Annotated in this window: 209 protein-coding genes and 7 tRNA genes (2 of these 216 cut by a window edge); 158 read left to right on the forward strand and 58 right to left on the reverse strand. The window is 71.9% G+C overall.

Annotated features, from left to right (window positions below):
* From arc to prcA, 6 genes are all read left to right on the forward strand, one after another.
* Positions 1-566, forward strand: partial view of a proteasome ATPase gene (arc, locus tag OG406_RS31520; RefSeq protein ID WP_081223493.1) — the 3' end only. Its footprint begins 1201 nt before the window's first position; only the last 566 of its 1767 coding nucleotides appear in the window; the start codon falls outside the window, past its left edge; its stop codon occupies positions 564-566.
* Between the two features lie 234 nt (positions 567-800).
* Positions 801-2312 (forward strand): depupylase/deamidase Dop, encoded by a 1512-nt coding sequence (gene dop, locus OG406_RS31525; RefSeq protein ID WP_343244288.1) that lies wholly within the window; start codon positions 801-803, stop codon positions 2310-2312.
* A 164-nt stretch (positions 2313-2476) separates the two neighbouring features.
* A complete protein-coding gene (locus OG406_RS31530) occupies positions 2477-2695 on the forward strand; it encodes a ubiquitin-like protein Pup (RefSeq protein WP_081223491.1) in 219 nt (72 codons plus the stop codon).
* A gap of 397 nt (positions 2696-3092) precedes the next feature.
* Positions 3093-3326 carry an endonuclease VII domain-containing protein gene (locus OG406_RS39480; RefSeq protein WP_355997667.1) on the forward strand — a complete coding sequence of 78 codons (234 nt, stop codon included), beginning with the start codon at positions 3093-3095 and terminating at the stop codon, positions 3324-3326.
* A complete protein-coding gene (gene prcB / locus OG406_RS31540) occupies positions 3278-4123 on the forward strand; it encodes a proteasome subunit beta (protein ID WP_164372478.1) in 846 nt (281 codons plus the stop codon). The genes OG406_RS39480 and prcB overlap by 49 nt, the downstream gene beginning before the upstream one ends.
* Positions 4124-4179: 56 nt before the next feature.
* Complete coding sequence (gene prcA / locus OG406_RS31545) at positions 4180-4926, forward strand: proteasome subunit alpha (RefSeq protein WP_081223488.1); 747 nt, start codon at positions 4180-4182, stop codon at positions 4924-4926.
* Between the two features lie 79 nt (positions 4927-5005).
* Here prcA and OG406_RS31550 read toward each other — a convergent pair whose 3' ends face one another.
* Positions 5006-6043, reverse strand: coding sequence for a LacI family DNA-binding transcriptional regulator (locus OG406_RS31550; RefSeq protein WP_164372477.1), 1038 nt, complete (start codon positions 6041-6043; stop codon positions 5006-5008).
* A gap of 108 nt (positions 6044-6151) precedes the next feature.
* Between OG406_RS31550 and OG406_RS31555 the strand changes: the two genes are divergently transcribed.
* The 12 genes from OG406_RS31555 to OG406_RS31610 all read left to right on the forward strand — a co-directional run bounded on the left by OG406_RS31555 (position 6152) and on the right by OG406_RS31610 (position 18362).
* A complete protein-coding gene (locus tag OG406_RS31555) occupies positions 6152-7411 on the forward strand; it encodes an MFS transporter (protein ID WP_329189006.1) in 1260 nt (419 codons plus the stop codon).
* A gap of 9 nt (positions 7412-7420) precedes the next feature.
* Positions 7421-8782 carry a Pup--protein ligase gene (gene pafA / locus OG406_RS31560; RefSeq protein ID WP_081223485.1) on the forward strand — a complete coding sequence of 454 codons (1362 nt, stop codon included), beginning with the start codon at positions 7421-7423 and terminating at the stop codon, positions 8780-8782.
* Positions 8783-8910: 128 nt separating this feature from the next.
* The gene (locus tag OG406_RS31565) at positions 8911-9912 is read left to right on the forward strand and encodes an FKBP-type peptidyl-prolyl cis-trans isomerase (protein ID WP_164372474.1); all 1002 of its coding nucleotides are present in this window, start codon (positions 8911-8913) and stop codon (positions 9910-9912) included.
* 58 nt (positions 9913-9970) lie between these two features.
* Positions 9971-10342 carry an FKBP-type peptidyl-prolyl cis-trans isomerase gene (locus OG406_RS31570; RefSeq protein ID WP_081223483.1) on the forward strand — a complete coding sequence of 124 codons (372 nt, stop codon included), beginning with the start codon at positions 9971-9973 and terminating at the stop codon, positions 10340-10342.
* A gap of 123 nt (positions 10343-10465) precedes the next feature.
* Positions 10466-11419 (forward strand): helix-turn-helix transcriptional regulator, encoded by a 954-nt coding sequence (locus OG406_RS31575; protein ID WP_081223482.1) that lies wholly within the window; start codon positions 10466-10468, stop codon positions 11417-11419.
* Positions 11420-11435: 16 nt separating this feature from the next.
* A complete protein-coding gene (locus OG406_RS31580; protein ID WP_329189010.1) occupies positions 11436-12461 on the forward strand; it encodes a helix-turn-helix transcriptional regulator in 1026 nt (341 codons plus the stop codon).
* 59 nt (positions 12462-12520) lie between these two features.
* Complete coding sequence (locus OG406_RS31585) at positions 12521-12817, forward strand: hypothetical protein (protein WP_267050319.1); 297 nt, start codon at positions 12521-12523, stop codon at positions 12815-12817.
* Positions 12818-12827: 10 nt separating this feature from the next.
* On the forward strand, positions 12828-13022 hold the full coding sequence (locus OG406_RS31590; RefSeq protein ID WP_267050318.1) for a hypothetical protein: 195 nt from the start codon (positions 12828-12830) through the stop codon (positions 13020-13022).
* A 238-nt stretch (positions 13023-13260) separates the two neighbouring features.
* Entirely contained in the window at positions 13261-13545 is a 285-nt protein-coding gene (gene tatA, locus OG406_RS31595) for a Sec-independent protein translocase subunit TatA (protein WP_028801604.1), read from the forward strand.
* A gap of 47 nt (positions 13546-13592) precedes the next feature.
* The gene (gene tatC, locus OG406_RS31600) at positions 13593-14540 is read left to right on the forward strand and encodes a twin-arginine translocase subunit TatC (protein WP_164372472.1); all 948 of its coding nucleotides are present in this window, start codon (positions 13593-13595) and stop codon (positions 14538-14540) included.
* A gap of 29 nt (positions 14541-14569) precedes the next feature.
* A complete protein-coding gene (locus OG406_RS31605; RefSeq protein ID WP_329189016.1) occupies positions 14570-15460 on the forward strand; it encodes a diacylglycerol kinase in 891 nt (296 codons plus the stop codon).
* A gap of 40 nt (positions 15461-15500) precedes the next feature.
* Entirely contained in the window at positions 15501-18362 is a 2862-nt protein-coding gene (locus tag OG406_RS31610) for a DEAD/DEAH box helicase (RefSeq protein WP_267050316.1), read from the forward strand.
* A 60-nt stretch (positions 18363-18422) separates the two neighbouring features.
* On the opposite strand, the gene atzF is transcribed toward OG406_RS31610, so the two are convergent.
* The 4 genes from atzF to OG406_RS31630 form a co-directional block, all read right to left on the reverse strand.
* Positions 18423-20114, reverse strand: coding sequence for an allophanate hydrolase (gene atzF / locus OG406_RS31615; RefSeq protein ID WP_329189018.1), 1692 nt, complete (start codon positions 20112-20114; stop codon positions 18423-18425).
* A gap of 119 nt (positions 20115-20233) precedes the next feature.
* Entirely contained in the window at positions 20234-23761 is a 3528-nt protein-coding gene (locus OG406_RS31620; RefSeq protein ID WP_329189019.1) for a 5-oxoprolinase/urea amidolyase family protein, read from the reverse strand.
* Positions 23758-24357 (reverse strand): urea amidolyase associated protein UAAP2, encoded by a 600-nt coding sequence (locus OG406_RS31625; protein ID WP_266612323.1) that lies wholly within the window; start codon positions 24355-24357, stop codon positions 23758-23760. The genes OG406_RS31620 and OG406_RS31625 overlap by 4 nt, the downstream gene beginning before the upstream one ends.
* Positions 24354-25178 (reverse strand): urea amidolyase associated protein UAAP1, encoded by an 825-nt coding sequence (locus OG406_RS31630; protein WP_329189022.1) that lies wholly within the window; start codon positions 25176-25178, stop codon positions 24354-24356. Before OG406_RS31630 ends, OG406_RS31625 begins: the two co-directional genes overlap by 4 nt.
* Before the next feature lie 213 nt (positions 25179-25391).
* Here OG406_RS31630 and OG406_RS31635 point away from each other — a divergent pair, with 213 nt between their 5' ends.
* The 6 genes from OG406_RS31635 to OG406_RS31660 all read left to right on the forward strand — a co-directional run bounded on the left by OG406_RS31635 (position 25392) and on the right by OG406_RS31660 (position 30939).
* Complete coding sequence (locus tag OG406_RS31635) at positions 25392-26018, forward strand: TetR/AcrR family transcriptional regulator (RefSeq protein ID WP_327410200.1); 627 nt, start codon at positions 25392-25394, stop codon at positions 26016-26018.
* 316 nt (positions 26019-26334) lie between these two features.
* Positions 26335-27930, forward strand: a complete 1596-nt coding sequence (locus OG406_RS31640; RefSeq protein ID WP_329189024.1) for a sensor histidine kinase — start codon at positions 26335-26337, stop codon at positions 27928-27930.
* Positions 27927-28334, forward strand: coding sequence for a roadblock/LC7 domain-containing protein (locus OG406_RS31645; RefSeq protein ID WP_266854551.1), 408 nt, complete (start codon positions 27927-27929; stop codon positions 28332-28334). The genes OG406_RS31640 and OG406_RS31645 overlap by 4 nt, the downstream gene beginning before the upstream one ends.
* Positions 28331-28795 (forward strand): DUF742 domain-containing protein, encoded by a 465-nt coding sequence (locus OG406_RS31650; protein ID WP_326843549.1) that lies wholly within the window; start codon positions 28331-28333, stop codon positions 28793-28795. Before OG406_RS31645 ends, OG406_RS31650 begins: the two co-directional genes overlap by 4 nt.
* Positions 28776-29396: a GTP-binding protein gene (locus tag OG406_RS31655; RefSeq protein ID WP_081223468.1), complete on the forward strand. Its 621-nt coding sequence runs from the start codon at positions 28776-28778 to the stop codon at positions 29394-29396. Before OG406_RS31650 ends, OG406_RS31655 begins: the two co-directional genes overlap by 20 nt.
* Before the next feature lie 73 nt (positions 29397-29469).
* On the forward strand, positions 29470-30939 hold the full coding sequence (locus OG406_RS31660; protein ID WP_329189027.1) for a cytochrome P450: 1470 nt from the start codon (positions 29470-29472) through the stop codon (positions 30937-30939).
* Here OG406_RS31660 and OG406_RS31665 read toward each other — a convergent pair.
* The 4 genes from OG406_RS31665 to OG406_RS31680 all read right to left on the reverse strand — a co-directional run bounded on the left by OG406_RS31665 (position 30933) and on the right by OG406_RS31680 (position 35677).
* Complete coding sequence (locus OG406_RS31665) at positions 30933-31892, reverse strand: RluA family pseudouridine synthase (protein WP_329189029.1); 960 nt, start codon at positions 31890-31892, stop codon at positions 30933-30935. The two genes, OG406_RS31660 and OG406_RS31665, sit on opposite strands and share 7 nt — an antisense overlap.
* A gap of 4 nt (positions 31893-31896) precedes the next feature.
* Entirely contained in the window at positions 31897-33447 is a 1551-nt protein-coding gene (locus tag OG406_RS31670) for an amino acid permease (protein ID WP_329189031.1), read from the reverse strand.
* Between the two features lie 354 nt (positions 33448-33801).
* Positions 33802-34638 (reverse strand): siderophore-interacting protein, encoded by an 837-nt coding sequence (locus OG406_RS31675; RefSeq protein ID WP_164372459.1) that lies wholly within the window; start codon positions 34636-34638, stop codon positions 33802-33804.
* 100 nt (positions 34639-34738) lie between these two features.
* Positions 34739-35677 (reverse strand): 5'-3' exonuclease, encoded by a 939-nt coding sequence (locus tag OG406_RS31680; protein WP_239155365.1) that lies wholly within the window; start codon positions 35675-35677, stop codon positions 34739-34741.
* A 170-nt stretch (positions 35678-35847) separates the two neighbouring features.
* Here OG406_RS31680 and OG406_RS31685 point away from each other — a divergent pair, with 170 nt between their 5' ends.
* The 4 genes from OG406_RS31685 to OG406_RS31700 all read left to right on the forward strand — a co-directional run bounded on the left by OG406_RS31685 (position 35848) and on the right by OG406_RS31700 (position 41396).
* A complete protein-coding gene (locus OG406_RS31685; protein ID WP_164372457.1) occupies positions 35848-36927 on the forward strand; it encodes a quaternary amine ABC transporter ATP-binding protein in 1080 nt (359 codons plus the stop codon).
* A complete protein-coding gene (locus OG406_RS31690) occupies positions 36920-39535 on the forward strand; it encodes an ABC transporter permease/substrate binding protein (RefSeq protein ID WP_267050310.1) in 2616 nt (871 codons plus the stop codon). The genes OG406_RS31685 and OG406_RS31690 overlap by 8 nt, the downstream gene beginning before the upstream one ends.
* A 499-nt stretch (positions 39536-40034) precedes the next feature.
* Positions 40035-40616: a helix-turn-helix domain-containing protein gene (locus OG406_RS31695; RefSeq protein WP_081223460.1), complete on the forward strand. Its 582-nt coding sequence runs from the start codon at positions 40035-40037 to the stop codon at positions 40614-40616.
* Positions 40617-40682: 66 nt separating this feature from the next.
* Entirely contained in the window at positions 40683-41396 is a 714-nt protein-coding gene (locus OG406_RS31700) for a helical backbone metal receptor (protein WP_327410205.1), read from the forward strand.
* Here the strand turns inward: OG406_RS31700 and OG406_RS31705 are convergent.
* A complete protein-coding gene (locus OG406_RS31705) occupies positions 41365-42516 on the reverse strand; it encodes a TDT family transporter (RefSeq protein WP_329189037.1) in 1152 nt (383 codons plus the stop codon). The genes OG406_RS31700 and OG406_RS31705 overlap by 32 nt on opposite strands.
* Before the next feature lie 70 nt (positions 42517-42586).
* Here OG406_RS31705 and OG406_RS31710 point away from each other — a divergent pair, with 70 nt between their 5' ends.
* Positions 42587-43510: a LysR family transcriptional regulator gene (locus tag OG406_RS31710; RefSeq protein ID WP_266612298.1), complete on the forward strand. Its 924-nt coding sequence runs from the start codon at positions 42587-42589 to the stop codon at positions 43508-43510.
* 139 nt (positions 43511-43649) lie between these two features.
* Here OG406_RS31710 and OG406_RS31715 read toward each other — a convergent pair whose 3' ends face one another.
* Both OG406_RS31715 and OG406_RS31720 read right to left on the reverse strand, forming a co-directional pair.
* Positions 43650-44330: a gamma-glutamyl-gamma-aminobutyrate hydrolase family protein gene (locus OG406_RS31715; protein WP_266854533.1), complete on the reverse strand. Its 681-nt coding sequence runs from the start codon at positions 44328-44330 to the stop codon at positions 43650-43652.
* A gap of 158 nt (positions 44331-44488) precedes the next feature.
* Complete coding sequence (locus OG406_RS31720) at positions 44489-45226, reverse strand: FadR/GntR family transcriptional regulator (RefSeq protein ID WP_329189041.1); 738 nt, start codon at positions 45224-45226, stop codon at positions 44489-44491.
* A 77-nt stretch (positions 45227-45303) separates the two neighbouring features.
* Between OG406_RS31720 and OG406_RS31725 the strand changes: the two genes are divergently transcribed.
* From OG406_RS31725 to OG406_RS31745, 5 genes are read left to right on the forward strand one after another with little or no spacing between them, the layout of a single operon-like run.
* Entirely contained in the window at positions 45304-46674 is a 1371-nt protein-coding gene (locus tag OG406_RS31725; protein ID WP_164372450.1) for a glutamine synthetase family protein, read from the forward strand.
* A gap of 8 nt (positions 46675-46682) precedes the next feature.
* On the forward strand, positions 46683-48083 hold the full coding sequence (locus OG406_RS31730; RefSeq protein WP_267050306.1) for an aldehyde dehydrogenase family protein: 1401 nt from the start codon (positions 46683-46685) through the stop codon (positions 48081-48083).
* On the forward strand, positions 48080-48871 hold the full coding sequence (locus tag OG406_RS31735) for a 3-oxoacyl-ACP reductase (RefSeq protein WP_329189043.1): 792 nt from the start codon (positions 48080-48082) through the stop codon (positions 48869-48871). The genes OG406_RS31730 and OG406_RS31735 overlap by 4 nt, the downstream gene beginning before the upstream one ends.
* 27 nt (positions 48872-48898) lie before the next feature.
* Positions 48899-50173, forward strand: a complete 1275-nt coding sequence (locus OG406_RS31740; RefSeq protein ID WP_327410209.1) for a haloacid dehalogenase-like hydrolase — start codon at positions 48899-48901, stop codon at positions 50171-50173.
* Positions 50174-50201: 28 nt separating this feature from the next.
* Positions 50202-51128, forward strand: coding sequence for a DUF2510 domain-containing protein (locus OG406_RS31745; RefSeq protein WP_329189046.1), 927 nt, complete (start codon positions 50202-50204; stop codon positions 51126-51128).
* Between the two features lie 9 nt (positions 51129-51137).
* On the opposite strand, the gene OG406_RS31750 is transcribed toward OG406_RS31745, so the two are convergent.
* The gene (locus OG406_RS31750) at positions 51138-52340 is read right to left on the reverse strand and encodes an amino acid deaminase/aldolase (RefSeq protein WP_164372448.1); all 1203 of its coding nucleotides are present in this window, start codon (positions 52338-52340) and stop codon (positions 51138-51140) included.
* 997 nt (positions 52341-53337) lie between these two features.
* Positions 53338-53553 (reverse strand): hypothetical protein, encoded by a 216-nt coding sequence (locus OG406_RS31755; protein ID WP_327410210.1) that lies wholly within the window; start codon positions 53551-53553, stop codon positions 53338-53340.
* Between the two features lie 256 nt (positions 53554-53809).
* Between OG406_RS31755 and OG406_RS31760 the strand changes: the two genes are divergently transcribed.
* Positions 53810-55060: a hypothetical protein gene (locus tag OG406_RS31760; RefSeq protein WP_443067120.1), complete on the forward strand. Its 1251-nt coding sequence runs from the start codon at positions 53810-53812 to the stop codon at positions 55058-55060.
* Positions 55057-56334: a type VII secretion-associated serine protease mycosin gene (gene mycP, locus OG406_RS31765; RefSeq protein ID WP_329189049.1), complete on the forward strand. Its 1278-nt coding sequence runs from the start codon at positions 55057-55059 to the stop codon at positions 56332-56334. The genes OG406_RS31760 and mycP overlap by 4 nt, the downstream gene beginning before the upstream one ends.
* Before the next feature lie 51 nt (positions 56335-56385).
* On the opposite strand, the gene OG406_RS31770 is transcribed toward mycP, so the two are convergent.
* A complete protein-coding gene (locus tag OG406_RS31770; protein WP_329189051.1) occupies positions 56386-57354 on the reverse strand; it encodes a serine hydrolase in 969 nt (322 codons plus the stop codon).
* 148 nt (positions 57355-57502) lie between these two features.
* On the opposite strand from OG406_RS31770, the gene OG406_RS31775 reads away from it, so the two are divergent.
* Positions 57503-58234, forward strand: a complete 732-nt coding sequence (locus OG406_RS31775) for an SseB family protein (protein WP_267050299.1) — start codon at positions 57503-57505, stop codon at positions 58232-58234.
* A gap of 10 nt (positions 58235-58244) precedes the next feature.
* Here OG406_RS31775 and OG406_RS31780 read toward each other — a convergent pair whose 3' ends face one another.
* Positions 58245-58601 (reverse strand): DUF1844 domain-containing protein, encoded by a 357-nt coding sequence (locus OG406_RS31780; protein ID WP_164371095.1) that lies wholly within the window; start codon positions 58599-58601, stop codon positions 58245-58247.
* A 391-nt stretch (positions 58602-58992) separates the two neighbouring features.
* Between OG406_RS31780 and infC the strand changes: the two genes are divergently transcribed.
* The 10 genes from infC (at position 58993) to OG406_RS31830 (ending at position 70493) form a co-directional block, all read left to right on the forward strand.
* A complete protein-coding gene (gene infC, locus OG406_RS31785) occupies positions 58993-59724 on the forward strand; it encodes a translation initiation factor IF-3 (protein WP_329191049.1) in 732 nt (243 codons plus the stop codon).
* Positions 59725-59830: 106 nt separating this feature from the next.
* Positions 59831-60025, forward strand: a complete 195-nt coding sequence (gene rpmI / locus OG406_RS31790; RefSeq protein WP_003947156.1) for a 50S ribosomal protein L35 — start codon at positions 59831-59833, stop codon at positions 60023-60025.
* A gap of 95 nt (positions 60026-60120) precedes the next feature.
* Entirely contained in the window at positions 60121-60504 is a 384-nt protein-coding gene (gene rplT, locus OG406_RS31795; protein ID WP_024494113.1) for a 50S ribosomal protein L20, read from the forward strand.
* A 107-nt stretch (positions 60505-60611) separates the two neighbouring features.
* Complete coding sequence (locus tag OG406_RS31800; protein ID WP_329189055.1) at positions 60612-61472, forward strand: TrmH family RNA methyltransferase; 861 nt, start codon at positions 60612-60614, stop codon at positions 61470-61472.
* A 53-nt stretch (positions 61473-61525) separates the two neighbouring features.
* Positions 61526-62701 (forward strand): sensor histidine kinase, encoded by a 1176-nt coding sequence (locus OG406_RS31805; protein ID WP_329189057.1) that lies wholly within the window; start codon positions 61526-61528, stop codon positions 62699-62701.
* 182 nt (positions 62702-62883) lie between these two features.
* Positions 62884-64011 carry a phenylalanine--tRNA ligase subunit alpha gene (gene pheS, locus OG406_RS31810; protein WP_164371098.1) on the forward strand — a complete coding sequence of 376 codons (1128 nt, stop codon included), beginning with the start codon at positions 62884-62886 and terminating at the stop codon, positions 64009-64011.
* The gene (pheT, locus tag OG406_RS31815) at positions 64011-66515 is read left to right on the forward strand and encodes a phenylalanine--tRNA ligase subunit beta (RefSeq protein WP_164371099.1); all 2505 of its coding nucleotides are present in this window, start codon (positions 64011-64013) and stop codon (positions 66513-66515) included. Before pheS ends, pheT begins: the two co-directional genes overlap by 1 nt.
* Positions 66516-67099: 584 nt before the next feature.
* Entirely contained in the window at positions 67100-68062 is a 963-nt protein-coding gene (locus OG406_RS31820; protein ID WP_239155060.1) for a PP2C family protein-serine/threonine phosphatase, read from the forward strand.
* Positions 68063-68445: 383 nt separating this feature from the next.
* Positions 68446-69786, forward strand: coding sequence for a transcriptional regulator (locus OG406_RS31825; protein ID WP_329189059.1), 1341 nt, complete (start codon positions 68446-68448; stop codon positions 69784-69786).
* A 161-nt stretch (positions 69787-69947) separates the two neighbouring features.
* Positions 69948-70493 (forward strand): NUDIX hydrolase, encoded by a 546-nt coding sequence (locus OG406_RS31830; RefSeq protein ID WP_267050296.1) that lies wholly within the window; start codon positions 69948-69950, stop codon positions 70491-70493.
* Positions 70494-70681: 188 nt separating this feature from the next.
* Here the strand turns inward: OG406_RS31830 and OG406_RS31835 are convergent, their stop codons facing one another.
* Together OG406_RS31835 and OG406_RS31840 are read right to left on the reverse strand one after the other, a co-directional pair.
* A complete protein-coding gene (locus tag OG406_RS31835; RefSeq protein ID WP_081223436.1) occupies positions 70682-70939 on the reverse strand; it encodes a hypothetical protein in 258 nt (85 codons plus the stop codon).
* 199 nt (positions 70940-71138) lie between these two features.
* Complete coding sequence (locus OG406_RS31840; RefSeq protein WP_179165494.1) at positions 71139-72002, reverse strand: 3-hydroxybutyryl-CoA dehydrogenase; 864 nt, start codon at positions 72000-72002, stop codon at positions 71139-71141.
* Positions 72003-72170: 168 nt separating this feature from the next.
* Here OG406_RS31840 and OG406_RS31845 point away from each other — a divergent pair, with 168 nt between their 5' ends.
* Positions 72171-73430 (forward strand): glycoside hydrolase family 10 protein, encoded by a 1260-nt coding sequence (locus OG406_RS31845; protein ID WP_267050295.1) that lies wholly within the window; start codon positions 72171-72173, stop codon positions 73428-73430.
* 133 nt (positions 73431-73563) lie between these two features.
* On the opposite strand, the gene OG406_RS31850 is transcribed toward OG406_RS31845, so the two are convergent.
* Positions 73564-74694, reverse strand: coding sequence for an EamA family transporter (locus OG406_RS31850; protein ID WP_329189063.1), 1131 nt, complete (start codon positions 74692-74694; stop codon positions 73564-73566).
* On the opposite strand from OG406_RS31850, the gene OG406_RS31855 reads away from it, so the two are divergent.
* Both OG406_RS31855 and OG406_RS31860 read left to right on the forward strand, forming a co-directional pair.
* Positions 74693-76129 (forward strand): aminotransferase-like domain-containing protein, encoded by a 1437-nt coding sequence (locus OG406_RS31855; protein WP_329189065.1) that lies wholly within the window; start codon positions 74693-74695, stop codon positions 76127-76129. The two genes, OG406_RS31850 and OG406_RS31855, sit on opposite strands and share 2 nt — an antisense overlap.
* A 187-nt stretch (positions 76130-76316) precedes the next feature.
* Positions 76317-76910 (forward strand): histidine phosphatase family protein, encoded by a 594-nt coding sequence (locus OG406_RS31860; protein ID WP_081223432.1) that lies wholly within the window; start codon positions 76317-76319, stop codon positions 76908-76910.
* A gap of 17 nt (positions 76911-76927) precedes the next feature.
* Here the strand turns inward: OG406_RS31860 and OG406_RS31865 are convergent, their stop codons facing one another.
* The 4 genes from OG406_RS31865 to OG406_RS31880 all read right to left on the reverse strand — a co-directional run bounded on the left by OG406_RS31865 (position 76928) and on the right by OG406_RS31880 (position 79580).
* On the reverse strand, positions 76928-77443 hold the full coding sequence (locus tag OG406_RS31865) for a DUF6314 family protein (protein WP_164371104.1): 516 nt from the start codon (positions 77441-77443) through the stop codon (positions 76928-76930).
* 84 nt (positions 77444-77527) lie between these two features.
* The gene (locus tag OG406_RS31870; protein ID WP_267050293.1) at positions 77528-77980 is read right to left on the reverse strand and encodes a carboxymuconolactone decarboxylase family protein; all 453 of its coding nucleotides are present in this window, start codon (positions 77978-77980) and stop codon (positions 77528-77530) included.
* Complete coding sequence (locus tag OG406_RS31875) at positions 77977-78396, reverse strand: MerR family transcriptional regulator (protein WP_081223429.1); 420 nt, start codon at positions 78394-78396, stop codon at positions 77977-77979. Before OG406_RS31875 ends, OG406_RS31870 begins: the two co-directional genes overlap by 4 nt.
* A 365-nt stretch (positions 78397-78761) precedes the next feature.
* Positions 78762-79580 carry a LysR family substrate-binding domain-containing protein gene (locus OG406_RS31880; RefSeq protein WP_267050291.1) on the reverse strand — a complete coding sequence of 273 codons (819 nt, stop codon included), beginning with the start codon at positions 79578-79580 and terminating at the stop codon, positions 78762-78764.
* Between the two features lie 80 nt (positions 79581-79660).
* On the opposite strand from OG406_RS31880, the gene OG406_RS31885 reads away from it, so the two are divergent.
* From OG406_RS31885 to OG406_RS31910, 6 genes are all read left to right on the forward strand, one after another.
* Positions 79661-80053, forward strand: coding sequence for a DUF5997 family protein (locus OG406_RS31885; protein ID WP_081223427.1), 393 nt, complete (start codon positions 79661-79663; stop codon positions 80051-80053).
* Positions 80054-80225: 172 nt separating this feature from the next.
* A complete protein-coding gene (argC, locus tag OG406_RS31890) occupies positions 80226-81254 on the forward strand; it encodes an N-acetyl-gamma-glutamyl-phosphate reductase (protein WP_164371107.1) in 1029 nt (342 codons plus the stop codon).
* Positions 81251-82405 carry a bifunctional glutamate N-acetyltransferase/amino-acid acetyltransferase ArgJ gene (gene argJ / locus OG406_RS31895; protein ID WP_329189070.1) on the forward strand — a complete coding sequence of 385 codons (1155 nt, stop codon included), beginning with the start codon at positions 81251-81253 and terminating at the stop codon, positions 82403-82405. The genes argC and argJ overlap by 4 nt, the downstream gene beginning before the upstream one ends.
* The gene (argB, locus tag OG406_RS31900) at positions 82402-83316 is read left to right on the forward strand and encodes an acetylglutamate kinase (protein ID WP_164371109.1); all 915 of its coding nucleotides are present in this window, start codon (positions 82402-82404) and stop codon (positions 83314-83316) included. Before argJ ends, argB begins: the two co-directional genes overlap by 4 nt.
* Positions 83313-84521, forward strand: a complete 1209-nt coding sequence (locus OG406_RS31905) for an acetylornithine transaminase (RefSeq protein ID WP_164371110.1) — start codon at positions 83313-83315, stop codon at positions 84519-84521. Before argB ends, OG406_RS31905 begins: the two co-directional genes overlap by 4 nt.
* Positions 84522-84544: 23 nt before the next feature.
* On the forward strand, positions 84545-85081 hold the full coding sequence (locus OG406_RS31910; RefSeq protein ID WP_081223422.1) for an arginine repressor: 537 nt from the start codon (positions 84545-84547) through the stop codon (positions 85079-85081).
* A 90-nt stretch (positions 85082-85171) separates the two neighbouring features.
* Here the strand turns inward: OG406_RS31910 and OG406_RS31915 are convergent, their stop codons facing one another.
* The 5 genes from OG406_RS31915 to OG406_RS31935 form a co-directional block, all read right to left on the reverse strand.
* Positions 85172-85963 carry an FAD:protein FMN transferase gene (locus OG406_RS31915; protein WP_329189074.1) on the reverse strand — a complete coding sequence of 264 codons (792 nt, stop codon included), beginning with the start codon at positions 85961-85963 and terminating at the stop codon, positions 85172-85174.
* Positions 85956-86771: an FMN-binding protein gene (locus tag OG406_RS31920; protein ID WP_329189076.1), complete on the reverse strand. Its 816-nt coding sequence runs from the start codon at positions 86769-86771 to the stop codon at positions 85956-85958. Before OG406_RS31920 ends, OG406_RS31915 begins: the two co-directional genes overlap by 8 nt.
* Before the next feature lie 19 nt (positions 86772-86790).
* Positions 86791-88128 (reverse strand): ferredoxin reductase family protein, encoded by a 1338-nt coding sequence (locus OG406_RS31925; protein WP_266854860.1) that lies wholly within the window; start codon positions 88126-88128, stop codon positions 86791-86793.
* Between the two features lie 155 nt (positions 88129-88283).
* The gene (locus OG406_RS31930; RefSeq protein WP_266854484.1) at positions 88284-88979 is read right to left on the reverse strand and encodes a L,D-transpeptidase family protein; all 696 of its coding nucleotides are present in this window, start codon (positions 88977-88979) and stop codon (positions 88284-88286) included.
* A gap of 3 nt (positions 88980-88982) precedes the next feature.
* On the reverse strand, positions 88983-89570 hold the full coding sequence (locus OG406_RS31935; RefSeq protein ID WP_164371113.1) for a pyridoxamine 5'-phosphate oxidase family protein: 588 nt from the start codon (positions 89568-89570) through the stop codon (positions 88983-88985).
* Positions 89571-89713: 143 nt separating this feature from the next.
* Here OG406_RS31935 and OG406_RS31940 point away from each other — a divergent pair, with 143 nt between their 5' ends.
* The 5 genes from OG406_RS31940 (at position 89714) to OG406_RS31960 (ending at position 95744) form a co-directional block, all read left to right on the forward strand.
* Positions 89714-90907 (forward strand): argininosuccinate synthase, encoded by a 1194-nt coding sequence (locus OG406_RS31940; RefSeq protein WP_164371114.1) that lies wholly within the window; start codon positions 89714-89716, stop codon positions 90905-90907.
* Between the two features lie 128 nt (positions 90908-91035).
* A complete protein-coding gene (gene argH, locus OG406_RS31945; RefSeq protein ID WP_164371115.1) occupies positions 91036-92469 on the forward strand; it encodes an argininosuccinate lyase in 1434 nt (477 codons plus the stop codon).
* A gap of 120 nt (positions 92470-92589) precedes the next feature.
* Positions 92590-93561, forward strand: a complete 972-nt coding sequence (locus tag OG406_RS31950) for an aldo/keto reductase (protein ID WP_164371116.1) — start codon at positions 92590-92592, stop codon at positions 93559-93561.
* Between the two features lie 117 nt (positions 93562-93678).
* The gene (locus tag OG406_RS31955; protein WP_179165491.1) at positions 93679-94230 is read left to right on the forward strand and encodes a TetR/AcrR family transcriptional regulator; all 552 of its coding nucleotides are present in this window, start codon (positions 93679-93681) and stop codon (positions 94228-94230) included.
* Positions 94227-95744, forward strand: coding sequence for an MFS transporter (locus OG406_RS31960; protein WP_266854479.1), 1518 nt, complete (start codon positions 94227-94229; stop codon positions 95742-95744). Before OG406_RS31955 ends, OG406_RS31960 begins: the two co-directional genes overlap by 4 nt.
* 84 nt (positions 95745-95828) lie before the next feature.
* On the opposite strand, the gene OG406_RS31965 is transcribed toward OG406_RS31960, so the two are convergent.
* A complete protein-coding gene (locus tag OG406_RS31965; protein WP_081223413.1) occupies positions 95829-96500 on the reverse strand; it encodes a lysophospholipid acyltransferase family protein in 672 nt (223 codons plus the stop codon).
* Positions 96501-96908: 408 nt separating this feature from the next.
* On the opposite strand from OG406_RS31965, the gene OG406_RS31970 reads away from it, so the two are divergent.
* The 3 genes from OG406_RS31970 (at position 96909) to OG406_RS31980 (ending at position 99253) form a co-directional block, all read left to right on the forward strand.
* A complete protein-coding gene (locus tag OG406_RS31970; protein WP_164371118.1) occupies positions 96909-98072 on the forward strand; it encodes a glycerophosphodiester phosphodiesterase in 1164 nt (387 codons plus the stop codon).
* Positions 98073-98197: 125 nt separating this feature from the next.
* Positions 98198-98692 carry a sigma-70 family RNA polymerase sigma factor gene (locus tag OG406_RS31975; RefSeq protein WP_164371119.1) on the forward strand — a complete coding sequence of 165 codons (495 nt, stop codon included), beginning with the start codon at positions 98198-98200 and terminating at the stop codon, positions 98690-98692.
* Between the two features lie 57 nt (positions 98693-98749).
* Positions 98750-99253, forward strand: coding sequence for a GNAT family N-acetyltransferase (locus OG406_RS31980; RefSeq protein WP_266612193.1), 504 nt, complete (start codon positions 98750-98752; stop codon positions 99251-99253).
* Between the two features lie 82 nt (positions 99254-99335).
* Here OG406_RS31980 and OG406_RS31985 read toward each other — a convergent pair whose 3' ends face one another.
* Both OG406_RS31985 and OG406_RS31990 read right to left on the reverse strand, forming a co-directional pair.
* On the reverse strand, positions 99336-99812 hold the full coding sequence (locus OG406_RS31985) for a hypothetical protein (RefSeq protein WP_404123344.1): 477 nt from the start codon (positions 99810-99812) through the stop codon (positions 99336-99338).
* Position 99813: 1 nt separating this feature from the next.
* Positions 99814-100173 (reverse strand): hypothetical protein, encoded by a 360-nt coding sequence (locus tag OG406_RS31990; protein ID WP_081223409.1) that lies wholly within the window; start codon positions 100171-100173, stop codon positions 99814-99816.
* Positions 100174-100242: 69 nt separating this feature from the next.
* On the opposite strand from OG406_RS31990, the gene OG406_RS31995 reads away from it, so the two are divergent.
* The 9 genes from OG406_RS31995 to OG406_RS32035 all read left to right on the forward strand — a co-directional run bounded on the left by OG406_RS31995 (position 100243) and on the right by OG406_RS32035 (position 112504).
* Positions 100243-100890, forward strand: a complete 648-nt coding sequence (locus tag OG406_RS31995) for an HAD family hydrolase (RefSeq protein ID WP_267050283.1) — start codon at positions 100243-100245, stop codon at positions 100888-100890.
* Between the two features lie 369 nt (positions 100891-101259).
* A complete protein-coding gene (locus OG406_RS32000; RefSeq protein WP_267050282.1) occupies positions 101260-102303 on the forward strand; it encodes a methionine ABC transporter ATP-binding protein in 1044 nt (347 codons plus the stop codon).
* Positions 102300-103037, forward strand: coding sequence for a methionine ABC transporter permease (locus OG406_RS32005; protein ID WP_081223406.1), 738 nt, complete (start codon positions 102300-102302; stop codon positions 103035-103037). The genes OG406_RS32000 and OG406_RS32005 overlap by 4 nt, the downstream gene beginning before the upstream one ends.
* Positions 103038-103138: 101 nt before the next feature.
* Complete coding sequence (locus tag OG406_RS32010; protein ID WP_081223405.1) at positions 103139-103975, forward strand: MetQ/NlpA family ABC transporter substrate-binding protein; 837 nt, start codon at positions 103139-103141, stop codon at positions 103973-103975.
* A gap of 183 nt (positions 103976-104158) precedes the next feature.
* Entirely contained in the window at positions 104159-104797 is a 639-nt protein-coding gene (locus tag OG406_RS32015) for a GNAT family N-acetyltransferase (protein ID WP_081223404.1), read from the forward strand.
* 172 nt (positions 104798-104969) lie between these two features.
* Complete coding sequence (gene cbiE / locus OG406_RS32020; protein ID WP_164371125.1) at positions 104970-106181, forward strand: precorrin-6y C5,15-methyltransferase (decarboxylating) subunit CbiE; 1212 nt, start codon at positions 104970-104972, stop codon at positions 106179-106181.
* A gap of 345 nt (positions 106182-106526) precedes the next feature.
* Positions 106527-110234: a nicotinate-nucleotide--dimethylbenzimidazole phosphoribosyltransferase gene (gene cobT / locus OG406_RS32025; RefSeq protein ID WP_329189086.1), complete on the forward strand. Its 3708-nt coding sequence runs from the start codon at positions 106527-106529 to the stop codon at positions 110232-110234.
* 155 nt (positions 110235-110389) lie between these two features.
* On the forward strand, positions 110390-111622 hold the full coding sequence (gene cobA, locus OG406_RS32030) for a uroporphyrinogen-III C-methyltransferase (RefSeq protein WP_164371127.1): 1233 nt from the start codon (positions 110390-110392) through the stop codon (positions 111620-111622).
* Positions 111623-111685: 63 nt separating this feature from the next.
* Positions 111686-112504 (forward strand): TrmH family RNA methyltransferase, encoded by an 819-nt coding sequence (locus OG406_RS32035; RefSeq protein ID WP_266612175.1) that lies wholly within the window; start codon positions 111686-111688, stop codon positions 112502-112504.
* A gap of 36 nt (positions 112505-112540) precedes the next feature.
* Here OG406_RS32035 and OG406_RS32040 read toward each other — a convergent pair whose 3' ends face one another.
* Positions 112541-113857 carry a serine/threonine-protein kinase gene (locus tag OG406_RS32040; RefSeq protein ID WP_266619861.1) on the reverse strand — a complete coding sequence of 439 codons (1317 nt, stop codon included), beginning with the start codon at positions 113855-113857 and terminating at the stop codon, positions 112541-112543.
* Positions 113858-114053: 196 nt separating this feature from the next.
* Between OG406_RS32040 and OG406_RS32045 the strand changes: the two genes are divergently transcribed.
* From OG406_RS32045 to OG406_RS32060, 4 genes are all read left to right on the forward strand, one after another.
* On the forward strand, positions 114054-114287 hold the full coding sequence (locus OG406_RS32045) for a hypothetical protein (protein WP_081223398.1): 234 nt from the start codon (positions 114054-114056) through the stop codon (positions 114285-114287).
* Between the two features lie 241 nt (positions 114288-114528).
* Positions 114529-114738: a hypothetical protein gene (locus tag OG406_RS32050; protein ID WP_164369935.1), complete on the forward strand. Its 210-nt coding sequence runs from the start codon at positions 114529-114531 to the stop codon at positions 114736-114738.
* A 260-nt stretch (positions 114739-114998) separates the two neighbouring features.
* Positions 114999-115940: a phosphotransferase family protein gene (locus tag OG406_RS32055; protein WP_266854469.1), complete on the forward strand. Its 942-nt coding sequence runs from the start codon at positions 114999-115001 to the stop codon at positions 115938-115940.
* 74 nt (positions 115941-116014) lie between these two features.
* Entirely contained in the window at positions 116015-116317 is a 303-nt protein-coding gene (locus OG406_RS32060; RefSeq protein ID WP_081223395.1) for a TFIIB-type zinc ribbon-containing protein, read from the forward strand.
* Positions 116318-116437: 120 nt separating this feature from the next.
* Here OG406_RS32060 and OG406_RS32065 read toward each other — a convergent pair.
* The 5 genes from OG406_RS32065 to OG406_RS32085 all read right to left on the reverse strand — a co-directional run bounded on the left by OG406_RS32065 (position 116438) and on the right by OG406_RS32085 (position 116903).
* Positions 116438-116512 (reverse strand) — tRNA-Val (locus tag OG406_RS32065).
* Between the two features lie 41 nt (positions 116513-116553).
* A tRNA-Val gene (locus OG406_RS32070) sits at positions 116554-116625 on the reverse strand.
* Positions 116626-116644: 19 nt separating this feature from the next.
* Positions 116645-116716: transfer RNA gene (locus OG406_RS32075), tRNA-Val, on the reverse strand.
* A gap of 1 nt (position 116717) precedes the next feature.
* A tRNA-Cys gene (locus OG406_RS32080) sits at positions 116718-116791 on the reverse strand.
* Positions 116792-116830: 39 nt separating this feature from the next.
* Positions 116831-116903 (reverse strand) — tRNA-Gly (locus tag OG406_RS32085).
* Positions 116904-117059: 156 nt separating this feature from the next.
* Between OG406_RS32085 and OG406_RS32090 the strand changes: the two genes are divergently transcribed.
* The 3 genes from OG406_RS32090 (at position 117060) to OG406_RS32100 (ending at position 119917) form a co-directional block, all read left to right on the forward strand.
* Complete coding sequence (locus OG406_RS32090) at positions 117060-118106, forward strand: chorismate-binding protein (protein WP_329189090.1); 1047 nt, start codon at positions 117060-117062, stop codon at positions 118104-118106.
* A gap of 84 nt (positions 118107-118190) precedes the next feature.
* Positions 118191-119012, forward strand: a complete 822-nt coding sequence (locus tag OG406_RS32095) for an aminotransferase class IV (protein ID WP_164369938.1) — start codon at positions 118191-118193, stop codon at positions 119010-119012.
* Between the two features lie 80 nt (positions 119013-119092).
* Complete coding sequence (locus OG406_RS32100) at positions 119093-119917, forward strand: GNAT family N-acetyltransferase (RefSeq protein ID WP_267050276.1); 825 nt, start codon at positions 119093-119095, stop codon at positions 119915-119917.
* Positions 119918-120013: 96 nt separating this feature from the next.
* On the opposite strand, the gene OG406_RS32105 is transcribed toward OG406_RS32100, so the two are convergent.
* Complete coding sequence (locus OG406_RS32105; protein WP_164369940.1) at positions 120014-120544, reverse strand: DsbA family protein; 531 nt, start codon at positions 120542-120544, stop codon at positions 120014-120016.
* A gap of 169 nt (positions 120545-120713) precedes the next feature.
* On the opposite strand from OG406_RS32105, the gene OG406_RS32110 reads away from it, so the two are divergent.
* The gene (locus OG406_RS32110; RefSeq protein ID WP_164369941.1) at positions 120714-121175 is read left to right on the forward strand and encodes a hypothetical protein; all 462 of its coding nucleotides are present in this window, start codon (positions 120714-120716) and stop codon (positions 121173-121175) included.
* A 248-nt stretch (positions 121176-121423) separates the two neighbouring features.
* A complete protein-coding gene (locus OG406_RS32115) occupies positions 121424-121576 on the forward strand; it encodes a hypothetical protein (RefSeq protein WP_179165490.1) in 153 nt (50 codons plus the stop codon).
* A 116-nt stretch (positions 121577-121692) separates the two neighbouring features.
* On the opposite strand, the gene OG406_RS32120 is transcribed toward OG406_RS32115, so the two are convergent.
* Both OG406_RS32120 and OG406_RS32125 read right to left on the reverse strand, forming a co-directional pair.
* Positions 121693-122250, reverse strand: a complete 558-nt coding sequence (locus tag OG406_RS32120) for a CGNR zinc finger domain-containing protein (RefSeq protein ID WP_164369942.1) — start codon at positions 122248-122250, stop codon at positions 121693-121695.
* Positions 122251-122471: 221 nt separating this feature from the next.
* Positions 122472-122885, reverse strand: coding sequence for an SsgA family sporulation/cell division regulator (locus OG406_RS32125; protein ID WP_003959770.1), 414 nt, complete (start codon positions 122883-122885; stop codon positions 122472-122474).
* A gap of 191 nt (positions 122886-123076) precedes the next feature.
* On the opposite strand from OG406_RS32125, the gene OG406_RS32130 reads away from it, so the two are divergent.
* A complete protein-coding gene (locus OG406_RS32130; RefSeq protein ID WP_267050275.1) occupies positions 123077-123511 on the forward strand; it encodes a TIGR02611 family protein in 435 nt (144 codons plus the stop codon).
* 79 nt (positions 123512-123590) lie between these two features.
* A tRNA-Val gene (locus OG406_RS32135) sits at positions 123591-123662 on the forward strand.
* Between the two features lie 1424 nt (positions 123663-125086).
* Here the strand turns inward: OG406_RS32135 and OG406_RS32140 are convergent.
* Positions 125087-127558: an SCO7613 C-terminal domain-containing membrane protein gene (locus OG406_RS32140; protein ID WP_329189095.1), complete on the reverse strand. Its 2472-nt coding sequence runs from the start codon at positions 127556-127558 to the stop codon at positions 125087-125089.
* 164 nt (positions 127559-127722) lie between these two features.
* Between OG406_RS32140 and OG406_RS32145 the strand changes: the two genes are divergently transcribed.
* Both OG406_RS32145 and OG406_RS32150 read left to right on the forward strand, forming a co-directional pair.
* Complete coding sequence (locus OG406_RS32145; RefSeq protein ID WP_267050273.1) at positions 127723-128169, forward strand: SRPBCC family protein; 447 nt, start codon at positions 127723-127725, stop codon at positions 128167-128169.
* A gap of 39 nt (positions 128170-128208) precedes the next feature.
* Positions 128209-128280 (forward strand) — tRNA-Val (locus tag OG406_RS32150).
* Positions 128281-128345: 65 nt separating this feature from the next.
* Here the strand turns inward: OG406_RS32150 and OG406_RS32155 are convergent.
* Entirely contained in the window at positions 128346-129074 is a 729-nt protein-coding gene (locus tag OG406_RS32155; protein ID WP_267050272.1) for a 3'-5' exonuclease, read from the reverse strand.
* A 170-nt stretch (positions 129075-129244) separates the two neighbouring features.
* Between OG406_RS32155 and OG406_RS32160 the strand changes: the two genes are divergently transcribed.
* The 3 genes from OG406_RS32160 to thrS all read left to right on the forward strand — a co-directional run bounded on the left by OG406_RS32160 (position 129245) and on the right by thrS (position 133138).
* Positions 129245-129811 carry a DUF4365 domain-containing protein gene (locus OG406_RS32160; RefSeq protein WP_266612151.1) on the forward strand — a complete coding sequence of 189 codons (567 nt, stop codon included), beginning with the start codon at positions 129245-129247 and terminating at the stop codon, positions 129809-129811.
* A complete protein-coding gene (locus OG406_RS32165) occupies positions 129808-131025 on the forward strand; it encodes a hypothetical protein (protein ID WP_329189099.1) in 1218 nt (405 codons plus the stop codon). The genes OG406_RS32160 and OG406_RS32165 overlap by 4 nt, the downstream gene beginning before the upstream one ends.
* A 136-nt stretch (positions 131026-131161) precedes the next feature.
* Positions 131162-133138 carry a threonine--tRNA ligase gene (gene thrS, locus OG406_RS32170; protein WP_266854451.1) on the forward strand — a complete coding sequence of 659 codons (1977 nt, stop codon included), beginning with the start codon at positions 131162-131164 and terminating at the stop codon, positions 133136-133138.
* 33 nt (positions 133139-133171) lie between these two features.
* On the opposite strand, the gene OG406_RS32175 is transcribed toward thrS, so the two are convergent.
* Entirely contained in the window at positions 133172-133831 is a 660-nt protein-coding gene (locus tag OG406_RS32175; RefSeq protein ID WP_164369950.1) for a potassium channel family protein, read from the reverse strand.
* 67 nt (positions 133832-133898) lie between these two features.
* On the opposite strand from OG406_RS32175, the gene OG406_RS32180 reads away from it, so the two are divergent.
* Complete coding sequence (locus tag OG406_RS32180; RefSeq protein WP_267050270.1) at positions 133899-134459, forward strand: HIT family protein; 561 nt, start codon at positions 133899-133901, stop codon at positions 134457-134459.
* A 142-nt stretch (positions 134460-134601) separates the two neighbouring features.
* A complete protein-coding gene (locus OG406_RS32185) occupies positions 134602-135114 on the forward strand; it encodes a DUF4232 domain-containing protein (protein WP_329189104.1) in 513 nt (170 codons plus the stop codon).
* A 42-nt stretch (positions 135115-135156) separates the two neighbouring features.
* Here OG406_RS32185 and OG406_RS32190 read toward each other — a convergent pair whose 3' ends face one another.
* Both OG406_RS32190 and OG406_RS32195 read right to left on the reverse strand, forming a co-directional pair.
* Positions 135157-136824 (reverse strand): hypothetical protein, encoded by a 1668-nt coding sequence (locus tag OG406_RS32190; RefSeq protein ID WP_267050268.1) that lies wholly within the window; start codon positions 136822-136824, stop codon positions 135157-135159.
* 157 nt (positions 136825-136981) lie between these two features.
* Positions 136982-139177, reverse strand: coding sequence for an elongation factor G-like protein EF-G2 (locus OG406_RS32195; protein ID WP_329189106.1), 2196 nt, complete (start codon positions 139175-139177; stop codon positions 136982-136984).
* A 219-nt stretch (positions 139178-139396) separates the two neighbouring features.
* Between OG406_RS32195 and pgsA the strand changes: the two genes are divergently transcribed.
* From pgsA to OG406_RS32270, 15 genes are all read left to right on the forward strand, one after another.
* Positions 139397-140119 carry a phosphatidylinositol phosphate synthase gene (pgsA, locus tag OG406_RS32200; RefSeq protein WP_266619859.1) on the forward strand — a complete coding sequence of 241 codons (723 nt, stop codon included), beginning with the start codon at positions 139397-139399 and terminating at the stop codon, positions 140117-140119.
* The gene (locus OG406_RS32205) at positions 140116-141117 is read left to right on the forward strand and encodes a phosphatidylinositol mannoside acyltransferase (protein ID WP_266612139.1); all 1002 of its coding nucleotides are present in this window, start codon (positions 140116-140118) and stop codon (positions 141115-141117) included. Before pgsA ends, OG406_RS32205 begins: the two co-directional genes overlap by 4 nt.
* The gene (locus OG406_RS32210; RefSeq protein WP_266854445.1) at positions 141114-142274 is read left to right on the forward strand and encodes a glycosyltransferase family 4 protein; all 1161 of its coding nucleotides are present in this window, start codon (positions 141114-141116) and stop codon (positions 142272-142274) included. Before OG406_RS32205 ends, OG406_RS32210 begins: the two co-directional genes overlap by 4 nt.
* Positions 142275-142471: 197 nt before the next feature.
* Complete coding sequence (locus OG406_RS32215) at positions 142472-143017, forward strand: LemA family protein (protein ID WP_164369955.1); 546 nt, start codon at positions 142472-142474, stop codon at positions 143015-143017.
* 153 nt (positions 143018-143170) lie between these two features.
* On the forward strand, positions 143171-144091 hold the full coding sequence (gene pdxS, locus OG406_RS32220) for a pyridoxal 5'-phosphate synthase lyase subunit PdxS (RefSeq protein ID WP_081223373.1): 921 nt from the start codon (positions 143171-143173) through the stop codon (positions 144089-144091).
* A 6-nt stretch (positions 144092-144097) separates the two neighbouring features.
* Positions 144098-144703 (forward strand): pyridoxal 5'-phosphate synthase glutaminase subunit PdxT, encoded by a 606-nt coding sequence (gene pdxT / locus OG406_RS32225; protein ID WP_266854441.1) that lies wholly within the window; start codon positions 144098-144100, stop codon positions 144701-144703.
* Positions 144704-144778: 75 nt separating this feature from the next.
* Complete coding sequence (locus OG406_RS32230; protein WP_164369957.1) at positions 144779-145531, forward strand: YebC/PmpR family DNA-binding transcriptional regulator; 753 nt, start codon at positions 144779-144781, stop codon at positions 145529-145531.
* Between the two features lie 107 nt (positions 145532-145638).
* A complete protein-coding gene (gene ruvC, locus OG406_RS32235; protein ID WP_081223370.1) occupies positions 145639-146235 on the forward strand; it encodes a crossover junction endodeoxyribonuclease RuvC in 597 nt (198 codons plus the stop codon).
* The gene (ruvA, locus tag OG406_RS32240) at positions 146232-146843 is read left to right on the forward strand and encodes a Holliday junction branch migration protein RuvA (RefSeq protein ID WP_164369958.1); all 612 of its coding nucleotides are present in this window, start codon (positions 146232-146234) and stop codon (positions 146841-146843) included. Before ruvC ends, ruvA begins: the two co-directional genes overlap by 4 nt.
* 97 nt (positions 146844-146940) lie before the next feature.
* The gene (gene ruvB / locus OG406_RS32245) at positions 146941-148011 is read left to right on the forward strand and encodes a Holliday junction branch migration DNA helicase RuvB (protein WP_266612132.1); all 1071 of its coding nucleotides are present in this window, start codon (positions 146941-146943) and stop codon (positions 148009-148011) included.
* Between the two features lie 164 nt (positions 148012-148175).
* Positions 148176-148697 (forward strand): preprotein translocase subunit YajC, encoded by a 522-nt coding sequence (gene yajC / locus OG406_RS32250; protein ID WP_081223367.1) that lies wholly within the window; start codon positions 148176-148178, stop codon positions 148695-148697.
* A 141-nt stretch (positions 148698-148838) separates the two neighbouring features.
* Positions 148839-150599: a protein translocase subunit SecD gene (gene secD / locus OG406_RS32255; RefSeq protein WP_329189113.1), complete on the forward strand. Its 1761-nt coding sequence runs from the start codon at positions 148839-148841 to the stop codon at positions 150597-150599.
* A gap of 1 nt (position 150600) precedes the next feature.
* Positions 150601-151719 carry a protein translocase subunit SecF gene (gene secF, locus OG406_RS32260; RefSeq protein WP_164369961.1) on the forward strand — a complete coding sequence of 373 codons (1119 nt, stop codon included), beginning with the start codon at positions 150601-150603 and terminating at the stop codon, positions 151717-151719.
* Positions 151716-152255 (forward strand): adenine phosphoribosyltransferase, encoded by a 540-nt coding sequence (locus tag OG406_RS32265; RefSeq protein WP_266612125.1) that lies wholly within the window; start codon positions 151716-151718, stop codon positions 152253-152255. Before secF ends, OG406_RS32265 begins: the two co-directional genes overlap by 4 nt.
* Before the next feature lie 228 nt (positions 152256-152483).
* Complete coding sequence (locus OG406_RS32270) at positions 152484-155048, forward strand: RelA/SpoT family protein (protein ID WP_382753053.1); 2565 nt, start codon at positions 152484-152486, stop codon at positions 155046-155048.
* 100 nt (positions 155049-155148) lie between these two features.
* On the opposite strand, the gene OG406_RS32275 is transcribed toward OG406_RS32270, so the two are convergent.
* Both OG406_RS32275 and OG406_RS32280 read right to left on the reverse strand, forming a co-directional pair.
* Entirely contained in the window at positions 155149-156378 is a 1230-nt protein-coding gene (locus tag OG406_RS32275) for a DUF349 domain-containing protein (protein WP_164369962.1), read from the reverse strand.
* Between the two features lie 135 nt (positions 156379-156513).
* On the reverse strand, positions 156514-157332 hold the full coding sequence (locus tag OG406_RS32280) for a peptidylprolyl isomerase (RefSeq protein ID WP_164369963.1): 819 nt from the start codon (positions 157330-157332) through the stop codon (positions 156514-156516).
* Between the two features lie 179 nt (positions 157333-157511).
* Here OG406_RS32280 and OG406_RS32285 point away from each other — a divergent pair, with 179 nt between their 5' ends.
* Both OG406_RS32285 and hisS read left to right on the forward strand, forming a co-directional pair.
* Positions 157512-158234, forward strand: a complete 723-nt coding sequence (locus OG406_RS32285) for an MBL fold metallo-hydrolase (RefSeq protein ID WP_081223361.1) — start codon at positions 157512-157514, stop codon at positions 158232-158234.
* Between the two features lie 10 nt (positions 158235-158244).
* Positions 158245-159507 (forward strand): histidine--tRNA ligase, encoded by a 1263-nt coding sequence (gene hisS, locus OG406_RS32290; protein WP_329189117.1) that lies wholly within the window; start codon positions 158245-158247, stop codon positions 159505-159507.
* Between the two features lie 109 nt (positions 159508-159616).
* Here hisS and OG406_RS32295 read toward each other — a convergent pair whose 3' ends face one another.
* Positions 159617-160462: an ABC transporter permease gene (locus tag OG406_RS32295; RefSeq protein WP_326843581.1), complete on the reverse strand. Its 846-nt coding sequence runs from the start codon at positions 160460-160462 to the stop codon at positions 159617-159619.
* Complete coding sequence (locus OG406_RS32300) at positions 160459-161325, reverse strand: ABC transporter ATP-binding protein (protein ID WP_266854431.1); 867 nt, start codon at positions 161323-161325, stop codon at positions 160459-160461. Before OG406_RS32300 ends, OG406_RS32295 begins: the two co-directional genes overlap by 4 nt.
* A gap of 139 nt (positions 161326-161464) precedes the next feature.
* Between OG406_RS32300 and OG406_RS32305 the strand changes: the two genes are divergently transcribed.
* From OG406_RS32305 to rpsD, 3 genes are all read left to right on the forward strand, one after another.
* On the forward strand, positions 161465-162100 hold the full coding sequence (locus OG406_RS32305) for a vitamin K epoxide reductase family protein (RefSeq protein ID WP_164369966.1): 636 nt from the start codon (positions 161465-161467) through the stop codon (positions 162098-162100).
* A gap of 44 nt (positions 162101-162144) precedes the next feature.
* Positions 162145-163500, forward strand: a complete 1356-nt coding sequence (locus OG406_RS32310) for a replication-associated recombination protein A (protein ID WP_164369967.1) — start codon at positions 162145-162147, stop codon at positions 163498-163500.
* Positions 163501-163840: 340 nt separating this feature from the next.
* The gene (gene rpsD / locus OG406_RS32315; protein WP_164369968.1) at positions 163841-164455 is read left to right on the forward strand and encodes a 30S ribosomal protein S4; all 615 of its coding nucleotides are present in this window, start codon (positions 163841-163843) and stop codon (positions 164453-164455) included.
* Positions 164456-164494: 39 nt separating this feature from the next.
* Here the strand turns inward: rpsD and OG406_RS32320 are convergent, their stop codons facing one another.
* Complete coding sequence (locus OG406_RS32320; RefSeq protein WP_266854428.1) at positions 164495-166663, reverse strand: ATP-binding protein; 2169 nt, start codon at positions 166661-166663, stop codon at positions 164495-164497.
* Between the two features lie 161 nt (positions 166664-166824).
* Here OG406_RS32320 and OG406_RS32325 point away from each other — a divergent pair, with 161 nt between their 5' ends.
* The 13 genes from OG406_RS32325 (at position 166825) to nusB (ending at position 179941) form a co-directional block, all read left to right on the forward strand.
* Positions 166825-167259 carry a DUF948 domain-containing protein gene (locus OG406_RS32325; RefSeq protein WP_164369970.1) on the forward strand — a complete coding sequence of 145 codons (435 nt, stop codon included), beginning with the start codon at positions 166825-166827 and terminating at the stop codon, positions 167257-167259.
* Between the two features lie 7 nt (positions 167260-167266).
* A complete protein-coding gene (locus OG406_RS32330) occupies positions 167267-167623 on the forward strand; it encodes a DUF6167 family protein (RefSeq protein ID WP_267050262.1) in 357 nt (118 codons plus the stop codon).
* On the forward strand, positions 167623-170295 hold the full coding sequence (gene alaS / locus OG406_RS32335) for an alanine--tRNA ligase (RefSeq protein ID WP_329189119.1): 2673 nt from the start codon (positions 167623-167625) through the stop codon (positions 170293-170295). Before OG406_RS32330 ends, alaS begins: the two co-directional genes overlap by 1 nt.
* A 13-nt stretch (positions 170296-170308) precedes the next feature.
* The gene (gene ruvX / locus OG406_RS32340; protein WP_164369973.1) at positions 170309-170773 is read left to right on the forward strand and encodes a Holliday junction resolvase RuvX; all 465 of its coding nucleotides are present in this window, start codon (positions 170309-170311) and stop codon (positions 170771-170773) included.
* A 123-nt stretch (positions 170774-170896) separates the two neighbouring features.
* On the forward strand, positions 170897-172711 hold the full coding sequence (gene mltG / locus OG406_RS32345) for an endolytic transglycosylase MltG (protein ID WP_327410242.1): 1815 nt from the start codon (positions 170897-170899) through the stop codon (positions 172709-172711).
* Positions 172692-173531, forward strand: a complete 840-nt coding sequence (locus tag OG406_RS32350; protein ID WP_266612104.1) for a shikimate dehydrogenase — start codon at positions 172692-172694, stop codon at positions 173529-173531. The genes mltG and OG406_RS32350 overlap by 20 nt, the downstream gene beginning before the upstream one ends.
* Positions 173532-173764: 233 nt before the next feature.
* Positions 173765-174949: a chorismate synthase gene (gene aroC, locus OG406_RS32355; protein ID WP_164369976.1), complete on the forward strand. Its 1185-nt coding sequence runs from the start codon at positions 173765-173767 to the stop codon at positions 174947-174949.
* Between the two features lie 29 nt (positions 174950-174978).
* Positions 174979-175461 carry a shikimate kinase gene (locus tag OG406_RS32360; RefSeq protein ID WP_164370050.1) on the forward strand — a complete coding sequence of 161 codons (483 nt, stop codon included), beginning with the start codon at positions 174979-174981 and terminating at the stop codon, positions 175459-175461.
* Positions 175458-176549, forward strand: a complete 1092-nt coding sequence (aroB, locus tag OG406_RS32365) for a 3-dehydroquinate synthase (RefSeq protein ID WP_164369977.1) — start codon at positions 175458-175460, stop codon at positions 176547-176549. Before OG406_RS32360 ends, aroB begins: the two co-directional genes overlap by 4 nt.
* 190 nt (positions 176550-176739) lie before the next feature.
* The gene (locus tag OG406_RS32370) at positions 176740-177642 is read left to right on the forward strand and encodes a Pro-rich N-terminal domain-containing protein (protein WP_164369978.1); all 903 of its coding nucleotides are present in this window, start codon (positions 176740-176742) and stop codon (positions 177640-177642) included.
* 125 nt (positions 177643-177767) lie between these two features.
* Entirely contained in the window at positions 177768-178877 is a 1110-nt protein-coding gene (locus OG406_RS32375; RefSeq protein ID WP_266854420.1) for an aminopeptidase P family protein, read from the forward strand.
* A 60-nt stretch (positions 178878-178937) separates the two neighbouring features.
* Entirely contained in the window at positions 178938-179504 is a 567-nt protein-coding gene (efp, locus tag OG406_RS32380; RefSeq protein ID WP_081223344.1) for an elongation factor P, read from the forward strand.
* Between the two features lie 2 nt (positions 179505-179506).
* The gene (nusB, locus tag OG406_RS32385) at positions 179507-179941 is read left to right on the forward strand and encodes a transcription antitermination factor NusB (RefSeq protein WP_081223343.1); all 435 of its coding nucleotides are present in this window, start codon (positions 179507-179509) and stop codon (positions 179939-179941) included.
* A 253-nt stretch (positions 179942-180194) separates the two neighbouring features.
* Here nusB and bldD read toward each other — a convergent pair whose 3' ends face one another.
* Complete coding sequence (gene bldD, locus OG406_RS32390; RefSeq protein ID WP_037621142.1) at positions 180195-180695, reverse strand: transcriptional regulator BldD; 501 nt, start codon at positions 180693-180695, stop codon at positions 180195-180197.
* 254 nt (positions 180696-180949) lie between these two features.
* On the opposite strand from bldD, the gene pyrR reads away from it, so the two are divergent.
* The 14 genes from pyrR to OG406_RS32460 all read left to right on the forward strand — a co-directional run bounded on the left by pyrR (position 180950) and on the right by OG406_RS32460 (position 197833).
* Positions 180950-181540, forward strand: coding sequence for a bifunctional pyr operon transcriptional regulator/uracil phosphoribosyltransferase PyrR (gene pyrR / locus OG406_RS32395; RefSeq protein ID WP_081223342.1), 591 nt, complete (start codon positions 180950-180952; stop codon positions 181538-181540).
* Positions 181541-181622: 82 nt separating this feature from the next.
* Positions 181623-182600 carry an aspartate carbamoyltransferase catalytic subunit gene (locus tag OG406_RS32400; RefSeq protein ID WP_081223341.1) on the forward strand — a complete coding sequence of 326 codons (978 nt, stop codon included), beginning with the start codon at positions 181623-181625 and terminating at the stop codon, positions 182598-182600.
* Positions 182601-182605: 5 nt separating this feature from the next.
* Positions 182606-183892, forward strand: a complete 1287-nt coding sequence (locus tag OG406_RS32405; protein WP_266612091.1) for a dihydroorotase — start codon at positions 182606-182608, stop codon at positions 183890-183892.
* A complete protein-coding gene (locus tag OG406_RS32410) occupies positions 183889-184455 on the forward strand; it encodes a PH-like domain-containing protein (RefSeq protein ID WP_164369981.1) in 567 nt (188 codons plus the stop codon). Before OG406_RS32405 ends, OG406_RS32410 begins: the two co-directional genes overlap by 4 nt.
* Positions 184452-185609 carry a glutamine-hydrolyzing carbamoyl-phosphate synthase small subunit gene (gene carA / locus OG406_RS32415; RefSeq protein ID WP_164369982.1) on the forward strand — a complete coding sequence of 386 codons (1158 nt, stop codon included), beginning with the start codon at positions 184452-184454 and terminating at the stop codon, positions 185607-185609. Before OG406_RS32410 ends, carA begins: the two co-directional genes overlap by 4 nt.
* Entirely contained in the window at positions 185602-188910 is a 3309-nt protein-coding gene (gene carB / locus OG406_RS32420) for a carbamoyl-phosphate synthase large subunit (RefSeq protein ID WP_164369983.1), read from the forward strand. The genes carA and carB overlap by 8 nt, the downstream gene beginning before the upstream one ends.
* A gap of 94 nt (positions 188911-189004) precedes the next feature.
* The gene (locus OG406_RS32425) at positions 189005-190111 is read left to right on the forward strand and encodes a quinone-dependent dihydroorotate dehydrogenase (protein WP_329189124.1); all 1107 of its coding nucleotides are present in this window, start codon (positions 189005-189007) and stop codon (positions 190109-190111) included.
* A complete protein-coding gene (gene pyrF / locus OG406_RS32430) occupies positions 190108-190950 on the forward strand; it encodes an orotidine-5'-phosphate decarboxylase (protein WP_164369985.1) in 843 nt (280 codons plus the stop codon). The genes OG406_RS32425 and pyrF overlap by 4 nt, the downstream gene beginning before the upstream one ends.
* A gap of 274 nt (positions 190951-191224) precedes the next feature.
* A complete protein-coding gene (locus OG406_RS32435) occupies positions 191225-191548 on the forward strand; it encodes an integration host factor (protein WP_081223334.1) in 324 nt (107 codons plus the stop codon).
* A 37-nt stretch (positions 191549-191585) separates the two neighbouring features.
* Positions 191586-192143 (forward strand): guanylate kinase, encoded by a 558-nt coding sequence (gene gmk, locus OG406_RS32440; protein ID WP_164369986.1) that lies wholly within the window; start codon positions 191586-191588, stop codon positions 192141-192143.
* 37 nt (positions 192144-192180) lie between these two features.
* Positions 192181-192453, forward strand: a complete 273-nt coding sequence (gene rpoZ / locus OG406_RS32445) for a DNA-directed RNA polymerase subunit omega (protein ID WP_003982715.1) — start codon at positions 192181-192183, stop codon at positions 192451-192453.
* A gap of 91 nt (positions 192454-192544) precedes the next feature.
* Complete coding sequence (gene coaBC, locus OG406_RS32450; protein ID WP_329189127.1) at positions 192545-193747, forward strand: bifunctional phosphopantothenoylcysteine decarboxylase/phosphopantothenate--cysteine ligase CoaBC; 1203 nt, start codon at positions 192545-192547, stop codon at positions 193745-193747.
* Positions 193748-193986: 239 nt separating this feature from the next.
* A complete protein-coding gene (gene metK, locus OG406_RS32455) occupies positions 193987-195195 on the forward strand; it encodes a methionine adenosyltransferase (protein ID WP_164369988.1) in 1209 nt (402 codons plus the stop codon).
* Between the two features lie 427 nt (positions 195196-195622).
* Complete coding sequence (locus OG406_RS32460; RefSeq protein ID WP_267050255.1) at positions 195623-197833, forward strand: primosomal protein N'; 2211 nt, start codon at positions 195623-195625, stop codon at positions 197831-197833.
* A gap of 138 nt (positions 197834-197971) precedes the next feature.
* Here OG406_RS32460 and OG406_RS32465 read toward each other — a convergent pair whose 3' ends face one another.
* Positions 197972-198511, reverse strand: a complete 540-nt coding sequence (locus OG406_RS32465) for a hypothetical protein (RefSeq protein ID WP_081224030.1) — start codon at positions 198509-198511, stop codon at positions 197972-197974.
* Positions 198512-198860: 349 nt separating this feature from the next.
* On the opposite strand from OG406_RS32465, the gene fmt reads away from it, so the two are divergent.
* The gene (fmt, locus tag OG406_RS32470) at positions 198861-199793 is read left to right on the forward strand and encodes a methionyl-tRNA formyltransferase (protein WP_164369990.1); all 933 of its coding nucleotides are present in this window, start codon (positions 198861-198863) and stop codon (positions 199791-199793) included.
* Positions 199794-199872: 79 nt separating this feature from the next.
* Positions 199873-201306 carry an RsmB/NOP family class I SAM-dependent RNA methyltransferase gene (locus OG406_RS32475; protein ID WP_329189129.1) on the forward strand — a complete coding sequence of 478 codons (1434 nt, stop codon included), beginning with the start codon at positions 199873-199875 and terminating at the stop codon, positions 201304-201306.
* Positions 201307-201340: 34 nt separating this feature from the next.
* Here OG406_RS32475 and OG406_RS32480 read toward each other — a convergent pair whose 3' ends face one another.
* A complete protein-coding gene (locus OG406_RS32480; RefSeq protein ID WP_329189131.1) occupies positions 201341-203530 on the reverse strand; it encodes an MMPL family transporter in 2190 nt (729 codons plus the stop codon).
* 134 nt (positions 203531-203664) lie between these two features.
* Here OG406_RS32480 and rpe point away from each other — a divergent pair, with 134 nt between their 5' ends.
* From rpe to OG406_RS32515, 7 genes are all read left to right on the forward strand, one after another.
* Positions 203665-204351, forward strand: a complete 687-nt coding sequence (gene rpe, locus OG406_RS32485; protein WP_164369993.1) for a ribulose-phosphate 3-epimerase — start codon at positions 203665-203667, stop codon at positions 204349-204351.
* A gap of 78 nt (positions 204352-204429) precedes the next feature.
* Positions 204430-205473, forward strand: coding sequence for a sugar-binding transcriptional regulator (locus OG406_RS32490; protein WP_081223325.1), 1044 nt, complete (start codon positions 204430-204432; stop codon positions 205471-205473).
* Between the two features lie 49 nt (positions 205474-205522).
* Entirely contained in the window at positions 205523-205966 is a 444-nt protein-coding gene (locus OG406_RS32495) for a ribonuclease domain-containing protein (RefSeq protein ID WP_164369994.1), read from the forward strand.
* A complete protein-coding gene (locus tag OG406_RS32500) occupies positions 205963-206340 on the forward strand; it encodes a barstar family protein (protein ID WP_267050253.1) in 378 nt (125 codons plus the stop codon). Before OG406_RS32495 ends, OG406_RS32500 begins: the two co-directional genes overlap by 4 nt.
* 107 nt (positions 206341-206447) lie before the next feature.
* Positions 206448-207890, forward strand: a complete 1443-nt coding sequence (locus OG406_RS32505; protein ID WP_329191052.1) for a GuaB1 family IMP dehydrogenase-related protein — start codon at positions 206448-206450, stop codon at positions 207888-207890.
* Between the two features lie 481 nt (positions 207891-208371).
* Positions 208372-209853: an amino acid permease gene (locus tag OG406_RS32510; protein WP_329189133.1), complete on the forward strand. Its 1482-nt coding sequence runs from the start codon at positions 208372-208374 to the stop codon at positions 209851-209853.
* Between the two features lie 41 nt (positions 209854-209894).
* Positions 209895-210347, forward strand: coding sequence for an Lrp/AsnC family transcriptional regulator (locus OG406_RS32515; protein ID WP_081223320.1), 453 nt, complete (start codon positions 209895-209897; stop codon positions 210345-210347).
* A gap of 112 nt (positions 210348-210459) precedes the next feature.
* Here OG406_RS32515 and OG406_RS32520 read toward each other — a convergent pair whose 3' ends face one another.
* On the reverse strand, positions 210460-211200 hold the full coding sequence (locus OG406_RS32520; protein WP_164369997.1) for a GntR family transcriptional regulator: 741 nt from the start codon (positions 211198-211200) through the stop codon (positions 210460-210462).
* Positions 211201-211411: 211 nt separating this feature from the next.
* On the opposite strand from OG406_RS32520, the gene OG406_RS32525 reads away from it, so the two are divergent.
* The 7 genes from OG406_RS32525 (at position 211412) to OG406_RS32555 (ending at position 220819) form a co-directional block, all read left to right on the forward strand.
* Complete coding sequence (locus tag OG406_RS32525) at positions 211412-212569, forward strand: ABC transporter substrate-binding protein (protein ID WP_326843592.1); 1158 nt, start codon at positions 211412-211414, stop codon at positions 212567-212569.
* The gene (locus tag OG406_RS32530) at positions 212566-213474 is read left to right on the forward strand and encodes an ABC transporter permease (RefSeq protein WP_267050252.1); all 909 of its coding nucleotides are present in this window, start codon (positions 212566-212568) and stop codon (positions 213472-213474) included. The genes OG406_RS32525 and OG406_RS32530 overlap by 4 nt, the downstream gene beginning before the upstream one ends.
* The gene (locus OG406_RS32535; protein ID WP_329189136.1) at positions 213462-214280 is read left to right on the forward strand and encodes an ABC transporter permease; all 819 of its coding nucleotides are present in this window, start codon (positions 213462-213464) and stop codon (positions 214278-214280) included. Before OG406_RS32530 ends, OG406_RS32535 begins: the two co-directional genes overlap by 13 nt.
* Positions 214277-215344 carry an ABC transporter ATP-binding protein gene (locus tag OG406_RS32540; RefSeq protein WP_164370001.1) on the forward strand — a complete coding sequence of 356 codons (1068 nt, stop codon included), beginning with the start codon at positions 214277-214279 and terminating at the stop codon, positions 215342-215344. Before OG406_RS32535 ends, OG406_RS32540 begins: the two co-directional genes overlap by 4 nt.
* Positions 215345-216382: 1038 nt before the next feature.
* Complete coding sequence (locus OG406_RS32545) at positions 216383-217867, forward strand: HAD-IA family hydrolase (protein WP_329189138.1); 1485 nt, start codon at positions 216383-216385, stop codon at positions 217865-217867.
* Between the two features lie 341 nt (positions 217868-218208).
* Complete coding sequence (locus OG406_RS32550; protein ID WP_266854387.1) at positions 218209-219027, forward strand: carbon-nitrogen hydrolase family protein; 819 nt, start codon at positions 218209-218211, stop codon at positions 219025-219027.
* An 82-nt stretch (positions 219028-219109) separates the two neighbouring features.
* Entirely contained in the window at positions 219110-220819 is a 1710-nt protein-coding gene (locus tag OG406_RS32555; protein ID WP_267050247.1) for a flavin monoamine oxidase family protein, read from the forward strand.
* 39 nt (positions 220820-220858) lie between these two features.
* Here the strand turns inward: OG406_RS32555 and OG406_RS32560 are convergent, their stop codons facing one another.
* A complete protein-coding gene (locus OG406_RS32560; protein ID WP_266612051.1) occupies positions 220859-221788 on the reverse strand; it encodes an LLM class F420-dependent oxidoreductase in 930 nt (309 codons plus the stop codon).
* Positions 221789-221881: 93 nt separating this feature from the next.
* Positions 221882-222556, reverse strand: a complete 675-nt coding sequence (locus OG406_RS32565) for a DUF5995 family protein (protein ID WP_267050246.1) — start codon at positions 222554-222556, stop codon at positions 221882-221884.
* Between the two features lie 172 nt (positions 222557-222728).
* Here OG406_RS32565 and OG406_RS32570 point away from each other — a divergent pair, with 172 nt between their 5' ends.
* Positions 222729-223835 carry a glycoside hydrolase family 6 protein gene (locus OG406_RS32570; RefSeq protein WP_267051578.1) on the forward strand — a complete coding sequence of 369 codons (1107 nt, stop codon included), beginning with the start codon at positions 222729-222731 and terminating at the stop codon, positions 223833-223835.
* On the opposite strand, the gene OG406_RS32575 is transcribed toward OG406_RS32570, so the two are convergent.
* Positions 223817-225211: a uracil-xanthine permease family protein gene (locus tag OG406_RS32575; RefSeq protein WP_164370006.1), complete on the reverse strand. Its 1395-nt coding sequence runs from the start codon at positions 225209-225211 to the stop codon at positions 223817-223819. The genes OG406_RS32570 and OG406_RS32575 overlap by 19 nt on opposite strands.
* A 121-nt stretch (positions 225212-225332) precedes the next feature.
* Between OG406_RS32575 and OG406_RS32580 the strand changes: the two genes are divergently transcribed.
* Positions 225333-226634: an alginate lyase family protein gene (locus OG406_RS32580; RefSeq protein ID WP_329189142.1), complete on the forward strand. Its 1302-nt coding sequence runs from the start codon at positions 225333-225335 to the stop codon at positions 226632-226634.
* A 163-nt stretch (positions 226635-226797) separates the two neighbouring features.
* Positions 226798-227256 (forward strand): acyl-CoA thioesterase, encoded by a 459-nt coding sequence (locus OG406_RS32585; protein WP_329189144.1) that lies wholly within the window; start codon positions 226798-226800, stop codon positions 227254-227256.
* Here the strand turns inward: OG406_RS32585 and OG406_RS32590 are convergent.
* Positions 227216-228427: an MFS transporter gene (locus OG406_RS32590; RefSeq protein WP_329189146.1), complete on the reverse strand. Its 1212-nt coding sequence runs from the start codon at positions 228425-228427 to the stop codon at positions 227216-227218. The genes OG406_RS32585 and OG406_RS32590 overlap by 41 nt on opposite strands.
* Positions 228428-228557: 130 nt before the next feature.
* Here OG406_RS32590 and OG406_RS32595 point away from each other — a divergent pair, with 130 nt between their 5' ends.
* Positions 228558-229782, forward strand: partial view of an ROK family transcriptional regulator gene (locus OG406_RS32595; RefSeq protein ID WP_266612041.1) — the 5' portion only. It continues 11 nt past the right edge of the window; 1225 of the gene's 1236 nt are visible here — the first part of the coding sequence; it begins with the start codon at positions 228558-228560; the stop codon falls past the right edge of the window.

Genomic DNA, 229782 nt, shown 5'->3' on the forward strand with positions numbered 1-229782 from the left:
CCGCCATCCTGCGGCCCGGCCGGCTCGACGTGAAGATCAAGATCGAGCGTCCGGACGCCGAAGCGGCGAAGGACATCTTCCAGAAGTACCTCACCGAGCGTCTCCCCCTGCACCCCGAGGACGTCGGGGAGCACGGCGGCGACAGGGCGGCCACCGTCCACGGCATGATCCAGACCGCCGTGGAGCAGATGTACGCCGAATCGGAGGAGAACCGCTTCCTGGAGGTCACCTACGCCAACGGTGACAAGGAAGTCCTGTACTTCAAGGACTTCAATTCCGGCGCAATGATCGAGAACATCGTCGGCCGCGCCAAGAAGATGGCCATCAAGGACTTCTTGGAGCACAGCCAGAAGGGCCTTCGCGTCTCCCATCTCCTCCAGGCCTGCGTGGACGAGTTCAAGGAGAACGAGGACCTGCCGAACACCACCAACCCGGACGACTGGGCCAGGATCTCCGGAAAGAAGGGTGAACGGATCGTCTACATCCGTACGCTCATCACCGGAAAGCAGGGCGCGGACACCGGACGCTCCATCGACACGGTGGCCAACACCGGCCAGTACCTGTAAAAAGCAGGTCGGCTGCGGGTGCCCGACGCGGGTACCCGCAGCCGACTGCTTTTCAGGCCACGGTCGGAGTACAGCAATGACGCAAATGATCTCCCCACCACCGCAAAGGCGTTCTAGGCTCTTTCGTACCGCCGAATCGCGCAGTGCGGGGACGGGCACCGCACACGCACCGGAGCGCCAGCGGTACTTGAGCAGCGCCCCCGACCGAGGGCGCCGCCGGGCAAGGAGGGCCGCATGACCGTACGGCGAGTAATGGGCATCGAGACGGAGTACGGAATCTCCGTCCCCGGTCACCCCAACGCCAATGCCATGCTCACCTCGTCCCAGATCGTCAACGCCTACGCGGCGGCGATGCACCGGGCGCGCCGCGCCCGCTGGGATTTCGAGGAGGAGAACCCGCTGCGGGACGCGCGAGGCTTCGACCTCGCCCGGGAGACCGCCGACTCCACCCAGCTCACCGACGAGGACATCGGCCTGGCCAATGTCATCCTCACCAACGGAGCACGGCTCTACGTCGACCACGCACACCCCGAGTACAGCGCCCCCGAGGTCACCAACCCGCGGGACGCGGTCCTGTGGGACAAGGCCGGCGAGCGCATCATGGCCGAGGCGGCCGAGCGCGCGGCCCAGCTCCCCGGCGCCCAGCCCATCCACCTGTACAAGAACAACACCGACAACAAGGGCGCCTCCTACGGCACGCACGAGAACTACCTGATGAAGCGGGAGACCCCCTTCTCGGACATCGTGCGCCACCTGACGCCGTTCTTCGTCTCGCGCCAGGTCGTCACCGGAGCGGGCCGCGTCGGCATCGGCCAGGACGGACACGAGCACGGCTTCCAGCTCAGCCAGCGTGCCGACTACTTCGAGGTCGAGGTGGGCCTGGAGACCACGCTCAAGCGCCCCATCATCAACACCCGCGACGAGCCGCACGCCGACGCCGAGAAGTACCGCCGCCTGCACGTGATCATCGGCGACGCCAACCTCTCCGAGATCTCGACGTACCTCAAGCTCGGCACCACGGCCCTCGTCCTCTCCATGATCGAGGACGGCTTCATCGCCGTCGACCTGGCCGTCGACCAGCCGGTCCGCACGCTCCACCAGGTCTCCCACGACCCGACCCTCAAGCACCTCGTCACGCTCCGCAGCGGGCGCACACTCACCGCGGTCCAGCTCCAGATGGAGTACTTCGAGCTGTCCCGCAAGTACGTCGAGGAACGCTACGGCGCGGACGCCGACGAACAGACCAAGGACGTCCTGCTGCGCTGGGAGGACACCCTGAACCGCCTGGAGAACGACCCGATGAGCCTCTCCGGAGAGCTCGACTGGGTCGCCAAGAAGGAGCTCATGGAGGGCTACCGGCGCCGCGACGACCTCGACTGGGACGCCGCCAAGCTGCACCTCCTCGACCTCCAGTACGCCGACGTACGGGCCGACAAGGGCCTCTACAACCGCCTCGCGGCCCGCGGCCGGATCAAGCGCCTGCTGGACGAGAACGAGGTCGAGCGGGCCCGTACGAAGCCGCCGGAGGACACGCGCGCGTACTTCCGCGGCCGCTGCCTGGAGCAGTACGCGGACGACGTCGCTGCGGCCTCCTGGGACTCGGTGATCTTCGATCTGCCGGGCCGGGACTCGCTCCAGCGCGTCCCAACCCTGGAGCCGCTTCGCGGAACGCGTAATCACGTCAAGGAGCTCCTGGACCGCTGTCGCACGGCGGAAGACCTGGTCAAGGTCCTTTCGGGCAACTGAGCCCCCGCCCGGCCGGCACAGGACGGACGGGCGCGACAGGGTGGAACACGTGGCGGACGGGAATCATCGAGATGGCCCCCGTACGTTGGTGAAACTGCGGGGCCGATGTCGGACCCTGCTTGTAGGGTCTGATCAAGAACGTCGAACCGAGCGGGGTGAGGGTTATGGCGACCAAGGACACCGGCGGCGGACAGCAGAAGGCGACGCATTCCACCGAGGAGGTCGAGGAGCAGGCGCAGGACGCGCAGGCGACCGACGACCTCAAGGAACGCCAGGAGAAGCTGAGCGACGATGTCGACTCGGTTCTGGACGAAATCGATGATGTGCTCGAGGAGAATGCCGAGGATTTCGTGAGGTCCTTCGTTCAGAAGGGCGGGCAGTAAGCCGCTTTCCCCTTCGAATCGTAGGTTCGAGTCGAGTATGACCGCCGAGGCGGAACAGCGGGGCTGCTCGCGGTGCAAGCAGAACAAGCCGCGGGCAGCCTTCGCCCGTAACAAGTCGATGCGTGATGGCCTCCAGGTGTACTGCCGAGAATGCTCCGCGGAGTATTACCGGCAGCGTCAGGAGGCCAAAGGGCGGACCGTGCGGGCCAAAGTGCTCGTGCCGAGCGGTCACAAGCGCTGCCCGCAGTGCCAAGTCGCTAGGCCGCACGCCGAGTGGGAGCGCAACAAATCCTCCTCGGACGGCTGGGCGAGTTACTGCCGCGAGTGTCGGGCGGAGCGGAACCGGATCAGCTATTTCCGACGCAAGTACGGCCTCACACCGGCCGAGTTGGATGCGATGGTCGCGGAGCAGCGGGGAATCTGTTGCATCTGCCTTACTGCCCCTGCCGAGCATGTGGATCACTGCCATCAGACGGGTAGGGTCCGAGGCGTACTGTGCTTCAGCTGCAACGCCGCACTGGGGCAGTTCAAGGATCGGCCCGATGCCATCAGACGGGCTGCGACATACCTGGAAGGAAACGCGTGGAAGCCAACACTCGTAGCACCGGGCGTCTACCGGCTGCCTTCCTGACGCCCGGGTCGTCGTCCTTCATGGACTTCCTCTCCGAGCAGCAGCCGGAGATGCTCCCCGGCAAGCGCCAGTTGCCGCCCGTCCAGGGCGTGATCGAGGCGCCGCACGGGACGACCATCGTCGCCGTCACGTTCGCGGGCGGTGTCGTCCTCGCCGGTGACCGGCGGGCCACGATGGGGAATGTCATCGCGCAGCGCGACATCGAGAAGGTCTTCCCGGCCGACGAGTACTCGGCGGTGGGCATCGCCGGTACGGCGGGTCTGGCCGTGGAGATGGTGAAGCTGTTCCAGCTGGAGCTGGAGCACTTCGAGAAGGTGGAGGGCGCGCAGCTCTCCCTGGAGGGCAAGGCGAACCGCCTGTCCACGATGATCCGTTCGAACCTCGGCATGGCCATGCAGGGTCTCGCGGTGGTTCCTCTCTTCGCGGGGTACGACGTGGACCGCGAGAGGGGCCGCATCTTCTCGTACGACGTCACCGGCGGTCGTTCCGAGGAGCACGGGTACGCGGCCACGGGCTCCGGCTCGATCTTCGCGCGCGGAGCCATGAAGAAGCTCTACGCCAAGGGTATGACGGAGGATCAGGCCACGACGCTGGTCGTCCAGGCCCTGTACGACGCCGCCGACGACGATTCGGCGACCGGTGGTCCCGACGTGGCCCGCAGGATCTACCCGATCGTCACCGTGATCACCGAGGACGGCTTCCGCCGGCTCACGGACGATGAGTCCTCCGAGATCGCCCGCGCGATTCTGGAGCGACGGATGGAGCAGCCCGACGGCCCGCGCGCCGCGCTGCTCTGAGCCCGGCCTCTTTTCCCTGTGATCCAGTGACTTCGACAGAAAGGGACGGGTAGCCGGTGTCGACTCCGTTCTATGTCTCACCCCAGCAGGCCATGGCGGACCGGGCGGAGTATGCCCGCAAGGGCATCGCCCGCGGCCGGAGCCTGGTCGTGCTGCAGTACGCCGACGGCATCGTGTTCGTCGGGGAGAACCCGTCCCGCGCGCTGCACAAGTTCAGCGAGATCTACGACCGGATCGGGTTCGCGGCCGCCGGCAAGTACAACGAGTACGAGAACCTCCGGATCGGTGGCGTGCGCTACGCCGACCTGCGGGGCTACACGTACGACCGCGACGACGTGACCGCCCGAGGTCTCGCCAACGTGTACGCCCAGACGCTGGGCACGATCTTCTCGTCGGCGGCGGAGAAGCCGTACGAGGTGGAGCTGGTGGTCGCCGAGGTCGGTGACACGCCCGAGGGCGACCAGATCTACCGGCTGCCGCACGACGGTTCGATCGTGGACGAGCACGGTTCGGTCGCCGTCGGTGGCAGTTCCGAGCAGATCAGCACCTATCTGGACACCGAGCACCGTGAGGGTATGTCGCTGGCGGAGGCGCTGAAGCTGGCCGTCCGCTCGCTGTCCCGCGAGGCCAACGGCGGTGAGCGGGAGATCCCCGCGGAGCGTCTGGAGGTCGCGGTCCTGGACCGTACGCGTCCGCAGAAGCGCAAGTTCAAGCGGATCGTGGGGCGTCAGCTGGCCCGTCTCCTGGAGGCCGGGGGAGCGGAGACCGCGACCGAGGCGGAGGACGCCGACGACGAGGAGTGAGGTCCCGGCTGGGGCCTGAGGTGAGGGGTCGTTCCGGTGCACACCGGGGCGGCCCCTTTCGTGTTGCCGCGGTCCGCCGTCACGGCCTGGTCTGTGCCGGGGCGGGGCGTGGCGGGGCCGTGGAGCCCCGTACGACGAGGTGGACCGGGATGTCCTCCTCGGGGGGTGTGCGGCCGTCCAGGACGGCCAGGAGGGCCTTCATCCCCTGTTCGCCGAAGAGTTCGGCGTCCAGGCGCACGGTCGTGAGTTCGGGGTCGAGTGCCTGGGCGAGGGCGAGGTCGTCGAGGCCGGTGACGGAGATGTCGTCCGGGATGCGCAGGCCGAGGCGCCGGGCGGCCTTGTAGGCGCCCGCCGCCAGTTTGTCGTCGTCGCAGATGACGGCGGTGGGGCGTGGTCCGGCGGGGTCGGACAGGGCGGTGTGCGCGGCGGCCAGGGCGTCCTCGAAGGAGATGGGGGCGCGGGCGGTGCGCAGGTCGGTCCCGGGGGCCTCGGCAAGTCGGGCGGCGAGTTCGCGGGCGCGGACCTCGAAGGTCCAGGAGGGGATGTCGGCGGCGAGGTGCAGGAAGCGCCGGTGGCCCAGGGCGAGGAGGTGGTCGGTGACCTGGCGTACGCCGTCCTTGATGTCGAGGTTGACGGTGGCGGCGCCCTGGCTGCCGTCCGGGTCGCTGTCGAGCATCACGAGGGGGAGCTGGTCGCCGCGGATGGCGGTGAGGGCGTCGGCGGCCATGGAGGAGGCGATGACGCCGTCCAGGGCGGCCTGGGCGGAGCCGAAGGGGTCGCGGGCGGGTCCGATGCCCTCGGGGGACGGGTACAGGACGACGCCGAAGCCGTGTTCGGCGGCCACCCGGGCGGCGCCGGTGTAGACGCCGGCGAAGAACTCCGTGGTGAGTGCCGGGACGACCAGGAGGACGGTGCGGGTGCGGCCGAGGCGGAGGTTGCGGGCGGCGAGGTTCGGCCGGTAGCCGAGCTCCTGGGCCGCCTCTCGGACCCGTTCGGCGGTGGTCTCGGAGACGCGGCCGCGCCATTTGTCGCCGAGCACCAGCGAGACGGCGGCCTGGGAGACCCCGGCGGCCTGGGCGACGTCCCTGCTCGTGGGGCGCGTACTACCTCGTGCCACCGTCGGCCTGCTCCTTCGTCTGGACTCCCGGACTGCGCACATGGTACGTATGAAAGACGACGTTATACGTAAAACTTGAGACGTCACGCGCTTCGAGAAGGGCTCGACATGGCCGCGGGATACCTGGAGATCCTCAGGGCGAGGCATGCCGCCCGGCTCCTCGTCGGCACGCTCGTGGGGCGGCTGCCGAACGCCACCGCGGCCATCGCCGTCGTGCTGTTCGTGCGGGCCGAGGGCGGCACGTACAGCCTGGCCGGCGCGCTCGCCGCCGTGTACGGGGTGGCCAACGCGGTGGGGCAGCCGCTGCTCGGACGGCTCGTGGACCTCTACGGACAGCCCCGCGTGCAACTGCCCGCCGCGCTCGTCTCGGCCCTCGGGATGGCCGCCTTCGCCTTCCTCGGGACGGATCCGGTGCTGCTCGGCTGCGCCGCGATGGCCGTGGCGGGCCTGTTCACCCCGCCGCTGGAGGGCGGCCTGCGGGCGCTGTGGCCCTCCGTGCTGCGCAAGGAGGAGCAGGTGCACACCGCGTACGCGATGGACGCGGTGGCCCAGGAAGTCATGTTCACCGTCGGGCCGTTGCTCGTGACGCTGTGCGCGGCGCTCTGGTCCCCGCGGGCCGCACTCCTGATCCTCGGCGTGATCGGCGTCCTGGGCGCCCTCTCGGTGGTGATCTCGCCGCCCTCGCGCGCGTGGCGCTCGGCTCCGCGTGAGGCGCACTGGCTCGGCGCGCTGCGTTCTCCGGGGCTGCTGGCCCTGCTCGGCGCGTTCCTGTTCGTCGGGATCGCGCTCGGCTCGATCACCGTCGCCGCGGTGTCGTACGCCGACGACCACGGCGGGGACGCCGTGTACGGCTGGCTCATGGCGGGCATCGGGCTGGGCGCGCTGCTCGGGGGAGTGGTCTACGGGGCGCGGCAGTGGGCGGGGGCGCCGGAGCGGCGACTGCGGGTGCTGGTGGCCCTTCTGGCGGTGTGTTACCTCCCGCTGACGCTCGCGCCCGGTCCGGTCGCGATGACCGCCCTCGCCACGCTCGCCGGTGTGTTCCTGGCGCCGTGCATCGCGTGCGCCTTCGTGCTGGTGGACCGGCACGCTCCGGTGGGCACGGTGACGGAGGCGTTCTCCTGGCTCGTGACGACGTTCACCGTGGGCGCGTCGGTCGGGACGGGCCTCGCGGGGCCCGTGGTGGAGTGGGGCGGGGCGGCCCGTGGTTTCGCCGTCCCGGGGGCCGCGGGTGCCGCCGCGCTGGTGGTTCTGCTGGCCACGGGGCGGGTCCTCGCAGCTACCGGCGGGGGCGCGGTTGTTGCGGTCTCATCGGAAAATGATCCAAACCGTGCCGTCGAACCCCGTTTCAGCTCAGGGGATCGGGCGTAATGTTCAGTCATGGACCGCCGCATTTTCGGGCTGGAGAACGAGTACGGCGTCACGTGTACGTTCAGGGGACAGCGGCGCCTGTCTCCCGACGAGGTGGCGCGGTACCTCTTCCGCCGTGTCGTGTCATGGGGCCGCAGCAGCAATGTCTTTCTGCGGAACGGCGCTCGCCTCTATCTCGACGTGGGATCACATCCGGAATACGCAACACCGGAATGTGACAACGTGACGGAACTCGTCACCCACGACAAGGCCGGCGAGCGCATTCTCGAAGGACTCCTGGTGGACGCCGAACGACGCCTGCACGAGGAAGGAATCGCGGGCGACGTCTACCTGTTCAAGAACAACACCGACTCGGCGGGCAACTCCTATGGTTGTCACGAGAACTATCTGGTGGCCCGGCACGGGGAGTTCTCCCGGCTCGCGGACATCCTCATTCCGTTCCTCGTGACGAGGCAGTTGCTGTGCGGTGCCGGCAAGGTGCTGCAGACGCCGCGGGGCGCCGTCTACTGCGTGAGTCAGCGGGCCGAGCACATCTGGGAGGGCGTCAGCTCCGCGACGACCCGCTCCCGGCCCATCATCAACACCCGCGACGAGCCGCACGCGGACGCCGAGCGCTACCGCCGGCTGCACGTCATCGTCGGCGACTCGAACATGTCCGAGACGACCATGCTCCTCAAGGTCGGTGCCACCGACCTCGTGCTGCGCATGATCGAGGCGGGCACCGTCATGCGCGACCTCACCCTGGAGAACCCCATTCGGGCGATCCGCGAGGTGAGCCACGACATCACCGGCCGCCGCAAGGTGCGGCTCGCCAGCGGCCGCGAGGCCTCCGCGCTCGAGGTGCAGCGCGAGTACTACGAGAAGGCCGTGGACTTCGTCGACCGCCGCGGTATCCGCACCGGCACCGTCGAACAGGTCCTCGAACTGTGGGGCCGTGTGCTCGACTCGATCGAGGCCGAGGACCTCGACCGGATCGGCACCGAGATCGACTGGGTCATGAAGTACCAGCTCATCGAGCGGTACCGGGCCAAGCACAACATGACCATGTCCCACCCGCGGGTCGCGCAGATAGACCTCGCCTACCACGACATCCACCGCCGTCGTGGCCTCTACTACCTGCTGGAGAGGAAGGGGCAAGCCGCGCGGATCTGCAACGACTTGAAGATCTTCGAAGGCAAGTCGGTGCCGCCGCAGACCACTCGCGCGCGGTTGCGCGGTGACTTCATCCGCCGGGCCCAGGAGCAGCGACGGGACTTCACCGTCGACTGGGTCCATCTGAAGCTCAACGACCAGGCACAGCGCACCGTGTTGTGCAAGGACCCCTTCCGATCCGTGGACGACCGGGTGGAGAAGCTCATCGCCGGAATGTGAGCCGGGTGTTCCGCGAGGGACGCGGAACGCAACGCGGGGCGCCGTACGTTTTCCGTACGGCGCCCTTCTCACGTCGTAGAGTTGCGCGCACGCCATCAACCAAGATCGACCGATACGAGGCCCCCACCGTGCGCCGACGCTCACTCCTCATCGCCGTTCCCGCCGGACTGGTCACACTCGCCGGATGCGGTGACGACGACAAGTCCGACACGGCCAAGTCCAGCAGCAGTCCGTCACCTTCGGCCTCCGCGTCGGCTCCGCCCCCGCCGAAGATCGTCGACGGACCGCTGCCGGCGATCACGGCCGGCACGAAGTTCGGGGAGAAGCCGACCGTCGCGAAGGGGTCCGGGGACCCCTCGAAGGACCTCGCGGTCAAGACGGTCATCGCGGGCGGCGGGAAGACGGTCGCGGAGAACGACTACATCCAGGCCAACTACCTCGGCCAGGTGTGGTCCACGGCGAAGGTCTTCGACAACTCCTACGACCGCAAGACGCCGCTGGTCATCCAGCTCGCGCAGGGCGGCATCATCGACGGCTGGCGCTACGGCCTGGTGGGCAAGAAGGCCGGCAGCCGCGTCGAGATGTCCGTCCCGCCGACCTGGGGCTACGGCACGCAGGGCAACGCGCAGGCGGGCATCAAGGGCACCGACACGCTGGTGTTCGTCGTCGACATCGAGAACACGTTCAACTCGAAGAGCTCCGCCAAGGGCAAGGACGTCCCGCAGAGCGACGCCGCGCTGCCCAAGGTCGGGACCAACACCGACGGCAAGGCCCCCTCCATCGATGTCCCGAAGGCGGACGCGCCGACCAAGCTCGTCGCGGAGTACGTCATCGAGGGCGACGGCGAGACGGTCGCGGCCGACAGCAGCGTCCTCGTACAGTACAAGGGCGTGCTGTGGGACGGCGGCAAGGAGTTCGACTCCACGTACAGCCGCGGACAGTTGACGTCGTTCTCGCTCCAGCAGGTCGTCAAGGGCTGGGCGCAGGGCCTCACCGGCAAGAAGGTCGGCAGCCGCGTCCTCATCGTCATCCCGCCGAAGCTGGGTTACGGGGACAAGCCGCCGGCCGGCAGCGGCATCAAGAAGGACTCCACCCTCGTCTTCTCGGTCGACATCCTGGCGAAGATGTGACCCTCGGGGATGTAAGACTGTCAGCGTCGCCTTTACGTAGACAAGCAGGAGCAAAGACGTGAGCATCGAGAAGCCCGAGATCGACTTCCCGGGTGGCGAGCCCCCGGCGGACCTCGAGATCAAGGACATCTGGGAGGGCGACGGCGAGGTGGCCGAGGCGGGACAGACCGTCACGGTGCACTACGTCGGCGTGGCCTTCAGCACGGGCGAGGAGTTCGACGCCAGCTGGAACCGGAACTCTCCGTTCCGCTTCCCGCTCGGTGGCGGCCGCGTCATCAAGGGCTGGGACCAGGGTGTGCAGGGCATGAAGGTCGGCGGCCGTCGCCAGCTGACCATCCCCGCCCACCTCGCCTACGGCAACCAGAGCCCGACCCCGTTGATCCAGCCCGGTGAGACGCTGATCTTCGTGGTCGACCTGCTCGGAGTCTGATCACAGCGGACCGGACCCGATCATCCGGGGCCCATGCCTGTCCGGGCATGGGCCCTCGGCTTTTGTCCGGACACGTCGGAGCGGTACGGTCATCGGTCGGAAGCACCATAGGGAAGGGCGTCGATGGCCATTGCCAAGGCCGAGCGGCTGATGAACCTCGCGCTGTGTCTGCTCGGGACGCGGCGACCGCTCAGCAAGCGCGAACTCCGCGAGTCCATCGAGGCCTACCTGGAAGCCGGATCGGACGACTCCTTCAACCGGATGTTCGAGCGCGACAAGGACGACCTGCGCGAACTCGGTCTGGTCATCGAGACCGTCGAGAACCTCGACGGTGAGGTCGGCTACCTCGCCCGCCGCGACAGCAACCGCCTGCCGCCGATCACCCTCGACGCCGAGGAGGCCGCCGCCCTGGGCCTCGCCGCCAAGGTGTGGCAGCAGGCCCGGCTGGCCGGAGCCGCGAGCGGGGCCCTGCAGAAGCTGCGCGCCGCCGGACTGCCCGAGGACGTCGATCCGTACGGCTCGTTCGGCGCGCTGGAACCGCACATCCCCGTCCACGAAGCTGCCTTCGAACCCCTGATGCTGGCCTGCCGCGACCGTCGCCCGGTCGTCTTCGACTACCGCAAGGCCACCGCCGCGCACCCCGAGACCCGGCACGTCGAGCCGTGGGCCCTGGAGTGCTGGCGCGGCCACTGGTACCTCGCGGGCTGGGACCGCGACCGCGGCGCCGAGCGGGTCTTCCGGCTCTCCCGGATCACCGGCAAGGTCCGCGCGCGGGCCGGCCGGTACACCGCCGAGGTGCCCGACGTGGTCACCGTGCGTGAGACCGTCGCCGGCTGGGCCGGGGAGATCGCCGACCGCTCCGCGCTGATCCGGCTGCGCTCCGGCTCGGGCTACCCGCTGCGCGCGAAGGCCGTCTCCGTCCGGGAACTGGGAGAGGGCTGGGACGAGTTGGAGATTCCGTACGGGCACGGGCTGGACGCCTGGCTCGTCGAGTTCGGGCCGGACGTGGTGGTCCTGGAGCCCGCCGAACTGCGGGCCGAAGTGGTCGACCGGCTGCGCGCCGTGGCCAAGGGCTGAGGGGGAACGTAGGAAAGTGGTAGGAAAACCGGCCAGGCCCACGAACGCGATCGACCAGACCCGGCGCATGCTCTCCCTGGTGACGTATCTGCGCGAGCGCCCCGGCGCCCGCGTCGGCGACGTCGCCCGGGCCTTCGGGATCACCGAGGACGAGCTGATCTCCGACCTCGACGTACTGCCGCTGTGCGGAACCAGCTTCCGCGGCGGCGACCTGCTCGACATCGACACCGACGGCGACCGGATCTGGTGGCACAACCCCGACGACGTGGCCGAACCGCTGCGGATCGCCGCCGACGAGGCGACCGCGCTCCTGGTGGCCGCCCGCGCCGTCTCCACCCTGCCCGGCCTGCGCGAGGGCGACCGGCAGGCACTGCTGCGCGCCACCGCCAAGGTCGAGGCGGCCTCGGGCGAGGCGGCCGGCGCCAGCGCCCGGCTGTCGGTGACCTTCGAGTCCGAGGGCGGTGTCTTCGCCGACGTGGACCGGGCCATCGCCGAGCGGCGCCGGCTCTGGATCCGCTACTACTCGCCGTCGCGGGACGAGCTGAGCGAGCGCGAGATCGACCCGATCCGCCTGGTCACCGTCGGCCACACGTACGTCGAGGCCTGGTGTCGCCGCTCCGAGGCGCGCCGCACCTTCCGGCTCGACCGGGTCGCCGAGATCCGCATTCTCGACGAGCCCTCCGCCCCGCCCGAGATCGAACTCCGCGACCTCTCCGAAGGACTGGTGCAGCCCGCCGCCGAGGACCCCGAGGTGGTCGTCGAGGTCGGTCCCGCCGGGCGCTGGGTCGCCGAGTACTACCCGCACGACAGCGCCGTTGAACTGCCCGACGGCGGATTGCGTATCACTCTGCGGACCCCCGACCCGACGTCGCTTCGGCGCCTGGCCCTGCGGCTCGGCGGTGACGGCCGGATCGTCGCACCGCAGGACCTCGCGGACAGCGCCCGCGGCGCGGCCCGTGAGGCGCTCGCCGCCTACGACGTGCCGGACGGGCCCGCGGGGGCACAGGACGGACCGTACGAGAGGCGGGAGCAGGCGCTTTGAGCACGTTGTCGAGGTCGGACGCGCCGGGCGGGCCGGGCACCTCGGAGCGAACGGGTGCCATGCGCCGGACCGGGTCCCTCCCGGGCGCCGCGGAGATGTCGGTCGGGACCGCCTTCGCCGGGATGAGGAGGGCGGTCGACGTGCTGTTCAAGGCCGCCTGTCCCGACTGCCGTGCCGGCTTCGAGCTCACCCCGGGCGCCCTGCGGCTGGCCATCGGCGCCAGCAGCCGGACCACGTTCTACTCGTTCACCTGTCCCGAGTGCGGCTCCGCCGTGCGCAAGCCGGCGGGGGAGCGGATCGTCGAGCTGCTCACCGGCGGTGGGGTGCGCACCCTGCGGCTGCACTCCACCCTCTAGGGTCGTCGTCATGTTCTGGCCGATGTTTGCCATCGCTGTGGGCTTCCTGGGCATCACCGTGCTCGGTGTGCTCGCCGTCCGTGTCTTCCGGGAAGCGGAGCGTCTCGGGAAGCAGGTCACCGAGGCGGCGCGCCGCATCGACCGCGCCGCCGCTGACCTGGAACAGGCCGCCGAGGGGGCCGCGCGCTCCATGGATGCGGTATGAGTCGTTCCATGGTTGCGCAATGAGTCACTTCGCCCTGTCAACTTCATGCTGCGGCCAGGTACGCTCAAGGTCGCGGGTCCGGATAACGAGGCGCGGACCGCGAACTGGGAGTACGCACAGGGATTGCCCCGCGTTCACCCCTGAGCGTTACGATCGCTGTCACCACGACGATCGGACACACGTCCGACCGTTCGGACAGCACCCCGACCATGCAGCCTCGGTGAGAAGGTAAAGACTTATGTTCGGAAGGCTCGGCGCTCCCGAGATCATTCTCATCCTCGTCGTCATCATCCTGCTGTTCGGCGCGAAGAAGCTTCCGGACATGGCGCGGTCGCTCGGCAAGTCCGCCCGCATCCTCAAGAGCGAGGCGAAGGCGATGAAGGACGAGGGCAGCAACCCCGCCCCGGCCGGCCCGCCGAACACCGACGAGCAGCCCCCGGCGCAGCGCACCATCCAGGCCGCCCCCGGCGACGTGACCAGCTCGCGGCCGGTCAGCGAACCGACGGACACGACCAAGCGCTGACGCAGGGCCGGCGACGTCCGGCTCGCCGCATGAGATGAGGATGTGGGTTGCCCAAGCCTGCCCGCAACATGGAGAAGGATCCCGAGGGGCGCATGCCCCTCGCGGACCACCTTCGCGAGCTCCGCAACCGGCTCGCGAAGGCGATGCTGGCCATCGTCCTCGTGACGATCGTCGCCGCCTTCTACTACAACGACATCATCAACTTCTTCACCAAGCCGGTCCTGGACTCCGTCGGATGTCCGGAGACGTTCGCGGAGCTGGCGAAGCAGCCGAAGAACCACCAGTGCGCGCAGATCACCATCAACGGCCTGCTCGCACCGTTCACCCTGGCGCTGAAGGTCTCCCTGATGGCGGGCGTCGTGCTCGCCTCGCCGGTCTGGCTGTACCAGCTCTGGGCGTTCGTCGCGCCCGGCCTGCACAGGAACGAGAAGAAGTACGCGTACGCGTTCGTCGGAACCGGCGTGCCGCTGTTCCTCGGCGGTGCCTTCTTCGCCTACAAGGTGCTCCCCACCACGGCGAAGGTCCTGATGGAGTTCACGCCGCAAGGCGTCAACAACCTCCTGCCGCTCGACGACCTGCTCGACCTCGTCACGCGCATGGTGGTCGTGTTCGGCCTCTCCTTCGAGCTGCCGCTGCTCCTGGTGATGCTCAACCTCACGGGCATCCTCACCGGCCGGCGCATGCTCGGCTGGTGGCGCGGCATGATCATGGGCATCACGGTCTTCGCCGCCGTCGCCACCCCCAGTACCGACCCGCTGACCATGCTGGCGCTGGCCGGGCCGATCTGGATCCTGTACTTCGGCGCGGTCGCCTTCTCGCTGTTCAACGACCGGCGCAAGCGCCGGCGCGACGAGGCGGGACCGGCCGACGACGAGGCGTCCGAGCTGGACCTCACGCCCGAGGACGTCGGCGCGATCGAGCCCGTCTCGGCCAGCCGGGCCCTGCCCGAGCAGGCGACCTCCGAGCGGGTCAACGGTTATGACGACGTGACCTGACGGAGGTCCGGACCTCGTAGGGTCAGCCTGTGACCAGCGAGATCACCCTCTTCGTCAACCCCACCGCGGGCCGCGGCCGGGGCGCCCACGCGGCGCAGCCGGCCGCTTCCGCGTTCCGGGCCGCCGGATTCTCCGTACGGACCGTGGTCGGCGAGGACGCCGCGGACGGCCTCGCCCGGGCGCGTGCCGCCGTCGCGGAGGGAACCGGGGCCCTGGTCGCCGTCGGCGGAGACGGCATGGCGAACCTCGCGCTCCAGGCCGTGGCCGGCACCGACACGCCGTTCGGGCTGGTCCCCGTCGGCACCGGGAACGACTTCGCGCGCGCCCTGGGCCTGCCGCTCCGCGCCCCGGCCGCCGCGGCGCGCCTGACGGCCGACGCGCTCAAGGAGGACCGACTGCGCTCCGTCGACCTCGGGCGGGTCGACGGCACCTGGTTCGGCACCGTCCTCGCCTCCGGCTTCGACTCCCGGGTCAACGACCGGGGCAACCGGATGCGGCTGCCGGTCGGCCGGTTCAGGTACGACCTCGCCCTGCTCGCCGAACTGGCGGCCTTCCGTCCCTTCGCGTACCGCCTGACCCTCGACGGCGGCGAGACCCGCGAGATCGAGGCGACCCTCGTGGCCGTCGGGAACGGATCCTCCTACGGCGGCGGCATGAGGATCTGCCCCGGCGCCGATCTCGGCGACGGGCTGTTCGACGTCACCGTGGTCGGGAACTGCGGCCGTGCCACGCTGCTCACGGTGTTCCCGAAGGTCTACCGCGGCACCCACGTCGACCATCCCGTGGTCACCGTGCACCGGGCCGCCCGCGTCGAGCTCGTCGCCGCGGGAGTCACCGGGTACGCGGACGGGGAGCCGCTGGGCGCGTTGCCGCTGACCGCGGAGTGCATACCCGGGGCCGTGCGCGTCGCACTTCCCTGAGCTGCGGGGATCCGAGGTTTCACAGGATCCGATCCGGATAATGATCGTCCCCATGTCAGTGGCTCCCGGTAGTCTCGAAAGCACGATGACAGAGGACCTCTCACCGGCCGAGCGGTACGCGGCAGCACGCAGGCGCGCTGTCGAGCAGGCCACCGCACTCGCACCCTTCCGCGAGATGTACGACTTCGGTCTCGACCCCTTCCAGATCGAGGCCTGCCAGGCGCTCGAGGCGGGCAAGGGGGTGCTGGTGGCGGCGCCCACCGGCTCGGGCAAGACGATCGTCGGCGAGTTCGCCGTCCACCTCGCCCTCCAGCAGGGCAAGAAGTGCTTCTACACCACGCCGATCAAGGCGCTCTCCAACCAGAAGTACGCCGACCTGTGCCGTCGCTACGGCGCGGACAAGGTCGGCCTCCTCACCGGCGACAACAGCGTCAACTCCGAGGCACCGGTGGTCGTCATGACCACCGAGGTCCTGCGGAACATGCTGTACGCGGGATCGCAGACCCTCCTCGGGCTCGGATACGTGGTGATGGACGAGGTGCACTACCTCTCCGACCGCTTCCGGGGCGCCGTCTGGGAGGAAGTGATCATCCACCTCCCCGAGTCGGTGACCCTGGTGTCGCTCTCGGCGACCGTGTCGAACGCGGAGGAGTTCGGCGACTGGCTGGACACCGTCCGCGGTGACACCCAGGTGATCGTCTCCGAGCACCGGCCCGTCCCGCTGTTCCAGCACGTGCTGGCCGGACGCCGGATGTACGACCTGTTCGAGGAGGGCGAGGGCCAGAAGAAGGCCGTCAACCCGGACCTCACGCGCATGGCGCGCATGGAGGCGAGCCGCCCGTCGTACCAGGACCGCAAGCGCGGCCGGGCGATGCGCGAGGCCGACCGGGAGCGGGAGCGCCGACAGCGCTCGCGGATCTGGACCCCGGGCCGCCCCGAGGTCATCGAGCGGCTCGACTCCGAGGGCCTGCTCCCCGCCATCACCTTCATCTTCAGCCGCGCGGCCTGCGAGGCCGCCGTCCAGCAGTGCCTGCACGCGGGCCTCCGGCTGAACGACGACGCGGCGCGGGCGCGGGTCCGTGAGATCGTCGAGGAGCGCACCGCCTCCATCCCGGACGAGGACCTCCACGTCCTCGGCTACTACGAATGGCTGGAGGGCCTGGAGCGCGGCATCGCCGCCCACCACGCGGGCATGCTCCCCACCTTCAAGGAGGTCGTCGAGGAACTCTTCGTCCGCGGCCTGGTGAAGGCCGTCTTCGCGACGGAGACCCTCGCGCTCGGCATCAACATGCCCGCCCGCTCGGTCGTGCTGGAGAAGCTCGTCAAGTGGAACGGCGAGCAGCACGCCGACATCACCCCCGGCGAGTACACCCAGCTCACCGGCCGTGCCGGCCGGCGCGGCATCGACGTCGAGGGCCACGCGGTCGTGCTGTGGCAGCGCGGGTTCAGCCCCGAGCACCTCGCCGGCCTCGCGGGCACCCGCACGTATCCGCTGCGCTCCAGCTTCAAGCCGTCGTACAACATGGCCGTGAACCTGGTGGAGCAGTTCGGGCGGCATCGCTCGCGCGAGCTGCTGGAGACGTCCTTCGCGCAGTTCCAGGCCGACAAGTCGGTCGTCGGGATCTCCCGGCAGGTGCAGCGCAACGAGGAGGGTCTCGAGGGCTACAAGGAGTCCATGACCTGTCATCTCGGCGACTTCGACGAGTACATGGCGCTGCGCCGCGAGCTGAAGGACCGTGAGAGCGAGCTGGCCCGGCAGGGTGTCTCCCTGCGCCGCGCGGAGGCCGCCGTCGCCCTGGAGAAGCTGAAGCCGGGCGACGTGATCCACGTGCCGACCGGGAAGTACGCCGGGCTCGCGCTGGTCCTCGACCCCGGACTGCCCGCGGGCCGGTCGAACGGCCACCGGGGCTTCGAACAGCACGACGGCCCGCGCCCGTTGGTCCTCACCGCCGAGCGTCAGGTCAAGCGGCTCGCCTCGATGGACTTCCCCGTACCGGTCGAGGCCCTCGACCGCATGCGGATCCCCAAGTCGTTCAACGCGCGCTCGCCGCAGTCCCGTCGTGACCTGGCGTCCGCGCTGCGCACCAAGGCCGGGCACATCGTCCCGGACCGGCACCGCAAGAAGCGCGCCGAGGCGGCCGACGACCGGGAGATCGCCCGGCTCCGCACGGCGATCCGCGCGCATCCCTGCCACGGGTGCAACGACCGCGAGGACCATGCCCGTTGGGCGGAGCGTTACCACCGGCTGCAGCGCGACACCTCGCAGCTGGAGCGCCGGATCGAGGGCCGGACGAACACCATCGCCCGTACCTTCGACCGGATCGTCGCGCTGCTCACCGAGCTGGACTACCTGCGCGGTGACGAGGTCACCGAGCACGGCAAGCGGCTCGCCCGGCTGTACGGCGAACTCGACCTGCTGGCCAGCGAATGCCTGCGCGCCGGTGTCTGGGACGGTCTGAGCCCCGCCGAACTGGCCGCCTGCGTCTCGGCGTTGGTGTACGAGTCGCGGGTCGCCGACGACGCGATGGCGCCGAAGGTTCCGTCCGGCCAGGCCAAGGCCGCACTCGGCGAGATGGTCCGCATCTGGGGTCGTCTCGACGCGCTGGAGGAGGACTTCGGGATCAGCCAGACCGAGGGGGTCGGCCAGCGCGAGCCGGATCTCGGCTTCGCCTGGGCGGCCCACGAGTGGGCGTCCGGCAAGGGCCTCGACGAGGTGCTCCGCGAGGCCGAGATGCCCGCGGGCGACTTCGTGCGCTGGTGCAAGCAGGTCATCGACGTGCTCGGCCAGATCGCGGCCGCCGCCCCCGTCTCGGGCGGCGGGAACTCGACGGTCGCGAAGAACGCCCGCAAGGCGGTCGACGGCCTGCTGCGCGGAGTGGTCGCCTACTCGTCGGTGGGCTGAGGGTTCTCCCGGGTCCGGCGGTCGCGTCCCGCGGCCGCCGGACCTTTTTTGTACGGGGGATCAGGTCGTCCGGGGACCGGCCGCCCGGACGTCCGCGTCCGGCCGGCTCACGTACGCGCGCCATCCGCCGTACGCGGTGATGTCGGGCGCGCCCTCCAGCGCGCCGGGCTCGCACAGGAAGCCGGGGACGTGACCGCCGTCGGCCAGTTCGACGCTGCCCAGGGTCATCGGCCGGGGAAGCGCCGCGAGCAGGCGCCCGAGCCCCTCCGCCGGGAGGGACCACACCTCCGTCTCCACGGCGGCACCGCCCTCGCCGACGTGGACGAGCCCCGGCTTCGGCGGAGTGGTGGCCAGGGCGTGCAGCCGGTACACCGGCGCGGTCGTGGTCGTGCGGTCGAGGCGGGCGCCCAGCGACAGCAGCTGCGGGTTGAGCGGCTGGCCGGACAGATGCGCTCCCGACACGGCGAGGCGGGTCTCCGGTTCCAGGGACCGGGCGATCCGCGCGAGCCGCTCGTCGGTGAAGGCGGGGCCGATCAGCATCACGCCGAACGGGAGCCCTGCCGGCGTGCGTCCGGCCGGCACCGCGACGGCCGCCAGGTCGAAGAGGTTCGTGGAGTTGGTGAACCGGCCGAGGCGCGCGTTGCTGCCGAGAGGGTCGGCGGCGACCTCGGCGAGCGTGGGATGGCCGGGCGCGGTCGGCAGCAACAGGGCGTCGGCGTCGGCCAGTTCGGTGAGCGCCCGGGCCCGCAGGCCGGCCAGCCGTTCCTGGTCCGCGTAGAGCCGGTGGGCCGGGATGTCGCGGGCGCGGGAGATGATGCCGGCGACGGTCGGGTCGAGGCCGGTCCCACCCTCGGCCGTCAGTTTGTCGACAAAGCTCCCCACGGCCGTGTAGCGCTCGGCGACGAACGCGCCCTCGTAGAGCATCGCGGCGGCCTCGGTGAACGGAGTGAGGTCGAGGGTGCGCACCTCGGCCCCGGCGGCCACGAGCCGCTCGACGGCCTCCTCGTAGGCCTCCGCCCAGCCCTCATCCAGCTCGCCGAGCTGTGCCGTCGGCGGCACCGCGACGCGCCAGGGGCCCGGCGCGCGCTGTGCGAGGGGCGGCAGCGCGCGGGCGGAGGGGGAGGCGAGGTGGGCGAGGGCCTGTTCGGCCTCGGGGAGGGTCCGGGCGAACACGGTCACACAGTCCAGGGAGGCACAGGCCGGGACGACGCCCGTCGTGGGGACCAGGCCACGGGTCGGCTTCAGCCCGACGATGCCGTTGAACGCGGCGGGGACGCGGCCGGAGCCCGCGGTGTCCGTGCCGAGCGCGAGGTCGACGATGCCGAGGGCGACCGCCACCGCCGATCCCGAGCTGGAGCCGCCGCTGATCAGCGTCGGGTCCAGGGCGCCCCGGACCGCGCCGTAGGGGGAGCGGGTGCCGACCAGGCCGGTGGCGAACTGGTCGAGGTTCGTGGTCCCGAGGAGGACGGCGCCGGCCGCCCGGAGCCGTGCGACCGCGGGGGCGTCGGCCCCCGGCGTGTAGGCGTAGGACGGACAGCCCGCGGTGGTCGGCAGACCCGCCACATCGATGTTGCCCTTGGCGGCGAAGACCCTGCCCGCGAGCGGGAGACGCTCGCCCGCGGCGACGCGCGCGTCCACGGCCCGGGCCTCCTCCTCCACCTCGGGCCGAGGGCGCAGGGCGATCCAGACCTCGGGCCGGTCGACGGCCTCGATCCGGGCGTGGGCCGCGCGGACTCGGGCGAGAGCGGACATCGGAACTCCTTGTGCGGACTGAGGGCCGCGGTCCCGGGGCCGCGGCGGCCCCGGGACCCGGGGTGAACAGGGGACGGGCAGGATGTGTGCGGTGTTCGGCGGTTCGGCGGTTCGGGGCCTCAGGCGGCCGGGGTCGTCGCCGGCGCCAGGACGAGCAGCGCCGTGCCGGCCTCGACCTGGTCGCCCGGTGAGACGAGGATCCGCTCGACGACCGCGTCCGTCGGCGCGGGCACCCTCGACTCCATCTTCATGGCCTCCAGGGCGAGGAGCGGCTGCCCCGCCGTCACGCGGGCGCCCGGCTCCACGTTCACCTGCCAGACGGACGCGGCGAACTCCGCCTCGACCAGACGACCGCCCACGGGGACGTTGATGTCGGCGGCCGGGGACGCCGGTGCCGTCACGGCCTCCGCACGGGTGAACTCGCCGGCCGCCTCCCAGGCGTCGCGCTCCGCCGAGAAGGCGCCGCCCTGCCGGGACCGGAACTCCGCTATGGACGCCGCGTTCTCGACGAGGAAGGACTCGTACGCGGCCAGCGAGAAGGTGCCCTCCTCGATCCGCGGCACGAAGCGGCCGGAGATGATGTCGGCCCGCAGCTCCAGGAGTTCGTCCGCCTCGACCGGGTACCACTTGACGCGGTCGAAGAAGCGCAGCAGCCAGGGCGACCCCGGCTCGAACGCGCCGCGCTGCTGCCAGCCCGACCACACCTGGGTCGTCCGCCCGACGAACTGGTAGCCGCCGGGGCCCTCCATGCCGTACACGCACAGATAGGCGCCGCCGATGCCGACCGAGTTCTCCGCGGTCCAGGTGCGCGCCGGGTTGTACTTCGTGGTGACCAGGCGGTGGCGGGGGTCGAGCGGGGTGGCGACCGGGGCGCCGAGGTAGACGTCGCCCAGACCGAGGACGAGGTACTCCGCGTCGAAGACCGTGCGGTACACGTCGTCCACCGAGTCCAGGCCGTTCACCCGGCGGATGAACTCGATGTTCCACGGACACCAGGGCGCGTCGTCGCGCACGCCCGCCATGTAGCGGGCGATCGCCTCGCGGGTGGCCGGGTCGTCCCAGGAGAGCGGCAGATGGACCGTCCGGGAGGGGACGACGAGCTGGTCGCTCGGAGGGAGGGCGCGGACCGTCTCCCGTACCGCTTCCAGGAGTTGCCGCTGGGGGAGCCGGGCCGGGTCGGTGCGGATCTGGAGGGAGCGGATGCCCGGGGTCAGGTCGGCCACCCCGTCGAGGCCGGCCTCCGCCACCGCCTCCATCAGCGCGTGGACCCGCATGCGCAGCGCGAGGTCCAGCTGCATGGGCCCGAACTCGACCAGCAGGTTGTCGTCGCCGCTGCGGCGGTACGTCACGTCGCCGTCCCGCGCGAGCACCCCGCCGTCGACGATCGCGGGGCGCGGCGAACCGTCGTCGGCCAGTGGCCCGAACCGCACCGTGTCGCCGGGGCGGAGCTGGCCGAGCTTCCAGCGTTCCGTGCTGACCACGGTCGCCGGGCAGACGAAGCCGCCGAGGGAGGGGCCGTCCGGGCCGAGGAGCACCGGCATGTCCCCGGTGTAGTCGACCGCGCCGACCGAGTAGGGCGTGTCGTGGATGTTCGACGGGTGCAGTCCCGCCTCGCCGCCGTCGGTGCGGGCCCAGCGCGGCTTCGGTCCGACGAGCCGCACCCCGGTGCGGGCCGAGTTGAAGTGGACCTTCCAGTCGGCGGCGTAGAAGTCGTGGATGTCGTCCTCGGTGAAGAACTCCGGTGCCGCGTGCGGGCCTTCGAGGGCGCTGATCCGCCACACGTCCGTGAACACGGGCCGGTCGCCGGGCGGCACGGGCGTGCCCGCGCCGGTGACGGTCCCGCCGTGCAGCACGTCGCCGGTGCGCAGGGCCCGGCCGCCGTGGCCGCCGAACCGGCCGAGGGTGAAGGTGGCGGCGCTGCCGAGGAAGGCGGGCACGTCCAGGCCGCCGCCCGCGAACAGCACGTAGGTGCGCAGGCCGTGCCCCGTGGGTGCGCCGATCTCCAGGACCGATCCGGCCGGTACGGTCACCGGCTCCCAGCGGCCGACCTCCGTGCCGTCCACCGTGACCGGTGCGGGGGCCCCGGTGACGCACACCGTCGTCGTGCGGGTGAACCGCAACGCCGGTCCCTGCAGGGTGCATTCGAGGCCCGGCGCGCCGTCGGTGTTGCCGAGCGCCCGGTTGCCGAGCCGGAAGGAGAGGTCGTCCATCGGGCCGCAGGGCGGGACGCCGACCTGCCAGTAGCCGGTGCGGCCCGGCCAGTCCTGCACGGTGGTGAGCGTGCCGCCGGACACGACCTCGATCCGCGGGGTGGGGTCGCTCACGGCGGCCAGGGTCGCGGTGGAGTGGGCCGCCCGCCGGAAGGCAGGCTCGGCGAGCGCGGCCCGCACCAGCCCGAGGTTGGTCTCGATGCCGTCCACCCGGGTCCTGGCCAGCGCCTCGTCGAGCCGTTCCAGGGCGTGGGCGCGGTCGGTGCCGTACGCGACGACCTTGGCGAGCATCGGGTCGTACGAGGTGGTGACCTCCGTGCCGGCCTCGATCCAGCCGTCCACGCGGACACCGCCGGGGAACTCGACCCGTGTCAGCAGGCCCGCGCTCGGCCGGTGTTCACGGGAGGGGTCCTCGGCGTACAGCCGCGCCTCGACCGCGTGCCCGCGCGGTGCCCCCGGGTCCCGGACGACGGAGGACTCGCCGCGGGCCAGCCGCAGCATCCAGCCGACGAGGTCGACGCCGTAGATCTCCTCGGTGACCGGATGTTCCACCTGGAGCCGGGTGTTGACCTCCAGGAAGTAGGCCTCCTCGCGGGCGGCGTCGTACACGAACTCGACGGTGCCGGCCGAGCGGTAGTCCACCGAGGCGCACAACTCGCGTGCGGCGGTGGCAAGTCGTGTCCGCACCGCTTCGGGGAGGCCCGGCGCGGGTGCCTCCTCCAGGACCTTCTGGTTGCGGCGCTGGAGCGAGCAGTCGCGGTCGCCGAGGGTGACGACCCGGCCGAGGCCGTCGCCGAAGACCTGCACCTCGATGTGGCGCGCGTCCTCGACGAGGCGCTCCAGGAAGACCCCGGACGAGGAGAAGGAGGCCGCCGCGACCCGCTGGACCCGCTCCCAGGCCTCGGCCAGTTCGGCGTCCGAGCGACATGCCGACATACCGATTCCGCCGCCCCCGCCCGTGGCCTTGAGCATCACGGGATAGCCGATGCGTCCGGCGGCCTCCCGTGCCTCGGGGAGCCCGGCCAGCAGATCCGTGCCGGGGGCCAGCGGCACGCCCGCCGCCAGGGCCGCCGCCCGCGCCGTGTGCTTGGCGCCGAACAGTTCGAGCTGCTCCGGTGTCGGACCGACGAACACGATGCCGGCGTCCTCGCAGCGCCGCGCGAACGCCGCGTCCTCGGAGAGGAATCCGTACCCCGGGTGGATCGCCCCGGCCCCGGTGTCCTTGGCCGCCTTCAGGACGAGGTCGGCGTCGAGGTACGACTCCTTGGCGGGCGCGGGGCCGAGCCGTACGGCCTCGTCGGCGAGCCGGACGTGCGGGGCGGCGCGGTCCGCGTCAGAGTACACGGCGACCGTGCGCAGGCCGAGTTCGCGGGCGCTGCGGATGATCCGGACCGCGATCTCGCCCCGGTTGGCGACGAGCAGGGTGTCGAACGTCATGCCGGCGCTCCGATCGTCATCGCGACCGCGGTCGGTTCGAAGCCGTTGCACGGGTTGTTGATCTGGGGGCAGTTGGACACCAGGACGATCACGTCGCGCTCGGCGCGCAGCGTCAGCCGCAGCCCGGGGGCGGAGATGCCGTCGACGATGCCGAGGGTGCCGTCCTTCTCGACCGGCACGTTCATGTACCAGTTGATGTTCGAGACGAGGTCGCGCTTGCCGAGGCCGTACCGGGCGCCCTCCGCGAGGAAGTTCTCGACGCAGGCGTGCTGGGACCAGGTGTGGTGCCCGTACCGCAGGGTGTTCGACTCCTTGGAGCAGGCGCCGCCGACCGTGTCGTGCCGGCCGACCTCGTCGGCCGTGACGGTCATCAGCGGGGTGTGCTCGTTCGACATCAGGACACTGCCCGTGGTCAGGAAGATGCCGCCCTGCGCCTGGACGGTGTCGGGCGCGCTGTAGCGGACGGCGGTGTCCCCGGCGTCGTACACCAGGAAGTCGACGGCCTGGTTGCCGTGCAGGTCGGTGACGGTGAGCGTCTCGCCGGTGCGGACGACCGCCGACCAGGCGGCCCGGGCCGGGACGGTGACGTGGGTCATGCGAGCCCCCTCGTGGCATGGAATTCGGCGGTGTTGAGGAAGGCGCGGCGGCCCTCGGGCGTGGCCTCCCACAGCGGGTCGCCCGGAGCGGTCGCCGCGGAGCGCCAGGCCAGTACCTCCAGCGGGGTGCTCGTGTAGGCGGAGCGCGGGTCGGCCGGGTGCGGCACGTTCGCGACGAGCACGGTGAGGTCCTGTTCGGCGCGGAGGGTGACGCTCCCGCCGGGGCCGGCCGAGCCGGTGAAGTCCAGCGAGCCGTCCTCGCGCACCTCGACGCCCTGGAAGAAGGAGAGCGACGGGGGCAGGTCGCGGGGGCCGAGCCCGTTCTTGGCGGCGGCCAGTTTGAACAGCTCCCGTCCGGCCGGCGAGGCGGACTGTGGTGTCCCGTCCCCGTACCGCCGCGTGTTGCGTACGAGCGTGGAGGTACCGCACAGGGCGTCGTGTTGGCCGGAGGAGTCGCTGACCACCGAGGCCAGGACGCGGCCCTGGTCGGAGAGGAGGAGCCGTCCCTCGCCCAGATAGGCGTTCCACTGGACCTTGACGGTGTCCGCGACGTTCAGGCGCTCCCACGGCCGGTCCGCGACGTACAGCAGCAGATGCGCGCAGGCGTCGCCCACGAGGTCGGTCAGCCGCAGCTCCGTGCCCCGGGCCAGCACCTTGTGCGTGTAGCCGCCGCCCGCCACCGTCTCCGCCCACACCAGGTGGCCCGCCTCGCAGGGGGGCGCGGGCCAGTCGCCCGCGGGGACCACGGGCATGGCCTCGGCGCGGGTCCCCTCCTGGGCACGGGCGTGGTCGCGTGCTCCGTGCGTGGTCGCTGTCGCCATCGCGGGTCCTCCGGCTCCTGGGTCATTTCTGTCGCCCGACAGAAATTAGGGGCGGGGTGGGTCGGCGCCATGTCCCGTGTGTTGCCGCGCCGTTACCGGTCCCTCACGCGTCACGCCCGCGAAGGGCCGGTGCCCGGAGGGCCGTCTCGTGGGGTCGGTCGCGGGGATCCCGGCGCCCGGCCGGTGCGCGCCGTGTGTGCGAGGATCGAACGCATGGGAACGGACGGCGGGCGACGGGTCGGCAGGCCGCGCGCCGCGCAGCGGCCGGACAGCGGTCTCACGCCGCGTGCCGAACTGCTCGACGCGGCCGCCGAGTTGTTCACCACCCGGGGCTACGCCGCCACCACCACCCGCGCGGTCGCCGAACGGGCCGGTATGCGCCAGGCGTCCATGTACCACTACGTGTCCGGCAAGGAGGAGCTGCTCGCCGAGCTCCTGGAGTCCACGGTCACCCCCTCGCTGGCGCTCGCCCGCCGGCTCCTCGCCGAGGACGCGGAGCCCGCGGGGCGCAGGCTGTGGCGGCTGTGCCGCACCGACGTGGAACTGCTGTGCGGTGGTCCGCACAACCTCGGCGGCCTCTATCTGCTGCCCGAGGTGCGCGCCGAACGCTTCGCCGGGTTCCACGCCGTGCGCGCGGAACTGAAGGACACCTACCGCCAGTTGCTGGCGGCCACCCCGGCGGGCGGCGCGCTCGCCAAGAGCGACCTGGACCTGCGGACGGACCTCGTGTTCGGGCTGATCGAGGGCGTCATCCTCGTGCACCGCTCCGACCCGGACCGCCCCGTGTCCGCCTTCGCCGAGGCCACCGCCGACGCGGCGCTGCGCATCGCCGGAATCTGAGACTCCGAGCCCCCGTCACCCCTGCGAGCTGCGGTTCTCGTATGCCCGTACGCGGTCACGCACCGTGTGCGAATGGAGGCGCAGCGTGCAAATGGGGCTGAGCGTACTCCAGTCGCGAGGGCGATTTCAGGTGCTTGCTGAATATGACACAGCGATGATCCGGTCGGACTAAGCTCGCCCGCAGCGCACCGAGTTGAGATGTATTCGTGCGCTTGTTCCCAAAGGTTCCGAAGATTCAGTTTGATCCATGCCGATCCATGCCGTTTCCCCCACAAACATCCCCCACCCCCCAGCCGACCTGTCTCAGAGGGCATACATGGTGAGTGTTCAATCGCCTCCCGGTGGCCGTGAACTTCCCTACGCGCGGGTGCTGTTGCTGCCCGCGATACTGATGGCCGTGGCCACCGGCGCCGCAGTCGCCCTGGTGACGGAGCCGGCCCGGACCGCGGTCGCCCTGTGCGGCGGCTTCGCCACCCTGTTGGTCATCACGATCGGCGGTGAGGCCGTCCGCCGCGGCCGGGTCGCCCGGGAACTGCGGGCCGACTACGCACGCCGCATCGCATACCTGGAGCAGCGCATCGCCGCGCACGATCAGGAGATCGTGCACTTCACCGAGGAGATCGTCCCGCTCGCGCTCGACCGGCTGCACGGCGGGGACTCCCCCTCCGAGGTCGTGCGCACACTGGGCCGCGACGACCCCGGCCATCGCGAACTCCCCGACTCCCAGAAGAACCTGCTGAAGAAGCTCCTCAAGATCGTCGACACCGAGGAGTCGATGCGCGACGCCGCGCAGCGCTCCTTCGTCAACATCGCCCGGCGCGTGCAGGCCATCGTCCACCAGCAGAACAACGAACTCCGCGAGATGGAGGAGGACCACGGGCGCAACCCCGAGGTCTTCGACGACCTGCTGCGCATCGACCACGGCACCGCGCTGATCGGCCGGCTCGCCGACTCCATCGCCGTGCTCGGCGGCGGCCGCCCCGGACGCCAGTGGCCCGAGCCCGTACCGCTGTTCAGCGTGCTGCGCGGCGCGATGTCCCGCATCCTGGAGTACCGGCGCATCGAGCTGCACAACATCGTCGACGTCGCCGTCACGGGCGTCTCCGTCGAACCGCTCATCCACGCGCTGGCCGAACTCCTCGACAACGCCACCCGCTACTCGCCGCCGCACACCAAGGTGCACGTCACCGCCATCGAGGTGCAGACCGGCGTCGCCATCGAGATCGAGGACGGCGGCGTCAGCCTCAGCGACGAGTCCCGCGGCAAGATCGAGGAGCTCCTCCGGCTGGCCGCCGCGGGCGTCGACCCGAACGTGATGGGTCAGGCACCCCGCCTCGGGATGGCGGTCGTCGGCCGCCTCGCGCAGATGTACAGCATGCAGATCTCGCTGCGGCAGTCCGCGTACGGCGGTGTCCGCGCCGTCCTCGTCGCCCCGCGCGACATGCTCACCACCGACTTCGCGCCCGGTCTCGCGCACGGCATCGGAGCCACCTCCGTGACGGGCATCGACACCGGCGGGGTCGAGGCTCCCGCCCGCAAGCCCAAGAAGCGCCGTCCCACCACCGGACCCCGCGTCCCCTCGTCGAGCGGCGACCCCCGCGACCCCCGCGAGGACGACGTCCCGGTCGTCACCGAATGGGCGCCGAACGGCCTGCCGCAGCGCCGCAGCCGGGTCAAGGTGCCGCTCAGCCAGCGGATCGCCGAGGCGCGGGCCCTGGAGGCCGCGGAGGCCGCCGGCACCGGACCCTCATGGGCGCCCGCGCCCCGGCCGGAGCCGAAGGACGAACCCGAACCCGGCCTGTGGGTCGAGGCGTTCATGAACGGCCTCAAGGGCGACCCGGACCCGACCGCATCCAGCACGGACAACCAGCCGGCCCCTGCCGAGGGCGACGACGAGGGGGACCTCAAGTGATCCAGCAGCGAGCGAACTTCGACTGGATGCTCAAGGATCTCGCCGACGGGGTACCGGGCATCCAGCAGATCGTCGTGCTCTCCGCCGACGGACTGCGCATCGCCCGCTACGGCGGCGACCCGGACGCCGCCGACCGCGTCGCCGCCGCCTGCGCCGGCCTGCAGAGCCTCGCCGGAGCCGTCGCGGGCGAGATCCCCAACAGCGACGGCCGGATGCGCATGGTGATCATCGAGATCAACGGCGGCTACTTCTACCTGATGTCGGCGGGCCCCAACGCCTACCTCGCGGTGCTCGCCAACCAGACCGCGGAACCCGGCCTGATGAGCAACCGCATGCGCGACCTCGTCGTCCGCATCGGCGCCCATCTGACGAGCCCGCCGCGGCGCAACGGGCAGACCGTATGACTCCTCCGCAACGCCGGCGGCGCCAACCCGAGGAAGGGCCCCCCGAACCCGTCACGACGGACGTCCCCCTCGCGGGCCCCGAAGGCCCCGAGGGGGAAGGCCCCGAGGGGGAGGGCAGTGCGGGCAAACCGAAGAACCCCGAGCGCCTCTACGTGCTCACGGGCGGCGCCGAGCACGGCGACCGGGCCGAACTCGACCTCGTCACCCTCGTCGTGGCGCGCGCCGAGTCACCGCCCCCCGCCACGCAGCCCGAGCAGTCCGCCCTGCTGCGGCTGTGCAGGGCGCCTCTGTCCGTGGCCGAGATCTCGGCCTATCTCAACCTGCCGTTCAGCGTGGTGACCGTCCTGCTCACCGAGCTGCTGGCGGCAGAACTGGTGAAGGCGCGCGCCCCGATCGTCCGACAGGCGCTCCCCGACCGTTCCCTCCTCGAAGCGGTGATGCATGGACTTCAAAAGCTCTGACACCATCACGGGCCCTCGCGCCGAGGACCACCTCCCGCACACCACGCAGGCGGCGGTCAAGATCGTGATCGTGGGCGGCTTCGGAGTCGGCAAGACGACCATGGTGGGCTCCGTCAGCGAGATCAAGCCGCTGACGACCGAGGAGACCATGACGCAGGCCGGCATCGGAATCGACGACAACTACGGGTCCGAGACCAAGACGGCGACCACGGTGGCCATGGACTTCGGCCGGATCTCCATCACCGACCAGCTGGTGCTCTACCTGTTCGGCACCCCGGGCCAGGAACGCTTCTGGTTCCTGTGGAACGGCCTGTTCGAGGGAGCCCTCGGCGCCGTGGTGCTGATCGACACCCGCAGGCTGGAGGTCAGCTTCGACGTCATCGGCCGCCTGGAGGAACGCGGCGTGCCGTTCGTCGTCGCCATGAACGACTTCCCCGACGCGCCGCGGTACCCCGTCGAGGAACTGCGGGCCGCGCTCGACCTGCCCGACGAGATCCCGATCGTGAAGTGCGATGCCCGGCGCAGAGCGTCGAGCCGGGACACCCTGATGACGCTGATGCGGTTCCTGCACTCGCTGGCGATGACCTCGTCACCCGCCTGAGAACCGCACGCGACGGACCCCCGCACGACAACTCCCCTTCACAAGCTCTCATTTCAGCTTCGGAGCGATCATCGTGACGCCTGAATCCCCTTCCCCGACCGGCACCCAGGACCCCACGCTCGGCCCGCCGCCCGGCTGCCCCGCCCACGGCACCGGCCCGGGCGGGCTGCGCCGCCTCTACGGCCCCGAGGCGGAGGACCTCGGCGCCCTCTACGAGAAACTCCGCGCCGAACACGGCGCCGTCGCCCCCGTACTGCTCCACAACGACGTGCCGATCTGGGTCGTCCTCGGGCACGGCGAGAACCTCCACATGGTCAGCACGCCCTCGCACTTCGCCCGTGACAGCCGGCTCTGGACGGCCGTCCAGGACGGCACCGCGGGCAATGACCATCCGCTGGCCCCCCACATCGCCTGGCAGCCCATCTGCTCCCACGTCGAGGGCGACGAACACCTGCGGCTGCGCGGAGCCGTCACCGGCGCCATGTCCACCATCGACTTCCGCAGCCTGCGCCGCTACATCAACCGCGCCACCCAGCGCCTGGTCAACGAGTTCTGCGAGCTCGGCGAGGCCGACCTGGTCGGACAGTTCGCCGAGCACCTGCCGATGTCCGTGCTCTGCGAGATCATCGGCATGCCCGAGGACTACAACGACCGTATGGTGCAGGCCACCCGCGACCTGCTCAAGGGCACCGACACCGCCATCGCCAGCAACGAGTACGTGATGGGCGTCCTCACCCAGCACACCGCACGGCGCCGCGCGATGCCCGAGGACGACTTCACCAGCCACCTCATCAACCACCCCGCCGGGCTCACCGACGACGAGGTCGCCCAGCACCTTCGCCTCGTCCTCCTCGCCGCCTACGAGGCCACCGCCAACCTCATCGCCAACGTGCTGCGCATGGTCCTCACCGACCCGCGCTTCCGCGCCCAGCTCAACGGCGGGCAGATGACGGTGCCCGAGGCCGTCGAGCAGTCCCTGTGGAACGAACCGCCGTTCAGCGCCGTCCTCGGCTACTTCGCGAAGCAGGAGACGGAACTGGGCGGTCAGCGCATCCGCAAGGGCGACGGACTCCTCTTCGGGATCGCGCCGGGCAACGTCGACCCCCGCGTCCGCCCCGACCTGGCCGCCAACATGCAGGGCAACCGCTCCCACCTCGCCTTCGGCGGCGGGCCCCACGAGTGCCCCGGCCAGGACATCGGCCGCGCCATCGCCGACGTCGGCGTCGACGCGCTGCTGCTCCGCCTGCCGGACGTCGAACTCGACGGCCCCGAGAGCGACCTGCGCTGGCGCGGGTCCATGTCGTCACGCCACCTCGTGGACCTGCCCGTACGGTTCCAGCCCCGGCCGCCGCAGGACGTCATGCAGCGGCCCTCGGTCCGCGCGCTGCCCGTCCAGCGGCCCGGCTGGCAGGTCACCAGCGAGGGCGCGGCGCCGGCCGCGCCCGCACCGCACCCGACACCCGCCCCGCCGCTCCGGGCACCCGAGCCCGCCCACCGGCTCGGCGCCTGGCAGCGTCTCGTGCGCTGGTGGCGCGGCTACTGATCCGGGGCCGGGCCCGCCGACCAGATGTCGTACGCCGGCCATGCCTCCAACTCCCGCCCACTGACGAACCGATGGGCCCGTCCGGTGACCGGATCGGTGAACTCCAGCTTCCGCGCCAGCAGTTGCAGCGGACGCCGGAAGTCGCCGGCCGGCACCGGCCCGGTCACCTCCGGGTAGAGCGGATCGCCGAGCAGCGGCACGCCCAACGCCGTCATGTGGACGCGGAGTTGGTGGGTCTGCCCGGTGCTCGGCGTGAGCCGGTAACGCCCGAGTCCGCCCCGGTGCTCCGTCAGTTCCACCCGGGTGACGGCGTTCGGCTCGCCCGCCACCTCGCAGGCGGCCATCACGCCGCGCTCCTTGAGGATGCGGCTGCGCACCGTGCGAGGGAGGACGAGACCGGGATCGTACGGAGCCACGGCCTCGTACTCCTTGGCGATCAGCCGGTCCCGGAACAGCGACTGGTAGGCGCCGCGTTCCCCGTGCAGCACGGTGAACAGCACCAGGCCGGCGGTCAGCCGGTCCAGACGGTGCGCCGCGCCCAGCTCCGGCAGGTCCAGCTCCCGCCGCAGCCGCGCCAGGGCGGTCTCGGCCACATGGCTGCCGCGCGGGGTGGTGGCGAGGAAGTGCGGCTTGTCGGCGACCACGATGTGCTCGTCGCGGTACACCACCTCCACCGGGAACGGCACCCGCTCCTCGTCCGGCAGCTCCCGGTGGAACCACACGAACATCCCCGGCACGTAGGCCGTCGTGGCCGTCACCGGCCGACCGCCCTCGCCGACGAACAGCCCGTCGCCGAGCATCGCGTCGACGACCCCGTCCCCGGCCGCGAGCCGCTCCACCAGGTGCTCCCGCACGGTGGCCCAGCTCCCCTCCCGCGGCAGCCTGATCCGCACGGGGTCGACCCCGTGGCGCTGCGGGAGGGGAGAGGGCGGGATCCGGGGCTTGCGTCTCACCTGGTCAAGGGTACGAGGCCGGGACGGCCGCGGTCGCCTCCGGTGCCGCCGCCCGCTTCCGGTACGCGCGGTACGCCGCACCCGCGACCAGGGTGACGCCGAGGAAGAGCAGGGTGAACCACTGGAAGTACCAGTGCCCGCCCGCCGGGTCGTACACCGTGGCGCGCGGCCAGGCGAGGTTGACGGTCATGAAGAGGCCGTAGACGAGGGCGAGCGCGTTGACCGGGACGCCCCAGCGGCCGAGCGAGAAGAGCGGGGCGCCCGTCTCGTCCGTGCCGTCGGCGGTGAACTGTCCGCGCAGCCTGCGCACCAGCAGGGGACCGGTGACCATCGCGTAGGCGAGGTACAGCATCACGATGCAGGTGGTGCCGATGGCGAGGAACGCGTCCGGCGAGGCGAAGTTCAGGAGGAGCAGCGCGGCCGCGAGGACGCCGACGACCAGGGCGGGCGCGCTCGGCATGCCGGTGCGCGCGTCGACCTTCGCGAGCCGCCCCGAGAAGGGGAGCTGCCGGTCGCGCGCCATCGAGAACAGCATCCGGCAGGCGGCGGTCTGGATCGCCAGGGTGGCCACCGCGACGGCCACCACCACGTCGGCGAGCAGCGCGCGGCCCACGCCGTCGCCCAGGCTGCTCGTGAGGACGTAGCTGAGACCGTCGACGCCGAGGCGTCCGTCGGTGAGGCTCGGGGCGGCGAGCAGCCCGCCGAGCACGATCAGCCCGCCGAGCAGGCCGGCCGCGCCGAGGGCGGTGAGGATCGTACGGGGCGCGGTGCGGCGGGGGTTGTGGGTCTCCTCGCTCATCTCACCGGCGCTGTCGAAGCCGATCATCACGTACGCGGCCATGAACGAGCCCACCATCAGCGCGCCGAGCAGCCCCGTCCCGCCCGCGCCGGTGTGGAAGGTGATGCCGGGGGAGCGCTCGGAGTGGGTGAGCAGCAGCACGATGATGAGGACGGCGCCGATGATCTCGGCGGTGACGCCGATCCGGTTGACCAGCGACATCACGCGGTTGTCGAGGACGTTGACCAGGGTGGTGAGGACGAGCAGGACGACGCCGAGCACCGCCGCGTTGGCCGCTCCGTCCGGGCTCGTCGGGGCGGGGTCGTCGCCCACGAGCTGGAAGCCGGACCAGATCGCGGGCAGCACCATCTGCAGCGCGAGCGCCGCGGCGGCGACCACCACGACCTGGCCGATCACCATGATCCAGCCCGCGAACCAGCCGAAGGAGAGGTTCGACAGGCGCGAGGACCACTGGTAGATCGCGCCGGAGATCGGGTAGCGCGCGGCCAGTTCGGCGAAGCAGGCCGCCACCGCGAGCTGTCCGATCAGGACGGCCGGCCAGGTCCAGAAGAAGACGGGACCGCCGAAGGCGTAGCCGAACGCGAAGAACTGGAAGACCGTCGTGAGGACGGAGATGAAGGAGAAACCGGCGGCGAACGAGGCGTACCGGCCGAGGCTGCGGTGCAGCTCCTGGCGGTAGCCGAACGCGTTCAGGGAGCGGTCGTCGGGGGACTGCGGCGGATCGGGGCGTACGTCGGTGGGAGCGGTGGTGGTCACGGCGGCACCTGCCTTCGGCGCGGAAGGGCGAACGGGATTCCTGTCGGGTGACAGAAATTAGGGAGGCCCTGTTTCGCTCGCGTGACGCGGCCGTGTCGGCGACGGGCCGAAGTCCTCACGGGACCGCCGGGGGTCGGAGTCGCCCGGCGCCCGCGCCCGTGGCCGTGCGTGAGGCGGCTGCGGCCCGCAGCCGGGTGCGCGGTATGGCGCGACGTCAACTCCCCGCGGGGGAGCGCCGATTCACCGCTTCCGCTGGGTCGTCGCGGGGGCCGGACCGGCCCCCGCACATACGTCAGGAGGCGGCCCGCGTCGCGGTCGCCGCCTCCTGGGTGCTGCCTGCCGGGGTGCCGGGTGTCAGGCCGAGGTCTCCTGCTCCGCCTCCACCTGGGCGTTCCACTCCCGCTTCGACGCCTGCCAGCCGTCCTCGTTGTGGCCGAGGCGCCAGTAGCCGGAGATGGACAGGTCGTCGCGCGGGATCTCCCGCTCGACGCGCAGCAGTTTGCGCAGTTCCTTGACGAAGCCCGCCTCGCCGTGGACGAACGCGTGCACCCGGCCCGCCGGGAACTCCAGCCCGCGTACGGCCTCCACCAGGGCCCTGCCCACCGGCCGGTCCCCGCGGTGCAGCCAGACGACGTCCACGTCGGAGTCGATCTTCTGCTCCTCCTCGGGGTCCGAGACCTCGACGAAGGCGCGGACGACGGAGCCGTCGGGCAGCGACTCCAGTGCGGCGGCGATGGCCGGCAGCGCGCTCTCGTCACCGGCGAGCAGATGCCAGTCGGCCTCGGTGTCCGGCGCGTAGGCGCCACCGGGGCCCATGAAATGGACGACCTCGCCCGGCTGCACCTTCAACGCCCAGGGTCCGGCGAGTCCTTCGTCGCCGTGCACCACGAAGTCCAGGGTCAGCTCGCGCACCGCGGGGTCCCAGGCGCGCACGGTGTACGTGCGGGTCACCGGCCAGTGCTCGCGGGGGAACTCCTCGCGGATGCGCTGCGGGTCGAAGGGCTCCGGATAGGTCACGCCCTCGGCGCCGAAGAGCAGCTTCACGTAATGGTCCGTGCTGGTGCCCGTGGCGAAGTCGGCGAGGCCCTCGCCGCCCAGCACGACCCGCTGCATGTGCGGGGTCAGCCGCTCGGTGCGGACGACCGTCGCGGAGTGCGGCTTCCTGGGCTTGCGTTCCGGGCGCTCTGCCATGACTGCCTCCTGGTCAACATAGTTAGGCTTACCTAAGTTAGCACTCCCACCCTGGTGGCACCTATGCGTGAGCGCCACCAGTTATGCCGGAAGGGTTCCGCTATGTCTCCAGTGTGGCAAGGAGCCGGTTCAGCGATCCACCCAGACCCCAGCGCGCCGCGAGTTCGTCCAGCGCCGCGGGGTCGCGCGGGGCGCGGGGCAGTGCGGTGTCGACCTCGGGCAGCGGGACGTCGCCTGCCACCGTGACCACGGTGGGCGCCACGGCGACGTAGGGCCGCGACTCCGTGAGGCGTTTGCGCTGCGAAGGGGTCAGCTTCGCCTTCGGGTCGTCGACCGCGGCCATGATCCCGGCCAGGTCACCGAACTCCGCGAGCAGTTTCGCCGCCGTCTTCTCGCCGATCCCCGGCACCCCGGGCAGTCCGTCGCTCGGGTCGCCGCGCAGCGTCGCCAGATCCGCGTACCCCGCGCCGTCCACGCCGTACTTCTCGCGCAGCCAGGCCTCGTCCGTGAGCTGGAGCGTGCCGACGCCCTTGAGGGGATACAGGACGCGCACCCCCCGCTTGTCGTCCACGAGCTGATACAGGTCCCGGTCGCCGGTGACGATGTCGACCGGGCCGGTGGCGCGCCCGGTGAACGTGCCGATCACGTCGTCCGCCTCGTACCCCGCGACGCCCACGCGGGCGATGCCCAGCGCGTCCAGGACGTCCTCGATGACGGGCACCTGCGGCGAGAGGGTGTCCGGCACCTCCTCCTCGTCCGGGCCGGTCTCGGTCTCGACCGCCACCCGGTGCGCCTTGTACGACGGGATCAGGTCGACCCGCCACTGCGGACGCCAGTCCGCGTCCATGCAGGCCACCAGGTCGTCGGGGTGATGGTCCCTGACCAGGCGGTCGATGAACTCCAGCAGCCCGCGCACGGCGTTCACCGGTGTGCCGTCCGGGGCCCGCACGGATTCCGGCACGCCGAAGTAGGCGCGGAAGTACAGCGAGGCGGTGTCGAGGAGCATGAGTCGTCGAGTCTGCTGTGTCACGAACCGCATCATGCCGTACGCCACTGACAGTGACCTGGACCACTCCTGTGTTTGCTTTGTGTAAGCGTGGGCAGGCGCGGCCTCTGAGCGGCTCGGTTGTTCATTCAACCGTCACCAGTTGTCGGGAACGCCGTGGGTGTTCGTTCAGCCCGTTCCCCTGTCCGACCGAGAGGCACCACGTGTCATCCAGGCTTGAGGCCGACCATCTGTACAAGGTGTTCGGAAGACGACCAGAAGCGGCCGTGGAGCGGCTCCGTGACGGAGTCGACCGTGAGGAACTGCGCGCCGACGGCACCACCGCCGCCGTGATCGACGCGTCCTTCACCGTCGAGCCGGGCCAGATCTTCGTCGTCATGGGCCTGTCCGGATCCGGCAAGTCCACGCTGCTGCGCATGCTCAACGGACTGCTGGAGCCCACCGCCGGGCACGTGCGCTTCGACGGCCAGGACCTGACCGGACTGAGCGCCCGCGACCTGCGCGAGGTCCGCTCCCGCAAGATCAGCATGGTCTTCCAGCACTTCGCGCTGTTCCCGCACCGCAGCGTGCTGGAGAACGCGGCCTACGGCCTGGAGGTCCAGGGCGTCCCGGCCGCCGAGCGCAAGGAGCGGGCGACCAAGGCCCTCGAACTGGCCGGCCTCGCCGGCTGGGAGAAGTCCTGGCCCGACGAGCTGTCCGGCGGTATGCAGCAGCGCGTGGGTCTCGCCCGCGCGCTCGCCACCGACGCCGACCTGCTGCTCATGGACGAGTCGTTCAGCGCCCTCGACCCGCTGATCCGCCGCGACATGCAGGACCAGCTGATCGAGCTCCAGAAGAAGCTGAAGAAGACCATCGTCTTCATCACCCACGACCTGAACGAGGCCATGCGCCTGGGCGACCGGATCGCCGTCATGCGCGACGGCCGCATCGTCCAGATAGGCAGCGCCGAGGACATCCTCGTGCGCCCCGCCGACGACTACGTCGCCTCCTTCACCCAGGACGTCGACCGCTCGCGTGTACTGACCGCGGGCGCCGTCATGGACACCGCGATACGCGGCGACGAGGCCGACTGCGCCTGCGAGACCGCCGCGCCGGACACCTCCTTCGTGGACCTCTGCGCGATCAGCGCCCGCCTCACCCACCCGGTCGCGGTCGTCGACAAGAAGCACACCCTCGTCGGGGTCGTCCCCCGGCAGCGCCTCGTCGGCTTCCTCGGCGACGAGCAGGGCACGCCCGAGCCGTGTCCCAGCCCGCGGAACGAGGAGGTGAAGGCCGGTGCCTAGGATCCCCTTCGGCGACTGGGTCAACGACGCGGTCGACTGGCTGCTGAACCACATGGCGTGGCTCTTCGACTTCCTCAAGACCGTCTTCTCCGGCACCTACGACGGCATCGACGCCGTCCTCCAGGCGCCCCAGCCCCTCCTCCTCGCCGGCATCTTCGCCGTCATCGCCTTCTGGCTGCGCGGCACCTCGGCCGGTGTCCTCACCTTCGTGGGCTTCGCCTTCATCGACTCCCTCGAACTGTGGGAGGACGCGATGGTGACCCTCTCGCTGGTCCTCGTCGCGACACTCATCGCGCTCGTCATCTCGGTGCCCGTCGGCATCTGGGCGGCCCGCTCCGACCGGGTCAGCGGCATCGTCCGGCCCGTGCTCGACTTCATGCAGACGCTGCCCGCGATGATCTACCTCATCCCGGCGATCCTGTTCTTCGGCACCGGTGCCCCCGCCGGCATCGTCGCCACCCTGATCTTCGCGCTGGCCCCCGGTGTCCGCATGACCGAGCTGGGCATCCGGCAGGTCGACAAGGAACTGGTCGAGGCCGCCGACGCGTTCGGCACCACCCCGCGCAACACCCTGCTGCGCATCCAGCTTCCGCTGGCGCTCCCCACCGTCATGGCGGGCGTCAACCAGGTCATCATGCTCGGCCTGTCCATGGCCGCCATCGCGGGCATGGTCGGCACCGGCGGTCTCGGCGGCGACGTCAACGAGGCCATCGGCCAGCTGAACGTCGGCCTCGGCTCCGAAGCCGGCGTCGCCATCGTCATCCTCGCCATCTACCTCGACCGCATGACCAGCGCGCTGGGCACCCAGGTCTCCCCGCTCGGCCGTCGCGCCGCCGCCAAGGCGCGCGCCGCACAGGGCCTGAAGATCTGGTCGTACCGCCCGCGTCCCGTCGTGGCCATGGCGGGTGTCGTCGTCCTCGCCCTCGTCGCGGGCGGCATGGGTGTCTTCGGCGGCACGGGCACGACCTCCACCGCCGCCGACGGCGAGAACGTCGGCCAGGGCAAGAAGGTCACCATCGGCTACATCCCCTGGGACGAGGGCGTCGCCTCCACCTTCCTCTGGAAGGAGATCCTGGAGGAGCGCGGCTACCAGGTCGACGTCAAGCAGTTCGACGCCGGCCCGCTCTACACCTCGCTCGCCCAGGGCGACGTCGACTTCGAGACCGACTCCTGGCTGCCGACCACGCACGCGCAGTACTGGAAGAAGTACGGCAAGCAGCTCGACGACCTGGGCTCCTGGTACGGCCCGACGTCCCTGGAGCTGTCGGTGCCCGCCTACATGAAGGGCATCGACTCCCTGGAGGACCTCAAGGGCAAGTCCGGCACCTTCGGCGGCAAGATCACCGGCATCGAGTCCAGCGCCGGAATGATGGGCCTGCTCAAGACCAAGGTCCTCAAGGCGTACGGCCTCGACAAGGAGTACAAGGTCGTCGACAGCTCCACGCCGGCGATGCTGGCCGAGCTGAAGCGCGACTACGCCGCGAAGAAGCCGATCGTCGCCACCCTCTGGTCGCCGCACTGGGCCTACAGCGACTACAAGCTGAAGAAGCTCAAGGACCCGAAGGGCGCCTGGGGCAAGGGCGACGGCGTGCACACGCTGTCCCGCAAGGGCTTCGCCAAGGACAACCCGGTCGTCGGCCAGTGGCTGAAGAACTTCAAGATGACCGAGAAGCAGCTCACCGACCTCGAGGCCGAGATCAACAAGGTCGGCAAGGGCAAGCAGCAGGACGCCGTACGCGCCTGGCTGAAGAAGAACCCCGGCGTCGTCGACAAGCTGGCCCCGGTCAAGAACGCTTCCGCCGCGGCCCCGGCCGAGGCCAAGCGCGCCGTGGACGTCGCCTGGTTCCCCTGGGACGAGGACGTCGCCGTCACCTACCTCTGGAAGAACGTGCTGGCCCGTCGCGGCTACACGCTCAACCTCAAGCAGATGGACGTCGGCCCCGTGTACACCGGCCTGGCCTCCGGCGACCTCGACCTCAACTTCGACGCCTGGCTGCCGTACGCCCAGTCCAACTACTGGAACCAGCACAAGAACGACCTCAAGGACCTCGGCACCTGGTACAAGCCGACCTCCCTGGAGATCGCGGTGCCCTCGTACGTGAAGGACGTCAAGTCCCTCGCCGACCTCAAGGGCAAGTCGAAGACCTTCGGCGGGAAGATCATCGGGATCGAGCCGGGCACCGGTGAGATGAACCTCCTGAAGAAGAAGGTCCTTCCGGGCTACGGCCTCGACAAGGAGTACAAGGTCGTCGACGGCTCGACGCCCGCGATGCTCGCCGAGCTGAAGCGCGCGTACGCCAAGAAGGAGCCGATCGCGGTCGTGCTGTGGTCGCCGCACTGGGCCTACAGCGAGTACAAGCTCACCAAGCTCGCCGACGACAAGAAGCTGTTCGGCGAGGGCAACACGATCCGCACCATCTCCAGCAAGAAGTTCCCGGGCCAGTACCCGAAGCTCACCGAGTGGATCAAGAACTTCAGGATGAGCGAGGCCGAACTCGGCAGCCTGGAGAGCGAGATCAAGCAGCGCGGCCAGGGGCACGAGGAGGACGCCGTGTCCGCCTGGCTCAAGGAGCACCCGGACATGGTGCAGCGGATGACTCCGCAGTAGTCGCCGAGCGGTTCACCCCCAAGGGTGGTGGACGGTTCACTCCGAGGGGTGGTCCTCGTCGTACGGGTCCTTTGACCCGTGGGGCGGGGGCCACCCCTCGTCGTGGTCCCGTCGCCCGTCTCCGCCCGTCCGGGCCGCCGCGGGTCCGCACGTGCGGACGACACGGCCCGTGATGCCGTACTGACGTACGGGAGGGATCCGGACAACCGCGCCGGCGACGGACGACCCCGTGATCTCCGGCGAACTCCCGGCCCACGGCCGCCGGTCACGGTCCTGCGGACCCGGCACGCCTTCCGCTCCGGTGCCGCGCCCCGAGGGGCGGGCGGGCGCTCGTTCTGGCGCGAACTGTAACCCTCACACTCCCTCGATGTGACAGCGATGTGACGGGTCCATGAAACGGTTTGCCGAACATGCGTAGGGTGCAGACAACTCATCAGAAGGAGCGGGCCGGAAACCGGGCGGTTCGCGGACCGACGAGACGAGGGAGGGAGCCGGAGCGATGGGCGACCACAAAGAACAACCGCTTCGCGTGGGCGCGGCCGTGCGCCGAAGGCGCCGGGCGCTGCGACTCACCCTCGCCGTCGTGGCCGAACGCAGTGGCCTGTCGGTTCCCTTCCTCAGCCAGGTGGAGAACGAGCGGGCGCGGCCCAGCAGAAGCTCCCTGGAGAGAGTCGCCGGAGCCCTCGACACCTCCGCCGCCGAACTGCTCGCCGCGGCCGACCCGGCGTGCAGCGTCGACGTCGTGCGCGCCGACGCGGGCGCCGAGTTCACTCCCGAGGCCCACGTGCGCCCCCTGGTGCGCGGTCACCACCAGCTGCACGCCACCGAGTTCACCGGCGACCACGACGAGGGACGCGAACTCCAGCACCGCAACGACAAGTTGATGTACGTGTGCGACGGCGCGGTCGAGGTCGAGGCCGAGGGCCGCGCGCATCGCCTGGGACGCGGCGACACGCTCTATCTGACGGGCGGGGTCCGGCACCGGTGGCGCGCCACCGTGCCGGACACCCGTGTCATCGTCGTGGAGGTCGCCGACCACATCGACGCGGTGGAGGACCGGCACCGCTTCGGCAGGCGCTGACCGGTGGCGCCGGACACGACGGGCGACGACCCGACGGCGGGGGAGAGGCGGCCTAAGGGCCCGCGCGTGGTGTCGCTCGTGCCCTCGCTCACCGAGGCCGTCGCGGTGACCCTGCCCGGCGCCCTCGTGGCCGCCACCGACTGGTGCACCCACCCCGCGGGCCTCGACGTGCGACGCGTCGGCGGCACCAAGAACCCCGACGTCGACGCCGTCCTGCGGCTCGCGCCCGACCTCGTCCTCGCCAACGAGGAGGAGAACCGCGAGCCCGACCTGACCGCCCTGCGCCAGGCCGGAGTCGAGGTCCTGGTCACCGAGGTACGGGACGTGCCCGGCGCCCTGCGCGAACTCGACCGGGTGCTCCGGGCCTGCGGTGCGCGCGGCCGCCCCCGGTGGCTGGACGAGGCCGAGGCCGCGTGGGCCGGGCCGCCCGCGCCGGAACGCCGCCGCAGCGCGGTCGTGCCCGTCTGGCGGCGGCCCTGGATGGTGCTCGGCCGCGACACGTTCGCCGGTGACGTGCTCGCGCGGCTCGGCGTCGACAACCTCTACGCCGGCCACGCGGACCGCTACCCGCGCATCCCGCTCGCCGAACTGACCGCCGCGTCCCCCGACCTGGCCGTCCTGCCCGACGAGCCGTACCGCTTCACCCCCGACGACGGCCCCGAGTCCTTCCCGGACATCCCCTGCGCCCTGGTCGACGGCCGGATGCTGACCTGGTACGGGCCCTCGATGGCCGAGGCACCGGGAAGGCTCAGCGCGGCGCTGCGAGCAGCCGGCCGCTGATCAGGCCCCGGGCGGTGCCGACGGCGGCCACCGACCAGGCCGCCACCAGCAGGGCGTAGAGCGCGACCGCGAGGATGTCGAAAGCGGCCAGCCCGGTGTGGCGGGCCAGGCTCTCCGCACCGGTCGCGCAGGTGCCGAGCGGGAAGGTGAACGCCCACCAGGTCATCGCGAAACCCATGCCCCGGCGGCGGGCCCGGACGACGAGGGCGACAGCCAGCGCGAGCCACAGCAGGGCGAACCCCATGACGGGGACTCCGTAGAGGACGGCGAAGAAGGCGAAACCGTGGACGTACGGGGCGGACAGCGCGCCCGGAGCGACGTCGGCGAACTTGCCGGCCGCCGTCGTCGACTGGCCCAGCGGACCGAGCACCAGGAACAGCGTCGGGGTCAGCACGAGCGGCGGCGGACCCGAGGTGACGAGCCGCGCGAACACCATCGGCAGCATCACCAGGACGGCCAGCAGGCTCAGCCCGAACAGCGCGACGCAGCCGAGGAGCAGCGTCTCCCGGGGCTGGCCGGCCGGCAGATGCGGCACCAGCAGCGGACCGAGGGCGGCCGACACCATCGGGGCGACGAGCGGCAACAGCCACACCGGGGACGCCTGCCCCGGCTCGATCCGGTGGTGGACGACCATGAGGTACGGGACGGCCACCGCGGCGGCGAGTCCGAGCGCGGTCCCGGCCGTGAACAGGACGGTGTCGACGGCGACCGCGGCCCCCGTTCCGATCCAGTCCGCGCCGACCACCAGGGTCCCGCCGCCGACGGCGAGCAGCGCCATCGCGAGACACCCGTAGAACGGGGCGGTCGCCGGGTCCAGGAGATGGGCGCGGGCCTGGTCGGGGTGGTACCTCCAGTGCGCGGCCCGGGCGACGAGCAGGGTCACCAGCATCATGAGCGACAGCGCCCACACCACGGCGCAGGCCGTACGCAGTCCCGGCACGTGGACCGGCAGTCCCGCGCCCGCCGTCGCCACGATCGCCGTGCCCATCACCGACGCGTACCAGTTCGGGCCGAGATGACGGACCGCGGCGACGGCCCGGTCCCGTGTCGTGCGCGGGGACCGCGCGACACGGACGGCGGCCGCCGGGTCGGCGGAGAAGGGCTGGGCTGCGGTGACCATGACTCCACGGTCGCGCGTGCCCGGGCTCCCCACCAGGGAGCTTGCACCTATGAGGACATAAGCTGAGTTTATGAGTAGCAGTGCTGAGGAACGGACCGGACCCGGGATCGCCCACCGGGTCCCCGATCTGGGCGCGCTGGAACTGCTGCTCGCGGTGGCGCGGCTCGGGAGCCTCGGACGTGCCGCGCGCGAGCTGGGGATCACGCAGCCGGCCGCGAGCAGCCGGATCCGCTCCATGGAACGTCAGCTCGGCGTGGCGCTCGTGGACCGCTCACCGCGCGGTTCCCGGCTCACCCACGAGGGGGCCCTCGTCACGGACTGGGCGCGCCGGGTGGTCGACGCGGCCGAGGCGTTCGACGCCGGGGCGCAGGCCCTGCGGGACCGGCGGGACTCGCGGCTGCGGGTGGCCGCGAGCATGACGATCGCCGAGTACCTGCTGCCCGGCTGGCTGATCGCGCTGCGCGCGCAGCGGCCCGACACGGCGGTCTCGTTGCGGGCCGGGAACTCGGCCGCCGTCGCCGAGCGGCTCCTCGCCGGGGAGGCGGACCTCGGATTCGTCGAGGGCCTCTCCGTGCCGACCGGGCTCGACGCCACGGTCATCGCCCGCGACCGGCTGATCGTGGTCACGGCACCCGGGCATCCCTGGGCGCGCCGCCGGGCTCCGCTCGCCGCGGCCGAGCTGGCGGACACGCCGCTGATCCTCCGTGAGGAGGGGTCGGGGACGCGGCAGGTGCTCGACGCCGCGCTCGGGGGGCTCGCGCGTCCCCTCATCGAGCTGTCGTCGACCACCGCGGTGAAGGCGGCGGCCGTGAGCGGGGCGGGGCCCGCCGTGCTGAGTGAACTCGCCCTCGGGGAGGAGCTGTCGGGGCGGCGCCTCGTGAGCATTCCGCTCGCGGATGTCCGGCTGGCGCGCGACCTCCGGGCCGTCTGGCCCACCGGCCACCGCCCCACGGGCCCGGCCCGCGACCTGCTGTCCCTGACCCGGGGCGCGTAGGGCGTCTTTCGCCCCCGCCGCCCCTACCCGTCCCGTACCCGGGGGCGCTGCCCCCGGACCCCCGCTCCTCAAACGCCGGAGGGGCTGTCTCAGCCCGTCGGGGCGGAGGGGGCGAGGAACGTCCTTGGCCGACGTCCGGTCAGCCCGCCGCCGCGACCAGCCCCCGCATCACCCGCAGGTCCTCGCCCATCTCCGGATGCCACTGGACCCCCAGGACCCAACCCCGGCCGGGGAGTTCGATCGCCTCCACGGTGCCGTCCGCGGCGTACGCGGAGATCACCAGGTCCTCCCCGAGGCGGTCCACCGCCTGGTGGTGGTGGGTCGGGACCTCGCAGGGTTCCGGTACGAGCCCGCCGTACAGCGTCCCCGCCACGGGCGTCACCTCGTGGTACCCGAAGACGCCGGGTTCCTTCACGTGCCCGTCGAGGTGCTGGACGAGTGTGCCGCCGAGGGCGACGTTCAGGAGCTGCTGGCCCCGGCAGATGCCCAGAAGCGGTGTGCCCGACTCCAACGCGGCCCGGATCAGGGCGAGTTCCCAGGCGTCCCGCTCATGGGCGGGCGGGCCCGTCCGCGGGGAGCGCTCGGCGCCGTAGCGGGCGGGGTCGATGTCGGCGCCGCCCGCCACGACCAGCCCGTCGAGCCGGGCGACCGCCTCGGCGGCCAGCGCGGGATCGTCCGGCGGCAGCATCGCGGCGAGCCCGCCCGCCCCCTGGACGAGCCGCGGATAGCCGGCCGGAAGCAGCGCCGCCTCCAGGTGCCACACGCCCCAGCGCGCCCCGGTCTCCAGATACGTACTCACACCGATCAGCGGCCTGCCCACGCGGTTCTCCCTCGGATCCGGGTCACCACGACGCCCGCGGAGCCGACCGGAGCCGGCCGAGGTCGACGGAAGCCGAGGCGACGGACGTCAATGGAACGGTCTCATACCTTTTGCTGGCGGTGGAGGGAAACCCGCGGGTCCCTCGCGTCCCGGCGCGCTCACGTCAGGAACCCGCGCAGCAGCGCCGCCGTGCCCGCGCAGTGTTCGCGCATCATCTCCCGCGCCCCGTCCGCGTCCCCGTCGAGAACCGCCTCCACGAGGGCGGTGTGCTGGCGCTGGGAGTGCTCCAGGTTGCGGACGAGGAGCGGGATGCAGTCCAGGAGGTCGTTCACGGAGGCGCGCACGGCCGCGTAGCGGGCGGCGAGGGAGGGGGAGCCGCTCAGCTCGGCCAGCGTGAGGTGCAGCAGGGTGTCCGCGCGCCGGTAGTCGGCGAGCGGCGCGTCGGCGGTCCGGGCGAGCGCGGCGCGCAGCCGGTCCGCCTGCCCGATGCCGAGGCTGTGCGCCGCGCACAGACCGGCCGCTCCCACCTCCAGCACCTCGCGGAAGCGCAGGACGTCCTCGACGTCGACCGAGGCGACCCGGCGGCGCAGCTCGTGCTCGTCCGGAGCGTCCGCGCGCGCCAGCACGAACGTTCCGCCGTACCGCCCGCGCCGCGACTCCACCAGGCCCTGGTCCTGGAGCACCTTCAGGACCTCGCGCAGTGTGACCCGGCTGATCCCGAGCCGCTCCGCCAGCTCCCGCTCGGCGGGCAGCCGTTCACCGCCCGGCACCAGGCCCAGCCGCACGATCTGGAGGATCTGCTCCAGCGCCTCCTCGAAACCGTTGCCTGCCCGCACCGGCCGCAGCACCGGCGTCAGCCGGTCCTCCGGCCCACGGCCGGCTTCCGCCCCTGTCATCCGGTCGCGCCCCCTTCCCAAGCAATGGTTCTCGGCAATACCTTATGGCTCTCGGCTGACCCAAGGAGGATTTTCCGGTGGCAGACCGCACACCCCCGCTCGCCGTCGAGGAACTGCGTGCCCTCGTGGCGGCCGGTGAGATCGACACCGTCGTCCTGGCCTTCCCCGACATGCAGGGCCGGCTCCAGGGCAAGCGGTTCGCCGCACCCTTCTTCCTCGACGAGGTCCTGGAACACGGCACGGAGGGCTGCAACTACCTCCTCGCCGTCGACACCGACATGAACACCGTCGACGGCTACGCCATGTCGTCCTGGGACCGGGGCTACGGCGACTTCGCCATGCACCCCGACCTCGGCACCCTGCGACGCGTCCCCTGGAACGAGGGCACGGCCCTGCTCATCGCCGACCTCGCCTGGAACGACGGCTCCCCGGTGGTCGCCGCACCCCGGCAGATCCTGCGCCGCCAGCTCGACCGCCTCGCCGACCTCGGCTACACCGCCCAGGTCGGCACCGAGCTGGAGTTCATCGTCTTCAAGGACACCTACGAACACGCCTGGGACACCGGCTACCGCGGACTCACCCCGGCCAACCAGTACAACATCGACTACTCCGTCCTCGGCACCGGCCGCATCGAGCCGCTGCTGCGCCGCATCCGCAACGAGATGCAGGCCGCCGGGCTCACCGTCGAGTCCGCCAAGGGCGAGTGCAACCCGGGCCAGCACGAGATCGCCTTCAAGTACGACGAGGCCCTCGTCACCTGCGACCAGCACGCCGTCTACAAGACGGGCGCCAAGGAGATCGCCAGCCAGGAAGGCGTCTCGCTCACCTTCATGGCGAAGTACAACGAGCGCGAGGGCAACTCCTGCCACATCCACCTCTCGCTCGCCGACGCCGACGGCACCAACGTGATGGCCGGCTCCGCCCAGGACCCCGGCGGCATGTCCGAGGTCATGCGCCACTTCCTCGCCGGACAACTGGCCGCGCTGCGCGACTTCTCCCTGCTGTACGCGCCCAACATCAACTCGTACAAGCGCTTCCAGCCCGGCTCCTTCGCGCCGACCGCCGTCGCCTGGGGCTACGACAACCGCACCTGCTCCCTGCGCGTGGTCGGCCACGGCCGGTCGATGCGCTTCGAGAACCGGCTGCCCGGCGGCGACGTCAACCCGCACCTCGCCGTCGCCGGACTCGTCGCGGCCGGCCTGTACGGGATCGAGCACAAGCTGGAGCTGCCCGAGGCCTGCGCCGGCAACGCCTACACCTCGGAGTACGACCACGTCCCCACCACCCTGCGCGAGGCCGCCGAGCTCTGGGAGAAGAGCCCCATCGCCCGCGCCGCCTTCGGTGACGAGGTGGTCGCGCACTACCGCAACATGGCGCGCGTCGAACTGGAAGCCTTCGACGCCGCGGTGACCGACTGGGAGCTGCGCCGCTCCTTCGAACGCATGTGAGGACCGCCGTGCCGTACCCGTACACCTCGCCCCCGTACGACCACGAGCTCCAGGTGCTGAACCCGGCCACCGAGGAGGTCCTCGCCACCGTCCCGGCCGCCTCCGTCCAGGACGTCGACGCCGCCGTCGCGCGTGCCGCGACGGCACAGACCCGCTGGGCCGCCCTCGCACCGGGCGACCGCGCCCGGTTGCTGCGCCGCTTCGCCGCCGTCGTCGACACACACGTCGAGGAACTGGCCCGCCTGGAGGTCCGCGAGGCCGGCCACACCCTCGGCAACGCCCGCTGGGAGGCGGGCAACGTCCGCGACCTGCTCGACTACGCGGCAGGCGGTGTCGAGCGGCTGACCGGACGGCAGATCCCGGTCGCCGGCGGACTCGACATCACCCTCCTCGAACCGCTCGGCGTCGTAGCGGTCATCGCACCCTGGAACTTCCCGCTGCCGATCGCCGCCTGGGGCACCGCACCCGCGCTCGCCGCCGGCAACGCCGTCATCCTGAAGCCCGCCGAGACCACCCCGCTCACCGCGCTGCGCCTCGCCGAACTCGCCCTGGAGGCAGGCCTGCCCGAGCACCTCCTCCAGGTGCTGCCGGGCGCCGGACCGGTGGCGGGCGACGCGCTCGTCGAACACCCCGGCGTCGCGAAGATCGTCTTCACCGGATCGACGACGGTGGGCAAACAGGTCCTCGCCAAGGGGTCCGCCCTCCTCAAGCGCGTCACCCTCGAACTCGGCGGCAAGAGCCCCAACATCGTCTTCGCGGACGCCGACATCGAGGCCGCGGCCGCGGCCACCCCCATGTCCTTCCTCGACAACTCCGGCCAGGACTGCTGCGCCCGCACCCGCATTCTCGTGCAGCGCTCCGTCCACGACCGCTTCCTCGAACTCCTCGCGCCCGCCGTCGAGTCCGTCGTCGTCGGCGACCCGTCCGACGAGCGGACCCAGATGGGCCCGCTGATCTCCCAGGTCCAGCTGGAGCGCGTCCGGTCCTACGTCGACGCCGACGCGCCCGGCATCCGCGGCAAGGCCCCCGCGGGACCCGGATTCTGGTTCGCGCCGACCGTCCTCACCGGAGTCGACGCCCACGCGCGCGTGGCCGTCGAGGAGGTCTTCGGACCCGTCGCCGTGGTGCTGCCCTTCGAGGACGAGGCCGACGCCGTGCGGCTCGCCAACGCCACCGACTACGGCCTGTCCGGCTCGATCTGGACCCGCGACGTCGGCCGCGCCCTGCGCGTCTCCCAGGCCGTGCGGGCCGGCAACCTGTCCGTCAACTCGCACTCCAGCGTCCGCTACTGCACCCCCTTCGGAGGGTTCAAGCAGTCGGGGATCGGCCGCGAACTCGGCCCGGACGCCCTCACCGCCTTCACCGAAACCAAGAACGTCTTCATCAGCACGGAGGGCCCCGCACTGTGACCGAAGCGACCGAAGCAAACATCTGCCGCCGGCTGGTCGGCCGTACCGCCGTCATCACCGGCGCCGGTAGCGGCATCGGCCTCGCCACCGCCCGCCGGCTCGCCTCCGAGGGCGCCCGGGTGGTCTGCGGCGACATCGACGAGCGCGGCGGCAAGGCGGTGGCCGAGCAGGTCGGCGGGACCTTCGTCCAGGTCGACGTCACCGACCCCGAGCAGGTCGAGACGCTGTTCAGGACGGCGTACGACACCTACGGCTCGGTCGACATCGCCTTCAACAACGCGGGCATCTCGCCGCCCGACGACGACTCCATCCTGGACACCGGGCTGGAGGCCTGGAAGCGCGTCCAGGACGTCAACCTCACCTCCGTCTACCTGTGCTGCAAGGCCGCCATCCCCTACATGCGCCGCCAGGGCCGGGGCTCCATCGTCAACACGGCGTCCTTCGTGGCCCGGATGGGCGCGGCGACCTCGCAGATCTCGTACACGGCCTCCAAGGGCGGCGTCCTCGCCATGTCCCGCGAACTGGGCGTCCAGTTCGCCCGGGAGGGCATCCGGGTCAACGCGCTGTGCCCCGGCCCGGTCAACACCCCGCTCCTCCAGGAACTGTTCGCCAAGGACCCCGAGCGGGCCGCGCGCCGCCTGGTGCACATCCCGGTCGGACGGTTCGCCGAGGCGGGCGAGATCGCGGCGGCGGTCGCCTTCCTCGCCAGCGACGACTCCTCCTTCGTGAACGCCACCGACTTCCTGGTGGACGGAGGCATCTCGGGCGCGTACGTCACGCCTCTGTAAGCCCTCGCCGGGTACCGTCCACTGGTCATGCGACACCGACAGAACCGACGAAACCCGCACATCCTCGCGTGGACCCTGGCCGCGGCCGCCCTTCTGGCGGCCGCGCCGCCCACCGCGGCTCCCGCACCCTCGAACTGCCCCCGGCTGTCCGGTGGCTGGTACGGCGACAACCGGGCGCACCTTCAGGAGGTCATCGACGCCCGCGGCACCTGCGCGGGCGGCACGGGCCACGGACGGCACCCGGTCGCGGCGTTCGACTGGGACAACACGATCACCAAGAACGACGTCACCGACGCCACGATCTCCTGGGCCCTGCGGCACGACAAGATCCTGCGCCCGGCACGCTGGAAGGCCACCAGTGCCTGGCTCACCGACGCCGCCGACCAGGCGCTCACCACGGCGTGCGGCACCGCCGTCCCCGTCGGCGCACCCCTGCCGACCGCCACGAACCCCCGCTGTACGGACGAGATCTTCGAGATCCGCGACACCGGCCGCACCATGAGCGGCGCCGCCGCGTTCGCCGGCACGTGGAACCACCGGCGCACCGTCCCGCAGTACGCCTGGGTGCCCCAGCTGTTCGCCGGACACACCGTCCCCGAACTGTCCTCGTACGCCCGGCAGGCCCGCGCCGAGGCCCTCGCCGCGCCCGTCGGCTCGACCCGCGTGCTCGGCACCCACACGATCCCGGCCTACGTCCGCTACTACACCCAGCAGCGCGACCTGATCCGCACCCTCCACCGCGCCGGATTCGACGTGTACATCGTCTCGGCGGGCTCCGAGCCTGTCACCGAGGTCTGGTCGCGCGGAGTCGGCATCGACGCCGCCCACACCATCGCGATCCGCTCCGTCCTCGACCGGCGCGGCCGGATCACCACACTCAACCAGGGCTGCGGCGGCGTCCCCGCGAACCGCGGCGCGGTCATCCCGTACATCGACGGCAAGCGCTGCTGGATCAACCAGGAGATCTACGGCGTGCGCGGCGCGGCGGCCTGGCAACGGCAGGACGCCCGCCACAGGACCGCGATCGCGGGCGGCGACGCCGACACCGACGTCACCTTCGTCGGCGACGCCACCGGCGCGCACCTCGTCGTCAACCGCAACAAGAACGAACTCATGTGCCGGGCGTACGACGACGCCGACGGCCGCTGGGTGATCAACCCGATGTTCATCGAGCCGCTGCCCCGCAAGCAGGGCCTCTACCCGTGCTCCACGAGCGCCCGCACCGCCCCCGACGGCACCCTCGGCCCCCTCCGCAGGCCGGACGGCTCGATCGTGCCGGACCTCGCCGACACCGTGTACTGAGGTTCGGGGCACGTTTTAGAGTGCCGGGATGAGCATGACGCCCCCTCCCGGCTGGTACCGCGATCCCTCGTACCCGCTCGTCGAGCGCTGGTGGGACGGGGCCGCCTGGACCGACCACCGGCGTACGCCCGAGACCGTCCAGCAGCCTCTCCCGGCACCGCCGGAGGCCCGCCCGACCGGGGGTGCCTCCGGCCGCGCCAAGGCCGTCGCGCTCGGCGCCGCCGCCGTGGTCCTCGTCGCCGCCATCGTCACCGGTGCCGTCCTGCTGCGCCTCGACCACGGCGACGGGGACACCGCCGCGCAGACCACCCCGGCGGTCGCGTCCCCCGACGGCGCCGACGGACCGTCGCCCACACCGTCCGGACCCTCGCCCTCGGCCGGCGATCCGTCCGTCGTCGTGGACCAGCTCAACGGCATCACCCTGCCCTTGCGGGCCGGCTGGACCAGGCCGAAGTACATCGCCGACCACGACGTCGTGATGACCACCCCGGGCACCTACGACTGTCCGGGCGACCCCGGCCTGTGCCGGCACGGCCAGGTCAGCTCACGGACGGCCACGGCCACCGACGTGACCTCCCCGAAAGCCCTCGCCGAGGACGACATCAAGGACGCGATGGACAGCGTGTACGACCGCGACGCGCTCGGCAGCAGACCTTTCCGGGGCGTCACCTCGCACACCCTGGTCAAGGCCGGCTCGGTCGCCGTCGCCGGACGCGCCGGGTACTTCGTGCGCTGGAAGGTCAAGACCCGTGAGGGCCCCGGGGGTTACGTCGAGTCGCTGGCCTTCCCGTCCAGCGTCGGCACCCAGGCCCTGGTCATCGTCCGGTTCGCCTTCGACGCGGGCGCGGACGGGCCGCCGCTGTCCGACATGGACCGGATCACCAAGGGGATCCGGTCCGTCGGCGGCACGGACGCGGGCGGCGGGGTGGGCAGCAGCATCGGCCCGTCGAACTGAACGGGCGGCTCAGAGGAACGTGTGCCCCTCGCCGCGGTACGTCGGCACGGTCGCCGTCACCGCATCGCCCTCGACCAAGTGCAACGCGTCGAACCGCTCGCACAGTTCACCCGCCTTGGCATGGCGGAACCACACCTTGTCGCCGATGAGCAGATCGTCCGCCGGGGATCCCAGCAGCGGGGTCTGCACCTCGCCCGGGCCCTCCTGCGGGTCGTACGCCAGCCCCTCCGGAAGATAGGGGACCGGCAGCCGGTCGGGGCCGGCCGCACCGGACGCCGGATAGCCGCCGCCCAGCACCGTCACGATCCCCACGCCCGGCCGCCGCACGACGGGCTGCGCGAACAGGGCCGCCGGACGGCCGCTGAACGAGGTGTAGTTGTCGAAGAGCCGCGGCACATAGAGCCCCGACCCCGCGGCGATCTCGGTCACCGCGTCCTCGGCGGCCGTGTGCTGGACGCTGCCGGTGCCCCCGCCGTTGACGAACTCGAGGTCGGGCTCGACGGCACGCACCGCGCGGACCACCTCCGCGCGCCGCTGGATCAGCTCCTTGCGGGCGGTGGCCTGCATCAGCCGCACGGCCCGCGAGCGCAGCGGCCGCCCCGCCACGGAGTCGCCGACGCCCGCGATGTGCCCCTCGTAGGCCATGATCCCCACGAGCTTGAAGCCGGGCGCGCGCTTGATCGCCCGGGCCAGGTCCGCGACCTGGGCGGGGGAGTGCAGCGGCGAGCGCAGCGCCCCGACCCTGACCCGGCCCCCGAACAGCTTCAGCGCGGTGTCCAACTCCAGGCAGACCCGCACCACTTCGGTGCCGCCCTGGCGCGCGTCGTCGATGAGCCGCAGCTGCGCCGGGTCGTCGACCATGACGGTCACCGCGGCGGCGAGCTTGGGGTCGGAGGTCAGCTCTGCGTAGCCCTTGCGGTCGGCCGAGGGGTAGGCGAGCAGGACGTCGTCGAAACCCGACCTGGCCAGCCACAGCGACTCGGCGAGCGTGAAGGACATGATCCCGGCGAAGCCGTCCCGGTCCAGGACGCGTTCCAGGAGGGCGCGGCAGCGCACGGACTTGCTGGCGACACGGATCGGCTTGCCGCCGGCCCGGCGGACGAGATCGTCCGCGTTCGCGTCGAAGGCCTCCAGGTCCACGATCGCGACGGGGGCGTCGAGGTGAGCGGTGGCCCGGTCGTAGCGGGCCCTGTCGGCGGCACGGGCAGTCATGCACGCAGCCTGCCAGACTCGATTACCGCAGGGTAGGGGGACGTTCCGGGCAGATGCCGCGGGGCTTCGGACTGGTTCCCTCCGGACGCGCGTCAACCCGTAGAGTGACGCGGACGCAGGGAGGGACGACCTTGCCCCGACGGGCCCTGCCCGGGGTGACGGTCCACCGGTACGGGTATGCGTGCTCGTGGCGGTCCCCTTCCGCGCAGGTACGGCCCGGGTGGACTCCGCGAGGGCCGGCAAGCCCGGTACGAGGAAACGGGGGGTGCATGAGCACGGAAGCGCGTCGCGCCGCCCCTCCGCCGCGTCCCTCCGGCCCACCGCCGTCCGGACACCGGCCGACCGCGCACCCGGACGGCAGCCCGGAGCCCACGGACACTCCGGCACCCGCCGAGACGCCGGCGCCCCCGCGGTCCTCGCCGCCTCCGCCGTACCCACCCCCCTCGACGACACCCGCCGCGCCCTCCTACGCGCCGCCGTCGCCGCCCTCCGCGCCTCCGCGCACGCGCCCCCCGGGATCCGCCGCGTCCGGGCAGACCCCGACCTCGTTCGCGCCGCCTGCGGCGACCCCGCCGGTCCCCCCGCGTCCGGCGGCCCCGCCGACCCCGGCGGCCTCGGGGGACGGGACGCCACCGCCGATGCCGGCCGGTCCTCCGCCCGTCCCGGGCGCCCGTCGTCCGGAGGCACCGCCCGCTCCGACGTCCGCTCCCGGTCCGTCGGCCCCGCCGCGTCCGGAACGGCCTCCGGCGGGCGGCGAAGCCTGGGAGTCCGAGAGCGGCTCGCCGTCGGCCGGAACCACCGCGTCCGGACGCGGCTACGCGCCTCCCATCGAGGGGGAGTCGTGGTCCGACGAACCCCCGCCGCGGCCGGCGCAGGAACGGTCCCCCGTACATCCCTCCTCACGCGACCGGGACGCCGCGTCCCGAACGCCCGCCACCCCGCAACAGGGCACCGAGCCCCGCCCTCCGTCCGCCCCGGAACAGGGCGCGGCATCCCGCTACCCGTCCGCGCCGGACGGGAGCCCCGCACCCCGGGGCTTCTCCTCGGCCCGGCAGGACACCGACCCGGGCAACCGGTCGGCGGCCGGCGAGGGCGTGGCCTCCCGCAGCGCCTCGGCCCCCGGCCAGGGCGCGGCGTCGAGGAACCCGTCCTCTCCCGGTCGGGGCGCGGCATCCCGGTACCCGTCCACGCCGGACGGGATCACGGAACCCAAGGGCTCCTCCTTGTCGCGACCGGACGCCGACTCCGGGAACCGGTCGGCTCCGGGTCAGGGTGCGGCCTCCCGCAACGCGTCGGCCCCCGGCCGGGGCGCCGTATCCGGGGACACCTCCCCGACCGGCCGGAGCGCGCCCCCGCACCCCTCCTCACCCGGTCAGGGCGCCGCGTCCCGGTCGCGCCAGGCCGCGCCGTCCTCCGGAGCGGGGGCTCCGCCCCGGCCCGAAGGCCCGCCCCGGGGTACGGATCCGTCCGTGCCGCCGCAGTCCGAGGCGCCCACGGCGGAACGGGCCGCTTCGGAACACCAACAGGAGCGGTACGGGCGGGAGTTCGGTGCCTCGGGCGCCGCGCCCTCCGCGTCCGGCCAGGAGCCCCCGCGCTTCCCCCGGCTGCGTCCGGGCGCGATGACCCCGCCGCCGCCCGCCGCCACCGCACGCTTCCCGGACACGCCCCCCGCCACCGAGGACTCCCCGCTCGGCGACCGGGTGCCCCACCCGGCCCCGCCGTCGCGCCCTGGACGGCCGGGGCGTTCCGCCGTTCCCGGTGAGCGGCCGACGGAGACGACCCGACGGCTGCGGCCCATCCGTACGGAGGATCCCTCCACGCCCGCCGCCGCGGACCCGTTCCCGCCGCGGCCGACGACCCCGGCCCCGCCCGCCGGAGCCCCGGGTGCCGAGCGGCCCTTCGTGTCGTTCGCCGAGCCCGAGACCTCCGGGGACACCCCCGCACCGGCCCGTCCGTTCTTCGGGCGGCCACGAACCCGTACCGCCGCCGCGGCGGCCTGCGTCGTCCTCGGCCTCGGCCTCATCGGCGGTGCCGTGACGGGGAGTTGGCTCACCGGCGACGACGCGGACGCCCCCGGTTCCCGCGGCGCCTTCGCCGCGGCCGGGGAACTCTGGCACAGCGTGCCCGTGGACCGGCTCTTCCCGCCGAGCGTGCGCGGTGACGGAGCGGGCCCCGGCGGCTCCGACCGCACCTGGACACGGATCGCCGTCGCCCCGGACACCGGCTGCGCGAACGCCTTCGACCCGCTGCTGCGCAAGGCCCTCGCCCCCGTCGGCTGCCTGCGGCTGCTGCGCGCCACCTACGTGGACGCGACCCTGAGCCACGTCACCACCGTCGGCCTGCTGTTCACCAAGGGGGACGCGGCGGCGATGACCGCGCTCAAGGCCCGTTTCGGCAAAGAGGACTTGGACCGGCGCACCGACCTGATGCCGCGCACCTACCCGGCCAAGGGCACCCCGGCGGCGGACTTCGGCGACGCCCAGCGCGCGTCCTGGACCGAGTCGGTCCTCACGGACGCCCCGGTCGTCGTGTTCGCCGTCTCCGGGTTCGCCGACGGGCGTACGGTCACCGCGCCGCAGCCCGCCGCCGACGCCATGAAGCCCGGGGCGACGACCACCCCGGCCCAGGCCGGACTCGGCCACGAGGCACAGGGCCTCGCCGACCGGGTGGAGCGGAGCCTCCGCAAGACCGTCACCCCGGCCACGGAGAAGCCGTCATGAGCCGCGAGCCCGCTCCCGTCCCCGCGGTCACCGCACCCGCGCGGTCCGCCGCGGGCCGCGCCCGGCGTCTCCGCGCCGCCCCGGCCACCCGCGGCTCCCGGCTCTCCCGCCGGTCCGCCGCGCTCAGCGCCCTGCTCGCCGTCTCCCTCGCCCTGGTGCCCACGGCCGCCGCCCACGCCGACGGCATACGGGCCCAGCAGTGGGGCCTCGACGCGATGCACACGCAGCAGGCGTGGCGGACGACCAAGGGCAAGGGCATCACCGTCGCCGTCCTCGACACCGGCGTCGACGCCCGGCACCCCGACCTCACGGGCAACGTGCTCACCGGCAAGGACATGGTCGGTTTCGGCGCGAGCCGGGGCGACCGGGCCTGGGCCCGGCACGGCACCGCCATGGCGGGCATCATCGCCGGTCACGGCCACGGGGCCGGCGACGCCGACGGAGTCATGGGCATCGCGCCCGAGGCCAGGATCCTGCCCGTCCGCGTCATCCTCGAAGACGCCGACCCCGCCCGCTCCAAGGCCCGCACCACCCGGGGCAACGCCCTCGCCGAGGGCATCCGCTGGGCCACCGACCAGGGCGCGGACGTCATCAACCTCTCCCTCGGCGACGACTCCAAGTCCGCGCACCCCGAGCCCGCCGAGGACGCGGCCGTCCAGTACGCGCTGAAGAAGGGCGTCGCCGTCGTGGCCTCCGCCGGGAACGGCGGAGAGAAGGGCGACCACATCTCCTACCCGGCCGCGTACCCGGGCGTGATCGCCGCGACCGCCGTCGACCGTTACGGAACGCGCGCCTCGTTCTCCACCCGCCGCTGGTACGCCACCGTCAGCGCCCCGGGCGTCGACGTCGTCATCGCCGACCCGGACGACCGGTACTACGAAGGCTGGGGAACGAGCGCCGCGTCCGCGTTCGTCTCCGGCGCGGTCGCGCTGATCCGGGCCGCCCACCCGGGCCTCGCCCCCGCGCAGATCAAGCAGCTCCTGGAGGACACCGCGCGCAACGTGCCCTCGGGAGGCCGCGACGACGCGCGCGGCTTCGGCTTCATCGACCCGGCCGCGGCCATCGAGGCCGGCGGCCGGATCAAGCCCGAGGGCCTCGCCTCGGCCGCGTACGGCCGGAAGTACTTCGGCCCCGGACCCGAGAGCCCGGACGACGACGCCGGATCGGCCGACTGGGCCGGCCCGCTCGCGGGTGCCCTCGGCGTGAGCCTGCTGGCGGCGGCCGTCGTCCTGTGGCGCGGACGCAGGGGCGCGCCCCTGTTCGGCCGGCGCTAGACCAGGTCCCCTGTCGGCGACCGGTGCCCGGTCCGACGCGCTGCCGGCCCCTCACTTCTCCCCGGCGTCACGGAACGCGGCGACCGCGGCCTCGGACGCCGCCTCCACCAGTGAAATCCCCCGAGCCTGCGTGGAGTTGCCGTCCGACAGCGCAGCCACCAGGTAGTCGTGGCCGTCGACGGTCACGCGGCCGATGCTGTTGATGTCCCACAGCCCGGTCGCCGTCCGCGGCAGCCACCCGTTCTTCAGCGCCCACCGCCCGCCGTCCGCCGCGGCCGACACGCCCCACCGCTGGCCGGTCGCTATCTTCCCCATGAGCCCCTGGAGATAGGTGCGGGAGGCCGCGCCGAGTTCCGATTCGTCCCCGAACACCTGCTGCAACAGGGTCAGTTGATCGCCCGCCGTGGTCCGGGTCAGTCCCCACAGCTCACCGTCGCCGCCCTTCGTGCCCGTGAGGCCGAAGCGCTTGTTCGCGGCGTCGAGGCCGTCCGCCCGGCCGATCGCCGCCCACAACGCGGTCGCCGAGGCGTTGTCGCTGTTCTCGATCATCGTGGTGGCGTACGCCTTCTCCTGGGCGGTGAGCTTCCGGTCCGCGTCCTGCGCCCGCAGCAGCAGCGCGGCCAGGATGTCCACCTTGACGATGCTCGCGGTGTCGAAGGTGCCGTCGCCGTACGCGGCGCTCTCACCGGAGTCGACGTCCAGGACGGCGACCGACACCTTCGCGCCGGCCGCCGGCGTCACCGACCTCATCGCCTTCGCGAGCAGCGCGTCCCGGTCCACCGACGGCTCCACCACGGGTTCCACCGATGCCTCCTCAGCGGCCGAAGGCGACGCCGAGGGGAGTGCCGACGCCGACGACGCCGACGATACGAGGCTCTTGCCGTCGTGCGCATGCGCCTGGACGTAGACGGTCCCGGCTCCCGTGACGCCGACGAGCACGGCGGAGGCCACCACGGTGTAGAGAATCGACGTGCGCCGGACGGGCCGGGCGCGGCGCCCGCGGGATCTGTGACGGTCCATGCCGCGATGCTGGACGGCCCGACTGTGCCCCCGGTTAGACGCGTGTTAGAGCTGTGTCAGCGAAGACTGAGAAACCCGTGAATCCCTCACCGCCGGGTTTCGGGGCCCGCACAAGCGCAACAGCATCCCCCCGATAGGGTCAGGGACCGTGGCGAACAAGAACATTCCCGACTCCGGCTTCCCCGACGACGACGGCTCCGCCGATCCCCGGCTGAGTGCGGCGCTCGCCGCCTGGTCGGCGGACCGTTCCGCCGTTCCGCCGGTCCTGGAGGCCCTCAAGGACGCCCGGCTGCTCGTGCCGGTCGTGGCGGTCCTCGGCGAGGTCGAGGAGGACGAGAACGGGCTGCGCCACGAGAAAACGAGCGACATGGCGGTGCCCACCCTCAAGGCGGGGGACCGCACGGCGCTGCCCGCCTTCACCTCCACGGACTCGCTGGCCCGCTGGGACCCCGCGGCCCGCCCCGTCGCCGTACCCCTGCGCCAGGTGCTGGAGGCCGCCGCGCACGAGAAGGCGGACACGGTCGTGCTGGACCTCGCCGGTCCCGTCGCCTTCCAGCTGACCGGCTCCGCCCTGCTGGCGCTGGCCGAGGGGCGGACGACCGCCGAACCGCTGGCCGATCCCGCCGTCGTCGAGGCGGTACGGGCCGCGGTGGCCGCCGAGCCCCTGGTGGTCCGGGCCCATCTCGGTCCGGGGCAGGCCGACGGCACCCTGGCCCTCGTGCTCGACCCGGCGGCAGCCCCCGCAGAGGCCGCCCGCGCGGTCGCCGAGCGGCTCGCGGCCGACGAGACACTGCGGGCCCGCCTGGTCCGCGGCCTCGACCTGGCACTCCTGCCGGCCGAGGCGACACCACCGGGCGAGCCCCTGTACGTGCGCCGCTGAGCGGGACGGTTCAGCCGTAGACCGGACCCGTGTACTTCTCGCCCGGGCCCTGGCCCGGCTCGTCCGGGACGAGGGAGGCCTCGCGGAAGGCGAGCTGGAGCGACTTCAGGCCGTCGCGCAGCGGCGCCGCGTGGAAGGAGCTGATCTCGGTGGTGCTCGCGTCGAGGAGGCCGGCGAGCGCGGTGACGAGCTTGCGGGCCTCGTCCAGGTCCTTGTGCTCGTCACCCTCCTCGGTGAGACCGAGCTTCACCGCGGCGGCGCTCATCAGGTTGACGGCGACCGTCACGATGACCTCGACCGCGGGGACCTCGGCGATGTCGCGGGTCATGGTGTCGAAGTCGGGGTTCTGGGGAGGGGTGTCACTCATGCCCCACACGATAGGCCCCGGCGCGCACGCCCCCGCCCGCGGGAGCGTTCCCCCTGGTGGGGGACGGTCCCGGGGCCGTCGGTTAGCGCGTACCCGGCGAAACTGCTAACCTTGTGTAACGACCGGCCGGACACGTATGTGCTCGGCCCACAAGTGGAGGCTCCGATCTCCCACCTGACCGTCCCCCGGGACGGCGGGTCACCCGGTCAGGCGGCCGCCACCGTTCCGTACGGACGGTGGAGTCGCCCGAATGTGCGCCCCGCGGTTGACCGCGGCGGTGTTCCGGTAATCCATGGAGCCCCGCCTGTGTCCCGTCAGGGGCATTTTTCATGCCCCGCAGCGGTTGGTCCCAGTGTCAGCAGAGACATACGCGGCTGTCCGCCAGACCGCCGTGTGGTGCTACCTAGGAGGATCCATCAGCGCCGAGCCCCGCATCAACGACCGGATTCGCGTTCCCGAAGTGCGACTTGTCGGTCCCAGCGGCGAGCAGGTCGGGATTGTTCCGCTTGCCAAGGCCCTTGAGCTTGCTCAGGAGTACGACCTCGACCTGGTCGAGGTGGCGGCGAGTGCTCGCCCGCCCGTCTGCAAGCTCATGGACTACGGCAAGTTCAAGTATGAATCGGCCATGAAGGCCCGCGAGGCGCGCAAGAACCAGGCGCACACGGTCATCAAGGAGATGAAGCTCCGGCCGAAGATCGACCCGCACGACTATGACACCAAGAAGGGTCACGTCGTCCGGTTCCTCAAGCAGGGCGACAAGGTCAAGATCACGATCATGTTCCGTGGTCGCGAGCAGTCCAGGCCGGAGCTCGGCTACCGACTGCTCCAGCGTCTCGCTTCGGACGTCGAGGACCTCGGGTTCATCGAGTCGAACCCGAAGCAGGACGGCCGAAACATGATCATGGTTCTCGGCCCGCACAAGAAGAAGACCGAGGCGATGGCCGAGGCCCGTGAGGCCCAGGCCGCTCGCAAGGCGGAAGCGAAGGCCAACCCCGGTCGCTCGCAGAACGCCGCCGACGGTGACCTGGCCGAAGGTGAGATCGCCGAGGGCGAGATCACCGAGGGTGAGACCACCGAGGCCGAGTCCGCCGAGGCTCCGGCCGAGGCGTCCGCCGAGGCGTGATCCCAGGGCTCACGCCCCGGGATGTCAATCGATACATATGACGTTCCACCGTGCCCGGTCCCGCGACCGGGCACCGGAACGCCACTGACGAGGAGAGAACGGCGCTATGCCGAAGAACAAGTCGCACAGCGGTGCCAGCAAGCGCTTCAAGATCACCGGCTCCGGCAAGGTGCTCCGCGAGCGTGCCGGCAAGCGCCACCTGCTCGAGCACAAGTCGTCGCGCCTGACGCGCCGCCTCACCGGCAACGCCGAGATGGCCCCGGGCGACGCCAAGAAGATCAAGAAGCTTCTCGGCAAGTGACGTACCGGCGCCCAAGCGCCGCACGTCAGGACCGGGACCCCATCGATTTCGGGCCGTGTGACTCCCACCACGGCCCCGCTACAAGGAGTTAAAAAGTGGCACGCGTCAAGCGGGCAGTCAACGCCCACAAGAAGCGCCGGGCAATCCTCGAGGCGGCCTCCGGCTACCGCGGTCAGCGTTCGCGCCTGTACCGCAAGGCCAAGGAGCAGGTCACCCACTCGCTGGTCTACAACTACAACGACCGCAAGAAGCGCAAGGGCGACTTCCGTCGGCTGTGGATCCAGCGCATCAACGCTGCGGCCCGCCAGAACGGCATGACGTACAACCGCCTCATCCAGGGTCTGAACGCCGCCAACATCGAGGTGGACCGCAAGATCCTCGCGGAGCTGGCCGTCAACGACGCCAACGCGTTCGCCGCGCTCGTCGAGGTCGCGCAGAAGGCCCTGCCGTCGGACGTCAACGCGCCGAAGGCCGCCTGACACCGACGCCGGCCCTCGCCGGATGTCACCGGACCCGCAGGTTTTCGCCTGCGGGTCCGTCGTGTTCCGTGCGGCAGAAACTCCCCCTGCAACGTGAAGGTGACCCCATGCCCCCCGCCGCCCCCGAGCTGATCTCCCCGCGCTCGCCGCGCGTCGCCGCCGCCCGTCGGCTCGCCAGGCGGAACTTCCGGGGCAAGGAGCGGCTCTTCCTCGCCGAGGGGCCGCAGGCCGTACGGGAGGCCGCCGCGCACCGCGTCGACGGCGAGGCCACCCTCGTCGAACTGTTCGCCACCGTCGAGGCGGCCGAGCGGTACGCCGACATCGTCGGCGACGCCCGCGCCGCGGGCGCCCGCGTGCACCTCGCCGAGGAGGAGGTCATCGCGGACATCTCCACCACCGTCACCCCACAGGGCGTCGTCGGGATCTGCCGCTTCCTCGACACCCCCTTCGAGGACGTCCTCAAGGCCCGGCCCCGCCTCGTCGCCGTCCTCGCGCACGTCCGCGACCCCGGGAACGCCGGCACCGTGCTGCGCTGCGCCGACGCCGCCGGCGCCGAGGCCGTCGTCCTCACCGACGCCTCCGTCGACCTCTACAACCCCAAGGCCGTCCGCGCCTCCGTCGGGTCCCTGTTCCACCTGCCCGTCGCCGTCGGCGTCCCCGTCGAGCAGGCCGTCGCGGGCCTCAAGGACGCGGGCGTCCGGATCGTCGCCGCCGACGGAGCGGGCGAGGACGACCTCGACGACGAGCTCGACAAGGGGACCATGGGCGGACCCACCGCCTGGGTGTTCGGCAACGAGGCCTGGGGACTCCCGGAGGAGACCCGGGCGCTGGCCGACGCCGTCGTGCGCGTCCCGATCCACGGAAAGGCCGAGAGTCTGAACCTCGCCACCGCCGCGGCCGTATGTCTCTACGCGTCGGCCCGTGCACAGCGTGCCTCCACAGGGTGCCGCTCCGTCACCGACAGCTAGTAGGGTGACGGGCTCGGGGGCCCTCTGCGCCAGACGAGAGGTGGGGTACGGGGATGAGTGTCGGCACGGGCGGTGCGCACAGCGCGCTGCGAGCACGCGACGTGCGCGGCACCTCCGCGTCCCGGCCGGATGAAGGCACCGACCCGCAGGCCGGCACCGGTGTCGACTCCGACGACCTGCCCGACGGACTCGTCGTCGCCGACGAGCACGGCCGGGTCATCTGCTTCAACGCCGCCGCCGCGCGGATCACCGCCGTCCCCGCCGACCGGGCCCTCGGCCGCCGTCTGGAGACGGCACTGCCGCTGGAGGACCTGGAGGGCCGCCGCTGGTGGCAGCTCACCGACCCCTACGGCGGACTCGCCATCCGCAACGGCCAGCCCGAGCGCAACCTGCTGCTTCCCGGCGGCCGTGAGGTCCTGGTCGCCGCCCGCTACGTACGGACCCGGCCCACCGGACCCGTCCGCCGCGTCGTCGTCTCCCTGCGCGACACCGAGGCCCGCCGCCGCACCGAGCGCAGCCACGCCGAGCTGATCGCCACGGTCGCCCACGAACTGCGCTCGCCGCTGACCTCCGTCAAGGGCTTCACCGCGACCCTGCTCGCCAAGTGGGAACGCTTCACGGACGACCAGAAGAAGCTGATGCTGGAGACCGTCGACGCCGACGCCGACCGCGTCACCCGGCTCATCGCCGAACTCCTCGACATCTCCCGCATCGACTCCGGCCGCCTGGAGGTCCGCCGCCAGCCCGTCGACATGGGCGCGGCCGTCGGACGCCACATCCAGGCCTACGTCGCCTCCGGCCAGCCCGCCGACCGTTTCCTGCTGCGCATCGAGCAGCCGCTGCCCGCCCTGTGGGCCGACCCCGACAAGGTCGACCAGGTGCTGAGCAACCTGATCGAAAATGCGGTGCGGCACGGCGAGGGAACCGTCACCATTGACGTGGCACCCTCGGTCTCCCCGCGCGAGCGGGCGGACGAGGAGGGCCCGGCGAGTGCCGTCACGTCGGTCACCGTGAGCGACGAGGGCACCGGAATCCCGGAGGAGTCCATGAACCGCGTCTTCACCCGCTTCTGGCGGGGCAGCAAGCGCGGCGGCACAGGCCTCGGGCTGTACATCGTCAAGGGCATCGTCGAAGCCCACGGCGGCACGATCACGGTCGGCCGCGCCCCCGGCGGAGGCGCCGAGTTCCGATTTACGTTGCCCGTGGGCACCCCGGCGTATCTCCTCTGACGCCGCGACGCACCCCACGGGCTCATCCGCACGGGAGCACCGCGAGGCTGCCCAGTCCTGGGCAGGCCCCCACCCCCGTTAGACTCGGCCTTTGGCACCTTTGCGTCCTCTCATCTGCGGACGATTCGTCTCCGAGTCGGTGACGGGGACCCTCAGCCAGCCAACCGGAAGCACGGGAAGAGATGTCGGCACCTAATAAGTCGTACGACCCTGTAGAGGTCGAGGCCTTGAAACCGGAAGAGATCGAGCGCATGCGGGACGAGGCGCTCGCCGCCTTCGCGTCCGCCGGCGACCTCGACGCGCTCCAGGAGGCCAAGGTCGCCCACACCGGCGGCACCTCTCCGCTGGCCCTCGCCAACCGCGAGATCGGCGCACTGCCCCCGCAGGCCAAGGCCGCGGCCGGCAAGCTCGTCGGCCAGGCCCGGGGCGCCGTGAACAAGGCCCTCGGCGCCCGCCAGGCCGAGCTGGAGGCCGAGCGCGACGCGCGCGTACTCGTCGAGGAGGCGGTGGACGTCACACTGCCCTACGACCGCGTACCCGCCGGCGCCCGGCACCCGCTGACCACCATGATGGAGCGCGTCGCCGACGTCTTCGTGTCCATGGGATACGAGATCGCCGAGGGCCCCGAGGTCGAGGCGGAGTGGTTCAACTTCGACGCCCTGAACTTCGGCCCGGACCACCCGGCCCGGCAGATGCAGGACACCTTCTTCGTCCAGGGCCCGAAGGGCGTGGAGGGCGACGAGTCCGGTGTCGTGCTGCGCACCCACACCTCCCCGGTGCAGGCCCGCGCCCTGCTCGACCGGGAGCCGCCCGTCTACGTCGTGTGCCCCGGCCGCGTCTACCGCACGGACGAGCTCGACGCCACGCACACCCCGGTCTTCCACCAGATCGAGCTGCTCGCCGTCGACGAGGGCCTGACCATGGCCGACCTCAAGGGCACCCTCGACCACATGGTCCAGTCGCTCTTCGGCTCGGACATGAAGACCCGGCTGCGCCCGAACTACTTCCCCTTCACCGAGCCGTCCGCCGAGATGGACATGCTCTGCTACGTCTGCAAGGGCGAGTCCGTCGGCAACCCCGACCGCCCCTGCCGGACCTGCTCGTCCGAGGGCTGGATCGAACTGGGCGGCTGCGGCATGGTCAACCCGCGGGTGCTCGTCGCCTGCGGCGTCGACCCGGAGAAGTACAGCGGGTTCGCCTTCGGGTTCGGTATCGAGCGGATGCTGATGTTCCGCCACAACGTCGAAGACATGCGAGACATGGTCGAGGGTGACGTCCGGTTCACCCGGCCGTTCGGGATGGAGATCTGATGCGGGTCCCGCTTTCTTGGCTGCGGGAGTACGTCGACCTGCCGGCGACGGAGACCGGGCGCGACGTCCAGGCCAAGCTCATCTCGGCAGGCCTCGAGGTCGAGACCGTCGAGCCGCTCGGCGCCGACCTCAAGGGCCCCCTGGTCGTCGGCCAGGTGCTCACCATCGAGGAACTGACGGAGTTCAAGAAGCCCATCCGCTTCTGCACCGTCGCCGTCGGCACCGCCAACGGCACCGGTGAGCCCCAGGAGATCGTCTGCGGCGCCCGCAACTTCGCCGTCGGCGACAAGGTCGTCGTGGTCCTGCCCGGCGCCGTCCTGCCCGGCAACTTCGCCATCGCCGCGCGCAAGACGTACGGCAAGACCTCGCACGGCATGATCTGCTCGGGCGACGAACTCGGCATGGGCGACGACGGCAGCGGCGGCATCATCGTGCTGCCGCCCGAGGTCGAGGTCGGCACCGACGCGATCGAGCTGCTCCAGCTCGTCGACGAGGTCCTCGACATCGCCGTGACGCCCGACCGCGGCTACGCCCTGTCGATGCGCGGCGTCGCCCGCGAGACCGCCATCGCGTACGGCCTGCCGCTGCGCGACCCGGCCCTGCTCGACGTACCGGCCCCGAACGCGTTCGGCTACCCGGTGCAGGTCTCGGACCCGATGGGCTGCGACCGCTTCACCGCCCGTACGGTGACCGGCCTCGACCCGGACGCCCACTCCCCGATCTGGCTCCGCCGCCGCCTCCAGAAGGCCGGCATGCGCCCGATCTCGCTGGCCGTCGACATCACCAACTACGTGATGCTGGAGCTCGGTCAGCCGCTGCACGCGTACGACCGCAGCCGCGTCCAGGGCACCATCGGTGTGCGCCGGGCCGAGCAGGGCGAGAAGCTCACCACCCTCGACGGCGTCAAGCGCACGCTGAACGCCGAGGACCTGGTGATCACCGACGACCGCGGTCCCATCGGCCTCGCGGGCGTCATGGGCGGCGCCAACACCGAGATCGACGACACCGAGGGCACCACCACCGAGGTCGTCGTCGAGGCCGCGCACTTCGACGCCATCTCGATCGCCCGCACGGCCCGCCGTCACAAGCTGGCCTCCGAGGCGTCCAAGCGCTTCGAGCGCGGCGTCGACCCGCAGGCCGCCTCCGCGGCGGCCCAGCGGACCGTCGACCTCCTCGTCCTCCTCGCCGGCGGCACCGCCGACGCGGGGGTCACCGAGGTGATCGCCCCGTCCGCGCCGCACAGCATCACCATCCCGGCGAACCACCCGGACAAGGTGGCCGGTGTCGACTACGGCCGCGAGACCGTCGTCCGCCGTCTCCAGCAGGTCGGCTGCGACGTCTACGGCCAGGACGAGCTGATCGTCACCGTGCCGTCCTGGCGTCCCGACCTGACGGACCCGAACGACCTGGCCGAAGAGGTCATCCGGCTCGAGGGCTACGAGAACCTGCCCTCGACGCTGCCCAAGCCTCCGGCCGGCCTCGGCCTCACGGACCGGCAGCGCCTGCACCGCCGTGTCGGCCGCGCCCTCGCCGGCGCCGGATACGTCGAGTCGCCGAACTACCCGTTCATGGGCGAGCAGGTCCTCGACCAGTTCGGCCTGGCGGACGACGACCCGAACCGCAAGGTCGTCAAGCTCGTCAACCCGCTCTCCGACGAGGAGCCCGCGCTCCGCACGACGCTGCTCCCGGGCCTGCTCCAGGCCCTGCGCCGCAACGACGGACGCGGCAGCCACGACCTGGCGCTCTTCGAGACGGGCCTGGTCTTCCACCCGCGGGCGGAACTGCGGATCGCCGGGCGGCTGCCCGTCGACCGCCGTCCCACCGACGAGGAGATCGCGTCCCTGACCGCCGCGCTGCCCGTCCAGCCCCGGCACGCCGCCGTCGTCCTCGCGGGCGCCCGCGAGCAGGCCGGCTGGTGGGGCAAGGGCCGCCCGGCCGACTGGGCCGACGCGATCGAGGCCGCGCGCATCCTGGCCCGCGAGGCGGGGACCGAACTCCTCGTCCGCTCCGGCCAGTACGGTCCGTGGCACCCCGGCCGCTGCGCCGAGCTCTCGGTCGTCGTGGACGGCACGCAGCGGGTCGTCGGACACGCCGGTGAACTCCACCCCCGGGTGCTGAAGGCGCTGGGTCTGCCCGCGCGCACCTGCGCGATGGAACTGGACCTGGACGCGCTGGAGGAGGCGAGTTCAGGCCACCCCAAGGGCCCGAAGATCTCGACCTTCCCGGTCGCCACGCAGGATGTCGCGCTGGTCGTCGACAAGGCCGTACCGCACGCCGACGTCGAGGCGGCGCTGCGCGAGGGCGCGGGTGAACTCCTGGAGTCCATCCGGTTGTTCGACGAGTACGAGAGCGAGCAGCTCGGCGGGGACCGCAAGTCCCTCGCGTACGCGCTGCGCTTCCGTGCCGACGACCGCACGCTCACCGTCGACGAGGCCTCCGCGGCCCGCGACGCCGCGGTGGCCCTCGCCACCGAGCGCACGGGAGCGGTGCTGCGCGGGGCCTGACAGGCCGGCAGGTCGTACCGGGGAGCTGTGTGCCGGACCGCGGATCGTTCCGCGGCCGGGCGCACGGCTCCCCGCCCGCTTTCCAGGGGCTCCGCCCGTCCTCGCCACGAGGCCGGGCAGGGCCCCCTGCCTGCGTGGATGCAGGGGGTGCGGGTGTCCGAAGACACCTCACTCATTCGGGTGACATGTCCGGACGATCTGGCCCGATCGGGCGGGTGGTCGACAGAATCGGACCGGTCTCGCCGAGGCCGTCTGCGCTGTCGGGGCCTATTGGGGGGCCAATCGGCATGATCCGTATCAAGGCTGGGGTTCCCCGCGGGGCGACGCCCCGGACGCATGCACGGGAGCCGGTCCGGGCGGTCCCCCCACCGGGGCGCCGGGGTGGCCGGCTGAGGCTTGGCTTCGCCCGGGTGCTGCGCGGGGCCGGACCTCGTCCGGGACTCACCCGCCGGCTCCGCCGCCGCGGCGGGGAAGCGGGCCTCGGCCCGGGCGGCCCCTCCCACGGCTCCGAACGGCCGCCGCTCCGCCGGGCCCTGACCCTCGGGCTGCCCACGGCCTGGGGTGCGCTCGCCATCTCGTACCGGATGGTCTGTCCGCTCGCGCAGCAGGACGGTCTCGGGGCCCGCATCGCCACCAGTGCCGTCTTCTTCGCCGTCGGCACGGGACTGGTGGTCCATGTCCGAGGGGCGCTGCTGCGGGAACTCCGGCAGATCCGCAAGGTCGCGGGAGCCGCCCAGAGCGTCCTGCTGCGGCCGCTGCCCCCACGCATCGACGGGCTCGGCCTCGCGGCGACGCAGCTCTCCGCCGATCGCGGTGCGACCGTCGGCGGCGATCTGTACGAGGTGATCGCCACCGAACACGGCGTGCGGGTCGTGATGGGCGACGTCCGCGGGCACGGGCTCGGCGCCATCGGGACCGTCGCCGCCGTCCTCGGCAGCTTCCGCGAGGCCGCGCACGACGAACCCGAACTCGGCGGTGTCCTCAGGCGGCTCGACCGCGCCCTGGCACGGCACCTGCGCGAGCGGGCCCGCGGCGAACACCCCTCGTCCGGGCTCGACACCGACCACCCGGTCGCCGAGGACTTCGTCACCGTCCTGCTCCTGGAGATCCACCCCGACGGTGAGGTGTACGCCCTCAACTGCGGTCATCCCTGGCCGTATCTGCTCGGCACGGGCCGGGTCGCCCCGCTGGCGAGCGCGGACCCCCTGCCTCCGCTCGGGCCGTTCCCGCTCCCGGCCGCTCTCCTGGCCGAGGCCTGCGGTCAACTCCTGCCGGGGGAGGGGCTCTTCCTGCACACCGACGGTGCCGAGGACGCGCGGGACTCCCGTGGGCGGTTCTTCCCGCTGCTGCCCGCCCTCGCGGAGGCCGTGCACGAGCGGCCCGTGGTGCCGGAGGCCGTCCTGCGGGCGGTCCTGGCGGGGCTGCTGCGCCACACCGGCGGCCGGCCCGTCGACGACGTCGCCCTGCTGGTGCTGCACAACGACCGCCGGCGCGTGCCTCTGCACCAGGGGCACGGCGTCTCCCGGCACCTGCCGTACGGTCGGTGACCGACCGCACCGTGCGCCGGCTCCGACGCCGTCCCGCACCCGGCGACGCCGTCAACGCGGCCCGGCCGCAAGGAACTTCGCGGCCGCCCGGGCCGTGCCGACGGCGGCCGTCCGCCCCGCCACGGAGTGTCGGGCAGGCAGCCGGGCGGACGGCGCGAAACGGGCCGCCGCACTGTACGAGGGGGAGCCGGCGGCCCGGCCGGCCTCTTGCGAGACAGCTCAGTCAACCGGCCCGCGACGCTCCGCGACAGCGCGCGCACCCGACGGATACGGGTATTCGCTTCACACCCCGTGTGAAAGGGACCCGCTACGCTGACTGGCGCTGTCGGGCGCGGAAGAGGACGATCGGCGCCGTCGGCCACGAGCCACCCGGGGGGCCCTCCATGCAGCCCAACACTCTGCTCGACGCGATCCTCGACGAGGCGGGCATCTCGCACGCGGGACTCGCCGCGCACGTCAACCAGGCGGGACGGGCGCGCGGCCTCGCCCTGCGCTACGAACACACCGCCGTGGCGCGGTGGTTGAAGGGGCAGCGTCCGCGCGGCCAGGTGCCCGACCTGATCTGCGAGGTCCTCGCGGGACGACTGCACCGGCCCGTCACGCTCGACGACATCGGCCTCGGGCTGCCCGGCGAACCGTCCGCCCCGCACGCCACCTCGCTCTCCGGCTTCGTCGAGCGCGCCACCGCCCTGTGGCGGTCCGACGAGCAGCAGCGGCCGCACATCCTCGGCGCCCCGGCCGTCACCGGCACGCCCGCCGTGATGCCCGTCTGGGAGTGGGAGAACCCGCCGGAGGACGTGGACGTCTCCCGCGGCGGCCGCCAGCAGGTCAGCATGGCCGACATCGAGATGCTCCGGGCGGCGCGGGCCCACTACGAGCAGATGTACCGCAAGGCCGGGGGCATCGCGACCCGCACGCGGATCGTCGGCTTCCTCAACGCCGAGACGGCGCCCCTGCTGCGCGGCAGTTACACCGACGCCACCGGCCGCCAACTCCACCGCGCCACCGGTGGGCTGGTGGCCATCGCGGGCATCTGCGCCTACGACTCCGACGCGCACGGCCTCGCCCAGCGCTACTTCCACCAGGCGCTGCGCCTGGCCAAGGCCAGCGGGGACAGGGGACTCGGCGCCTACGTGATAGCGCTGCTCGTCAACCAGTCGCTGTTCATGCGCGAGTACCGGCAGGCGGTCGCCTTCGCCGAGGCGGCGCTGCGCGCCGCGGGGCGCCACATCACGCCGGCGCTCGCCTCCGACCTCTACGCGATGCAGGCCAAGGCGTACGCGCACCTCGGAGACGGCAGCAGTGCGCTGTCCTGCATTCGGCGTGCGGAGCAGGCCGCCGAGCGTATCCGGCGTGGTTACGAGCCGGATGAGACCGGCTATGTCCAGCCGGGACTGGTCAACGTACAGGTGGCGGAGGCGCTGCTCAGCCTCGGTGACCTCGTGGCGGCGGCCGAGCACGCCGCGGCGGCCGTCGACACTCCGGCGCACGACCGGGGGCGGGTGCACCGGCTCGCCATGCTCAGCCAGATCGAGCTGCGCCAGGGCAATGCCGACAAGGCCGTGGAGACCGCGGTCCAAATGGCCGAACAGGCACGCGGGATGGAGTCCCAGCGGCTGCGCGACCGACTCCGCGCGGTACGCCGGCATCTCGTGAGCAGCGGCTGCGCGGGGACGGCCGAGGCCGCGGAACTCATCGACGGGGCCCTGCGCGTCCCGCTGTAGGGGTGCCTCGGCGGGCCATGTCCGCCGCTCGCGCCGCCCCGGGCCGCCCTGTCGGCACACCGTCTTCACCGTCACCGCACCGTGCCCCGACCGGCGTGAGCCTGCTGCCGGAACGCTCCTGCTGCGATATTGCCACTTACCTAGCGGAAGGTGGCAGAACTGTGCAGTGGACGAAACAGAACGAACAAACTGTGTACGCAAACCGCTGGTTCAGCGTCAACCTCGCGGACGTGCAACTGCCGGACGGACGGCATCTCGATCACTTCCTGATACGGCTGCGGCCCGTCGCCGTGGCCACGGTGGTGAACGAGTCCAACGAGGTCCTGCTCCTGTGGCGGCACCGCTTCATCACGGACAGCTGGGGATGGGAGCTGCCGGCGGGCGTGGTCGAGGACGGCGAGGACATCACCGTCGCGGCCGCCCGTGAACTGGAGGAGGAGACCGGCTGGCGGCCGGGGCCCCTGCGGCATCTGATGAGCGTCGAGCCCTCGAACGGACTCACCGATGCCCGGCACCACATCTACTGGGCCGACGAGGGGGAGTACATCGGGCACCCCGTGGACGACTTCGAGTCCGACCGCCGGGAGTGGGTGTCCCTGAAGCTCGTCCCCGACATGGTCGCCCGCGGTGAGGTCCCGGCCGCCAACATGGCTGCCGCGCTGCTGCTCCTGCACCATCTCAGGCTCGGGCAGGACGCGTTGCCCTGACGGGGCACTCCCTAGGCCGTGTCCGCAAGGTCTCGCCTGCCCGGCGGCGTCTGGCACGCACTCTCGCCGCACCGGCCCCAGACCCGAGTACATCCAGTACGCAGGCCCGGGGCCGGCACGCCGAGAGCACGCACCAGACGCCGCCGGGCCCGCCCTTCGGGCGGACGACGCGACTTTGCGGACACGACCTAGTGGCCCAGAGCCTGCCAGAGCGTCACGGCCACCGCTCCGACGGCCGCGACGACGGAGACGGTGGGCAGGGGCCAGCGGGTGTGTTCGAGCGCGACGATCCGGGTGCTGAGGTCGTCGAGATCCTTGGCCGTCTGGTCGTCGCGCTGGGTGAGCAGCGCCAGTCCTCCCTCGATGCGGGTGAGCCCCACTTCGAGGGACCGGCGTAACTCCGCGAGTTCCTTCGGTGCCGCGGGATGCTCGGAGTCGGCGGTCACGGGTCCGCTCCTTTCCGTAGTCGCAGATCCCTTGTCTGCGCACGGAAAGTCAACTCGCCTGGTGGACACGTGGGGAGCGTGTGCGCGCGGCATATGCGGGCCCGGCGCGCACACTCCGTGTGAACGGCGCGGGCCCGGCACCCCGGAGGGTGCCGGGCCCGCGCCCGTCGTGCTCGACCCGGAGGTCAGCGGCCGGTCGTCACTGGCCGTAGGTGTAGAACCCCGAGTTGGTCTTCCGGCCGAGGCGGCCCGCGTCGACCATGCGCTGGAGCAGCGGGGGAGCGGCGTACAGCGGCTCCTTGTACTCCTCGTACATGCTGGACGCGACCGAGGCCACCGTGTCGAGGCCGATCAGGTCGGACAGCTTGAGCGGGCCCATCGGGTGGGCGCAGCCCATCTCCATGCCGTTGTCGATGTCCTCGCGGCTCGCGATGCCCGACTCGAACATCCGGATCGCGGACAGGAGATAGGGGATCAGCAGCGCGTTGACGACGAAGCCGGAGCGGTCCTGGGCGCGGATCGTGTGCTTGCCGAGCGACTTCTCGGCGAACAGCTGGGCCCGGCCGATCGTGCCCTCGGAGGTCGTCAGCGCCGGGATCAGCTCCACGAGCTGCTGGACCGGCGCCGGGTTGAAGAAGTGGATGCCGATGACCTGGTCGGGGCGCGAGGTGGCGACGGCCAGCTTGACCAGCGGGATCGAGGAGGTGTTGGAGGCGAGGATCGCGTCCGGCCGGGTCACCACCTGGTCGAGCACCTGGAAGATCTCGGTCTTCACCTGCTCGTTCTCGACGACGGCCTCGATCACCAGGTCGCGGTCGGCGAACTCGCCGAGGTCCGTGGTGAAGCTGAGGCGGTTCTGGGTGGCCTCCAGCTCGTCCTCGGAGATCTTGCCGCGCCCGGCGGCCTTGGACAGGGAGTTGAACAGCCGGGTCCGGCCGATCTCCAGGGCCTCGCCGGTGGTCTCGGCGACCTTCACGTCCAGACCGGCGCGGGCGCACACCTCGGCAATGCCCGCTCCCATCTGGCCGCAGCCCACCACTCCGACGCGTTCGATGTCGGTCACATCGTCCCCTTCGCTGATCCGCACGGCTCGGCAGGATCTCCGTTGTTCGGCGCCTGCTCCGAACGTGCACGTTACCGCCAAGTATCGATGATCGATCGCGGGGGTCGTGCATGCTGGGCGGCGGGACGATCCGTGACCGGGCGGATCCACTGCGTAGGGGGTACGGCGATGGGGCGACTGCCACGCCGGGCGTTCGCGGCGGCGGCGCTGGCCACGCTCACGGGACTCGGTACGGCGGGGGACGCGGCGGCCGATCCGGTCCCGCCCCGCGGCAGGCGGGCGCCCCGCGTCGTACGCGGCATGTGGCTCGCGACCGCCTCCCACCGCGACTGGCCCTCGCGCGCCGGACTCGACGCCGCGGAACAGCGCGCCGAACTCCTCGCCCATCTCGACACGGCGGTCCGGCGGCGGCTGAACACCGTGTTCTTCCAGGTCCGCCCGTCCGCCGACGCGTTGTGGCCCTCGCCGTACGAGCCCTGGTCGCAGTATCTGACCGGGGTCCAGGGCCGGGATCCCGGCTGGGACCCGCTGGGCACCGCCGTACGGGAGGCCCACGCGCGCGGTCTCGAACTGCACGCCTGGTTCAACCCGTACCGCGTCGCCGGGCAGGCGGATCCGGAGCAGCTCGCGGCGACCCACCCGGCCCGCGTCCACCCGGACTGGATCGTCCCGTACGGCGGGAAGCTCTACTACAACCCCGGGCTGCCGCAGGTGCGGGAGTTCGTCCGGGCGGCGATGCTCGACGCGGTCGGCCGGTACGCGGTCGACGGGGTGCACTGGGACGACTACTTCTATCCCTATCCGGTGGCCGGCGAGGAGTTCGACGACGCCGCCGCCTACGCGGAGCACGGCGCCGACTTCCCGGACAGGGCTGCCTGGCGGCGCCACAACATCGACAGGCTCGTGCTGGAGATGGCGGCGGGCATCCGGCGGACCCGTCCCGGAGTCCGCTTCGGGATCAGCCCCTTCGGGGTCTGGCGCAACGCCGCGACCGACCCGCTCGGCTCCCGGACCCGGGCAGGCGTCCAGACGTACGACGACCTGTACGCCGACACCCGCAAGTGGGTCCGGGAACACTGGATCGACTACGTCTGCCCGCAGTTGTACTGGCACATCGGGTTCGACGCCGCCGACTACGCCGAGCTGCTGCCCTGGTGGGCGCGGGTCGCCCGGGGCAGCGGGGTGCGGTTGTACGTCGGGGAGGCGCTGTACAAGGCGGGTGCCCCCGGGCAGCCCCCGCGCTGGCAGGACCCGGCCGAGCTGTCCCGCCATCTCACCCTCGCCGCCGGATACCCCGAGGTGGGCGGGCACGTCTTCTTCTCGGCGACGGAGGTCGCCGAGGACCGCGTCGGCGCGCTCGCCCGGGTGGTCGCCGACCACTACGGGCAGGAGACCCCCACGGACCGGAGGGCGGGGGACCCGCGCTGACCCTGACACCCCGTCGGCCGTCGGACGCCGACCTTGGCCGCGACCGGTCGGCCGTCCGCGCTGCCCCCGCCTCCCGGGTCGGCCGTCGACGCTGACCCCGGCCGGCGCCGCCCCGGCTGCTGCTCCCCGCCGGTCAGCCGCGCGCCCGCTGGGTGAGCGCGATGCAGACGAGGACGGCGGCCGCCGTCAGCGGAGCCGCGGGTGTCAGCCGCTCGCCCAGCAGCAGCACGGACCACACCAACGTCAGCAGCGGCTGGGCGAGCTGCAGCTGGCTCGCCTTGGGGACGCCGATCGCCGCCATCCCCCGGTACCAGACGACCAGGCCGAGGAACTGCGAACCGGCCGCGACCCAGAGCACCCCGGTCACGCTGTGCGCGGTGAGGTGCACCGGCTCGTACGACAGCGCGATCAGCGCGCCCGGGACGCTCAGCGGCAGACACAGGACGAGGGCCCAGCCGATGACCTGCCAGCCCGGCATCAGCCGGGCGAGCCTGCCCCCCTCCGTGTAGCCCGCCGCGCAGATCAGCAGGGCGCAGAATAGATAGGCGTCCGCCCCGGTCAGGGCCCCTCCGCTCTGCTGCACGGTGAACGCGATGACGGCGGCCGCGCCCGTGCAGGCCGCCAGCCAGAACATCCGGGACGGGCGGGCGCCGGTGCGCAGCGCCGAGAAGAGCGCCGTCGTCAGCGGCAGCAGTCCGACGACCACCGCCGCGTGCGCGGTGGTCGAGGTCCGCAGCGCGAGCGTCGTCAGCAGCGGGAAGCCGACGACGACACCGGCGGCGACGACGGCCAGACCCGCCAGATGCCGACGTGCCGGGACGGGTACCCGCAGCGCGAGGAGAGCGCCGCCGGCGATGACCGCGGCGAGGACGCAGCGCACGGCCACCAGCGACCAGGGGCCGAAGCCCTCCAGGCCCCAGGCCGTGGCGGGGAAGGTGAGGGAGAAAGCGGTGACGCCGAGGGCCGCCTGCAGGGTGCCGGCGCGGCGGTCCGTCCGGGAGGGGCCCGACGCGCGGGCTCCTGAGCCGGGCCCGGCGCCCTCGGCTCCGTGTCCGACGTTTGCGGAACTGGTCCCTTGCCTGCACGGTGCGGCGTCGGTGGTCCCGTCGGCCGGCGCATGCGCTGCTTCGGCGGGCGTCCCGCCCCGGTGCCGGTGTGCACCCGCGACGGAGGTGGATCCCGGGGCCGTCGCTGTCGCCCCCGGCCCGGTGTCGCCGCTGACCGCTATCCCGCCGGCCTCGATAGCGCTACTCTCTGCTCTCATGCAAGAGCGTAGCAGCGTAGGAGATCTGGCGAACAGGCTGCGACAGGAACTGAACCGCTACTCACCCGGAGGAAAGCTGCCGTCGAGCCGAGCGCTCGTTGACCGCTACCGTGTGAGCCCGGTGACCGTGACCCGGGCGCTCGCCCAGCTGGCCGCCGAGGGGCTCGTGGTCACCCGGCCCGGAGCGGGCGCCTTCCGCGCGGAGCACCGGACCACCGCCCGCCCCGGTGGGGACACCTCCTGGCAGGAGGTGACGCTCAGCGCGGACGCCGCCGCGGAACCCGTCCCCCGCACCGTCGACGCGTCCGGCGTCCTCGCCTCGCTGGCCGCCCCGCCGCCCGGTGTCGTCGAGTTCAACGGCGGCTACCTCCACCCCTCGCTCCAGCCCGAGCGGGCCATGGGCGCCGCCCTCTCCCGGGCGGGACGGCGCCCCGGCGCGTGGTCCCGGCCGCCCATGGAGGGACTGCCGGAACTGCGCGAGTGGTTCGCGCGGGGGATCGGCGGAGCGGTCGGCGCGGCCGAGGTGCTCGTCACGGCGGGCGGCCAGTCCGGCCTGACGACCGCGCTGCGCGCGCTCGCGCCGCCCGGCGCCCCCGTCCTGGTCGAGTCACCCACGTATCCGGGCATGCTGGCGATCGCGCGGGCCGCGGGCCTGCGTCCCGTGCCGGTGCCGGTGGATTCCGACGGGGTGAAACCCGAGCTGCTCGCCGACGCCTTCCGGGCCACCGGGGCCCGGGTCTTCGTCTGCCAGCCGTTGTTCCAGAACCCGACCGGCGCCGTGCTCGCCCCCGCGCGCCGCGGCGAGGTGCTGCGCATCGCCCGGGACGCCGGAGCCTTCGTGATCGAGGACGACTTCGTCCGCCGGCTGGTGCACACGGACGCGGGCCCGCTGCCACGTCCGCTCGCCGCCGAGGACCAGGACGGTGTCGTCGTGCACGTGGGTTCCCTGACCAAGGCGACCTCCCCGAGCTTCCGGGTGAGCGCGCTGGCCGCACGCGGCCCGGTGCTCGAACGGCTCCGCGCCATCCAGGTCGTCGACACCTTCTTCGTGCCCCGCCCGCTCCAGGAAGCCGCGCTCGAACTCGTCGGTTCGCCCGCCTGGCCGCGCCATCTGCGCACCGTTTCGGCCGAGTTGAAGGCGCGACGCGACGCCATGACCGCCGCGCTGCGCCTGCGCCTGCCCGAACTCGCCCTGCCCCACGTCCCGTTCGGCGGCTACCACCTGTGGGTCCGGCTGCCCGACGGTACCGACGAGTCCGCGCTGGTCGCCGCCGCACTCCGGGCCGACGTGGCCGTCGCTCCCGGCCGCCCCTACTTCAGCGCCGAACCCCCCGCCGCGCACCTCCGGTTGAGCTTCGCGGCGGTGGCCGGAACGGAGGAGATCGCGGAAGGGGTGCGCCGGCTGAGGACGGCGTACGACGAGGTCCGGACCTGAGCCCTGCCCGGACCGCCCTCCTACCTGCGCGGCCCGGCCCGGACCCGGCGGGCCCGCCCCCTCCGGACCGGGTCCCCGAGCCCGCGGACAGCGGGCCCACAGGCTGCGGCGGGGAGGTCCGGTGAACTTTCGGACACCCTGAGTAACCCCTATTGACCTGCGGAGTCCCGCGTTCCACCATCTGGCCATGCATCTTCGGGTCACGTTCGTCGCCGCCGCGCGCAGCTCCTCGCTGCTGGCGGAACGCTTCGAGGACGACCGGCCGCTGGACCAGGCCGGCTGGGAAGAAGTGCTGCGGGCCGCCAACGAGCTGACACCCCTGGCGGCGGCCGAGTTGCGCTACTGCTCGCCGACCCCCCGCAGCAGGGCGACCGGTGACGCGCTCGGCTACGCGCCCCTGGTCCAGCTCGCCCTGCGCGACTGCGACATGGGCCGGTGGCGGGGTTTCACGCTGGGGGAGGCGATGGCCCGTGAGCCCGAGGCGGTGGACGCCTGGCTGGCCGACCCGCGCTCGACGCCCCACGGCGGGGAGTCCCTGCTGTCCTTCATCGGCCGGGTCGGTTCCTGGCTCGACACCCGTCCCGCCGACGACGGGGGCAGCATCGTCGCGGTCGCCGAACCGGCCGTGGTGCGCGCCGCGCTGGTCTACGCCCTGAAGGCGCCGCCCTCGACCTACTGGAACATCGACGTCCGGCCGCTGTCGGCGATCTCCGTGACGGGCCGGGCGGGCCGCTGGAGCCTGCGCTTCGACGGCTCCTCCACCCAGCCCACGCGCACCTAGAGCCTGTTCCGTCGGCCTTACGGGGCGGTGCGGTCGCGTGTGTAGTCGGTGGTGAGCACGAGATCCTTCGCCGGCCCCCGGACGCGCCACACGGTCCGCCAGTGGTCCTCGTCCCCGACCGTGAACTCCCCGCGGTACAGGTCCGCCGAGCAGGGATGGTCGGCGACGTACCGCCCGGTCGCGAGGTCCAGGTCGTGGAACGGACGGCCGTCGGAGAACCGTACGAGAGCGGTGCCCGGTTCCGCGCCCGGCAGGAACCGCAGGGTCCGCTCGGCGGGCCGGGCGACGCCCTGCCACACGAACGTGCCGGTCTCGTGATGCAGCAGTCCGCGGCCCCGGAGCGGCCCCCCGCTCTCCGGAGACGACGGCTCCGCTTCGGAAAGCCGCACGTCGCCGTCCTGGAGGGGCCCGAAGTGCGTGGCACCGGTGAACCGTCCCTCGCCGTCTCCCGCGAGGTCCCGGACCGTGCGCCGCACCTGCCAGTTCCCGGCCAGATACGCCAGCGCGTCCCGCACCGGCCAGAACTCGCCCATACCGTCCCGCTCTCCGTCCCGTGCGCCGCAGCGCGCCCCGTCGGCGCGCTTCTGCCGTCCCCCATCCTGCCTTCGCCCCGCGGCTCAGGCGGCGGCGGTGCCGGTTTCGGCCCGCCCGCCGACCGGGAGCAGCCCGCGCTCGCCGAAGACCTTCTTCGCGACCAGGCTCGCGTTCATCGCCTTCGGGATGCCGCAGTAGACGGCCGAGTGCAGGAGCGCCTCGACGATCTGGTCCGGGGACAGGCCGACGTTCAGCGACGCGTTGACGTGCACCTCCAGCTGGGTCTCGCAGCCGCCGAGCGCGGTGAGCATGCCGAGGGTCACCAACTGCCGGTCGCGCGCGGCGAGTCCGGGCCGGTCGTAGATGTCCCCGAAGGCCCAGGCGATGATCTGGTGCCCCAGTTCGGGGTTGATGTCGGACAGTGCGTCGACGACCCGGTGGCCGGCCTCGCCGTCGACCTGGTCCAGGATCTTCAGGCCGTGCTCGAACCGCTCCTCGCGCGTGGTGGAGGCGGGGTTCTTCGTCGTGTCGCTCATGAGAGGTCGTCCGATCCCGGCCCGTCGAGGAGCCGTTCGTAGTGGCGGATCTTGTCGTCGAGCGCGGCCGCGTTCCGGCGCAGGGCGCGCATCCGGTCCGCGAGGTCGGCGCGATGCTCGCGGAGCATCGCCAGCCGGTCGGGGACCGAGCCGTCCCCCCGCGAGCGCAGCTCGGCGAACGTCTGCATGTCCGCGATCGACATGCCCGTCCCGCGCAGCCGGATCAGGAACTCCAGCCAGGCGAGGTCCGCCGCCGCGTAGCGCCGCTGGTTGCCGGTGGTCCGGCCGACCCGTTCGATGAGGCCGGCCTTCTCGTAGTACCGCAGCGTGTCGTGCGAGAGGCCGGTGCGCTCGACGACCTGGGCGATCGTGAGAGTGGGTTCCGCCGCTCGCGGGAGGGGCTGTCCGCTGGTCATGAGAAGACCGTAGAACCTGGAGCGCGCTCCAGGTCAAGGGCTGATCGCGAACGTCTGGAGAATGAGGGTTCGGTGGGGTCGGCCGCGCGTGGGCACCTGGGGTGGCGCCCTGTCGCGCCCGACGCGGGAGGGTGCGTCGGCAGGCCGACGTGCCGGCGCCTCGTAGGAGGGACGGTCCGCGTCACCGTCCGTGGCGAGGGGTGTGGGTCAACCGGCGGCAGTCGACGGGCCGGCCGGTCGGGGCGCGACTGGAGCGGGGACCGCTGTCGTCGGGACGGCCGTTGTGCGCGGACCGTTGGACGGTCCGGGTCCTGCCGGACGCGGCGGCGGACGCCCGTGACCGGGCGGGCCGGTGCGGCGCGGGATCAGCCGTTGCGGCGCGGCTTGCCGCGCTTCGCGCCGCCCTTGGGGCCGCCCTTCGCGCCGCCACCGCCGCGGGGGTTCTTGCCCGCGGTCCTGCCGCCCGCCTTCCCGGCGGCGGGCTTGCGCCGCGCGCCGCCCCCCGCGTCGCCCTTGCGGGGCGTGGACTTGGCGCCGCTCTTGGACTTCTGCTGATCGGCGGCCGGCGCCGGAGCGCGTCCGCGCGTGCTGTTGACCGTCCGGCCGCGCACGATGCCGATGAAGTCCTCGACCAGATCCGTGGTCCGGTCCTCGGGCCAGGCCAGTGCGACGCGGGACTCAGGGGTGTCCGTGACCGTGCGGTAGGTGAGGTCCTTGCGGTGGTGGAGCCGCGCGAGGGACTGCGGGACCAGCACGACGCCGATGCCCGCGGCGACCAGCTCGACCGCGTCCGCGGTGGTCGCGGGCCGCTCCAGCGCGGGCCTGCCCGGCAGCTTCTCCCAGTCCAGCGCGTCGTCGAGGGGGTGCAGCACGATGTCGTCGTCGAGGTCCCCGGGGGAGATCTGCTCGACCGCGGCGACGATGTGGTCCTTGGGGACCACGACCACCGTCGTCTCGGTGTAGAGCGGGATCGCGCTCAGGTCGTCCTGGTCGACGGGGAGCCGGACGAAGCCCGCGTCGACGTCGCCGGCGCGCAGCAGCCCGTAGATCTCGTCGGGGGAGGCCGGGACGAGGGACAAGGGTACGTCGGGCAGCCGCTCGTGCCAGATCCGCACCCACTTCGACGGCGTCACCCCCGGAACGTAGGCGAGCCTGAAGGAAGGGGATGCGTCGGAGCCGGTCACCCGGCCAGGTTACCCGGCGTGGCCCGGCGGCCTCACCTGCGATGGTCGGCGGTCGCTCGCGCGCTCGATACCCTGGACCCATGAGTTCGCACCAGACCACCCAGACGATGAAGCCCGCCACGGCGGCCAAGAAGCTGGGTGTGTACCTCGAGGCCACCCCCGCCGAGTTCCAGGAGGGTGTCGTCTCCCGTGCCGAGCTGAACGCCCTGCAGGCCGACCCGCCCGAGTGGCTCCAGGAGCTGCGCCGCAACGGTCCGCACCCGCGGCCGGTCGTGGCGTCCCGCCTCGGCGTCTCCATCGCGGGTCTCGCCCGCGGCGGCGTCAGCGAGGCACTCACCACCGAGCAGATCGACGCGCTCAGGGACGAGGACCCCGAGTGGCTGCGCCGTGAGCGCGCCACCCAGGCCGAGGTCCGCAAGGAAGCCGCCCGCATCAAGGAGAAGCACGCCGAGCAGGCCGCCAAGCGCTCCTGACCCGTGCCCGACCGGTCCGGCCGCCCTCGAGGGGCGGTCGAGCCCCGGACGACGACCGCCCCCCAGCCGTTGACGGCTGGGGGGCGGTCGTCGTATGCCGGTCATTGATCGCACCAGGATTGCATAAACGTGCATGGAAACGTATAGTCATGCCATCTAGGAGGAGGGTTCCATGACGGTACGCGCGGCAGTGGCAGGAGCGAGTGGATACGCGGGCGGGGAACTGCTGCGTCTGCTCCTGACACACCCCGAGATCGAGATCGGCGCCCTGACCGGCAGCTCCAACGCGGGCCGCCGGCTCGGGGAGCTCCAGCCGCACCTGCTGCCGCTCGCCGGCCGCGTCCTCGCGGAGACCACCCCCGAGGTCCTCGCCGGCCACGACGTGGTGTTCCTCGCGCTGCCCCACGGGCAGTCCGCCGCCGTCGCCGAGCAGCTCGGCCCCGACGTCCTCGTCGTCGACATGGGCGCCGACTTCCGGCTGAGGAACCCGGCCGACTGGGAGCGGTTCTACGCCTCCCCGCACGCCGGGACCTGGCCCTACGGCCTCCCCGAACTGCCGGGTGCCCGCGCCGCGCTGGAGGGGTCCAAGCGCATCGCGGTGCCCGGTTGCTACCCGACGGCCGCCTCCCTGGCCCTCTTCCCGGCGTACACGGACGGACTCGCGGAGAACGAGGCCGTGATCGTCGCCGCCTCCGGCACCTCGGGAGCCGGCAAGTCGCCCAAGGCGCACCTCCTCGGCAGCGAGGTCATGGGGTCGATGACCCCGTACGGCGTCGGAGGCGTCCACCGGCACACCCCCGAGATGATCCAGAACCTGAGCGCCGCCGCCGGGGAGGCCGTCACCGTCTCCTTCACGCCCACGCTCGCGCCGATGCCCCGCGGCATCCTCGCGACGTGCAGCGCCAAGGCGAAGCCCGGGGTCACCGCCGACGCCGTGCGCGCCGCCTACGAGAAGGCCTTCGCCGACGAGCCGTTCGTCCACCTGCTCCCCGAGGGACAGTGGCCCGCCACCGCGTCCGTCTACGGTTCCAACGCCGTTCAGGTCCAGGTCGCGTACGACGCCGCCGCGCACCGCATCATCGCGGTCAGCGCCATCGACAACCTGACCAAGGGCACCGCCGGCGGTGCCGTCCAGAGCATGAACCTCGCGCTCGGCCTGCCCGAGGAGCTGGGGCTTTCCACGATCGGAGTCGCACCGTGAGTGTCACGGCAGCACAGGGATTCACGGCGGCGGGAATCGCCGCCGGAATCAAGGAGAACGGCAACCCGGACCTGGCCCTCGTGGTCAACACCGGGCCGCGCCGCGCCGCCGCGGGCGTCTTCACCTCCAACCGCGTCAAGGCCGCCCCGGTCCTCTGGTCGGAGCAGGTGCTCAGGTCCGGCGAGGTGACCGCCGTCGTCCTCAACTCCGGCGGTGCCAACGCCTGTACGGGGCCGAAGGGCTTCCAGGACACCCACGCCACCGCCGAGAAGGTCGCCGAGGCCCTCGGTGACACCGGCGCCGGGAGCGTCGCCGTGTGCTCGACCGGCCTCATCGGTGTCCTGCTGCCCATGGACCGGCTGCTCCCCGGCGTCGACCAGGCGGTCGCCGCGCTCAGCCCGCACGGCGGTGAGAAGGCCGCCATCGCCATCAAGACCACGGACACCGTGCACAAGACGTCCGTCGCGACGCGGGCCGGCTGGACCGTCGGCGGCATGGCCAAGGGCGCCGGCATGCTCGCGCCGGGCCTCGCCACCATGCTCGTCATGATCACCACCGACGCGGACGTGCCCGCCGAGTCCCTCGACCGGGCCCTGCGCGACGCCACCCGCACGACCTTCGACCGCGTCGACTCCGACGGCTGCATGTCGACCAACGACACCGTGCTGCTGCTGGCCTCCGGAGCCAGTGCGGTCACCCCCGAGCACGCGGAGTTCGCCGAGGCCGTACGCGAGGTCTGCGACGACCTCGGACAGCAGCTCATCCGCGACGCCGAGGGCGCGACCAAGGACATCAGGATCGAGGTCGTGGGTGCCGCGACCGAGGACGACGCCGTCGAGGTGGGCCGCTCCATCGCCCGCAACAACCTCCTCAAGTGCGCCCTCCACGGCGAGGACCCCAACTGGGGGCGGGTGCTGTCCGCGATCGGCACCACGAAGGCCGCCTTCGAGCCGGACCGGCTGAACGTCGCCATCAACGGCGTCTGGGTCTGCAAGAACGGCGGTGTCGGCGAGGACCGCGACCGCGTCGACATGCGCTACCGCGAGGTCCACGTCGTCGCCGACCTCGCCGCGGGCGACGCCACGGCCACGATCTGGACCAACGACCTCACCGCCGACTACGTCCACGAGAACAGCGCGTACTCCTCATGAGCAATGTGACCCGCAAACACACCGCTCTGCCCAAGGCGCAGATCCTCATCGAGGCGCTGCCGTGGCTGACCCGGCACCGGGGCAAGACCGTCGTCGTCAAGTTCGGCGGCAACGCCATGATCGACGCCGACCTCAAGGCCGCCTTCGCGCAGGACATCGTCTTCCTGCACCACGCGGGCCTCAAGCCCGTCGTCGTGCACGGCGGCGGCCCGCAGATCAGCGCCGCCCTCGACCGGCACGGCATCGTCAGCGAGTTCAAGGCCGGCCTGCGCGTCACCACCGAGGACGCGATGGACGTCGTCCGCATGGTGCTCGCCGGGCAGGTCCAGCGCGAGCTGGTCGGCCTGCTCAACGAACACGGACCGCTCGCCGTCGGCATCACCGGCGAGGACGCGCACACCATCACCGCAACCAAGCACCGGCCCACGATCGACGGCCAGTCGGTCGACATCGGGCGGGTGGGCGAGATCACCGCGATCGACACCGGCGCGATCGAGGCGCTGCTCGCCGACGGCCGCATCCCGGTCGTCTCCTCGATCGCCCGGAGCCAGGACGACGGACATGTCTACAACGTCAATGCTGATACGGCGGCTGCGGCACTCGCTGCTGCACTGGGGGCCGAGACCCTCATGGTCCTCACGGACGTCGAGGGCCTCTACGAGGACTGGCCCGACAGCGACGAGGTGATCAGCCGCCTCACCGCTTCCCAGCTGGAGAAACTCCTTCCCGAGCTGGCCAGCGGCATGGTGCCGAAGATGGAGGGCTGTCTGCACGCCGTACGCAACGGCGTGACGACCGCCCGGGTCATCGACGGCCGGGTCCAGCACTCGATCCTGCTGGAGATCTTCACCGACGAGGGCATCGGCACGATGGTCGTGCCGGACGACGAGGAAGCGGGGGACGCAGCATGACCGGCAGCGCCACGAACGCAGAGCTCACCGAGCGGTGGCAGGGCTCACTGATGGACAACTACGGCACCCCGCGCCTGCCGCTCGTCCGCGGTGCCGGCACGAAGCTGTGGGACGCCGACGGCACGCAGTACCTCGACTTCGTCGGCGGCATCGCGGTCAACGCGCTCGGCCACGGCCACCCCGCGATCGTCGAGGCCGTCAGCCGGCAGATCGCCGAACTCGGCCACGTCTCCAACCTGTTCGTCGCCGAACCGCCCGTCACGCTCGCCGAACGGCTGCTCCAGCTCTTCGGCCGCGACGGCCGGGTGTACTTCTGCAACTCCGGGGCCGAGGCCAACGAGGGTGCCTTCAAGATCGGCCGGCTCACCGGCCGGACCCACATGGTCGCCACCACCGGCGGCTTCCACGGCCGCACCATGGGCGCCCTCGCCCTCACCGGCCAGCCCGGCAAGCAGGAGCCCTTCCTGCCGCTGCCCGGCGACGTCACGCACGTCCCCTACGGCGACCCGCAGGCCCTCGCCGAAGCGGTCACCCCGGACACCGCCCTGGTGATCATCGAGCCCATCCAGGGCGAGAACGGCGTGGTCGTGCCGCCCCCCGGCTATCTGAAGGCGGCCCGCGCGATCACGGCGGCCAACGGCGCGCTGCTCGTGCTGGACGAGGTGCAGACCGGCATCGGCCGCACCGGCCACTGGTTCGAGTACCAGGCCCACGAAGGTGTCCTGCCCGACATCGTCACGCTCGCCAAGGGCCTCGGCGGCGGACTCCCGCTCGGCGCCACCGTCGCGTTCGGCCGTGCCGCCACCCTGCTGAAGCCCGGTCACCACGGCACGACCTTCGGCGGCAACCCGGTCGTCTGCGCCGCCGGACTCGCCGTCCTCGACACGATCGAGTCCGAGGGCCTGCTGGAGAACGTGAAGCGCGCCGGCGAGAAGCTGCGCGACGGAATCGAGGGCGCCGACGGCGGAGCCCGCCACCCGCTCGTCGACCATGTCCGGGGTGCGGGCCTGCTCCTGGGTATCGTGCTCACCGAGCCGCTCGCGCCCCAGGTGCAGCAGGCGGCTCAGGACGCCGGTTTCCTGGTGAACGCGCCCGCCCCCGATGTCGTACGGCTGATGCCGCCGCTGAACCTGGGCGATGACGAGGTGGACGCGTTCCTCCAGGCGCTTCCCGGCATCCTCGACGCAGCCAACGGGGACGGATGATCCCGGGAAATGGGACGACGACGATGAGCCAGGCGCAGGACCACGAGCCAGCAGGGCCTGCCGTGCCGCAGACCCGCACCGCACGCCACCGCCGGATCGTGGACATCCTCAACCGGCAGCCGGTGCGCTCGCAGAGCCAGTTGGCGAAGCTCCTCGCCGACGACGGGCTGAACGTCACGCAGGCGACGCTCTCCCGGGACCTCGACGAGCTGAACGCGGTGAAGATCCGCAACAACGACGGCGACCTCATCTACGCGGTGCCGAGCGAGGGCGGTTTCCGCACGCCCCGCGCGCCGCTCGGGGAGTCGGCGAAGGAGGAGCGGATGCGGCGGCTCTCCTCGGAGCTGCTGATCTCCGCGGAGGCCTCCGCGAATCTCGTGGTCCTGCGCACCCCGCCGGGGGCCGCGCAGTTCCTCGCCTCGGCGATCGACCAGGCCGAACTGCACGACATCCTCGGCACGATCGCCGGGGACGACACGCTGCTGCTGATCAGCCGGGGCCCGACCGGTGGCCAGGCGCTCGCCGACCACCTGCTGAGGCTCGCGCAGAACGCCCACTGAGGCAGGCGCGGGACCGGCCGGCCGGCACGGACACGCACGCGGAGGCGCGCCCCACAGCGGGGCGCGCCTCCGCGCGCGTGGGTCCCTCGGTCACCCCAGGCGCCGGGCCAGCCCGTCCGTGCACCGGACCTCGTCGCCCGCCGTGACCAGCAGGCCCTCCACGTCCGGCAGGGACTCCAGCCAGTCCAGACCCGCCCGCGATCCCATCGCGAAAGCGGCGGTCGCCCAGGCGTCCACCCAGGTCAGACGGGGGCCCACCACCGTCACGGCCAGCAGGTCGGTGACCGCGGGCCTGCCGGTGCGGGGGTCCACGATGTGCGCGCCGCGCTCGGCCGTTCCGGAGGTCGCCACGGCCAGCTCGTCGGCCCCGGCCGCGGAGACGACCGCGGCCAGCGCACCCGGGCGGAGCGGGTCCGACACACCGATCCGCCACGGCCGGTGCGCCCCCGGGACACCGCACAACTGGACGTCACCGCCGCCGTTGACGCTCACCCCGCTCGCCCCGGCCTCGGCGAGCCGCAGGGCCGCGCGTTCGGCCGCCCAGCCCTTGACGATCCCCGTCGGGTCCAGCCGGCCCCCGTACCGGGTGCTGAACCAGCCGTCGCTGATCCGCTGCGCCTCGGCGCCCAGGCCGAGCACCTCGGCGACCTCCTCGTCGCACTCCTCGACGGTCAGCTCCCCGCGCGCCAGGCGCGAGATCTGGCTGTCGTCCCGGTAGGTGCTGAACACCGCGTCCACCCGGTGCAGTTGGGCGACGGCCTCCTCCAGTGCGGCCCGGACCGTGTCCGGGTCCCCGCCGCGCACGTCGAAGGAGAACACCGTGCCCATGACCTCCTCGGCGTGCCGCAGAGCGGGCGGTGCCTCCTCGGCCGGCTCAGCCACCGGCCTTGTCCAGCGCCGACTGGAGGGACTTCTTGTAGCCGCCGGAGGTGTAGGTCGCCCCCGAGACGGCGTCGATGTCGGCACTGCCGGCCGCGACGGCCTCCTGGTTCAGCTTCGGCACGGCGTCGGCGGTGACCTGCGTGCTGCGCCCGCCGCTCGGCGCCTGCACCGTCTCCGCCTTCGTGATCTTCGTCCCGGCGAGCACGAGGCGGACCTGGACCGGGCCGTACTCGGTCCGCGCGACGTCTCCGGTGATGACGCGGGTCTGCGCGGCGGGCGCCTTGGCGGCCGGCGCCTTCGGCGAGGCGGACGTCCCCGACGCTCCTGCGGAATCCGAACCGCCGCCGGTCGCCTTGGCCTTGTCCAGCGCCGACTGGAGGGACTTCTTGTAGCCGCCCGAGGTGTAGGTCGCCCCCGACACGGCGTCGATGTCGGCGCTCTGCGCGGCGACGGCCGCCTTGTTGAGCCGGGGAACGGCCAGGGCGGTCTTCTGGTCGCTGGTCCCGCCCTGCGGGGCCTGGACCGCGTCGGCCTTGACGATCCTGCCGTCGCTCAGCGACAGCCGGACCTGGACCGGGCCGTACTCGGTCTTCACCACGTCGCCGGTGACGGTCCGCGTGCCGGTCTGCTGAGCGCTGCCGCCCTGCGGCGACTCCTGCCCGGCCGCCGTCTGCTGGGGTGCCGCGCCGCCCTGCGCCGACGCGGCGGCCGGATCGCCCGCCGGTTTGAGCGAGAGCAGCAGCACGATCCCGGACACGGTGGCTGCGGCGGCGAGCATGGTGCGCCGTATGGGATGACTCTTCTTCATCGCTCCTGACTCCCGTCGCTCACATCTCGAACGACTCGTGATGGATGCGGCGGGCGGGAACCCCCGCGCCGCGCAGTGCGTCGTACACCTGCTGCGCGAAACCGGGCGGCCCGCACATGAAGACGTCGTGGCGTTCGATGTCCGGCAGCTTGCGGCGCAGCGTGTCCGCCGAGATGTCCGGGCGTTCGCCCTCGGGGCTGTTCACCGCGTACATCAGCCGGGCTCCGCGCTCCTTGGAGATGGAGGCCAGTTCGTCCCACAGAGCCAGGTCCTGGGTGCTGTTGGCGCGGTAGAGGAGCGTGATGTCGCCGGACGCGCCGGGGAGGGTCTCGAACAGGGCCCGCATCGGGGTGATGCCCACGCCGCCCGCCACCAGGAGGACCTTGCCGCGGCTGCGCTTGCCCGCGGTCAGCGCGCCGTAGGGGCCCTCGGCCCAGACCCGGGTGCCCGGCTCCAGGTCGCGCAGGGCGGAACTGTGGTCGCCGATCGCCTTGACGGTGATGCGCAGCATGTTCGGGCGGGGCGCCGCCGACAGCGAGTACGGGTGGGAGCTGAGCCGCATCCCGGGCGCCAGGAACCGCCAGCGGAAGAACTGCCCGGCCTCGGCGCCCATCCGGTGCAGCTTGCGTCCGCTGATGAGCACCGACACGATGCCGGGCGTCTCCTCGATGACCGCCTCGACGCGCATCCGGTGCTTCAGGTTCAGCCGGATCGGCGAGAGGATCCGGTACCAGAGGACGAGTGCGGTCACCGAGCCGTACAGCCCGTACCAGACGGTCTTGGCGACCGGTTCGACGGCGAAGTCGTTCCCGGTGGACAGCTGGTGCCAGAACGTCAGGAACACCGCGGCGTACGTCAGCAGATGGACGTGGTACCAGGTGTCGTACGGGATCAGCCGGCGGACCGGGCCGACGGAGATGAACCCGATGAGCACGAGCAGACCGGTGCCGATCGCCGCCTTGCCCATGTCGGGGAGCTGCTCGACCGAGTCGATCGTCTGCTGCACGATCGTGCCGAGCCCCTTCCCGGACTGCAGGGCGTAGCCCCACATGGTCAGGAAAAGGTGGGCGAGGACCAGGGAGATCGTGTAGCGGCCGGTCATCGCGTGCCAGCGCGCCACGCGGTCGGATCCCACCCGGCGTTCGAGTGCGGGGACCCGGGCCATCTGCAGCACCACGAGTGCCATCAGGTATCCGGCGAGCAGGCCGGTGATCCGGCCCGCGTTGAGGATCCTGCTGTTGTCGTCGGCGATGGACGGAGTGTTGTTCCACCACAGCCAGATCACCCCGGCGGCGCCCGCCCAGACGGCGAGCAGCAGGGGGACGGCGGGCGAGCGTCGTGGGCGGATGCGGCGCATGGTCTGGCGCCGCGCGGCGCGGCCACCGGCGATCGTGGACACGGTTCCTCCGTGTTCGTCCGTGGGGACGGGGCGAGGGGAGTGGCCCCCTGGCCCAGAGATACGGTCCGCGACGCCCGTGCGTTCACCCGTCGCACGGACTCTGCCGCCGAACTTCAGTACCGGGTCAGGGCGGTGGGCCCGCTCGCGGTGCCGATGGCGATGTGCGGGCCGCGTGCCGGGTCCGCCCAGGTGAGCAGGCGCCGCATGGTGTCCGCCGGCACGGACACACAACCGGCCGTCGGCCCGCTCCCGTTGACGTGCAGGAAGATCCCGGCGCCGCGTCCGCGCACCGGGCGCGCGTAGTTGAACCCGATGACGAAGGCGTGCGCGTACTGCTTCTCGTAGGCGACCAGGTGTTCGGACTCGGCGGCCCGGCAGTCCGCGGGGCGCGGCTCGGTCCAGCGGTTGTACGACCGGGACGCGTTGTCCTGGCACCACCACGAGTCCTGTCGCACGGGGCGGTAGGGCACCGCGGTCCCGCCCGGCGCGGGGCTGGTCCCGAAGGCGTACGGCAGGTCGTACAGGCCGGTGGGCGTCGTGTTCGTGCCCTGGCGCCGCGCGCCGCCCTCGACGAGTCCGTTCGCCCCGAAGCGCGCGGTGGCGGAGCCCGCCCGCACCCAGCGTCCGTCCCGCCGGTCCCACCAGCTGAGGGTTCCCGACGTGGCGCTCCCGCGCGGGGCCTGTGCGGTGATCAGCTGGGTGCCGCCGCCGGTGTCGCCCATCAGCTCGGGCAGTTCGCGCGGCGGCGGCCCGCCCGGGGCCAGGGCGAGCAGGGACGCGGACGCGAGGGCGACGGCTCCGAGGCGCATGGCTCAGACCGTACTGGGGGGCAACGGCAGCGGCAGCCCGGGAAGGCCGTCCAGGCTCGTCGCGATGTGCTCCTTCTTGGTGAAGTACGCGTCCAGGGAGGCGTCGTCCTCCCGGGCGAACCGCCTGCCGTGCAGATCGCGGTCCTCCTCGTACGCCATGAAGGGGACGGCGTAGCCGCAGGAGTCGCGGACGGTCTCGGCGGTGACGACGATGACCGCGCGCAGGCCGTGCTGCGCCGGGTCGATGGCGGGGAAACGGCCGACGAGTTCCTTGAAGCGCGGGTCGTCCCGGAAGACGGGTTCGCCGCGGCCGTGCACCCGCACGATGTTGGGCGGCCCCTGGAAGGCGCACCACATGAGGGTGATGCGGCCGTTCTCGCGCAGGTGCGCGATGGTCTCGGCGGTGCTGCCCGCGAAGTCCAGATAGGCGACGGTCAGCTCGTCGAGCACGACGAAGGAGCCGGCGAGGCCCTTGGGGGACAGGTTGACGGTGCCGTCCCCCGACAGCGGTGCGGTGGCGGTGAAGAAGAGGGGCTGTGCCTCGATGAACGTGCGGAGGCGGCCGTCGATGCGCTCATAGGTCTTTCCCATGGCTAACGATTATGGCGGAAAATCTTTCGTTCGCCTAAGGAATTTCCCGTTCCGTGTGCGGGATCGCGGGCGACGCCGTTGACGAATCATGCAGAGTCCTGCATACTCATGCATGTCAGCGAATGCACTGTGAGGAGAAACCCGTGACCGAGCGCGTCGTACTCGCCTACTCGGGCGGTCTGGACACCTCCGTCGCCATCGGCTGGATCGCCGAGGAGACGGGTGCCGAGGTCATCGCGGTCGCGGTCGACGTCGGCCAGGGTGGCGAGGACCTGGACGTCATCCGCAAGCGCGCCCTCGCGTGCGGCGCCGTCGAGGCCGAGGTCGCGGACGCCAAGGACGAGTTCGCCGACGAGTACTGCCTCCCGGCGATCAAGGCCAACGCCCTCTACATGGACCGCTACCCGCTGGTCTCCGCCCTCTCCCGGCCGACGATCGTCAAGCACCTCGTCGCCGCCGCGCAGAAGCACGGCGCGACCACGGTCGCCCACGGCTGCACCGGCAAGGGCAACGACCAGGTGCGGTTCGAGGCCGGCATCGTCGCCCTCGCCCCGGACCTCAAGTGCATCGCCCCGGTCCGCGACTACGCGATGACCCGGGACAAGGCCATCGCCTTCTGCGAGGAGAAGCAGCTCCCGATCGCCACCACCAAGAAGTCCCCGTACTCCATCGACCAGAACGTCTTCGGACGCGCGGTCGAGACGGGCTTCCTGGAGGACATCTGGAACGCGCCGATCGAGGACATCTACGAGTACACCTCGAACCCCGCCGAGCAGCGCGAGGCCGACGAGGTCGTCATCTCCTTCAAGGAAGGCGTGCCGGTCGCGATCGACGGCAGGCCCGTCAGCGTCCTCCAGGCCATCCAGCAGCTCAACGAGCGCGCCGGCGCCCAGGGCATCGGCCGGATCGACATGGTCGAGGACCGGCTCGTGGGCATCAAGTCCCGCGAGGTGTACGAGGCTCCGGGCGCGATCGCGCTGATCACCGCCCACCAGGAGCTGGAGAACGTCACCGTCGAGCGTGAACTCGCCCGCTACAAGCGGCAGGTCGAGCAGCGCTGGGGCGAACTGGTCTACGACGGTCAGTGGTTCTCCCCGCTCAAGCGCGCCCTGGACGGCTTCATCACCGAGGCCAACCAGCACGTCAACGGCGACATCCGGATGACCCTGCACGGCGGCCGCGCGGTCGTCACCGGCCGGCGCTCCGACACGTCGCTCTACGACTTCGACCTCGCCACGTACGACACGGGCGACACCTTCGACCAGGCCGCGGCCAAGGGCTTCATCGACATCTACAGCCTGTCGTCGAAGATCGCCGCCAAGCGGGACCTGGCGTAAGGCACGAGGGACTCGGCGGTCCGGTCGTGTCCGCCGTCTCCTGGCACCCCACCCACTAGCCTGACAGCCGCCTCCTCACCCGCGTGAGGAGGCGGTGGCACATCCAACCCCCGCGAGGAGCAACGCAAGTGAGCAGCAACAGCGGTGACGTCCGGCTCTGGGGCGGACGGTTCGCCGACGGTCCCGCCGAGGCCCTGGCCAAGCTGTCCGCGTCGGTCCACTTCGACTGGCGCCTCGCGCCGTACGACATCGCCGGATCGCGTGCCCACGCGCGCGTGCTGCACGGTGCGGGCCTGCTCACCGAGGACGAGCTCACCCGCATGACCGAGGGGCTCGACCGGCTGGAGGCCGATGTGGCCGACGGCTCGTTCGTCGGGACCATCGCCGACGAGGACGTCCACACCGCCCTGGAGCGCGGTCTGCTGGAGCGCCTCGGCGCGGACCTCGGCGGCAAGCTGCGCGCCGGCCGCTCCCGCAACGACCAGGTCGCCACGCTCTTCCGGATGTACCTGCGCGACCACGCCCGGATCGTCGGCGGCCTGATCGCCGACCTCCAGGAGGCGCTCATCGGGCTCGCGGAGGCCCACCCGGACGTGGCGATGCCCGGCCGCACCCATCTCCAGCACGCCCAGCCGGTGCTCTTCGCCCACCACGTCCTCGCCCACGTCCAGTCCCTCTCCCGGGACGCGGAGCGGCTGCGCCAGTGGGACGAGCGGACCGCCGTCTCGCCCTACGGCTCCGGCGCGCTGGCCGGTTCCTCCCTCGGCCTCGACCCGCAGGCGGTCGCGAAGGACCTCGGCTTCGAGCACGGCAGCGTCGCCAACTCCATCGACGGCACGGCCTCCCGTGACTTCGTGGCGGAGTTCGCCTTCATCACCGCGATGATCGGCGTGAACCTCTCCCGGATCGCCGAGGAGGTCATCATCTGGAACACGAAGGAGTTCTCCTTCGTCACGCTCCACGACGCGTTCTCCACCGGCTCGTCGATCATGCCGCAGAAGAAGAACCCGGACATCGCCGAGCTAGCGCGCGGCAAGTCGGGCCGGCTGATCGGCAACCTCACGGGACTGATGGCCACCCTCAAGGCGCTGCCCCTCGCGTACAACCGCGACCTCCAGGAGGACAAGGAGCCCGTCTTCGACTCCTGCGACCAGCTGGAGGTCCTGCTCCCCGCCTTCACCGGCATGATGGCCACGCTGACCGTGCACCGCGAGCGCATGGAGGAGCTGGCCCCGGCGGGCTTCTCGCTCGCCACCGACATCGCCGAGTGGCTGGTCAAGCAGGGCGTGCCGTTCCGCGTCGCGCACGAGGTGGCCGGCGAGTGCGTGAAGGTCGCCGAGGCGGACGGCAAGGAGCTCGACGAGCTGACCGACGAGCAGTTCGCCAAGATCTCCCCGCACCTGACACCGCAGGTGCGGTCCGTCCTGAACGTGCCCGGCGCCCTCGCCTCCCGCGACGGCCGCGGCGGCACGGCCCCCGTCGCGGTCGCCGCCCAGCTCGCCGACATCAAGGCGGACGTGGCGGAACAGCAGCACTGGGCGCAGGCCAAGCGGAAGCAGTAGCCCGGGCACGGGCGCGCGGCACCGGCGGTGCCGCGTCCCGGAGCGGGTGCCGTACGACGGAGGGCGTCGCGGGTTACGTTGGTCCGGAGCCGTAGAGGAGCCGACCGAAACGGAGCCGCGATGCCCTTCGCACGCCTGGCCTCAGCCACGACGCCCACCGCCCGCATCGGTCTGGGCCTCGCCGCCGTCGGCCGCCCCGGCTACATCAACCTCGGCCGCGAGGAGGACCTCCCGGCCGACCGCAGTGTCGACGCCCTGCGCGAGCGCACCCACGAACTCCTCGACGCCGCCTACGCCCAGGGCGTCCGCTACTTCGACGTGGCCCGCTCCTACGGCCGCTCCGAGGAGTTCCTCGCCGACTGGCTGCGCGACCGCCCCGGCGTCGACGACGTCGTCGTCGGCAGCAAGTGGGGCTACACGTACACCGCGGACTGGCGCACCGACGCCGAGGCGCACGAGGTCAAGGACCACGGCCTCGCCACGTACGAGCGGCAGCGCGCCGAGACCGCCGAGCTGCTCGGCGACCGGCTCGACCTCTACCAGATCCACTCGGTGACCCCGGACAGCCCGGCCCTCACCGACAAGGAACTGCACGCCGCGCTCGCCGAGGCGGCCGCCGGGGGACTGTCGATCGGCTTCTCCACCAGCGGGCCCGCGCAGGCCGACGCGATCCGTGCCGCCCTCGCCGTGACCGTCGACGGCGAACCGCTCTTCCGCACGGTCCAGTCCACGTACAACGTCCTGGAGACCTCGGCCGGGCCCGCGCTCGCCGAGGCCCACGACGCCGGACTGACCGTGATCGTCAAGGAGGGCATGGCCAACGGCCGGCTCGCCGCGCCCCACGCGCCCGAGGCGCTGCGCGCCGTCGCCGACGAGACGGGCCTCGGCTGCGACGCGGTCGCCCTCGCGCTCGTCCTGCGGCAGCCCTGGGCCGGCGTGGTGCTCTCGGGCGCCGCCACCGCCAACCAGCTCGCCTCGAACCTGCACGCGGCCGTCGTCGACCTCGGCGACGACCAGCTCCACCGGCTCGCCGCCCTCACGGAGGCGCCCCGCGCGTACTGGGAGCGGCGCGGGCAGCTCCCCTGGCACTGACCTTCCGCCCTGCGGGGTCTGCGTCCTGAGCCCCCTCACCCGCCGTGCACGCGGCACCGGTGAGACGCATGTGCCCAGGATGAGACGTCACTGTCTCATCTGGGGTACTCTTGTCTCATGGCTGTCGATCGTGACCACGTGCTGCGCAGCGCAGCCGCCCTGCTGACCCGGAAATCCACCGCGACCATGGACGAGGTCGCGAAGGCCGCCGGGATCAGCCGGGCCACGCTGCACCGCCAGTTCGCCGGACGCGACGCGCTCGTACGGGCGCTGGAGGCCCTCGGCATCGAGGAGTGCGAGGCGGCCCTGGACGCCGCCCGCCTGGACGAGGGCACCGCCCAGGAGGCCGTGCGCCGCCTGGTGAAGGAGCTGGAGAAGGCGGCCGGACTGCTCGCCTTCCTCTACACGGAGAACCAGCTGTTCGAGGGGGACGGGCAGCACGAGGGCTGGGCCCGGCTCGACGCCCGGATGTCCGCGCTGTTCCGGCGCGGCCAGGAGAGCGGCGAGTTCCGCATCGACCTCACACCCCCCTGGCTCACCGAGGCGCTCTACGGCCTGATGGCCTCCGCGTCCTGGGCCGTCACCGAGGGCCGGATCGCCGCCAACGACTTCCACCACATGATCGTCGAGCTGCTGCTCGGCGGAGCGCTACGGAGAGAGGAACCATGACCAGCACCCTGCAGCCGGCCGTCGCGGCGGAGGTGGAGAAGCGCCCGGGCCGCTGGCTCGCGCTCTCCGTCCTCGTCCTCGCCGTGCTGTTGGTGGCCGTCGACGCGACCGTCCTCGGCCTCGCGACCCCGTACATCAGCGAGGACCTGAAGCCCTCGGGCACCCAGCTCCTGTGGATCGGGGACGTCTACTCCTTCGTCATCGCCGGACTGCTCGTCTCGATGGGCAGCCTCGGCGACCGCATCGGCCGCAAGAAGCTGCTGCTCGTCGGCGCGACGGCGTTCGGGCTCGTATCCGTGCTCAACGCGTACGCGACGACACCCGAGATGATGATCCTGGCGCGGGCGCTGCTCGGCGTCGCGGGCGCGACCCTGATGCCCGCCACCCTCGCCCTGATCCGCAACATCTTCCACGACCCGCGCGAGCGCAGCCTCGCCATCGGCATCTGGGGCGCGACGGCCTCCGCCGGTACCGCCGTCGGCCCGGTGGTCGGCGGTTTCCTGCTCGAACACTTCTGGTGGGGCTCGGTCTTCCTCATCAACCTTCCGGTGATGGTGGTCCTCGTCCTCGTCGGCATCAAGCTGCTGCCCGAGTCGAAGAGCCCCAGTCACGGGCCCTGGGACCTGATCAGCGTGACGCTGTCCCTCGTCGGTGTGATCGGCGTGGTCTACGCGGTGAAGGAGGCCGCCGCGCACGGTCCGAGCGGCGCGGTGTTCGCCACCGGACTGCTCGGCGTCGCCGCGCTCGTCTGGTTCGTGCGCCGTCAGCTCACGCTGCCCGCGCCCCTGCTGGACGTCCGCCTCTTCCGCCACCGGGGCTTCTCCGGTGCCGTGCTCGCCGATCTGTTCACCGTCCTCGGTCTGTCCGGGCTGGTGTTCTTCCTCTCCCAGTACCTGCAACTCGTGCAGGGACGCGGCCCGTTCGAAGCCGGGCTCGCCGAGATCCCGGCCGCGGTCGGCGCCGTCGCCGCCGGTCTGGTCGCGGGCCGCTACGCCCGCCGGTTCTCCGTGCGCGTCGTCGTCTCCGGCGGCCTCGCCGCGGTGGGCCTCGCGCTCGGCACGCTCACCGTGCTCGGCCAGTCGACGGGCTACCCGGTCCTCGGCGCGGCCCTGCTGGTCGTCGGCATCGGTGCCGGCTTCTCGTTCACGGTGACCGCCGACGTGATCCTGTCGACCGTGCCCAAGGACCAGGCGGGCGCCGCGTCCGCGGTCTCCGAGACGGCGTACGAACTCGGCGCGGCCCTCGGCATCGCCCTGCTCGGCTCCGTCGTGACCGGCGTCTACGCCGGCTTCAGCGGCCCGGCGGGCACCCCCGCCGCGGCGCACGACTCCCTGGGCGGAGCGGTGGAGGCGGCCGCGAGCCTGCCCGCACCGGCCGCCGAGGCGATGCTGAACGCCGCCCGCGAGTCCTTCGTGGACGGGCTGGCGCTGGCGTCCGGCGCGGGAGCCGTCGTGCTGCTCGCCACCGCGGTGGCGGCCTGGTTCCTGCTGCGCGGCCAGAAGCTGGAGACGTAAGGACCGCGAACACGAACGGGTGGGCCCCGGCCGGTATCCACCGGCCGGGGCCCACCCCGTTTCGCGTGTCGTGCGGGCGAAGCCCTACGCGGCCTTCGCCTTCGTCGCGTACATGTCCACGTACTCCTGGCCGGACAGCCGCATGACCTCGGTCATCACCGAGTCGGTCACGGCGCGCAGCACGTACCGGTCACGGTCCATGCCCTCGTACCGGGAGAACTCCATGGCGGGGCCGAAGCGGACGGTGACCTTGCCCGGGCGCGGGATGCCCGCGCCGCCCGGCTGGAGCTTGTCGGTGCCGATCATCGCGAACGGCACGACCGGTGCCCCGGTCATCAGGGTGAGGCGGGCGATGCCGGTGCGGCCGCGGTAGAGCCGGCCGTCGGGGGAGCGGGTGCCCTCGGGGTAGATGCCGAAGACCTTGCCCTCCTCCAGGATGCGGCGGCCGGTCATCAGCGCCGCGACACCGCCGTTGGCGCCGTCGCGGTCCACCGGGATCATGCCGACGCCGGTGAAGAACCACGCCATCAGCCGGCCCTTGAAGCCCTTGCCCGTGACGTACTCGTCCTTGCCGATGAACAGCACCTGCCGGTCGCAGACCAGCGGAAGGATCATCGAGTCGATGAACGTGAGGTGGTTGCCGGCCAGGATCACCGGACCGTCGCCCGGAATGTGCTCCACGCCCTCCACCCGAGGACGGAACATCAGGCGCATGATCGGTCCGAGCGCTGCCTTGATGAGCGCGAAGCGGGACAACAGGCCCTCCGGTGTCAAGGGATCGGTATGGAGTCTGTGCAGGTGAGGACGATACTCGCGGTTCCCGGGTGATTGCACATCGGGTTCACCGACTGGATACGCGGTGTTGACGCACGTTTACCTGCGGTGGCACGCCTGTGGGCGGCCGACATCGGGGCGACACGATGTGACGGACATCGCGCGCCGCACCGGCGAACGGGTGACCCCGCCAAGGTTCGCCGCCCACTCGCCGCTGCCTCCCGGGTACCCCGCCGCCCCGGACCGAAGCGGACGGACCATCAGGTTCCGCATCCCCGGCACCCGCCCGGAATCATCGACTGTTCCGCCGCAGGCCTCCCTCCCGTCACACGGGGACACCTACGATCGTCCCGCTCGACAGGCAGGGCACCTACGGCGGGAGGAACGCTCATGGGAGTGCAGGAGTCGAACGGTCAGGAGCGGGGCACGGCGCGGCGGACGCTGCTCGGGGCCGCGGTGCTCGGAGCCGGAGGTGCGGTCCTCGGACTGCCCGGCACGGCGAGAGCCGACGAGCGCCACGGAGGCGGCGGCTACCGCGGACTGCCCAAGCCGACGATCATCGGTCACCGCGGCGCCAGCGGCTACCGGCCGGAGCACACCTTCGGCTCGTACCAGCTCGCCCTCGACCTCGGCGCCGACGTCGTCGAGGCCGGTGACCTCGTCCCGACCAAGGACGGTCACCTCGTCTGCCGCCACGAACCGGAGATCGGCGGGACCACCGACGTCGCCGCGCACCCCGAGTTCGCCGCGCGCAAAACGACCAAGACGCTGGACGGCGTCCCCACCACCGGCTGGTTCACCGAGGACTTCACCCTCGCCGAGCTGAAGACGCTGCGCGCCGTCGAGCGCATCCCCGCCAACCGCCCGCACAACACCCTCTACAACGGGCGCTGGGAGATCCCCACCTTCGAAGAGGTGCTCCGCTGGCAGGACGAGCAGACCCGCAAGCGCGGCAAGCAGGTCTGGATCTACCCCGAGACCAAGCACCCCACCTACTTCCGGGCGCTCGGCCTCGGCCTGGAGGAGCGCGTCGCCAAGCTCCTGCGCAGGTACGGAAAGGACAAGAAGGACTCGCCGGTCATCCTGCAGTCCTTCGAGCCGACCAGCATCCAGCGGCTGGACAAGCTCGTCGGGAACCCGCTCGCCGTACTCCTCTCGGGCGCGGACACCCGCCCCTGGGACTTCGTCGCGACGGGAGACCCGCGCACCGTCGCCGACCTGGTCACGCCCCAGGGCCTGCAGTGGATCGCCTCGTTCGCCCAGGGCATCGGCCCCACGCTCGACCTCGTCATCCCCAAGGACGCGGCCGGCAACCTCACCACGCCGACCACGCTCGTCGCCGACGCGCACCACGCGGGCCTCGTCCTGCACCCCTACACCATGCGCAACGAGAACCCGTTCCTGCCGGCCAACTTCCGCAAGGGCACGGACCCGACCGCGTACGGGGACGCCTTCGGCGCGTTCAAGGCGTACTTCGAGACGGGCATCGACGGCGTCTTCTCCGACAACGCCGACACGGCGCTGCTGGCCCGCGCGGACTTCCTCGCCCGCTGAACCGCCGGCCCGACGGCACACCGCACCGCGCGCCGGACCGTCAACCGGCGCCCGTGTCACCCCGGATGGGGTGACAACCGGCCGTCCCGGCAACCTCCTGCCGGGGCGGCCGCGTCGTGCCGCACATGACCCACGAGATGGTTTCCGCGCTCCGGCCGCTGCTCGCCGCCGAGGCGTCGGCCGAGGCCCACGCGTCCGGCACCGAGCAGAACGATCTGGAACAGGCCGTCTGGCTCCGCCTCCTGGAGCGGCTGGACACCGCGGGCCCGCCCGCCGACCCGCCGGGATGGCTGCGCCGCGCGGTGCGCTCCGAGGCCCGAATCAGCCGCCGTACGGCACGCGCCGAGCAGCCGTACGCCGTCGAACCCGCGGACGACCGGCGGCACGGCCCCGAACAGCAGGCGATGACCGCCGACCGGCGCCGTGAACTGCACGCGGCCGTGCGCCGGCTGCCCCGCCGCTGCCGTGGCCTGATGGCCGCGCTGCTCTCCCCGGAAGACCTCACGTACCGGGAGATCGCAGGCGAGTTGGGTATCTCACAGGGCAGTCTGGGTCCGGAACGTTCCAGATGCCTGGGATGTCTGCGGCGATTGCTCGCGGTGGAGGTTGCGGCCCACTGACGACGGGGATAGGAGTGGGGGACGACCGGTGAACAGGTGAGCGGGAGGCATGCACACATGGGCATGAGCGTGACCATCTCGGCGGCGACCGAGCAGGACGCAGAACAGATCCTGAAGCTGCAGTACCTCTGCTACCAGAGTGAGGCCGCGCTGTACGGCGACTACGGCATCGAGCCGCTCACCCAGCCGCTCGAATCGCTCAGGGCGGAACTCGCGGACGCCACGGTCCTGGTGGCCCGGCTCGGCGACGAGGTGGTGGCCTCCGTCCGGGGCGCCGTCGACGCCGACGGGACGGCCCGGATCAACAAGCTCATCGTGCACCCGCGCATGCAGCGGCACGGCCTCGGCGGACGGCTGCTCGCCGCGATCGAGACCCGGCTGGGCGCGGACGGCGCGGCCACGTCCTTCCAGCTCTTCACCGGCCACCGCAGCGAGCACAACCTGCGCCTGTACCGCAAGCACGGCTACGCGCCCGTCTCCCGGGAGCAGGTCGACGAGCGGCTGACCCTGGTGACCCTCGCCAAGGGCGCCGACACCGTCGCGTACGCCACCAGCGCCTGACGGCCCCGGCCGTCGGCCGGCACCCCGCCCGGCCGGCACCCCGCCGAGGGGCGGGAGCCGGATCCGGCGGCCGCAGCAGTCGCTAACGGGCGGTGGTACGCGCCGTGCGCAGCCAGTACATCGCCGACAGCGGCAGCAGGACCGGGATGAAGAGATAGCCCATCCCGTAGTCCGACCACACCGTGGCGTCGGGGAAGGCCGACGGCTCCACCAGCGTCCACGTCCCGACGATCAGCACGCCCGCGAGCTCGGCGGCGCAGCACACCAGCGCCGCCCTGCGCGCCCTCTCCCCGCCCCGCACGAGCGAGTACGTGATGAAGCCGTAGACGAGACCGGCGACCGCGGACAGCGAGTAGGCGAGCGGAGCCTTGTCGAACTCCGTGGAGATCTGCACGGCCGACCGCGAGACCGCGCCGACCACCATCACCCCGTACAGCCAGACCAGCAGCATCCCGGGGCCGCTGATGAGCCGGGTGCGCCCGGTGGCCGCGGGCTCCTCGTGCACCGTGTCGTCCCGCCCGTCCCGAGGCACGCTCGTGTTCTCCTCCGTGGCCGTCATCTCAGCCTCCCCAGATGTCGTAGAGCCGCACTTCGAGCACGGCGAGGACGATGCCGCCCGCCGCCACCGTGACCGAACCCCAGCGCGTCCGCTCCGCCAGCGACATGAACGCCACGGCGGGAACGCACGCGAAGGCGCCGAGCAGATACGCCACGAAGATCGTCGTGCCCTGCTCCGGCTTCTCGCCGCGCGCCAGCTGGACCACGCCGACCACCAGCTGGACCGCGGCGAGCAGCGACACCACGGCCATGCCGATGAAGTGCCAGTCCTTCGTCGGCTGATCACGGTAGGCGGCCCAGCCGCACCAGGCGGCGAGCGCGAGCGCGGCGACAGCCGTCGCGACCGTCAGGGCATCAAGCATGCCGCGACCCTATTACGGGCCAAAAGGCCCGATGCGCTCGCCCCCGGGGTGGCCCGTAGGGTCGAGGGCATGAAGATCCACGCTGAGGCCCTCCTGTTCGACAACGACGGCACCCTCGTCTCGTCCCTGGACTCGGTGAACCGCTGCTGGACCCGCTGGGCGCAGGAGTACGGCATCACCGCCGAGGACTTCGCCCGCATCGAACTGCACGGCCGCCCCGCCGCCGAGATCGTCGCCGATCTGCTGCCCCCCGAGACCGCGCCCGAGGCCCTCGCCAGGGTCGAGCAACTGGAGATCGAGGACGTCGCGGGCGGGGTCGTCCCGCTTCCCGGCACCCTCGCGCTGCTCGCCGCCCTGCCCGCCGAGCGCTGGGCCGTCGTCACCTCGGCGACCCGCCGGCTCGCCGAGGCCCGCCTCTCCGAGGTCGGCATCCTCCCCAAGACGCTGATCGCCGCCGACGACATCACCCGCGGCAAGCCCGACCCGGAGCCCTACCTGCTCGCCGCCCGCCGGCTCGGCGTCGACCCCGCCCGCTGCGTCGTCTTCGAGGACGCCCCGGCCGGCCTCCAGTCGGGCCGCGCCGCCGGGATGACCACCGTGGCGTTGGCCACAACGCACCAGGCCCACGAGCTGGACGCCGACCACGTCGTCGAGGACCTCTCCGCCCTGTCGGTCCTGGTCACCGACGGGGGCGTGGAGCTCTCCGCCCGGGACTGAACCGTGTCCACCGCTGTCCGCTATACGGACAGCGGTGGCGGCTCCCCGCTTGGCGTCTGCTTTACTTCATCCCATGACCACGACGAGCAGCCGCATCCTTGCGACCGAGGCGACCATGACGCCCGGTGCTCGCTGTATGTGTCGAATGTGCGCCTTCTAGAGGGCCCCCGCACCACCGCCTGATCCCGCGCCCCGAAGCGGGATCGCCGCGCCCTGTGTCCGTACCGCGTACGTGACCGGGTTGCCTCGCGCACCTGTTCTCCCTCCGGTTCATCGCCATCGCGAGAATCCGTGTCGCGTTCCCGCCCGCATGCACCCGTGCCCCGGCGTACACCCACGCCCGCACTCGACAGTGACGGAATCCCCCCAGTGATCACGACAACGGGCCTCACCAAGGTCTACCGCTCGCGCGGCCGTGAAGTGACCGCCCTCGACGGCGTCGATCTGCATGTCCGCGAAGGCGAGGTGTACGGCGTCATCGGTCAGTCCGGCGCCGGCAAGTCCTCCCTCATCCGCTGCGTCAACCTGCTGGAGCGCCCCACCGCCGGCACGGTCACCGTCGCCGGACAGGACCTCACGGCGCTCGCCGGGCGCGGCCCGCGCGCGGGCCGCGAGCTCCGCCAGGCGCGCAGCCGGATCGGCATGGTCTTCCAGCACTTCAACCTGCTGTCCTCGCGCACGGTCCAGGACAACGTCGAGCTCCCGCTCGAGATCCTCGGCGTCTCGGGCAGGCGGCGGTCCTCCAAGGCACTCGAACTCCTCGACCTGGTCGGCCTCTCCGACAAGGCCAAGGCCTACCCCGCGCAGCTCTCCGGCGGCCAGAAGCAGCGCGTCGGCATCGCCCGCGCCCTGGCCGGCGACCCCAAGGTGCTGCTCTCCGACGAGGCGACCAGCGCCCTCGACCCGGAGACCACCCGCTCCATCCTCCAGCTGCTGCGCGACCTGAACCGCCAGCTGGGCCTGACCGTCCTGCTGATCACGCACGAGATGGACGTGGTCAAGTCGATCTGCGACTCGGCCGCGCTGATGGACCGGGGCCGCGTCGTCGAGTCCGGCACCGTCAGCGAACTCCTCGCGACGCCCGGCTCCGAACTGGCCTCCGCGCTCTTCCCGGTCAGCGGCGACGTGTCCGGCGACGACCGCACCGTCATCGACGTCACCTTCGTCGGCGAGGCGGCGACCCGGCCGGTCATCTCGCAGCTCTCGCGCACCTACAACATCGACATCTCGATCCTCGGCGCCGCGATGGACACCGTCGCGGGACGCCAGGTCGGCCGGATGCGCATCGAACTGCCCGGCGGCTACGAGGAGAACGTCGTGCCCATCGGCTTCCTCCGCGAGCAGGGCCTGCAGATCGACGTCGTCGAACAGGACGCCCCGGAGTCCGTGCTGGTGAAGGAAGGTGCCAAGTGACCTGGTCCGAGATGCAGCCCCTGCTGTCCCAGGCGTGTTGGGACACCCTCTACATGGTCGGCTGGTCCACGCTCATAGCCATCGTCGGCGGTCTCCCGCTCGGCGTCCTGCTCGTCCTCACCGACCGCGGCGGACTCCTGCAGAACGTGGTCGTGAACAAGATCGTCGGGCAGGTCGTGAACGTCGCCCGCTCGCTGCCGTTCATCATCCTGATGGTCGCGCTGATGAGCTTCACGCGCACGATCACCGGGACCACCATCGGACGCGAGGCGGCCATCGTGCCGCTCGCCGTCGGCGCGATCCCGTTCTTCGCCCGCCTCGTCGAGACGGCGGTCCGCGAGGTGGACGGCGGACTCGTCGAGGCCGTGCAGGCGATGGGCGGCAACACCTGGACCGTCGTCCGCCGGGTCCTCGTGCCCGAGTCGCTGCCCTCGCTGATCTCCTCGGCGACCACCACGATCGTCGCCCTCATCGGCTACTCGGCGATGGCCGGCACCGTCGGCGCGGGCGGCCTCGGCGACATCGCCATCCGGTACGGCTACCAGCGCTTCGAGACCACCATGATGTGGATCACCGTCGCCATCCTCGCGGTCGTCATCTCCCTCATCCAGTTCGCCGGCGACTACGCGGCCCGCGGCCTGCACCGCCGCGGCGGTGGGTCGGGCGCCGCCCCGAAGCTGCGGTTCCTCAAGTCCCGGGAGACCTCCGCCGCCGACGTCGGCACGGTCGCCTGACACCCCGGCGGCCCGTCCTCCGGCCGCCGGCATCCACCCCCCTCGGTTTCCCCGTCCACCTCATGACGGGGCGGCACCACCCATAAGGAAAGGCACTTTTCGTGCGTAACACCGCCAAGATCACCACCGCTGTCCTCGCCGCCGGAGCCCTTACCCTCGGCCTCTCCGCCTGCGGCTCCGACAAGGACTCCGCGTCCTCCTCCGACACGAGCGGCCCGCTCGTCGTCGCCGCCAGTCCCGTCCCGCACGCCGAGATCCTGAACTTCGTCAAGAAGAACCTGGCGAAGAAGGCGGGCCTGGACCTGGAGGTCAAGGAGTTCCAGGACTACATCGTCCCGAACACGGCGACCGAGGACGGCTCGGTGGACGCCAACTACTTCCAGAACCAGCCGTACCTCGACGACTTCAACAAGAAGCGCGGCACCCACATCGTGCCCGTCGTCACGGTGCACCTGGAGCCGCTCGGCCTCTACTCCCACAAGGTGAAGAGCTCCGACGCCCTGAAGAGCGGTGCGACCGTCGCCGTCCCCAACGACGCGGTGAACGAGGCGCGCGCCCTGAAGCTGCTCGCCTCCAAGGGGCTCATCACCCTCAAGGACGGCGTCGGCAACGAGGCGACCCCGCAGGACATCTCCAAGAACCCGAAGAACCTGAAGTTCAAGGAGGTCGAGGCGGCTCAGACCCCGCGCTCCCTGGACGACGTGGACGCCGCGGTGATCAACGGCAACTACGCCATCTCCGCCGGTCTCAAGCCCGCCAAGGACGCCCTCGTCCTGGAGTCCGCGACGAACAACCCCTACGGCAACTTCCTCGCCGTCAAGAAGGGCAACGAGAACGACCCGCGCGTGAAGAAGCTCGCGAAGCTCCTCACCTCGCCCGAGGTCAAGAAGTTCATAGAGGACAAGTACGCCGGCTCCGTCATCCCCTCCTTCAAGTAGGCGGGAAGCGGCAGTTCACCGACCGAGGGGCCGCACGGCCCCGCCGGTCACCGCACGGGGTCCACTCCATTACCGGGAGTGGACCCCGTTGTGCGGTTCGGTGGTTTCATGCTGCATGCTGGGCAGTTCAGCGAACCTGGCGGTACATCAGGTCCGAAGTCCCCGACGGTTACGGAGCGTCGCATGACGAGCACCTTCCCCGACATCTCCATCAGCACGGAGCGGTTGGTCCTGCGTGCGCTCGACGAGGACGACGTCGCTCCGCTGGCCGAGATGATGAACGACGAGATGGTGGCGGCCTGGACGTCGATCCCGCAGCCGTTCTCCGAGGACGGCGCCCGCCACTGGATCACCGACTACGCGCCCACGGAACGCGCCGAGGGGCGTGGACTCGACCTCGCCGTCACCGAGTTCCTCACCCAGCGCCTGGTCGGCGTCATCCAGCTCGGCAAGACGAACTGGCGCGTGCGCTCCACCGAGCTCTCCTACATCATCGCCCCCTGGGCACGCGGTGAGGGCTACGCCTCCGAGGCGGCGCTCGCGACCGCCCGATGGCTCTTCGGGGACCAGAAGTTCGAACGCCTCGAGCTGCGGACGGCCGCCGACAACACCGCCTCCCAGCAGGTCGCCCAGAAGATCGGCTGCATCAGCGAGGGCGTCCTGCGCAACGCCTGCATAGCGCGTACCCGGACCGAGGACGGCACCTGGGCCGACCTGCGCACCGACTTCATCGTGTGGAGCCTGCTCCCCGAGGACCTGGAGGACGTCGGCGAGCACCGCGCCGACGCCGGCGGCTACACCTCGTACAACGACTGGAACTGAGCGGGGCGGGCACAGGGAGGGCGGTCCACGCGCCGGAAGCGTCGGCGCACGGGAGCCCGCGCGTCGCGCCGTCCGGACCGGCAGGGCACCGCCCGGGCACACCAGGTACCCTCACGGAGCCCGCTCGGGCAGCACCTGAGGACCCGCGACGACCTTCTGGAGACTGACGACGATGGCCGACCGGGTCACGGTGATCGGCTGGGACGGTTCGCCCCTGACTGCCGCGGCGCGCTCCGCTCTCGGCGCCGCCACCCTGGTGGCGGGCGCGGCCCACCATCTCGCGCTCCCCGAGGTGCCCGAGCGCGCCGAACGCATCCGCCTCGGCAGCGTCGGACTCGCCGCCCGTCGCATCGCCGGCCACCGCGGCACCGCCGTCGTCTTCGCCGACGGGGACCCCGGGTTCTTCGGAGTCGTGCGCACCCTGCGCGCTCCCGAGTTCGGCCTGGAGGTCGAGGTCGTCCCCGCCGTCTCCGCGGTGGCCGCCGCCTTCGCCCGCGCGGGGATGCCCTGGGACGACGCGCAGGTGGTCGTCGCCCACGGCCGTACGCTGCGCCGCGCGGTGAACGTGTGCCGCGCCCACACCAAGGTCGCCGTCCTCACCTCACCCGGCGCCGGCCCCGCCGAACTGGGGTTGTTGCTGGACGGCGTGCACCGCACCTTCGTCATCTGCGAGGAACTCGGCACCTCCGCCGAACAGGTCACGATGCTGACCTCGGACAAGGCGGCCGACCACACCTGGCGCGACCCCAACGTCGTGATCGTCATCGGCGGATTCGTGGCCACCGCCGAAGGGGGCGGCTGGATCGCGGGCAGGGAGCCCGGCGCCGGGCCGCGCGGCTGGGCGCTGCCCGCCGAGACGTACGGCGGAGCGCTCGGCGAAGGCGAAACGGATCTGCTGCGGGCCGCCCAACTCGCCCGCCTGGGGCCGCGCGTCGGCGACCTCGTCTGGGACATCGGCTGCGGCAGCGGGGCGTTCGCCACCGAGGCCGCCCGCACCGGTGCCGCCGTCATAGCGGTCGACCGCAGCCCGGGCTCCTGCGCCCGCACCGAGCACGCGGCCCGGCGCTTCGGCGTCCAGATGCAGGTCGTGCACGGAACCGCCCCGCACATCCTCGAAGACCTGCCCGAACCGGACGTCGTCCGCATCGGCGGCGGGGGAGCGGCGGTCGTCTCCGCCGTCGCCGACCGCCGTCCCCAGCGCATCGTCGCGCACGCCTCCACCCGTGACGCCGCCGAACTGATCGGCCGCGACCTGACCGAACACGGTTACGACGTCGAGTGCGCCCTCATCCAGTCCGTCGAACTCGACACGAAGGCCTGGACGGAGAAGGAGCGGAGCGTCGCGTTCCTGCTCAGCGGCCGTCTGCCGGATCGCGCCCCGTGATCCTGTTGTCGTACTGCGCGCGGTAGGCTGGCCGATCGTTGTACCGCTCCCGTGGGGTCGGCCTTTCGTAGGCCAATGTCCGGAAAACCCGCCCGTTTTGAGGCGTGTGTGGTACGGCAGAACCGGAGGACGCGCAACGTGGCGCAGTCCACAGCGGGCACTCGCGGATCATGCCGCCGCGAGGGCGGGACGACCGGGACAATGCCAGTTAATGGCTTTGTCGTCTTTGTTGGCCGGTCGTTCGTGCCGCTGGGCACGCACGCTCGTTCTTGACTACGGGGCGGTCGGTGCGCCGTTCCGGGCGAGCTGGACTTGGAAGCACTAACCGATGGGCGAGGGGTACGCATGACCGACACCGGCCAGGTCCCGGGCGAGGGAATGCCGGAGAGCGCAGGCATGGTGGAGCAGCCGGGCGTCGCCGCGCCGGGCGCGTACACCTACCTCGACCCCTCCGTGAGCCCCGCCGAGGACGACGACCTGCTTCTGCTGCCGGGCGCCCCCGGTGCCCAGGGCGCCTGGGGCAACGAGGTGCCGCCGCCGGCCCCGATGCCCTTCGCCCCCGAGCCGGGCCCGCACGAGCCCGGCCCGCACGAGACGGCCGGTCGTGACACCGGCTCGGTCGATCTCGGCGCCGTCCGCGCGGTCGGCCAGGTCCCCGCGCCGCAGCCCGTGCCACCGCGGCGCCCGCTGCACCTCGGCCCGCCCACGCCCGACGGCTCCTCCAGCCCGGTGCGCTCGCTGGCCGACCGCGGGCCCGCGGGCTCCCGGCCCGGTTCCATGGCCGCGCCGGTCACCCCGATGCGGCACGCGGGCCCGCCGACCGTGGGACCCGAGTACCTCGACATTCCGCCGGCGGGGGACACCTCGCCGCAGGGCGCCGTGCCCTGGGGCGCTCCGCAGCCGGGCCCCGAGGCCCCGGTTGCAGAAACGGTCGTCCCGGAGCAGGCCGTGATCCCCGAAACGGTGATCCCCGGAACCGCTCCCGACGCCGAGGCGCACGACGACGCGGGCGCCGGGCAGCCGGAGTTCCCCGCCGCTCCCTTCGACCACGGTCAGGAAGCGGAGCCCGCACAGGCGCCCGCGCCCCAGGCCGCGGAAGCGGCCCTCGACCTCCAGGACGACGAGCCCCAGGACGTCGGCCCTCAGCACGTCGATCCCCTGGACGTCGCCCAGGCCCAGGCCCCGATGGAAGGCCCCGCACCCGAGGCGGCGCCCGCGGCGGACGTCCCGTCGGCCCCGCAGGTCTCCGACGCCCCGCAGTTCCCGGACACCCCGCTGACCCTCGGCGCCCCGGACTCCGTCCAGTCGGCCGAGCAGCCGGTGCCCACGGACACCGATCCCGCCCTGTACGCGACGGACGCCCCCGCGCAGGGGGACGCCGAAGCCGTCGTCGCCGAGCCGTACCCGGCGCCGGTCGAGGAGCCCGTCGCCGAGCAGGCTCCGCAGGAGACCGGCGAGCAGGACGTGTACGGGGCGCAGCCCGCCGGGTTCGCCGAGCAGAACGGTCATCTGCCGGACCCGGCCGCCCCGTTCGCGGAAGAGGCGCCCCTGGCGGACGTCGAACAGCTTCCCGCCCAGCACACCTTCGACGCCTCCGAGTCCGCGCTGTCCGCCCTCACCGCGCACACCGACGGCTCCCACGGCCGTCCCGTCGACGGTCTCGACGACTTCCGGGCGCAGCAGTTCACGGAGCCGGCCGCGTTCGCCGACGCCTCCTTCACCTCGAACGGCAGCGCGCTCCCCGTGGACGGAGCCTTCGCACCCGACGGCATCGCCTTCGCCGAGGACGCGGCGCAGCACGCCCCGCACGGCGTCCCGGTCGGCGTGGCCGCGCACGCCGCCTCCCACCCGGCGCAGGGCCACCCGCACGGCGAGCAGCACCACCAGGACCTGCCGGCCGCCCCCGGTTTCGCCGGAGCCGCCCCGGAGTCCTCGGCGGACCACTCCTTCGGCCAGTTCGTGCCGGTGGAGGGCCAGGTGCCGACCACACCGCACCTGGCGCCCACCCCGCCGCACGCCATGGTCGTGCCGCCGCTTCCCGTGGAGGAGGAGCAGCCGCCGGTCCAGGAGCCCGAGTTCGTCGCGGCGCCCGTGCCCGCGCAGGAGCCGGCCGGCGAGCCCGTGGACGCCGAGCCCTTCGCACAGGCGGCCGTTCCCGCGCCGCGCGAGGCGGAGACGGCGCCCGGGGAGACCGCCGAACCCGGCCCGCTCGACGTGGAGCCGGAACCCGTCGCCGCACAGCTCGCGGACGACCTGGACACCCGGGTCGCCGACCAGGAGGAGAGCACGGCCGCAGTGGAAGACGTACGAGAGTCCAGCGGCCCTGCTGCCCCCGGCTACGACGACGCCGAGCGCGAGGCGGTGCTGCGCGTGATGCGCGAGCGCCGCGACATCCGCAACGGCTTCCGCAGCGACCCGATCCCGCACGACGTGCTGCTGCGGGTCCTGGAGGCCGCGCACACCGCGCCGTCCGTCGGCCACTCCCAGCCCTGGGACTTCGTCGTCATCCGCTCCGCCGACACCCGTCGCAGCATGCACGAACTCGCCCAGCGCCAGCGCGAGGCCTACGCCAAGTCGCTGCCCAAGGGCCGCGCCAAGCAGTTCAAGGAACTGAAGATCGAGGCCATCCTCGACACCCCGGTGAACATCGTCGTGACCGCCGACCCGACCCGCGGCGGCCGGCACACCCTGGGCCGGCACACCCAGCCGCAGATGGCCCCGTACTCCTCCGCCCTCGCGGTCGAGAACCTGTGGCTCGCGGCCCGCGCCGAGGGCCTCGGCGTCGGCTGGGTCAGCTTCTTCGACGAGCGTGAGATGGTCCGCGCCCTCGGACTCCCCGACCACCTGGAGGTCGTCGCCTACCTGTGCGTCGGGTACGTCGACGAGTTCCCCGACGAGCCCGAGCTGATGCAGGCCGGCTGGTCCAAGCGCCGCCCGCTGTCCTGGGTCGTGCACGAGGAGACGTACGGCCGGCGCGCGCTGCCCGGCGAGGAGCCGCACGACCTGCTCGCCGAGACCGTCTCCAACATCCGGCCCCTGGACGCCAAGGCGCTCGGCGAGGCGTGGGAACGCCAGAAGCGGATGACCAAGCCCGCGGGCGCCCTCGGCATGCTGGAGATCATCTCCGCGCAGCTGTCGGGCCTGTCGCGGATGTGCCCGCCGCCGATCCCCGAGCCGGCCGCCGTCGCGATCTTCGCCGGCGACCACGGGGTGCACGCGCAGGGCGTCACCCCCTGGCCGCAGGAGGTCACCGGTCAGATGGTGGCCAACTTCCTGGGCGGCGGAGCGGTCTGCAACGCCTTCGCCAACCAGGTGGGCGCCGAGGTCTGCGTCATCGACGTGGGCGTCGCCTCCGACCTGCCGGCCACTCCGGGACTGCTGCCGCGCAAGGTCCGCGCGGGCACCGCCGACATGACGACGGGTCCCGCCATGACCCGCGAGGAGGTCGTGGCGGCGCTGGAGGTGGGCATCGAGACGGCCCGCGACCTGGTGGCCGCCGGCAACAAGGCACTGCTCACCGGTGAGATGGGCATCGCCAACACCACGGCGTCGGCCGCCCTGATCGCCGTCTACACCGGCGCCGACCCCTCCGAGGTCACGGGACGCGGCACCGGCATCAACGACGAGACCCTGGCCCGCAAGACCGAGGTCGTCCGCCGTGCCGTCGAACTCCACCAGCCGGACCCCGCGGACCCCATCGGCGTCCTCGCGGCCGTCGGCGGACTCGAACACGCCGCCATGGTGGGCCTCCTCCTCGGCGGCGCGTCCCTGCGCACGCCGGTGATCCTGGACGGCGTCAGCGCCGGCGCCGCCGCCCTGGTGGCCCGCGCGATCGCCCCCGAGGTCCTGGCCGCCTGCATCGCGGGCCACCGCAGCGCCGAGCCCGGTCACGTGGCCGCCCTGAACAAGCTGGGCCTGCGCCCGCTGATCGACCTCGACCTGCGCCTCGGCGAGGGAACCGGCGCCCTGCTGGCCCTCCCCGTCGTGCAGAGCGCGGCCCGCGCCATGCACGAGGTGGCGACGTTCGACTCGGCCGGGGTGACCGAGAAGTAGGTCCACCGGCAGCGGACCGGGTGGGCAGGCGTTCCACGCCGCCCACCCGGCTCCGCCGTACGCTGGACGCACACCTAAGATCCCCACGTCAGGGCAGCTCCGATGTCGCAGCGCGCCCGCCCGCACCGCCTGCCCGTACGAGGAGCCGCACCTCCATGGCCGAACACCCCGCCTACCCCGTGGGCCTCCGCCTGACCGGACGTCGCGTCGTCGTCCTCGGCGGCGGCCAGGTGGCCCAGCGACGGCTCCCGGCGCTCATCGCGGCAGGCGCGGACGTCCACCTCGTGTCCCCGGGGGCGACCCCGTCGGTCGAGGCGATGGCGGACGCCGGCGAGATCGCCTGGACCCGGCGCCCGTACGAGGAGGGCGACCTCGCCGACGCCTGGTACGCGCTGATCGCCACGACCGACGAGGACGCCAACACCGCCGCGTCCGCCGAGGCGGAACGCCACCGCGTCTGGTGCGTCCGCGCGGACGACGCCGACCGGGCGACCGCCTGGACCCCGGCCACCGGGCACAGCGAGGGCGTGACCGTCGCCGTCCTCACCACGAACGCCAAGGGCCGCGACCCCCGCCACACCGCCGCGATCCGTGACGCCGTGGTCGAGGGACTGCGCGACGGCACCCTCGTCGCGCCGCACCACCGCACCCGCACCGCCGGCGTCGCCCTGGTCGGCGGCGGACCCGGCGACCCCGACCTCATCACCGTCCGCGGCCGCCGCCTGCTCGCCGAGGCCGACGTGGTGATCGCCGACCGGCTCGGCCCCCGCGACCTGCTCGCCGAACTCCCCCCGCACGTCGAGGTGATCGACGCGGCGAAGATCCCGTACGGCCGGTACATGGCCCAGGAGGCCATCAACAACGCGCTCATCGAGCACGCGAAGCAGGGCAAGTCCGTGGTCCGGCTGAAGGGCGGGGACCCGTTCGTCTTCGGCCGCGGCATGGAGGAGGCACAGGCGCTGGCCGAGGCGGGCATTCCCTGCACGGTCGTCCCCGGCATCTCCAGCTCGATCTCGGTCCCGGGCGCGGCCGGTATCCCGGTCACCCACCGGGGTGTCGCACACGAGTTCACCGTGGTCAGCGGCCATGTCGCCCCCGGGGACGAGCGCTCCCTCGTCGACTGGCCCGCGCTCGCGCGGCTGCGCGGCACCCTCGTCGTCCTCATGGGCGTCGACAAGATCGGCAGGATCGCGGACACCCTCGTCGCGCACGGCAAGCCGGCCGACACCCCCGTCGCCCTCGTCCAGGAGGGCACGACCGCCGCACAGCGCCGCGTCGACGCCACCCTGGCCACCGTCGCCGAGACCGTCCGCGCCGAGGACGTGCGCCCGCCCGCGGTCATCGTCATCGGCGAGGTCGTGAACGCGGGCCCCGGAACCGTGAAGTAACCACGGGTAACCAACCCGTTCCCAGCCGTTGGCACCACACCCAGGACAAGGCAGTATCACCCTGTGGCCGATCTCATCACCGTCGAGAACCCCGACGACCCCCGTCTGAGCGACTACACGGGCCTGACCGACGTGGAACTGCGCCGCAAGCGCGAACCCGCGGAGGGCCTGTTCATCGCCGAGGGCGAGAAGGTCATCAGACGTGCCAAGGACGCCGGGTACGAGATGCGCTCCATGCTCCTGTCGGCCAAGTGGGTCGACGTCATGCGCGACGTCATCGACGAACTCCCCGCGCCCGTCTACGCGGTCAGCCCGGAGCTCGCCGAGCAGGTCACCGGCTACCACGTGCACCGCGGAGCCCTCGCCTCGATGCAGCGCAAGCCGCTCCCGACCTCCGACGAACTCCTGCGCACCGCGCGCCGGGTGGTCGTCATGGAGTCGGTCAACGACCACACCAACATCGGCGCCATCTTCCGCTCCGCCGCGGCGCTCGGCATGGACGCGGTCCTGCTCTCACCGGACTGCGCCGACCCGCTCTACCGCCGCTCCGTGAAGGTCTCGATGGGCGCGGTCTTCTCCGTCCCCTACGCCCGGCTGGACGCCTGGCCGAGGAGCCTGGACGCGGTCCGCGACGCCGGATTCAACCTGCTCGCCCTCACCCCGGACGAGAAGGCCAGGTCCCTCGACGAGGCGGCCCCGCACCGCATGGACCGGGTCGCGCTGATGCTCGGTGCCGAGGGCGACGGTCTGTCCACCCGGGCCCTGATGGCGGCCGACGAGTGGGTCCGCATCCCGATGGCCCACGGCGTCGACTCCCTGAACGTGGGAGCGGCGGCGGCGGTCGCCTTCTACGCCGTGGCCACGGGCCGCCCCGAGAGCTGACGGCCCCGCGCGGACGGCCACCGGCCGCCCGCGCGCTCAGTCGTCCAGGTGCGTGTCGCCGCGGTAGGGGTCGGCCATCAGGTCGTCCGCGGGCGGCGGCGTCGCCGACGGCTGCTCCCGGCGCACCTCCCTGCGCTGGTCCCCGCCGCCCAGCCCCCGGGCCGGACCCTGGCACCCCTGGGCGACCGCGATCCCCAGCGCGACCAGCAGCGTCACCACGACGAAGACGAAGAGCCGCTGGCGCAGCAGCCGCGGATTGGCGGGCCGGCGGCCCGTGCCGGTGGTCCGCGGGCCCGGCCGTCCGGCGCCGCTGCGGGGCGCCGGCCTGCTGCCGGAACGCCCGGTGTTGCGGGCCGGAGCGGGGCGCGTCCCCGACCGCGATCCGCCGCTCGTGCCGCCGGTGCGCGGCGGGGGAGTGCCCTGCGGGCGCCGCTGGGTGCGCTGCTCGGCGTACTGCTCGGCCAGCCGGCCCGAGGGGCGGTCCGGGTCGTTGCGCGGCGCGGGCGGCCGTACGTCCGGCATGCCCTGCGCCTCGCGTGCCGCGATCTCCTTGAGCCGCAGCGACAGTTGGAGCGTGCTGGGCCGCTCCTCGGGGTCCTTCGCCAGGCAGGCGCGGACGAGCGGCGCGAGCGCGTCCGGCACACCCTGCAGCTGGGGCTCCTCGTGCACCACGCGGTACAGCATGACCTCGGAACTGCCCTGTCCGAAGGGCGAGTCCTGGGTCGCGGCGTACGCCAGGGTGGCCCCGAGCGCGAAGACGTCCGTGGCCGGCGTGACGGCCGCGCCGCGCACCTGCTCGGGCGCCAGGAAGCCGGGTGAGCCGACGGCCGTACCGACGTGGGTGAGCGTGCTGGCACCGGTCGCCCAGGCGATGCCGAAGTCGATGATCCGCGGGCCCTTCGGGGACAGCAGGATGTTCGAGGGCTTCAGGTCACGGTGGACCACCCCCGCCTCGTGCACCGCGACCAGACCCTCGGAGAGGGCGGCGCCGACGGCGGCCACGTCGGCGGCCGACAGGGGCCCTTCCTCCGCGACCTTGTCGTGCAGGGAGGGGCCGGGCACGTACTGGGTGGCGAACCAGGGCCGGTCGGCCTCCAGGTCGGCGGCGACGAGCCGCGCCGTGCAGCCTCCCCTGATCCGCCGGGCCGCCGAGACCTCGCGGGCGAACCGGGAGCGGAACTCCTGATCCTCCGCCAGATCGGGCCGGATCACCTTCAGGGCGACCCGCTGTCCTCGCCGGTCGGAGCCCAGGTAGACAACGCCCATCCCGCCCGCGCCGAGCCGTCGGTGAAGCCTGAACGAGCCGACGACACGCGGGTCCTCGCGCCTCAGGCGCATCATCGCCATGTCCATCCCCGCTGCCCGGTCCGTTTGACGAGCCACAGCTTACGTTTCCGCGGCCGGGTGCGCGCAGAGGCCGCGCCCTCTCGTTCCGATCGATTGTCAGTGCCGGGTGGGAAACTTGAAAGGTGGTCAGGGAGCGTGCGCCCAGGACCTCTTTGGGGAGCTCGTGATCCCAACCACCCGTCACAGAAGGGGGATTGAGCCCGTGAAGGGTGACCGCGTGGAGATAGTCGTGGACGCAGGGGACACGACGCGTACGTACGAGGTGGTGGCGAGCAGGGCGGGTCGCCGGGTGGAGACGGCGGTGCGCCGAGGGGTGGTGGAAGTGAGCGAAGTCACCCGAAGCGGATCAGTGGTGCGGACCGCCCGCTTCATGGCGACCCGGGTGCTGGCGCTCGTCGAGCAGCCGGTCCCCCGCGAGGACAGCTCGGAACAGTAGGGACACATCGGACACCCTCTCCGGGAAGACCCTGAGAGCCAGGTCCCCGTCTCCACCCAGGGGAGTAGTCCGCAGGTCATCGCTCATCCTCCGGGAGGCCCGGCAATCGGTACGAGGGCATGACGACCCGCCCTCGCCGCGCACCTAGATTTGAGGTCAAGCGGCGGGTGCAGCACTCGTCCCCCGAGGTCAAGCACCCGCCGCTGCCAACCACAACAGAAGCTCGGTCAGGAGAGGGACCATGACCCAGACGGCACCGCGGACAGCGCTCCGCACGCAGGGACGCAGGGCGTACAGCGCGGCGTTCGGCACCCGCCGTCAGGGGCAGCGCCACCCCTTGGTGGCGACAGCGATGGTCCTTCCTCTGGCGGCCCTGCTCGTGGTCGTCTTCGGCGGCTGGGACGCAGTGGTCACACAGGCGTCGTCCGTGGGCGTGATGCTGGGGCGCTGAGCGGCGCCCCAGGCCCGGAAGAGCGGTCCGGGCGGGGACATCCGGCCATGAAACCCCGTGGGGACGGGGGTGCGGCGGACGGCACGAGGAATGCCCGCGCAGCTGGGGAGCTGCGCGGGCATTCCTCATTCCCGATTCCCGCCGCAGGCGTGACGCCCGGTGCCTCCGGGCAGGGTGCCGCGAGGCGCGGGCCGGGCCCTGCGCCCGTTCCCCGCCTGCGTACGCTCACCGCCAGACGTCGTACTACCTCAGGGGGACCCGTGACCGCAGACACCCTGCTGCCCGCGCTCACCGCCAGCGCCCGCCACGCGGTCCACCCCGCGACGGACACGGGCTGTTCCTGCGCCACCGAGGACGCGCTGCTCGCGGACCGCGACGACGGCACCGTGGTCCGGCACGGCGACACCGTCGCCAAGGCCCACGCCCCGGACACCGACCCCGCGGCCCTCGCCCGCCGCCTGTCCGTGGCCGCGGACCTCCCCGGCGTCCTCCTGCCTCCCCTGGACCGCGCCCCCGCAGCCCTCCTCGGCCGCCAGGTGACCCTCTGGCCCTACGGCAGCCCCGTGGACCCCGACACCCCCGACGCGGCCCCCTGGGAGGCGGCCGCGACCCTGCTGGCCCGGCTGCACCGGACGCCCGTCCCCGTCGGTCTGCCGCCCATGCGGGGGCCGCTCAAGGCCGCCCGGGCGATCGGGCGCCTGCGCGCTTCCGGCCCGCACCCGGGCGCCGCCCCCGTGCTGCGGGCCTGGGCCGGCCTGCCGGACTGGGCCCGGGCGCAGGCACCGATGGCCGCCAGGGCGCTCTGCCACGGCGACCTGCACCTCGGACAGCTCGTCCGCCATCCCGCGCCGGACGGCCCCTGGCTCCTCATCGACGTCGACGATCTCGGTGCCGGTGACCCCGCCTGGGACCTGGCCCGACCGGCCGCCTGGTACGCCTGCGGGCTGCTCCCGCCCGACGAGTGGCTCCGCTTCCTGACCGCGTACCAGGACGCCGGCGGCCCGGCCGTCCCCGCCGAGGGCGATCCCTGGCCCGCCCTGGACGTCGCCGCCCGCGCCCTCACCGTGCAGACGGCGGCTCTGGCCGTCGCCAAGTCCGCAGCGGCGGACCGGCCGTTGGACGAGGTGCAGCAGGCCGTGATCGACGCCTGTGACCGAATGAGCGGCGAATCACCCGAGTTGGGTCAAGGTTTCGCGACGTAGGGTGCAACCGACCGAAGCAGGGCAGTGTCTGTCCTGGCGGAAGCAGTACCGACCGGCGAGGAGTTGAGCCGAGCATGCAGTGTCCGAAATGCCATGCGCCGATGCACACGTACAACCGCAATGGCGTCCAGATCGAGCAGTGCAGCGGCTGCCGCGGGATATTTCTCGACTACGGCGAGCTGGAGGCGCTGACGCGCGTGGAGTCGCAGTGGTCGCAGCCCGCGCCGCCGCCCCAGGGTGCCCCGCAGGCGTACCCGTCCGCTCCCGCGCCCGCGTGGGGAGCCCCGCAACACGGCGGCCACGGCGGTGGTCACTACGGCGGGCACGGCGGCCACCACCGCCACAAGAGCTTCGGCCACATGCTCTTCTCGTCCTGAACGACCGAAGGGGGCCCCTCCGTTCTGGAGGGGCCCCCTTCGCCGTCCGCGCCCGGCCACGCGCTCATCACCGGGGCACGACGAAGCCCCCGACCGTACGAGACGGCCGGGGGCTTCGGGTGGTGCGCGATACTGGGATTGAACCAGTGACCTCTTCCGTGTCAGGGAAGCGCTCTCCCGCTGAGCTAATCGCGCAGGTCACGCGGCCGAAAGCCACGCTTGCTGCTGTTACTGCGTGCGCGATACTGGGATTGAACCAGTGACCTCTTCCGTGTCAGGGAAGCGCTCTCCCGCTGAGCTAATCGCGCGGGGATCCTTGCGGACCAGTGGACGATACTGGGATTGAACCAGTGACCTCTTCCGTGTCAGGGAAGCGCTCTCCCGCTGAGCTAATCGTCCTTGGAGGTGGAGACGGGATTTGAACCCGTGTAGACGGCTTTGCAGGCCGTTGCCTCGCCTCTCGGCCACTCCACCAGGAGTGCGGGGGTTCGGGAAGATCCCCCACTTCCTGCGAGCGGACGACCAGGTTCGAACTGGCGACCTCAACCTTGGCAAGGTTGCGCTCTACCAACTGAGCTACGTCCGCTTGTCGTTTCCGTTCCGCTTGCGCGGCCCGGCGACGAGTTGAACTCTAGCGGATTCCCGGGCCAGCACAAAAACGCGTTTGTGCAGCGTGCTGCGCTCTGTCCGCCCGAGGACATGGTCAGGGCACCCGCAGGACACCCGCTCTAGACTCGGCTGCGTGCTCGACCTCCCTCCTCTCGCCCGCTTCGGCGGTCTCGTCGCGACCGGTCTCCTCGACGTCACCAGTGATCCCGCCGCCCTGGACTCGGCCGGCTTCTGGGCCGTCGCGGCCGACTTCGAGGGGCGTCTGACCTGCGCCCGCTTCCGCGACGTACGCCCGGAACCGGTGCCCGCCCCGGTGCCCGGCCGATGGCACGGACCCGCGGCCGGTGACTGGACGTCGTCCCTCGACCGCGCCGCGTACACCGCGGGCGTACGCCGGATCCGCGAGCACATCGCCGCCGGCGAGGTCTATCAGGCGAACCTCTGCCGGGTCCTGTCCGCGCCCGTCCCGGCCGACGCGGACGTCGACGCGCTGACCGCCCTGCTGGCCCGCGGCAACCCGGCCCCGTACGCCGGAACGATCCGGCTGCCCGCCCACGGAGTCGAGATAGCCACGGCCTCGCCGGAACTCTTCCTGCGCCGCGCGGGCCGCGTGGTCGAGTCGGGGCCGATCAAGGGCACCGGACGCACCGAGGCCGACCTCCTGGAGAAGGACTACGCCGAGAACGTCATGATCGTGGACCTCGTCCGCAACGACATCGGCCAGGTCTGCGTCCCCGGCAGCGTGACCGTGCCGGACCTGTGCGTCGTCGAGAAGCACCCGGGACTCGTGCACCTCGTGTCCTCCGTCCACGGTGAGCTGCGCGCGGACGCCGGCTGGCCGGAACTCCTCGGCGCCGCCTTCCCGCCCGGCTCCGTCACCGGAGCGCCGAAGTCCAGCGCCCTGCGGATCATCGACACCCTGGAGACCGCGCCGCGCGGCCCGTACTGCGGCGGCATCGGCTGGGTCGACGCCGACCGCGGCACCGGCGAGCTGGCCGTGGGCATCCGCACCTTCTGGATCGACCGCGCCGACGCCGCCCTGCGCTTCGGCACGGGAGCCGGCATCACCTGGGGTTCCGACCCCGAGGGGGAGTGGCGGGAGACCGAACTGAAGGCCTCCCGGCTGCTCGCGGTAGCGTCGGGAGAGTACGAGGCGGGTGACGGGACTCCCACCCCCTGAGCCGGGCCCGGGGCACCGCACACACCACCGGGGCGACGAACGCCACGCCGGACGACGCGTCCGGCACTCTCATGCGAGGTAACAGTGAAGCTTTGGCTCGACGGCGGGCTCCAGGACATCGACACCGCCCGCGTCTCCGTCTTCGATCACGGACTGACCGTGGGTGACGGCATCTTCGAGACCGTGAAGGCCGTCGACGGCAGGCCGTTCGCGCTGACCCGCCACCTCGACCGGCTGGCCCGCTCGGCGCGTGGTCTCGGGCTGCCCGAACCCGACGCCGACGAGGTGCGCCGCGCCTGCGCCGCCGTCATCGACGCCAACCCGATGCCGCTCGGCCGCCTGCGCATCACCTACACCGGCGGTCACGGCCCCCTCGGCTCCGACCGCGGCGATCAGGGACCGACCCTCGTCGTCGCCCTCGGCGCCTCCGACCGGAGGCCCGACGCGACCGCCGTCGTCACCGTCCCCTGGACCCGCAACGAACGCGGCGCCCTGACCGGCCTCAAGACCACCTCGTACGCCGAGAACGTCGTCGCCCTGGCCCGCGCGCGTGAACACGGCGCGTCCGAGGCGCTGTTCGCGAACACGGTGGGCCAACTCTGCGAGGGCACCGGGTCGAACGTCTTCGTCGTGCTCGACGGCGAGATCCACACCCCGCCCGTCGCCTCCGGCTGCCTCGCCGGCATCACACGCGCCCTCGCCGTCGAATGGACCGGCGCCCGGGAGACCGACCTGCCGCTGGACGTGCTGGAGCGTGCCGACGAGGTCTTCCTCACGTCGACGCTGCGCGACGTTCAGGCCGTGCACCGGGTCGACGGACGTGAACTGCCGGGCGCACCGGGCCCGGTGACCGCCAAGGCGATGCGGGTCTTCGACGAGCGCGCCGGTGACGACCTCGATCCCTGACCGGTCCGCGGCGGTCGTCCGCCGCTGATCGTGGGGTAATTCGGCTGACCCCGCCCGCCGCAGGGGGTAGAACTCCTCTGATGACCACCACCCTGCGGCCGACCGAGCCGCTTCAGCTCGCCGACGACGGGACGCGTTCACGCCGCTACCAGGTGTGCGTGAACAGCCGCCCGGTCGGTGCGGTGCACCTCGCGACGAGTCCCGAACTCGGGCCGGCCTTCGCCAAGATCCATGCTCTCCGGATCGAGGAGGCCGACCGGGGCCGCGGCCGGGGCACCGTGGCCGCGCTGGCCGCCGAGGAGGTGGCCCGCGGCTGGGGGTGCCGGCAGATCGAGGTGACCGTCCCGGGCGACGCGCCCCGGGCGCTCGGGCTGACCCGGGCACTCGGTTACGTCCTCCGCAACCGTGCCATGGAGAAGGCCCTCGACGGCACGGTGCCCGCCCTGCCGCCGGGCAGTGCCGAACGGCCCATGAACCGCGCCGAGTACGAGGTCTGGGACCGGACCGGCCGACAGGAGTACACGGAGGACTGGGTGAAACGGGGCCTGCCCGAGAGCGAGGCGCGCACCAAGGCCGACCGGGACTTCGGCCGGGCGTTGCCGCAGGGACCGGACACCGACGGCGCGCGGCTGACCGTGCTGGAGCACGAGGGCGTCCTGGTGGGCGAACTCTGGCTGGGCCACCGGGACGAGCGCGCCTTCGTGTACGACGTCGCGGTCCGCGAGGCGCACCGCGGTCACGGCCACGGCCGCACGCTCATGCTCCTCGCGGAGGCGCAGGCGGCGGCCGCCGGATTCCGCCGCCTCGCGCTCAACGTCTTCGCGGGCAACCTCCCCGCCGAACGGCTCTACGAGTCCCTCGGCTACGCGGTGACCGAGGCCCATCTCTACAAGGACCTGCTGTAGCCGACGGGCCGGCGGCCGGCCACGAGAGCTGTCGGACGGTGGGCCGGTACGCCAAGTCGCCCCCGGCGTAGGCCCGTCGGGTGGTCCGGCGCGGCGTCAGGCCTGTTCGGCGAGAAGCCGGTCGGTGATCTCCTGGATACGCTCGAGCAGCCCGTCCTGGCTCTTGCCGCCGTCCAGCCGCTGACCGTCGATGACGTATGTCGGTGTCCCGGTGACGCCGATCGCCTTGCCCTCGGCCTGGTCCGCGTCGACGATCAGGATGTGCCGGCCGTCGATCAGGGCCGTGTCGAACTCCTCGGCGTCCAGGCCGAGTTCCCCGGCGATCTCGATGAGGAGGGGTTCGCCCTTGCGGTCCAGCTCCGCCACGCGGTCGAGCACGGCCTCCACGTAGGGCCACGCGCTGCCCTGCTCGGCGGCCTCCTCGGCGGCCTGCGCCGCGGCGAAGGCGTGCCGGTGCTTCTCCAGCGGGAAGTGCCGCAGCCGCAGCTCCAGACGGTCGCCGTAGCGGGCGCGCAGGGCACGCAGATCGGCGAGGGCGTCACGGCAGTCGGCGCACTGCAGCTCGCACCACACGTCCAGGACGACGGGGGCCGGACGCTGGGTGGAGGAGACGGGGGAGTCGTTCATGGGGCCAGTCTCCCAGTCCCGGAAGGGGGCGGACCAACCGGGACCTGGGGAGGAGGGCATCCCCGAGATGTCCCTGAGGTTGGCTCGGGGCGTGGCCCCGGGGGTGGGTGACGGTGCAGGATGGAAGGGACGAACCGCCCGTTCGACCGAGCCCTGCCTGGAGGACCGGATGATTGCAGAGACCGTCTGTTCAGCCGTCTCCGTCGCAGGCCTCGGCATCGCCGCGGTCACGGCCTACCGCAAGCGTTTCCTGTCGGCGGCCCGGATCGCCGCGTACTCCCTGGTGCCGATCGGCCTGGTCATGACCGGTGTGGTCGGCTGGCTGGCCGACACCGCGTTCAGCCCGACCGCGTGGGCCGGCTTCGTGGTGCTCGGCGGCGCCTGGCTCCTGTTCATGATCACCCGGGCCGTGGAGCGCCGCGGAGGCGGGACGCGCAAGGAGCGCAAGGCGGCGAAGGCGGCCGCGGAGCGTGACGCCGTCGCCCCGGCGGCCCCGGCCCCGTCCCTGGGCCAGGCCTCCCGGCCGGCGGCCCGGCCCGCGGACCGGCCCGCCGCGCAGCCGCGGCGGTCCGAGGGCTCCGGCGACGACTTCAGCGACATCGAGGCGATCCTGAAGAAGCACGGCATCTGAGAGCGCGGCACGGGCGCGGCCGCCCGTCCGGGCAGCCGCGCCCTGTGATCTCTCCGAGCCGGGAATCCGCGCAGTGGAGCGGTGCGGCTTCCGGGGGCTGACCCGCCACAAGATCGCACGCGGGGCGCACGGAACGTACGGAACCGTTCAGGTTCGGGCACGCCCGTCACATGATCCAGCGAACTCCCGTATATTCCGTGCGTGTTGATCGCGCAGAGGGTGCTGCCTGCGTCATCATCGCCCGCGAGATGCTGGACACAACACCGAGCGACACCGCCGCCCCGCCCAAGGAGCGGCGAGGTTGTCTCTTCGCGCTCTCCCAGCCGCCACTGATGATCTTCCTGACAGTGATCGGCTGCCTGCTACTCATGGCTTCGCTGCACGACCTGCTGCTGCTCTGAGCTGTACACGGAGCCCCTGGCGTCACCCGCCGAGGGCTCCGTCGGTCCGGTCCCCCGAGGGGGCGGCCGGCCGTCGTGCCCGTGTCCGTGTCCGTGGTTCCCCGACATTCCGCCGTTCAGCCCGCGGCTTCCTTGCGGCGCGCCCGGTACGCGGCGACGTGGAGCCGGTTCCCGCAGGTCCGGCTGTCGCAGTAGCGGCGCGAACGGTTGCGGGAGAGATCCACGAAGGCCCGCCGGCAGTCCGGCGCCTCGCAGCGGCGCAGCCGCTCCTGCTCCCCGGCGACCACGAAGAAGGCCAGCGCCATCCCGCAGTCGGCCGCGAGATGGTCCGCGACCGAGGCTCCCGGCGCGAAGTAGTGGACATGCCAGTCGTAGCCGTCGTGGTCCGTCAGCCGGGGCGTGGTGCCCGCGGTGGCGATCAGCTCGTTGATGAGGGAGGCCGAGGTCCGGGGATCGTCGGACGCGAAGATCGCGGCGAACCGGCCGCGGATCCGGTGCACCGCGGCGAGATCGTCCGCCGACAGCACCCCGACATCGCTGATCTCGTGCTTTCGTACGAAATCCGCGAGGGCGGCTAGGTCCACGAGCCCGTCGGTCGTCTCGTCCTCCGGCGCGGTGTTCACCAGATCCACCACGGTGTCGAGTGAGCACCGGGTGTCGTGGGTGATCAGCACGATTCGCTCCCTGGCCTGTGGCCGGGCGAGGGCGCCCGTCCGATGCTGGCCGATCGTAGTGCTTCCCGGCCGGACGGAGGCGGGCGTGGGGCCCCGGGAACGCGCCGGCGCCGCCGCCGCGGACTTTCCGCGACGCCGGCGCCGGTGTCATCCCTATGCGGTTGTCTAGGCCCGAGCCGTCTCCCCGAGTGGACGGCGCCGGGCGGCTCTGTGGAGACGCGTCAGCTCTCGGCCAGGATGTGTGAGAGCTCCGTGTCGAGGTCGAAGTGCCGGTGTTCCGTACCCGGGGGCACGGCTGCGTCCGTTCGCTTCAGGAAGGATTCCAGGGCCCTCGCGGGGGCTTCGAGCAGGGCTTCACCCTCCGGGGAGCTCAGGGCGATGCATACGACGCCCTGGCCGTGGCTCCGGGACGGCCAGACTCGGACGTCGCCGGTACCGGTGGGCCGGTGCAGGCCCTCGGCGAGGAGGTCGCGGGCGAACACCCACTCGACGGTTTCCTCGGCTCCGGTGTGGAAGGTGGCGTGCACGGCGTAGGGATCGGCCGTGTCATACCGCAGTCCTGCGGGTACAGGCAGTGAGGACTCGCTCGACACAACGAGGCGCAGGTGCAGCTCGCAGCTGACCGTGGTGTTCATAAGCGCCAGGGCCTTTCGCTCAGTGTGCGCTCGGGGATTCGCACGTCGGCGAAATCGACATGCCACCTACGGTGGCGTTGTAAACCCCTCTGAGGGTTTTGCGTGTCTTTATGTAACTCATCCGGCCGAGGGCGCCTTCGCCGGATAGGGCCATTCCGGTGACCGGTTTCTCTCGGGTAGGGTTTGGTCGTATGAATACGGGGAGTGACGAGCCGGGCGAGGTCGCCATGGCGGACGACGAGGCGGACAATGAACGAGCGCTCGGTTCGAGGGCGCCGGAATTCGTCAAGGCGCGGCGCGCCCTGCACGTGAGCTGGCAGGTCGGCGTTTTCGTCGTGGGGCTCGCGGTGGTGGGCGCGGGCGTGGTCATGCTGCCGCTGCCGGGCCCCGGCTGGCTGGTGATCTTCGGGGGCATGGCGATCTGGGCGACCGAGTTCGTCTGGGCCCAGTTGGTGCTCCGCTGGACGAAGCGCAAGGTCACGGAGGCGACCCAGCGCGCGCTCGACCCCAAGGTCCGGCGCCGCAACATCATCCTGACGTCGATCGGCCTCGTGATCGTGGCCGTTCTCGTCGGCGTGTACGTCTGGAAGTTCGGCTTCGAGATGCCCTGGAACATCGAGGAGTGACCGGGCGGACCGGGCCTCGCGAGCCGTCCGCGCTGGTCGAAGCCATCCCCTGACATGGGGTAATGTTCTCTCTGCGCCCGGGCGATTAGCTCAGCGGGAGAGCGCTTCGTTCACACCGAAGAGGTCACTGGTTCGAACCCAGTATCGCCCACTTGTACGCATCGGCTCCGGTCCACGACCTCGTGGACCGGAGCCGTTCGCGTTGCCGGGGGAGGGGGCTCGCCGGACGGGCCGACCGTGGTCCGCGTCGGAGCCGACGGGTGCGCATGTGCCCTGGTCATCTGCCTCGGGACTGCCCCGGTTCGGGCCACTGTCGCCGGGCGGCCGGCCCGTGAGGCCCAGCGACGGAGCCCTCAGGGACCCGCGGGTTCAAGGCCGGTTCACGCGGCACGAGGTGATCGGGAGCTGCCGGGGCGGGCACGGCCCGGGCCGGTGTCGGTCGGCTCCCGACCCGAGGGCGTCGCCCGGTCGGTTCGCGTCGGCGGTTCCGCGCCGTGTCTCCCGCCGTCTCCCTGTACGCGGCCTGTGCCGAGCGTCGAGTCGTCACCCCTCACGCTCCGTTCCGTGCCCCGTCGCCCACGCCTGCGGCGGCCGCACGTTTTCGGCCGCGCACCCCCTCCACCCGCCGATGCGAAATATGTTCGATCAATCGATCGTGTGCGCCCGACCTGCGGAGTCCCGTCCACGGCTGCGGCCCTCGTGGCACCGTCGTCGGAACGCGCGCGTGGTGGGGCCCGACCGGTACCTGTCCGGATCACGGGTGCGCCGCACGGTGAGGCCGGCGGCGATGCCGGTGCCGGGAACGGACGGTGACGGTCCGTCGAGCGGGACGGGGTTCGTCGAGGCGGGTGGGGGCGGTGGCAGGTTCGGAACCCGTTCTTCCGGGAACAAGCGGAAGTTTCGGAAGGGTTGGCGAAGCGCACTTCCCGGATTATGTGGACTTCTGAGGGAAGTTCTTGTGCCCGGTGCTCCGTGGAAATGTGGCGCGGGTATTTCGGAACGCCATCCGATTTCTGCGGAAGTACGACAAGAGCGGGAGTCCGTTCGGCCCAAGTCGCGGATAGACGCGGGAAATATTATGCGGTGCGGAAATCGTCGAACCGGAGTTGGAAAGAAGGGCCCGGTCGACGGAAAAAAGGTCGGTATTCCGAGCCGTCCCGACGCCGTGTCACTTCCCGGTGGCGGGGCGGTGCTTGGGGACCCGCGGCCTTCGCGCGAGCGGGGGACTGAGCGGCGGCCGCTGTCGGCGGCGCACTCAAGGCGATCCTTGGCCTGTTCGTCAAGCACGCGTTGCGTGACGCGCCGGAGATACGCCCGGTCGGCCCCGGTGTGGAAATGCGCCGGAGCCCGGAAGTGGGCCTCGCACATCTCTCCCCGACGCTGTGGACCGGGGGCTTCCGCCCGTCGGCGGCGGATGCGACGGCCGCTCCGCGCCGCCGTTCCCATACCGGTGGCGGCCGTCCGAATTTCCGGAAGCGGTACGCGACGGGGTTCTGTCCCGGCCGCGTCCCGAGATGTTCGGCGGCGCCGGTGGCGGGGGCCGACCGGCGCCGTCGTGGAACGCGACCTGTCCGGTCAGTCCATCCGTCCCAGCACATCCCGCACGCGCCGCGCGTCGCGGATCCGCTGCTCGTACGTGGTACCCAGAGCGAGCAGCAGCACCCCGGCGAGCGCGGGCGCCACCCAACGGGGGAGCGCGTCGACCACGTGCACGATGTACGGCGCGAGTTCGTGCAGCGCGTCCAGGGCGAGCACCGTGCCGCCCAGCAGCAGCGGCGCCTGGAGACGGTGCCGCGCACCCAGCAGGGTCACGGCGAGCGCCGCCGCACCGAGGATGAGGGGGCGCAGCGCCTGCGGGTCGGCCCACGCCGCCAGCAGGCTCGGGAAGAGGCTCACGGACAGGCCCGGCGCGTACGCGGTCCAGGACGAGACCGCCGGGTCCCTGCGACGCCGGTACAGACCCACGAGCAGCGCCGGGACGGTCACCGGCAGCGTGTAGGCCTCCGGCGACGTCACGTCCCAGGCCACCAGGCGCACCCAGGCGGCCAGCACGAACAGGGCGGCCGCCGCGTATCCGACGGACCGACGGTCCTCCCGTACGGCCGTGCCCGCGGCGATGACTCCGCACAGCGCGAGGACCGTTGCCAGCATCGGCGGGTCCGTGGCGGTGAGCGCGACGGCGAGCAGTGCCGCGACGGCACCGGTGATCTCGACGGACACCGTCGTCGGCGCGTCGTCGAGGCGCGCCGCGAGCAGGGCGGCCAGGAGCGGGACCACCAGCACGAGCAGGGCCGTGTGCTGAGGCTGCCAGCCGAGGGACGCGCCCACCGCGCAGGCCGTGGCGGCGAGGTGACCGAGGGCGGCGGGCGCCCCGACCGGACCGAGGCCGGGCTGCCGGGCGGTGACCGCGAACAGGGCCGTCAGCGCGGCGAACACGATCAGGGTGGCGGTCTGCGACGCCAGCGCCAGGAACGCGAGATCGGCGGAGGTGACCAGGGCCAGGACCACGGGAACCACCGGGGGACGCGTGCGGCGGGCGAGCACCAGCAGGGCCACCGTCGTCAGCGCGTGGACGGAAAGGCCCGCCGCGTAGGGGAGTTCGAGGGCGGCCGGGAGTGAGAGGGCCGTCGACCACGCCAGAACCAGCGCGCCGGTCACAGCCCGCGGGCGCCAGGCGGCGGAGCGGACCGCGACCGCCAGGACCGCTGCGACGAGACCGAGGACGAGCGGTGCCGTGAACGCGCCGGGCGGCCAGGGCAACTCGCTCGTCACCGCGTCCCGCGCGGTCGCCGGAGCACCGGACCAGACCGAGCCCACCTGCGCGAGCGGTCCCACGAGCGAGACCACGACCACGGGCAGCGCCCAGACCACGGCCAGCCCCTGCACGGAGCCGGAAGCCGCGCCGATCCCGCGGCGCACCGCCTCCGGCAGCCCGGGCCGAACGGCCGCCAACAGAGCCAGCCCGCACGCCAGATGACCGGGAACGGTCCACCCGCCGGGCAGCACCGTACGCAGCACACCCCCGAAAGCGACGACCGTGATCAGCCCGCCGGCCGTGGCGACGCCGGTCGCTAGGGCCGGCCTCTCGGCGGCCCACGCCGCCGAGAAGGCGATCGAGGCGGCGAGGAGCAGCAGTGCGGCCGCCCGGGCCGCGGCGCCCGGTCCGGCGGCCGTCCAGGACAGGTAGCAGCCGGCGAACGTGCCCCAGCCGCCCATGCCGAACGCGCCGACGGCGGCGACGACCCGGACGGCCTTCGAGGACGCGCGCAGAGCGATCAGGGCGTCGAACGCGGCCGTCACCAGCAGCGCGGCCGTCACGGCGTGCGCCCCCGCCCCGACCGCGCCCGCCCACAGGACGAGCGGGAACTGGGCGGCGACCACGGCGGCCGGGACAGGGAGCCGCAGACCGAGGACGGCCGCTTGTCGTACCGCTCCGAACACGGCGTGCGGGGCACGGCCGCCGGTCGCGGCCTCCCCGGTCGTCCGGTCGTCGCCGGACACCTCCCGGCCCGCGGCACCGGGCCGCACGCCGACCGTGAGCCCGTACGCGGCCCACCCGACGGCCAGGGTCGCCGAGGCCAGCGCCGCGTACCCGACGCCGTCGGTGTCCGGCAGCGCGACCGTGTGCAGGGCGTACGCGTCCAGCACCGTCAGGACGAGACCGAGGCCGGCCAGCGACTCGGCGGTCGACCGCAGGCCCCGCCGCAGGAGGAGCACGGGCGAGCCGAGCGCGGCCAGCGTCACCGCGCCGAGCACGGCGGACCGCCCCACGATCCCCAGACGGCCCCAGCTCACGAGCGTGAACGCGACGGCGGCGACGGTGAGCAGGACGCCGCCGAGGATCAGGAGCACGTTCTGCACGCCAGGCGCCGTGGCCTCGGGCCGGCGGGCGGGCGGCGACGGAGGCGCGATCGGGGCGGGCCGCGGCTGGAGCAGATGGACCAGCCAGGCACGGCGGTGCAGCAACACGGCCCGGCGTGCGTCCAGTTGCCGCAGCTCGGCGTCCAGGAGCCGCAGCTCTTCGACCGGAGGCGGGAGAGGGGTCATGTCCCGGAGTGTGGTTCCGGCCACGTGTCCGGGACATGAGTCCGCGTACTCACCCCGTACTCAGGTCCGCCGGCGCGTCCGTGCGTACGGGAGCCCGGCCGGCCGTGAACAAGGCGGCGCACGCGAGGACATGGGCACCGCCCGAGGGTGGGCACACTCGTTCCATGGACTGGAGTCACTACCGCTTCCACAGCGAGTGGGAGCTGCCCGCGCCGCCCGCCGCCGTGTACGCGGCCCTGGAACGCGCCGAGAACTACCCGCTCTGGTGGCCCCAGGTGCGCGAGGTGACACCGGTCGACGACCGCAGCGGTGTCATCCGGATCCGCTCCACGCTGCCGTACGACATCACCTTCACCGCTCGCGCGGCGCGCCGGGACCCGGCGGCCGGCGTCCTGGAGATCGCGATGACGGGCGACCTGGACGGCTGGGCGCGCTGGACCCTCGACGTGACCGGACCGGGCACGCGCGCGCGGTACGACCAGGAAGTGCGCGTGACCACGGCGCTGCTGCGCCGGCTGGCGGTGCCCGGACGGCCCTTCTTCCGCGCCAACCACGCCCTGATGATGCGCGCGGGACGACGCGGCCTGAGGACCTACCTCGAAGCGGTTTGAACCCCACCCGCCCGGACCTGTATGGTTCAGTCCGTTCCCGGGCGATTAGCTCAGTGGGAGAGCGCTTCGTTCACACCGAAGAGGTCACTGGTTCGAACCCAGTATCGCCCACCCGGAAAAGACCGGTCCGTCACCGACGGACCGGTTTTTCGTTGTGCTCGCGCCCGTCCGCCCGTTCAGGCCGCGGCCGCCGGGAGATCAGGTCGCAGCGGCCACGCCGGATCCACCGCCTCGTCCGAACCGCTGCGCGCGAACCACGCCTGCAGCCCGCGCGCCTGCGCCGCGTGCCACACCGCCTGGAGCGCGTGCAGTTCGGCCGGCGACAGCCGTTCGAGCCGCGACGCGAACCGCCGCCCCACCGCCCGCACCAGCTCCAGCGACGCCAGCGCGTCCGCCGCCGCGTCGTGCGCGCCCTCCAGCACCACGTCGTAGTGCGCGCACAGATCGGTCAGGGTGCGGCGGCCCTTGCGATAGCGGTCCAGATGTTTGTCCAGAACCCGCGGGTCGAGCACCCGCAGCGCCGCCGGGTCGAACCAGCGGTCCAGCGACGACGCCCGGTGCCGGCGCAACTCCCGGTCCAGCAGCGTCAGATCGAACGGGGCGTTCATCACCACCAGCGGCCGGCCCGCCGCGGCCTGTTCGCCCAGCTCGCGCGCTATCTCCTCCAGCACCGGCGACGGCCAGCGGCCGTTGCGCTGCAGATGTTCGTCCGTGAGCCCGTGCACCGCCGTCGCCCCCGTGGGCACCGGCACTCCCGGGTTCACCAGCCAGCGGGTCACCCTGGGGCGGGTACCCGCGGCGTCCTGGACGACGACGGCGGCCGACACGATCCTGTCGGTCTCGACGTCCACGCCCGTCGTCTCCGTGTCGAACGCGGCCAGAGGGCCCTCGTACCAGCACGTCATACCAACACAACTCCTCGTTCACCTACGGCAGCTGACGCACCGTCTTCTGCCCGTTTGGTGATACCCGGGCTGTTTGCGCCGTACGCCGGAAGGAGACAACTGAGGTACGGGTCTTTGCAGTTCAGCGACCCGCAGCGCGGACACACCAAGCCTGGAAGGCTGTTGGACTCATGGCACTCGCCCAGCCCGAACGGGGCGGGCTGCTGCCCCAGCGGACGGCACCCCATCGCGGCTCCCTCGCCACCACCGCCTGCATGGAGACCCTGCAGGTGGGCTACCTGCACGCCGTGGCGGCAGCGGCCGGCTGCTCGCTCTCCCAGCCGTTCCCCGACAACGGCATCGACTGGCACGTCAGCCACAGCGCCCCCGGGCACACGGTCGACGACGAAGTCACCATCAAGGTGCAGCTCAAGTGCACCTACCAGATACCGCCCGACCCACCGGGGCCCGCGTTCTCCTTCACGCTCGACAACGCCCACCTGGCGAAGCTCGCGCGCACCCCGGTCTCGGTGCACAAGATCCTGGTCGTGATGCTCGTGCCCAGATCCCAGGACGACTGGCTGCGCGCCGGCCACGACCGCCTCGACCTGCGGCACTGCTGCTACTGGATCAACCTCGCCGGGCATGCCGTCACGGGCCGGCGCCGGACCACCGTCCGTATCCCGACGGCCCGGATCTTCGACGACCGTGCCCTCTGCGAGATCATGACGAGGGTCGGGACGGGAGGCAGACCATGACACACCGCCCGATCGACGAGCCCCTTCGGCCCGTGAGGCCGCACCCCGCCGAAACGCTCTGGGAGGCCCCTCCGGCGCCCGACCAGGTCGACCCTGCCGTCCTCGGCGCCCTCCTGCAACGCCACGGCTGGCAGCGGCGCGGGGGAGCCCCGGGACGGTACGGCCGGTGGACACCACCCGGGCCCGGGGGCGGCGGCACCAGCCTGCTGGTGCCGGAGAACCGGGCCTTCCCCGACAGCGACGACCTGCTCGGCGAAGCTCTCGTCGCGCTCGCCCGCAGCGGCTCGTCGTCCGCACGCGACGTGCTGCTCGCGCTCGCCGTTCCCAGCGACGAGATCCGCTGGTGGCGGGACGTGCCCACCGGACCCGCGGGCGCCGCGCCCTGGACCGTCGAGGAACAGCTGCGCGGTGCCGCCCGCCAGATGCTGCTCGCCGCCGCGCTCGCCACCCGCGCACGGGCCGGCTACTACGGCGCCCGGCACCGCAGGTCCGCCGCCGCCTCCCTCGACGACGTGCTGGTCGGAGCCGAACCGGGCGGCCGCCGCCTCACCGCGTTCGTGCCCGTAGCCGCCGGCCGGCCCCTCGCCGTCCGCCTGCACCAGGCGCTGTACGCGGCCCGCGAAGCCATCGACTACCAGCGGGCCACCGGTGGCATGGACGCGTTCGACGCGGCCGTCGAGGCCGGCGTCAGCCACGAGCTGATGGAAGCCCTGGTGGCCCTCGTGCGGGGGACGGAGGGCGCCCGGATCGCCGTCGAGTGGTCGCCCGCCGAAGGCGTCCCCGAGGGCGGAGCGAACCCCGCCGAGGCCGTCGAGTTCTCGCCCGGCGACCTTCCCGTGCTCCGTGAGGCCGGCGCCCGGTACCTGCGCGAGGAACCGTCCGTCCCCGTGCGCCTCACCGGCGCGGTCGTCAGGATGCGCCGCTCGGGCCCGCGCGGCGCGGGCACCGTACGGCTGCGGGTCATCGCCGGTGCGGAGGTCCCGCACGTACGGGTCACCCTGGACGAGGAGGCCTACCGGATAGCGGGCCAGGCCCATCTGGTGGGGCTGCCCGTGCGCGTGCACGGACGGCTGGAGAGCCGCGGCGGCTTCCGGCGCCTCACCGACGCCTCCGGAGTCGTCCCCGTACAGGTCGACGAGGCGGAGCGGGACCGGCTGATGAAGTCGCTCCAGGAGAACCTGGACTTCTTCGAGGAGGCCTGCAGCGGGGACTGAGGCGGCCCGCGACGGGGACCTGGGCGGTGCCTGTCCACAACCCTTTCGCGGAGGGGTCCCCGGGCTCGGTAGGATTCGGGGCATTGCCATGCCATGCCGTATGTGGTGTGGAGTCGCCTTCAGTCAGGAGAGTCCGGTGTCAGACGTCCGTGTGGTCATCCAACGCGATTCCGAGCGGGAAGAGCGCGTGGTGACGACGGGCACTACGGCCGCCGAGCTCTTCGCCGGCCAGCGCACCATTATCGCGGCCCGCGTGGCCGGCGAGCTGAAGGACCTCGCCTACGAGGTGCGGGACGGCGAGGAGGTCGAGCCCGTCGAGATCTCCTCCGAGGACGGCCTGAACATCCTGCGCCACTCCACCGCGCACGTCATGGCCCAGGCTGTGCAGGAGCTCTTCCCCGAGGCCAAGCTCGGCATCGGCCCCCCGGTCAAGGACGGCTTCTACTACGACTTCGACGTCGCGAGGCCCTTCACCCCCGAGGACCTCAAGGCCGTCGAGAAGAAGATGCAGGAGATCCAGAAGCGCGGCCAGCGCTTCTCCCGTCGCGTCGTCACCGACGAGGACGCCCGCGAGGAGCTCGCCGCCGAGCCGTACAAGCTGGAGCTCATCGGCATCAAGGGCTCCGCGTCCTCGGACGACGGCGCGGACGTCGAGGTGGGCGGCGGCGAGCTGACCATCTACGACAACCTCGACGCCAAGACCGGCGACCTGTGCTGGAAGGACCTCTGCCGCGGTCCCCACCTGCCCACCACCCGCAACATCCCGGCGTTCAAGCTCATGCGCAACGCCGCCGCGTACTGGCGCGGCAGCGAGAAGAACCCCATGCTCCAGCGCATCTACGGCACCGCCTGGCCCTCCAAGGAGGAGCTGAAGGCCCACCTCGACTTCCTCGCCGAGGCCGAGAAGCGCGACCACCGCAAGCTGGGCAACGAACTGGACCTGTTCTCCATCCCGGACCAGATCGGCTCCGGCCTCGCCGTCTTCCACCCCAAGGGCGGCATCATCCGCCGGGTCATGGAGGACTACTCGCGCCGCCGGCACGAGGAGGAGGGCTACGAGTTCGTCTACACCCCGCACGCCACCAAGGGGAAGCTCTTCGAGACCTCGGGCCACCTGGACTGGTACGCCGACGGCATGTACCCGCCCATGCAGCTCGACGAGGGCGTGGACTACTACCTCAAGCCCATGAACTGCCCGATGCACAACCTGATCTTCGACGCGCGCGGCCGCTCGTACCGTGAACTGCCGCTGCGCCTCTTCGAGTTCGGCACCGTGTACCGGTACGAGAAGTCCGGCGTCGTGCACGGCCTGACCCGTGCCCGCGGCTTCACCCAGGACGACGCGCACATCTACTGCACCAAGGAGCAGATGGCGGAGGAGCTCGACAAGACGCTCACCTTCGTCCTGAACCTGCTGCGCGACTACGGCCTCACCGACTTCTACCTGGAGCTGTCCACCAAGGACCCGGAGAAGTTCGTCGGCTCGGACGAGGTCTGGGAAGAGGCCACCGAGACGCTGCGCCAGGTCGCCGAGAAGCAGGGCCTCCCGCTGGTCCCGGACCCGGGCGGCGCCGCCTTCTACGGCCCGAAGATCTCCGTGCAGGCCAAGGACGCCATCGGCCGCACCTGGCAGATGTCGACCGTGCAGCTCGACTTCAACCTGCCCGAGCGCTTCGACCTGGAGTACACCGGCCCGGACGGCACCAAGCAGCGCCCGGTCATGATCCACCGCGCGCTCTTCGGTTCCATCGAGCGCTTCTTCGCCGTGCTCCTCGAGCACTACGCGGGTGCGTTCCCGGCGTGGCTGGCGCCCGTCCAGGCGATCGGCATCCCGATCGGTGACGCGCACGTCGAGTACCTGCAGAAGTTCGCCGCGCAGGCCAAGAAGAAGGGGCTGCGCGTCGAGGTGGACTCCTCCTCGGACCGGATGCAGAAGAAGATCCGCAACGCGCAGAAGCAGAAGGTGCCCTTCATGGTCATCGCCGGCGACGAGGACATGGCGGCCGGCGCCGTCTCGTTCCGCTACCGCGACGGCTCGCAGGAGAACGGCATCCCGCTCGACGAGGCCATCGCCAAGATCGCCCGCGTCGTCGAGGAGCGCGCGCAGATCTGATCCGCCGCATCTGACGAGAGGCCTCCGCGAAGCTCAGCTCCGCGGAGGCCTCTCGTCGTCGCCCTCACGCGAGAACACCTGCAGCAGCCACGACGAGAACGAGCCCGTGACCGCGCCGAGCAGGGCCAGACCGCACGCCATCATGGCGACCGCGATGACGCGTCCCCGCGCCGTCACCGGCGTCACGTCGCCGTAGCCCACCGTCGCGAGCGTGGAGGACGCCCACCAGACGGAGTCCCCGAAGGTGCGGATCGTCGCGCCCGGCGCCTCGTACTCCGCCTGGTAGACGGCGAGGGCCCCGGCGAAGCCGAGCAGCAGGACGGCGATGCTCGCGTAGAACATCACCCGCGCGTACAGCGGCAGCCGGGGCTCGCCCCGCCGGCGCAGCACGGCGTCGTAGAGCCGGACGACCCGCAGCGGCCGCAGCAGCGGCAGGACGAGGACCACCGTGTCCAGGACATGGGTCCGTACGAACGCGAGGCCTCGTCCGCTCAGCCGCCAGAGGACCAGGTAGTCGACGAGGAACATCGCCCAGGTGACCGCGATCACGATGAGGCAGACCCGGCGCCCCCAGTCGGGCATCCCGTGCGCCAGCACGTGCACCGCGTAGGCGGTCAGGAAGAGCAGAGACGCGATCCCCAGCGGTACCTCGGTGCGCTGCGCCCAGCGGCTCGTCGGGCTGTCGTCGTCCATGGCCCCAGCTTGGCCGCAGGCACCTTTCCCGGGCACCCGCCGACACGCCGCGAACGGGCGAAGCAATATGCTGCATCACATGACGAGTGAGCCGGAGCAGCAGATCGGAGTGGGAACGCAGGACGCGTTCCAGCGCCTTTGGACGCCCCACCGGATGGCTTACATCCAGGGCGAGAACAAGCCCACCGGCCCGGGGGCCGACGACGGCTGTCCCTTCTGCTCGATCCCGGCCAAGTCCGACGAGGACGGGCTGATCGTGAAGCGCGGCGAGCAGGTGTACGCGGTGCTGAACCTCTACCCGTACAACGGCGGGCACCTGATGGTCGTGCCCTATCGGCACGTCGCCGACTACACGGATCTCACCGCTCCCGAGACCGTGGAACTGGGCGAGCTGACCAAGCAGGCCATGACCGCCCTGCGGACCGCCTCCGGCGCGCACGGCTTCAACATCGGCATGAACCAGGGCACGGTCGCCGGCGCCGGCATCGCCGCCCACCTGCACCAGCACATCGTGCCCCGCTGGGGCGGCGACACGAACTTCATGCCGGTCGTCGGCCACACCAAGGTCCTGCCCCAGCTCCTCGCGGACACCCGCGAGATGCTCGCGGACGCCTGGCCCGCCGCCTAGAGCCCGCCTTCCCGGGCATCGGCCGTTTCCGCCGCGGGGACGTCACCCGTACGAGGGGAATGCGGTGGGGCGCGACGGTGCGGGGGCCTTGGCGGACAGGTCAGAGGTGCTCGCCCGGATCCGCCGGGACCACAGGAGGGGGATGCTCGTGCATCGTCGCAGCGCCCTGATCGCAGCCACCGCCACCCTGCTCGTCGGCGCGGCAGGCCTCGGAACGGCGCACGCGTCGTCACCGTCGGCCCTCGCCGCCGGTGCTCCGTCCGCGTGCCGTCCGGCGAACCACACCGCCAGGATCACCGCGGGCCCCGCCACCGCGGGGCACCGCCACTACCGGGTCACCCTGACCGCCGCGCGGGGGTACGAACCCTGCCGGCTGGCCGGTTCACCGGCGGACGTCCGCTTCCACCAGCACGGTTCCCTCCGAGGAGTCACCCCCGGCCGGTACGGCTCGCAGCGCGCCGTGGTGATGTTCGGCCCGGGGCGTCCCGTCCACTTCGACATCCAGGTGCCGGGCGGCCCCGGCGGAATCCGGGCCGACGAGGCCACCTTCACGCTGAGGGCCCCGGACGGGGTGATCCCCGGTGAGTCCAGCGCCTCCGGCCGGTTCGTCGTGGCGGCCGGCACCGTCGTCGGTCCGGTGCGGCCCGGAGCCTGACTCCTCGGGGCGGGCGGGCCGTTCCCGGCCCGCCGTTCCGCCCTACGCGTCGTACAGATCGGCCTTGCGCGGTGCGGCGTCCTGCACCGCGGTGCTGAGGAACGACGAGCGGTTGCCGAACTTCTCGGTGTCCACGCCGTTCTCCTCCAGGACCCTGATCGCCGCCGCGTGCACCACACGCAGCACGGGCGTCGCGGCCCGCAGCGCGTCGTCCGCCATGAAACGGTGCCGCCACGGCTGGTCGGCCCAGGCGTGCCGCAGCCCGAACGGCTCGGGCAGCGCCAGCGAGCCGCCCAGCCAGTCCAGAAGCGGCGGATACCAGCTGAGGGGGGCCCGCGCGGCCAGCCGTACGACCTCGTCGGCGGTGACCAGCGGCAGGCTCACCTTGCGGGTCTCCCAGAACCGGACGGTCTTCGCGACCTCCTTGGTCGGGGCCTCCGGCTTGGTGGTGAACAGCGAGTTCACCGGGCCCAGCGCGTGCCCGGTGACCTCGATGCGCAGCGTCTCGTGGAGCACGGTCACCGTGATCAGCATCGTGATGACCAACTGGCCGTCCCAGAGCGTCCACTGGACCCCCAGGTAGTGCCGGTCGCCGCTGCCGAACTGCTGCTTGTTGCAGATGTCCTGGATGGCATGGTTCCTGACCGTGTACGCGTCCACGTCCGTGCCGCCCGGCCGGGACACCGCCTTCGCGTTCTCCCCGATCGGCGTGACCACCCAGTGCTTGAGCGAAGGCGCCGGGAAACCACCGGTGTTGAGCGGACCGCGCTCCAGCATGCGCAACTGGTCGTGGATGCTGCGGATCACGTCCCAGCTGCGGAACGGGTGGATCTCCTTGGCCGCGTCCCGGGGCACCAGGTCCTCGGCGAGCTGCCAGCTGCCCCAGCGTGTCCCCATGCCGAGGATGCCCTTGGGGCCCGCGTAGAACACGGAGTTGGACTGCTGCTCGGCGCCGAGGCGGGCGAGGGACTGGCGCAGCCGCTCGGCCGCCGTCTCGCCCGGGCTGCCGGGGACCGCCTCCGGGATCTTCGCGCCGAGACCGCCGCCGGACAGGAGGCTGTCCCAGCGGGCGCGCAGGTCCTTGGCCGTGCGCTCGCAGATCTGCTTGGCCCAGAGCCAGCCGACGACGGGCAGGACCACCGACGCGCGTCCGTACCAGCCCCAGAAACCCGTGAACGGCATCTTCAGGAGGAACAGGACGGCGAGGGCGCCGGCCGCGAACAGGAGCGTGGTGCCGAGGGCCGAGGCGCGCTTGTTCTCGCTCTTGGCGATCTGCGTGCGGATCGTGAAGACGAGCAGCCACACCACGAGGCCCGGCAGGAACAGCAGCCCGCAGAGCACCATGACGGCCGACAGCCAATTGTCGCGGTCCCGGCGGATGTTGGTCGCCGCCAGGCAGTGCTCCACGACGACCTGCGGCTCGGTGCCGAAGGACTGGATGAGCGGCTTGCGGCCGACACCCAGCATGCGGCCGGTGACCGCCGTCGAGAAGGCCTCGCCGAGATTCGGCGCGAGCAGCTTGATCCGCGGGGCCTTGACGGTCGACTGGTGCCATTCGTTGTCGGCCTTGAGGATCTCCGTGACCGGACTGTCGCGATACGCCGCCGAGGCCAGGGCGAAGGTCGCCGCCGTCTGTCCCGCGGAGCCCGTGAGCGGCACCTGCGCCCCGGGAGTGAAATCGAACCCCTCGAACGTCACTTCCGCCCCCATCGCCGCCGCACCCGCTCCTGCGGCTTTCCCGACTTCGGTGCTCCGCACACCTGTTGATCAGGTCATCGTCTTGATCAGGTTCTCAGAGTAACGGGCATGACCGACATTCGTCGGCGGACGGCCGAAGCCGTCCGCCGACGAACGACGCCCCGAACCCTCAGGAGTCCGGGGTCCGTTCGCGGATCCGTTCGGCGATCTGCTGCGGCATCGGTTCGTGCCGCGCGTAGTGCCGGTCGAACCGCGCGGTGCCGTGCGAGATGGACCGCAGATCGACGGCGTACCGCCCGATCTCGATCTCCGGCACCTCCGCCCGGACGAGCGTGCGTCCGCCGCCCGCCTGCTCGGTGCCCACCACCCGGCCGCGCCGGCCCGACAGGTCGCTCATCACGGCACCCACGTAGTCGTCGCCGACCAGCACACTCACCTCGGCCACCGGCTCCAGGAGGTGGATCCTGGCGTCGGCCGCCGCCTCGCGCAGCGCCAGCGCCCCCGCCGTCTGGAAGGCGGCGTCGGAGGAGTCCACCGAGTGCGCCTTGCCGTCGCGCAGCGTGACCCGGACGTCGATGAGCGGATAGCCCGCGGCCACGCCCCTGGCCGCCTGGGCGCGCACGCCCTTCTCGACGGACGGGATGAACTGACGGGGCACGGCGCCCCCGATGACCTTGTCCACGAACTCGATGCCCGAGCCGTTCGGCAGCGGTTCCACCTCGATCTCGCAGATCGCGAACTGACCGTGTCCGCCGGACTGCTTCACATGCCGGCCCCGCCCGCTGGACGTGCCGGCGAACGTCTCGCGCAACGACACCTTGTGCGGGACGACGTCGACCTGCACGCCGTACCGGTTGCGCAGCCGCTCCAGCGCGACGTCCGCGTGCGCCTCGCCCAGGCACCACAGGACGACCTGGTGGGTGGCCGGATTCTGCTCCAGCCGCATGGTGGGGTCCTCGGCGACCAGCCGGCCGAGCCCCTGGGAGAGCTTGTCCTCGTCCGCCTTGCTGTGCGCCTCGATGGCGAGCGGGAGCAGCGGGTCGGGCATCCGCCAGGGCTCCATGAGAAGCGGGTCGTCCTTGGCCGAGAGGGTGTCGCCGGTCTCGGCGCGGTTCAGCTTGGCCACGCTGGCGAGATCGCCGGCGATGCAGTGGGTGAGGGCCCGCTGCTGTTTGCCGAACGGCGCGGACAGGGTGCCGATGCGCTCGTCGACGTCGTGGTCCTCGTGGCCGCGGTCGGTGAGGCCGTGCCCGGAGACGTGCACGGTCGCGTCCGGGCGCAGCGTCCCCGAGAAGACCCGGACCAGGGAGACCCGGCCGACGTACGGGTCGGACGCCGTCTTCACCACCTCGGCGAGCAGCGGGCCGTCCGGGTCGCACGCCTCGACCGCGCGCGAGGCGCCGTCCGGGGTGGTCACCGAGGGCGCCGGGCGCTCCAGCGGGGTGGGGAAGCCGCCCGTGACCAGTTCGAGGAGCTCGACCGTGCCGAGACCCTGCCGGGCGCCCTCGGCGGCCGGGGCTGCGGCCAGCACCGGGAAGAAGGTGCCGCGGGCCACGGCCCGCTCCAGGTCCTGCACGAGCGTCTTGAGGTCGATCTCCTCGCCGCCGAGGTAGCGGTCCATGAGGGTCTCGTCCTCGCTCTCGGCGATGATTCCCTCGATCAGCCGGTTGCGGGCGTCCTCGATGAGCTGCCGCTGCTCGGGGCCCGGTTCCGCCTCCTTGCGCTCCCCGGAGGCGTAGTCGAACAGCCGCTGGGTCAGCAGGCCGATCAGGCCGGTCACGGGCGCGTGCCCGTCCGGTGCCTCGGGCCCCCGCAGCGGCAGGTACAGCGGCAGGACGGCGTCGGGGTCGTCCCCGCCGAACGCCTCCGCGCAGATCCTGGTCATCTCCTCGAAGTCCGCCCTGGCCGATTCGAGGTGGGTCACCACGATGGCGCGCGGCATCCCGACCGCCGCGCACTCCTCCCACACCATCCGGGTCGAACCGTCCACGCCGTCCGAGGCCGAGACCACGAAGAGGGCCGCGTCCGCAGCGCGCAGACCGGCCCTCAGTTCCCCGACGAAATCCGCGTACCCCGGGGTGTCCAGAATGTTGATCTTGTATCCGTCCCAGTCGACGGGGACCAGGGAGAGCTGCACCGAGCGTTGCTGCCGGTGCTCGATCTCGTCGTAGTCCGAGACGGTGCCGCCGTCCTCCACGCGGCCCGCCCGGTTCACCGCTCCCGCGGTCAGCGCGAGAGCCTCCACCAATGTCGTCTTGCCCGATCCGCTGTGGCCGACCAGCACCACGTTCCTTACGGACGCGGGGTGGTCGGCCGCCGTAGCCCTGCCGGCGGCTCCGGGGTGTGCGTGCGCCTTGTCGCCCATGGCCTTGCCTCCCGTGCACGGTGAGGTCTCTGTGGGCGCGGACATGCTCAGGCCGCGTGCGGTGGCGGCACCGGTGACGCCCGCGGTGTCTTCGAGCTTCGCACTCGCGTCACGGCGCGTCCATACAGTGGACGCGACGGCGCCGCGGCACCGACGGCATCGCGTCGTGACACGGGGGTGCGGGTGCCCGGCCGTCGCACAGGCGCACGCGTGACTACGATGGGGCGGCCGGTGGCCAGCAGGGGCCGCGCGGCGACACCGACCCTCGGGAAGGCCATGCTGAACAAGTACGCGCGTGCATTCTTCACGCGTGTCCTCACACCGTTCGCCGCGTTTCTCATCCGCCGGGGGGTAAGCCCCGACACGGTCACCTTCCTGGGCACGGCCGGAGTGATGGCGGGCGCACTGGTCTTCTTCCCGCGGGGAGAGTTCTTCTGGGGCACGATCGTCATCACGCTGTTCGTGTTCTCCGACCTCGTCGACGGGAACATGGCGCGCCAGCTCGGCCGCTCCAGCCGCTGGGGGGCCTTCCTGGACTCCACGCTCGACCGGGTGGCCGACGGCGCGATCTTCGGCGGCTTCGCGCTCTGGTACGCGGGTGGCGGCGACGACAACGTCCTGTGCGCCGTTTCGATCTTCTGCCTGGCCAGCGGCCAGGTGGTCTCGTACACCAAGGCGCGCGGCGAGGCGATCGGCCTGCCGGTCGCCGTCAACGGCCTGGTGGAGCGCGCCGAGCGACTGGTGATCTCCCTGGTCGCGGCCGGTCTTGCGGGCCTGCACGCGTTCGGTGTGCCCGGCATCCAGGTGCTGCTGCCGATCGCGCTGTGGATCGTCGCCGTCGGCAGCCTCGTCACGCTGGTCCAGCGTGTCGTCACCGTCCGCCGGGAGTCCGCCGAGGCGGACGCCGCCGCTGCCGCCGCGAACAGCGAGGCCACCTCGTGACCAGCCTCCAGGACCGGCTGGCGGACGGCGCGTACGCCCTCGGCTGGAGCACCGTCAAGAAGCTCCCCGAGCCCGTCGCCGTGCGCCTCGGCCGGACGATCGCGGACCTCGCCTGGAAGAAGCGCGGCAAGGGCGTGCTCCGTCTGGAGAGCAACTACGCGCGCGTGCTGCCCGACGCGACACCGGAGCGCCTGGCCGAACTCTCCAAGGCGGGCATGCGCTCGTACCTGCGCTACTGGATGGAGTCGTTCCGGCTCCCCGCGTGGAGCGCGGACCGGGTGCGGGGCGGCTTCGAGCCGAAGGACCTGCACCACCTCACCGACGGCCTCGCCGCGGGCAGGGGCGTCGTCCTCGCCCTGCCGCACATGGCCAACTGGGACCTCGCCGGCGCCTGGGTCACCACCAAGCTGGAGACACCCTTCACGACCGTCGCCGAGCGCCTCAAGCCCGAGTCGCTGTACGACCGTTTCGTCGCCTACCGCGAGGGCCTCGGCATGGAGGTCCTGCCGCACAGCGGCGGCACCGCCTTCGGCACGCTCGCCCGGCGGCTGCGCGACGGCGGACTGGTCTGCCTGGTCGCCGAACGCGACCTGTCCTCGTCGGGCGTCGAGGTGCGGTTCTTCGGCGAGGCGACCCGGATGCCCGCCGGACCGGCCCTCCTCGCGCAGCAGACCGGCGCCGCGCTGCTGCCGGTGACGCTCTGGTACGACGACTCGACCGTCATGCAGGGCCGCGTCCATCCGCCCGTCGAGGTTCCCGTGTCAGGCACCCGTGCCGAGAAGACGTCTGTCATGACACAGGCGATGGCCGACGCCTTCGCCACGGGAATCGCCGACCACCCGGAGGACTGGCACATGCTGCAGCGGCTGTGGCTCAAGGACCTCGACGCCGGGAAGGCTCCTCAGGAGCCCCGCCCGCAGGAATCCGTGACCCCCGGGCATCCGGTCGAGCCCGAGACCCCCCTGGCCTCCGAGGCTCCCGAGAAGAGGACCCCGTGAGGATCGGCATCGTCTGCCCGTACTCCTGGGACGTCCCGGGCGGCGTCCAGTTCCACATCCGGGACCTGGCCGAGCACCTCATCGGCCTGGGACACGACGTCTCCGTCCTCGCCCCCTCGGACGACGACACCCCGCTGCCGCCGTACGTCGTCTCGGCGGGCCGCGCCGTCCCGGTGCCCTACAACGGCTCGGTGGCGCGGCTGAACTTCGGCTTCCTGTCGGCCGCGCGGGTACGGCGCTGGCTGCACGACGGCACCTTCGACGTGGTCCACATCCACGAACCGTCCTCGCCGTCCCTCGGCCTGCTCACCTGCTGGGCCGCGCAGGGCCCGATCGTCGCGACCTTCCACACCTCCAACCCGCGTTCCCGGGCGATGGTCGCCGCGTACTCGATCCTCCAGGCCGCCCTGGAGAAGATCAGCGCGCGCATCGCGGTGAGCGAGTACGCGCGCCGGACCCTCGTCGAGCACCTCGGCGGCGACGCCGTCGTCATCCCGAACGGCGTCGACGTCGACTTCTTCGCCCGTGCCAAGCCCAAGCCGGAGTGGCAGGGCGACACGATCGGCTTCATCGGCCGCATCGACGAGCCCCGCAAGGGACTGCCGGTGCTCATGAAGGCCCTGCCGAAGATCCTCGCCGAGCGCCCGCAGACGCGGCTCCTGGTCGCCGGACGCGGGGACGAGAAGGAGGCCGTGGAGTCGCTGCCCGCGGAGATGCGGTCGCGCGTCGAGTTCCTCGGCATGGTCAGCGACGAGGACAAGGCCCGCTTCCTGCGCAGCGTCGACCTGTACATCGCGCCCAACACGGGCGGCGAGAGCTTCGGGATCATCCTGGTCGAGGCGATGTCCGCCGGCGCGCCCGTGCTCGCCGCGGACCTCGACGCGTTCGCCCAGGTCCTCGACCAGGGCGCGGCCGGCGAGCTGTTCGCGAACGAGGACGCGGACGCCCTCGCCGCCGCCGCGCTGCGCCTGCTCGCCGACCCGGAGCGCCGCGCCGAACTGCGGAAGCGGGGGAGTGCCCACGTGCGGCGCTTCGACTGGTCGACGGTCGGCGCGGACATCCTCGCCGTCTACGAGACGGTGACGGACGGCGCGGCGGCGGTGGCCACGGACGAACGCACGGGCCTGCGCGCACGGTTCGGGATGGCCCGGGACTGACGTCAGGGCCGGTGCCCGGCCTGCCCAGGGGCCGGGCCCCTGGCGGCGGGCCGACCGGGCCTCCGGCGACCGGCCGACCGGGCCTCCGGCGACCGGCCGACCGGGCACCGGCCGACCGGGCGGACGCGGCACCGACGGTGCGAAGGGGGCCCGGTGCCTGACGGGGCCACGGGTCCGCACGGGTAGCCTTGCCGCCCGTGACCGCAACCCTCATCTGGATCCTCGTCGCGCTCGTGGCGATCGGCCTCTACCTGAGCTGGACCGCCGGACGGCTCGACCGCCTGCACGCCCGGATCGACGCCACCCGTGCCGGCCTCGACGCCCAGCTGCTGCGCCGGGCCTCCGTCGCGCAGGAACTGGCCACCTCCGGAGTGCTCGACCCGGCCGCCTCGATCGTGCTCTACGAAGCCGCCCACGCGGCCCGGCAGGCCGAGGAGGAGCAGCGTGAGGTGGCCGAGAGCGAACTGAGCCAGGCCCTTCGCGCGGTGTTCGGGGAGGTCCAGCAGGTCGAGGCGGTCCGCGAGGTCCCCGGCGGCGAGGAGGCCGCCGGCGAGCTGGCCCAGGCCGTCCGGCGCGTGCCGATGGCCCGGCGCTTCCACAACGACGCCGTACGGGCTGCCCGCGCCCTGCGCCGCCACCGCAAGGTCCGCTGGTTCCGGCTCGCCGGGCACGCACCCTTCCCGATGGCCTTCGAGATGGACGACGAGCCCCCGATCGCCCTGGCGGACCGCCCCACCAGCTGAGACCGTCTCCCGGACCGGCGGGAGGAGAGCCGGGGGAGGAGGCCGGTCGCGGGGAAAACGATCCACCGCCTCCTCATTGGCCCTTGCAGTGGACTGGTCACGTCGCGTTTCCTCGAAAGCGCACAAACCCTCTTTCACCCAGCGAGGTCACCCGTGTCCAGCACGCTTCCCAGCACCGCCCCGTCCGAGAACACCGCGATCGGCACCGCCCGCGTCAAGCGCGGCATGGCCGAGCAGCTCAAGGGCGGCGTGATCATGGACGTGGTCAACGCCGAGCAGGCGAAGATCGCCGAGGACGCCGGCGCCGTGGCCGTCATGGCCCTGGAGCGGGTCCCCGCCGACATCCGCAAGGACGGCGGCGTGGCCCGTATGTCGGACCCGAACATGATCGAGGAGATCATCGACGCGGTCTCCATCCCGGTGATGGCCAAGTCCCGCATCGGCCACTTCGTCGAGGCCCAGGTCCTGCAGTCCCTCGGCGTCGACTACATCGACGAGTCCGAGGTCCTCACCCCGGCCGACGAGGTCAACCACTCCGACAAGTGGGCCTTCACGACCCCCTTCGTCTGCGGTGCCACCAACCTGGGCGAGGCCCTGCGCCGTATCGCCGAGGGCGCGGCCATGATCCGCTCCAAGGGCGAGGCCGGTACCGGCAACGTCGTCGAGGCCGTCCGTCACCTGCGCCAGATCAAGAACGAGATCGCCAGGCTGCGCGGCTTCGACAACAACGAGCTGTACGCCGCCGCGAAGGAGCTGCGCGCCCCGTACGAGATCGTCAAGGAGGTCGCCGAGCTCGGCAAGCTCCCGGTCGTCCTGTTCTCCGCCGGTGGTGTCGCCACCCCCGCCGACGCCGCGCTCATGCGCCAGCTCGGCGCCGAGGGCGTCTTCGTCGGCTCCGGCATCTTCAAGTCCGGCGACCCGGCCAAGCGTGCCGCCGCCATCGTGAAGGCCACCACCTTCTTCGACGACCCGAAGATCATCGCGGACGCGTCCCGCAACCTCGGCGAGGCCATGGTCGGCATCAACTGCGACACCCTCCCCGAGACCGAGCGCTACGCCAACCGCGGCTGGTAGTCACCCATGAACACTCCTGTGATCGGTGTCCTGGCACTCCAGGGCGACGTACGGGAGCACCTCATCGCCCTGGCCGCGGCGGACGCCGTGGCCAGGCCGGTGCGGCGCCCCGAGGAGCTCGCCGAGATCGACGGCCTGGTCATTCCCGGCGGCGAGTCGACCACCATCTCCAAGCTGGCCGTCCTCTTCGGAGTGATGGACCCGCTGCGCGCGTACGTCCGGGACGGCATGCCCGTCTACGGAACCTGCGCCGGCATGATCATGCTCGCCGACAAGATCCTCGACCCGCGCTCGGGCCAGGAGACCATCGGCGGGATCGACATGATCGTCCGCCGCAACGCCTTCGGACGCCAGAACGAGTCCTTCGAGGCGGCGGTCGACGTCCGTGGCGTCGAGGGGGATCCTGTGGAGGGCGTCTTCATCCGCGCCCCCTGGGTCGAGTCCGTGGGCGCCGAGGCGGAGGTGCTGGCCGAGCACGAGGGCCACATCGTCGCCGTCCGCCAGGGCAACGCGCTCGCCACGTCGTTCCACCCGGAGCTGACCGGCGACCACCGGGTGCACGGTCTGTTCGTCGACATGGTGCGCGCGAACCGGACAGCGACGTCCTTGTAGGATCTGGGGGTCCCCTCAGGCTCCGCAAGCCCGGGGGAGTTCGTCCAGGTTGGGTTACGCGAGGGAGACAGGCAGATGTCCGGCCACTCTAAATGGGCTACGACGAAGCACAAGAAGGCCGTGATCGACGCCAAGCGCGGCAAGCTCTTCGCGAAGATGATCAAGAACATCGAAGTCGCGGCCCGTACCGGTGGCGCGGACGTGTCCGGCAACCCGACGCTGTTCGACGCCATCCAGAAGGCCAAGAAGAGCTCGGTCCCGAACAAGAACATCGACTCCGCGGTCAAGCGCGGAGCCGGTCTCGAAGCCGGCGGCGCCGACTACGAGACGATCATGTACGAGGGCTACGGCCCGAACGGTGTCGCGGTGCTCATCGAGTGCCTCACCGACAACCGCAACCGCGCCGCCTCGGACGTCCGCGTCGCCATGACCCGCAACGGCGGGAACATGGCCGACCCGGGCTCCGTGTCGTACCTCTTCAACCGCAAGGGCGTCGTCATCGTCCCCAAGGGCGAGCTGAGTGAGGACGACGTCCTCGGCGCCGTCCTCGACGCGGGTGCCGAAGAGGTCAACGACCTCGGCGAGACCTTCGAGGTCCTCTCCGAGGCCACCGACCTGGTCGCGGTGCGCACCGCGCTCCAGGAGGCCGGCATCGACTACGACTCCGCCGACGCCAACTTCGTCCCGACCATGCAGGTCGAGCTCGACGAGGACGGCGCCCGGAAGATCTTCAAGCTGATCGACGCCCTGGAGGACAGCGACGACGTGCAGAACGTCTTCGCCAACTTCGACGTCAGCGACGAGGTCATGGAGAAGGTCGACGCCTGAGGGCTCGTACCGAACGACGGGCCGACGGGACACACACCCGTCGGCCCGTCGCTTTGTCGGTGCCACCCGATAGCCTGCACGAACAGGCGAACCGAGGAGGGGCCGGCGTGCGGGTGCTGGGGGTTGACCCGGGATTGACCCGGTGCGGTGTCGGGGTGGTCGAGGGAGTCGCGGGCCGGCCCCTGACCATGTGCGGCGTCGGCGTCGTCCGCACCCCGGCCGACGCCGAGTTGGGCCTGCGCCTGGTCGCCGTCGAGCAGGGCATCGAGCAGTGGCTCGACGAGTACCGGCCCGAATTCGTCGCCGTGGAGCGGGTGTTCAGCCAGCACAACGTCCGTACGGTGATGGGCACCGCCCAGGCCAGTGCCGTCGCGATGCTGTGCGCGGCCCGGCGCGGCATCCCGGTCGCCCTGCACACACCGAGCGAGGTCAAGGCCGCCGTCACCGGCAGCGGACGCGCGGACAAGGCGCAGGTCGGCGCGATGGTCACCCGGCTGCTCCGGCTCGACGCGCCCCCCAAGCCCGCCGACGCCGCCGACGCCCTCGCGCTCGCCATCTGCCACATCTGGCGGGGCCCCGCCAAGAACCGCCTCCAGCAGGCCGCCGCCACGAACGGACAGCACCAGGCCGTCGCGCAGAACCGCCTGCAGCAGGCCGTCGCCGCACACGCCTCACGTCAAGCCTCGAAAGGCCGTACCGCATGATCGCCTTCGTCAGCGGCCCGGTGGCCGCCCTCGCCCCCGACTCCGCCGTGGTCGAGGTCGGCGGTATCGGCATCGCCGTCCAGTGCTCGCCCAACACGCTGTCCGGGCTCCGCATGGGCCGTGAGACCAAGCTCGCCACCTCCCTCGTGGTCCGCGAGGACTCCCTCACGCTCTACGGCTTCGTCGACGACGACGAGCGCCAGGTCTTCGAGCTGCTCCAGACCGCGAGCGGGGTCGGTCCGCGCCTCGCCCAGGCGATGCTCGCCGTGCACAGCCCGGACGCCCTGCGCCGCGCCGTCTCCACCGGCGACGAGAAAGCGCTCGTCGCCGTCCCCGGCATCGGCAAGAAGGGCGCGCAGAAGCTCCTGCTGGAGCTGAAGGACCGGCTCGGCGCCCCCCTCGGCCCCGGTGGCCCGGCCATCGGCACGGCGGTCACCGCCGGCTGGCGCGAGCAGCTGCACGCCGCGCTCATCGGTCTCGGGTACGCGACCCGGGAGGCCGACGAGGCGGTCTCCGCCGTCGCCCCGCAGGCCGAGGCGGCCGAAGGCACCCCGCAGGTCGGCCCGCTCCTCCGGGCGGCCCTGCAGACACTGAACCGGGCGCGCTGAGGGCCCGGGCCGCCCTGCCCGGCCGCCGAGGCGGGACTGACCCGCGTCCGCCGAACCGCCGACCGCCCCACCACCACGAGACCGCGAGGCACCACCGATGAACTGGGACGACACGACCGACGAAACCGCCGCGGAGCGGTTGGTGGGATCTGTCGCCGACCGTGAGGACCAGGCCGTCGAGGCCGCCCTGCGCCCCAAGGACCTGGACGAGTTCATCGGACAGGAGAAGGTCCGCGAACAGCTCGACCTGGTCCTGCGGGCCGCCCGCGCGCGGGGAGCCACCGCGGACCACGTGCTCCTGTCCGGCGCCCCCGGGCTCGGCAAGACCACCCTCTCCATGATCATCGCGGCCGAGATGGGCGCGCCCATCCGCATCACCAGCGGCCCCGCCATCCAGCACGCCGGAGACCTCGCCGCGATCCTCTCCTCCCTCCAGGAGGGCGAGGTCCTGTTCCTGGACGAGATCCACCGCATGTCCCGGCCCGCCGAGGAGATGCTCTACATGGCGATGGAGGACTTCCGGGTCGACGTCATCGTCGGCAAGGGGCCCGGCGCCACCGCCATCCCCCTGGAGCTGCCCCCCTTCACCCTGGTCGGCGCCACCACGCGCGCGGGACTGCTCCCGCCGCCCCTGCGCGACCGCTTCGGCTTCACCGCGCACATGGAGTTCTACGGACCCGGCGAGCTGGAACGCGTCATCCACCGCTCCGCCGGCCTCCTCGACCTGGAGATCGGCACGGAGGGCGCCGCCGAGATCGCCGGCCGCTCCCGCGGCACGCCCCGTATCGCCAACCGCCTGCTGCGCCGCGTGCGCGACTACGCCCAGGTCAAGGCCGACGGGGTCATCACCCGGGAGATCGCCGCGGCGGCCCTCAAGGTGTACGAGGTCGACGCGCGGGGCCTGGACCGGCTCGACCGCGGTGTCCTCGAGGCGCTCCTCAAGCTGTTCGGCGGCGGTCCGGTCGGCCTGTCCACACTCGCCGTCGCCGTGGGGGAGGAGCGTGAGACCGTGGAGGAGGTCGCCGAGCCCTTCCTCGTACGGGAGGGACTCCTCGCCCGTACTCCCCGTGGCCGGGTGGCGACACCCGCGGCATGGGCGCATCTCGGCCTCACGCCACCCCGCCAGTCCGCGGGCGGAAAGGGACAACAGGACCTGTTCGGGGCGTGACGGCGCGCACAGGGGCCGGGCCAGGAACCCCGGTGCCATGCTGAGCGTTGTTCCCTGAGCGCGGACTCGCTTAGACTCCGCCGATGCCGCCCTTGCCGACGGCATACATACCCCCATCCAGCAGGCCGCTCACCATGTGCGGTCGAAGAAGGAAGTTCCGACCCGTGAGTCTCGTGACCCTCCTCCCGTTCATCGTGCTCATCGGGGCCATGTTCCTGATGACCCGGTCGGCCAAGAAGAAGCAGCAGCAGGCTGCTTCCATGCGCAACGAGCTGCAGCCCGGCTCTGGCGTGCGCACGATCGGTGGTATGTACGCCACCGTCAAGGAGGTCAACGAGGAGACGGTCCTCCTCGACGCGGCCCCGGGCGTGGACCTGCTCTTCGCGAAGAACTCGATCGGCGCCGTCCTCACGGACGACGAGTACAACCGCATCGTGCACGGCATCGAGCACGACCTGAAGGCCGACGGCAGCTACGTGCCGGACGACGCCTCCTCCCTCACCGAGACCGACGAGCCCGCCGCCGACGCCTCTTCCGACGCCTCCGACGACAAGCCCCTCGACCTCGGCAAGAAGGACGCGCCCGTCGCGCCCGCCGACGAGGTCACCGAGGCGAAGGCCGACCAGGCCGCCGACGTCGACGCGATCGAGCCGAAGAAGACCGACGGCGAGGCCGACGCGAAGTAGCCACGACCCGGGAGCGCGGCGCGACCCGCTCGCACTCCGCACCTCCCGGGACGTGCTGTTCTCGCACGGAGTCCCGACACCATGGCATGGCCGTCCCCGCGCTCACCCGGCGCAGAGCGGCCCGAGAGGGAGTACGAGAAGGTGGCAGCACCGAAGAAGGGCCGGAGCGCCAGCGCCCAGAGCAGGCCGGGGCGCGCGCTGGTCCTGATCCTGATCGCCATCGCGGCGCTCACCGGGGGGATGTTCGCCTCCGGACACACCACTCCGCGTCTCGGCATCGACCTCGCCGGCGGCACGAGCATCACGCTCACGGCGAAGAACGAGCCCGGCCAGCCCAACGCGATCAACAAGACCAACATGGACACTGCGGTCGACATCATGAACCGCCGTGTCAACGGTCTCGGTGTGTCCGAGGCCGAGGTGCAGACCCAGGGATCCGACAACATCATTGTCAACATCCCCAAGGGCACGAACTCCAAGCAGGCCCGTGAGCAGGTCGGCACCACGGCCAAGCTCTACTTCCGTCCCGTGCTGACCACCGAGGTCTCCGGCGCCGACAAGTCGGCCACCCCCTCGCCGAGCACGTCGAGCAGCTCCAAGGCCACGGACAAGGCCACCGACAAGGCGACCGCGTCCCCGTCGTCGTCCTCGTCGTCCTCCGTGACGCCTTCGCCGACCGCCACCTCCCAGGGCCGCGCGGTCACCGACGCCCTGAAGGCGGACTCCAGCCCGTCGGCCGGCTCCTCCGCCTCCTCGAGCCCCACGCCGACGCCGAGCGGCAGCGTGGACCCCGCGACCGCGAAGCTCCAGGCCGCGTACACCGCGCTCGACTGCTCGAAGAAGGCCGACCGCGCCACGGCCGGTGACGGCGCCAAGCCCGCCGACCCGACCGTGGCCTGTGGCCAGAACGGCTCGGGCCAGTGGCAGAAGTACGTGCTCGGCCCGGCCGAGGTGGCCGGTACGGACATCAAGAAGGCCGGCGCTGTCTTCGACACGCAGAGCGCCGCGGGCTGGAAGGTCACCATGGACTTCACGTCCGGTGGCTCCAAGAAGTTCGCCGCCATCACCGGCAAGCTCGCCCAGCAGCAGCCCCCGCAGAACCAGTTCGCCATCGTCCTCGACGGTGAGGTCGTCTCCGACCCGTCCGTGGCCCAGTCGCTCAGCGGCAGCGCGGAGATCTCCGGCAGCTTCACGCAGACCGAGGCGCAGGACCTGGCCAACATGCTGAAGTACGGCGCCCTGCCGCTCAGCTTCAAGGAGTCCAGCGTCACCACGGTGACCGCCGCGCTCGGTGGCGAGCAGCTGCACGCCGGTCTGATCGCCGGCGCCATCGGCCTCGCCCTGGTCATCCTCTACCTGGTGATCTACTACCGGGGTCTGTCGGCCATCGCCATCGCCTCGCTGCTCGTCTCCGCCGTCCTCACGTACGTGCTGATGGCGCTGCTCGGCCCGGCCATCGGCTTCGCGCTGAACCTTCCGGCCGTCTGCGGAGCGATCGTCGCGATCGGTATCACAGCGGACTCGTTCATCGTGTTCTTCGAACGCATCCGGGACGAGATCCGCGAGGGACGCACCCTGCGGCCCGCCGTCGAGCGTGCCTGGCCGCGCGCCCGGCGCACCATCCTGGTCTCCGACTTCGTGTCGTTCCTCGCCGCCGCGGTGCTCTTCATCGTCACCGTCGGCAAGGTCCAGGGCTTCGCGTTCACCCTCGGTCTGACCACGGTGCTGGACGTCGTCGTCGTGTTCTTCTTCACGAAGCCGCTGATGACGCTCCTCGCCCGCAAGAAGTTCTTCGCGAGCGGCCACCCCTGGTCCGGTCTCGACCCGAAGCGACTGGGCGCCAAGCCGCCGCTGCGCCGCACCCGTCGCGCGTCCGCCCCCGTCGACACGAAGGAGGCGTGAGATGTCGAAACTCGGCACCCTCGGCGCCCGGCTCCACCGCGGCGAGATCGGCTACGACTTCGTCGGCAAGCGCAAGATCTGGTACGGCATCTCGATCCTGATCACCATCACGGCCATCCTCGGCCTGACGGTGCGGGGCCTGAACATGGGCATCGAGTTCCAGGGCGGCGCCGTCTTCACCACCGAGAAGAGCAGCATCTCGGTCAGCCAGGCGGAGACCTTCGCGGAGGACGCCTCCGGCCACGACGCGGTCGTCCAGAAGCTGGGCAACGGCGGACTGCGCGTCCAGATCGCCGGCATCGACACCGACAAGTCGGACACGATCAAGGACCAGCTCGCCAAGGACCTCGGTGTCGACTCGGAGAAGATCAACGCCGACCTGGTCGGCCCCAGCTGGGGTGACCAGATCGCCAACAAGGCCTGGGAGGGCCTGGCGATCTTCATGGTCCTGGTCGTGATCTACCTGGCCATCGCGTTCGAGTGGCGCATGGCCATCGCCGCCCTGGTGGCCCTGATCCACGACATCACCATCACGGTCGGCATCTACGCCCTGGTGGGCTTCGAGGTCACCCCGGGCACGGTGATCGGTCTGCTCACGATCCTCGGTTACTCGCTCTACGACACGGTCGTCGTCTTCGACAGCCTCAAGGAGCAGACGAAGGACATCACCAAGCAGACCCGCTGGACCTACAGCGACGTTGCCGACCGCTCGATCAACAGCACCCTGGTGCGCTCCATCAACACCACGGTGGTCGCGCTGCTGCCGGTCGCCGGTCTGCTGTTCATCGGCGGCGGTGTGCTCGGCGCGGGCATGCTCAACGACATCTCGCTGTCGCTGTTCGTCGGCCTCGCGGCCGGCGCGTACTCCTCGATCTTCATCGCCACGCCGCTCGTCGCCGACCTCAAGGAGCGCGAGCCGCAGATGAAGGCGCTGCGCAAGCGCGTCCTCGCCAAGCGGGCGCAGGCCGCGGCCAAGGGCGAGTCCCTGGAGCCGCAGGCCGCCGAGGCGTCGTACGACGACGAGGAGCCCGACGACGTCGCCCCCGCCGTCGTCGGTCCCCGCAACCAGCCCGCGTCGCGTGCCCGCGGCCGTGGCCGTCCGTCGGGCAAGCGCCGATGACCGGTATCGAGGAGCTGCTGTCCAGCCGCATCCGTGACGTGGCGGACTACCCGGAGCCGGGCGTGATGTTCAAGGACATCACCCCGCTCCTGGCCGACCCGGCCGCGTTCGGCGCGCTGACCGACGCCCTCGCGGACGTCGCCACCCGCACCGGTGCCACCAAGATCGTCGGGCTGGAGGCGCGGGGGTTCATCCTCGGCGCCCCGGTCGCGGTGCGCGCCGGGCTGGGCTTCATCCCCGTGCGCAAGGCGGGCAAGCTCCCCGGAGCGACCCTGTCCCAGACGTACGACCTGGAGTACGGCTCCGCCGAGATCGAGGTGCACGCCGAGGACCTGAGCGCGGGCGACCGTGTGCTGGTCGTCGACGACGTCCTCGCCACCGGCGGCACCGCCGAGGCCTCGCTGCAGCTCATCCGCCGCGCGGGCGCCGAGGTCGCGGGCGTCGCCGTCCTGATGGAGCTGGGCTTCCTGGGCGGTCGCGCCCGCCTGGAGCCGGCGCTCGCCGGAGCCCCGCTGGACGCGCTGCTCACGATCTGAGAGCCCTTCGCGGGTTCCGGGAGGAAAGTCCCGGGCCGGCCCGCCGAAAGGCCGAGACACCCGCAGGACACCCTGGAGGCGGGCCCCGGAGGAATCCGGAGCCCGCCTTCGGCGTTCCCGCTGTACGAGGCGGTCCCGGCGGCCGGCAGAGAGTCCGGCGCCCGGGATCGCTACCATGGGGTTTCCGGAGCCTGACCGGGGGACCCGGAACGCGCACGAGGAGCCCTCTTGCCAGACGAGGCCCAGCCACTCGCCCCCAGTGCGGAACGCCTGGGAGGAACCGCCTCCACCAAGCCCGAGCCCGTCTCGGGTCCCGTGGAGAAGCCCGCCGAGAACGCCGCGAGCGGGCCGGTCGAGCACGCCCAGTCCGCACCGGACGACACGGCGGCCGAGCAGCCACGTCCCAAGCCGGCGCCTCCCGAGCGCACCGAGAACACCCCGGCGGTCCGCCCCGCGGCCGGCCAGCCCGCCCGCACGGGCGGCTCCTCCAACCGCGTCCGCGCCCGCCTGGCCCGGCTCGGCGTCCAGCGCTCGAACCCGTACAACCCGGTTCTGGAGCCGCTGCTGCGGACGGTGCGCAGCAACGACCCCAAGATCGAGACGGCCACGCTGCGCCAGATCGAGAACGCCTACCAGGTCGCCGAGCGCTGGCACCGCGGCCAGAAGCGCAAGAGCGGCGACCCGTACATCACGCACCCGCTCGCCGTCACCACCATCCTCGCCGAGCTGGGCATGGACCCGGCCACCCTGATGGCCGGTCTGCTGCACGACACCGTCGAGGACACCGAGTACGGCCTGGACACCCTCAAGCGGGACTTCGGCGACCAGGTCGCGCTGCTCGTCGACGGCGTCACCAAGCTCGACAAGGTCAAGTTCGGTGAGGCCGCGCAGGCCGAGACCGTGCGCAAGATGGTCGTCGCCATGGCCAAGGACCCCCGCGTCCTGGTCATCAAGCTCGCCGACCGCCTGCACAACATGCGCACCATGCGCTATCTCAAGCGCGAGAAGCAGGAGAAGAAGGCGCGCGAGACCCTGGAGATCTACGCGCCGCTCGCCCACCGCCTGGGCATGAACACCATCAAGTGGGAGCTGGAGGACCTCGCCTTCGCGATCCTCTACCCCAAGATGTACGACGAGATCGTGCGGCTGGTCGCCGAGCGCGCCCCCAAGCGCGACGAATACCTCGCCATAGTGACCGACGAGGTCCAGTCCGATCTGCGCGCGGCCCGCATCAAGGCGACCGTCACCGGCCGCCCGAAGCACTACTACAGCGTCTACCAGAAGATGATCGTCCGCGGCCGTGACTTCGCGGAGATCTACGACCTGGTGGGCATCCGCGTCCTCGTGGACACCGTCCGCGACTGCTACGCGGCACTCGGCACCGTGCACGCGCGATGGAACCCGGTCCCCGGCCGGTTCAAGGACTACATCGCGATGCCCAAGTTCAACATGTACCAGTCGCTGCACACGACGGTCATCGGTCCGAACGGCAAGCCCGTCGAGCTGCAGATCCGCACCTTCGACATGCACCGCCGCGCCGAGTACGGCATCGCGGCGCACTGGAAGTACAAGCAGGAGACCGTCGCCGGATCCTCCAAGATCCGTACCGACGTGCCCCGTGCCGCCAAGGGCAGCGCGGGCCAGGACACCGTCAACGACATGGCGTGGCTGCGTCAGTTGCTCGACTGGCAGAAGGAGACCGAGGACCCCAGCGAGTTCCTCGAGTCCCTGCGCTTCGACCTGTCGCGCAACGAGGTCTTCGTCTTCACGCCCAAGGGCGACGTGATAGCGCTTCCGGCCGGTGCCACGCCGGTGGACTTCGCGTACGCGGTCCACACGGAGGTCGGCCACCGGACCATAGGAGCACGGGTCAACGGCCGGCTCGTGCCCCTCGAGTCGACCCTCGACAACGGCGATCTCGTCGAGGTCTTCACCTCCAAGGCGGCCGGCGCGGGCCCGTCCCGCGACTGGCTCGGCTTCGTGAAGTCGCCGCGCGCCCGGAACAAGATCCGCGCGTGGTTCTCCAAGGAGCGCCGCGACGAGGCGATCGAGCACGGCAAGGACGCCATCGCGCGTGCGATGCGCAAGCAGAACCTGCCGATCCAGCGCATCTTCACCGGCGACTCACTGGTCACCCTCGCGCACGAGATGCGCTACCCGGACATCTCGTCGCTGTACGCGGCGATCGGCGAGGGACACGTCACCGCGCAGAGCGTCGTCCAGAAGCTCGTGCAGGCACTCGGCGGTGACGAGGCCGCCACCGAGGAGATCGACGAGTCCGTACCGCCCGCCCGGGGCCGCGGCCGCAAGCGGCGCAGCAACAACGACCCCGGTGTGGTCGTCAAGGGCGTCGACGACGTCTGGGTCAAGCTCGCCCGGTGCTGCACCCCGGTGCCCGGCGACCCGATCATCGGCTTCGTCACCCGCGGCAGCGGCGTCTCGGTCCACCGCAGCGACTGCGTGAACGTCGACTCGCTGTCCCGTGAGCCGGAGCGCATCCTCGAGGTCGAGTGGGCGCCCACCCAGTCCTCGGTCTTCCTCGTCGCCATACAGGTCGAGGCGCTGGACCGCTCCCGTCTCCTCTCGGACGTCACACGCGTCCTGTCCGACCAGCACGTCAACATCCTGTCGGCGGCCGTCCAGACCTCCCGCGACCGGGTGGCCACCTCCCGCTTCACCTTCGAGATGGGCGACCCCAAGCACCTGGGGCACGTCCTGAAGGCGGTCAGGGGCGTGGAGGGCGTGTACGACGTGTACCGCGTGACGTCGGCCCGCAGGCCCTCGGAGGCCTGACCTCCGGGCCGCCCGGCCGGCGGCGCGGACACCACGCGAAGGGGCTCCCGTACGGTGCGTACGGGAGCCCCTTTCGCGTCGAGCCGTTGCGGCCGAAGCCTCAGCCGCCGAACTCCTGAAGACCCTTCAGAGCCTGGTCCAGCAGCGCCTGACGGCCGTCGAGTTCCTTCTGGAGCTTGTCGGCCCTCGCGGTGTTGCCCGCGGTGCGCGCCGCCTCGATCTGGCCCTGGAGCTTGTCCACGGCGGACTGCAGCTGACCGGTCAGACCCTCGGCACGCGCGCGTGCCTCCGGGTTCGTCCGGCGCCACTCGGTCTCCTCGGACTCCTGGAGAGCCCGCTCCACCGCGTGCATCCGGCCCTCGACCTTCGGGCGGGCGTCCCGCGGCACATGGCCGATGGCCTCCCAGCGCTCGTTGATCGAGCGGAAGGCCGCACGGGCCGCCTTCAGCTCCTGCACCGGGACGAGCTTCTCGGCCTCCTCGGCCAGCTCCTCCTTGAGCTTGAGGTTCTCCGTCTGCTCCGCGTCCCGCTCGGCGAAGACCGAACCACGGGCCGCGAAGAACACGTCCTGGGCGCCGCGGAAGCGGTTCCACAGGTCGTCCTCGTGCTCGCGCTGAGCGCGGCCCGCCGCCTTCCAGTCCGCCATCAGCTCGCGGTAACGGGCGGCCGTCGGGCCCCAGTCCGTGGAACCGGACAGCGACTCGGCCTCCGTGACCAGCTTCTCCTTGGTCTTGCGGGCCTCCTCGCGCTGCGCGTCCAGCGAGGCGAAGTGCGCCTTGCGCCGCTTGGAGAACGCCGAGCGGGCGTGCGAGAAGCGGTGCCACAACTCGTCGTCCGACTTGCGGTCGAGCCGGGGCAGCCCCTTCCACGTGTCCACCAGGGCACGCAGCCGCTCGCCCGCGGCACGCCACTGGTCGCTCTGCGCCAGCTCCTCGGCCTCGACGACCAGCGCCTCCTTGGAGTGCCGCGCCTCGTCGGACTGCTTGGCCCGCTGGACCTTGCGCTCCTCACGACGCGCGTCGACCGTCTCCACGAGCTTGTCGAGCCGGACCTTCAGGGCGTCCAGGTCACCCACCGCGTGGTGGGCCACCACCTGCTCGCGGATGTGATCGATGGCGGCCTGGGCGTCCTTCGCCGACAGGTCGGTGGTCTTCACTCGCTTCTCGAGGAGGCCGATCTCGACAACCAGGCCTTCGTACTTGCGCTCGAAGTAGGCCAGCGCCTCATCGGGGGAGCCGGCCTGCCAGGAACCGACGACCTGCTCGCCGTCGGCCGTACGCACGTACACGGTCCCCGTCTCGTCGACGCGTCCCCACGGGTCGCTGCTCACAGCGCCTCCTCCACATGATGCCTGCGAGGGGCGTCACCGCCCCCGGGCATCGTCCACAGTTTCGTCACGGCCAACATAGGCGACCGGCGGGGCGGCTGTCCGCATCCCGCGCGACCGAAAATACTCAGGCGGCGGTCAGGATTTCGTCACGGTCATCTTGTTGATCACGACGGTCGCGTTGGGGGCGCCGTCGCCCTGGCCCGTGCTCTCACCGGCGCCCGCGATCTTCTTGAGGACCGTCATGCCGGACTTGGAAATAGTTCCGAACGGTGTGTAGCTGGGCGGCAACTTGCTGTCCTGGTAGACGAGGAAGTACTGGCTGCCGCCGGTGTGCTTCTGGCCGGTGTTGGCCATGGCGATCGTGCCCGCCGGGTACACCCCGTCCTTGAGCGTCTTGTCCTTCAGGTTCTCGTCCGGGATCGTGTAGCCGGGACCGCCGGAGCCCTGGGCGGTCGGGTCGCCGCACTGCAGGACGTAGATGCCGTTGGTGGTGAGCCGGTGGCACTTGGTGTGGTCGAAGAAGCCCTTGCCGGCGAGGTACGAGAACGAGTTCACCGTGTGCGGGGCCGCGGACGCCTTGAGGGCGATGTCTATGTCGCCACAGGTCGTCGCCATCTTCATCGTGTAGGCCGCGGACTTGTCGATGGTGACCGCCGGCTCCTTCTTCCAGCTGAGCGACTTCACCTTGCCCGCCGCCGGCTTCTCGCACGGGTCGGACGCCTTGCTCGGGGTGGCGCTCGGCGACACCTCCGAACCGGCGCTGGTCTTCTTGTCGTCCTTCTTGAAGACCCCGGTCGCGAACGACAGCGCACCGCCGGCGACGAGCACGCCGACGACCGACGCGATCACCGCGTTGCGTGTATGGGTCTTGCGTCGCGCGGCCGTGCGGCGCTGCTGCTGTCGCAAGAACTTCTCCCGGGCGAGCTGACGCCGCCGCTGTTCCTGGCTGACCACCGGGTTTCTCCTCGTGCGTCTCGTACGTCGATGGGACGCGTGCGTCTTGTGAGCCGACCGCCTGCGTGTGCCCCGTACCGTATATGGGTTCGCTGAGGAATCGGCAGCGCCGGTAGGCTCTGATCCACAGCCACCCGCCCCGTACGACACCAGCGCGTACGCCACCACGAAGGACGATCGTGCTCATTGCCGGGTTCCCCGCCGGGGCCTGGGGGACCAACTGTTACCTGGTCGCCCCCGCCGCGGGTGAGGAGTGCGTGATCATCGACCCGGGCCATCAGGCCGCCCAGGGCGTCGAGGAAGCACTCGCCAAGCATCGGCTCAAGCCCGTCGCGGTCATCCTCACCCATGGCCACATCGACCACGTCGCCTCGGTCGTTCCCGTGTGCGGGGCGCACGACGTGCCCGCCTGGATCCACCCCGAGGACCGGTACATGATGAGCGACCCCGAGCGGGCGCTCGGCCGTTCCATCGGGATGCCGCTGATGGGCGAACTGACCGTGGGGGAGCCGGACGACGTGCGGACGCTGACCGACGGCACGGAGCTGAAGCTGGCGGGCCTCGACCTGTCCGTCGCGCACGCGCCGGGCCATACGAAGGGGTCGGTGACGTTCCGGATGCCCGAGAGCGCGGACATCCCGTCCGTGTTCTTCTCCGGGGATCTGCTCTTCGCCGGCTCCGTCGGACGCACCGACCTGCCCGGCGGCGACATGGACGAGATGCTCGACTCGCTGGGCCGTGTGTGCCTGCCGCTCGACGACTCGACCGTGGTGCTGTCCGGCCACGGCCCCCAGACGACCATCGGCCAGGAGCGCGCCGCCAACCCGTATCTGCGGCAGGTGGCGGCGAACCGCCAGGAACGCGGAGCGGACCCGACCTCCGCTCCTCGACGAGGAATGTGACGAGACTTCCGTGAGCACCTTCAAGGCCCCCAAGGGCACGTACGACCTGATCCCGCCGGAGAGCGCCAAGTACCTCGCGGTCCGCGAGGCCATCTCCGCGCCGCTGCGCAACTCCGGTTACGGCTACATCGAGACGCCCGGTTTCGAGAACGTCGAGCTGTTCGCCCGCGGAGTCGGCGAGTCCACCGACATCGTGACCAAGGAGATGTACGCCTTCGAGACCAAGGGCGGCGACCGACTGGCCCTGCGCCCCGAGGGCACCGCCTCCGTCCTGCGCGCGGCCCTCGAGGCCAACCTGCACAAGGCGGGCAACCTCCCCGTCAAGCTCTGGTACTCCGGCTCCTACTACCGCTACGAGCGTCCCCAGAAGGGTCGTTACCGCCACTTCTCCCAGGTGGGCGCCGAGGCGATCGGCGCCGAGGACCCGGCGCTCGACGCCGAGCTGATCATCCTGGCGGACCAGGCGTACCGCTCGCTGGGCCTGCGGAACTTCCGCATCCTGCTGAACAGCCTGGGCGACAAGGAGTGCCGCCCCGTCTACCGTGCCGCGTTGCAGGAGTTCCTGCGCGGCCTGGACCTCGACGAGGAGACGCTGCGCCGCGCGGAGATCAACCCGCTGCGCGTGCTCGACGACAAGCGGGACGACGTCCAGAAGCAGCTGACCGGCGCGCCGTTGCTGCGGGACTACCTCTGCGACGCGTGCAAGGCGTACCACGAGGAGGTGCGCGACCTGATCACCGCCGCGGGCGTCACCTTCGAGGACGACCCGAAGCTGGTGCGCGGCCTGGACTACTACACGCGCACCACGTTCGAGTTCGTGCACGACGGTCTCGGCTCGCAGTCCGCGGTGGGCGGCGGCGGCCGCTACGACGGGCTGTCCGAGATGATCGGCGGCCCCGCGCTGCCGTCCGTCGGCTGGGCCCTCGGCGTCGACCGTACGGTGCTGGCGCTGGAGGCGGAGGGCGTCGAACTCGAAATCCCCGCGTCCACCAGTGTGTTCGCGGTGCCGCTCGGGGAGGAGGCGCGCCGGGTGCTGTTCGGCGTGGTCACCGAACTGCGCAAGTTCGGCGTCCCCGCCGACTTCTCGTACGGCGCCAAGGGCCTCAAGGGCGCGATGAAGAACGCCAACCGGTCGGGTGCGCGGTACACCGTCGTGGCCGGTGAGCGTGACCTCGCCGAGGGCGTCGTGCAGCTCAAGGACATGGAGTCCGGTGAGCAGGCGGCGGTCGGCGTCGGCGAGATCGTGGCCGAACTGCGGTCGCGCCTGGGCTGACCCGGCCGTTCCCGTCCCCTCCGCGGTGCGGAGGGGACGGGGCGTCAGAACGCCGGGTACCGGGGGACGGGCAGCAGGGGCCCCGGCCCGACCCGCGCAGCCGGAACGGTCATCCGTCGCGCCGGTCCTTCCAGCGGAACGTCAGCAGGCACAGCAGCAGTCCTCCGACGCACCACGCCCCCAGCACCAGGGCGACCCGCCCGAACTCCCAGCCGCCGGTCTGCTCCAGGACCTGAGCCGACTCGGGCAGGAACACCCCGCGCAGACCCTGGCACATCCACTTGAGGGGGAACAGCGCGCCGATGTTCAGCATCCAGTCCGGGATGGTGTCGATGGCGATGTAGACGCCGGAGATGAACTGGAGGACCAGGAACGGCAGGACGACCACCGAGGTGGCGCTCTTGCCCGACTTCGGGACCGAGCTGACCGCGATGCCGAGGAGCGCGCAGGCCGTCAGGCCGAGGACGAAGATCCAGGCGAAGTCGGCCCACTTGCCGGCGTCCGCGGGCAGGTCGACGTCGTACAGCGTGGTGCCGGCGAGGAGCAGGATCGCCGTCTCCAGCGCGCCGGTGACCAGGACCAGCCAGATCTTGCCGAGGAAGTACGCGGCCGGAGGCATCGGTGTGCCCCGCAGCCGGCGCAGCACCTTCTCGTCCCGTTCGATCGCGATCGATATGCCCAGGGACTGGAAACTGGTGGACATGATGCCCGCGGCCATCATCGCCGGGACGTACAACTGGGAGGCCGTGATGCCCGCTCCCTCCACGTCGTCGCTGAAGATCGACGCGAACAGGAAGAGGAAGACGACCGGGAAGGCGAAGGTGAACACCACCTGGTCGCGCTGCCGGAAGAACTGCCTGATCTCCAGGGCGCCGCGCTTCAGCCCGAGTCCCCAGGCGCCGGGCAGTCTTCCGGTCGCCGTCGCGGTGCGTTCGCGTACGTCGGTCGTGGTCATCGCGCGTCCTCCTGGCCGGTCAGTCGCAGATAGACGTCCTCCAGGGTCGGCCGGCTGATCCGGAGCCCCGGGATCTCCCCGTCGAAGCGGTGGACGAGTTCGGAGACGGTCCTGGTGGGCGTGTCCGTGCGCTCGCTGCGCGCCGTGCCGTCGGTCTCGGTCCACGCGACCGTCGCCTCCGTGCCGAAGCGTTCGCGCAGCGCGGCCGGTTCGCCCTCGGCGACGACCCTGCCCCGCGCGACCACCGCCAGCCGGTCGGCGAGGGCCTCCGCCTCCTCCAGGTAGTGCGTGGTCAGCAGGATCGTCGTGCCCTCGTCGGCGAGCCTGCGGATCAGCTCCCAGAACTGCCGTCGCGCCGCCGGGTCGAAGCCCGTGGTCGGCTCGTCCAGGAGCAGCAGTTCGGGGCCGCCGATGACGCCCAGGGCGACGTCGAGGCGCCTGCGCTGGCCGCCCGACAGCGACTTGATCCGGCTGCCCGCCTTCTGCTCCAGACCGACGAGCCCGATGACCTCCTCGGGATCACGTGGATTCGGGTAATACCGGGCGAAATGCCGCACCGTCTCGTTCACCGTCAACTCGGCGGGCGCCGATTCGTCCTGCCAGACGATGCCGACCCGCGAGCGCCACGCGCGCGTGCCCGAGGCCGGGTCCGAGCCCAGCACCGACACCTCGCCCGCGTCCCGGCGCCGGTTGCCCTGAAGGATCTCCACCGTGGTGCTCTTGCCCGCTCCGTTCGGCCCGAGCAGGCCGAACACCTCACCCCGCCGGATCCCGAGATCGATGCCGTCGACGGCGGTCACGTCCCCGTACTGCTTGCGCAGTCCCCGTACGTCCACCGCGAGTTGCTCCCCGTGTGTCGTCATGGCGACGAGCATCCCCCCGAACCGAACGCTCCGGGGAGAGTGCGCGTACTTTCTTATGTCCACCGAACGGTGGACAAGGGGGCTCGTGCGGCACAATGAGCCTGCCCGCAGGCCCCTTCGAAGCAACGGAAACGGCGTGATGAGCAAGACGACAGTCAAGGACGTCCCGACCGAGCGGGAACGCACCGCGGCTCCCCGGACGGCCGGCGGCAGTCGCGCCCTCGCCCTGCTGCTCGTGATCACGGGCGCGGCCGGTCTCCTTGCCGCGTGGGTCATCACGATCGACAAGTTCAAGCTCCTGGAGAACCCGAACTTCGTGCCCGGGTGCAGCCTGAACCCGGTGGTCTCCTGCGGCAACATCATGAAGAGCGACCAGGCCTCCGCCTTCGGCTTCCCGAATCCGATGCTCGGTCTCGTCGCCTACGGCATGGTGATCTGCGTCGGCATGAGCCTGCTCGCCCGCGCCACGTTCCCCCGCTGGTACTGGCTCACCTTCAACTTCGGCACGCTCTTCGGCGTCGCGTTCTGCACCTGGCTGCAGTTCCAGTCGCTGTACCGGATCAACTCGCTGTGCCTGTGGTGCAGCCTCGCCTGGGTCGCCACGATCACCATGTTCTGGTATGTGACGTCCTTCAACGTCCGCAACGGCTTCCTGCCCGCCCCGCGCTGGGCGAAGGGCTTCTTCGGCGAGTTCACCTGGGTCCTGCCCGTGCTGCACATCGGCATCATCGGCATGCTGATCCTGACCCGCTGGTGGGACTTCTGGACCAGCTGACCGCCCCGCGGGGATTGTCAGTGGCGTGACATAGGGTTTTGGACGTGGAGCCCGACCTGTTCACCGCCGCAGCAGAAGAACGCCAGGAGAAGGACCCGTCCAGCAGTCCCCTGGCGGTGCGGATGCGCCCGCGCACCCTCGACGACGTCGTGGGCCAGCAGCATCTGCTGAAGCCGGGCTCACCCCTGCGCAGACTCGTCGCCGAGGGCGGCGGCGGTCCGGCCGGGCCGTCCTCGGTCATCCTCTGGGGCCCGCCCGGCACCGGAAAGACGACCCTCGCGTACGTCGTCTCCAAAGCCACCGAGAAGCGATTCGTCGAGCTCTCCGCGATCACCGCCGGCGTCAAGGAGGTGCGCGCCGTCATCGACGGCGCCCGCCGGGCCACCGGCGGCTTCGGCAAGGAGACCGTCCTCTTCCTCGACGAGATCCACCGCTTCAGCAAGGCCCAGCAGGACTCCCTGCTGCCGGCCGTCGAGAACCGCTGGGTCACGCTGATCGCCGCCACCACCGAGAACCCCTACTTCTCGGTGATCTCCCCCCTGCTCTCCCGCTCCCTGCTCCTCACCCTGGAGCCGCTCACCGACGACGACCTGCGCGCGCTGCTGCGCCGGGCCCTCGGTGACGAGCGCGGCCTCAAGGGCGCCGTCGGCCTCCCCGAGGACACCGAGGAGCACCTGCTGCGGATCGCCGGCGGAGACGCCCGCCGGGCCCTGACCGCGCTGGAGGCGGCCGCCGGCGCGGCCCTCGACAAGGGCGAGCCGGAGATCACCCTCCAGACCCTGGAGGAGACCGTCGACCGCGCCGCCGTGACGTACGACCGCGACGGCGACCAGCACTACGACGTGGCGAGCGCGCTCATCAAGTCCATCCGCGGCTCCGACGTGGACGCCGCCCTGCACTACCTCGCCCGGATGATCGACGCCGGCGAGGACCCCCGCTTCATCGCCCGCCGCCTGATGATCTCCGCCAGCGAGGACATCGGCCTCGCCGACCCGAACGCGCTGCCCACGGCCGTCGCCGCCGCCCAGGCGGTCGCGATGATCGGCTTCCCCGAGGCCGCGCTCACCCTGAGCCACGCGACGATCGCCCTCGCCCTCGCCCCCAAGTCCAACGCGGCGACGACCGCCATCGGCGCCGCCCTGGAGGACGTCCGCAAGGGCCACGCCGGACCCGTGCCGACCCATCTGCGTGACGGGCACTACAAGGGCGCGGCCAAGCTCGGCCACGCCCAGGGCTACGTGTACCCGCACGACCTGCCCGAAGGCATCGCCGCCCAGCAGTACGCGCCGGAGGAGCTCAAGGACCGGGAGTACTACACCCCGACCCGCCACGGATCCGAGGCGCGCTACGCGGACGCCGTGGAGTGGACAAGGAAGCACCTCGGTCGAGGGCGCTCCTGAGCACCCTGTACGATGTCTCGAAGCGCTGCGTCCCGTGTCCGGCTCCGGTCGGCACCACCAGAACGGGACATTCAGCCGGAGCCCCTGCCGTCATGGAGGGATTCCAGGAGCGTCGCGCACCGTCGAAGGTGTCGCGGGCAACCCACCACCACCCGGATCTCCGGGACCGGTCGGTGGGTCACTCGCGTGCTGCACGTATGTGCCCAGACCCAGGAGCGGCTGCCCGCCCCGCCCACGTGGATCCTCACGTCGACGGGAAGGGTTTCCCGGGCTGCGGATTGCGACCTCCCCTAACCCTGGTGAAGCCGTATTCGCATCCGAAACATGAGGTGTTTGGTTCATGCCGAACCAGTCCCGCCCCAAGGTCAAGAAGTCGCGTGCCCTCGGCATCGCGCTGACCCCGAAGGCCGTCAAGTACTTCGAGGCCCGCCCCTACCCGCCGGGCGAGCACGGCCGCGGCCGCAAGCAGAACTCGGACTACAAGGTCCGTCTGCTGGAGAAGCAGCGTCTGCGCGCGCAGTACGACGTGTCCGAGCGCCAGCTCGTCCGCGCCTACGAGCGTGCCGCCAAGACGCAGGGCAAGACCGGTGAGGCCCTGGTCATCGAGCTCGAGCGCCGTCTCGACGCGCTGGTGCTGCGTTCGGGCATCGCCCGCACGATCTACCAGGCCCGCCAGATGGTCGTCCACGGCCACATCGAGGTCAACGGCGGCAAGGTCGACAAGCCGTCGTTCCGTGTCCGTCCCGACGACGTCGTGATGGTCCGCGAGCGCAGCCGCAGCAAGACCCTGTTCGAGGTCTCCCGTGCCGGTGGGTTCGCCCCCGACGGTGAGACCCCGCGCTACCTCCAGGTGAACCTCCCGGCCCTGGCGTTCCGCCTGGACCGCGAGCCGAACCGCAAGGAGATCCCGGTGATCTGCGACGAGCAGCTCGTCGTCGAGTACTACGCCCGCTGATCTACTTCCGGCGGACGTGGCACCACCTGCGCGTCAGTGTCAGCCCGTCGTCTCCCCGCCCTTCGCGGTGGGGGAGACGGCGGGCTTTCGCATGTCCGGGGGCAGTCTGCGCGGCGACGGCACCACCCCGAGCGGCGGCGTTCCCGCCCCGCCGAGCGCCCGGGCGACCGCGGCCTCCTGCCCGAGCAGCTCCCCCTCCCGCACGCACGCCTCGTACCGCTCGTCGCCCAGCAGCTGTCGGGCCAGCGACGCGCAGCGCTCGTGCGGCGCGTTGTAGTACGCCGAGCCGAACAGCGGCAGGCCCACCGACGGCCACATCCGCGACGCCGCCCCCTGGAGCAGCGCGGCCTCGGCCGGATCGCCCTCCACCACCGTGATCAGCGCGAGCAGCTCGACCGCGAGGACGGCGCCGAGCAGATCGTGGAAGGCGTGCGCGATACCGAGCCCCCGTCGCAGGAGGTCCCGGGCGCGCCCGGGATCGCCGCCCGCCTGGGCCTCGTACGCCAGGACGTAGAGCGCGTACCCGAGCGCCCAGCGCTCACCGTGGTCCTCGCAGACCCGGCGGACGTCCTCGCACAGTTTCACCGCGCCCGGCAGATCGCCCTGGAAGGCGAGCGCCATCGCGAGTTCGACCTGCCCCATCAGCACATTGCTGTTGAGCTCGCCGATCTCGTGATAGCGGTCGAGGGCCGAGCGCAGCAGCGTCTCGGCGCGCGTCATGTCGTCCGTCACCAGGGCCAGACAGCCGGTGCGGTGCTCGGCGTACGCGATCGCCACGGCGTTCTCGGCGCGCTCCGCCTCCTCACGGCACTCGTGGAGCGCCGACAGCGCGGGCACCGAGTCGCCCTGGAGGACCGCCACATAGCCGAGCACCCACAGGGCTTTCAGCCGCGACTGGTCCCGGTCGCCGTCCAGCTCGACACTGCGCTCCAGCCAGTGCCGGCCCTCGGAGAGCCGGCCGCAGCCCACCCAGTAGAACCAGAGGGCGCCCGCCAGGTACTGGCCGAGATGGGCGTCGTCCGGCTCGGTCAGCGAGAACTCCAGCGCGCAGCGCAGATTCGGCAGTTCCGTCTCGACCCGCGCCGCGACCTCGCCCTGGCGCGGGGAGAACCAGTCGAGCTCGCACCAGGTGGCGAGCCCCATGTACCAGTCGCGGTGCCGGCGGCGCAGCCGCTCCGCGTCCCCCGTCGCCTCCAGCCACTCGGCGCCGTACGCCCGGACCGTGTCGAGCATCCGGTAGCGCACCCCGGCCGCCGTCTCCTCGCGGGACAGCACGGACTGCGCGAGCAGCGCGTCCAGTACGTCGAGGACGTCGTCGGCGTGCAGCCCGTCCCCGCTGCACACGTACTCGGCGGCCTCCAGGTCGAACCGGCCGGCGAACACCGACAGCCGGGACCACAGCAGGCGCTCCTCCGGGGTGCACAGCTCATGGCTCCAGCCGATCGCGGTCCGCAGCGTCTGATGCCGGGGCAGTGCGTCCCGCCCGCCCCCGGTCAGCAGCCGGAACCGGTCCTCCAGCCGCGCGAGCAACTGACCGGGGGAGAGGGCGCTGAGGCGTCCGGCCGCCAGCTCCACCGCCAGCGGGATCCCGTCCAGGCGACGGCACAGCTCCAGGACGTCGGCCCGGTTCCCCTCGTCCAGCGTGAATCCGGGGACCCGCGCCGCCGCCCGGTCCACGAACAGCTCCGCCGCCTCCGCCTCGGCCAGCGGGGCCAGCGGGAAGACCCGCTCGCCCCCGAGATCCAGCGGCCGGCGTCCCACGGCCAGCACCCGCAGTTCCGGCGCCCTGCGCAGCAGCTCGGCCACCAGCGAGGCGGTCACCTCCACCAGGTGCTCGAAGCCGTCCAGGACGAGCAGGAGGCGTCGGTCGGCGAGATGGCCGAGCAGCACCTGCCGCGGCGGCTTCGCGGTGTGGTCCGTCAGGCCGAGGGCCTCCAGCACCGCGTACTCGACGAGTCCCGGATCGTGCACGGCGGACAGATCCACGCGGTGTACCGCGCCCGGACGGTCCGCGCTCGCCGCCGCGTGCACCGCGAAACGGGACTTTCCGACGCCACCGACCCCGGTCACCGTGACCAGCCTGACCGTTTCCAGCAGCTCGGCCAGCCGCGCCAGTTCGGCCGAGCGCCCCACGAACGCGTCGAGTTCCAGGGGCAGATTGCCGGATGTCGCGGGAGCGGAGCGCCGGGCGGGCTGAGAACGCTGCATGGGATACGGAGCGTACTGACCTGTGAGCACTCCGTACAATCGCTTCGCGCAACTCCGGGTGCGGCAGCCGGTAATGCGGTACGGAGCCGCGGCGTCGGCGCGATAGGCTCGGGTGACGACTTTTCGATGATCAGGCACGCAGTCAGGGAGCGGGTGCAACAGTGACCGGTGGTGAGGTGGCCGGGATCCTGGTGGCCGTGTTCTGGGCGATCCTGGTGTCCTTCCTCGCCGTCGCGCTGGCGAGACTGGCCCAGACGCTCCGGGCGACCACCAAGCTCGTGGCGGACGTGACCGAACAGGCCGTCCCGCTCCTGGCGGACGCGTCGGCGGCCGTGCGCTCCGCGCAGACCCAGATCGACCGCGTCGACGCCATCGCGTCGGACGTCCAGGAGGTGACGTCGAACGCGTCGGCCCTGTCGACGACCGTCGCCTCCACCTTCGGCGGCCCCCTGGTCAAGGTCGCGGCGTTCGGTTACGGCGTGCGCCGGGCCATCGGAGGCCGTCGAGAGAACGAGCCCCCCAAGGCGTCCCGGCGAACCGTGATCGTGGGCCGCACCGTCCCGTCGTCGCGACGGGGAAAGCGGAAGAAGGACTGACGCAGCGATGTTCCGCCGTACGTTCTGGTTCACCGCAGGCGCAGCCGCGGGTGTATGGGCCACCACCAAGGTCAACCGCAAGATCCGGGCGCTGACCCCCGAGAGCCTCGCGGCGCAGGCCGCCAACAAGGCGATCGACGCGGGTCACCGGCTCAAGGACTTCGCCCTCGACGTCCGGGACGGGATGGCCCAGCGGGAGGCCGAACTCGGCGAGGTGCTCGGCCTGAACGGCCGCACCGACCCCGAACTCCCCACGCAGCGCCGGATCGCCGCGATCGGCGAAGCCGGGCAGCCCGGCAACGACAAGCAGATCAAGTACATCGAGAACACGACGTACACGTACAACCGGAATGAGGACCACTGATGGAGTCGGCTGAAATCCGCCGCCGCTGGTTGAGCTTCTACGAGGAGCGCGGTCACACCGTCGTCCCTTCGGCGTCGCTCATCGCGGACGACCCGACTCTGCTCCTGGTCCCCGCCGGCATGGTCCCCTTCAAGCCGTACTTCCTCGGTGAGGTCAAGCCGCCGTGGTCGCGCGCCACCAGCGTGCAGAAGTGCGTGCGCACGCCCGACATCGAAGAGGTCGGCAAGACCACCCGGCACGGCACGTTCTTCCAGATGTGCGGCAACTTCTCCTTCGGCGACTACTTCAAGGAAGGCGCCATCACCTACGCCTGGGAGCTGCTCACGCTGCCCCGGGACAAGGGTGGTTACGGGCTCGACCCGGAGCGCCTGTGGATCACGGTCTACCTGGAGGACGACGAGGCCGAGGCCATCTGGCGCGACAAGATCGGCGTCCCGGCCGAGCGCATCCAGCGCCTCGGCAAGAAGGACAACTACTGGTCCATGGGCGTCCCCGGACCCTGCGGCCCGTGCTCCGAGATCAACTACGACCGCGGCCCCGAGTTCGGCGTCGAGGGCGGCCCGGCCGTCAACGACGAGCGCTACGTGGAGATCTGGAACCTGGTCTTCATGCAGTACGAGCGCGGCGAGGGCATCTCGAAGGAAGACTTCGAGATCCTCGGCGAGCTGCCCAGCAAGAACATCGACACCGGCCTCGGCCTGGAACGTCTCGCGATGATCCTGCAGGACGTGCAGAACCTGTACGAGATCGACACCTCCATGGCGGTCATCAGGAAGGCCACAGAGCTGACCGGTGTCGAGTACGGGGCGGCCCCCGACTCCGACGTCTCGCTGCGCGTGGTCACCGACCACATGCGCACCTCCGTCATGCTCATCGGTGACGGCGTGAGCCCCGGCAACGAGGGCCGCGGCTACGTCCTGCGCCGCATCATGCGCCGCGCCATCCGCAACATGCGCCTGCTCGGTGCCACGGGTCTCGTCGTCAAGGACCTCGTCGACGTCGTGATCGAGATGATGGGTCAGCAGTACCCCGAGCTGGTCAGCGACCGGCAGCGGATCGAGACCGTGGCCCTCGCCGAGGAGGCCGCCTTCGTCAAGACGCTGAAGGCCGGCACGAACATCCTCGACACCGCGATCTCCGACACCAAGGAGTCCGGCGGCACGGTCCTCGCCGGCGACAAGGCGTTCCTGCTCCACGACACCTGGGGCTTCCCGATCGACCTCACCCTGGAGATGGCCGCCGAACAGGGCCTCTCGGTGGACGAGGACGGGTTCCGCCGCCTGATGAAGGAGCAGCGGGACAAGGCCAAGGCCGACGCCCGCGCCAAGAAGACCGGTCACGCCGACCTCGGCGCCTACCGCCAGATCGCGGACGCCGCCGGCGAGACGGACTTCATCGGGTACGACCGCACCGAGGGCGAGTCGACCATCGTCGGCATCCTCGTCGACGGTGTCTCCTCCCCGGCCGCCACCGAGGGCGACGAGGTCGAGATCGTCCTCGACCGGACCCCCTTCTACGCCGAGGGCGGCGGCCAGATCGGCGACACCGGCCGCATCCGGGTCGAGTCCGGCGCGATCATCGAGATCCGCGACTGCCAGAAGCCCGTTCCCGGTGTGTACGTCCACAAGGGCGTCGTGCAGGTCGGCGAGGCCACCGTCGGTGCCAAGGCGCAGGCCGTCATCGACGTGCGCCGCCGCACCGCCATCGCCCGCGCCCACTCGGCCACCCACCTCACGCACCAGGCGCTGCGGGACGCGCTGGGCCCGACGGCCGCCCAGGCCGGTTCCGAGAACCAGCCCGGCCGCTTCCGCTTCGACTTCGGTTCCCCGTCGGCCGTCCCCACGGCCGTCATGACCGACGTCGAGCAGCAGATCAACGAGGTGCTCGCCCGCGACCTGGACGTCGAGGCCGAGGTCATGAGCATCGACGAGGCCAAGAAGCAGGGCGCCATCGCCGAGTTCGGCGAGAAGTACGGCGAGCGCGTCCGCGTCGTGACCATCGGCGACTTCTCCAAGGAGCTGTGCGGCGGCACGCACGTGCACAACACCGCCCAGCTCGGCCTGGTCAAGCTGCTCGGCGAGTCGTCCATCGGCTCCGGCGTGCGCCGCATCGAGGCCCTCGTCGGCGTCGACGCGTACAACTTCCTCGCCCGTGAGCACACGGTCGTCGCCCAGCTCCAGGAACTGGTCAAGGGCCGCGCCGAGGAGCTTCCGGAGAAGGTCTCCGCCATGCTCGGCAAGCTGAAGGACGCCGAGAAGGAGATCGAGAAGTTCCGCGCGGAGAAGGTCCTCCAGGCCGCCGCCGGTCTCGTCGAGTCCGCCCAGGACGTCAACGGCGTCGCCCTGGTCACCGGCCAGGTACCGGACGGCACCGGCGCCGACGACCTGCGCAAGCTGGTCCTCGACGTGCGCGGCCGCATCCAGGGCGGACGGGCCGCCGTCGTGGCCCTGTTCACCGTGGCCGGCGGCAAGCCGCTGACGGTCATCGCCACCAACGAGGCCGCCCGTGAGCGCGGGCTCAAGGCCGGCGAGCTGGTGCGGGCCGCGGCCAAGACCCTCGGCGGTGGCGGTGGCGGCAAGCCGGACGTCGCCCAGGGCGGCGGCCAGAACCCGGCCGCCATCGGCGACGCCGTCGCCGCGGTCCAGCGCCTCGTCGCCGAGACGGCAAAGTAAGAAGATCGTGGAGATGCGCAGAGGACGACGGCTCGCGATCGACGTCGGGGACGCCCGGATCGGGGTCGCCTCGTGCGACCCCGACGGGATCCTCGCGACACCGGTGGAGACGGTCCCGGGACGTGACGTCCCGGCCGCCCACCGCCGGCTGAAGCAGCTCGTCGAGGAGTACGAACCGATCGAGGTCGTCGTCGGTCTCCCTCGCTCCCTCAAGGGGGGCGAGGGGCCCGCCGCCGTCAAGGTCCGTGCCTTCACCCAGGAGCTCGCGCGGGGGATCGCGCCCGTTCCGGTGCGGCTCGTGGACGAGCGGATGACCACGGTGACGGCCAGTCAGGGGTTGCGCGCCTCGGGCGTGAAGTCGAAGAAGGGCCGGTCGGTCATCGACCAGGCGGCCGCCGTCGTCATTCTCCAGCAGGCCCTGGAATCCGAACGGGTGTCAGGTAAATCTCCCGGCGAGGGCGTCGAAGTGGTCATGTGATCGCGATACGGTAACGTTCCGCGCGATGCGGTGGTGTTCGAACAGCCCCCGCACAGCAAAGAGGCGGACGGGAGCCGAGCCACTGGAGCCGGCAGCTGCCGGCTCGCGGCTCGTAGGGGATCGATGACTGAGTATGGCCGGGGCCCAGGCTCCGAACCGTGGCATCCGGAGGACCCGTTGTACGGGGACAGCGGATGGGGCGGACAGGCCGCCGACGGCCGGTCCGCCTACGACGGCGGCCAGCCGCAGCACTATCCGCAGGCCCAGCCGCACCAGGCCCAGCAGGGCGACTGGGGCACCGGCGGGCAGGCGTACGGCCAAGGGCAGCAGCAGTACCAGCAGCCTCAGGGCGGTCCCGGCCAGTACCAGGACCAGGGACAGCCGCAGTACCAGGGCCAGCCGCAGTTCCACGGGCAGCAGCAGTACCCCGGCCAGGGGCACCCCCCGTACACGGACCAGTCGCAGCAGCACTACGACCCCCAGGGCCGGCAGCAGTACCCCGATCAGGGGCAGCAGCAGTACGGCGGTCAGGGCGGGCAGCAGTACGAGTCGGGCGAATGGCAGACCGGGGGTCACCCCCAGGTGTCCTACGGCGCCGACCCGACCGACCCCTACGCGGGCCAGTACACCGGCGAGCAGCCCGACTTCTACAACACCCCCGAGGCCTATCCGCCGCCCGAGCCCCCCGCCCGGCGCCGCGCCGAGCCCGAGCCGAAGACGGACTGGGACCCGGGTCCCGACCAGGGCGAGCACGCCTTCTTCGCGGGCGGCGACGATGACGACGACCTCGACGACGATGACGACCCCAAGGGCCGCCGCGGCCGCGGCGACCGCAAGGGCCGGGGCGGCGGCAAGGGCAAGAAGCGGCGCAGCGGCTGCGCGTGCCTGGTGGTCGTCGCGGTCTTCGGCGGCGGCCTCGCCGGTGTCGGCTACTTCGGCTACCACTACTACCAGAACCGTTTCGGCTCGGCGCCCGACTACGCGGGCGACGGCTCGGGCCAGGTGACCGTCGAGATCGGCAAGGGCGCCGGCGGCTACGAGATCGGCCAGAAACTCAAAGCGCTCGGCGTCGTCAAGAGCGTGGACGCCTTCGTCTCCGCCCAGCAGGAGAATCCGCAGGGCAAGAGGATCCAGGCGGGCGCCTATCTGCTGCGCAAGGGGATGTCCGCGGCGAGTGCCGTCGAATTGATGCTCGACCCCAAGAGTCAGAACAACGTGGTCGTCGCCCCCGGGAACCGGAACGCCACGGTCTACGCGTCGATCGACAAACAGCTCGGCCTCTCCAAGGGCACCACGAGTGGTGTCGCGAAGAAGGACTACAAGAGCCTCGGTCTGCCGAGCTGGGCGAACAGCAACAAGGACATAAAGGATCCCCTCGAAGGATTCCTCTGGCCCGCCACCTACCCCGCGGCCAAGGGGATGAAGCCGGAGAGCGTGCTCAAGGGCATGGTGAAGCAGGCGTCCAGCAACTACGCGGCCATGGGGCTCGCGGAGAAGGCGAAGTCCCTCAAACTCGCCGACCCGTTGCAGGTCGTCACGGTCGCCAGTCTCGTCGAGGCCGAGGGCAAGACGCACGACGACTACCGGAAGATGGCCGAGGTCGTCTACAACCGTCTCAAGGCCACCAACACCGAGACGAACCAATTGCTGCAGTTCGACTCGACCTTCAATTATCTGAAGGGCCAGAGCAACATCCACATCAGCGAGTCCGAGATCAACAGCAACAAGGACCCGTACAACACGTACACGCAGAGGGGACTTCCGCCCGGCCCGATCGGCAATCCGGGTGTCGAGGCCCTTAAAGCGACGCTCAATCCGACGAGCGACGGCTGGATGTATTTCGTGGCGACCGACGGTCACAGCAAGACCGAATTCGCCAAGACGAACGCCGACTTCGAGAAGCTCAAGGAAAAGTTCAATGACAGTTCGGGCAATTGATGCCCGCCGGGCCGCCGTGCTCGGGTCGCCGATCGCCCACTCCCTCTCGCCGGTGCTGCACCGCGCCGCGTACCGGGAGCTGGGCCTCGCCGACTGGTCGTACGACCGTTTCGAGGTCGACGAGGAGTCGCTGACCGGCTTCCTCGACGGGCTCGGCCCCGAGTGGGCCGGGCTGTCGCTGACCATGCCGCTCAAGCGGGCCGTCATTCCGCTGCTCGACGGGGTCACCGAGACCGCCGCCTCCGTCGAGGCCGTCAACACCGTGGTGTTCGCCGAGGACGGGCGGCGCACCGGAGACAACACCGACATCCCGGGGATGGTCGCGGCGCTGCGCGAGCGCGGGATCGAGCAGGTCGACTCGGCCGCGATCCTCGGTGCCGGTGCCACCGCCTCCTCCGCTCTGGCCGCGCTCGCGCGGATCTGCACCGGCGAGGTCGTCGCGTACGTCCGCAGCGCGGAGCGGGCCGCCGAGATGCGGCAGTGGGGCGAGCGTCTCGGCGTCGAGGTGCGGACCGCCGACTGGGCGGACGCCGCCGAGGCGCTGCGGGCACCGCTGGTGATCGCCACGACCCCGGCGGGCACCACGGACGCCCTGGCCGGAGCCGTCCCGGAACGCCCGGCAACCCTGTTCGACGTGCTCTACGACCCGTGGCCCACGGACCTCGCGGCCCGCTGGTCGGCGTACGGCGGTGCCGTCGTCGGCGGACTCGACCTGCTCGTCCACCAGGCGGTGCTGCAGGTGGAGCAGATGACCGGGCGCGCCCCCGCCCCGCTCGACGTCATGCGCAAGGCCGGCGAACACGCCCTCGCGGCCCGTTAGAGCCCGGCGACAGGACGCTCCGCACACCCTTTGGCTCGCCCCGGCGCGCCGCTCAGGGGCCGCCGCGCCCCGGACGGCCGCGTCCGCCTGATGGACCTGCGGCCGGTTCCCCCCGTCGGACGTGGGAGGATCGGGGGTGGCGGGCCAGGGCCGCGCACCCGGTCGCGCCGTCGCCGTACGCGAGGACGCGCGTACGCAGCAGCAGCACCAGGGCGCGAGCATGAGGAGCACCGTTGAGCAGGTTGCGCTGGCTGACCGCGGGGGAGTCCCACGGTCCCGCACTCGTCGCCACGCTGGAGGGACTTCCCGCCGGCGTGCCGATCACCACGGACATGGTGGCGGACCACCTGGCCCGGCGGCGCCTCGGCTATGGACGCGGTGCCCGGATGAAGTTCGAGCGTGACGAGGTCACCTTCCTCGGTGGCGTCCGGCACGGACTCACCCTCGGCTCCCCGATCGCCGTCATGGTCGGCAACACCGAGTGGCCCAAGTGGGAGCAGGTCATGGCGGCCGACCCGGTCGCCCCGGAGATCCTCGCCGACCTCGCCCGCAACGCCCCGCTGACCCGCCCCCGGCCCGGCCACGCCGACCTCGCCGGCATGCAGAAGTACGGCTTCGACGAGGCCCGGCCGATCCTGGAGCGCGCCTCCGCCCGCGAGACCGCGGCCCGCGTCGCGCTCGGCGCGATCGCCCGCTCGTACCTCAAGGAGACGGCCGGGATCGAGATCGTCTCCCACGTCGTCGAGCTGGCCGCCGCCAAGGCGCCCTACGGCGTCCTGCCCAAGCCCTCCGACGTCGAGAAGCTCGACGCCGACCCGGTGCGCTGCCTCGACGCCGACGCGTCGAAGGCGATGGTCGCGGAGATCGACCAGGCCCACAAGGACGGCGACACCCTCGGCGGCGTCGTCGAGGTGCTCGCGTACGGCGTGCCGGTGGGCCTCGGCTCGCACGTGCACTGGGACCGGCGCCTCGACGCCCGGCTCGCGGCCGCGCTCATGGGCATCCAGGCGATCAAGGGCGTCGAGGTCGGCGACGGCTTCGACCTGGCCCGCGTACCCGGCTCCCAGGCGCACGACGAGATCGTCCACACCGCGGACGGCATCCGGCGCTCCACCGGCCGCTCCGGCGGCACCGAGGGCGGCCTCACCACCGGCGAACTGCTGCGCGTCCGCGCCGCGATGAAGCCGATCGCCACCGTGCCGCGCGCGCTGGCCACCATCGACGTCGCCACCGGCGAGGCCGCCAAGGCCCACCACCAGCGCTCGGACGTCTGTGCCGTCCCGGCCGCCGGCATCGTCGCCGAGGCCATGGTCGCGCTCGTCCTCGCCGACGCCGTGGCGGAGAAGTTCGGTGGCGACAGCGTCCCCGAGACCCGCCGCAACGTGACCGGCTACCTCGAGAACCTGGCCATCCGGTGACCGCCCCACGACTGGTCCTCGTCGGCCCCATGGGGGTCGGCAAGTCCACGGTGGGCGCGCTCGTCGCCGAGCGGCTCGGCTGCGTCTACCGGGACACGGACGACGACATCGTCACCGCGCAGGGCCGCACCATCGCCGACATCTTCGTCGACGAGGGCGAGGCCGCCTTCCGCGCGATCGAGAAGCGTGCCGTGCACGAGGCGCTCGCCGGACACGACGGCGTGCTCGCGCTCGGCGGCGGCTCGATCCTCGACGAGGACACCCGCGCGCTGCTCGCCGGCCACCAGGTCGTCTACCTCTCCATGGACGTGGAGGAGGCGGTCCAGCGCACCGGCCTGAACGCGGCCCGGCCACTGCTCGCCGTCAACCCGCGCCGGCAGTGGCGCGAGCTGATGGAAGCCCGCCGCCCCCTGTACACCGAAGTCGCCCGCGCGGTCGTGGCGACCGACGGCCGCACCCCCGATGAGGTCGCCCGAGCGGTCCTCGACGCACTGGAGTTGAAGGAAGCATGAGCGAGGCAGTGACCCGCATCCAGGTCGGTGGCACCGCGGGCACCGATCCCTACGAGGTCCTGGTCGGACGTCAACTCCTGGGCGAACTGGCCGGGTTGATCGGCGAGAAGGCCAAGCGGGTCGCCGTGGTCCACCCCGAGGCACTCGCCGGGACGGGCGAGGCGCTCCGCGCCGACCTCGCGGACCAGGGCTACGAGGCCGTCGCCATCCAGGTGCCGAACGCCGAGGAGGCCAAGACCGTCGAGGTCGCCGCCTACTGCTGGAAGGCGCTCGGCCAGTCCGGCTTCACCCGCACCGACGTGATCGTCGGCGTGGGCGGCGGCGCCACCACCGACCTGGCCGGCTTCGTCGCCGCCAGCTGGCTGCGCGGAGTGCGCTGGATCGCCGTCCCCACCACCGTGCTCGGCATGGTCGACGCGGCGGTCGGCGGCAAGACCGGCATCAACACCGCCGAGGGCAAGAACCTCGTCGGCGCCTTCCACCCGCCCGCCGGCGTGCTCTGCGACCTGGCCGCGCTCGACTCGCTGCCGGTCAACGACTTCGTCTCCGGACTCGCCGAGGTCATCAAGGCCGGCTTCATCGCGGACCCGGCGATCCTCGAACTCATCGAGTCCGACCCGGAAGCCGCACGGACGCCCGCCGGCCCGCACACCGCCGAGCTGATCGAGCGTTCCATCAAGGTCAAGGCGGAGGTCGTCTCCGGCGACCTCAAGGAGTCGGGGCTCCGCGAGATCCTCAACTACGGCCACACGCTCGCGCACGCCATCGAGAAGAACGAGCGCTACAAGTGGCGGCACGGCGCGGCCGTTTCCGTCGGCATGCACTTCGCCGCCGAACTCGGCCGTCTCGCGGGCCGGTTGGACGACGCGACCGCCGACCGCCACCGCGCGGTCCTGGAGTCCGTCGGCCTCCCGCTGACCTACCGCTACGACCAGTGGCCGAAGCTCCTGGAGAACATGAAGGTCGACAAGAAGTCCCGCGGCGACCTGCTGCGCTTCATCGTCCTCGACGGACTGGCCAAGCCCACCGTCCTGGAGGGCCCCGACCCGGCCGTCCTCCTGGCCGCGTACGGCGAGGTCGCCGAGTAGCAGCGACGGCCCGGCGCACGTATGCACCGGGAACACCCTGCTCAACCCGTTCTGCCCCTCTCCACCGGGCACTTCGCACGTTCCCCGGCCGTTCACACAACGACGGCCGGGGAAGGTACCGTTCGGTAGCGGCGGGACCGATGTCCCGTCCGCCAGCGCCCATTGCCTGTACGAGACGGAGTGGCACCGGATGCAGCACGCAGTGGGGGCCCCGCTGCCGCCGCCCCATCAGCCGGGGCACGGACCGGCCGCAGGCTGGTCACCGGCCGGACATCACCCGGGGCAGCCGGGTCCGGCACCCGCTCCCGGATTCGCCGGAGGACCGGTCCCGCCGGGCGCCCCTCCCGCCCAACCCCCGCAGCACCCCATGGCGCCGCACCACGCGCCCGGGCCGCCTCCGCAGCACCCCTCCGCGCAGCCCCCGCAGCACCTCCCCGGGCCGCCGCCGGAGACCACCGGGCACGTGCAGCTGCCTCCGGGCGCCCCGGTCGCCATGCCGAGCCCTCCGCCGGCCCCCGGCACCCCCGACCCGGCCGCCACCACCCTCGCGGTCCTGCTCATCGGCCCCGCGGGCGCCGGCAAGACCAGCGTCGCCAAGTACTGGGCCGACCACCGCCGCGTGCCCACCGCCCACATCAGCCTCGACGACGTACGCGAGTGGGTGCGCTCGGGCTTCGCCGACCCGCAGACGGGGTGGAACGACCACTCCGAGGCGCAGTACCGCCTGGCCCGCCGCACCTGCGGCTTCGCCGCGCGGAACTTCCTGGCCAACGGCATCTCCTGCATCCTCGACGACGCGGTCTTCCCGGACCGTCCCGTCGTCGGCCTCGGCGGATGGAAGCGGCACGTCGGCCCCGGTCTGCTGCCGGTCGTCCTCCTGCCGGGCCTGGAAGTCGTCCTGGAGCGCAACGCGGAGCGCTCGGGAAACCGCCGCCTCAGCGACGAGGAGGTCGCCCGCATCCACGGCCGGATGGCCGGCTGGTACGGCTCGGGCCTGCCGATCATCGACAACTCCCAGCTCGACGTGGCCGCCACGGCCCGCGTCCTGGACGACGTCCTCGCCCGGTCGATCGCCAGCCCGCCCCAGTGGTGACCCACCCCTGACAGCGCGTACGACACCGTCCGGCCCGCCCGCCACGGACCCGTCCGGCCTCCCCGCCGGACCCGTCCGGCCCTCTGGAACGGCGCCATCCGCCCGCCGCTCGTACGCTCGGTCTCATGTCAGAGGTGTACGCGACCCGCAGAGAGCGGCTCCGGGAGCGCTGTACGGCGAGCGGCAGCGCGACCGCGCTGGTGACCCGCCCCGCCAACGTGAGGTATCTCGCCGGTGCCGCGCCGCACGGCTCCGTCCTGCTGCTGCTCGGCCGCGGCGAGGACGTGCTGCTGTGCGGCGGACCGCCGACCGGTGACGCCGCCGAGGGACGCCCGGACGAGGCGGTGGACGTCAGGGTGCTGCCGCGGGCCGGCGGAGATCCGGCCGTCGCCGCGGCGGGCATGGCCGCGGGACAGGGCGCCGAGTCCCTCGCCGTCGAGGAGCACCACCTGACCGTGACCCGTCACCGCGCCCTCGGCTCGGTGGCACCCCGGCTGCGCCTCGCGGACCTGGGCGGCGCGGTCGAGCAGCTGCGGGTCATCAAGGACGAGGAGGAGATCTCCTCCCTGCGGATCGGCGCGGAGATCGCCGACCAGGCACTCGGCGAACTCCTGGAATCCATCCTCGTCGGCCGGACGGAACGCCATCTCGCGCTGGAACTGGAGCGCAGGCTCGTCGACCACGGAGCGGACGGCCCGGCCTTCGCGACCTCGGTCGGCACCGGCCCGAATTCGGGCAGGCGGGGCCACCGTCCCACCGACCGGCGGGTGGAGGAGGGCGACTTCCTCTCCGTCTGTCTCGGCGCGACCTACCGGGGCTACCGCTGTGAGATCGGCCGTACGTTCGTGATCGGCACCTCGCCCGCCGACTGGCAGATCGAGCTGTACGACCTCGTCTTCGCCGCTCAGCGCGCCGGACGGGAGGCGCTGCTGCCCGGTGCCGCCTACCGCGACGTGGACCGCGCGGCCCGTCAGGTGCTCGACTCCGCGGGACACACGGAAGGCGTCTCCTCCCTCACCGGGCACGGTGTCGGGCTCGAAATCGACGAGGACCCGCAGCTTGCCCCCGCGGCCATGGGTAAACTGGACGCTTGCGTGCCGGTCACCGTCGAACCGGGGGTCCACCTCCCGGGACGGGGCGGCGTCCGGATCGATGACACGCTCGTCGTACGCCCTGAGGCGGACGGCGGACCCGAGCTACTCACCATCACGACCAAGGAGCTGCTCGCGCTCTAGCTCTTCGAGCTGTGCGCCTGCGCCGGGGTCGTCCACGTCAGTCCAGGAGATTCCGCAACCGTGGCTTCCACGAACGACCTCAAGAACGGCCTGGTGCTCAAGCTCGACGGAGGCCAGCTCTGGTCCGTCGTCGAGTTCCAGCACGTCAAGCCCGGCAAGGGCCCGGCCTTCGTGCGCACCAAGCTGAAGAACGTGCTCTCCGGCAAGGTCGTCGACAAGACGTTCAACGCCGGCGTCAAGGTCGAGACGGCCACGATCGACAAGCGCGACATGCAGTTCTCGTACATGGACGGCGAGTACTTCGTCTTCATGGACATGGACACGTACGACCAGCTCATGGTCGACCGCAAGTCCGTCGGCGACGCCGCCAACTTCCTGATCGAGGGCTTCACCGCCACCGTCGCCCAGCACGAGGGCGAGGTGCTCTTCGTCGAGCTGCCCGCCGCCGTCGAGCTGGTCATCCAGGAGACCGAGCCCGGCGTCCAGGGCGACCGCTCCACCGGTGGCACCAAGCCCGCCACCCTGGAGACCGGCCACCAGATCCAGGTCCCGCTCTTCATCACCACCGGTGAGAAGATCAAGGTCGACACCCGCTCGAGCGACTACCTCGGCCGGGTGAACAGCTAACCGTGGCTGCCCGCAACACGGCCCGCAAGCGCGCTTTCCAGATCCTCTTCGAGAGCGACCAGCGCGGCGTGGACGTCCTGACGGTCCTCGCGGACTGGATCCGGCACTCCCGGTCCGACACCCGGCAGCCGCCGGTCAGCGAGTACACGATGCAGCTGGTCGAGGGGTACGCCACCAAGGTGCGCCGGATCGACGACCTCATCGCGCAGTACGCCGTCGGCTGGACGCTGGACCGGATGCCGGTCGTCGACCGCAACATCCTGCGTCTCGGCGCCTACGAGCTGATCTGGGTCGACGAGACCCCCGACGCCGTGGTGCTCGACGAGTCGGTGCAGCTGGCCAAGGAGTTCTCCACGGACGAGTCGCCCTCGTTCGTGAACGGCCTGCTCGGCCGTTTCAAGGAGCTCAAGCCGTCGCTGCGCCGCGACGAGGACTAGCCGCGACCAGCGCGAGAACGACAGACGCGTACGGCCCGCAGGGGACGTAGGCATCGCCGGAGGGCCCGCAGCCGACCGCTGTGGGCCCTCCGGCGTTCCTCCCGGGGCCTCGGGGGCCCAGGAGGTCTTCCGCCTCTCCTGGTGCCTCTGGGGCCTTTGAGGCCGCCGAGGATGCAGAAAGCCGCCGGGGTGGCCGGAACCATCAGGTTCCGGCCACCCCGGCGGCACGTTTCTGCTGCGCTGTACTGCGGGATCAGCCCTCGTCGTGGGCGACCGCGCGGCGCGCGTCGGCGTCCAGGACGCCCCAGCTGATCAGCTGCTCGGTCAGGACCGAGGGGGACTGGTCGTAGATCACGGCGAGGGTGCGCAGGTCGTCCTGGCGGATCGACAGCACCTTGCCGTTGTAGTCACCGCGCTGCGACTGGATCGTCGCCGCGTAGCGCTGGAGGGGGCCCGCCTTCTCGGCCGGCACGTGGGCCAGCCGCTCCAGGTCGAGGACCAGCTTCGGCGGCGGCTCGGCGGCACCGCCGGGCGTGGTGCCGGGCAGCAGTTCCTGCACCGGGACCCCGTAGAAATCGGCCAGCTCGGCGAGGCGCTGGACGGTCACGGCGCGGTCGCCGCGCTCGTACGAACCGACCACGACGGCCTTCCAGCGTCCCTGGGACTTCTCCTCGACGCCGTGGAGGGAAAGGCCCTGCTGGGTGCGGATGGCGCGGAGCTTGGCCCCGAGCTGTTTGGCGTATTCGCTGGACATATAGCTCCCCGGACGCTGTATCAACGTGCGGCTCCGCCGCGCGGCTGGTGACTCTGGTGACTCACTGTGAGGTTACGCAGCGTTACTCTCCCCCGTCAAGCGGAAGGGGTCGGACCCGGTCCCCGCACGGGAGTCACCGGGGGTGGCTCAAAGGGGGGTGATCAGGCGCGTTGCCGGGCTGGTACCGTGGATGGCGCAATTCCGACGTCCTTTAATGATCCGTCCCGTGAGGCGGAGAAGGAGGTCCGTTTCCTATGGACTCAGAGCAGGACAAGCAGCAGTACGAAGCCGATGCGCGGCCCGTTCTGGAGGCACCCGACATCGCCCGGGTGCTGACGCGCATCGCCCACGAGATCGTCGAGCGCGCCAAGGGCGCCGACGACGTCGTGCTCCTCGGCATCCCGACCCGGGGCGTCTTCCTCGCCCGTCGGCTGGCCGACAAGCTCGAAGAGATCACCGACCGCAAGATCCCCGTCGGCTCCCTCGACATCACGATGTACCGCGACGACCTGCGCATGCACCCGCCGCGTGCGCTGGCCCGCACCGAGATCCCCGGTGACGGCATCGACGGCCGCCTCGTCGTCCTCGTCGACGACGTGCTCTTCTCCGGCCGCACCATCCGCGCCGCGCTCGACGCGCTGAACGACATCGGCCGCCCGCGCGCCGTGCAGCTCGCGGTCCTGGTCGACCGGGGACACCGCGAACTGCCCATCCGCGCCGACTACGTCGGCAAGAACCTCCCCACGTCGTTGCGGGAGACGGTCAAGGTCCAGCTCGCCGAGGAGGACGGTCGCGACACCGTGCTGCTCGGTGCCAAGCGGACCGCCCCGGACGCGCAGCAGTAGCACTCCGGCCCACGCCGCGCAGTGCGCTCCCGCGCGCCCGCATGCCCGAATCCTCCCTGAACTTCCCTACGGAGCCTGACAGATGCAGCGTCATCTCATCTCGGCCGCCGACCTCACCCGCGACGACGCCGTCCTGATCCTCGACACCGCCGAGGAGATGGCCCGGGTCGCCGACCGGCCGATCAAGAAACTGCCGACCCTGCGCGGCCGGACCGTCGTCAACCTCTTCTTCGAGGACTCGACCCGGACCCGGATCTCCTTCGAGGCCGCCGAGAAGCGCCTCTCCGCCGACGTCATCAACTTCACCGCCAAGGGGTCGAGCGTCTCCAAGGGCGAGTCCCTCAAGGACACCGCCCAGACCCTGGAGGCCATGGGGGTCGACGCCGTCGTCATCCGGCACGGCGCCTCCGGAGCCCCCTACCGCCTCGCCACCTCGGGATGGATCGACGCCGCCGTGATCAACGCGGGCGACGGCACCCACCAGCACCCCACGCAGGCTCTGCTCGACGCCTTCACCATGCGCCGCCGGCTGGTCGGCCGGGACGCCGGGATCGGCCAGGACCTGGCCGGCCGGCGCATCACGATCGTCGGTGACGTCCTGCACAGCCGGGTCGCCCGCTCGAACGTCGACCTGCTGCACACCCTCGGCGCCGAGGTCACGCTCGTCGCGCCGCCCACGCTGGTCCCCGTCGGCGTCGAGTCCTGGCCCTGCGAGATCTCCTACGACCTCGACAGCACGCTCTCCAAGTCCGACGCGGTGATGATGCTCCGCGTCCAGCGCGAGCGGATGAACGCCGCGTTCTTCCCGACCGAGCGCGAGTACTCGCGGCGCTACGGCCTCGACGGCGAGCGCATGGCGAAGATGCCCGAGCACGCGATCGTGATGCACCCCGGTCCGATGGTCCGCGGCATGGAGATCACCGCCGAGGTCGCCGACTCCGACCGCTGCACGGTCGTCGAGCAGGTCGCCAACGGCGTCTCGATCCGCATGGCCGTGCTCTACCTGCTGCTGGGCGGCAACGAGCCCGCCGTCACCCACACCCGTACCGAGGAGAAGTAAGAGCCATGAGCAAGATCCTGATCCGTGGTGCGAAGGTGCTCGGCGGCGAGCCGCAGGACGTCCTCATCGACGGCGACACGATCGCCGCGGTCGGCACCGGACTGTCGGCGGAGGGCGCCGAGGTCGTCGAGGCCGACGGCAAGGTGCTCCTGCCGGGCCTGGTCGACCTGCACACCCACCTGCGCGAGCCCGGCCGCGAGGACTCCGAGACCGTGCTGACCGGCACGCGCGCGGCGGCGAGCGGCGGCTTCACGGCCGTGTTCGCCATGGCCAACACCTTCCCCGTCGCCGACACCGCCGGCGTCGTCGAGCAGGTCTACCGGCTCGGCCAGCAGCACGGCTACTGCGACGTGCAGCCCATCGGCGCCGTCACCGTCGGCCTGGAGGGCAAGAAGCTCGCCGAGCTGGGCGCCATGCACGAGTCCGCCGCCGGCGTCACGGTCTTCTCCGACGACGGCAAGTGCGTGGACGACGCGGTCATCATGCGCCGCGCCCTGGAGTACGTGAAGGCCTTCGGCGGCGTCGTCGCCCAGCACGCCCAGGAGCCCCGCCTCACCGAGGGCGCCCAGATGAACGAGGGCGTCGTCTCCGCCGAGCTGGGTCTCGGCGGCTGGCCCGCGGTGGCCGAGGAGTCGATCATCGCCCGCGACGTCCTGCTCGCCGAGCACGTCGGCTCCCGCGTCCACATCTGCCACCTGTCGACCGCCGGGTCCGTCGAGATCGTCCGCTGGGCCAAGTCCCGCGGCATCGACGTCACCGCCGAGGTCACCCCGCACCACCTGCTGCTCACCGACGAGCTGGTGCGCACCTACAACCCGGTCTTCAAGGTCAACCCCCCGCTGCGGACCGAGAAGGACGTCATGGCGCTGCGCGAGGCGCTCGCCGACGGGACGATCGACATCGTCGCCACCGACCACGCGCCGCACCCGCACGAGGACAAGGACTGCGAGTGGGCCGCCGCCGCCATGGGCATGGTCGGCCTGGAGACGGCCCTGTCCGTCGTCCAGCAGACGATGGTCGAGACCGGCCTGCTCGACTGGGCCGGCGTCGCCGACCGCATGTCCGCCAAGCCCGCGCGGATCGGCGGGGCCACCGGCCACGGACGCCCCGTCTCGGAGGGTGAGCCCGCCAACCTCACGCTGGTCGACACCGCATACCGTGGGGACGTGGACCCCGCGGGCTTCGCCTCGCGCAGCCGCAACACCCCCTACGAGGGCCGCGAGCTGCCGGGCAGGGTCACCCACACCTGGCTGCGGGGCAAGGCCACCCTCGTCGACGGGAAGCTCGCGTGACACCTCTCCTCCCCCTGGCCGCCGAACAGAAGTCGGCGGAAGTGACCGACTGGGCCGCCCGCATCGGCTGGCTCGTCGGCATCGTCCTCTTCATCGCGCTCGTCTACTGGCTGATGCGCGAGGGCTGGAAGTGGCGCGGCACCCTCCAGGGCGACCTGCCCGAGCTCCTCACCGCGCCGGAAGACACCGGCCCGGTGAGACTGGGCATGAGCGGCCGCTACCACGGCTCCACCACCGCCGGGCAGTGGCTCGACCGGATCGTGGCGCACGGCCTCGGCACCCGCAGCCGGGCCGAGCTCACGCTGACGGACGCGGGACTGGACGTCGTACGCCCCGGTGCGAGCGACTTCTTCGTCCCGGCCGCCCACCTGCGTGAGGCCCGGCTCGACAAGGGCATCGCGGGCAAGGTCCTCACCGAGGGCGGACTGCTCGTCGTCACCTGGCAGCACGGCGACCGGCTGCTCGACTCCGGCTTCCGCTCGGACCGCGCGGACGAGCACGCGGCCTGGGTCGAGGCCCTGAACAACATGATCAAGACGACGGAAACGGAAGGCGCACGATGACGACCTCCACCCAGGGGAACGCCTCGCAGAGGAAAAAGGCGCTTCCCGCCGTACTCGTCCTGGAGGACGGCCGGGTCTTCCACGGCCGCGCCTACGGGGCCGTGGGGGAGACCTTCGGCGAAGCGGTGTTCTCCACCGGCATGACCGGCTACCAGGAGACCCTCACCGACCCGTCCTACCACCGCCAGGTCGTCGTGATGACCGCCCCGCACGTCGGCAACACCGGCGTGAACGACGAGGACCCCGAGTCGCAGCGGATCTGGGTCGCCGGCTACGTCGTCCGCGACCCCGCGCGCGTCCCGTCCAACTGGCGCTCCCGCCGCTCCCTCGACGAGGAACTGCGCACGCAGGGCGTCGTCGGCATCAGCGGCATCGACACCCGCGCCCTCACCCGCCACCTCCGCGAGCGCGGCGCCATGCGCGTCGGCATCTTCTCGGGCAACGCGCTGCCCGACGAGGGCACCATGCTGGCCGAGGTCCGCCAGGCGCCCGAGATGAAGGGCGCGAACCTCGCCGCCGAGGTCGCCACCAAGGAGACCTACGTCGTCCCCGCGATCGGTGAGAAGAAGTTCACCGTCGCCGCCGTCGACCTGGGCATCAAGGGCATGACCCCGCACCGGATGGCCGAGCGGGGCATCGAGGTGCACGTGCTGCCCGCGACCGCCACCGCCGAGGACGTCTACGCCGTGAACCCCGACGGTGTCTTCTTCTCCAACGGCCCCGGCGACCCTGCGACCGCCGACGGACCGGTGTCCGTCATGCAGGAAGTCCTCTCCCGGAAGACCCCGCTCTTCGGCATCTGCTTCGGCAACCAGATCCTCGGCCGCGCCCTCGGCTTCGGCACCTACAAGCTGAAGTACGGCCACCGCGGCATCAACCAGCCGGTGCAGGACCGTACGACCAACAAGGTCGAGGTCACCGCGCACAACCACGGATTCGCCGTCGACGCCCCGCTCGACAAGGTCTCCGAGACCCCCTACGGCCGCGCCGAGGTCTCCCACGTCTGCCTCAACGACGACGTGGTGGAGGGCCTCCAGCTGCTCGACCAGCCGGCCTTCAGCGTCCAGTACCACCCCGAAGCGGCGGCAGGACCGCACGACGCCGCCTACCTGTTCGACCGCTTCGTTTCTCTGATGGAGGGCCAGCGTGCCTAAGCGCACCGATATCCAGTCCGTCCTGGTCATCGGCTCCGGCCCGATCGTCATCGGCCAGGCCGCCGAGTTCGACTACTCCGGCACCCAGGCGTGCCGCGTCCTGCGGGCGGAGGGCCTGCGGGTCATCCTCGTCAACTCCAACCCCGCGACGATCATGACCGACCCGGAGATCGCCGACGCCACGTACGTCGAGCCGATCACCCCCGAGTTCGTCGAGAAGATCATCGCCAAGGAGCGCCCGGACGTCCTGCTGCCGACCCTCGGCGGCCAGACGGCCCTCAACACCGCGATCTCCATGCACGAGCAGGGTGTGCTGGAGAAGTACGGCGTCGAGCTGATCGGCGCCAACGTCGAGGCCATCAACAAGGGCGAGGACCGCGACCTCTTCAAGGGAGTCGTCGAGGCCGTCCGCGAGAAGATCGGCCACGGCGAGTCCGCCCGGTCCGTGATCTGCCACACCATGGACGACGTGATCGCGGGCGTGGACACGCTCGGCGGCTACCCCGTCGTCGTCCGCCCCTCCTTCACCATGGGCGGCGCCGGTTCCGGCTTCGCCCACGACGAGGAGGAACTGCGCCGCATCGCCGGCCAGGGCCTGACGCTCTCCCCGACCACCGAGGTGCTCCTGGAGGAGTCCATCCTCGGCTGGAAGGAGTACGAGCTGGAGCTGATGCGCGACAAGAACGACAACGTCGTGGTCGTCTGCTCCATCGAGAACTTCGACCCCATGGGCGTCCACACCGGTGACTCGATCACCGTCGCCCCGTCGATGACGCTCACCGACCGCGAGTACCAGCGGCTGCGCGACATCGGCATCGCGATCATCCGCGAGGTCGGCGTCGACACCGGCGGCTGCAACATCCAGTTCGCGGTCAACCCCGAGGACGGTCGCATCATCGTCATCGAGATGAACCCGCGCGTCTCGCGTTCCTCGGCGCTCGCCTCCAAGGCCACCGGCTTCCCGATCGCCAAGATCGCCGCCAAGCTGGCCGTCGGCTACACGCTCGACGAGATCCCGAACGACATCACCGAGAAGACCCCGGCGTCCTTCGAGCCGACCCTCGACTACGTCGTCGTGAAGGCCCCCCGCTTCGCCTTCGAGAAGTTCCCGTCCGCCGACTCCACCCTCACGACCACCATGAAGTCGGTCGGCGAGGCCATGGCGATCGGCCGCAACTTCACCGAGGCCCTCCAGAAGGCACTGCGCTCGCTGGAGAAGAAGGGCAGCCAGTTCACCTTCGTCGGCGAGCCCGGCGACAAGGCCGAGCTGCTGCGGGAGGCCGTCCGGCCCACCGACGGCCGCATCAACTCCGTCATGCAGGCCATCCGTGCCGGTGCCACGCCCGAGGAGGTCTTCGAGTCCACGAAGATCGACCCCTGGTTCGTCGACCAGATGTTCCTGATCAAGGAGATCGCGGACGAGCTGGCCGCCGCCGACAAGCTCGACCCCGAGCTGCTCGCCGAGGCCAAGCGACACGGCTTCTCCGACACCCAGATCGCCGAGATCCGCGGCCTGCGCGAGGACGTCGTGCGCGAGGTCCGGCACGCCCTCGGTGTGCGCCCGGTCTTCAAGACGGTCGACACCTGCGCCGCCGAGTTCGCCGCGAAGACGCCGTACTTCTACTCCTCCTACGATGAGGAGAGCGAGGTCGCGCCGCGCGAGAAGCCCGCCGTGATCATCCTGGGCTCCGGGCCCAACCGCATCGGCCAGGGCATCGAGTTCGACTACTCCTGCGTCCACGCCTCCTTCGCGCTCAGCGAGGCGGGCTACGAGACCGTGATGGTCAACTGCAACCCCGAGACCGTCTCCACGGACTACGACACCTCCGACCGCCTGTACTTCGAGCCGCTGACGCTCGAGGACGTGCTGGAGATCGTGCACGCCGAGACGCTGGCCGGGCCCGTCGCCGGTGTGATCGTGCAGCTCGGCGGCCAGACCCCGCTCGGTCTCGCGCAGGCGCTCAAGGACAACGGCGTGCCGGTCGTGGGCACCTCGCCCGAGGCGATCCACGCCGCCGAGGACCGCGGCGCCTTCGGCCAGGTCCTCGCGGAGGCGGGGCTCCCCGCGCCCAAGCACGGCACCGCCACCACCTTCACCCAGGCCAAGGCCATCGCCGACGAGATCGGCTACCCGGTCCTCGTCCGCCCGTCGTACGTCCTCGGCGGCCGCGGCATGGAGATCGTGTACGACGAGACGCGGCTCTCCTCGTACATCGCCGAGTCGACCGAGATCAGCCCCTCCCGGCCGGTCCTCGTCGACCGGTTCCTCGACGACGCGATCGAGATCGACGTCGACGCGCTGTACGACGGCGAGGAGCTGTACCTCGGCGGCGTCATGGAGCACATCGAGGAGGCCGGCATCCACTCCGGCGACTCGGCGTGCGCGCTCCCACCGATCACCCTCGGCGGGTTCGACATCAAGCGGCTGCGCGCCTCGACGGAGGCCATCGCCAAGGGCGTCGGCGTCCGCGGCCTGATCAACATCCAGTTCGCGATGGCCGGTGACATCCTCTACGTCCTGGAGGCCAACCCGCGCGCGTCGCGCACCGTCCCCTTCACCTCGAAGGCGACCGCGGTGCCGCTCGCGAAGGCCGCCGCCCGCATCTCGCTGGGCGCGACCGTCGCCGAACTGCGCGCCGAGGGGCTGCTTCCGGCCGAGGGCGACGGCGGCACCCTGCCGCTCGACGCGCCGATCTCCGTCAAGGAGGCCGTCATGCCGTGGTCGCGCTTCCGCGATATCCACGGCCGCGGCGTCGACACGGTGCTCGGCCCGGAGATGCGCTCCACCGGTGAAGTCATGGGCATCGACTCGGTGTTCGGCACCGCGTACGCCAAGTCCCAGGCGGGGGCCTACGGTCCGCTGCCGACCAAGGGCCGCGCCTTCATCTCGGTCGCGAACCGCGACAAGCGCTCGATGATCTTCCCGGCGCGTGAACTCGTCGCCCACGGCTTCGAGTTGCTCGCCACGTCCGGCACGGCCGAGGTGCTCAAGCGCAACGGCATCAACGCCGTCGTCGTGCGCAAGCAGAGCGAGGGCACCGGCCCGAACGGCGAGAAGACCATCGTCCAGCTCATCCACGACGGAGAGGTCGACCTCATCGTCAACACGCCGTACGGCACCGGCGGCCGCCTCGACGGCTACGAGATCCGGACCGCGGCCGTCGCCCGGGCCGTCCCGTGCCTGACGACGGTGCAGGCGCTCGCCGCGGCCGTCCAGGGCATCGACGCGCTCAACCACGGAGACGTGGGCGTGCGTTCGCTCCAGGAACACGCCGAGCATCTGACCGCCGCGCGCGACTAGCGGCCCAGAGGGGGACACCGGGAACGGTGTCCCCCTCTTCATGAGGCCCCCAGACCGCCCGAGGCCCGCATCGGGCTCTTCCGAGGACACGATCATGTACAAGCCCTTCTTCAACCTCGTCTTCAAGCGGATGGACCCGGAGCAGGCCCACCACCTCGCCTTCCGCTGGATCCGGCTCACCGCCCGCGTCCCCGTCCTGCGCACCTTCGTTGCCGCCTCGCTCGCCCCCCGCCACAAGGAACTGCGCACCGAGGCGTTCGGGCTGCGGATGCACGGCCCCTTCGGACTCGCCGCCGGGTTCGACAAGAACGCCGTGGCCATCGACGGCATGGCCATGCTCGGCTTCGACCACATCGAGATCGGCACCGTCACCGGGGAGCCGCAGCCCGGCAACCCCAAGAAGCGCCTGTTCCGCCTCGTCCAGGACCGTGCGCTGATCAACCGCATGGGCTTCAACAACGAGGGCTCTGCGGCCGTCGCCGAGCGCCTGGCGGCCCGCACACCCGTCTTCAGGACCGTGGTGGGCGTCAACATCGGCAAGACCAAGGTCGTCCCCGAGGAGGAGGCCGCCGGCGACTACGTGAAGTCGACCGAGCGGCTCGCCCGGCACGCCGACTACCTCGTCGTGAACGTCTCCTCCCCGAACACGCCCGGCCTGCGCAACCTCCAGGCCACCGAGGCGCTCCGCCCGCTGCTGAGCGCGGTGCGCGAGGCCGCGGACCGCGCGGTCACCGGCCGGCGCGTCCCGCTCCTGGTCAAGATCGCCCCCGACCTCGCCGACGAGGACGTCGACGCGGTCGCCGACCTCGCCGTGGAACTCGGCCTCGACGGGATCATCGCGACGAACACCACCATCGCGCGCGAGGGCCTCGGCCTGTCGTCCGACCCGGCCCTGGTGGGGGAGACCGGCGGGCTGTCGGGCGCACCGCTCAAGGCGCGCTCGCTGGAGGTGCTCCGCCGCCTCTACGCGCGCGTGGGCGACCGCATCACCCTGGTGGGCGTCGGCGGCATCGAGAACGCCGAGGACGCCTGGCAGCGCATCCTGGCCGGCGCCACGCTGGTGCAGGGCTACAGCGCCTTCATCTACGAGGGGCCCTTCTGGGCCCGTGCCCTCCACAAGGGGCTCGCCGCCCGTCTGCGGACGAGCCCGTACGCCACCCTCGCCGACGCGGTCGGCGCCGACGTGAGGAAGTCCGTATGAGCCTGGAACCCTTCGGCGCCCGCCTGCGCCGCGCCATGGACGAGCGGGGCCCGCTGTGCGTGGGCATCGACCCGCACGCCTCCCTCCTCGCCGACTGGGGCCTGGCCGACGACATCGCGGGCCTGGAGCGCTTCAGCCGCACGGTCGTCGAGGCGCTCGCCGACCGGGTCGCCGTCCTCAAGCCGCAGAGCGCCTTCTTCGAGCGGTTCGGCTCACGCGGGATCGCCGTCCTGGAGAAGTCGGTCGAGGAGGCCCGCGCGGCCGGGGCGCTGGTCGTGATGGACGCCAAGCGCGGCGACATCGGCTCGACCATGGCCGCGTACGCCGAGACCTTCCTGCGCAAGGACGCGCCCCTCTTCTCGGACGCGCTGACCGTGTCGCCCTTCCTCGGCTACGGCTCGCTGCTGCCCGCGGTCGAGCTGGCGCGCGAGAGCGGGGCCGGGCTCTTCGTCCTTGCGCTCACCTCCAACCCGGAGGGCGGCGAGGTCCAGCACGCCCTGCGCGAGGACGGCCGGAACGTCGGGGCGACGATGCTCGCGCATCTGGCCGTCGAGAACGCGGGCGAGGCGCCGCTCGGCTCCTTCGGCGCGGTCGTCGGCGCCACGCTGGGCGATCTGTCCTCCTACGACCTCGACATCAACGGTCCGCTCCTCGCGCCCGGTATCGGCGCCCAGGGAGCGACGGCGGCCGATCTGGCGGGCGTCTTCGGCCCCGCGGTGCGCAACGTCGTCCCGAACGTGAGCCGGGGCGTCCTCCGGTTCGGTCCGGACGTGGTCGCGCTGCGTTCCTCCGCGGACCGCTTCGCGGAGGAGATCAGGGCCGCCGTGACCGCCGCCTGAGCCCTTCACGACACTCCGGAACAGCTTCGACGAGGGTCTTCCGGGCGCCCCGAGTCTGAATACATTCTCAAATCCGGGGAGTTATGTCGGAAATGTCGGGCTCCAGGGAGGCTGACCAGGACTTTTCCGCTGTTCTCGCTGACTCTGGCGCACTTGCCCGCTAGTCTCCGTCGAGAGAACGGGCAAGCGTGTTGCTCGTACCTCCCCAGGTGTGGGGCGAACAGGTTCCTCACCGGTCCGTATCCGACAGTTCGACATCCGAGGTGACGTAGGCGTGGCTCTTCCGCCCCTTACCCCTGAACAGCGCGCAGCCGCGCTCGAAAAGGCCGCCGCGGCTCGCCGGGAGCGGGCCGAGGTCAAGAATCGACTCAAGCACTCCGGTGCTTCTCTCCATGAGGTCATCAAGCAGGGCCAGGAGAACGACGTCGTCGGCAAGATGAAGGTCTCCGCCCTTCTGGAGTCCCTGCCGGGCGTGGGCAAGGTCCGCGCCAAGCAGATCATGGAGCGACTCGGGATCTCCGAGAGCCGCCGCGTTCGCGGTCTCGGCTCGAACCAGATCGCCTCTTTGGAGCGCGAGTTCGGCGGTTCCGGCGCCTGAGTCCTGGGCACCCCGGGATTGCTGGAATAATCGCTGCATGAGTGAACGTCCGCGGCTGACCGTGCTCTCCGGCCCCTCAGGGGTCGGCAAGAGCACGGTCGTCGCTCATATGCGCAAGGAACACCCCGAGGTCTGGCTCTCGGTGTCGGCGACGACCCGCAAGCCCCGCCCCGGTGAGAAGCACGGGGTGCACTACTTCTTCGTCTCCGACGAGGAGATGGACAAGCTGATCGCCAACGGCGAACTGCTGGAGTGGGCCGAGTTCGCGGGCAACCGCTACGGGACCCCGCGCGCCGCCGTCCTGGAGCACCTGGAGTCGGGTGTGCCCGTCCTCCTGGAGATCGATCTCCAGGGCGCGCGCCAGGTTCGCGAGTCGATGCCCGAGGCGCTGCTCGTCTTCCTGGCCCCGCCCTCCTGGGAGGAGCTGGTGCGCCGGCTCACCGGTCGTGGCACCGAATCCCCCGAGGTGATCGAGCGTCGCCTCGCGGCGGCGAAGATCGAACTGGCGGCCGAGCCGGAGTTCGATGTCACCCTGGTCAACACCTCCGTCGAGGACGTGGCGCGTGAGCTGCTAGCCTTGGTGGAAGTTGTTTGATCTTTCAGGTCTTTTTCCACCATTCGGAAGGCAGAGCGTGTCCTCTTCCATCACCGCTCCCGAGGGCATCATCAACCCTCCGATCGACGAGCTTCTCGAGGCCACCGACTCGAAGTACAGCCTGGTGATCTACGCGGCCAAGCGTGCCCGCCAGATCAACGCGTACTACTCGCAGCTCGGCGAGGGCCTCCTCGAGTACGTCGGTCCGCTCGTCGACACCCACGTCCACGAGAAGCCGCTGTCGATCGCCCTGCGCGAGATCAACGCGGGACTGCTGACGTCCGAGGCCGTAGAGGGCCCCGCCCAGTAGTCGTTCACATCCTCATCCCAGGCCCGGCGGCGCGACCGCCGGGCCTGTGGTGTGTCATGGAGTCGTACGTTTCCTAGTGCGGGGAGAGACGGTGGACAAGCCGAGGGTCGTCCTGGGGGTCAGCGGTGGCATCGCCGCCTACAAGGCCTGTGAGCTGCTGCGACGGCTGACGGAGTCGGGCCACGACGTACGGGTCGTGCCCACCGCGTCCGCCCTGCACTTCGTCGGCGCCGCCACCTGGTCCGCGCTCTCGGGCCACCCCGTCTCCACCGAGGTCTGGTCGGACGTCCACGAGGTCCCGCACGTACGCATCGGACAGCACGCCGACCTCGTGGTGGTGGCCCCGGCGACGGCGGACATGCTGGCGAAGGCCGCCCACGGCCTCGCCGACGACCTGCTCACCAACACCCTGCTCACCGCCCGCTGCCCGGTCGTCTTCGCGCCCGCCATGCACACCGAGATGTGGGAGCACCCGGCCACCCGGGAGAACGTGGCGACCCTGCGGCGCCGCGGCGCCGTCGTCATCGAGCCCGCCGTCGGCCGCCTGACCGGCGTCGACACCGGCAAGGGCCGGCTGCCCGACCCGGGGGAGATCTACGAGGTCTGCCGGCGCGTCCTCGCCCGGGGTGTCACCGAGACGGATCTCGCCGGACGGCACGTCGTCGTCAGCGCGGGCGGCACCCGCGAGCCCCTCGACCCCGTCCGCTTCCTCGGCAACCGCTCCTCCGGCAAGCAGGGGTACGCGCTGGCCCGTACCGCCGCCGCGCGGGGCGCCCGCGTCACCCTGATCGCCGCGAACACCGGCCTCCCGGACCCGGCAGGGGTCGACGTGGTCCAGGTCGGGACCGCCGTGCAGCTGCGGGAGGCCGTGCTGAAGGCGACGCCCGACGCCGACGCCGTGGTGATGGCGGCCGCGGTGGCGGACTTCCGCCCTCAGACGTACGCGGCCGGAAAGATCAAGAAGAAGGACGGCCAGGAGCCGGAGCCGGTCGTGCTCGTCCGCAATCCGGACATCCTCGCCGAGATCTCCGCCGAACGGGCGCGCCCCGGCCAGGTGGTCGTCGGCTTCGCGGCGGAGACGGACGACGTCCTCGCCAACGGACGGACGAAGCTGGCACGCAAGGGCTGCGATCTGCTGGTGGTGAACGAGGTCGGCGAGAGCCGCACGTTCGGCTCCGAGGAGAACGAGGCCGTGGTGCTCGGGGCCGACGGAAGCGAGACGCCGGTGGCCCACGGACCCAAGGAAGCGCTGGCCGACACGGTGTGGGACCTCGTGACACGCCGACTGGGGTGAATGTCTCATCCACCCCTCCGGATGCCGCGAAGCCCGTGAAATCGGGCGTGGCGACCCTGGCGGACCCCCCTGGACATGGCGCAGAATGCCCGTGCCGCAGGTCACAGGCTTCCCGAGAGGCGAGACAGGCGTCCCGCGGCTGAGCGCGACCGATAAACTGTTCTCGGACGACGCCGGGCGCAGCCCCCGGCCCGTCCACCCATGATCAGCCAGCAGCCGCTGCAACCACAGGGAGCGTTGTGTCCCGTCGCCTGTTCACCTCGGAGTCCGTGACCGAGGGTCACCCCGACAAGATCGCTGACCAGATCAGCGACACCATTCTCGACGCGCTTCTGCGAGAGGACCCGACGTCCCGGGTCGCCGTGGAGACGCTCATCACCACCGGCCTGGTGCACGTGGCCGGAGAGGTCACCACCAAGGCGTACGCGCCGATCGCGCAGCTCGTCCGGGACAAGATCCTGGAGATCGGCTACGACTCGTCGAAGAAGGGCTTCGACGGAGCGTCCTGTGGCGTGTCGGTGTCGATCGGCTCCCAGTCCCCGGACATCGCGCAGGGTGTCGACACGGCTTACGAGTCCCGTGTCGAGGGTGATGAGGACGAGCTGGACAAGCAGGGTGCCGGCGACCAGGGCCTGATGTTCGGGTACGCGACGGACGAGACCCCGAACCTGATGCCGCTCCCGATCCACCTCGCGCACAAGCTCTCGCGCCGGCTGTCCGAGGTCCGCAAGAACGGGACCATCCCGTACCTGCGCCCCGACGGCAAGACCCAGGTCACCATCGAGTACGACGGCGACAAGGCGGTCCGCCTGGACACCGTCGTCGTCTCCTCGCAGCACGCGTCGGACATCGACCTGGAGTCGCTGCTCGCCCCCGACATCCGCGAGTTCGTGGTGGAGCCGGAGCTGAAGGCCCTCCTCGACGACGGCATCAAGCTGGAGACCGAGGGCTACCGCCTGCTGGTGAACCCGACCGGCCGCTTCGAGATCGGCGGCCCGATGGGCGACGCCGGCCTCACCGGCCGCAAGATCATCATCGACACGTACGGCGGCATGGCCCGCCACGGCGGCGGCGCCTTCTCCGGCAAGGACCCGTCCAAGGTCGACCGCTCCGCCGCGTACGCGATGCGCTGGGTCGCCAAGAACGTCGTCGCCGCGGGCCTCGCCTCCCGCTGCGAGGTCCAGGTCGCGTACGCCATCGGCAAGGCCGAGCCGGTCGGTCTGTTCGTCGAGACCTTCGGCACCGCCAAGGTCGACGCCGAGAAGATCGAGACCGCCATCTCCGAGGTCTTCGACCTCCGCCCGGCGGCCATCATCCGCGACCTCGACCTGCTCCGCCCGATCTACTCCCAGACCGCCGCCTACGGCCACTTCGGCCGTGAGCTGCCGGACTTCACGTGGGAGCGGACGGACCGGGTGGACGCGCTCCGCAAGGCCGCGGGCCTGTAGCCCCCGCCTTCTCCGGCTGATCCGTGAGGCCCGGCACCCCAGGGTGCCGGGCCTCACGGCTGCCCGGAGCCCGGTGGCGGGGAAACCGGTGGCCCGGGCGGCCCCCGATTCGTACGCTGGTGATCTCCCGGTGCGCCGGTCGCGGTTACTTCGGTGGAGTACGCCCTTCAAGGCGTGCGGTGAATCTGAGAACAGTCATACCGCTGCCACCCTGATCTCGGGAGAGCCCCCGGCACCGCCGTGCCCGGTGCGACGGCCGCGGGTACTTCCGGGTGATGTCCCCTCGCAGGTTCGCATCCTGCTGCCGGTCCTGGACCGGTATGGCCGAGCGGCCCATGGCAGAAGCGCCCTCGTGGCGTTCGCGATCCGCGGCCGGCCTGATCTCGGGCCCACGGCGGTGTCGGTGCTGTCTGGTAGGAATACTGCTGTGAGCAGCAGGAACGGGCAATCCGACGGTGACGGGGCTGACGGGGCCGACGGGGCTGACGGCGCCGAGGCGACGGACACGGGCGGCGCGGACGGCGGGCCGCCCGAGCAGCTTGCGCTGATCCGGGAGACGGTCCGCCGGTCGAAGGAACCGAAGGCGCCCAAGGCCAGGCCGCGGACCTGGCGCGGTGCGGCGGTGGCGAAGGAGCTTCCGGTCGCGCGGGTCCTCGTCGACAAAGGGGTGCTGCACCTCGACCGCTACTTCGACTACGCCGTGCCCGAGGACCTCGACGAAGCGGCCCAGCCGGGCGTGCGGGTACGGGTGCGGTTCGGCGCGGGGGGACGCAACGTCCGGGGCGGCCGGCGCGAGGGCGGCGGTCTGATCGACGGCTACCTCGTCGAGCGGGTCGACGAGTCCGACTATGCGGGGCCGCTCGCCGCCCTCGCCCAGGTCGTCTCGCCCGAGCCCGTCCTCGGGCCCGAACTGCTGGGACTCGCCCGCGCCGTCGCCGACCGGTACGCGGGATCGCTCGCCGACGTCCTGCAACTGGCCGTTCCGCCCCGGCACGCCCGCGCCGAGGCCCGCGAATCGCCTCCGCCTCCGCCACCGCCCCCCGCTCCCGACCCCGGGACCTGGCGGCGGTACGGGCGGGGGGCCGACCTCCTCGCCTCACTCGCCTCCGGCGGCGCCCCGCGCGCCGTGTGGACGGCGCTGCCCGGGCCGGAGTGGGCCGAGGAGATCGCCCGGGCCGTGCAGGCGACGCTCGCCTCGGGGCGCGGCGCCCTCGTCGTCGTGCCGGCCGGACGTCCCACCGCCCGCGTGGACGCGGCGCTCCGGGCCCTGCTGGGGGAGGGGCGGCACGCGGTGCTGACCGCCGACGCCGGACCCGAGCGGCGCTACCGCGAGTGGCTGGCCGTACGACGCGGTGCGGTGCGGGCGGTCGTCGGCACCCGCGCCGCGATGTTCGCGCCCGTACGGGACCTCGGACTCGTCGTCGTGTGGGACGACGGCGACGCCGGACACAGCGACGACAACGCCCCCTTCCCCCATGTCCGCGAAGTGCTGGAGCTGCGCGCGTCGCGGGACAAGTGCGGCTTCCTGCTGGGCAGTTGGACGTGCACCGTGGAAGCCGCGCAACTGGTCGAGAGCGGCTGGGCGCTGCCGCTGGCCGCCGACCGGGAACAGGTGCGCGCCGCCGCGCCCCTGGTACGGACCGTCGGGGACGGCGATCTCGCGCGCGACGAGGCGGCCCGCGCCGCGCGCCTGCCCACGATCGCCTGGCAGATCGTGCGGGAGGGGCTCCGGCAGGGCCCCGTGCTGGTCCAGGTGCCCCGGCGGGGTTATGTGCCGCGGATGGCGTGCGCCCAGTGCCGGGCGCCCGCGCGGTGCCGGCACTGCGCGGGCCCGCTGGAGGCACAGGACGCGCAGGCCCTGCGGTGCGCCTGGTGCGGGCGCGACGAGACGGCCTGGCACTGCCAGGAGTGCGGCGGGTTCCGGCTGCGGGCCCAGATCGTCGGCGCGCGCCGGACCGCCGAAGAGCTGGGACGGGCGTTCCCGGCCGTGCCGGTCCGCACGTCAGGGCGGGAGCAGGTGCTGGACACGGTGTCCGGGACCCCCGCCCTGGTGGTGAGCACTCCGGGCGCCGAGCCGGTCGCCGAGGGCGGCTACGCGGCGGCCCTGCTGCTCGACGGCTGGGCCATGCTCGGCCGCCCCGACCTGCGGGCCGGGGAGGACGCGCTGCGCCGCTGGATCGGCGCGGCGGCCTTGGTCCGCCCGCAGGGCGACGGCGGAACGGTCGTGGTGGTGGCCGAACCGACCCTGCGGCCCGTGCAGGCGCTCGTGCGGTGGGATCCCGTCGGCCACGCGGTGCGTGAACTCGCCGAGCGGGCCGAGCTGGGTTTCCCGCCGGTCTCCCGGATGGCGGCCGTGTCCGGTACCCCGGAGGCGCTCGCAGGTTTCCTGTCCGGCGTCGAACTGCCGAGCGACGCAGAGGTGTTGGGACCCGTACCGATCCCGGCAGCCGAGGCCGCCCGCGGACGTCGGCCCGGCGGCCCGCCCACCGGGGAGCCGGCGGAGCGCGTGCTGGTGCGGGTGCCACCGGGCAGCGGCGCCGCGCTGGCGGCGGCCCTGAAGCACGCGCAGGCGGCCCGCATGGCCCGCGGCGGAACCGAGCCCGTACGGATCCGGATCGATCCCCTCGACATCGGCTGACACCGGCCCGCGCAGGGGTGTTCCACCAGCCCGAAGGGGGTGCGGGACGGGTGCTTGATGTCCGGTGGGGGCGGACGCGCGACTGCCTCCCGGGGCCCTGGCCGGGAGGCAGTTCTGGGTCTCTGGTGGGGGAGTGGGTCAGCCGTTGCGCGGACCGGGGAAGGCCGTGGGCCTGACCTCGTCGCGGAAGGGGCTGCCCGCGGTCGGCTGGGTGGGCATGGAGCGGGCGGCGGGGACCGTGGGCACCGCGGGGAGTCCGGCGCCGACCGAGACCGTGCGGGTGCTCGCCGTCTCCGTGGCCCGCTCCGCCTCGGCGGCGGCCTGGGCGGCGGCGCGGCGGGCGCCGTACCGACGGTGCACCGCCTGCTTGGTGACCCCGAGGGCCGATCCCACCGCGTCCCACGAGAATCCGAGAGAGCGGTCGAAGTCCACGGCGGCCGTCACCAGGGTCTCGACGCTGTCCCGCAGCTCCTGCGCGAGGCGGACGGTCGGGGCGGGGGCACGCCCGTAGACGACGAAGCCCGTGGAGGGGCCGGAGCGGCGCGGGCGGTAGACGTTGCCCAACTGGGCGGTGAGCGTGCGCAGTGCGTCCACCTGCCGGCGGACCCGCTCGATGTCCCGCACCAGCAAGTGCAGGCTGGCCCGAGCCTGGGCGTCGTGGGTTGCGTGGTCGGCCATGAACAAGCCTCTCGAACCGGCGTTGAAAAGGATCGGGCCGCTCGTGCAGCCCGCTGTGGTCAACTCTTTCTTGACCAACGCGTGGACGGGTGAGTGGTCACGCTGCGGGGGCGTGAGGGCATATGCACGGGGCGCGTCGCAGGACGTACGCCCCCTGTCCTGAGGCTGACGCGCCCCCCGGCCCGGCGCCCGGACGCGGCCGCCGCCCGGGCCCGCCGGACGGGGGCGGGAGAACCCCCGAGCCGCGGTGCCGCAGGCGGCATAGACTGGTGCGCTGCCCCGCGCTCCGCCCTTCCCGGCGCGCGCGTGGGCATCGAAGTGCTCCCGCCCGAGAGGCCAACCGCCACCCATGAAGCTCGTCTTCGCAGGTACCCCCGAGGTCGCCGTTCCCGCCCTGGACGCCCTGATCGCCTCCGGGCGGCACGAGGTGGCCGCCGTCGTGACCCGGCCGGACGCCCCGGCCGGCCGAGGACGGCGGCTCGTCGCGAGCCCGGTCGCCGTACGGGCGGAGGAGGCCGGGATCGAGGTGCTCAAGCCCGCGAAGCCCCGTGACGAGGAGTTCCTGGCCCGGCTGCGGGAGATCGGCCCCGACTGCTGTCCCGTCGTCGCCTACGGCGCGCTGCTGCCCCGCGTCGCCCTCGACGTCCCCGTGCACGGCTGGGTCAACCTGCACTTCTCGCTGCTGCCCGCCTGGCGCGGCGCCGCCCCCGTACAGCACGCGATCATGGCCGGCGACGAGATCACCGGCGCCTCCACCTTCCTGATCGAGGAGGGCCTCGACTCGGGCCCCGTCTACGGGACGGTCACCGAGGAGATCCGGCACACCGACACCAGCGGTGACCTGCTGACGCGGCTCGCCTTCGCCGGTTCGGGACTGCTCGCCGCCACGATGGACGGCATCGAGGACGGCACCCTCAAGGCCGTGCCGCAGCCCGCCGACGGTGTCAGCACCGCGCCGAAGATCTCCGTCGAGAACGCCCACGTCGACTGGGCCGCCCCGGCCCTGCGGGTCGACCGCGTGGTGCGCGGGTGCACCCCCGCCCCCGGCGCCTGGACCGTCTTCCGGGACGAGCGGCTCAAGCTCATCCAGGTCGCCACCGTGCCCGACCGCACGGACCTCGCCCCGGGTGAGCTGTCCGTCGCGAAGAACAACGTGTACGTGGGCACCGGTTCCTACGCCGTCGAGCTGCTCTGGGTGCAGGCCCAGGGCAAGAAGCCGATGCGCGCCGCGGACTGGGCCCGCGGGGTGCGGATCCCCTCCGGTGAGCGGCTCGGGGTCTGACGGCCGCCCCACGGCCGGCCCGCGCCGCGCGGCGTAGGCTGATGAACGCACCCTTTCCTGGATCCGGAGCACCTTTTTCGTGAGTGAGCAGTCCCGTCGGCCGGCCAAGCCCGGCAAGCCCTACCGTCGCCCCCAGAAGGACCCGGTCCGCATGCTCGCCTTCGAGGCGCTGCGGGCCGTGGACGAGCGCGACGCGTACGCCAACCTCGTCCTGCCGCCGCTGCTGCGCAAGGCGCGGGAGAAGGGCGACTTCGACGGCCGGGACGCCGCACTCGCCACGGAACTGGTCTACGGCACGCTGCGCCGGCAGGGAACGTACGACGCCGTCATCGGGGCCTGTGTCGACCGGCCGCTGCGCGAGGTCGATCCGCCGGTCCTCGACGTGCTCAGCCTCGGCGTCCACCAGCTGCTCGGCACGCGCATCCCGACCCACGCCGCCGTCTCCGCCTCGGTGGAGCTGGCCCGGGTGGTGCTCGGCGACGGGCGGGCCAAGTTCGTCAACGCCGTCCTGCGCAAGGTCGCGCGGCAGGACCTCGACGCCTGGGTCGAGCAGGTCGCGCCGCCCTACGACGAGGACCCCGAGGACCACCTCGCCGTCGTGCACTCGCACCCCCGCTGGATCGTCTCCGCCCTGTGGGACTCCCTCGGCGGCGGCCGGGCCGGCATCGAGGACCTGCTGGAGGCGGACAACGAACGGCCCGAGGTGACACTCGTCGCCCGGCCCGGACGCACCACCGCCGACGAGATCCTCGGCGCGCTCGACGAGGACTCGGCCCTGCCGGGCCGCTGGTCGCCGTACGCCGTGCGCCTCTCCGAGGGCGGCGAACCCGGCGCGATCGACGCCGTCCGCGAGGGGCGCGCGGGCGTCCAGGACGAGGGCAGCCAGCTCGTCGCCGTCGCCCTCGCGAACGCGCCGCTCGACGGGCCCGACCGGCTCTGGCTGGACGGCTGCGCCGGACCCGGCGGCAAGGCCGCGATGCTGGCGGGGCTCGCGGCCCGGCGCGGCGCGACGCTGCTCGCCTCCGAGAAGCAGCCCCACCGCGCGGGACTGGTCGCCAAGGCGCTCGCCGGGAACCCCGGCCCCTACCAGGTCATCACCGCGGACGGCACGCGTCCGCCGTGGCGTCCCGACACCTTCGACCGGGTGCTCATGGACGTGCCCTGCACCGGTCTGGGCGCCCTGCGGCGTCGTCCCGAGGCCCGCTGGCGGCGCCGCCCCGAGGACCTCGACGGCTTCGCCCCGCTCCAGCGCGGTCTGCTGCGCACGGCCCTCGACTCGGTGCGGGTCGGCGGTGTCGTCGGCTACGCGACCTGCTCGCCGCACCTCGCCGAGACCCGCGCGGTCGTCAACGACGTCCTCAAGCACTACGACGGCGGCTCCGCCGAACTCCTCGACGCCCGCCCGCTGCTGCCCGGCGTCCCGGCCCTCGGCGACGGCCCCGACGTCCAGCTGTGGCCGCATCTGCACGGCACCGACGCCATGTACCTGGCACTGATCCGCCGGACGGGCTGACCGCCGCCGCACTCTCTTCCGTACCGCTGCGCGCTCAGCCCGGGGGAGCGGCCGGTCGCGGAGGCTTGTCCGGCTTGTCCGGATCCGGCGCGGCGGGGTCCGGCGGAGGCCGGGTGCCACCGTCCTCGTGCGCCAGCCGGTTCGGCCACCACACCTTCGGGCCCACATCCAGGAAGAGCGAGGTCACGAGGACCGAGCGCACGATGAAGGTGTCCAGCAGCACGCCGAAGGCGACCGCGAAGCCGATCTCGGCGAAGCCCACCACCGGCAGGGTGCCGAGCGCGGCGAACGTGCCCGCGAGGACCAGACCGGCCGAGGTGATCACCGCCCCGGTGGTGGCCAGCCCGGTGACCACTCCGCGCCGGGTGCCCTGATGGGCCGCCTCCTCGCGGATTCGGGTGGTCAGGAAGATGTTGTAGTCGATGCCGAGCGCCACCAGGAACACGAAGACGAACAGCGGGAAGGACACGTCCTCGCCCGCGTAGTCGAAGACGTGCCGGAAGACCAGTGCGCTCACCCCGAGCGCGGCGGCCAGCGAGAGCACCACGGTCCCGATCAGCAGCAGTGGGGCCACCAGGGCCCGTAGCAGCACGCTCAGCACGAGCAGGACCACGATCAGGACGAGCGGGATCACCAGGTAGTTGTCGTGCGTCTGGGCGTCCTCCATGTCCAGCAGGGCCGCGGTGCCGCCGCCGACCTTCGCGTCGGCGTCGGGCAGCGCGTGCACGGAGTCCCGCACGCGGTCCACCGTGGCTTTCGCCGCGTCGCTGTCGGACGGATCGCGCAGCGTCGCCTCGAACAGCACCCTGCCGTCGTGCTCCGGCGCCGTGCCCGGTGGCACCCCGATGCTCGCGGGCACCACGCCCGGATCCGCCGCCACGGTCCGGCGCACCTGCCCGGCCGCCGCCGCGTCCGAGACCACCACCAGCGGATCGCCGGCGCCCGCCGGGAAGTACTGCTCGGAGATCTCCTGGCCCACGATCGAGTCCGGCTTGCCGGTGAACTGATCGGCGGCCGGGATGCCCGCGGCCCGCAGTTCGACGAGCCCGACCGAGAGGGCGGCGAGGACCAGCGCCGTCCCGATCCAGGTGGTCCGGGGACGGCGGGCGATGCGGTGGCCGACACGCGACCAGAAGCCGCTGCGGGTCGGGTCGGACGAACCGACGTGCGGCACGGCGGGCCAGAAGATCCAGCGCCCGAACACCAGGAGCAGGGCGGGGAACAGGGTGAGCATGGCCAGCAGGGCGACGGCCACGCCGATCGCCGCGACCGGGCCGAGGCCCCGCGTCGAGTTCATCTCGGCGACCAGCAGCACCAGCATGCTCAGCACGACCGTCGCGCCCGAGGCGAGGACCGCCGGGCCCGCCCGGTTCATGGCGCGCGCCATCGCCTCGTGCCGGTCCTCGTGACGGCGCAGCTCCTCCCGGTAACGGGCGACGAGCAGCAGGGCGTAGTCGGTGCCCGCGCCGAACACGAGCACCGTGAGGATGCCGGCGCTCTGCCCGTTGACGGTCAGCCCGGCATGGGTCGCCAGCAGATAGATCAGCGCCTGGGCCGTGAAGAGGGCGACGATCACCCCGAGCAGCGGCACGAAGAGCAGGGTCGGACTGCGGAAGGTGATCAGCAGCATCACGATGACGACGGCCATCGCCGCGTAGAGCAGCGTGGAGTCGATGCCCTCGAAGGCCTTCGAGGAATCGGCCGAGGTGCCGCCGGGCCCGGTGATGTGCACGGCGAGCCCGTCGCCGCCCTTGCCCACCTGGTCGCGGATGGAGTCGACGGCGGGAGCGATCCGCTGCCAGCCGGCCGCGTCCATGGTGATCGGCACGTAGATCTGCGCGGCGCGCGGATCGGCCGGCCGGTCGAAGACCGGGCCCCGGGTCTCCGCACCGCGGATGCCGTGGTCCCGCAGTTTCTCGATCTGCTGGACGTCCTCGGCGATCTGCCGCCGGTCCTGCGTCGTCAGACCGCCCTCACGGGCGTAGACGACGACCGCGGGGATCTGCTCGGGACGGAACTCGTTCGAGACGTCCAGGACTTGGGTCGACTCCGCCGAGCCGGGCAGCCAGGACTGCGCGTCGTTGTCCTGGGCGTCGCTGAGCTTCATGCCGAGCGGTGCCACGAAGAGCAGCACCAGCAGCCACAGGGCCAGCACCAGCCACTTGGACCGGCGTCCGCACACGGCGCCGATGCCCGCCCGCTTCCAGGCGTCGAGCCGCTTCATGCCCACCCCCGTGACCGGACGCGGCGCCGCTGGGCCGCCGGGCACGGCACCCGGGACGCCCGCCGGACGTCGGCGGAGAGACCGAGGTCCGGACCGAGGAGAGCAACCGGCCCGGGACATGGCAGGCTTGGGGCATGGCCGCGCAGATCAACCCCAGCATCCTGTCCGCCGACTTCGCCCGTCTTGCCGAGGAGGCAACAGCGGTGCAGGGGGCGGACTGGCTCCATGTCGACGTGATGGACAACCATTTCGTACCGAACCTCACGCTCGGTGTTCCGGTCGTGGAGTCCCTGGCGCGGGCGACGGACACTCCGCTGGACTGCCATCTGATGATCGAGGACGCCGATCGGTGGGCGCCCCAGTACGTGGAAGCGGGGGCCGGCTCGGTCACCTTCCACGTGGAGGCGACCGGGGCACCGATCAGGCTCGCCCGCGAGATCCGGGCCAAGGGTGCCCGTGCCTCGATGGCACTCAAGCCGGCGACGCCCATCGAGCCGTACGAGGATCTGCTTCCCGAGCTCGACATGCTGCTGATCATGACCGTCGAGCCCGGGTTCGGGGGTCAGGCCTTTCTCGACATCATGCTCCCGAAGATCCGCCGCACCCGCGAGTTGATCAAAAAGCACGGCCTCGAACTGTGGCTCCAGGTCGACGGCGGCGTCTCGGCGTCCACCATCGAGCGGTGCGCCGAAGCGGGGGCCGACGTCTTCGTCGCCGGATCGGCCGTCTACGGGGCCGCGGACCCGGCCCAGGCGGTACGTGCACTGCGCACCCAGGCCGAGGAGGCGACGGCCCGCGCCTCGTGGGCGTGCGGCCACTGAACCAAGGGAACGTGAACGGCGCCCTTCGGGGCGGATCAAGTGCGCCGGATCTGCGAGGATGAACGGCGAATCCAGAGTGTGAACAGCAGTGAGGAGATCGCCGTGTCGGGTATGTCGGCGGGCCGGTCAGCCATGCGGATGGGACCCGCTGAGCTGGTGCAGGCGGCGGCCATGGCCCGCCGCTTCTACCTCGAGGGCAAGTCCAAGATCCAGATCGCCGAGGAGTTCGGCGTCAGCCGCTTCAAGGTGGCCCGGGTCCTGGAGACCGCTCTCGAACGGGATCTCGTGAGGATCGAGATCCGCGTCCCCGCCGAGCTGGACGCGGAGCGCTCGGACGCGCTGCGCGCCCGCTACGGCCTTCGGCACGCCGTGGTCGTCGAGTCCCCGGCGGACGCCGAGGAGTCGCCCGACCCGGAGAACCTCGGTGAGGTGGCCGCGGACCTGCTCGGCGAACTGGTCAACGAGGGCGATGTGCTCGGCCTCGCCTGGGGCCGCTCCACGATCCACATGGCGGCGGCGCTGGACCGGCTCCCGCCGTGCACCGTGGTGCAGCTGACGGGTGTCTACGACGCCGGTACCGCCGAGCGCGGCTCCGTCGAGGCCGTACGGCGTGCGGCGCAGGTGTCGGGCGGCGACGCCCACCCCATCTACGCGCCGATGCTGCTGCCCGACGAGGCCACCGCGGCGGCGCTGCGCAACCAGACGGGGATCGCTCGCGCCTTCGAGTACTTCGACAAGGTCACGGTCGCCTGTGTCTCCATCGGCTCCTGGGAGCCCGGCATCTCTACGGTGCACGACATGCTCAGCGACGAGGAGCGCGCCCACTACGCGTCCCTCGGTGTCGCCGCCGAGATGTCCGCCCACCTCTTCGACGCCGAGGGCCGGCGGGTCGGCCGCGATCTGGGCGAGCGCTGCATCACGGTCGAGGCCGACCGGCTGCGCCGTATCCCCGAGGTGGTGGCGATCGCGGGCGGCCAGCGCAAGGCGGCCGCCATCGACGCGGTGCTGCGCTCCGGGCTGGTCACCAGCCTGGTGACGGACACCTCCGCCGCGGACTATCTGATGACGGCGGGCACGACCCCGCGTCCGGCGCTGAACCGGGCGGACCCGGACGGCCCCTGAGGGCGCCTCAACGCGTGCCTGGAGGGGACGGCCGTGGCAGCATCGACTCATGCTGCCACGGCCGTCCCCTCGCACGTTCGCGGGCCCTTTGACGGCCGTTCTGCTGGCCTGTCTCGCGCTGCTGCTCACGGGCTGCTCGTCGACGGACACCGCCGCCCCGGGCGACCGTGCCACCACCGCGAGCGGGTCCGCGGCCCTGCCCTCCTGGGTGGGCGACCGGCCGACCGTCAGCGCCGCCGAACTACCGGCCGAGGGCCGTGCGACGCTCGCCCTCATCGACCGGGGCGGCCCGTACCCGTACGCCAAGGACGGAGCCGTCTTCGGCAACTTCGAGCGGGAGCTGCCGCAGCGCCCCCGGGGGTACTACCACGAGTACACCGTGCGGACGCCCGGCGAGGGCGACCGGGGCGCCCGACGCATCGTCACCGGGCAGAGCGGGGAGATCTACTACACCGATGATCACTACGACTCGTTCAAGGCGGTGCTGAGATGACCCGTGGGCCGCTCGCGGAGGTGTGCCACGCGGCCGGGTGGCAGGTCAGCGAGCTCGACCTCTCCGGCGTTCTCGACAAGGCCGGCTTCATGGCCCGCTGCGTCCGCGCCCTCGACCTGCCCGAGTGGTTCGGCCGGAACTGGGACGCGCTCGCCGACGTCCTGGGCGACCCCGACTGGGGACCCGCCACCCCGGGCAGGCTCCTCGTGGTGAGCGGCTGGCGCCCGTACGCGCGGGCACGGCCCGCCGAGTGGGAGACCGCCCAGGGGATCCTGGAGGCGGCCTCCGGCCACTACCAGCAGTTCGACGCCACGCTGTCGGTCGTCCTCGTCCTTGGAGGATCCGACCAATTGCCCCCTGACCTGCCTGGATGATCTGTCCGGGCACCGCACACCAGCCGTCATGGGACAATGAAGTACGTGCTCTTCCCCCTGGCTGACCTGTCCGGGGGCCACCTCTGATCGACTGGGATGTGCAGCACGTGCGTTTCCTCAACGACATCCAGCCCCCGTACGACCTGACGTACGACGACGTGTTCATGGTGCCCAGCCGCTCCGCGGTCGGCTCGCGTCAGGGCGTGGACCTCAGCTCTCCGGACGGCACGGGCACCACCATCCCGCTCGTCGTCGCCAACATGACGGCGATCGCCGGCCGGCGGATGGCGGAGACCGTCGCCCGCCGCGGTGGCCTCGTCGTCATCCCGCAGGACATCCCGATCGAGGTCATCACCGAGGTCGTCTCCTGGGTCAAGGGGCGCCCCCTGGTGCTCGACACCCCGATCGTCCTCGCACCCCACCAGACCGTCGCCGACGCACTGGCGCTGCTGCCCAAGCGCGCCCACAACGCGGGCGTCGTCGTGGACGAGGACGGCCGCCCGGTCGGCGTGGTCACCGACGCCGACCTCACCGGCGTGGACCGCTTCACGCAGCTGTCCGAGGTCATGTCCAAGGACCTGCTGCTCCTCGACGCGGACATCGAGCCCCGCGAGGCGTTCAACCGGCTCGACGGCGCCAACCGCCGCTACGCGCCCGCCGTGGACGCGGACGGCCGGCTCGCCGGCATCCTCACCCGCAAGGGCGCCCTGCGCGCCACGCTGTACACGCCGGCCACCGACGCCGACGGCAAGCTGCGCATCGCCGCCGCCGTGGGCATCAACGGCGACGTGGCCGGCAAGGCCAAGCAGCTCCTCGACGCGGGCGTCGACACCCTCGTCATCGACACCGCGCACGGCCACCAGGAGTCGATGATCAGTGCCGTGCGCACCGTTCGCGCGCTGGACCCGCAGGTGCCGATCGTCGCGGGCAACATCGTCGCCGCCGAGGGCGTCAAGGACCTCATCGACGCGGGCGCCGACATCATCAAGGTCGGCGTCGGCCCCGGCGCGATGTGCACCACCCGCATGATGACCGGGGTCGGCCGGCCGCAGTTCTCCGCCGTCCTCGAGTGCGCCGCCGAGGCCAAGAAGTACGGCAAGCACGTGTGGGCCGACGGTGGTGTCCGCCACCCGCGCGACGTCGCGATGGCGCTCGCCGCCGGCGCGTCCAACGTCATGATCGGCTCCTGGTTCGCCGGGACCTACGAGTCCCCGGGCGACCTCCAGCAGGACGCCAACGGCCGCCTGTACAAGGAGTCGTTCGGCATGGCGTCGGCGCGCGCGGTCAAGAACCGCACCAGTGAGGAGTCGGCGTACGACCGGGCCCGCAAGGCACTGTTCGAGGAGGGCATCTCCACCTCGCGCATGTTCCTCGACCCGTCCCGCCCGGGCGTCGAGGACCTGATCGACTCGATCATCGCGGGCGTCCGGTCCTCCTGCACCTACGCGGGCGCCAACTCCCTGGAGGAGTTCGCCGAGAACGCGATCGTCGGCATCCAGAGCGCCGCCGGCTACGCCGAGGGCAAGCCGCTGCACGCCAGCTGGAGCTAGCTTCCCCGGTCCACGGCCGAGCCCGCCGCACGCCGACGACGGCGGCCCGGTCCGTCGGCCTCCACGGCCCCTGTCCCCCCGCGTGGGAACAGGGGCCGTACGCGTGCGTGGGGTGCCCGCGACGGACGGACGGGCGTGCCCGCGGACGACGGACGGCTTCGCGCGAGGGGGTGGACGGGCGTCTCCGGAGCGGGAATTGACGCACCGTCGGTTCGGCGGCCGGCGAACCCCTTTCACCAGCGAAAAGGCGCCGTGCGCAACCATCGAAAGGCCCCGCGCAACGAACATCCGCACCGCCGCGATGAACGCAACGATCTTGCGGAGACGCGCAAGGTTGCTGCATTACGCCCGCGAAGCCCTGGCTCATAGGGTCAAGCGCTGTACACAGGCGTGGCGGGGACCCCGCTCGGTGGGTCCCTCCTGTCAGGGGTGCCGCCGGTCTCCGCCCTTTTCGACCGGCAGCGATGAAGGAGCCACCCGCGTGCTCGACCACGGCGCACCCCCGCAGTCCCGAACCACCTCGTCCCCACCGTCCCCGGGGTTCGGCGCGCGCCTGATGCGCCGCAAGCCCGTGGAACGCCTGGTCGCGGAGGGTGGCCAGGGCGAGGGAGGCTCGCTGCGCCGCTCCCTCGGGCTGTGGCAGCTCACGATGATCAGCATCGGTGCCACGCTCGGCACCGGCATCTTCGTCGTCCTCGGCGAGGCCGTCCCCAAGGCCGGACCCGCGGTCACCCTCTCCTTCGTGATCGCCGGCCTCACCGCGCTCTTCTCCGCCCTCTCCTACGCCGAACTGGCGGGCACCATCCCGGTCGCCGGGTCGTCGTACTCGTACGCGTACGCAACGATGGGCGAACTGATCGCCTGGATCTGCGGCTGGTGTCTCGTCCTGGAGTACGGCGTCTCGGTCGCGGCCGTCGCGGTCGGCTGGGGCGAGTACCTGAACGAACTGCTCGACGGCACCATAGGCGTCACCATCCCGGACGCGCTGTCCGCGCCGCCCGGCGACGGAGGCGTCTTCAACCTGCCGGCCCTCATCGTCGTCCTGCTCGCCATGGCGTTCCTGCTCGGCGGGGCCAAGGAGTCGGCGCGCGCCAACACCGTCATGGTGACCGTGAAGATCGCCGCGCTGGTGATGTTCTGCGCGATCGGCATCCAGGGCTTCCGCTCGGGCAACTACGAGCACTTCATGCCGCTCGGCATGGCGGGCGTCAGCGCCGCCGGTGCCACGCTGTTCTTCTCCTACATCGGCTTCGACGCGGCCTCCACGGCCGGCGAGGAGGCCAAGGACGCGCAGCGCGACCTGCCGCGCGCGATCATGCTGTCGCTGGTCATCGTGACCGCGCTGTACGTCCTGGTCGCGGCCGTCGCCGTCGGTGCGAAGCCCTGGCGCCGCTTCAACGACTCCGAGGCCGCGCTCGCCGAGATCATGAAGGACGTCACCGGTCAGACCTTCTGGGGGACGCTGCTGGCGGCCTGTGCGGTCATCGCCATCGCCAGCGTCGTGCTCACCGTGCTGTACGGCCAGACCCGCATCCTGTTCGCGATGTCCCGGGACGGTCTCGTCCCCAAGATCTTCGCCCGCGTCGACCCGAAGACCGGCACGCCGCGTGCCAACACGGTGATCGTCTCGCTGTTCTGCGGTGTCCTCGCCGCCGCGATCCCGCTCGGCCAGCTCGCCGACGCCACCAGCATCGGCACGCTCTTCGCCTTCGCGCTGGTCAACATCGCCGTCGTGGTGCTGCGCCGGACGCGCCCGGGCATGCGCCGCACTTTCCGGGTCCCGCTCGCGCCGGTGCTGCCCGCGATCGGCTTCCTGCTGTGCCTGTGGATGATGGCCAGTCTCTCCGCCGTCACCTGGGTGGTCTTCGGTGTCTGGATGGCCGTCGGGCTCGTGTTCTACTTCAGTTACGGCTATCGCCGGTCCCGTATGGCGACCGCGGAGACCGTCTCCGAGCAACCGTAGAACCCCCGCCAGGCACCTCGCAGAAAAGTGAACCACCCGCAGTGCTGAACGATCTCGACGAACGCATCGTGCACGCCCTCGCCGAGGACGCCCGCCGCTCCTACGCCGACATCGGGCAACAGGTCGGCCTGTCCGCGCCCGCGGTGAAGCGGCGGGTCGACCGGCTGCGGGCCACCGGCGCCATCACCGGGTTCACCGTCCGGGTGGACCCGGCGGCGCTCGGCTGGGAGACCGAGGGGTTCGTCGAGATCTACTGCCGCCGCAACACCTCGCCGGAGACGATCCAGCGTGGTCTCGAGCGGTACCAGGAAGTCGTGGCCGCCTCCACCGTCACCGGGGAGGCGGACGCGGTCGTGCAGGTCTTCGCCTCGGACATGCGGCACTTCGAGCGGGTGCTGGAACGGATCGCGGGGGAGTCGTTCGTGGAACGGACGAAGTCCGTTCTCGTGCTGTCGCCGCTGCTGCGGAGGTTTTCCTCGGGGTCACCCACGTAGGTGGGGCCCCCGTCAACGCCGTTGCGCCCAGCAGGGTGGGGGGTTCCCGCCGCGCGGGCGACTGCGGGTGGGTTGTGGCTGGTCGCGCAGTTCCCCGCGTCCCTGAAGGGCGCTATTCGGCCGTCTGTCGTGCCAGGGCGTTGTTGTCCATCGAGTTGTGGACGCTGAAACTGACCGCGTCCGAGCGGTAGCGGTCGTCGGACCATTCGACCGGGCGGCCCTCGCGGGTGGTGGTGACGCGGCGGACCCGCAGCAGGGGGCTGGTGCGGCGGACGCCGAGGAGGTCGGCATCCTGCGCGCCCGCGGCGACGGCGTCGATGACGTGCTCGCCGTACGCGAAGACCAGCCCGGTGTCCTCGAAGAGGCGCTGTGTGACGGACGGGCACTCGGGCTCGATGGCCGCCACGGCGGGCGAGATCCAGTCCGCGTACACCGTGCGCTCCAGCAGGACCGGCTCGCCGTCCAGTCCGCGGACCCGCAGCACGTGCAACACCGGTGTCCTTTCCCGCAGTTGCAGCCGGACGGCGTCCGCCGCCGTGGCCGGAAGGTACTCCTGCGACACCACGTGCCCGGTCGCCTCGCGGCCCATCGCGCGCGCCCACTGGGCGAAACTGCGCAGCTCGGCGAAGCTCTGGCTGCGGCGGCTGGCCAGGACCACGCGGCGGGCGCCCTGGCGGGAGCCGATCAGCCCCTCGGCGGTCAGGGCCGCGACCGCCTGGCGGACCGTGCCGCGCGAGACGCCGTACTGGGCGGCGAGGTCGGTCTCCGCGGGCAGCAGGCTGCCCACGGTGTACTCCTCCCGGTCGATCGCCCGCCGCAGCTCCTCGGCGATCTCCTCGTGTCGCGCCGGCATGCTTCCCCTCAGCCTGGACCACTGTGCACAGCGTGATCACCCTAATCGACCGCGCGGCGCGATCCGCGTCTGCCGGAATTGTGCAGGGAACCAGGGGTCACGGTTTGGCCAAAGTTTACGAACAGGACACCAACGCCGGGCCTACTTGGGCCAACTTGTTCAGACAAGTTCTCCGTACCACCACACCCTCGTGCGTCATCCTGGAGAGACCGTGACCGTGTTCCTGCCGAGGACCGCCCTCCTCACCGGCGGCCTCGCCGTCGCCGCAGCCCTCACCCTGAGCGCCTGCGGCGCCGCCCCCGACGACAAGGCGACCACCGCCGACGGCAAGAGCGCGGCCACCGCGACCTCCGCCGCGGACCTCGGCGGCCTCGACGCCCTGGTCAAGGCCGCGAAGAAGGAGGGCACGCTGCACGCGATCGCCCTCCCCCGTGACTGGGCCAACTACGGCGCCCTGATCGACGGCTTCACCAAGAAGTACGGCATCAAGATCGATGTCGAGAGCCCCGACGGCTCCAGCCAGGACGAGATCACCGCCGTCACCTCGCGCAAGGGCCAGGACCGCGCCCCGGACGTCCTCGACCTCGGCAGCTCCTTCGCCCTGAGCGCCGCCCAGCAGGGACTGCTCGCCCCCTACAAGGTGGCCGCCTTCGGTGACATCCCCGAGGGCCAGAAGGACGCCGCCGGCCGCTGGTTCAACGACTACGGCGGCTACATCTCCATCGGCTGCGACGCCAAGAAGGTCAAGGAGTGCCCGACGACCTTCAAGGACCTGCTCAAGCCGCAGTACAAGGGCCAGGTCGCCCTCAACGGCAACCCGACCAAGTCCGGTTCGGCGTTCGGCGGCGTGTACGCGGCCTCGCTCGCGAGCGGCGGCTCCTTCGACGACATCCAGCCCGGCCTCGACTTCTTCGCCAAGCTGAAGAAGAACGGCAACTACACGCCCGTCGAGTCGACCCCGGCCACCGTCGAGAAGGGCGAGACGCCCATCAGCATCGACTGGGACTATCTGAACGCCGGTTACGCCGACGAGTTCAAGTCCAAGGGCGTCGACTGGAAGGTCGCCATCCCCTCCGACGGCCAGTTCGCCCAGTACTACTCCCAGGCCGTCAACAAGGACGCGCCGCACCCCGCGGCCGCCCGCCTGTGGCAGGAGTACCTCTACAGCGCCGAGGGCCAGAACCTCTGGCTCAAGGGCTACGCCCGCCCGGTCCTGATGCCCGCGATGGACAAGGCCGGCACGCTCGACAAGACGGCCGCCGCGAAGCTCCCCGCGGTCACCGGGACGCCGAGCTTCCCGACCGAGGACCAGCAGAGCAAGGCCAAGACCGTGCTCGGTCAGGGCTGGGGCAAGGCCGTCTCCGGATGACCACCGCTCTCACCGAGGCCCCGGCCGACGTGGCGCCCGCCGCTGCCCCCCGGCAGCGGCGGCGCCGCCGCGCGCCCGGCTGGCTCGCCGTCGCCCCCCTGCTCGTCTTCGTGGCGATCGCCTTCGGCATCCCCGCCCTCGCCATGCTCAACGGCGCTTTCACCGTCAAGGACCAGGCGACCGGCGCCAGTTCGTACACGATGGACAACCTGACCGGCTCGTTCCAGGGCGCCTACCTGACCGCCCTGATCGGCAGCGTCAAACTGTCCGCGGTCTCCGCGGGCATCGCGACCGTCCTCGGACTGCCGCTCGCCCAGGCCGTGGTGACCTCCCGCTTCCGCGCGCTGCGCGAGGCCGTGCTCACCGCCTCCGGCGTCCTCGCCAACTTCGGCGGCGTCCCGCTGGCCTTCGCCTTCGTCGCCACCCTCGGCAACTCCGGTGTCCTGACCCGGCATCTCGGCCTGGCCGACAAGGGCTGGAGCCTCTACAGCTTCTGGGGCCTGGTCATCGTCTACCTGTACTTCCTGATCCCGCTCATGGTCCTCACCATCACGCCCGCCCTCGACGGACTGCGCTCGCAGTGGCGCGAGGCGGCGCAGAACAACGGCGCGACCTCCGTCCAGTACTGGCGGCACGTGGCCCTGCCCGTGCTCGCTCCCTCGCTGCTCGGCGGCCTGGTGCTCCTGTTCGGCAGCGCCTTCGCCGCGTACGCCACCGCCGCCGCCATGGTCGGCAGCGCCGTCCCGCTGGTCACCCTCCAGATCGCCGACGCCATCTCCGGCAACGTGCTGGTCGGCCAGGAGAACGTGGCGCTCGCCCTCAGCCTCGACATGGTCCTCATCGCGGGCCTGGTCATGGCCGTGTACCTGCCCCTGCAACGACGGAGCGCGCGATGGCTCGCCTGAACCTGTGGCGCTGGGTGGTCCTCGCCCTCGCCGCGCTGTACTTCCTGGTGCCCATGGCCGCGTCCGTGATCTTCACGGTCGACGTGCCCGGGCAGGGCGTCACCTTCGACGCCTACAGCCAGATCGTCTCCGCCGACGGCTTCGTCTCCAGCCTGCTGCTCTCGCTGGAACTCGCCCTCGCCACCATCGTCGTGGTGCTGCTCCTCATGGTGCCGGCCACCGTCGCGCTGCGGCTCGGCTCGCCCCGGCTGCGGCCGGTCGTCGAGGTGGTGTGCTCGCTGCCCCTGGTCGTCCCGCCGATCGCCTTCGTCGCCGGCATGGCCACCGTCCTCAAGTGGGGACCCGAACATCTCTCGCGCACCCCGCTGTTCCAGACCTTCGTGGCCATCCAGAACCCGGACTTCCCGGTGGTGCTCGTCCTCGCGTACGTGGTGATGGCGCTGCCGTTCGTCTACCGGGCCCTGGACGCCGGACTGCGCGCCGTCGACGTGCGCACCCTCGTCGAGGCCGCCCGCAGCTGCGGCGCGAGCTGGCCGCAGGCGCTCGTCCGGGCGGTGCTGCCCAATCTGCGCGGCGCACTGCTCAACTCCTCCTTCCTCACCCTCGCCCTGGTGCTCGGCGAGTTCACGGTCGCCCGGCTCCTCGGCTACCAGCCGTTCGCCGTGTGGATCTACAACGTCGGCGGCTCGCAGGCCCAGATGTCCGTCGCCGTCTCCGTGCTCAGCCTGTTCGTCACCTGGGCCCTGCTCCTCGCGCTCGCCGGATTCGGCGGCCGCTCCCGTACCGCTTCCGCCTCCCGGGGATGACCATGACCCTCGCCACGCTCGAAAAGGCCGCCACCGTCGAATTCCGCGGACTGCGGCGGGAGTTCGGTCCGACCGTCGCCCTCGACGGCCTTGACCTCACCGTCCGGCCCGGCGAACTCCTCGCCCTGCTCGGCCCCTCCGGCTGCGGCAAGACCACCGCCCTGCGCATGCTCGCCGGCTTCGAACACCCCGACTCCGGCGAGGTGCTGGTCGACGGCGAGGACGTCACCCGGGTCCCGGCGCACCGCCGCGACGCCGGGATGGTCTTCCAGTCGTACAGCCTCTTCCCGCATCTGAGCGCCGTCGACAACGTCGCCTTCGGGCTGCGGATGCGCAAGGTCCGCACGGCCGAACGGCGCGCTCGGGCCGCCGAGTTGCTCGACCTGGTCGGCCTCGCGGACAAGGGGGAGCAGTACCCGCACCAGCTCTCCGGCGGTCAGCAGCAGCGCGTCGCGCTGGCCCGCGCGCTCGCCCTGCGGCCCCGCGTGCTGCTGCTCGACGAACCGCTGTCGGCCCTGGACGCCAAGGTGCGCCTCTCGCTGCGCGAGGAGATCAGCCGCCTCCAGCAGGAACTCGGGATCACCACCCTGTTCGTGACGCACGACCAGGAAGAGGCGTTGTCCATGGCGGACCGGGTCGCGGTGATGCGGTCCGGGAAGCTCGAACAGTGCGCGGCGCCCGCCGAGTTGTACGGGCGTCCCGCCACCGCCTTCGTCGCCGAGTTCGTCGGCACGATGAGCCGGATACCCGGGACGCTCGACGGCGAGTCGGTCGAGGTCCTCGGCCGGCGCCTGCCGGTGGACGGGGAGGCGCCCGCCGCACGGGAGGTGGACGTGCTGGTCCGGCCGGAGGCGGTACGGGTGAGCGCCGACGAGTCGGGTGACGCGCGGCTCGTGGCCACCGCGTTCCTCGGCGCGGCCACCCGGGTCACCGTGCGGCTCGCCGACGGCACCGAGGTCAAGGCCGACCTGCCCACGCACGAGGCCGCGGCCCTCGCGCCGGGCGCGCCCGTCACGGTCACCCTTCCGGAGCGTCCCGTGCTCGTCGCCGCCCGGACGAGCTGAGGAGCGGCCGCCTCCCGGATCCGGTGCCGTCCGGCACCGGCATCCGGCGGGGCGGCCCGCCCCGAGACCGCGCCGGGCCGCACGTCCGCCGACCTCCCGGCGGACCGGCCCGGCCTCCGTGGCCGGGCGAGGGCCGCGGCGCGGCAGCGGCCCTCGCCCCGAGCCGTGCCACGGCCCGGCGGCCTTCCGGCCGACAGCCTCCCGACCGGCGACTGCCGACCGGGCGACCACCTGCCGGGAGTCGTCCGGCCGGGAGCCTCCGATCGGAAGTCCCTCCGGTCGGGAGACCACTTGATCGGGAGCCTTCCGATTCGGGATCCCTTCGGTCGGGAGACCACTTGATCGGGAGCCTTCCGATTCGGGATCCCTCCGATCGGGAGACCACCTGACCGGGAGCCCTCCGATCGGGAGCCCTCCGATCGGGAGCCCTCCGGCCGGGAGACCACCTGTCCGGGAGCCGTCCGATCGGGAGTCCTCCGGCCGGGCGGCCGCCCGTCAGGCGGCCTCTGCCGGAGGCGACCTGACCGGACGTCCTGCCGGGCGTGAGGACCTCCGACCGTGCGGCGTCCTGACCGGCGGCTGACGAGCCGGCGGTCATCCGACCGGGAGGTCTCCGGTCGGGCGGCCTTCTGCCGGGGGAACCTGACCAGAAGGTCCTCCGAGCGCGTGGCCTTCCGACCGGGCGGGCCACCGGATCAGACGTCCTTCCGGCCGGGAGGTACCCCTCTGCGGGGTGGCCTCCCGGCTCCACGGCCGCCCGACCGGACGGCCCTTCCGACCGGGCGGGCCACCGGATCAGACGTCCTTCCGGCCGGGAGGTACCCCTCTGCGGGGTGGCCTCCCGGCTCCACGGCCGCCCGACCGGACGGCCAGATGAACGGGCAGCCTTCCGCCGGGCGGCCCCCCACGGGGCGGGTTTCCTGGCCGGGCGGCGTTCTGCCGGGAGCGTTCCGATCAGGAGCCTTCCGGCCTGGCGGTCGGGGACGCCCCCGTCCCCGACCGCCCCCCTCGCATCCCCCACCGACGAAAGAGACCACCGTGAGCCACCGCACCACCGCCCGACTCCCGCTCCAGGCCGTCCTGTTCGACATGGACGGCACGCTCGTGGACACCGAGCGACTGTGGTGGGAGGCGGTGGAACAGGTGGCCGACGGGCTCGGACACGCGCTCACGGGGGCCGACCAGCCCGAGGTGCTCGGACGGCCCGTCGAGCACACCGCCTCCTGGCTGGCCGGCGTCACCGCGTCCCCGGCGGAGGCGATCGCCGCCGAACTCCACCGTGAGTTCGCGGACCGCGTCCGCACCGGCATCGTGCCCCGCCCCGGGGCGACCGAACTGCTCGACGCGCTCGCCCGCGAAGGCGTCCCCACCGCCCTCGTCACCGCCTCCCCGCGCGCCGTCGCCGACACCGTGCTGGCGGCGCTCGGTGCCGAGCGCTTCGCCGTCTCCGTCACCGCCGACGACACCGAACGCACCAAGCCCGCCCCCGACCCCTACCTCGCCGCCTGCCGCGCCCTCGGCGTCGAACCCGCCGCCTGCGTCGCCGTCGAGGACACCCAGACCGGCGTCACCTCCGCCGAGTCCGCGGGCTGCGCCGTCCTCGCCGTGCCCTCGCTCGCGCCCATCGGCCCCGCCGCCGGACGCACCGTGCTCAGCAGCCTGGAGGAGGTGTCCCCGGCGCTGCTGCGTGCCATGGTCGCCCCGGCCGAGCTGCGGGTGCTGAGCTGGAACCTCTGGTTCGGCGGCACCAAGGTCGACGACCACCGCGCGAAGCAGCTCAAGGTCATCGCCGAGACGGGCGCGGACGTGGTCGGCCTCCAGGAGACGTACGGGGACGCGGCCCGCGAACTCGCCGAGGCCCTCGGCTGGCACCACCACCGGGCGGGCGACAACCTCGGCGTCATCAGCCGCCACCCGATCGTCGCGCGGCTGGGCGACCCGGACGTCGGCTTCTACGGCGGCACCGGCGTCCGCGTCGAGCTGCCCGGCGGCCGGCGGGTGGACGTGTGGAGCGCCCACCTCGACTGCGCGCCGTACGGACCCTACGAGGCCCGCTTCGACGGGCTCCCGGCCGCCGAGCTGATCGCGCACGAGAGCGGGCGACTCGCCCGGATGCGCGAGATCCTGCGGATGATCGCCGACTCCACGGAGCCGGCCACGCCGGTCGTCCTCGTCGGCGACTTCAACGCCCCCTCGCACCGGGACTGGCCCGAGGTCGCGTGGCCGGTGACGCAGGCGGCCGAGGAGGCGGGCCTGCGCGACTCCTACCGCGAGATCCACCCCGACCCGGTGCGCGACCCGGGACACACCTGGTCGCCGGTCCACACCGACCACGAGGACGGCAGCGGGCGCCCCGAACCCCAGGACCGCATCGACTTCGTCCTGCACCGCGGGCTGACCGCCCTCGACTCCCGCACCATCGTCAGCGGCACCCCGCGCTCCTGGCCCGATGTGGCGGGCAACGACTGGCCCTCCGACCACGCGGCGGTCCTCACCGCCTTCGGAGTGCCCCGCGGGGAGTGACGGGAGGGGGGCCGGCGGCCGGGGCGCGCCGGCCCGCGCCGGAGCCCGGCCGGTCGTGGAACGCCCGGCGGGCTCCGGCACCGCCCGCGGCACGGGCGTCGCGTGAAGTGAGCCGCGCGTCACCGTGCCGTGACACCGAAACCCGCCTGTGACCTGCGTCTCCCCGCGTTCTCCGGGCGCATCGGGGCCCCCGGGCGGACACGCAACGAATCGCCGCCGGGGACCCGGCGCACGCAACGATTCGTTCGGTGGCGCGCAACGGGTCCTGCTTGTCCGGCCGAGGCCGCCGACCGTACCGTCTAACAAGCCCCCCAAACCCTCCGTACCGGTGGAGAACACGCATGCGCACAGCCCTGCTCCAGAGCTCCGGCCGCCCCGGCTCGGTCGCCGAGAACCTCAAGGTGCTCGACGACGCCGCGGGCCGCGCCGCCGCAGCGGGCGCAGGGCTCCTCGTGACCGCCGAGATGTTCCTCACCGGCTACGCCATCGGCGACGACATCGGCCGCCTCGCCGAACCCGCCGACGGCGACTCGGCCGACGCGGTCGCCGAGATCGCCGGGCGGCACGGCGTGGCCGTCGCCTACGGCTACCCCGAGCGCGGGCACGGCGAGGACTCCCCGGCCGACGGCGACACGGCCGACGTGTACAACTCCGTCCAGCTGATCTCCGCCGACGGGACCCGGCTCGCGAACTACCGCAAGACCCATCTCTTCGGCTGCTTCGAGCGCGACCACTTCACGCCCGGCGACCGGCCCGTCGTGCAGGCGGAGCTGAACGGCCTCCGGGTCGGCCTCATGATCTGCTACGACGTCGAGTTCCCGGAGAACGTCCGCGCGCACGCCCTCGCCGGCACCGACCTGCTGCTCGTCCCGACCGCGCAGATGCACCCCTTCCAGTTCGTCGCGGAGTCCGTCGTCCCCGTCCGCGCCTTCGAGAACCAGATGTACGTCGCGTACGTCAACCGCACGGGCCCGGAAGGGGAGTTCGAGTTCGTCGGGCTCTCCACGCTGGCCGGCCCCGACGGAGTCGCCCGGGCCCGCGCCGGCCGCGGTGAGGAACTGGTCCTCGGCGACGCCGACCCCGTCCTGCTCGCGGCCTCGCGCGAGACGAACCCGTACCTCCAGGACCGCCGCCCCGGCCTCTACGGGTCCCTCGTCTGACCCCGCCCGCCCGGACCCCCCGATCCGGCCCGGACGAACCAGCCTTCCCCTCACCAGCTTTCGCGCAAGGAGTCCGTACCCCATGACGTCCACCGTGCCCAACGCCGTCCAGCACGCCGACGTGCAGCAGCCGCCGATCACCATGTTCGGCCCGGACTTCCCCTACGCCTACGACGACTTCCTCGAGCACCCCGCGGGCCTCGGACAGATACCCGCGACCGAGCACGGCACCGAGGTCGCCGTCATCGGCGGCGGACTCTCCGGCATCGTGGCCGCGTACGAGCTGATGAAGATGGGCCTCAAGCCCGTCGTGTACGAGGCCGACGAGATCGGCGGCCGGCTGCGCACCGTCGGCTTCGAGGGCTGCGACCCCTCGCTGACCGCCGAGATGGGCGCGATGCGCTTCCCGCCCTCCTCCACGGCCCTCCAGCACTACATCGACCTGGTGGGTCTCACCACCCGCCCCTTCCCCAACCCGCTCGCGGAGTCCACGCCCTCGACGGTCGTCGACCTCAAGGGCGAGTCCCACTACGCGACCTCCGTCGACGACCTGCCGCAGGTCTACCGCGACGTGATGAACGCCTGGAACGCCTGTCTGGAGGACGGCGCCGACTTCTCCGACATGAACCAGGCGATGCGGGAGCGCGACGTGCCGCGCATCCGGGAGATCTGGGCGAAGCTCGTCGAGAAGCTCGACAACCAGACCTTCTACGGGTTCCTCTGCGACTCGGAGTCCTTCAAGTCCTTCCGGCACCGGGAGATCTTCGGCCAGGTCGGCTTCGGCACCGGCGGCTGGGACACCGACTTCCCGAACTCCATCCTGGAGATCCTGCGCGTCGTCTACACCGAGGCCGACGACCACCACCGCGGCATCGTCGGCGGCTCCCAGCAGCTCCCGCTGCGCCTGTGGGAGCGCGAGCCGGAGAAGATCGTCCACTGGGCTTACGGCACCTCGCTGTCGTCGCTGCACGACGGCACCCCGCGCCCGGCCGTGACCCGGCTGCACCGCACCGCGGGCAACGGCATCACCGTCACCGACGCGAACGGCGACATCCGGACCTTCAAGGCCGCGATCTTCACCGCCCAGTCCTGGATGCTGCTCTCCAAGATCGCCTGCGACGACTCGCTCTTCCCGATCGACCACTGGACCGCGATCGAGCGCACCCACTACATGGAGAGCTCCAAGCTCTTCGTCCCCGTCGACCGGCCGTTCTGGCTCGACAAGGCCGTCGACGACAAGGGGAATCCGACCGGCCGGGACGTCATGTCGATGACCCTCACCGACCGCATGACGCGCGGCACCTACCTCCTGGACGAGGGCCCGGACAAGCCCGCCGTCATCTGCCTCTCGTACACGTGGTGCGACGACAGCCTGAAGTGGCTGCCGCTGTCCGCGAGCGAGCGCATGGAGGTCATGCTGAAGTCGCTCGGCGAGATCTATCCGAACGTCGACATCCGGGCGCACATCATCGGCAACCCGGTGACGGTGTCCTGGGAGAACGAGCCCTACTTCATGGGCGCCTTCAAGGCCAACCTGCCGGGCCACTACCGCTACCAGCGCCGTCTGTTCACGCACTTCATGCAGGACGGACTGCCCGAGGACAAGCGGGGCATCTTCCTCGCCGGCGACGACATCTCCTGGACGGCCGGCTGGGCCGAGGGCGCCGTCCAGACCGCGCTGAACGCGGTCTGGGGCGTCATGCACCAGCTCGGCGGCACGACCGACCCGACCAACCCCGGGCCCGGTGACGTCTACGACGAGATCGCGCCCGTCGAACTCCCCGAGGACTAGCGGGAGCCGGCCGCGGACCAGGGGCCCCGGACGGGCGGCTCAGACGCCGGCCGCCCGCGCCGCCTCGTACACGGCGGCGGCCACGTCCTTGAGCTCCTCGGCGTCCCGGACCGTGCTCTGCAGGTCGAGGAAGATCTCGTCCAGGCCGATCGCGGCGTGCGCGACGAGGTCCTCCACGATCTGGTCGACCCCGCCGTGGAAGGGCTGCCGGTCCCCGCCCTCGTGGCCCTTCGCGGTGTAGCGCACGTTCGTCCGCAGGACCGTACGGAGCGGGTCGGTGCGCCCGCGCTCGGCGGCCAGCTCCTGCAACGCGCGCCACTGCGCGGTCAGTTGGTCCACGCCCATGCCGATCGGCATCCACCCGTCGGCGTGGTCCACCAGCCGGCGCCGTGCCCTGCCGGTGTTCGCGGCGAGCAGGACGGGGATCGGCCGGGCGGGCTTGGGGCCGACCACGGCCGAGGCGATCCGGGTGAGGTCGCCCTCGTAGACCACCGGGTCGGGGCCCCAGACCGCGCGGCACACCTCGATCACCTCGTCGAGGACCCGGCCGCGGTCCTCGAAGGGGCGCGGTGACGCCGCCGCGTACTCGTCGTGCGACCAGCCCGTGCCCAGGCCCGCGACGACCCGGCCGCCGCTCGCCGCGTCGAGCGTGGCGAGGGACTTGGCGAGCTGGAAGGGGAGGTGCAGCGGGGCGACCAGGACACTGGTGCCGAGCAGGGCGCGCTCGGTGACGGCGGCGGCGAGCGCCAGGGTGACCAGCGGGTCGGCGACCCCGCGGTAGGTGTCCGGCCAGGGCAGCCCCTCGATGCCGTACAGCCCCTGGGTGGCGGGCTCCGGGAACAGGGCGCGTTCGAAGACCCACAGGCTGTCGTAGCCGATCGTCTCGGCGGTGCGTGCCACGTCGGGCACGTCCCGTCCGATGTCGTACTGCCTCATCTGGGGGAGGGCCAGACCGAGTCGCGTCGCCATGCCTGTTCGCTCCTTCGTGTCGGGGGTGCCGACCGGTCAACGTACAGCGGGGGCCCGTGAGTTTCGCGGCGGCCCGCGAGAGGTGTGGCCGGATCAGTCCGGCAGCGGAGTGAGCAGCATCCGCCCGGCCAGGCCGACCACGGCGTCGAGGCGCTCGGCGAACTCCTCGGCCAGATCGGGCAGTCCGCGCAGCGCCCACAGGGTCCGGGCCGCGGACCAGGTCGCGTCGCGGGCCCGCTCCAGGCTCCAGGAGCCGAGCAGATGGGTGAGCGGGTCGGCGATCTGGAGCAGGTCGGGGCCCGGCATCAGATCCTCGCGGATGTGTTCCTCCAGCGAGGCGAGAAGGTCTCCCACCCGGTCGAACTCGTCCTCCAGATCGGCCGGTTCGCAGCCGAGCGTACGGCAGGTGTCCACGAGGGCGAGCGCGAGGTCGTGCCCGATGTGCGCGTTGATGCCCGCGACCGCGAACTGCAGCGGACGTACTCCCGGATGGCGCCGGAACTGGAGCAACGGGCGCCAGCAGGCGGGTGCCCGGCCCTCCTCGGCCACCGCCAGATAGCGTTCCGCGAACCGCACGTCCAGGACGGTCGCCGCCCGGCGGTCCGGGAAGAACCCGGAGTCCAGGCGCCGGTCGAACTCCTCGGTGACGGTGAGGTAGACACGGTTGAAGACCCGGACACCGTCCCGCTCCGGCAGCGTCGCGTCCAGGTTCCGCATCCGCGCGACGACCGCGTCTACGGGAGTGGTGAGGTGTGCCGACTGGGCCATGGGGGCAGCGTCCCAGTCCTAGGGTGGCCGCGGTGCCACCGGGCCGGAGGCTTCCCCAGAACGGGGGAACGCGTCCGGGGCGCCGTGGGGGGAACAGGACGTGCCAGGCTTACGTGCCCAGCGGCTGTCCGAGCGCAGGGCGGAGCGCAGGCGGTCCGCCGGACGGGGGTTCATGGTCGCGGCGGCCTCGGCCGTGGTGGCGATCGCGACGGTGACGGGGATGGTGGCCGCGCTGGGTGAGGGCCGCGCCTCCGACGAGGCGAGGCCGCTGCCGAGCGGGGGGCCCAGCTTCCGCCCGTTGCCCGCCGTGCCGACGTCGTCCCCGAGCCGGGCGACCCCGTCCCCGTCGGCCTCGGTGAGGAAGTCCACCCCGAGCCCGTCGGCGCGCGCGGGCAGGACACGGGCGGCGGCCGCTCCGGCGCGCCTCTACGGCCATCCCGACTCGCAGGTCCAGGAGTGGGTCGACGCTCATCCCGGTGACGCGCGGCGCGAGGTGATCGAGTCCCGGATCGCGGACCGGCCGGCCGCGGTGTGGTTCGCGGACTTCACGCCGTCCACCGTCACCGCGCGGGTCAGGGCGGTGACGTCGGCCGCCGCCGCGGAGGGCCGGGTCCCGGTGGTCGTGCCGTACGCCGTGCCGCAGCGCGACTGCGGCGGCGCCTCGGAGGGCGGGGCGCCCGACCTCGCCGCGTACGACGCCTGGATCGACGACTTCGCGGCGGGCCTCGGCTCCGGCGAGGTCGTCGTCGTCCTGGAGCCCGACTCGATCGCCCAGACCGACTGCCTCACCGCGGACCAGCGGGACGGCCGTTTCGCCTCCCTCGCCCGCGCGGGCCGGGTCCTGAAGGCGGCCGACCCCCGCGCCCGGGTCTATTACGACGCCGGTCACTCCGACTGGAACCCGGCGGCCCGCCAGGCTGAACTGCTCCGGCAGGCGGGAGCCGCGTCGGCGGCCTCCTCCGACGGTGTCTTCACCAACGTGTCCAACTTCAACCGGACGAGCGACGAGACCGCCTACGCCCGCAGCGTGCTGTCCGCGCTCGGCGGACCGCCCGGGCTCGGCGCCGTCATCGACACCAGCCGCAACGGCAACGGCGCCCCGGCCGACGGGGAGTGGTGCGACCCGTCGGGCCGCAGCATCGGACAGGCGCCGACCCTCGCCACCGGGGTGGCCGGGATCGACGCCTATCTCTGGGTGAAGCTGCCCGGCGAGTCGGACGGCTGCAAGGGCTCACCGGGCACCTTCTCGCCGGAGTACGCCTATGAGCTGGCGCGCTGATCGCCGGGCTCGTCGTACGAGGACGTCCCCGAGTCGAGGAGCGGCTCCTGCCCCTTGAGGTGGGCCGGGGCCATCGCCCGTAGCGCGTGGTAGCCGGTGATGACGACGATGGTGCCGAGGGCGATCCCGTTCAGCGAGAAGTTGTCGCTGAACTTCAGGCTCACGCCGCCGATCCCGATGATGATGCCCGCGGCGGCCGGCACCAGGTTCAGCGGATTGCGCAGGTCCACCCGGGCGTTGAGCCAGATCTGCGCGCCGAGCAGGCCGATCATTCCGTACAGGATGACGGTGATGCCGCCGAGGACACCGCCCGGGATCGCCGCCACCACCGCGCCGAACTTGGGGCAGAGGCCGAAGAGCAGGGCGAAGCCGGCGGCGGCCCAGTAGGCGGCGGTGGAGTAGACGCGGGTCGCGGCCATCACGCCGATGTTCTCGGAGTACGTGGTGTTGGGCGGTCCGCCGACCGCGGTGGAGAGCATCGACGCGACGCCGTCCGCGGAGATGGCGGTCCCCAGCTTGTCGTCCAGCGGGTCGCCGGTCATCTCGCCGACGGCCTTGACGTGTCCGGCGTTCTCCGCGACGAGCGCGATGACGACCGGGAGGGCCACGAGGATCGCCGACCACTGGAACGTGGGCCCGTGGAACGTCGGGAGCCCGACCCAGTCGGCGTTCCCGACGGCGGAGAGGTCGAGGCGCCAGTGGTCGGTGACCTTGCCGCTCGCGTCCATCGAGTGGATGCGGCCGAAGATCCGGTCGAAGACCCAGGAGATCACGTAGCCGAAGACGAGGCCGAGGAAGATCGCGACACGTGACCAGAAGCCGCGCAGGCACACCACGGCCGCGCCGGTGACCAGCATGGTGAGCAGGGCCGTCCACTGGTCCTGCGGCCAGTAGGTGGACGCGGTCACCGGCGCCAGGTTGAAACCGATCAGCATGACCACCGCGCCGGTCACGATCGGCGGCATCGCGGCGTGGATGATCCGCGCTCCGAAGCGCTGCACGGCGAGTCCCACCAGGAACAGCGCGACCCCGACCACGAAGACCGCACCGGTCACCGTCGCGCTGGTGCCGCCCTGCGCGCGGATCACGGCGGCGACGCCCACGAAGGAGAGCGAGCAGCCCAGGTAGCTGGGCACCCGGCCGCGGGTGGCGAGCAGGAAGATGACCGTCGCCACGCCGGACATCATGATCGCGAGGTTCGGGTCGAGTCCCATCAGGACGGGTGCCACGAACGACGCCCCGAACATGGCCACCACGTGCTGGGCGCCGAGCCCCAACGTGCGGGGCCAGGAGAGGCGTTCATCGGGGCGGACGACCGCTCCGGGGGCGGGAGTCCGCCCGTCGCCGTGCAGTTTCCAGCGCACGCCGAGGTCCATGGTGAGGGTTCGCTTTCTCTGTACGTGAATCTGTCCGGACCATTGTCAGGGGTAACCAGCGGCCCTACGCTCACACGGTCCTACTCATGAACGTCGTTCATATGTCTGATCGGAGTGTTCTGTGAGTGCACGTTCCCGACTGGGCCTGCTCGCGGCCGCCGCCGTCGCGCTCGCGTCCGTCGTCGTCCCCACGGCGTCCGCGGCACCCTCGGCGTCCGAGGCGCCCTCGGTGTCCGCCCACGCGGTGCCGCCCGTGCCGAGAACCGCCGTCCTCGACGGTCACCGCCTTCAGCTGACCCGGATCCGCCTCGACCACGGCGACCGCCGACTCGGCCGTTCGCTGCGGGACTTGACCACCCGCGCCGACACCTGGCTGGACCAGGGGCCCTGGACGGTGGTCGACAAGCCGAAGCCCGCGCCCGGCGGCGACGTCCACGACTACCTGAGCCAGGCGCCCTATTGGTGGCCCTCGCAGCCCGCCACCGCCGACAACCCGTGGGGCTGCCCCTACGTCCAGCGCGACGGGCAGCGGAACCCCGAGGTCGACACCGGAACCGACCGCCAGGACGTCGAGAAGGTCTTCGACTCCACGTACGACCTCGCGCTCGCCTGGTACTACACCGGACGACGGCAGTACGCCGAGAAGGCCTCCGAGGTCCTGCGCACCTGGTTCCTCGACCCGGCGACCCGGATGAACCCGAACCTGGACCACGGCCAGTTCATCCCCTGCAAGTACGACGGCCGCGCCATCGGCATCATCGACTTCTCGCAGTCCTACACCAGTGTCCTCGACGCGATCGCCCTGCTCGACACCGGGGCGCCCGGCTGGTCCCGGCGCGACCGCGCGGCGATGCTCGACTGGAACACCGGCTTCCGCGACTGGCTGGCGGACGGCGCCTTCGGCAAGGAGGAGGGCGCCGCGCAGAACAACCACGGCACCTTCTACGACATGCAGCTCGCCGCCCTCGCGTACGCCACCGGCGACACCGGCCTCGCCCGGCGGACCGTCCTCGCCGCCCGGACCCTGCGGATCGCCCCGCAGATCGCCGCCGACGGCAGCCAGCCCCAGGAACTCGCCCGCACCCGCAGCTGGCACTACTCGACCTTCGACCTCGTGGCCTACACCCGGCTCGCGGCCATCGGCCGGCACGTCGGCGTGGACCTCTGGTCGTACCGGGGGCCGGACGGGCAGAGCCTGTTCAAGGCCGTGGACTACCTGCTGCCCGCGGCGACCGGCGCCGAGCCGTGGCCGCATCCCGAGCTGGAGTTCCACCGCTTCGCGGCGAGCGACGTCGTACACGCGGCGGCCGACGCGGGGGACCGGGCGGCGCGTGCGGCCGTCCCACGGCTCGAAACCCCGCCCGGAGGCGACCTCTGGGCCCTGCGCCCGGCCGCCGAACAGCTCGACTCGATCGCCGGCTGATCCCGCACCGGGGGGACCTCTGAGCGTTTGCTTAGGATGGGACACGTTTTCGGCCAGAGGATGCCGCACGGAGGGGTCCGGACCGGACCCGGTCCGTGCGGCGTCCGCACCCGGCCGTCCCGCCCGAACGCCGCACGACAGCACCCTCAGGAGAGTCCCGCCCGTGACCGCCGAAGCCCCCGCCGCACCCGTACTCACCCACGGCCGGCTGCTGCCCGTCGCCGTGCACTTCGACGACCTCGACGCGCTCGGCCTGCTGCACAACGCCCGCTACCCGGTCATGGTCGAGCGCGCCTGGACCGCGCTCTGGAGCGAGCTCGGCTTCGGCTTCGACGGCGACTGGGAGGCGGCGGGCGACGCCTGCAACGCGGTCAAGGAACTGCGGATCACCTACGACGCCCCGGTCGGTCGCCCCGGGGCGTACGCCGTCCACCTGTGGCTGGAACGACTCGGTACCACCGGACTCACGTACGGCTTCCGCTTCTGCTCGGACGACGGCGCCGTGACCTACGCCCACGGCACCCGTGTCCTCGTCCGGCTGGACGCGACGACGCTGCGCCCCACGGCGTGGAGCGAGTCCTTCAGGAGCGCGGGCCGGGGACTGCTGCGCTCGGCGGACTGACCTTCGGGCGGTCGCGGTCGCCCGCGCGCAGCACGCCGGCCAGCACGGTGAGCCCGCAGACCAGCACGGTGACCAGCGTGAACGACACGACCAGGCTCGTCGCCTGCGCCACCGAGCCGATCAGACTCGGCGCGACGAGCCCCGAGGTGTACGTGATGGTCGCGACACCCGCGATCGCCTGGCTCGGGTTGGGGCCGCTGTGTCCGGCCGCCGCGAAGCAGAGGGGGACGACGACCGCGATGCCGAGACCGAGCAGCGCGAAGCCGCCCATCGCCGGCGCCGGACTGTCCGCCACGACGAGCAGTACGCCGCCCAGCGCGGCGAGGACACCGCCGGCCCGCACGGTCCGTACCGCGCCGAGGCGGTTCACCACGGTGTCGCCGACCAGCCGGGCCACCGCCATCGTCAGCATGAAACCGGTGGTCGTCGCGGCCGCGAGACCGGCCGAACTGCCCATCTGGTCGCGCAGGTAGACCGCCGACCAGTCCAGGCTCGCGCCCTCCGCGAACACCGCGCAGAAGCCGACCGCGCCGATCAGCAGCGCCGACCGCGGCGGCAGCGCGAACCGCGGGGGCGGCTCCTCGTCCTCGGTGGGCTTCAGGTCGAGCACCCAGTGGCAGGCGATCAGCCCGAGGACCGTGAGGGTCGCCGCCGCCACCGCGTGATGCACCCGCGCGTCCGAGCCCAGATGGGCGGCGAGCGTGCCGGCCGCCGAGCCGACCAGGGCACCGGCGCTCCACATGCCGTGCAGCCCCGACATGATCGACTTGTCGAGCCGTTGTTCGACCTCGACCCCCAGCGCGTTCATGGCGACGTCCGCCATGCCCGCCGTCGCGCCGTACACGAACATCGCGACGCACAGGGTGAGCAGGTTCGGCGCGACGGACGGGAGGATCAGCGCCAGTGTCCACAGGGCCAGCAGGCCGCGCAGCGCCGTCCTGCTCCCGAAGTGATGGGTGATCCGCCCGGCCAGCGGCATCGAGCAGGAGGCGCCGAGGGCCGTGAAGGCGAGGGCGAAGCCCAGCTGCCCCGCGCTGACGGAGGCATGGTCCTGGATCCACGGCACCCGGGTCGCGAACGATCCGGTGACGGCTCCGTGCACGGCGAACACGGCCGCCACGGCGTACCGCGCGCGCTTCACCGTGCGCCGGTCGTACAGCACTTCACTCATGTTCGGGCCCCTCCCCGGCTCGCACTTCTCCGCTCTGCCGCCGTAAACTATCAGGAACCCTGCCTGATAGATAGACGATTGTTCGCCGCCCCGTCCGGGGCGGTCCCGCCGATCTGGGAGGATTCCCGGCATGCCCGCATCCCCGAGCACCGCCCGGGCCATCAACGACCGGCTCGCCCTGCGCCTTCTGCAGCAGGAAGGCCCTTTGACGGCAAGCCGGCTGAAACAACTCACCGGACTGTCCCGGCCCACCGTCGCCGACCTCGTCGAACGCCTCACGGACTCCGGTCTCATCACGGTCGTCGGGGAGTCGGGGGAGCAGCGGCGCGGCCCGAACGCCCGGGTGTACGGGATCGTCGCGGACCGCGCGCACCTGGCCGCGCTGGACATCCGCACCGAGGGCGTCTCCGTGGTCGTCTCCGACCTGCTCGGCGACGTCCTGGCCGAGGCGTCCGTGCCCATCGGCGGCGACACGGGCACCGGTCCGGCGGTGGAACAGGCGGTCGCGCTGGTCGAACGGGCGGCAAAGGAGGCGGGAGCGCTCGGCGCCGCGCCCCCGCCCGAACTCGTCCGGGGCTGGGGCCGGTTGCACACCGTCGGCGTCGGCGCGCCCGGACTGATCGACCCCGCCACCGGCGAACTCCGGGACTCCTCGGGCCTGCCCGCATGGCATCGCAGCCTGGTCGCCGCCCTCCAGGAACGGCTGCCCGAGGCCCGCGTCCTCGTCGAGAACGAGACCAACCTCGCCGCCCTCGCCGAACAGCGCGACGGTGTCGCGCGCGACCGCGACACCTTCGTCCTGCTCTGGCTCGGCCACGGCACCGGCGCCGCCGTCGTCCTCGACGGCGCCCTGCGCCGCGGTGCCTCCGGAGGCACCGGCGAGATCGGCTTCCTGCCCGTCCCGGGAACCACCACCCTCCCCTCGGCGACCGACTGCGAGGGCGGCTTCCACTCCCTCGCCGGTGCCGTGGCGGTCGCGGCCCTCGCCGCGGAACTCGGCGTCGCGGCGGAGCCGGAAGGCCACGAACCGCACGCCGCCGCGCTCGTACGCCGGGCGGTGGCCGCCGGTCCCGACTCCCCGGAGGCGACGGCCTTCCTCGACGCGCTCGCCGACCGCCTCGCCATCGGCGCCGCCTCCGTCATCGCCGTCCTGGACCCCGGCTGCGTGGTCCTCGGCGGCGAGGTCGGCCAGGCCGGCGGGACCGTTCTCGCCGAGCGGGTCGAGCGGCGGCTCGTCCGGATGTCGCCGCTGCCGACGGAGGTGCGCGCGAGCACGCTGGGCGGCCGCGCGGTGCTGCGGGGCGCCCTGCTGACCGCCCGCGACGGCGCCCAGGACGAACTGTTCGCACCGCCTC

Origin of the sequence: Streptomyces sp. NBC_01428 (assembly GCF_036231965.1) — a bacterium.
GTDB lineage: Bacteria > Actinomycetota > Actinomycetes > Streptomycetales > Streptomycetaceae > Streptomyces.

Coding starts and splice junctions, on each gene's coding strand:
- OG406_RS32160 (WP_266612151.1), top strand. CDS start 129,245: ATGGCACTCGCCCAGCCCGAACGGGGCGGGCTGCTGCCCCAGCGGACG.
- OG406_RS31555 (WP_329189006.1), top strand. CDS start 6,152: ATGGCCGCGGGATACCTGGAGATCCTCAGGGCGAGGCATGCCGCCCGG.
- cobT (WP_329189086.1), top strand. CDS start 106,527: ATGACCGACACCGGCCAGGTCCCGGGCGAGGGAATGCCGGAGAGCGCA.
- OG406_RS32480 (WP_329189131.1), bottom strand. CDS start 203,530: ATGAAGCGGCTCGACGCCTGGAAGCGGGCGGGCATCGGCGCCGTGTGC.
- OG406_RS32555 (WP_267050247.1), top strand. CDS start 219,110: ATGACGTCCACCGTGCCCAACGCCGTCCAGCACGCCGACGTGCAGCAG.
- OG406_RS31680 (WP_239155365.1), bottom strand. CDS start 35,677: ATGCGGTTCGTGACACAGCAGACTCGACGACTCATGCTCCTCGACACC.
- ruvX (WP_164369973.1), top strand. CDS start 170,309: ATGCGCAGAGGACGACGGCTCGCGATCGACGTCGGGGACGCCCGGATC.
- secF (WP_164369961.1), top strand. CDS start 150,601: ATGTCGAAACTCGGCACCCTCGGCGCCCGGCTCCACCGCGGCGAGATC.
- OG406_RS32195 (WP_329189106.1), bottom strand. CDS start 139,177: ATGGGCGACAAGGCGCACGCACACCCCGGAGCCGCCGGCAGGGCTACG.
- OG406_RS32330 (WP_267050262.1), top strand. CDS start 167,267: ATGTTCCGCCGTACGTTCTGGTTCACCGCAGGCGCAGCCGCGGGTGTA.
- OG406_RS32130 (WP_267050275.1), top strand. CDS start 123,077: ATGAATACGGGGAGTGACGAGCCGGGCGAGGTCGCCATGGCGGACGAC.
- OG406_RS32375 (WP_266854420.1), top strand. CDS start 177,768: ATGTCAGAGGTGTACGCGACCCGCAGAGAGCGGCTCCGGGAGCGCTGT.
- pheT (WP_164371099.1), top strand. CDS start 64,011: ATGCGGGTCCCGCTTTCTTGGCTGCGGGAGTACGTCGACCTGCCGGCG.
- OG406_RS31575 (WP_081223482.1), top strand. CDS start 10,466: ATGGCCATTGCCAAGGCCGAGCGGCTGATGAACCTCGCGCTGTGTCTG.
- OG406_RS31955 (WP_179165491.1), top strand. CDS start 93,679: ATGGCTGTCGATCGTGACCACGTGCTGCGCAGCGCAGCCGCCCTGCTG.
- OG406_RS32500 (WP_267050253.1), top strand. CDS start 205,963: ATGACCCGTGGGCCGCTCGCGGAGGTGTGCCACGCGGCCGGGTGGCAG.
- OG406_RS31980 (WP_266612193.1), top strand. CDS start 98,750: ATGGGCATGAGCGTGACCATCTCGGCGGCGACCGAGCAGGACGCAGAA.
- rpsD (WP_164369968.1), top strand. CDS start 163,841: ATGCCGAACCAGTCCCGCCCCAAGGTCAAGAAGTCGCGTGCCCTCGGC.
- argC (WP_164371107.1), top strand. CDS start 80,226: ATGACGGTACGCGCGGCAGTGGCAGGAGCGAGTGGATACGCGGGCGGG.
- OG406_RS31745 (WP_329189046.1), top strand. CDS start 50,202: ATGAGCATGACGCCCCCTCCCGGCTGGTACCGCGATCCCTCGTACCCG.
- OG406_RS32145 (WP_267050273.1), top strand. CDS start 127,723: ATGGACTGGAGTCACTACCGCTTCCACAGCGAGTGGGAGCTGCCCGCG.
- OG406_RS31875 (WP_081223429.1), bottom strand. CDS start 78,396: ATGACCAGCGGACAGCCCCTCCCGCGAGCGGCGGAACCCACTCTCACG.
- OG406_RS32185 (WP_329189104.1), top strand. CDS start 134,602: ATGCTCGTGCATCGTCGCAGCGCCCTGATCGCAGCCACCGCCACCCTG.
- OG406_RS31710 (WP_266612298.1), top strand. CDS start 42,587: ATGAGTAGCAGTGCTGAGGAACGGACCGGACCCGGGATCGCCCACCGG.
- OG406_RS31950 (WP_164371116.1), top strand. CDS start 92,590: ATGCCCTTCGCACGCCTGGCCTCAGCCACGACGCCCACCGCCCGCATC.
- OG406_RS31970 (WP_164371118.1), top strand. CDS start 96,909: ATGGGAGTGCAGGAGTCGAACGGTCAGGAGCGGGGCACGGCGCGGCGG.
- OG406_RS32360 (WP_164370050.1), top strand. CDS start 174,979: ATGGGGGTCGGCAAGTCCACGGTGGGCGCGCTCGTCGCCGAGCGGCTC.
- OG406_RS31905 (WP_164371110.1), top strand. CDS start 83,313: ATGACCGGCAGCGCCACGAACGCAGAGCTCACCGAGCGGTGGCAGGGC.
- gmk (WP_164369986.1), top strand. CDS start 191,586: ATGAGTGAACGTCCGCGGCTGACCGTGCTCTCCGGCCCCTCAGGGGTC.
- OG406_RS32100 (WP_267050276.1), top strand. CDS start 119,093: ATGACCACCACCCTGCGGCCGACCGAGCCGCTTCAGCTCGCCGACGAC.
- pgsA (WP_266619859.1), top strand. CDS start 139,397: ATGGGGCGGCCGGTGGCCAGCAGGGGCCGCGCGGCGACACCGACCCTC.
- fmt (WP_164369990.1), top strand. CDS start 198,861: ATGAAGCTCGTCTTCGCAGGTACCCCCGAGGTCGCCGTTCCCGCCCTG.
- OG406_RS31860 (WP_081223432.1), top strand. CDS start 76,317: ATGCATCTTCGGGTCACGTTCGTCGCCGCCGCGCGCAGCTCCTCGCTG.
- atzF (WP_329189018.1), bottom strand. CDS start 20,114: ATGTCCGCTCTCGCCCGAGTCCGCGCGGCCCACGCCCGGATCGAGGCC.
- OG406_RS31530 (WP_081223491.1), top strand. CDS start 2,477: ATGGCGACCAAGGACACCGGCGGCGGACAGCAGAAGGCGACGCATTCC.
- rpe (WP_164369993.1), top strand. CDS start 203,665: ATGGCCGCGCAGATCAACCCCAGCATCCTGTCCGCCGACTTCGCCCGT.
- OG406_RS32110 (WP_164369941.1), top strand. CDS start 120,714: ATGATTGCAGAGACCGTCTGTTCAGCCGTCTCCGTCGCAGGCCTCGGC.
- OG406_RS31870 (WP_267050293.1), bottom strand. CDS start 77,980: ATGAGCGACACGACGAAGAACCCCGCCTCCACCACGCGCGAGGAGCGG.
- OG406_RS31695 (WP_081223460.1), top strand. CDS start 40,035: ATGGGCGACCACAAAGAACAACCGCTTCGCGTGGGCGCGGCCGTGCGC.
- OG406_RS32230 (WP_164369957.1), top strand. CDS start 144,779: ATGTCCGGCCACTCTAAATGGGCTACGACGAAGCACAAGAAGGCCGTG.
- OG406_RS31770 (WP_329189051.1), bottom strand. CDS start 57,354: ATGGACCGTCACAGATCCCGCGGGCGCCGCGCCCGGCCCGTCCGGCGC.
- OG406_RS31610 (WP_267050316.1), top strand. CDS start 15,501: ATGATCGTCCCCATGTCAGTGGCTCCCGGTAGTCTCGAAAGCACGATG.
- pheS (WP_164371098.1), top strand. CDS start 62,884: ATGTCGGCACCTAATAAGTCGTACGACCCTGTAGAGGTCGAGGCCTTG.
- OG406_RS32305 (WP_164369966.1), top strand. CDS start 161,465: ATGAGCAAGACGACAGTCAAGGACGTCCCGACCGAGCGGGAACGCACC.
- pafA (WP_081223485.1), top strand. CDS start 7,421: ATGGACCGCCGCATTTTCGGGCTGGAGAACGAGTACGGCGTCACGTGT.
- OG406_RS31705 (WP_329189037.1), bottom strand. CDS start 42,516: ATGGTCACCGCAGCCCAGCCCTTCTCCGCCGACCCGGCGGCCGCCGTC.
- OG406_RS31635 (WP_327410200.1), top strand. CDS start 25,392: ATGGGAACGGACGGCGGGCGACGGGTCGGCAGGCCGCGCGCCGCGCAG.
- OG406_RS32320 (WP_266854428.1), bottom strand. CDS start 166,663: ATGCAGCGTTCTCAGCCCGCCCGGCGCTCCGCTCCCGCGACATCCGGC.
- carA (WP_164369982.1), top strand. CDS start 184,452: ATGACGACCTCCACCCAGGGGAACGCCTCGCAGAGGAAAAAGGCGCTT.
- OG406_RS31825 (WP_329189059.1), top strand. CDS start 68,446: ATGCAGCCCAACACTCTGCTCGACGCGATCCTCGACGAGGCGGGCATC.
- OG406_RS31995 (WP_267050283.1), top strand. CDS start 100,243: ATGAAGATCCACGCTGAGGCCCTCCTGTTCGACAACGACGGCACCCTC.
- OG406_RS32155 (WP_267050272.1), bottom strand. CDS start 129,074: ATGACGTGCTGGTACGAGGGCCCTCTGGCCGCGTTCGACACGGAGACG.
- OG406_RS31780 (WP_164371095.1), bottom strand. CDS start 58,601: ATGAGTGACACCCCTCCCCAGAACCCCGACTTCGACACCATGACCCGC.
- OG406_RS31585 (WP_267050319.1), top strand. CDS start 12,521: ATGCGCCGGACCGGGTCCCTCCCGGGCGCCGCGGAGATGTCGGTCGGG.
- OG406_RS32180 (WP_267050270.1), top strand. CDS start 133,899: ATGCTGCATCACATGACGAGTGAGCCGGAGCAGCAGATCGGAGTGGGA.
- pyrR (WP_081223342.1), top strand. CDS start 180,950: ATGGACTCAGAGCAGGACAAGCAGCAGTACGAAGCCGATGCGCGGCCC.
- rpmI (WP_003947156.1), top strand. CDS start 59,831: ATGCCGAAGAACAAGTCGCACAGCGGTGCCAGCAAGCGCTTCAAGATC.
- OG406_RS31885 (WP_081223427.1), top strand. CDS start 79,661: ATGAGTTCGCACCAGACCACCCAGACGATGAAGCCCGCCACGGCGGCC.
- pdxT (WP_266854441.1), top strand. CDS start 144,098: ATGAACACTCCTGTGATCGGTGTCCTGGCACTCCAGGGCGACGTACGG.
- OG406_RS31855 (WP_329189065.1), top strand. CDS start 74,693: ATGCAAGAGCGTAGCAGCGTAGGAGATCTGGCGAACAGGCTGCGACAG.
- OG406_RS32560 (WP_266612051.1), bottom strand. CDS start 221,788: ATGGCGACGCGACTCGGTCTGGCCCTCCCCCAGATGAGGCAGTACGAC.
- OG406_RS32405 (WP_266612091.1), top strand. CDS start 182,606: ATGAGCAAGATCCTGATCCGTGGTGCGAAGGTGCTCGGCGGCGAGCCG.
- OG406_RS32300 (WP_266854431.1), bottom strand. CDS start 161,325: ATGACGACACACGGGGAGCAACTCGCGGTGGACGTACGGGGACTGCGC.
- OG406_RS32400 (WP_081223341.1), top strand. CDS start 181,623: ATGCAGCGTCATCTCATCTCGGCCGCCGACCTCACCCGCGACGACGCC.
- cobA (WP_164371127.1), top strand. CDS start 110,390: ATGGCCGAACACCCCGCCTACCCCGTGGGCCTCCGCCTGACCGGACGT.
- ruvB (WP_266612132.1), top strand. CDS start 146,941: ATGAACTGGGACGACACGACCGACGAAACCGCCGCGGAGCGGTTGGTG.
- OG406_RS31750 (WP_164372448.1), bottom strand. CDS start 52,340: ATGACTGCCCGTGCCGCCGACAGGGCCCGCTACGACCGGGCCACCGCT.
- OG406_RS31620 (WP_329189019.1), bottom strand. CDS start 23,761: ATGACGTTCGACACCCTGCTCGTCGCCAACCGGGGCGAGATCGCGGTC.
- OG406_RS31655 (WP_081223468.1), top strand. CDS start 28,776: ATGGACTTCAAAAGCTCTGACACCATCACGGGCCCTCGCGCCGAGGAC.
- pyrF (WP_164369985.1), top strand. CDS start 190,108: ATGAGCCTGGAACCCTTCGGCGCCCGCCTGCGCCGCGCCATGGACGAG.
- OG406_RS32350 (WP_266612104.1), top strand. CDS start 172,692: ATGACAGTTCGGGCAATTGATGCCCGCCGGGCCGCCGTGCTCGGGTCG.
- OG406_RS31960 (WP_266854479.1), top strand. CDS start 94,227: ATGACCAGCACCCTGCAGCCGGCCGTCGCGGCGGAGGTGGAGAAGCGC.
- OG406_RS32050 (WP_164369935.1), top strand. CDS start 114,529: ATGACCCAGACGGCACCGCGGACAGCGCTCCGCACGCAGGGACGCAGG.
- aroB (WP_164369977.1), top strand. CDS start 175,458: ATGAGCGAGGCAGTGACCCGCATCCAGGTCGGTGGCACCGCGGGCACC.
- OG406_RS39480 (WP_355997667.1), top strand. CDS start 3,093: ATGGTCGCGGAGCAGCGGGGAATCTGTTGCATCTGCCTTACTGCCCCT.
- OG406_RS31865 (WP_164371104.1), bottom strand. CDS start 77,443: ATGGGCGAGTTCTGGCCGGTGCGGGACGCGCTGGCGTATCTGGCCGGG.
- OG406_RS32570 (WP_267051578.1), top strand. CDS start 222,729: ATGGTCGCGGCGGCCTCGGCCGTGGTGGCGATCGCGACGGTGACGGGG.
- tatA (WP_028801604.1), top strand. CDS start 13,261: ATGTTCGGAAGGCTCGGCGCTCCCGAGATCATTCTCATCCTCGTCGTC.
- OG406_RS32535 (WP_329189136.1), top strand. CDS start 213,462: ATGGCTCGCCTGAACCTGTGGCGCTGGGTGGTCCTCGCCCTCGCCGCG.
- OG406_RS32425 (WP_329189124.1), top strand. CDS start 189,005: ATGTACAAGCCCTTCTTCAACCTCGTCTTCAAGCGGATGGACCCGGAG.
- bldD (WP_037621142.1), bottom strand. CDS start 180,695: ATGTCCAGCGAATACGCCAAACAGCTCGGGGCCAAGCTCCGCGCCATC.
- OG406_RS31650 (WP_326843549.1), top strand. CDS start 28,331: ATGACTCCTCCGCAACGCCGGCGGCGCCAACCCGAGGAAGGGCCCCCC.
- OG406_RS31925 (WP_266854860.1), bottom strand. CDS start 88,128: ATGCGCCGCATCCGCCCACGACGCTCGCCCGCCGTCCCCCTGCTGCTC.
- OG406_RS32370 (WP_164369978.1), top strand. CDS start 176,740: ATGCAGCACGCAGTGGGGGCCCCGCTGCCGCCGCCCCATCAGCCGGGG.
- OG406_RS32295 (WP_326843581.1), bottom strand. CDS start 160,462: ATGACCACGACCGACGTACGCGAACGCACCGCGACGGCGACCGGAAGA.
- OG406_RS32040 (WP_266619861.1), bottom strand. CDS start 113,857: ATGGACATGGCGATGATGCGCCTGAGGCGCGAGGACCCGCGTGTCGTC.
- OG406_RS31590 (WP_267050318.1), top strand. CDS start 12,828: ATGTTCTGGCCGATGTTTGCCATCGCTGTGGGCTTCCTGGGCATCACC.
- OG406_RS31740 (WP_327410209.1), top strand. CDS start 48,899: ATGCGACACCGACAGAACCGACGAAACCCGCACATCCTCGCGTGGACC.
- OG406_RS31820 (WP_239155060.1), top strand. CDS start 67,100: ATGGTCTGTCCGCTCGCGCAGCAGGACGGTCTCGGGGCCCGCATCGCC.
- alaS (WP_329189119.1), top strand. CDS start 167,623: ATGGAGTCGGCTGAAATCCGCCGCCGCTGGTTGAGCTTCTACGAGGAG.
- OG406_RS31630 (WP_329189022.1), bottom strand. CDS start 25,178: ATGGCGACAGCGACCACGCACGGAGCACGCGACCACGCCCGTGCCCAG.
- OG406_RS31640 (WP_329189024.1), top strand. CDS start 26,335: ATGGTGAGTGTTCAATCGCCTCCCGGTGGCCGTGAACTTCCCTACGCG.
- OG406_RS31935 (WP_164371113.1), bottom strand. CDS start 89,570: ATGGGAAAGACCTATGAGCGCATCGACGGCCGCCTCCGCACGTTCATC.
- OG406_RS31920 (WP_329189076.1), bottom strand. CDS start 86,771: ATGAAGAAGAGTCATCCCATACGGCGCACCATGCTCGCCGCCGCAGCC.
- argB (WP_164371109.1), top strand. CDS start 82,402: ATGAGCAATGTGACCCGCAAACACACCGCTCTGCCCAAGGCGCAGATC.
- OG406_RS31985 (WP_404123344.1), bottom strand. CDS start 99,812: ATGACGGCCACGGAGGAGAACACGAGCGTGCCTCGGGACGGGCGGGAC.
- OG406_RS32190 (WP_267050268.1), bottom strand. CDS start 136,824: ATGGGGGCGGAAGTGACGTTCGAGGGGTTCGATTTCACTCCCGGGGCG.
- OG406_RS31720 (WP_329189041.1), bottom strand. CDS start 45,226: ATGACAGGGGCGGAAGCCGGCCGTGGGCCGGAGGACCGGCTGACGCCG.
- mycP (WP_329189049.1), top strand. CDS start 55,057: ATGAGCCGCGAGCCCGCTCCCGTCCCCGCGGTCACCGCACCCGCGCGG.
- OG406_RS32540 (WP_164370001.1), top strand. CDS start 214,277: ATGACCATGACCCTCGCCACGCTCGAAAAGGCCGCCACCGTCGAATTC.
- OG406_RS32575 (WP_164370006.1), bottom strand. CDS start 225,211: ATGGACCTCGGCGTGCGCTGGAAACTGCACGGCGACGGGCGGACTCCC.
- OG406_RS31975 (WP_164371119.1), top strand. CDS start 98,198: ATGACCCACGAGATGGTTTCCGCGCTCCGGCCGCTGCTCGCCGCCGAG.
- OG406_RS32015 (WP_081223404.1), top strand. CDS start 104,159: ATGACGAGCACCTTCCCCGACATCTCCATCAGCACGGAGCGGTTGGTC.
- OG406_RS31850 (WP_329189063.1), bottom strand. CDS start 74,694: ATGAGAGCAGAGAGTAGCGCTATCGAGGCCGGCGGGATAGCGGTCAGC.
- OG406_RS31625 (WP_266612323.1), bottom strand. CDS start 24,357: ATGACCCACGTCACCGTCCCGGCCCGGGCCGCCTGGTCGGCGGTCGTC.
- OG406_RS32550 (WP_266854387.1), top strand. CDS start 218,209: ATGCGCACAGCCCTGCTCCAGAGCTCCGGCCGCCCCGGCTCGGTCGCC.
- OG406_RS32590 (WP_329189146.1), bottom strand. CDS start 228,427: ATGAGTGAAGTGCTGTACGACCGGCGCACGGTGAAGCGCGCGCGGTAC.
- cbiE (WP_164371125.1), top strand. CDS start 104,970: ATGGCCGACCGGGTCACGGTGATCGGCTGGGACGGTTCGCCCCTGACT.
- OG406_RS32105 (WP_164369940.1), bottom strand. CDS start 120,544: ATGAACGACTCCCCCGTCTCCTCCACCCAGCGTCCGGCCCCCGTCGTC.
- OG406_RS32465 (WP_081224030.1), bottom strand. CDS start 198,511: ATGGCCGACCACGCAACCCACGACGCCCAGGCTCGGGCCAGCCTGCAC.
- OG406_RS32265 (WP_266612125.1), top strand. CDS start 151,716: ATGACCGGTATCGAGGAGCTGCTGTCCAGCCGCATCCGTGACGTGGCG.
- OG406_RS32530 (WP_267050252.1), top strand. CDS start 212,566: ATGACCACCGCTCTCACCGAGGCCCCGGCCGACGTGGCGCCCGCCGCT.
- OG406_RS31800 (WP_329189055.1), top strand. CDS start 60,612: ATGCCCCCCGCCGCCCCCGAGCTGATCTCCCCGCGCTCGCCGCGCGTC.
- OG406_RS32495 (WP_164369994.1), top strand. CDS start 205,523: ATGCTGCCACGGCCGTCCCCTCGCACGTTCGCGGGCCCTTTGACGGCC.
- OG406_RS32140 (WP_329189095.1), bottom strand. CDS start 127,558: ATGACCCCTCTCCCGCCTCCGGTCGAAGAGCTGCGGCTCCTGGACGCC.
- ruvA (WP_164369958.1), top strand. CDS start 146,232: ATGATCGCCTTCGTCAGCGGCCCGGTGGCCGCCCTCGCCCCCGACTCC.
- OG406_RS32125 (WP_003959770.1), bottom strand. CDS start 122,885: ATGAACACCACGGTCAGCTGCGAGCTGCACCTGCGCCTCGTTGTGTCG.
- OG406_RS32115 (WP_179165490.1), top strand. CDS start 121,424: ATGCTGGACACAACACCGAGCGACACCGCCGCCCCGCCCAAGGAGCGG.
- OG406_RS32520 (WP_164369997.1), bottom strand. CDS start 211,200: ATGCCGGCGCGACACGAGGAGATCGCCGAGGAGCTGCGGCGGGCGATC.
- OG406_RS31930 (WP_266854484.1), bottom strand. CDS start 88,979: ATGCGCCTCGGAGCCGTCGCCCTCGCGTCCGCGTCCCTGCTCGCCCTG.
- OG406_RS31990 (WP_081223409.1), bottom strand. CDS start 100,173: ATGCTTGATGCCCTGACGGTCGCGACGGCTGTCGCCGCGCTCGCGCTC.
- OG406_RS31675 (WP_164372459.1), bottom strand. CDS start 34,638: ATGGCAGAGCGCCCGGAACGCAAGCCCAGGAAGCCGCACTCCGCGACG.
- OG406_RS31805 (WP_329189057.1), top strand. CDS start 61,526: ATGAGTGTCGGCACGGGCGGTGCGCACAGCGCGCTGCGAGCACGCGAC.
- OG406_RS32175 (WP_164369950.1), bottom strand. CDS start 133,831: ATGGACGACGACAGCCCGACGAGCCGCTGGGCGCAGCGCACCGAGGTA.
- dop (WP_343244288.1), top strand. CDS start 801: ATGACCGTACGGCGAGTAATGGGCATCGAGACGGAGTACGGAATCTCC.
- OG406_RS32060 (WP_081223395.1), top strand. CDS start 116,015: ATGCAGTGTCCGAAATGCCATGCGCCGATGCACACGTACAACCGCAAT.
- OG406_RS31910 (WP_081223422.1), top strand. CDS start 84,545: ATGAGCCAGGCGCAGGACCACGAGCCAGCAGGGCCTGCCGTGCCGCAG.
- OG406_RS32165 (WP_329189099.1), top strand. CDS start 129,808: ATGACACACCGCCCGATCGACGAGCCCCTTCGGCCCGTGAGGCCGCAC.
- mltG (WP_327410242.1), top strand. CDS start 170,897: ATGACTGAGTATGGCCGGGGCCCAGGCTCCGAACCGTGGCATCCGGAG.
- OG406_RS31845 (WP_267050295.1), top strand. CDS start 72,171: ATGGGGCGACTGCCACGCCGGGCGTTCGCGGCGGCGGCGCTGGCCACG.
- OG406_RS32565 (WP_267050246.1), bottom strand. CDS start 222,556: ATGGCCCAGTCGGCACACCTCACCACTCCCGTAGACGCGGTCGTCGCG.